Source organism: Litorisediminivivens sp. KMU-197 (assembly GCF_056858395.1).
The window spans coordinates 111,556-278,932 of sequence record NZ_JBXEQG010000005.1 but is presented as its reverse complement, the minus strand read 5'-3'; the positions used below and the strand labels follow the sequence as shown (position 1 = coordinate 278,932).

Here is a 167,377-nt window from a genome sequence, read left to right as displayed (position 1 = left end):
GCCGGTCATGAGGTCCCGGATCGGGTCCGGGACTGCGTCAGACACCATTGCCCGCCAGTGCGCATCGCGCTAGAGGGCGGACATGCCCAGATACGCGCTTAAGGTGGAATACGACGGGGCCGGGTTCGCCGGCTGGCAGCGGCAGGCCGATCAGCCCTCGGTGCAGGGGGCCATCGAGGCCGCGCTGGCCAAGCTGGAGCCGCGCGAGCACACCATCGCCGCCGCCGGGCGCACCGATGCCGGGGTCCACGCGCGCGGGCAGGTGGCCCATTGCGACATGGCGAAGGCGTGGGATCCGTTCCGCCTGTCCGAAGCGCTGAACCATCATCTGAAACCGGCACGTGTGGCGATCCGCGACTGCGCGGCGGTGCCGGACGATTGGCACGCGCGGTTTTCGGCCAACGAACGCCGCTACCTGTTCCGTCTGCTCAGCCGCCGCGCGCCCTGCACGCTGGAGGCAGGACAGGTCTGGCGGGTGAACCACGCGCTCGATCTTGAAGCCATGCGGGACGGGGCGCAGCACCTCATCGGCCATCATGACTTTACCACCTTCCGCTCGTCGATCTGTCAGGCGGCCTCGCCGGTCAAAACGCTGGACAGGCTCGACATTGTCGAAGTCGAGACCCCCGGCGGCACCGAGTTCCAATTCCGCCTTGCCGCGCGGTCCTTCCTGCACAACCAAGTGCGCAGTTTCGTCGGCACGCTGGAACGCGTGGGATCGGGCGCCTGGGCCCCGGACCGCGTGAGGCAGGCGTTGGAGGCGCGCGACCGGGCGGCCTGCGGTCCGGTCTGTCCGCCGCAGGGGCTCTACCTGATGGGCGTGGGCTATCCGGACGACCCTTTCGCCTGACGCAGCGGAATGCGCTTGCAAGGCAGGGTGATCCGACCTATCAGCGCGCCATGACAGCCGCGACCCATATCCGACGAGACTTCTGATCTCCCTTCGCGCCGTGCCGCCGGCGCCGCTTTCGCCTGTCCGATCCCATCGCAACTTGACTTGAGACCGTGCCCTTGGCACCAATCGGCCTTCTTTCCAGAGGATGCATCCATGATCCCTTCCGTCCTGCCGACCTACAACCGGGCAAAACTGCATTTCGTCAAGGGCGAGGGCAGTTGGCTGACCGAAGAGGACGGGCGCCGATTTCTCGATCTTGGCAGCGGCATCGCGGTCAATGCCCTGGGCCATGCGCATCCGGCGCTGGTCAAGGCGTTGAACGAGCAGGCGCATGCGCTGTGGCATGTGTCCAACCTCTACGAGATTCCCCAGCAGGAGGCGCTGGCCAGGAAACTGGTGGCGCACAGCTTTGCCGATACGGTGTTCTTCACCAACTCGGGCACTGAATCCTGCGAGTTGGCGGTCAAGATGGCGCGGAAGTACCATCATGACAGCGGCACCCCCGAAAAGACCGACATCCTGACCTTCGACGGCTGCTTCCACGGGCGCTCCTCGGCGGCGATCGCCGCCTCGGGGTCCGAAAAGATGGTCAAGGGTTTCGGCCCGGTCCTGCCCGGCTTCGTACACTTGCCGTGGGACGATCTTGCGGCGGTGGAGGCGGCGATCACCGAAACCACCGGCGCGATCCTGATTGAGCCGATCCAGGGCGAGGGCGGTATCCGCGCGGCCTCGGACACCCACCTGAAGGCGCTGCGCCGGCTTTGCGACGACAACGGCCTGCTGCTGATCTTTGACGAGGTGCAATGCGGCATGGGGCGCACCGGACGGCTGTTCGCACACGAATGGTCCGGCGTCACGCCCGACATCATGATGGTCGCCAAGGGCATCGGCGGCGGCTTTCCCTTGGGCGCTGTTTTAGCCACGGAAGAGGCCGCAAAGGGCATGGTCGTCGGCACCCACGGATCGACCTACGGCGGCAACCCGCTGGCCTGCGCGGTGGGCTGCGCGGTGATCGATCATGTCTCGGCCCCGGCATTTCTTGACGGGGTGAACCGCAAGGCAGGGATGCTGCGCCAGAAGCTGGAAGGGCTGGTGGCTGACCACCCTGACACCTTCGAAAGCGTGCGAGGGCAGGGCCTGATGATCGGCCTCAAATGCGTGAAACCCGCCGCGGACGTGGTCAAGGCGGGCTATGACGCGCAGGTCATCACCGTGCCCGCCGCGGACAACGTGGTGCGCCTGCTGCCACCGCTCACCCTCACCGAGGACGATATTGCCGAGGCCCTCAGGCGTCTCGACACGGCCGCAAGGGCGCTCGACGCCTCCTGATCTTCATCTTGCCCCTAAACTCCGGGGGTGCGGGGGCTGGCCCCCGCGAAAGCCCGCAAGAAAGTGCTTCGCCATGAACCATTTCCTCGACATCCACAAAACCGACGCAACCGAGTTGCGGACCATCATCGACAGCGCCCGCACCATGAAGAACGCGCGCAATGGCCGCCCGCGTGGCGCGGCGGACGACGACCAGCCGCTTGCCGGTCACATGGTGGCGCTGATCTTCGAGAAGCCCTCGACCCGGACCCGGGTGTCCTTCGACGTCGGCGTGCGGCAGATGGGCGGGCAGACGATGGTGCTGTCGGGGCAGGACATGCAGCTCGGTCATGGCGAGACGATTGCCGATACCGCCCGCGTGCTCAGCCGCTACGTCGACCTGATCATGATCCGCACCTTCGACGAGAGTGTGCTGATCGAGATGGCCGAATATGCGGACGTTCCGGTGATCAACGGCCTGACCGACCGCACCCATCCCTGCCAGATCATGGCCGACGTGCTGACCTACGAAGAACACCGCGGCCCGATCAAGGGCAAGAAGGTGGTCTGGGCGGGCGACGGCAACAACGTCTGCGCCAGCTTCCTGCATGCGGCCGGGCAGTTCGGCTTCGACATGGTGTTCACCGGTCCGCCGCAGCTTGACCCCGAGGCCGAGTTCATCGGGCTGGCCCGCAAGCAGGGGGTCAGCGTCCAGATAGAGCGCGATGCCGCGCTGGCGGTGAAGGATGCCGACCTCGTGGTCACCGACACATGGGTCTCGATGCACGACAGCCAGTCCTCGAAGGAGCGGCGCCACAACATGCTGCGGCCCTACCAGGTCAACGACGCGCTGATGGCCCACGCCAAGCCGGATGCGCTGTTCATGCACTGCCTGCCGGCCCACCGCGAGGAAGAGGCGACCTCGTCGGTGATGGACGGCAAGCACTCTGTTGTGTTTGACGAGGCGGAAAACCGTCTGCATGCGCAGAAGGCCGTCATGCGGTGGTGTCTCGGGGTCTGATTGGCGGCGGCGCGGCTCAGAGGTTGCGCAGAAGCTTGCGGAGTCCGGGCTCATCCACCATCTCGGCGGCCTCGCGCGGGGTGACCCATTTGCGCACGCGCTGATCAGCCTCGGGGAAGGTGTCGGCAAGATCGGCGACGCGGATCTTGTAGACCTGCGCCTCAACCCGCACGGCGAGGCCGTCGTCCAGCCCCTTGAGGTACTCGAACCTGCCGATGGCGCGTGACTTCACCTTGTCCGGCCGCACGCCGGCCTCTTCCCAGGCTTCCTGCGCGGCAGAGCCCGCGCCGTCCAGACCCGGCATCGGCCAGCCCTTTGGCAGGACCCAGCGTCCGGTGTCACGGCTGGTGATCAGAAGGATGCGGCGTTTGCGACCCGAGCCCTGATAGCAGAGCGCGGCGACCTGCTGTTTCGGATCGGGTTGGATCAGCTTCGGGCGCGCCGGACGCGCTGCGGTTTCGGTGGCACTCGTCATGTAAACCTGCTCTTTTCTTGACGTCTTTTTGGCGTTGTCGCTTTTTCGTATCTCGCAAGTATATACAATTCATTGCCGGGATGCCAGTGCCCCTGCGTCAGATGGTGGTCATTGCGCGCGAAATGGCCGACCGTGGCGGGAATCGGCAGCTTGCAGCGGAGGCGGACATGGCGGCGCAGATCGGGATTTACGGATTGGGCACGATGGGCAGCGCGCTGGCGCTGAACATGGCCGACAATGGCGTGCAAGTCGCGGTGTCGAACCGGTCGCCCGAGGCGGTGCCGGCGTTCTTGGCAGAGGCCGGAGCGCTGGCCGACCGGATCGACGGATACGACACGCTCGAGACGCTGATCGCGGCGCTGCCCACCCCGCGCACCATCCTGTTCATGATCCCCTCGACCGGGCCGATGGATCAGATGATGGACCACGTGATCCCCTTGCTTGCCCCCGGTGATACGGTGATCGACGCCGGTAATGCCGATTTCCATGCCACGCGGGCGCGCGCGGCCCGTCTGGCGATGCATGACTTGCATTTCGTCGGCATGGGCGTGTCGGGCGGCGAAGAGGGCGCGCGGCATGGGCCGTCGATGATGGTTGGCGGCAGCGATCACAGTTGGACACAACTGAAGCCGGTGGCCGAGGCGATCGCCGCACGGCATGACGGCGCGCCCTGCGTGGCGCACCTGGGCCCGGACGGGGCGGGCCATTTCGTCAAGATGGTGCACAACGGCATCGAATATGCCGACATGCAGGCGATTGCCGAGGTCTACGGACTGCTGCGGTCCGGGGCAGGCGAGGCACCGGAGGCGATCGGCGCCCGGTTCGCGGCATGGAACGCCGGGCCGCTGCGCAGTTTCCTGATCGAGATCTCGGCCAAGGTGCTGGCCACGCAGGACACCGATGGCACGCCGATGATCGACAAGATCGTCGACAGCGCGGGTCAGAAAGGCACCGGGCGCTGGACGGTGATCGAGGCGCTGAAGCTGGGCCAGTCCGCCAACACCATAGAGGCCGCGGTCGGCGCGCGCATCTGGTCGTCGCAGCGGGCTCGGCGGGCCGCGGGCGCGGCGCTGCTGGACCGGCCGACGCGACTCGGGACGCCGTCGGACAGCGATCTCGAACAGGCGCTGCTGGCCGCACGCATCCTTGGGCATTCGCAGGGCTTTGACATCATGCAGGCGGCCTCGGCAGAGTATGGCTGGGACCTGAAGATGGGGGTTATCGCGCGCATCTGGCGCGCCGGCTGCATCATCCGCTCGGCGCTGCTCGACGTGATCTCCGAAGCCTATGCAGGCGAGGTGCCTGAAGGCGCGCTGATGCTGTCCGCGCCGATGCGGGACAGGCTTGAGACGGCGGTGCCGGCCTTGCGCCGCGTGGTCGGGGCCGCGGTGGCGGCGGGCCATCCGGTGCCGGTGATGTCAGCAGCGCTGGCGTGGTACGATTCCATGCGCCAGGAACGTGGCTCGGCGGCAATGATCCAGGCGCAGCGGGATTTCTTCGGGCGGCACGGTTTCGAAAGGGTTGATGCGACGGGCAAGCACAACGCGGATTGGGCGCGGTAGAAGGACGTTCGTGACACGGCGGGCGTCACACCTGGGGATGCGCCCGTAGCCTCGCTGCCGGCGCTCAGCGCAGGCCGCGCGCCTTGCGTTCGCGGCGTACCCGGAACACCTCTTCCCGTGGTGTCCACTGGTAGCGCAGGTCGTTGCGCGTCAGTGACCAGAACAGCACGCCGCCCTGCCGCCACGGATCGAGCACGATGCCATCGTATAGCGAATCTCCGCGTCGGCTGATGATCACCGTCGAATGTTCGAGCAGCAGGTTGTCCCAGTTGGACACCGCGCGGTGCAGTTGCAGGGTCTGGAACCGCTCCTGCTTGAGGCGGCGTTCCAGATCGTCGGCCCAGTGATAGCACAGCCCGCGCGGCTTCAGGCCGAGGTTGACCTTGGAATTGTGGGTCAGCGGGTGATCTTCGATCCGGTATTCCTGCGCCAGCTTGAAGGTCTGGGAATAGGCGACACTGGAGGCGGTGTAGGCCTCGGCCTCCGACACGCCGGGACCGAGCGCGCGGATCACCTGAGCCAGACGCATGACCTCGTCCTCGGTGCCCGGACGCGGGCGCATCTCTGGCGTTGCGGCACAGCCGGTCAGGACCAGCGCGGGCGCGGCCAACAGAAAGGTGCGGCGGGAGAGTGAGGACATGGGCGGCCTGCTGAAAGGGTGTTGTCCCGAAGTTCTACGCGACTGGCCTGCGGTGTCGAGACCCCGACAGCGCCAGATGCGCAAGATGTTGCGGAACCGCCCGCGCAAGACGTTATCTTCGTGGCTGGTGCGCGCAGCACGCACCATTGAACTCCGTCAGGGCTGACACGCGACGTTGGCCAGCGGCTCGGGGAGCGTGTCGGCCTAGTCCCGTTTCAGGAGAATCTCGATCAGAAGCGCCTTGCGACACGCAGGGTCACGCGCACTGAAGGTGGGACCAGTTCACGAAGATCACTTGGGTCAGATCAGCGTCTTCCACATAGCTCACGCTCTCGACCCGCAGGATATCTTCGGGGTTGGTGCCGGTGTGGCGCTCGGTATCAACGCCGGCCTGCTTCAGCATTGGAATCTCCGGCAGAACGTTCCAGTCCGACACGAAAGCGACAAAGCTGTCGAGGTCAGCGAAGGTGGCCGTTTCGAAGTCATGGTCCAGTGTTTCGAAAGGGACCGTTGTCCGGACGTGTTCGATCAAATCAGTCGGCAGGTTCCAATACCCGTACCGGATCGGGGCGCCTGCATCACCCTCAGCCAGCGCCGCACAGCCGACTGCGGCCAGAAGACAGGGTAAACTGTCGTTCGAAGCACGGCCGCCACCACAGCTCGATAATCTCGCCGACGCCCTCAGGCGCGCCGCGACGCCCGGCTCACAGCATCGCCGGCACCACCTGGTCCGGCGGCCGGTGACCGTCCTCAAAGGTCTTGATGTTAAGCAGGACCTTCTCGCCCATCTCGACGCGGCCCTCCAGCGTAGCCGAGCCCATATGCGGCAAGAGCGCGACGTTAGGCAGGTCGCGTAGTTCCGGGCTGACCGTCGCGCCGTGTTCGTAGACGTCGAGGCCCGCGCCAGCAATTTCGCCCGCCTGCAACATCCGGGTCATGGCGTTTTCGTCGATCACCTCGCCGCGCGAGGTGTTGACGATCACCGCGTCGGGTTTCAGCAGCTTCAGCCGCCGCGCGTTCATCAGGTGGAAGGTAGAGGGCGTGTGCGGGCAGTTGACCGAGATCACGTCCATCCGCGCCACCATCTGATCGAGGCTTTCCCAGTAGGTGGCCTCAAACTGCTCTTCCACCTCGGTCCGGAGCCTGCGGCGGTTGTGGTAGTGAACCTGCATCCCGAAGGCCATGGCGCGCCGCGCCACCGCCTGGCCAATGCGGCCCATGCCGAGGATGCCCAGCCTGCGTCCGCCGACCCTGCCGCCCAGCATCGCGGTGGGCGACCAGCCGGTCCATTCACCGGCCTGCATCTTCGACAGCCCTTCCGGAATGCGCCGCGTCACGGCGAGGATCAGCGCCATGGTCATGTCGGCGGTGTCCTCAGCTGTGACGCCCGGGGTGTTGGAGACCAGCACGCCGCGGCTGCGGGCAGTTTCGACGTCGATGTGATCGACGCCCGCGCCGTAGTTGGCGATCAGCTTGAGCCGCTCGCCCGCGCCAGAAATCAGGCCCGCGTCCACCGTATCGGCCAGTGTCGGCACCAGCACGTCGGCCTCGGACATGGCGGCGGCCAGTTCCTGTCGGCTCATCGGCGTGTCGTCGTCGCGCAGGCGTACGTCGAACAGCTCTTTCATCCGGGTCTCGACCACCTCGGGCAAGCGTCGCGTCACGACAACACTCAGGCGTTTTGATGGCATAAGCTCCCGGCTCCTTCTTCCCTTGGGGGCGTGGTTGCTGGCACAGTGCCGCAGAGCACGCGGAGGCACAAGAACCCCGCGGCAGATAAACGATTGGCAGGCGATTTGACAGGCATGAGCGAGCGACGACGTCGGGGCATATTGGGTGCAATTGTCCTGACTTTCTGGGCATCTACCGCGGCTTTCGCACAGGACAGGGGACCAGTGACCAACCTGCCGCTGCCGCGATTCGTGTCGCTCAAGGCGGCCGAGGGCAACGTGCGGCGGGGCCCGTCGCTGAGCCACCGCATCGACTGGGTGTTCAAGCGCCGCGACATGCCGCTGGAGATCACCGCCGAATACGGCCACTGGCGCCGCGTGCGCGACCGCGAGGGCGCAGGTGGCTGGGTGCATTACGCACTGCTCTCGGGCGCGCGGACGGTGATCGTCGAGCAGGACATGCTGACCTTGCACGTGCGCCCGGATGAGCGGACGACGGTTGCGGCCAAGCTGGAGCGCGGGGTGATCGCGCGGCTGGGTGACTGCGGGCCGGAGTGGTGCCGGCTGACGTCCGGAGGCTACAAGGGCTGGGCGCAGAAAACCGCGCTTTGGGGCGTGCGCCCGGACGAGATCAGGGAATGAGCCGAGGTTGAGAGAATGGGCTCTGCCCCTCGGTTTGCGGCCTCACCCCGGGATATTTCCAGCCAGAAGAAGGACAGGACCGGGGCCCTGAGCGTCTCTGACGTGACTTCCCCCGGGGGGCGCGATTGTCAGTGCGCCGGGCGGATGAACGTGTCGCTGCGCAGCTCCGCAAAGGCCTGCATCAGTTCCTCGCGGGTGTTCATTACGATCGGCCCGTGCCACGCCACCGGCTCCTGGATCGGGGCGCCGGAAATCAGCAGGAAGCGGATCCCTTCAGGACCGGCCTGCACCGTCACCTCGTCGCCGGTGCCGAAACGGATCAGCGTGCGGTTGCCCGACATGTCGCGGATGTTGACCTCCTGACCGCCGACCTCCTTCTCGAGCAGAACGCCCTGCGGCCCGGAGGCATCGGCGAAGGCGCCGGAACCTTCGAAGACATAGGCGAAGGCGCGACGGTAGGTGTCGACCTTGAAGGTCTTCTTCACCCCCGCGGGTACGAAGACATCAAGGTACTGCGGGTCGGAAGCGATCCCGTCCACCGGGCCTCGTTTGCCCCAGAACTCGCCGGTGATGACCTTCACCCGGGTGCCGTCATCGTCAATCACTTCGGGAATGTCGGTGCCCTGAATGTCCTGATAGCGCGGGGCGGTCATCTTCAGCGACGAGGGCAGGTTGGCCCAGAGTTGAAAGCCATGCATCTGCCCGGTGGCGTTGCCCTTGGGCATCTCTTGGTGAAGGATGCCCGACCCGGCGGTCATCCATTGCACCGATCCCGCGCCCAGCGTGCCGGAATTGCCGAGGCTGTCGCCATGCTCGACCTCGCCGGTCAGGACATAGGTGATGGTCTCGATGCCGCGGTGCGGGTGCCAGGGGAAGCCGGCCTGATAATCGTCGGGGCGCTCGCCCCGAAAGTCGTCGAACAACAGGAACGGGTCCAGTTCGGACGGATCCTGAAAGCCGAAGGCGCGGTGCAGATGCACGCCGGCGCCCTCGATGGCAGGCTGCGCGCGGCGGGTCTCAAGCGTGGGTCTGAGGGACATGGGTGTCTCCTTTCCTCATATGTTGCAGCCGAGATAAGCGCTGGCGTCAAACCCGGCAATGTCGCGCCGCGAACCGTGACTGTGCGTTTTTTCACAGGACGCGGGCGAACCATCGACGGACAGGCTGTGCCGTCACGGCGGGCCTCGCGCTCGGCGGCGAAGCGCGCTAAGCAGCGGGCGGGATGAGCACAGGGAGCATCAGATGAGCGAGACCGTGGCGGAACTCAGGGCGACGGGTATGCGGCGCTGGATCGGTGTGGGCACGATGGTCGGGCTGGGCGCGCTTCTGCTCTGGCTGGCCCTGTCGCAGCGGTTCGACCATGTCGGATGGCAGGTGCTGCTGATCGTGCTGGCAGGCGGTGCACTTTACGCGGCGATGCGCATGCAGCAGGCCACTGCCGAACATCTGGTGCTGACCGAGGAGGGACTTTACGACAACCACGGTTACCTGCTGGCGTCCTACGACAACATCCGCACGGTCGAGCGGGGGATGCTGGCGTTGAAGCCCTCGAACGGGTTCATGATCGTCACCCAGACGCCGTTGAAGGCACGGTGGCGGCCCGGGCTCTACTGGGTCTTCGGACGGCGGATCGGCGTGGGCGGGATGACCTCTGGCGCGGATGCGAAGTTTGTCGCCGACATGATGAACATGCAGATGGCGCAGGGGCGCGGCGATCTCTGACGCCACACAGGCGGAACATTCGAACTTCAGAATGCGTTGTAGGGACAGAGGGGTTGTCTAAGGCCCCCGGCACACTTTCGAGGAGACCCGACATGAAGACCGAAGACACCGACACCGGCACGCTCGAAACCTGGACCCCCGAGGAGGTTGCCGAGGCGCACAAGGACGGCCGCATCGTGCTTGTCGACGTGCGCACGCCGGCGGAATTTTCCTTCGAGCGGATCGATGGTGCGCTGCTGTCGCCAATGCAGGCTTTCGATCCGGCGCACATGCCGGGGCAGGGCGAGAAACAGCTGGTGTTTCATTGTGGCTCGGGGGCGCGTTCGCGCAAGGTGGCCGAGAAGTGTCTCGCCGCCGGGGTCGGCAAGATCGCCCACATGGAGGGTGGCTTCGGCGCATGGAAACAGGCCGGGCTGGCCTATACCGGCACTGACATGGCCAGCGGCGCGCCCAAGGAAATGCGCAAGTCCGACTGACCGATCACACACAGAACAGGCCGGACATATCTGTCCGGCCTGCCGCTGGCCAACATCCGGCCTGACGCTTGAGCTTGTTGGGGGTTAGCTCGCCTGCCAGACAAGTTGCGGCGCAAACCGAGGACGCGTGAATACGCGGGCCTCCATCGTGAAGTCGCTGAGACCGAGGTTCAGCGGCCAGACGTAATCCAGATAGGTATCGACGAGGATGATCTGCTCGCCGTGCATCATGGTCGGCAGTGTCGCATGGCCCAAGGCCACGTCGGCCGAGGTCAGCGCCGCGGCATGCGGTCCGCGCACCTCGCTCCATTCCACCGCGTACTGATCGCCCACGGCGTCATAGGACACCACGGTCACGCGCAGGGTATTCTCGGCCGGCTCGGATTCGGTGAGGAAGTTCATTAGCGACTTGATGCTGTCGACATAGGCCGGCGTGACATAGTCCGTCTCGCGCGAGAACATGTCGCCGATGGTGTAGCTGGCCTTTTCGCCCAGGCTGTCGGTCCGGTAGGCATCGTAGAACATGATTGAGGTCACGATGCAGATCAGCAGGAACGGCAGGAAGATGATCGCCTCGATGTTGGTATTGCCGCGCGAGCTTTGCGCGAATTGACGCGAATACCGGGCAAGATTGCGAAGATTTTTAACGGTCATGACTGTTACCTCGGTTCCTGGACGAATGCGGTCGACGTCACCATGGCGATGTCACCGTTGCCGTCCTTTTGCATGGCTTCGATCCACCAGGTCATCGGAAAGATCGGCGAGACCTTGGCGCAGGCGCGCATCACCATCAGTTCGTTGTTGCCGCCGTTCGAGAAGCTGCGCACCGGCGTCACCGGCAACGAGGCGTCGAGACAATCGACGGTGGAGGGCAGGGCCTGCCAGCTGCGCGGATCGCGCTGCACCATCTCGAGGCGCAGGTTGGCCTTGCAGTTGGGCAGGATCGCCGCGCGGTCGCAGATCATGTCCTTGATCTGATCGTGCTGCGGCGCGTTGCCGGTGCCGAGCCGGATGTCACGCACCACCTGGTCGAGACTACGCTCCAGCATGGTGGCGCGGGCCGAATAGGCGGCGATTTCGGTGGCCAGCATCAGCACCATGAGGATGACCGGCATCCAGATGACGAAGGAAATGGTTTCGACCGAGCCCGCCTCGTTGCGGCAGAAACGGCGCAGCATGTGTGTCACGCGAATGCTCATTGGGTCAGCCTCAGTTGGGTGATGGTGCGGGCGATGGAATTGAAGGCCTGGGTGATCTCGATACCCTGCACGTCGAAGTAATGTGCAGGTGACGAGGCGCAGTTCTGCATCGCGTCCAGTCCGCGCTGCGGGGCCTCGAACCCGATGGTGAAGACCAGCACTCCGGCGTCCTTGGCCCCCTGACAGATAGATGCCAGCCGACCGTCGGCGTGATCAGGCCCGACGATGCCCTCATAGGCATAGTAGGCATTGGAATAGACCGCGTAGGGAACCTGGCCGTCCTCATAGGGTGTCCGGAAAAACCGGTAGGCCAGCGCACGGGTGCCGAAGCGGGCGTAGGCCTCGACATTGGTCATCTGCCGCGCGTTCAGATCGCCGTCCGGGGTGTTGCGGTACTTCTGCGAGTGACTGTCATTCTTGAAGCGATCCCAGTACCAGACATCGCTTGCGGTGCCGGCCTGATCGACGATGCGCGACGAGAAGCGGTCGTTGGACGGGTCGGTATCGCCACGGTCGTCGATCCAGATCGCGGAAAGTCCTGTCTGGCGGTCGGCCTTCAGGTCGTATTCGGTGGTGTTGGCGCCATCGGTCATCAGCACGACGATCTTCAGCGTCGTCGGATCGGTGTAGGCGACCGGGCGGCCATTGGCGGCCGGGGCAATGTGGCCGTCGAAGATCATGTCACCGACCAGCGACTGCGCCGAAGGGTCAAGCAGTGCGGTGCCCCACTTCATGCCCAGATCGATGGCGGTGTTGCCCTCGGCGCCCAGCGCACTGATGCTGTCCTTCAGTTCGGTCGCATCGCTGGAATGCACGATCATCGCCCCGTAGGTGTCATCCGGGCACCAGGGACGGACGATCTCGGTGGTGTTCTCGCTGGTGGTCCAGAGGTCGAAATGGCTCAGACGGTCCAGTTCGGCCGTGCGCGAGATGCCCAGCGTGTTGAAGGCGCTGTCGGGGAAGACCGCGCAGCTGGAATAATTGTGCTCGGCCGAAAGGTTGAAATACTGCGACACCACCGGCCCGAGGCTGACGGTCGCATTGTAGCTAACCAGCGATACGGTGGTCAGGCTGGGCGCGCCGGCCGGCTGGATCACGGCATCGACGAATTCCCGCGCGGCGGAGCGGAGGTTCTCGATCTTGTTGTTCGATCCCATCGACCCCGAGCGGTCGAGGATCAGCGAAATCTCCACGTTGCCCATCTGTTCGGCGGCCTGTCCGGCTGCCGGGGCGACCATGGTGTCGATGCCCACAAGCCCCAGAAACAACGGGTCGGAATCCTCTTGCGCGGTGGCGGTCACCACGCGGTAGCCGAGACCCTGATCGACCGAGGTGCTTGTCAGCGTGCCGGCCACGCCGGACTTGGCGAAATAGTCCTGAACCACCGCATTGGGGTCGAGGTCTTGTTCGAGGTCGGCCGCGGCAAGGATCGCCCGATCGAGCGTTGCCTGCAGCTTGGCGCGCTTCATTTCGTTGCGCATCAGGTCCACGCCCAGTCCGGTGAACGCGATGATGGCGACCAGCACAATCAGAACCATGATGGTGATCGAACCGGTCTCTTCCGTCCTGAATGTCTTGATCTTCGCTGCCGGTCCGTCCCCCGAGGACGGCAGCGTCTGGCGATGGTGCCAATTCATAATCGTATCCTCACCTTGATCTCCGGAATTAATCTTTCCGGCGCCCGTCAGGCAGTAACCCCTTACCCACGCGAGGCAGTCTTCGCGCCGCAATGTTATGTGCCACAATGACGGCCAAAATGAGGCAACCCATTGGCAAATATACGTTTTTTGTCTCTGTTTCAGGTTTATTGAAAACTTTAGCAGCCCATTGTCATGGACATTGCAACAATCCGAAGCAAATTGGGCAAAGTTAATGCGATTGCATGGCGCCTTGACGGCGTCGGCACCCACAATTGCGGCACAAGCATCGGAGCCTGTGTGAAAAAGCGGTCCCGTCGCGGGGAGAAAACTCTCGCTTGCATTAACTTTGCCGTCATAGGGTTGGGTGCAAAAAAGCCCAAACGGGTGGCGAGTCGCGCGCCCGGCAATCAACGGAGGAGACACTTATGCAGCCTGCCAATGAGCCGACATTCCGCGAAAGCGTAGACCTGATGTTCAACCGCGCGGTGTCGTTGATGGACCTGCCGCCGGGCCTTGAGGAAAAGATCAGGGTCTGCAACGCCACCTATACGGTGCGTTTCGGCGTGCGCCTGCGCGGGCGCATCCAGACCTTCGTCGGGTATCGCTCGGTTCATTCTGAACATATGGAGCCAGTCAAGGGCGGCATCCGCTATTCCAACGCCGTCAATCAGGACGAGGTCGAGGCGCTTGCGGCGCTGATGACCTATAAGTGTGCGCTGGTCGAAGCGCCGTTTGGCGGGTCCAAGGGCGGGCTCTGCATAGATCCGCGCCAGTACGACGAACATGAACTTGAGCTGATCACCCGCCGCTTCGCCTATGAACTGGCCAAGCGCGACCTGATCCATCCAAGCCAGAACGTGCCTGCCCCCGACATGGGCACCAGCGAACGCGAGATGGCCTGGATCGCCGATCAATACGCGCGCATGAACACCACCGACATCAATTCCCGCGCCTGCGTGACCGGAAAGCCGCTGAACGCCGGCGGCATCGCAGGCCGGGTCGAGGCGACGGGCAGGGGGGTGCAATATGCCCTGCGCGAATTCTTCCGCGAACCGGGCGACGTGGCGAAGGCGAACCTGACTGGCTCTCTCGATGGCAAGCGGGTGATCGTGCAGGGCCTGGGTAACGTGGGGTATCACGCGGCCAAGTTCCTTCAGGAGGAAGACGGCTGCCAGATCATCGGCATCATCGAACGCGACGGCGCGCTATTCAACGAAGACGGTCTGAACGTGCAGAGTGTTTACGAGTGGATCGTCAAGCATGGCGGCATCACCGGCTACCCGGACGCGGCATTCTACGCCGAGGGCGCCGCGGTGATGGAAGAGGATTGCGACATCCTCATCCCCGCCGCGCTTGAGGGCGTGATCAACATGTCCAATGCCGAGCGCATCAAGGCGCCGCTGATCATCGAGGCCGCGAACGGCCCGATCACCGCTGGCGGCGACGACGTGCTGCGCAAGAAGGGCACGGTCATCATTCCGGACATGTACGCCAACGCCGGTGGTGTGACGGTGTCCTACTTCGAGTGGGTCAAGAACCTCAGCCACATCCGCTTTGGCCGGATGCAGCGCCGCCAGGAAGAAGCGCGCCATGAGCTGATCGTGAAAGAGCTGGAGCGCCTGAGCGATCACCTCGGCGAGAAATGGTCGATGACGCCGCACTTCAAGGAGCGTTACCTGCGCGGCGCCGATGAACTAGAACTGGTGCGTTCGGGGCTTGATGATACCATGCGCATCGCCTTCCAATCGATGCGTGCCGTCTGGCACGATCGCGAGGACGTCGATGACCTGCGCACGGCGGCCTACCTTGTCGCGATCGGCAAGGTCGCGGCCAGCTACCGCGCCAAGGGTCTATAGCGCCCGTCGCCTTGACTGTTAGGGTCTAAGGCAACGGTGCCGCATCCTTCGAGGTGCGGCACTGTCACGAGACTGCCCTGAAATTCCCCGGAATATCCTTTCGCACCAATGCGATAGCCAAAATCGCACTCGATCGCCCTGCCATTAACTTTCCTTATTTCGGTGTGAAAAACCTATTTTCCGCCTCTTTTCCGCCCTGTCACGGCAAGATTTCCCCCGCATTCATGAACATTGCGCAGATGGATGTTCTGTGTCCGAAGAGGAAATAAGAAATGACTGGGAATATTGGTAGATCCAAGGCCGGTCTTCAGCGCTTCTGGCGGTCCGAAGACGGCAACAGCACCATCGTCTGCATTTACTTGAGCCTGGCGATCCTGCTGGTAACAGGTGGCGCGATCGACGTGATGCGCTATGAATCCATCCGCACCAAGATGCAGCACGTGCTCGACCGGGCCGTGCTGGCCGCTGCTGACCTCGATCAGGAGGCGGCGCCTGACAGCGTTGCCCGCGATTACGCCACCAAGGCCGGGCTCGGCAATTCGCTGACCGGGGTGACGGTAGACGAGGGTCTCAACTACCGGACGGTTTCGGCCACCGGCAGGACCGACGTCGATACGCTGTTCATGCGCCTGACCGGCATCGACACGCTGTCGGCCCCCGCGCTCAGCACGGCGGAAGAAAAGATCGCCAACGTCGAGATTTCGATGGTGCTCGATATTTCCGGTTCCATGCGCGAAAACAACCGCATGACGAACCTCAAGCCTGCTGCCAAGGCCTTCGTCGACAAGGTGATGACCGAAGACAGCAACGGTGTCACCACGCTGAACCTCGTGCCTTACGCCGGCCAGGTCAATCCGGGCGAATACATGTTTGCCTACCTGCGCGGCGAACGTCCGAAGATCAACGAGAACAACGGCTGGGGCAACGGCGATCAGGACGCGCCCGGCGGTTCGCTGTGCAACAACAACGCCGAAAATGCCTACGAAGGGTCGACTGATCCTTCCTGCACCGACGGCACCGCGACCCCGTCAAGCGGTTTCTTCACCCCCTGGACGCAGGCGATCTCGAACATGGTGTTCTATTTCGACGTCGATGATGACGGCAACTACGATGGCCGCACCGACATTGCCCACAAGATCGAGGCTTTCCCGGAAAACGCACCGCGCGATGCCGACGACTTCTACAAGGGCGCCGTCGCCTACATCATGAACGACGATCCGAACCTGACCGACCCGAACCAGTTCCTCGGGGCGTCCATCAAGGGCGGCAGCCAGAAAAACCAGTACTTCCAGGTCAAAGGTGACGTGAACGGTGCCGACAGCGACCTTGGACCGACCAAGAACACCGGCAAGATCCCCGGCAACACCTACAGCTACGGGCAGATCGACTATGCAGCCTGGGAAGCCTCTTACGTTGCGCCGCAGGGCTCGACCGAAACCGACCCTGCCACCAACGAAAAGCGCGGCAACCAGAAGGTCAACATGACCTCGTCCTGCATCGAGGTCTACGATGCGGAGTTCGGCAATACCGCGCTTCCGACCTCGGAAGACTACGTGCCGCACTTCATGTACTGGCCGATCGCCGAGGAAGTTATGGATTGGGGCTGGTGCCCCGAGGACGACACCTCGATCCAGTACTACTCGGATGACGCGCTGGCCCTGAAGACCTTCATCGACAACATCCGCATGCATGACGGAACCGGCGCGCAATACGGCATGAAGTACGCCCTGTCGCTGCTTGATCCGGTCACACGGCCTGCGGTCAGCCAGATGATCAAGGACGGTGTCGTGGCGCAGCGTTTCGAAGGCCGGCCCATCTCTTGGGAAGACCCCGAGACCGAGAAGTTCATCCTGCTGATGTCCGACGGAATTGTCACCGATCAGTACCGCCCGACAAACCCGACGGCTGCTGAGAATGGCGAGACCGAGCTGATAGTTCAGGGTCCGACGAGCTACACGACCTTCTCGTCGCAAAGCAACAACGTGGCAAACCTGCAGATGCAGTGCGATCTCGCCAAGTCGAAGGGTGTGAAGATCTTCACCGTCGCCTACGAGACAAACGACGACGCCGCGAACGTGCTGCACCAGTGTGCCTCTTCGGACAACCACTTCTTCCGCACCAGTGGCACCGAAATCGCTGACGTCTTCGATGTCATCGCCCGTCAAATCAACAACCTGAGGCTGATCCAATGATGCGCTTTCCGACCCTCAAAGCGGCCCGCTTCTGCAAGGACGAAAGCGGTGTCGCCACGATAGACTTCGTGATCGTGATGACCTTCTTCATCGGCATCCTCGCCGCCAGCGTCGAACTGGGGACCCTCAATCTCCGCCATGCGATGCTTGAGCGCGGGCTCGACACCACGGTGCGCGAAGTGCGCCTGTCGACTGGCGAAGTGCCCGACTATCCCGAAATCCGCAGGCTGGTCTGCGCCCGGGCCTCGATCATCGTGAATTGCGAACAGAACCTGCAGCTCGAGATGAAAGTGGTCAGCCCGCGCGACTTCCAGCCGATCCCGGCCAACGCGGATTGCCGCAGCGCCGAGGAGGACCCGGCACCGGTGCGCCAGTTCGACAACGGCGTCGACAACGACGTGATGCTGATGCGCGCCTGTCTCAAGTTCAAGCCGTTCTTCCCGACCACCGGGATCGGTTCGGCACTGACCAAGGACAGCAATGGCTACATCGCGATCGCCGCGACGTCCGCCTTCGTCCAGGAACCGAGGTAATCGACATGATCCGTAGAACCCTGACCCAACTGCGCGGCTTCCTGCGCGACACACGCGGCAACGCATCGATCGAGATCGCCATCTTCGGCCCGATGCTGCTGTTCATGCTGGCTTCTGCCTATGTCTACTTCGACGCCTACCGGCAGAAGACGGTCAACACCAACGCGGCCTATACCATCTCGGACGCCTTCTCGCGGCAGACCGATGCCATCGACCCGCTCTATATGGACGGCATGCACGCGATGCTCGAGTTCCTGACCGACACCGATGTGCAGACCGGCTTGCGCGTCACCGTTGCCCGCTGGGACGAGACCGACATGCAGTACTACACCGACTGGTCGGAAACCCGGGGTCCGCTGTATCCGCTGACCAACCGCGATCTGAACACCACGCTGGTCGACAACCTGCCGACGCTGCTGCACAACGAGCGGGTGATCGTGGTCGAGACATCGTCGACCTACAAACCGCCGATGAACATTCCCGGCCTCGGTGAGCAGGAGCTTTACAACTTCGCCTTCACCCGGCCGCGGTTTGCCCCGCAACTGGTCTGGTCGTCGGGCGGTGGCGCCGGCGCCTGAGCCAGCGCTGACCCGACACTCATCGACAGACAAGGGCGCCCGAGTGGCGCCCTTTCCGCGTGTAAGCCCGATTCCGCCGATCACGTCGACGTGGCCCGACAGGGGCTGGAGCCTGCCGCTGTGATGGCCTACCCAATCCCCAAAAGACAGGAGTTTCAAACATGCGTCTCATTCTGGCAACCAGCCTCTGCCTTCTGCCGGCCGCCTCTTTCGCGGCCAATCCCGACTGCGCGGTCTTCGGCGAAATCGTCGACAAGATCGTCGCCGAACGTCGCGAGGGAGCCAAGGTCAATGCCTCGATGGAAACGGTCGCCAAGGATTACACCGGCGACGACGCCCGCTTCGTGCCGACGATCCCGTATCTCGCCGAATGGGTCTACACCTTGCCCAAGGACGACCTGAAGGCCGAGCCCGCCGCCGCCTTCGTGGCGCAGTGCAACGCGCAGTAAAGCGCCGATCTGTCACCGGTCCGGACTCGACTCTGACTGCGTCCGGGCCGATATACTGGGGCCATGAGTCTGCCCCCCGGTTTTCTTGACGAGCTTCGCACCCGCACCTCGCTGAGCGATGTGGTGGGCCGCAAGGTCATGTGGGATGCCCGCAAGTCGAATCAGGGCAAGGGCGACATGTGGGCGCCATGCCCCTTCCACCACGAGAAATCCGCCTCGTTCCACGTCGACGACCGCAAGGGTTTCTACCATTGCTTCGGCTGCAATGTGTCCGGCGACGCAATCACCTTCGTACGCGAGACCGAGAACCTGGGCTTCATGGAAGCCGTGCAGGTCCTCGCTGAAGAGGCCGGCATGACCATGCCCGCCCGTGATCCCCGCGCGCAGGAAAAGGCCGACCGGCGCACCCTGCTGGTTCAGGTGATGGAGCAAGCCGTGCAGCACTACCGCCTGCAATTGCGCACAGGCGCGGCCCAGGCGGCGCGCGACTATCTCGACCGGCGGGGGCTGAAGCCCGAGACGCTGGAGCGGTTCGAAATCGGCTTCGCGCCCGAGGGCTGGCAGGGGCTGTGGGATCACCTGCGCGGCAAGGACGTCCCCGAGGACCTGATCTTCGCCGCCGGCCTTGCCAAGCCCAGCCAAAAGGGCGGGCGCGCCTATGACGTCTTTCGCAACCGCATCATGTTTCCGATCCGCGATGCCCGTGGCAAGGCGATCGCCTTCGGCGGCCGTGCGATGGACCCCAATGACAACGCGAAGTACCTGAACTCGCCCGAGACCGAGCTGTTCGACAAGGGCCGAAACCTCTACAACCACGGCCCCGCGCGGGACGCCGCAGGCCGGGGCCAGCCGCTTCTGGTGGCCGAGGGCTACATGGACGTCATTGCGCTGAGTGAAGCCGGGTTCGGTGCCTCCGTCGCGCCCTTGGGCACCGCCGTCACCGAGGACCAGTTGCGGCTGATGTGGCGGATCTCGGACGAGCCGATTATTGCGCTGGACGGCGATACCGCGGGCCTGCGCGCCGCGCACCGGGTCATCGACCTCGCGCTGCCTCTGCTGGAGGCGGGCAAGTCGCTGCGCTTCGCGCTGATGCCGGAAGGGCAGGACCCCGACGACCTGCTGCGCGCCAAGGGAGCCAAGGCGGTGCAGGCGGTGCTCGATCAGGCCTTGCCGATGGTGCAGCTGCTGTGGCGGCGCGAAACCGAAGGCAAGGTGCTCGACAGCCCCGAGCGCAAGGCCGCGCTCGACAAGGCGCTTCGTGCCAAGATCGCGATGATCCAGGATCCGTCCATCCGCAGCCACTACGGGCAGGAAATCAAGGACCTCCGATGGCAGCTGTTCAACGCCGGCCGCCGCCAGCCGCAGGGCAACCGTCCGCCTTGGAAGCCCGGCCAGAAGCGCTGGAACGCGCCCGAGCCTGCGCGGCCCGGCACCAAGTCTTCGCTCCTGGCTTCGGCCGACGACGCGGGCTTCATCGGCATTCGCGAAGCGGTGATTCTTGCCGCGGCCCTTCAAACCCCTGAGGTGGTCGAGGAATTCGCCCATGTGCTGGAGAATCTCGACTGCGCCGATCCCGACCACGCCCTGCTGCGCAACCTGATACTCCGCCACGCGGGGCGCGGTGCTGAGCGGCTACGCGCCGAGATCGACCATTCTCTCGGACCTGAGGCCCTTGAAAACCTGCTTGGCCTGCGCCATGTGGCAATCATTCCCTGTGTCCGCAAACCGGGCGATATCGACCTGGCACGTATGACGCTTGCCGAGGAATTCGCAAAACTTAACGCGCACAAGGGATTGCAGGCCGAGATTGAAGAGGCCGCCGAGGACCTGACGGACGTCGCCGACGAAGCGGTGACCTGGCGTCTGGGGCAGGCCGCCGAGGCGCGCAATCGCGCTGCATCCGGCACGCAGGAGGACACGACCGAGTATGAGACCGGAGCCAATGGCGCGCGAATCAATCGTGACGAACGTAACGCCCTCGACGCGTTGCTCGGCCGGATCAGCTATGGAAAAGGACGAAAATGACGCGGTTTGTTGAGGAATTTTAAGAGACAAGCCGTTAGACCACTGCACGAATCGCTGAGATTCGGTAATGATTCGAAATCGCGAATCACCGCCGCGCCTCGAACAAGCGCCTGAACAGGAGCCCCGCATGGCCGCCAAAGACAATGACGATCAGAAAACGGACGAGAGCAGCGACGACGCATCGCTCGACCTGAGCCAGACGGCGGTCAAGAAGATGATCGCCGAGGCGCGCGAGCGCGGCTACATCACCTACGACCAGCTCAACAACGTATTGCCCCCCGATCAGGTCAGTTCCGACCAGATCGAGGACGTGATGTCGATGCTGTCGGAAATGGGCATTCAGGTCACCGAGGACGACGAGGAAGCCGAAGAGGACGACAACAAGGGCGGCACCGACCTTGTCGAGACCAAGAAGCCGGGCGAGGTGGCGCTGTCCTCGGGCTCTGCCGAAAAGCTCGACCGCACCGATGACCCGGTGCGCATGTACCTGCGCGAGATGGGCAGCGTCGAGCTGCTTAGCCGCGAGGGCGAGATCGCGATTGCCAAGCGCATCGAGGCCGGCCGAAACACAATGATCGCCGGGCTTTGCGAAAGCCCGCTGACGTTCCAGGCGATCACCATCTGGCGCGACGAACTTCTGACCGAAGACATTCTGCTGCGCGACGTCATCGATCTGGAAACCACCTTCGGCAACCAGATGGACGAAGAGGTCGGCGTCGGCACCCCGGTGGTCGAGGCCGCCAATGTGTCCTCTGCGCCGAAAGAAGACAGCCCCGAGCTTGACGCCGACGGCAACCCCATCGTCAAGGAAGACGACGAGGACGAGGACGAGCAGGCCAATATGTCGCTTGCGGCGATGGAAGCCGCGCTCAAGCCGCAGGTTCTGGAAACGCTCGACCGCATTGCGGACGATTACATCCACCTCAGCGAAATGCAGGACAGCCGGATTTCGGCCACGCTGAACGAGGACAATTCGTTCTCCACGCAGGACGAGGAAACCTACCAGCAGCTGCGCTCGGAAATCGTTGAGCTGGTCAACGGTCTGCACCTGCACACCAACCGGATCGAAGCGCTGATCGACCAGCTCTACGGCATCAACCGCCGCATCATGGCGATCGACAGCTCGATCGTGAAGCTGGCCGATCAGGCGCGCATCAACCGCCGCGAGTTCGTCGATGCCTATCGTGGGGCTGAGCTTGACCCGACCTGGCTGGACCGCATGGGCGAAAAGCAGGGCCGGGGCTGGCAGATGTTCATCGAACGCTCCGCCGACAAGGTCGAGGAACTGCGCACCGAGATGGCGCAGGTCGGTCAGTATGTCGGTCTGGATATCCCCGAATTCCGCCGCATCGTCGGACAGGTGCAGAAGGGCGAGAAGGAAGCGCGGCAGGCCAAGAAGGAAATGGTCGAGGCCAACCTGCGGCTGGTGATCTCCATCGCCAAGAAATACACCAACCGCGGCCTGCAATTCCTTGATCTCATTCAGGAAGGCAACATCGGCCTGATGAAGGCCGTCGACAAGTTCGAATACCGCCGCGGCTACAAGTTCTCGACCTATGCGACCTGGTGGATCCGTCAGGCGATCACCCGTTCCATCGCCGATCAGGCGCGCACCATCCGCATCCCGGTGCACATGATCGAAACGATCAACAAGCTGGTGCGCACCGGCCGCCAGATGCTGCACGAGATCGGCCGCGAGCCGACGCCAGAGGAACTGGCCGAGAAGCTGCAGATGCCGTTGGAAAAGGTCCGCAAGGTGATGAAGATCGCCAAGGAGCCGATCAGCCTCGAAACCCCCATCGGCGACGAGGAAGACAGCCAACTCGGCGATTTCATCGAGGACAAGAACGCCGTCCTGCCGCTCGACAGCGCCATTCAGGAGAACCTGAAGGAAACGACCACGCGCGTGCTGTCGTCGCTGACCCCGCGCGAGGAACGGGTGCTGCGGATGCGGTTTGGCATCGGCATGAACACCGATCACACGCTAGAGGAAGTGGGCCAGCAGTTCAGCGTGACCCGGGAACGCATCCGGCAGATCGAGGCGAAGGCGCTGCGCAAGCTCAAGCATCCCAGCCGCTCGCGCAAGCTGCGCTCGTTCCTGGATCAGTGACACGAAGGGGCGGCCTATGGGCCGCTCTCTGCTTGTGACAGGCCAAGCCAAAGCAGGAGACGCATGTCATGTCGTTTTTCAAGAAACTCTTCGGCGGCGGCCGCAACGAGGGGGCCGATACCGGGGCCTCGGCCAGTGAGCCCGAGGATTACAAGGGCTTCCTGATCCATGCCGCGCCGGTCAAGCAGTCCGGTGGCTATCGAATCGGAGCCCGTATCGAAAAGGAAATCGGCGGCGAACTGCGCAGCCATGACCTGATCCGAGCCGATGTCATCAACGACATGGCCGAGGCCGAGAAGATGTCGCTACTGAAGGCGCGGCAGGTGATCGACGAGCAGGGCGAAGCGCTGTTCCGCTGAGTTGGCCTTAAACTGGTCGCAACCCATACTCGCATCGACCCGCACCCCCCGTCGCTACGGGGGGCAGATATGGTGCACGGACGCAAATAGCCGGGCAGATATCTGCAATTGACGACGAAATATTGCCGTCGTTAGGAACCGATTAACTCATCTGGCGTTACCCTTTTGAATACAAAAAGGAGACTGCCATGATCCGCCTGATCCCCGTTGCCATCGCCGCAAGCGTCACCGCTGCAGGTGTGTTCGCCGCAACGGATGCGAGCTGGGACACCTCTGCCCCTGCCGTGATCGAGATCGAGGTTGACGCCGACGAACTGGCCAGCTGCGAACAGACCCTTCGTAACCTTGCCGGCCAACCGGTTGTCACCGATGCGGGCACCCCGGTGATCTTCCACGACACGTCCGACCTGCCGACTGTGGTTTGCGTCACGCATTGATCGGACCGGTTTTTTAGAGAGTTCACGATCGTTTGTGAGTAGAGAGGCCGTCCTTCGGGGCGGCCTTTCGCTTGCTGGCAGGGCTGTCGAAATCGCTATTTCGTCGCCCGGCAGTAGCGCGGGCCGCGCCCAAGCGAAATCGGACTGACCGCCTTTGCATTCGGTGCTAGCATCCCCGCGAAGTGGAGACTCCGATGCGTATTCTCAAGCGCCTGGTCATCGGCCTGTTGCTGGCTGTCGTCGTGTTTGTCGCCGCGGCCTATCTTCTTCCGCAGGAGGTCTCGGTAAGGCGGGCGGTGGTCATCGACGCACCGGTGGAAGAGGTCTTTCCGCATCTGAATTCCATGCAGGCCACCGAGGCATGGTCCCCATGGCTTGAGCGCGACCCCGATGTCCGGCTCAGCTATTCCGGTCCCGAAGCCGGCGTCGGCAACCGGCTGGAATGGCAATCGGATGACCCGCAGGTGGGCAACGGCACGCAGGAGATCATCATTTCCGAACAGAACCGCCGCGTGGTTACCGTGCTGAACTTTGATGGCATGGGCACGGCGCAGGCTGAGTTCCTGCTGACCGGCGACGTTGACGGAACCGAGGTCGTCTGGGGCCTTGTCACCGATGCCGGAATGAACCCGATCGCGCGCTGGATGGGGCTGATGATGGACAAGTGGGTCGGCGCGGATTACGAAAAGGGGCTCAACAACCTGAAGACCCTCGTCGAAAGCTGAGGCCGCCCTGTGCAAACCACATTCACCATCGAAACCAACGGCCCCGGGCTATACGAATTCACCCGCGAATTGGAAGGCTGGGTCGACAGCAAGGGCGGTCTCTGGACCGGGCTGCTGACGCTGCTGATCCGCCACACCTCGGCCAGCCTGCTGATCCAGGAAAACGCTGCGCCCGAGGTGCAAACCGACCTGATGGCCTTTTTCAACCGGTTGGTGCCGCCGGCCGACGACCCCTCGATGGCGTTCCTCGAACACACCGCCGAGGGCGCCGATGACATGCCGGCGCATATCAAGGCGGCCTTGATGCCGGTGTCGCTGTCGATCCCGGTCGTCAACGGCAGGCTTCGGCTGGGCACCTGGCAGGGGGTCTATGTGGTCGAACACCGTGCCGACGCGCACAGCCGTCAGGTGGCGGCGCACCTGTCCTGACCCCGGCCGGGCAGGGCGGGTTTCCCCCACTTGGCAGCGGCACGGGTTTTGCTACCCTCTGAGCGATGACATGCCAACAACAGGGCGCCTCGATGCCGGACAAGCCTTATAACGCCAACCAGTCGATGTTGCTGATCGTGCTTGCGGCGGGGTTGGTGGCGGTGGGCGGTGCCGTTTGGCTCTATGCCACCGATCCGGCCCGCGATGGCACAAGCTGCCTCGGCGCGACGGGGAACAAGGCCGCCTGTCGCTTCATCGGCGCCCCGCTTGAGGTGTCCGGCGCCCCGGTCTTCGTTCCCGACCGCTCGCAGGCGCTGTTTCCCACGCGGCATGAGATCACCTTCATCGATGCGCATGGCGACACATGGGTGGCGCCGCCGCAGACCCTGACGGACGGCGCCTCGATCCCGGCGATCTTCTCGGCGATGATGGGCGACCGGCAGAGCCGGGAATACCTGCTGGCCGCCGCGCTGCACGATGCTTATTGCGGCATCGGCAACGAGGACCTGTCGACCTATCACACCCGCCCGTGGCACGCCGTGCACCGCATGTTCTACGAGGCCCTTCTGGTCAACGGCACACCTCCCCGCAAGGCCAAGGTGATGTATGCCGCCGTTTTCCTTGGCGGACCGCGCTGGAACGATCCCGATCGCTCGCTCGCCCACGTGCCTGAAGAGGTGTTGGTGCAAGAGCTCGAATGGTGCCTGCGCTGGATGGAGCAGGTGGACCCCACGCCGGGCGAGATCGAGGCCTGGATGACCCGGCGGGAAGAGGCGGTGCAGAAGGGCGTGCAGACCGAGCCGGATTGGGACGCGCTGTTTGCGGACCGGGCCTGAGGGCGCACCCCGATTGCGGCTGTCCGACCCATCGGCCACACAATATCGGTGCGCGATTTATCCTCTACCCAAATGAAGGCGGTGCTTCTATACTTTGTGTACACTGGGCAAAAAGACCCATGATTGAGGCGGAACAGAGAACAAGGGGAACGGCCGATGCGCTGCCCGTTTTGCGGAAATATCGACACACAGGTCAAGGATTCACGCCCTGCAGAGGATCATGTTTCGATCCGGCGGCGCCGCTTTTGCCCGGCCTGCGGCGGCCGGTTCACCACCTATGAACGGGTGCAATTGCGTGATCTGGTGGTCATCAAGTCGAACGGCCGGCGCGAGGATTTCGACCGCGACAAGCTGGAACGTTCGATCCGCATCGCGCTTCAGAAACGCCCGGTCGAGCCGGAGCGGATGGACCAGATGATCTCGGGCATCGTGCGGCGGCTGGAAAGCATGGGCGAGACCGACATCAACTCCAAACAGATTGGCGAGATCGTGATGGAAAGCCTGGCCCGGATCGACACCGTGGCCTACGTGCGCTTTGCCAGCGTCTACAAGAACTTCCAGGCGGCCGACGATTTCGACAAGTTCGTCAGCGAGTTGCGCCCGCACACGCCGACCGAAAGCTAGGCCGCGGCCTCGGGAATGTCCGATCCAGACACCCGCCACATGGCGCATGCCCTGCGGCTCGGCCGCCGCGGGCAGGGTCATTGCTGGCCCAATCCGGCCGTCGGCTGCGTCATCGTGGCTGAGGGCGGCATCGTCGGACGCGGCTGGACGCAACCCGGCGGCCGCCCCCACGCCGAGACCGAAGCGCTGGCACAGGCCGGCGCCGCCGCCCGCGGCGCGACCGCCTACGTCACGCTCGAACCCTGTGCCCACCACGGCCAGACCCCGCCCTGCGCCGAGGCGCTGATCGCCGCAGGGATTGCTCGGGTGGTGTCTCCCTTGCAGGATACGGACCCCCGTGTCTCGGGCCGCGGTTTCGACATGCTGAGAAGGGCCGGGATCGACGTGACGACCGGAGTGCTGGCGGACGAGGCCGCTCGCGATCACGCCGGTTTTTTCCTGCGGCAGGGTGCGCATCGCCCCTTCGTGACCCTGAAACTGGCCAATTCGCTTGATGGGCGCATCGCCACCGCGACCGGCGAAAGCCAATGGATCACCGCCGCCCCCGCACGGCGCGAGGTTCACGCGCAACGCGCCCGCCATGACGCGGTGATGGTCGGCGGCGGAACCGCGCGGGCAGACGACCCGTCGCTCACGGTGCGGGGCATGGGCATGACCCGTCAGCCGGTGCGGGTGGTGATCTCGCGTCGCCTTGACCTGCCGCTCACCGGGGCGCTGGCGCGGACGGCGGGGGAGGTGCCGGTCTGGCTCTGCCATGGCCCGGATGCCGACCTCGACCTGTGCGCCGCCTGGGAAGGGCTGGGTGCCCGACTGATCCCATGCACGCTGGCAGGTCGGCAGCTCGACATGCGATCTGTGTTGCGTGGCTTGGCCGAAGCCGGCCTGACCCGGGTGTTCTGCGAAGGTGGCGGCCAGCTGGCGGCCTCTCTGCTCACCGCCGGGCTGGTCGACGAACTGATCTGTTTCACCGCCGGCCTCGTGCTTGGCGCCGAGGGCCAGCCGGCCACCGGGGCGCTGGGCCTTGAGCGTCTGGCAGAGGCCCCCCGTCTGAAACTGGCCGAAGTCCGCGCCGTCGGCCCCGACATCCTTCACATCTGGCGCCGCACGTCCTGAGGCGGGCTGATCCGACGACGGATCGGCCACCGTTCAGTGACTGCCCGGTTCCCTACCGCCAGAGATGGGCCTGGCTGGCGAACAGCCCCTGCAGTTTCGCCAGAAGACGGTTGCCCGCGCCCGGGCCGGGCAGCGTGCCGTCCGCCAGTCTCCGCACCACCACCTCGGGCGGACACGGCAGACCGGTCAGTGGATCGAAATATCGCGGATAGGCAATCAGCGCCGCATGCACCATTGCGTCCAGCGTGACCTGCGCCTTGCGCCGCGGCGGCACCTCGCCCCGGTCCCGCGTCCGCCCCCAGCCGGCATAGAAGGGGACGCCCAGGGTTGTCACCTGAACCCCGCGCAGCAGCGCCTCGAACCCCAGCAGAGAGGTCATGGTCCAGACCTCCTGCACATGGTCCAGCAGCGCCACCGGATCGGCGCGTTCAAGCACCCTGTCGGCAATCTCACCTGCGTCCGGCACTGTCCCCTGCCGCAACCCGGCCTCGACATCCGGATGCGGCTTGTAGAGGATCACCGCCTCCGGATTGGCCTGCCGCGCTGCCAGCAGAAGCGCGCGATTTGTCCGCACCTCGGTGCAGCCCGTCAGGATCGAGGCATCGTCCTCAACCTGTCCCGGAACGAGTATCCTGTGTCCTTCCGGCAGGTCCGGCAGGTCCGGCATGTCGCCTGCAAGGTTATACTTGCTCAGCCGCGCCTTCAGGATTGCCCGACGCAGCCGGTAGGCGCGCTGCAGCTGATCCGGCCTGAGGTCCGGGCTGGCATTCAGCAGCCGCTCCAGCCGGCTTTCATGGCGCGGGTCGTAGTAAATGCCCAGATCGTCCGCCACCAGCGACAGCGGCGATACGAGATCCGCCCCCAGCCCGCGCGAGCGCAGGAAACCATCTTCCACGCGCACGGTCGACCGGTCCAGATCGCCCGCCTTGCCGGCCCAGACCATGCGCCTGCGCCCCTCGGCCCCGGCCCGCGACCGGGCCCTGCCGATATCATCCTCGAAGATCAAGGCCCGCTCGCGTCCGAAGACCTTCTGCAGTGGTCTGCGTTTCCACAGCCGCATGCCTGACGCCACCCAGCCGCGATGATCGTCGCGCCATGCGCGCGTCTGCGCCTCGAAGGCGTCCAGCGCCGCTTCGATCCCGCACAGCCGGTCCGTGAAGGGATCGTACCACTTCGGATAAAGCACCATGGCGGCTGCGAAAAGCTGGTTGCGCGTCAGCTTGCGTTCGCGCCGGGGCACCGGGGTCTCATCCGCCGTCAGCCCCCAGCCGGCATAGAATGGCTGGCCGAAAAGGCGTGGCTTGTGGCCTGCGAAAATGGCTTCAAAGCCCATCTGAGACGACACCGTGTAGACGCCCACCGCGCCCTCGAACAACCGCCATGGCGACACCGGACCGGTCAGCAGCTCGACCCGGTCAGAGGCGTCCTCGGGACCGTAGTATCCGGGACGCAGGCCTTGCGCCGTCTCGGGGTGCGTCTTGATCACCACGCGGCAGCCCGGATGTTCTTCCTGCGCGAAGACCAGCATCTCCTGAAACAGCGCCCGGGTTCCGCGCGAGGCCGTGACCGAGGCATCGCCCCGTGTCTGGTCGATCACCAGCACATAGCCGGGGGCGGGGGCAGGGGCCTTGGCGTCAAACCCGGAATACTTGGTCAGATGCGCCGCCCGGATGCGCGCGATCGCGTCCGAGGCGCGGGTCAGCAGGCCGGCGTCGTCCAGCGGTGCCGAGCCCAGCATCCGCTCGAGGTCCGAGACCCGGTCGGCATCGAAATGCACCCCGCCGTGGTCGATCATCAAGCCGAGCGGTGGCTCGCCTTTCGCCCGCCCCGGATGCAGCGAACGCAGAAACGCGTCCTCGATCCGCACCAGCCCGGCGCCCTGCCGCTCGGCCATCTTCTCGCCCCGGTGCGCGGTGGGGCTTTGACCCCAGACACCGACCAGATCGTCCGTGCCGGGCAGGCCGAGCCGCACCCGATAGCCCGACAGTTCGAGGATACGTCGCACCCGCCGCTGGGTCAGGAAACCGCCATTGTAGACGTAAAGACGCCGGGGCGCATGGTCCCCGGCGTCCTGACTGTCATCCACGCGGCTCAGCCGCCCAGGCCGGTCCCGCCACCCAGCGTGGCAAGGGTGTCGGCGGTCCCGGTCACCGTGGTCAGTGCGCCCAGCGATCCGGTGACGGCGGCGATGGTCTTGTTCCACTGGGTCAGCGGCGCCTCGGTCACATAGAGCAGGTCGCCGTCGCGGATCACGAAGTCGCGGGCCATGAACAGCCCGTTGGGCTCGGTCAGGTCGAGCACATAGACCATGCGCTGCGCGCCGGTCAGGTCGTCGCGGCCCAGCACGATCTCGGCGATCTCTTCAGGTTCGTTGCGAAACACGAAGACGCCGGTCGGATCGGCCGAGGTCGACAGAAGCCCGCCGACCTGCGCAATGGCCTCGACGGCCGAGATGGTCTGGGATTCGAACGGCACGCGGGCCTGCGCGCCGGTGGCGCCAAGAGCCACGAAGGCGCGGCTGTCTTCTTCGACGAGGATCTTGTCGCCGCCACGCAGCGCGATGTCCATCGACGGGTTTTCATAGAGGTCCTGGAACCAGATCTCGCCAGTGTGGCTGCCGCGGGTCACGGTGATCTGTGCGATTTCGGGCTCGACCGTCACGCCGCCGGCCCGCGCCAGCATCGACGACAGGGTGCGGGTGGGGCGTTCGATGGCATACACACCCTGGCCGCCGACCGACCCGATGATCGACACGGTGGAACCGTCGCCCGCCTCGCGCCGGATCTCGACCTGCGGGTCGGGGGTCTGCTCTTCCAGCTTGCGGGTGATGATGCGGCGCACCGCCTCGGTGGTGTTTCCGGCGGCGCGAATGCGGCCCGCATAAGGTACGAAGATGAAGCCGGACCCGTCCACCTGCACCTCTTCGAGGATCGTCGAGGACGAGGTTTCAGAGGCCAGCAGCCCGTCGTCGACGTTTTCCCAGACGGTGATGCCAAGCGTGTCGCCGGGGCGGATTACGTCCGAACCGACGACGCCGGCATTGATGAAGTTCTGGGAAAAGCCCAGCGCCGGCACGACGCCGGTGGCGCGGGTCACCCGGTCATTGACCGAGACAACGAAGGCATCGCCTTGCCGTTGCACCGACCCGGCGAAAATCTCGGCCTTGTTCGGGCCCGACCGCGGCAGGCCACACGCGGCCACCATGGATACGGCAAGAAGCAGGGCCACGGAACGGGCCCATCTGCGGGGAGGGTTCGTCACTGCTCGGTCTCCTCGACCTTGTTGTTTTTGCTGCCTCAGCTTTTTCCGGTAATTTACGGGAATCCGTATGAAAAATCCATAGCGTCCAAGGCCGTCTGGCAGAGCGCCGCCGGGCGTGGCGCTTTGGGCACAGATGGCGGGGATTGTGGTGCTGGGGCGAGGAAGGGCTTGCGGGTGCGGGCAAGCTGAAACGGCGGCGGTTCAGTGCAATGCCGTCCAGGTCCTGCACCGGGACGCAGATACACAGGATCTCAGGTTACCACCCGCAGCTGCTGCCGGGGCGCCGCCGTGCCCGACGCGAACCCGTCATAGGGATCGTCCGGCGACAGCATCATGTCGACCACCAGCCGCATCAACTGCCGCCGGCCCTTTGCGGAATAGAAGCCGCCGGCGACCTGCGAGGTTTCCAGCAGGTAGCGGCGATAATCCTTGTAGGCGCGGTTGTCGGGGCGCTGCGGGGCCTCGAAGAACTCTTTCAGCGGCTGCATCGAGACGAATTCGGGCTTGGCATAGACCGCCCGGCCGAAGACCCTCAGCGGAATGCCCCGCCACAGCACCTGCTGACCGGCGGTGGAATTCACCGTCACCGCCGTGCGCGCGTCGTTCAGAAGCGGTGCCAGCTTGCCGCCGCGCACGTAATGCACCCGGTCCGTGACGCCGTATTTCCGTGCCAGCCGCTTCAGCTCGCGGCGGATGTTCGTGCGGCCGTTCTCCAGCGGGTGCGCCTTGAACACAAGGTGATGGTGCCCCGGTGCGCCCTGCGCGAAACCCTCAACCACCAGCTCAAGAAACTCGGCCATCCGTTTGAAGGGCGAATGTTCGAGGAACGAGGCATCGTGCTCAAGCTGCAGCAGGCAGAGGTGATAGGGATAGCCACCATGCCGGATGCCGAAGGTCGCCGCGGCCCGGTCCAGCGCGTGCAACGGCATCATCGTCAACCGTTTGAGATATAGCAGGAATTCCATCGTCACCGGCAATTCGCGATGGGCCCGGAAATGCCGGTAGTCGCCGTTTCGGAACATGATGAACCAATGATAGAGCGCGCCATAGAACACGTGCTGCCGCGTGTCGCCCCAATGCCCGGGGGGCAGCGGGGCCTCCATGTCCGACAGTTGCAGCGCCTGCTGCATCTGGTCCACGCTCATCTCCATCAGCCGCGAGTGCCCGTTCGATCCGTCGCGTTCGTAGGTGACCCAATAGGGGCGCATGTAGCCTTCCTCGAAGACATGCACCGTCAGGCCCCTTTCGCGGGCGATCCCGACCGCCTGGGCATGGACCGCGCGGGTGTCACCATAAAGCACGATGTCGGTGACCTGTTTGTCCTCTGTCAGGCGGGTGAAGGCCTCGGGCCACGCCTCGGGGGTGCCGGTATAGGGGATATAGCTCTGCGGGTCGAACCAGAAGGCCCGGTCGCCGGCGTTGAAGCCGACGCGCCAGACTTCTGCCCCGGTCATCCGCAGCATTTTGCCCAGCCGGTTGAAGAAGGGGCCATGCGGTCCCTGCAGGAACAGAAAGCTCCTTTTCTCTCCGGCGGCGTTGCCCATCAGGCGGATTTCCCTCATATGGTCTGAATACCCTGATTACCCCATGTTTCCGACGAAAATATGGCTGAAAAGGGCGGCAGCGGCGAGGGAAAAGCATGTTCACCGGAATTGTCACCGATATTGGCCGGATCGCTAAGCTCGAGCATCGTGGCGACCTGCGCGCGCGGCTCGAGACAAGCTATGACACCGGCAGCATCGAGATTGGCGCCTCCATCGCCTGTGACGGCGTCTGCCTGACGGTGGTGGCCAAGGGCCCGGAATGGTTCGACGTCGATATTTCGGCCGAGTCCCTGTCGAAAACCAACCTCGGCACATGGGCCGAGGGCCGTGGCGTGAACCTCGAGCGCGCACTCAAGGTCGGTGATGAACTCGGCGGCCACATCGTCTCTGGTCACGTCGACGGGGTGGCCGAGATCGTGTCAATGCAGGATGAGGGCGACAGCACGCGCTTCACCTTTCGCGCACCCGAGGCGCTGGCGAAATACATTGCGCCCAAGGGGTCGGTCACGCTGAACGGCACGTCGCTGACTGTGAACGAGGTCGAGGGCTGCGACTTCGGCGTCAACATCATCCCGCACACCAAGGAGGTCACCACCTGGGGGCGGGCGCAGGCCGGCGAGCGGGTCAACCTCGAGATCGACACCCTGGCGCGCTACGTCGCACGATTGCGCGAATGGGGATGACCCGACGAAATGTTTCGCGCGCGAAACAAACGCCAATATTATCAATTTGTTAACCTTGTGAGCGGGCCGTTCCGGGCACTGCGGGTCGTCGGCAGCGGGGCGGGCCGGGGCGCGTCGTGACCGCCGCCCCTTGCAGGCCCCCAAACCCATGACTAAGACTCTGGTAATTCCGGCGGGGTAAAAAGGCCCCGATGTGCAAAGAGGCAGGGCGAGAATGAAAGATCCGATCGAAACCTATATGAATCTTGTTCCGATGGTGGTCGAACAGACCAGCCGTGGCGAACGGGCCTACGACATCTTCTCGCGCCTGCTGAAAGAGCGGATCATCTTCGTCTCGGGTCCGGTGCACGATGGCATGTCGCAGCTGGTGGTGGCGCAGCTTCTGCACCTCGAGGCCGAGAACCCGTCGAAGGACATCTCGATGTACATCAATTCGCCGGGTGGGGTGGTGACATCCGGCCTGTCGATCTATGATACCATGCAATACATCCGGCCCAAGGTCTCGACCCTGGTGATCGGGCAGGCGGCCTCGATGGGCTCGCTGCTGTTGACCGCGGGTGAAAAGGGCATGCGCTTCTCGCTGCCCAACTCGCGCATCATGGTGCACCAACCCTCGGGCGGCTACCAGGGCCAGGCGACGGATATCATGATCCACGCCGAAGAGACCCTGAAACTGAAGCGGCGGCTGAACGAGATCTACGTCAAGCACACCGGCCAGACCCTGAAAAAGGTGGAACAGGCGCTTGAGCGGGATAACTTCATGTCACCGGGGGACGCCAAAGAATGGGGTCTGATCGACGAGATCGTGGAAAACCGCGGCAAGCAGGGCGCTGACGAGGCATAGACGGCGGGCCGATGCCGGGGGGCGATTTTGCAATTGTCGCTCCCTGACGGCTGCCCTAAGCTGGGCAGCAGGCCCGGGTGTCGCCCAAGCGGCACGGCGAAGAGCAGAGCGAAGGCTGTAAGAGGTGAGAAATGGCGACGACAACCGGCGGTGACAGCAAGAACACCCTTTACTGCAGCTTCTGCGGCAAAAGCCAGCACGAGGTCCGCAAGCTCATTGCCGGCCCGACCGTGTTCATCTGCGATGAATGTGTCGAGCTCTGCATGGATATCATCCGCGAGGAAACCAAATCGGCGGGCCTGAAGTCATCTGACGGGGTGCCCACGCCGAAAGAGATCTGCCAGGTGCTGGACGATTACGTGATTGGCCAGGCGGTGGCGAAGCGCGTCCTTTCGGTCGCGGTGCACAACCACTACAAGCGGCTCAATCATGCCGCGAAGTCCGGCGACATCGAGCTGCAGAAATCGAACATCCTGCTGATCGGCCCCACCGGCTGTGGCAAGACGCTGCTGGCGCAGACGCTGGCGCGCATCCTCGATGTGCCCTTCACCATGGCGGACGCCACCACCCTGACCGAAGCCGGCTATGTCGGCGAGGACGTCGAGAACATCATCCTCAAGCTGCTGCAAAGCTCGGAATACAACGTCGAGCGCGCGCAGCGCGGCATCGTCTACATCGACGAGGTCGACAAGATCACCCGCAAGTCGGAAAACCCGTCGATCACCCGCGACGTTTCGGGCGAGGGCGTGCAGCAGGCGCTGCTGAAGCTGATGGAGGGCACCGTGGCCTCCGTGCCGCCGCAGGGCGGGCGCAAGCATCCGCAGCAGGAGTTCCTGCAGGTGGACACCACCAACATCCTGTTCATCTGCGGCGGAGCCTTCGCCGGTCTGGACAAGATCATCGCGCAGCGCGGCAAGGGCAGCGCCATGGGCTTCGGTGCTGATGTGCGCGACAACGATGACCGTGGCGTCGGCGAGGTGTTCAAGGACCTCGAGCCGGAAGACCTGCTGAAGTTCGGGCTGATCCCGGAATTCGTCGGTCGTCTGCCGGTGCTGGCAACGCTGGAAGACCTCGACGAGGACGCGCTGGTCACCATTCTGACCCTGCCAAAGAATGCTCTGGTCAAGCAGTACCAGCGCCTGTTCGAGCTGGAAGATACCAAGCTGACCTTCACTGAAGAAGCCCTGACCGCCATCGCCAAACGCGCCATCGAGCGCAAGACCGGCGCGCGGGGCCTGCGCTCGATCCTCGAGGACATCCTGCTCGACACGATGTTCGAACTGCCGGGGATGGAGAACGTCGACGAGGTGGTCGTCAACGAAGAGGCTGCGACCTCGGCTGCCGCACCGCTGATGATCTATTCGGACAGCCCCGAAAAGGCCTCGGCCACCGCGGGGTGAGCCAAGGGCCGGGCTGAAGCCCGGCCTACGGCGGCGCGCTGGCCATGAGGTCCCGGATCAGGTCCGGGACAGCGTGGGAGACAGCCGCAGACCACTGGACCTTTCACCCGGCTTGAGCCATACGTGAGCAGAACAATTCGGAGGCTTCCATGGGTATCCTGAACTCGCTCTTGCGCGCCGTGACGTGGTGGAACGGATCGACGTTGAACACCCAGCTTTACACCAGCCGCAAGGGCGTCAAGGTGGGCGAGGATGACCAGGGCAACGTCTATTACCAGACCGCCGACGGCAAGCGCCGCTGGGTCATGTTCAACGGCGATGTCGAGGCCAGCCGGGTGAACGCCGACTGGCACGGCTGGCTGCATCACACCTTCAAGGAACCGCCGACCGAACGCGCCCTGGTGCACAAGGCCTGGGAAAAGCCGCATCAGGAGAATCTGACCGGCACGCCCCTGGCCTATGCGCCTGCGGGCTCTTTGCGCCGCGCCGAACCGGCCGAGCGCAAGGACTACGAGGCCTGGTCGCCGGAATAACCCTTTGGACGTCACCAACGGATTTGCCATGAAACTCGCGGCTTTCGCCTGCCTGCTTTGTACCACCGTACCTGCCATGGCGCAGGAGGCTGCCTCGGTCGGGCAGGGCGCGGTATTGCGCGGGCTCGACAAGGTCTCGGGCGCGGTGGTCGACTTTGACATGGCCAACGGCGGCGAGGTCCAGCTTGGCACCCTGCGCATCGACATGACCGAATGCCGCTATCCCGAAGGCAACCCGGCAAGCGACGCCTTTGCGTTTCTCAACATCTGGGAAAAGGGGGATGACCGCCCGCTGTTTTCCGGCTGGATGATCGCCTCGTCGCCCGCGCTGAACGCGTTGGACCATTCGCGCTATGACGTCTGGGTCATCCGCTGCAGGACCGAGTGAGCATCCGCCAGTTCCGGCGCGGTGAAAGAGGCCGGCAGGGCCAGCGCCGCCCGCAATTGCCTGCGATAGGCCGCTCGCGGGATCTCGATCGCGCCGAGTGAGGCCAGGTGATCGGTGATGAACTGCGTGTCGAACAGTGTGAAGCCGCCGAGGTTCAGCCTGTCCACCATGTAGGCCAACGCCATTTTCGACGCATCGGTCCGGCGCGAGAACATGGATTCGCCGCAGAACGCGCCGCCGAGTGCAAGCCCGTAGACCCCGCCAATCAGCGTCTCGCCATCCCAGATTTCCAGAGAATGCGCATGCCCCAGCTCATGCAGCCGGTGAAACACGTCGGTAATCAAAGGGTTGATCCAGGTATCCGGCCGGTCGGCGCAGGCGCCCATCACTTGGGTAAAGGCGGTGTTGATCCGCATCTGGTGCGGCACCCGCCGCAGGCTGCGCGCCAGCGAACGCGAGATGTGAAACCGGTCCAGCGGGATGATGCCCCGGCGCCGTGGCTCGACCCAGAACACCTCCGGGTCGTCCCGATGTTCTGCCATCGGAAAGATGCCCGAGCCATAGGCCCGCATGACCAGTTCCGGGTCGAGTGGCGCACCCGGGTCCTTCACGGGCTTACCCGAAGGTGCGCGCCAGCCACTTTTCCAGCCAGTGAATGTTGTAGGTGCCGGTCTGGATGTCGTCTTCCTGCAGGAGGTCGCGGAACAGCGGGATCGTGGTGTCCACGCCGTCGACGATCAACTCACCCAGCGCCCGGTTGAGCCGCGCCAGCGCCTCGTTCCGGTCGCGTCCGTGCACGATCAGCTTGCCGATCAGGCTGTCGTAATAGGGTGGGATCGAATAGCCGTCATAAAGCGCCGAATCCATCCGCACGCCCAGCCCGCCGGGGGCATGATACTGGGTGATCTTGCCGGGGCAGGGCGAGAAATTGGGCAGCTTCTCGGCGTTGATCCGGACCTCGATGGCGTGGCCGTTGATCTCCAGGTCGTCTTGGGTGAAGGACATCGGCAGGCCTTCAGCAACGCGAATCTGTTCCCGCACGAGGTCGACGCCGAAGATGCCTTCGGTCACCGGGTGTTCGACCTGAAGTCGGGTGTTCATTTCAATGAAATAAAACTCGCCGTCCTCATAAAGGAATTCGATGGTGCCGGCGCCGATGTAGTTGATGTTGGCCATGGCGTCGGCGCAGGTCTTGCCGATGCGGGCACGTTCCTCGGGGCTGATCGAAGGGCCGGGGGCCTCTTCGAAGACCTTCTGGTGACGCCGCTGGAGCGAGCAGTCGCGCTCGGCCAGATGCACCGCCTGTCCCTTGCCGTCGCCGAAGACCTGGATTTCGATATGCCGCGGTTTTTGCAGGTATTTCTCGATATAGACTTCGTCATTGCCGAAGTTCGACTTGCCCTCGGCACGGGCTGTCATGAAGGCGCGCTCCATCTCGGCTGAGGAATTGGCCACCTTCATGCCCTTGCCACCACCGCCGGCGGTGGCCTTGATGATCACTGGATAGCCCATCTCCTCGCCCAGCTTCTTTGCGGTGGCAAGGTCGGGCACGCCACCCTCAGATCCGGGGACGCAAGGCACGCCAAGCTTGATCATCGTCTCCTTGGCAGTGATCTTGTCGCCCATGATGCGGATGTGTTCTGCAGTCGGGCCGATGAAGGTCAGCCCGTGGTCCTCGATCACCTGCACGAAGTTGGCATTTTCCGACAGGAAGCCATAGCCGGGGTGAATCGCCTGCGCCCCGGTGACTTCGCAAGCGGCGATGATCGACGGGATCGACAGATAGCTTTTCGGCGACGGCGGCGGGCCGATGCAGATGGATTCGTCGGCCATGCGCACATGCATGGCATCGCTGTCGGCGGTCGAGTGCACCGCGACGCTGGCAATGCCCATTTCGCGGCAGGCGCGGATCACGCGCAGCGCAATCTCGCCGCGGTTGGCAATCAGGATTTTATCGAACATGGCGCGCCCCTTATTCGAGGATCACGAGCGGGGTGCCGAATTCCACCGGGTCGCCGTCGCCCACGAGGATGCGGGTGATCTTGCCGGCGCGGGGGGCGGGGATGTGGTTCATGGTCTTCATCGCCTCAACGATGAGCAGGGTATCGCCCTCGGCCACGCTGTCGCCGACGCTGATGAAGCTCGGTGCGCCCGGTTCGCCCTGCATGTAGACGGTGCCCACCATGGGCGAGGCCACGGCGCCGGGATGATCGGCGGGGTCGTCGCTCGGTGCGGCCGCGGCCGGTGCCGGGGCGGCGGGGGCGGCTGCCGGCGCGGGGGCTGGCGCGGCGTGGGTCATCTGGATCGGCGCCGCCGGCGCCGTGGCGCGGCTGACACGAACGTTCAGGCTGTCATCAGGGGCATAGTCGCGCTTGACCTGCAGTTCGGTCAGGTCGTTGTCGTGCAAAAGCTTGGCGAGGGCCTCGATGAAGGCGACGTCGGCTTCGTGCTTGGTTTTGCTCATGTTCTTTTCACCCGTTCTATAGCGGTGCGCGAAGCGGCCTCACGCCATCGCGTATAGCACACGCTTATAGGGCAGGGGGAACGCGGTGAAAAGCGGTCATGCCCGCAATTGCGGAGGCTACCGGACGCCCGGAAACCGCAAAGGGCCGCGAAACGGGCGTCAGAGCGCCCGGCGGGTCTGTGAATGGCCCGGTCACGCCGTGAGGCTGACCTCCTGGCCCTGGAACGCGGTGTCGTCTGACGGCGGGCCGTAGGCAATGGCAGGCGTCATCGGCTTGCCAACCGCGGGCTCCCGGTCCTCTTGCGCGGGGACCGTGGGGTCGTCCGCAACAGCCACGGTCGCGGCGACTTCGTCTTCGGGCGCTCTGGCGCCGGACACCTCTGCCGCGCTCTGCTGGTCCAGTTCGGCCTGCTCTTCGGCCCGCTCCTTCTGCTGCTCCTCCAACATCGAGTTGATGCGGATCTGCAGGATCGTCGGCGGCGCCGTGGCCTTGCCGTCTGCGCCCTTCGGAAAAGGTGATTGCTGGCCGGAGGGCGTATCGCTCTGCGACTGCGCGGTGGCAGCGCCCTCTTTCGGGGCGTTGATGCGATTCTCGGGGTTTTGCCGTGCCACGTCCTGCGGCAGACCGGCCGGGTGGCCGGTGGTTTGTGGTGCCATGAGCGGCGGTACGGCTGTGAACATGATCCTCAGCTCCGGATTGGTCGTTCGTCTACATCTCGGTCATCAATGCGGTCTAAAGAATGGTGAAGACGGATTAATGCGGCGTTAATGCCCAAGTCCTCAGCGTGCGCAAAGTGCGTACAATTGCCGGCAATCGGCACAAGAAACCCGCGGCCGGGGCTGTCCGGCACGCGGGTGTGCACGCGATCGGGTCAGATCGCGAGGTACTCGGCGCGCAGTTCTTCGTTCTCCAGCACTTCCGACGCGGTGCCGTCAAACACGATGCCGCCGGTGTCCAGGATCACCGCCCGGTCCGCCAGTTCCAGCGCGCGCACCGCGTTCTGCTCAACCAGGATCGTGGTCATGCCCTGCGTCTTGATGTGCATCAGGGTCTTCTCGATCTCGTCCACGATCACGGGAGCGAGGCCCTCGTAGGGCTCGTCCAGCAGCAGCACCTTGATGTCACGCGCCAGCGCGCGGGCAATCGCCAGCATCTGCTGTTCGCCACCCGAGAGCGTCACGCCCTCCTGCTTGCGGCGCTCGCCCAGGCGCGGGAACAGGTCATAGAGCCGGTCAAGCGACCAGCCGATCGGCGGCGCGATCTGCGCCAGCTGCAGGTTTTCCTCGACGGTGAGGCCGGGGATGATGCGGCGGTCTTCGGGCACAAGTCCAAGGCCAGCCGCAGAGGCCTCGTGGCTGGCCATCATGTGCAGCGGCTGGTGATCGAGCCAGATTTCGCCCTGCGTCACCAGCGGTGACCCGATTCGCGCGATCGAGCGCAGGGTCGAGGTCTTGCCCGCGCCGTTGCGGCCCAGAAGCGCGAGGATCTCGCCCTCGTGGACGTTGAAGGAGATCCCCTGCACGATATAGCTTTCGCCGTAATAGGCGTGCATGTCCCAGACCGAGAGGAAGGCGGGCGCGGTTTCGGCCCGGTTGGCGTTCTTCGAGAAGTCGGGTTTGACGTTCATTTCGCTCTCCCGTCCCGGGTCTGGCCCGGGACCTCATGGCGGTGGAAGCCCCGGTATCGACGTCCGGGACACAAGTGGTGTCAGGCGGCACTTTCGCCCAGATAGGCTTCGCGAACCTTGGGATGCCCCTTGATCCGTTCCGGCGTGTCCTCGACCAGCGGCGTGCCCTGCGCCAGCACGGTGATCCTGTCGGCGAGCGAAAACACCACGTGCATGTCGTGCTCGATGATGGCGATGGTGATATCGCGCTGCTCCTTGATCTCGCGCAGAAGGTCGATGGTGTTGTTGGTATCGGCACGCGCCATGCCTGCCGTCGGCTCGTCGAGGAGCAGAAGGCGGGGTTGCTGCGACAGGCACATGCCGATTTCGAGACGACGCTTGTCACCGCGTGACATCGACGCCGCGTGCATGTGGCGTTTGTCCGCCATGTTCATCTCTTCCAGCATCGCCTCGGCCTGTTGCAGAACGTCCCTCTGCGCGAAGACGTTGGAGATGGCGTTAAGCTGGAAGGCCCCGTCACGCTTGGCGAAAATCGGGATCATCATGTTCTCGAGGACTGAAAGATCGCCGAAGATCTCGGGCGTCTGGAACACGCGGGAAATGCCCATCTGGCAGATTTCGTAGGGCGTGCGCCCCAGCACCGACTGGCCGTCGAACAGCACCGACCCGGTGTCGGGGATCAGCTTGCCGATCAGGCAGTTCAGCAGGGTGGACTTGCCCGCGCCATTGGGGCCGATGATGGCGTGGCAGGAATTCTCCTGCACGCTCAGGTTAACGTCGCCGAGGGCCTGCAGACCGCCGAAGCGTTTGCCGACGTCTTTGACTTCAAGGATACCCATGTCATTCGCTCCTATTCGGCGGCTTTGCGTTGCTCGGCGGCGTGGCGCTCGGCGTCGGCGGATTTGATGTCACGGCGGCGGAACAGGCGTCCGACGCGCTGGCCGCCCTCGACCAGACCCCCGGGCAGGAAGATCACCACCAGCATGAACATGATGCCCAGCGTCAGGTGCCAGCCCTTGCCGATGAAGGGGTGCAGCAGCGCGACGATGGCGTTTTCCAGCCCGTCGGGCATGAAGGCGAACCAGTTGTGCAGAATGTTGTCGTTGATCTTTGAGAAGATGTTCTCGAAGTACTTGATGAAGCCTGCGCCCAGCACCGGCCCGATCAGTGTGCCGGCCCCGCCGAGGATGGTCATCAGCACCACCTCGCCCGAGGCGGTCCATTGCATCCGCTCGGCCCCCGCCAGCGGGTCCATCGAGGCCATCAGCCCCCCCGCGAGACCGGCGTACATACCCGAGATCACGAAGGCCGCCAGGGTGTAGGGACGGGTGTTCAGCCCGGTGTAGTTCATCCGCTGCTGGTTCGACTTGACCGCGCGCAGCATCATCCCGAAGGGCGAACGGAAAATGCGGATCGCCAGATAGAAGGCCAGCAGCATCACCACCGCGCAGAAGTAGTAGCCGACGTTGAAAGTGAAGCTCCACGGTCCGACCACGAGGTCGGTTGCGGCACGCATGTCCACCCCCGGCAGCAGGTTGGTCAGCGGGATCGACCCGTCCGGCGTGGCGGTGACGCCCAGCAGGCGCGGATCGTCCAGCGTCAGTTGCAGACCGGTTTCGCCATTGGTGATCGGGGTGCCGAAGAACCGGCCGATCAGGTCGGAATAGGCGATGGCGAACATCATCTGCGCGAAGGCCAGCGTCAGGATCGAAAAGTAGATGCCCGACCTGCGAAGCGAGATATAGCCGATCAGCATGGCGAAGAGGCCGGCCACAGCCACCGACAGCGCGATCGCCGGCAGCACGTTCATGCCGACCAGCTTGAACACCCAGACGGCGGCATAGCTGCCCACGCCCAGAAAGGCCGCGTGGCCGAAGCTGAGGTAGCCGGTCAGGCCGAACAGGATGTTGAAGCCGATGGCGAAGATGCCGAAGATCACGAAACGCTGCATCAGATCGGGATAGCCCGCGTTGAACTGCGCCAGCGCCGAATTGGCCGGGAAGGGGTTCAGGATGAAGGGCGCGAACATGGTCAGCACGACCACGATCAGCAACAGGCGAGTGTCTTTCTTGTCCAGTCCGAACATGGGTCAGTCCTCCATCACGCCCTTGCGGCCCATCAGGCCACGGGGTCGTGTGAGCAGAATAAGGATGGCCACCAGATAGATGATGATCTGGTCGATGCCGGGCAGGATGTTCTTGACCTCGTTCATCGAGGCGAAGCTTTCGAGGATGCCGAGCAGGAAGCCCGCCAGCACCGCGCCCGGCAGCGATCCCATTCCGCCGACGACGACCACCACGAAGCTGAGGACGAGGAAATCCATCCCCATGTGATAGTTTGGCGAATTGATCGGCGCGTACATCACCCCGGCAAGGCCGGCGACGGCGGCGGCGACGCCGAACATGATGGTGAAGCGGCGGTCGATGTTGATGCCCAGAAGGCCCACCGTCTCGCGGTCGGCCATGCCGGCGCGGACCACCATTCCGAAGGTGGTGAACTGCAGGAAGGCAAACACCCCGCCGATGATCAGCGCCGAGAAGGCGAAATAGACCAGCCGCCAGTAGGGGTAGATGATGGCGTTGGGGTCGAAGCCCAGCAGTACGCCGAAATCGAACGACCCGCGAAAGGCGTCGGGCGCGCCGGTGGGGATCGGGTTGGCGCCGTAGAAATACTTGATGATCTCCTGCAGCACGATGGCCAGGCCGAAGGTCACGAGGATCTGGTCGGCGTGGGGACGCTTGTAGAAGTGCTTGATCAGCCCGCGCTCCATGATGAAGCCGATGGCGATCATGATCGGGATGGCAAAGACGATGGCCAGCGGCACCGACCAGTCGATGATGGCGGCGCCGGTCTCGGGCCCGAACCACTTCTCGACATAGGGCACCTTGACCGTCAGCGGATTGCCGAGAAAGTCGGTCTGGGTCTCGTCGATGGTCTCGTAGCTCAGCGACAGGATGCGTTGCAGCGTGACGGCGCAGAAGGCGCCGATCATGAACAGCGCGCCGTGGGCGAAGTTGACCACGCCAAGCGTGCCGAAGATCAGCGTCAGCCCCAGCGCGATCAGCGCATAGGCCGAGCCCTTGTCCAGCCCGTTGAGAACTTGAAGAATGATTGCGTCCATTGGTCCACCCCTTGGGGATCAGTGGTGACACGCCCGGACAGCGCTGTCCGGGCGGTAGGGGGAGGATGGGCAAGAATTGCCCATCCTACGGGATGTCTGACCGCTTACGCGCCCGGGTTGCACGATCCCAGCTGGCCGCCGGCGAACATCGGATGATCCGGCTCGTAGGTGACCTGCTCGACCGGGGTCTTCTCGACGATTTCCAGCGTGTCGTAGGCGTTCGACGGGTTCATCGCGCCGCGCACGACAAGCACGTCCTTGAAGCACTGGTGGTCCTCCGCGCGGTAGAGCGTCGGGCCGTTGCCCAGACCGTCGAATTCGAAGCCTTCCAGCGCCTCGACGACACCGCAGGGGTTGAAGGTGCCGGCGCGTTCGCAGGCATCGGCATAGAGCAGCACCTGCGCATAGCAGGTCTGGGCCGAGTTCGACGGCGGCTTGCCGTATTTCTCGCCGAAGGACTTCACGAAGGCCTTGGTGCCCTCATCCGTCAGCTGCCAGTTCCAGTTCATCGAGCCCAGAACGCCCTTGATGTTCTCGCCCGCACCTGCGGCCATCAGCTCGGAGTAAAGCGGCACGACGATCTTGAAGTCGTTGTTGTTGACGACCTTGTCGAGCAGGCCGAACTGGATGGCGTTGGTGAGCGAGTTCACCATGTTGCCGCCGTAGTGGTTCAGCACCAGCACGTCGGCGCCCGAGTTCAGGACCGGCGCGATGTAGGAGGAGAAGTCGGTCGAGGCCAGCGGCGTCAGCACCGTGTTGACGGTTTCCCAGCCCATTGCCTCGGTCGAGGCGACGATGGATTCCTGCTGCGTCCAGCCCCAGTTGTAGTCGGCGGTCAGGTGATAGGCGCGGCGTTCCTTGCCGTATTCCTTGGCCAGCACCGGCGCCAGCGCGGCACCCGACATGTAGGCGTTGAAGAAGTGGCGGAAGCCGTTGGCCTTCTTGTCCTTGCCAGTGGTGTCGTTGGCATGGGTGAGCCCGGCCATGAAGATCACGCCCGCCTCCTGGCAGAGGCCCTGAACGGCCACGGCCACGCCCGAGGACGAGCCGCCGTTAATCATGATCGCACCATCCTTCTCGATCATCGACTTGGCAGAGGCGCGGGCGGCGTCGGACTTGGTTTGAGTGTCGCCGGTGACGTATGCGACCTTCTTGCCGAGGATGCCGTTGCCCTTCAGCGCCTTGGACGAGAAGGTGTTCATGCAGCCGCCGTCGCCTTCGCCGTTCAGGTGCTCGACCGCCAGCTGCTGCGCCAGAAGCTCGTCGGCGCCTTCGTCGGCATAAGGCCCGGTCTGCGGCACGTTGAAGCCCAGCGTCACGGTGTCGCCGGTCGGCGCGTTGGTATAGCCGGAATGGCTGGCCGCGGTCAGGATGGTCGGCAGCGCCAGACCGCCGGCGGTCGCCGCGCCGGTCCTGAGCACCCCACGGCGCGTGAAGTTCGATTTGGACATGAGAATCCTCCCGTTTGTTGTTTACGCGCCTGTCGGGCTCCTCCTTCCCGACGGCACTTGGCACAATTCGTGCAAAGGCAGTATCGCGGCGGAAGCGAAAATTTCGCAACAAGGGCTTTCGGAACAAGGTTTTTTTTGTAAAGAAATGGACTATGCAGAAGCGGAAACTGTAAATAAATTATTCTGCAATGCAGAAGGACATTGAAATTGCCGGATAAAGCCCATGGCGCGTGACACGCTGACAGGATCGCGCATCCGCGAACGCCGCACTGCCCTGGGGATGAAGCAGGCGGAACTCGCCAAAGCGGCGGGAATCTCGGCATCCTACCTCAACCTGATCGAGCACAACCGCCGCAGAATCGGCGGAAAGCTGCTCTTGGCGATCGCGCGCATCCTCAGGGTCGAACCCTCGGCGCTGGTCGCCGGGGCGGAAGAGGCGCTGATCTCGTCCCTGCGCGAAGCGGCGGCCGCCGCCCGCCCCGAACGCAAGCCCGAGCTGGACCGGATCGACGAGTTCGCAGGCCGTTTCCCCGGCTGGGCGGCGCTCTTGGCCGAGAACCGGCGGCGCATCGATGCGTTGGAGCGTACCGTCGAAACCCTGACGGACCGGCTGACCCACGACCCGCACCTGGCGGCATCCTTGCACGACATGCTGTCGACCGTGACCTCGATCCGCTCGACCGCCGGCATCCTGGCCGAGACCGGCGAGATCGAGCCCGAGTGGCAGGACCGCTTCCACCGCAACATCAACGAAGACGCCCGTCGGCTGGCGGAAAGCTCCACCGCGCTGGTGCGCTATCTCGACAGCGCAGACGCGCAGGCCAACCTGACCTCGCCGCAGGAAGAGGTGGAAGCCTTTCTCGAGGAAAACGCCTATCACTTCGCGGCACTGGAAGAGGGCACCGCCAGCGCCGAGGAAATCGTCGAGCGCGCCGCCGCGCTGACCATGGCCGCCTCGCGCAACACGGTGCTGCGTTACCTGAACCGTTATGCCCGCGATGCCGGGCGCATCCCCGCGCGGCCGCTGATGGAATACGTCCAGGCCTATGGTTTCGATCCCGCCGGGCTGGCGCGGGCCTTCGACGCGCCGCTGGGCAGCGCGCTGCACCGGCTGGCCACGCTGCCCGCCGGGGCCGGGCTGGGGCCGCTGGGGCTGGTGATCTGCGACGCCTCGGGCACGCTGCTCTATCGCAAGCCGCTGGATGAATTTCCGCTGCCGCGCTTTGGTGCGGCCTGCGCGCTCTGGCCACTGTTCACCGCGCTGACCCGCCCGGCGCAGCCGGTCTATCGTCTGGTCGAACAATCCACCCGCGAGCCTCGCCGCTTCGAGACCTTCTCGATCGCCGAACTCACCGGCGGCATGCGCTTCGGCGACGTGGCGCGGATCGAGGCGGCGATGCTGTTCCGTCCGGCACCTGGGGCGGCCGACGACACCGCGCACGGCCCGATCCCGGTCGGCGTCACCTGCCGCATCTGCGCCCGCGAAGGGTGCAGCGCGCGGCGCGAACCCTCGGTGCTGAGCGAAGGGTTGTGAGGGTAGCCCCGCATCGCCGTGCCGTGGGGCGGCCCGTCATGCTGAAGGCATGCCTCCGGCATGATGCGGGTCGGCTTCGCCGCCGTTAACCCGTTTGATCGAAGAATCGGATCAAAGCCATTACGGTAAACCCCACTCCAGCCTACACGCTCTTTTCAATTGCGGCCCCATCCCTTATCCCGCTCGCAAGAGTCTCAGGAGGCGTGCAATGCGTTACGACACCCCCGGCCCGGTCGAAGGCGACTGGAGCGACGCGATATCCTCGGTCGAGGAGATCATCGACGAAGCGCGCAATGGCCGCATGTTCATCCTCGTCGATCACGAGGACCGCGAGAACGAAGGCGACCTGGTGATCCCCGCGCAGATGGCCACGCCCGACGCGATCAACTTCATGGTCACGCACGGCCGCGGGCTGGTCTGCCTGACGCTGACCGGCGAACAGGTCGATGCGCTGGGCCTGCCGCCGATGGCGTCGAACAACTCGTCGCGCACCGAGACGCCCTTCACCGTCTCGATCGAGGCCCGCGAAGGTGTCAGCACCGGCATCTCGGCGCATGACCGCGCGCGCACAGTTGCCGTCGCCATCGACCCGCGTTCGACCGAGGCCGACATCGCCTCGCCCGGGCACGTCTTTCCGCTGCGCGCCCGCGACGGCGGCGTGCTGGTCCGCGCCGGCCATACCGAGGCCGCGGTGGACGTCTCGCGGCTGGCGGGCCTCAACCCCTCGGGCGTGATCTGCGAGATCATGAACGAGGACGGCACCATGTCGCGGCTGCCGGAACTGGTGGCCTTTGCCCAGAAGCACGGGCTGAAGATCGGCACCATCTCGGACCTGATCGCCTATCGCCGCCGCCACGACAACCTCGTGCGCGAGACCGCCAACCGGCAGGTCACCTCGGCCTACGGCGGCGACTGGACAATGCGCGTCTTCACCGACCTGACAGAAGGCACCGACCACATCGTGCTGTCGAAGGGCGACATCACCACGCCCGAGCCGGTGCTGGTGCGGACCCATGCGCTGAACGCGCTTGAGGATATCCTCGGCATCGGCGGCGATGGCGAATTGCACAAGGCGATGGAGATCGTCGCGCGCGAGGGCAGGGGCCTTGTCTGCCTGTTCCGCAACCCGCAGGCCCGCGTGCTGCGCGAGGATGAAGAAGAGGGCCCCAAGACGGTGCGCGAAGTCGGCCTCGGCAGCCAGATCCTGTCGACCATGGGGGTCAGCAAGTTGATCCTGCTGACCGATCACGAGGCCACGAAATACGTGGGCCTTGATGCCTATGGGCTGGAAATCGTGGGCACCCGCCCGATCACGGAGCATGACTGATGGCCGAAGCCGAGACCCATTACACCCTGCCGCGCGCAACCTTCGACACGCCGGTCAAGATCCTGATCGTCGTGGCGCCCTATTACAAGGACATCGCCGAACACCTCATTGCCGGCGCCAAGGCCGAGATCGAAGCCTCGGGCGGCACGTGGGACCTGATCGAGGTGCCCGGCGCGCTGGAAGTGCCGACCGCCATCGGCATCGCCGAGCGGATGAGCAACTTTGACGGCTACGTGGCGCTGGGCTGCGTCATTCGCGGTGAGACCACGCATTACGAGACCGTCTGCAATGACAGCTCGCGCGGCATCACCCTGCTGGGGCTTCAGGGGCTGTGCATCGGCAACGCCATCCTGACCGTGGAAAACATGGATCAGGCGGTGGTGCGCGCCGATCCCGATCAGGGAAACAAGGGCGGCGGCGCGGCGGCTGCGGCCTTGCATCTGGTTGCGCTCAGCCGTAAGTGGGGCGCTTCGCGGGACGGCGTCGGCTTTCGTCCCGCCACGGACGAATACCGGATCGCCGGTAACAGCAAGGGCAACCCGACCGCATGAGCGACCAGACCGAAGACAGCGGCCCGGAGGCATCTCCGAAACCCCTGTCGGGCAACCAGAAACGCAAGATGAAATCCGCCGCAAGGCTTTATGCCGTGCAGGCGCTGTTCCAGATGGAACACAGCGGTCAGACCGTGCAGGCAGTGGCGCGTGAGTTCGTCGATCATCGCTTCGGCGCCATCTACGAAGGCGACGAGATGACCGAAGGCGACGTGGACCTGTTCCGCGCGCTGGTGGCGGACGCGGTGAACCATCAGGCCAGGATCGACCAGATGACCGACCGGGCGCTGGTTGCGAAATGGCCGATCGCGCGGATCGACCCGACGCTGCGCGCCTTGTTCCGCGCCGCCGGGGCCGAACTGATCGAAGGCGAGGCGCCGCCGCGCGTCGTGATCAAGGAATTCGTCGACATCGCCGGCGCCTTCTTTCCGGAGGGTCGTGAGCCCAAGTTCGTCAATGCCGTGCTCGATCACATGGCGCGCGAGGCGAAGCCCGAGGCGTTCTGAGCGGTTTGTCGCGAAGTGACGCAGGGTCAAAGTCGTTTCCGTATCGCTTTGGGGTGAACTTCTGTAGACTCGGGATCGGGCAGATTTGCATCGCGGGAGGGGACCTATGCCACAGAACACACAGCCTCGGACCCTCGGGTTCCACATGAAGCATGTGGTGGTCGGTTTTCTGGCAGCGGCGGTGTTTTTGGCGATGGCGCTGGGCTTCAATGTCGCCGGTCTGGCACATAGCGGCGTGATTGCGTTGCTCGGTTTGTGGGTCGTGCTTGGTGTGATCTGTTCCGGCGTGCAATTGGCCGTGGCGCATCTGTTCGTGAACGACGATGATGACGACCGCCCCGGCGGCGGCACACGTGCGCCGGTGACCGAGCTGATGCCGGTCAGGGTGCCAGTGTCGAAACCGCGCCGCCGGCTGTGACGCCGCAGCGTCGGTGCCCGCGGTCCCGGATCAGGTCCGGGACATCATTTCGCGTCTTAAGGTTGGTGGAGAAATCGGCGGGCCCGCAATCGCGACCGTGGGGTTATCTCATTCCCGAGGACCTGTATGAACAGGTGGGCGCCGGGTAACCAGGCCAGGGCCAGGACAGAGCCAGCTCCCTCGGAATTATTTAAGGCCACCGGAATGCAACCGTGCACGTGAAGGGCAGCACCCGCCTTACCGCCAAATAGGGTGTCGGGGACGATGCGGCAAGGGGGGCGTCGGGATTATTCGGCTCCGGCTGGGAAAAGCGCTCGGCAAGGCCGGCGCTCCAATGCGGTTTTCGGAACGGCTTTGCGCGGTGCAGCCTCCGGCAGGTGCCATCCGAGGCACAATGGTTCGGCCCGGACGGCGGCGCAATCTGCGCTAACCTCCGTCCTCCGCCGTGACGAACCCATACCGTTCCAATTCTTCGGGGAGCAGCACGTAGATTTCGTCCGGCGGCGTCGCCAGCGCGTGGCGCATCACCAGCGGGTCGATGCCCATCTCTGAAAGGTACCCCATCACCTCGCCCTGTCCGCGCTGGATATCCTCGACGGCGACGAAGGCGGGCAACAGCGAATTCTCACCGAAGTAGTGCTGGTGCAGGCCAACCGAGGCGTCCGCGTCGATCTCGCGCGAGGTCCCGCCGGCCAGCAGGTAGGGGCAGGCCGAATGACAGTATTCGCCCGCCAGCATCCGGGTGCCGATCCCCGCCTGACGCAGGAACCGACCCAGCGAAAGGGCATCGTGGACCGAGCCGCCCCCGGATTGCAGGATCAGCCGTTGCGGCGCAGGATTGGCGGCCTCGATCTGGCGGATGATGCGCAGGGCATCGCCCTTGGCGATCATGCCCTCCAGCCGCCATTCGGCGCCGGGATCGCGGCTCAGCACCAGCCGGCGCGGCATGTCGCCGGGGTCGCGGGCGGGCTGCACCGCCGGACGATCGCGCATCGGATCGTAGACCCGTCGCTGGTCGCCGGGGCGTACCGGCTGGCTCAGGCGGGGCGTGTCGGTGAACAGCTTCGGCAGGGTCAGCCCGCCGCTCTGGATATCGCCGACCACCAGCAGCACGCCGATGCCCAGCTGGAACATCAGCACCCCGGTAAGGATGCGGGCGACGGAGGCGCCGCCGCTCATGACGATTTGCCCGGCAGCGGGTGGATCTTGCCGGGTTCCTCGATCGTGTCGTCGGCGTCCTTGGCATCAACATCGCGCGGCATCCGCTGCATCGCGACCTCGACATCGCGCACCGCGGCCAGCGCCGCGCGCAACTCCGCCAGGGTCAACGTGTCCTCGACACCCGCGCCTTCGCGCCCGCTGCGGATCGCCGCGTGGGTGATGGCCAGGATGAACACCAGCACCCCCGGCAACAGGTCGATGGCGATCGCCCCCGCCCAGGACGGCACGAAATTGCCGGCATAAAGGATCACCGCATCGGCCGAGGAGATCGGCGCATAGCTGACCTCGGGCGGTGGTGCCAACGCCATGACATCGCGCGCCGCGCTTTCCAGTGTCGCCGCGCGCTGCGCCAGCACGTCGAGAACCGAGGTGATGGTGGCCGCCTGTTCGCCCCGGCTGGCGGCGGTCGATCCATCCAGTTCCGGCAGCACCACCGAGGCCGCGAGGTCCTGCGCGGCGCGTTCGACCAACGGCGCAACCGAGAGCTGGCGCAACTGCGTGATCAGCCCCTGCAACTGCACCGCAAGTTCGGAAAACTCGACCGAGCGCGGCTCGACCGCGCCCTGTTCCACGGTCAGTGCCCGCATCCGGCTGAGCAGGGCATTGCCCTCGGCGAAAGCCTGATCCACCCGTGGTGTCTGCAAGGCGATCTGTTCTTGCAGCGAGGCCAACTCCTCGGCCTTCTGCCTGAGCACCCGAAACACCGCTCCGCGTCCCGCAAGCCCCGACAGCGAGCCCTCGGCCTCTTGCTGCGACAGGTCGTCGAAGCCTTGCCGGGCACGGGCTACGTCACGCTCGAGCGCCTGTCCGGTCAAGGCCACCTCATGCGCGCGCTCCAGCGAGGTCTGGTAGCGGGTGACGGTTTCGGCCAGGTGCTGCTCGACCGCCGCCGATCCCGCCAGCGCAGCAGCGTTCAGCCAGGACGACATTGCCACGATGGCCAGCGATCCCAGCCCCATGGCGGCCAACAGTCCGATGCGCGCCTGTGCCGAGCGCACCGCCGGAAAGAGGCGCATCATGTAGGACCAGAACACGAAGATCCCCACCGAGACTGCCACCGAATAGGCGATCGCGGCGAACACCGACATGGCGCCGTTCTCATCCAGCAGCGACGACACCCCGAGGTAGGTATATATCCCCGAGGCCACGGCCAGCACCCCCAGCGCGGTGCCGGAGAACGTATCGAGCCAGCCGAGATGGCCTTGCAGTTCGCGCGCGTAGCGCACGCCACGGGCCTGTGTTTCGCTCAGCCGTGTGTCGGAATCCATGAAAACCTCTTGCGTTAATGATCTGAAGGTATGCACGCGGGCGCATTTGGCAACGGTCCCGCGCGGGGGGATTGCAAGCGTTCGCGAAATGTTCCAAGTTTGACCCATGATCGAGCCTTCCGTTCTTACCCTTCAGCCCGGGCAGTTGCTGGCCCGGGGCGTTAGCCGTCACATGGCCAGCCTCGGCTTTGTCACGGTCGAGGAATTCACCGTGACCCGCGGACTGCGCGTCGACGTGATGGCACTGGGGCCCAAGGGCGAGCTTTGGGTGGTCGAGTGCAAATCCTCGCGCGTCGATTTCACCTCGGACCGCAAATGGCAGGGCTATCTGGAGTGGTGCGACCGGTATTTCTGGGCGGTAGACGAGGCTTTTCCGACCGACCTGCTGCCGGACGGCACGGGGCTAATGGTGGCCGACCCCTACGATGCAGAGATCCTGCGAATGGGCGCAGAGACGAAATTGGCCCCGGCGCGGCGCAAGAAGATGATCCAGATGTTCGCCACACATGCGGCGCGGCGGTTGCAGGCGCTGCGCGATCCGGGATGGGTTCCCACCGAAGGGCCGTGAGGAATGTTCCCGCACCTGCGCGCGCCGTCAGGCTGCGGGCTTGGCCGCCAGACGCCTGCAAGACCGGGATCGGCGGCACTGTCAGCCGGTGGCAAGGCGGCGCATGAGCGCGCGGCCCAGCGGCGGCAGCGCGGCGCCGAGTTTGAGCATGCGAAGCGCGGTGCCGCGCCGAAGCGGGTTGGTGGTGTTGAGCATCCACCGGCCGCGCTCCGAAAAGCGCAGGATGCGCTTGCCTTCCGGGTGCCGGGCCTCGGTGTAGCCGTTCGTGTCGTCTCCGACGATGCGGCGGGCAAGGTCGGCGGCATCCGCGATCCCGAGGTTCATGCCGCGTCCGCCCACCGGTGAATGGCAATGCGCGGCGTCGCCCGCCAGGAACACCCGGCCTTTCTGGTAGCGCTTCACCTGCCGCACCGAGATCGTGAAACTGCCCTGCCGGCGCAGGCGGCGCACATCCATCGGCACCGGCAGGGCGTCCAGCGCATCCGCGCGCGAGGCGATGATGCGGAAGCGGCTCTCCTCGAGCGGCACCACCACGCAGACATCGCCCTGATCCAGCAGGAAGGCCTGAAACCGCGTCGGGTCGCGCCAGTCCGAGACATCGACATCGGCAATGCCCCACGGCTGTTTCAGGTCGAAACCGGGAAACTTCAGGCCCAGCTCGGCGCGCACCGTGCTGTGCACGCCATCGGCGCCGATCAGGTAATCGGCGCGCAGGGGGCCGTCCGTCGTCTCGACCGTCACGCCGTCGCTGTCTTGGGTGAAGCTCTCGACCGCGACGCCGTAGCGCACGATTTCGCCCATGTGGGTCAGCGCGGTTTCCAGATGTGCCTCGGTCCGGTCCTGCGCCAGCCCCCAAATGCGCGAGCGGTCGTCAAAGCCCAGTGGCAAGCGGGCAATTTCCTGCGTGCGCAAGTGGAAGGTGGCGCCGGTGAAGCCGATCGCCTCGGACAGGATGGCGTCGGCCACGCCGGAGGGCCGAAGGATATCGATCGAGGCCGGCAACAGCCCGACCGCGCGCGACAGGTGCGACGGGCCGGGGCGTTTCTCCAGTGTCGTCACACGCGCGCCGTGCCGCGCCAATTCGACGGCGGCGGTCAGCCCGGTCGGCCCTGCGCCTGAGATCACTACGTGCATCGCTCCCCCCGGAGATGCCTCTGCCGGGTCAGCCTACACCGATTCTGCCTCAGGACCCCGTGCTAGTCTCGGCGGGCACCGGCAATGCCTTGATATATGCGGCAATTGCGGCACGGTCCCCGGCGCTGAGCTGGGCGGTATTCTCGATCACCTTGGCCATGTGGCCGCCTGCGCTGTCAAAGTCGGGGGTGAAACCGGTTTCGAGGTAATAGGCGATGTCGCTCGCGGCCCAAGTGAATGCGTCGGGCGTCAGCGCCGGGATACGGCCGCGCCCCGAAGGATCGGGCGCACCCGCCATCCAGCGTGACCGGTCCAGCCCACCCAGCGCATTGCGGGGCGTGTGGCATTCGGCGCAATGGCCCAGCGCTTCGACAAGATAGCGGCCCCGGGTCAGCTCGGCGCCCAGGTCGTTGCCCTCCATCACCCAGCCGCCGTCAAGGAACAGCGACTTCCAGCCGCCAAGGCTGCGGCGGATGTTGAAGGGAAACCCCACGTCATGCGGCTGCGACGGTTCGGACGAGGCCGGCAGTGTCTGCATGTAGGCCCAGAGGTCGACGACATCGCGCGCGCCCATCCGGGTGTAGGAGGTATAGGGAAAGGCCGGAAAATAATGGCTGCCGTCGGGCGCGGTGCCGTGCAAAAGCGCGTTCGCAAGGTCCGCAAGGTCCCAGTCGCCGATGCCGTGTTCGGGATCGGACGAAATGTTGGGGGCCTTGAAGGTTCCGAAAGGCGACGGAAAGCTCTGGCCGCCGGCCAGAACCAGCTTGTCCTCGCCCTCGGCCTCGGGTGCGGCATGACAGGAGGCGCAGCCAGCGGCATCGAATACCACCTTGCCGCGGTCCGGGTCTCCGCCCGTGACGTTCTTGAAATCGTCCTCCGCCACGGTCTGCGGCGCAGTGACAACCCACGCGATACCGGCGGCCACGAGGACCGCCGGGATCAACAGTTTGACAGCTTTGGCCACGAAACGATCAGCTCGGCGCTGCGCGGTAATCGTCGTGGCAGGCCTTGCAGGACCCGCCGAGCGCACCCATCACCGGCCCCAGCGCGTCCTTGCCATTGCCGGCCTCTGCCGCAGCCTTGTCGGCGGCGGTGCCCATCGCATCCCATTTTTCCTGAAATCCGGCCATGTCCGACCAGATATCCGGCAAGGCGCGTGTTTCGCCCGCGTCCGATCCTTCGGGGAACAGGGTGCCCACATGCACGTTCGACGCCGCCTGAATGGATTCCGCGGCCGAGGTGGCGGCCTCGGCGTCATAGTCGCGCTCACCCTTGGCCATGGCGCCCAGCGTGCCGAGGTTCAGCGCGATGACCCACATGGTGCCCTGCCGGGCCTTGAGGTGGTTCTTGTAATCCTGCGCAACTGCGGCGCTGCCGCCAAGAATGGCCGTGGCGGCCAGGACCGTAACAATCTTTTTCATTTATGACTTCCTGATGTTGGTGGCTTACACGGAGCCTAGTATGCATGGGAGAGATGACAAACATATTCTGCAACCCTGCGGGGTGGGTGCCAATTCATGCACAACGACAACTGGGATGACCTGAAATTCGTGCTCGCGGTGGCCGAGACCGGCTCGGTCAGCGCCGCGGCGCGCGACATGGGTGTCAACCACGCAACGGTCCTGCGCCGCGTGACCGCTTTCGAAGAGGCCCATGGCGCCGAGGTTTTCGAACGGTCGCAAAGCGGCTACCGCCTGCGACCTGATCGCGCAAACGTGATCGAAGCCGCGCGCGAGGCGGCACAAGCCTTGGGCCGGGTCAGCCACCTGCTGCGCGCGAACGGGGCGGGAGAGGGCGACCTGCTGCGGCTGACCTCGACCGACACCTTCTGTTCGACCGTGCTGGCCGAGGGGGCAGGGCGCATCGGTCAGGCCATGGCCCCGCACCGGATCAGCCTGATCTCGTCGAACGCGCGTCTCGACATGGCGCGGATGCAGGCCGACCTCGCGGTGCGGCCCTCGGCCACGCGCCCGAAGGACATGGCCGGCGACGCCGCGGCCGAACTTGGCTTCGGGGCCTATGCCAGCACCCCGGACCAGACCCGTTGGCTTGGCCTCTCCGGTCCCCTGTCGCAATCCCGGCCCGCGCAGTGGATGGTCGACAACGTCAGCCCGGATCAGATCGTCAGCTGTGCCGACAGTTTCGTCGCCCTGCGCGAAATGGCACGGCACGGGCAGGGCATCGCCGTAATCCCGCACCTTCTGGGCGCCCGGGACCCGGGCCTCGTGCCGGTTGTCACCGACCTGCCGGACATGCGCGTCCCGGTCTGGGTGCTCTGTCACCGCGATCTTGCTGGTTCTCTCCGGATGCGTCGATTCATGGCGGTGGTCACGGATGTCCTTCACACGGCACGCGACAGGCTCGCCGGTCCGACGCCTTAACGCAGGATGCCGCCGCGCGGGATACGTTCGGCGGTCAGCGCATCGGGCCAGCCGACCCAGCGCTCGATGGCGAAAAGTGCGAGGCAGACGCCGATCACCGCCAGCACCAGCATCACCTTCTTGGCCGATGGCGGGTTGCGTGCCCATCGCGACATGCGCAGGAACCAGTGCATCGGTCAGTCGTCCTCGGGAAAGCGCACCTTGCCGATGTAGGGCAGGTTGCGGTTGCGCTGGGCGTAGTCGATGCCATAGCCGACGACGAATTCGTCGGGGATCGAGAAGCCGACCCAGTCGGCCTTGAAGTCCACTTCGCGCCGGGTGGGCTTGTCGAGCAGCGCGATGCTTTTCAAACGCGCCGGATTTCGGGACCGCAGCAGCGCGGTGACGTGGTGCAGCGTATGCCCGGTGTCGACGATATCCTCGACTACCAGCACGTCACGGCCCTCGATGGCGCCGCGCAGGTCCTTGAGGATGCGCACCTCGCGGCTGCTTTCCATGGTGTCGCCGTAGGAGGACGCCTCGATGAAATCCACCTCCACCGACATGTCCAGCTCGCGCACCAGATCGGCGATGAACACAAAAGACCCGCGCAGCAGCCCCACGACCACCAGTTTCTCGGTGTCCTTGAACTCGCCTCTTATGTCGGTGCAAAGCTCCTCGATCCGGGCGGCGATGGACTTGGCCGAGATCATCTTGTCGATCACGTAAGGACGCTGAGACATGGGGCCCCCCTTGAATTCCTTGCGGTAACGGGCGACATGGGCCCGGCGACGTCATGCCAAATCGGGGGCCTCATGCCAACCCATTCCGAAACACGCCACCTGCCTTACAGTGCCCAGCAGATGTATGATCTGGTGGCCGATGTGGAACGCTACCCCGAGTTTCTGCCATGGAATGCAGCCGCCCGCATCCGGCGGGAAGAGCCGCAGCCTGATGGCTCGGTGCTGATGGAGGCCGACCTCGTGATCTCGTTCAAGGTGTTCCGCGAACGCTTCACCAGCAAAGTGGTGCTCTGGCCCGAGGCCAAGAAGATCGACACCGAATACCTCGACGGTCCGTTCAAGCACATGCGATCGAACTGGGCTTTCACCGACATCCCCGACGGCGGCTGCGAAGTCTATTTCTTCGTCGATTTCGAATTCAAGAACGCCATCCTGCGCCGCATCGCCGGCGTGGTGTTCAACGAGGCCATGCAGCGCATCGTCCGGGCCTTCGAGACGCGCGCCGCAGAGCTTTACGGCTGATCTATCCGCTCGTGGTGACGGCAGAGTATTCGCGGGCTTCCACCGCGTCGACCAGGGTGTTGATCTCCTCGGCGATGATCTCTGGGTGATCCTCCGGCGTGAAGTGCTTGCCCCCTTCGATCCGCCGTAGCGGCGCGCCCAAGTCCTTCGCCAGACGTTCGCCGTACTCGACGGTCTGGAACTCGTCGTCGGCGCCCCAAACCAGCCTCGCCGGAATGTCCAGCGACGGCAGCAGGTCGGCCACCGCAAGCGTGTCCTCCTTGTTGAGTGACTGCGTCTGGCGCACGAAGCCCGCCGCCCCGTCGGTGGTCTCGTAATGCGGCGCGTGGGTCCGCAACGCGGCCTCTTTCGCGTCGTCATCGTCGTGGCCCTTCGAGAACATCAGCTTCATGAACTGCCGAACCGAGCCGTCGGGCGCGTGTTTCAGCACCGGCCCCGCGACGGCGACCGCCTTGACCGCCATCACCGGCCAGCTGTCATAGCAGATCGAGTTTGTCAGCAAGATCCCGCTGACCAGGTCCGGGTGCCGCGCTGCTAGGATTTGCGCAACGCCGCCGCCCAGGTCGTGCCCGGCGACAACCGCGCGACCGATCCGCTGGTCGCGCATCCAGGCCGCCACATACTCAGCTTGCTGAGCCACGGAGATATCGCGCTCGCGGCCTTCGGGGATCGAAGCGCCATAGCCCACCATCTCCCACGCCAGCACGCGCCGATCCTTGATCTTCGGGGCTACCTCTCGCCAAAGGGCGGGGCAGGTTGGAATGCCGTGTATCAGGATCACCGGAGCGCCCTTTCCGGTCTCTTCCCAGCGCATGTCGATGTCGTTGACGCGGACTGTATGGCTTCGCATGGCGTGACCTTTCGTGCTGCGGTTGGCTCTTGGATCAACAGCCGCCTGCGCCCTCTGTTCCGAGAACAGGAGATCACAATAAAAAAGGCCCCCCGAAAAAGGGGACCTTCTTCCTTGAACCGCGGGTCCTGCGGTCTCAGCTCGCGTGGTCGTAGGCCCGCTCACCGTGCACCGCAAGGTCGAGCCCGTTGGTCTCGGTCTCAAGGTCGACCCGGAGCGGCGTGATCGCCTTGACCACGTAGATCAGCACCACGGTCACCACCGCCGTGAACACACCCACGAGCACCAGCGATCCCAGCTGCGCGACAAAGCTGCCGGCACCGAACACCGCGATCATGATGGTGCCGAAGATGCCGCCAACACCGTGTACCGCGAAGACATCCAGCGTGTCGTCGATCTTCAGCGCGTTGCGGATCAGGTTCACTGCCTCCTGGCAGAGTACGCCTGCCACGGCACCGATGATCAGCGCTTCCACCGGACCGACAAAGCCCGAGGCCGGCGTGATCGAGGCGAGGCCCGCGATGGTGCCCGTCACCATGCCCACGAGGCTGGCCTTGCCGAACTTGATCTTCTCCCACAGGGCCCACGTCAGCGACGCCGTCGCAGCCGAAAGATGCGTCACCGTCAGCGCCATCGCCGCGCCGCCGTCGGCCGCAAGTTGCGACCCGCCGTTGAAGCCGAACCAGCCGACCCAGAGCATCGCCGCCCCGATCATCACGAAACCGGGGTTGTGCGGCGGCGTGGTCCGGTTCTTCCGCGGCCCGAGGAACACCGCCAGCAGCAGCGCCGCCAGACCGGCGGTTTCGTGCACCACGATGCCACCGGCGAAATCACGCACGCCCACCTCGCCGAAGATGCCGCCATCGGCCAGCATGCCGCCGCCCCAGACCCAATGGACCACCGGCGCGTAGCACAGCAGCATCCACAGCCCCGAAAACAGCAGCACGAAGCCGAAGCCCACCCGTTCGACATAGGCGCCGACGATCAGTGCCGGGGTGATGATGGCAAATGTCATCTGGAAGGCGAAGAACAGGACTTCCGGCAGGGTGCCTGACAGGTCGTCGGCACTCATCCCCAGCAGCATCAACTTGTCCAGACCGCCCCAGAGCCCGCTGTCGCCACTGCCGAAGGCGATGGAATAGCCCAGGGCGAACCACAGCACGCTCATCAGGCAGGCAATGGCATAGCAATGCATGAAGACGCTCAGCACGTTGCGGGCGCGCACGAGGCCGCCGTAAAACAGTGCAAGTCCGGGCAGCGTCATGAATAGGACCAGCGCCGTGGCGACGATGATCCAGGCGGTATCGGCTCCGTTCATCCCTCGGATTCCTTCTGAAGTGGCATTCCCGAGGGTGAAAGCCCAAGCCGTCTGCAAAAAAAAGCGGCAATTGCCCGGACAGGCGCTTAAAAGCCCGGCATTCCGGGACTGCCTGAAAATTAGGCGTTTCCTGCGGGGTGATGGTCAAATACTACGCAAAGCCTGCAAGAGCAGCTGCAGCGCATGATCCCGCGACGCCACCCGCACCTCCGCCCGGCCAAGGTCGCCGAAGTCCACCGTCTCGCATTCGGTGCCGGTGTCGGTGGCGATGCCGAAGCAGACCCGGCCCACCGGCTTCTCGGCGCTGCCGCCGCCCGGTCCGGCAATCCCGGTGATCGACACCGCCGCATCGGCCTTGGCCGTGCGCAACGCGCCCTCCGCCATCTCCCGCGCCACAGGTTCCGACACCGCACCGTGTTCCTGCAAGGTCTGCGCGCTCACGCCCAGCACCTCCTGCTTGGCGAGGTTCGAATAGGTCACGAAGCCGAAATCGAACACCTCGGACGCGCCCGGCGGATCGGTGATGGCCGCGGCCACCATCCCGCCGGTGCAGCTTTCGGCACAGGTCACCGTCCTGCCCGCGTCACGCGCGGCGGTGATCACATCAAGGCCGAGGCTCATATCAGCACCAGGTGCGCGACAGCAGCCAGCACCGAGACGCCCAGCGCGGCAAAGACCCCCGCAATCACGTCATCCAGCATCACCCCCAGCGGCCCGCCCATACGGTCCGCCCAGCCCACCGGGCCGGGTTTCCAGATGTCGAACAGCCGAAACAGCACGAACGCGGCCAGGATCCCCGGCCACAGCCGCAGGACGTCTGCCCCGGCAAAGGCCGCGCCATAGGACACCGGCCATACCGCGATCCACTGGCCCACTACCTCGTCGATGACGATTTCCGACGGATCGTGATCGGCCTTACCGGCGGTTTCCTGCGCCGTGGCCCAATAGCCCAGGCCAAAGACCATCAGCGCCGCGATCAGCAGCAGCCAAGGCCCGCCCATCAGGTGCAGCACCCAGGCGAAGGGCAGGGCGGCCAGCGACCCCCATGTGCCGGGTGCGGGCCGGATGTAGCCCGAATAGAACCACGTCGCGATAAACCGGGTCATGCCGCCACCAGCAGAACACTGGCTTGCGCCGCGATCCCCTCTTCGCGCCCGGTGAAACCCAGACGCTCCGACGTTGTCGCCTTTACCGACACCCGGTCTTGGCCCACTCCCATGATCCCCGCCAGCGCCGCGCGCATTGCCTCTGCATGCGGTCCCACCTTGGGCTGCTCGCAGATCAGCGTCACATCGGCATTGCCCAGCGTGAACCCCATCTTTCCCGCCAGATCAATCGCGTGGCGCAGGAACACGTGGCTCTCCGCCCCCTTCCACTGCGGGTCGGACGGCGGAAAATGCTGCCCGATATCGCCCTGCGCCAAGGCGCCATAGATCGCATCGGTCAGGGCATGCATACCAACGTCCGCATCTGAGTGCCCCTGCAACCCGCGCCCGTGCGGCACCTTCACGCCGCAGAGCATCACGTGGTCGCCCTCGCAAAACGCATGCACGTCATAGCCATTGCCGATCCGCATGAAGGCTCCTTTCAGGTGTCTTGAGGCGCGGTCGAAATCCGCTGCCGTTGTGATCTTAAGGTTCTGTTCTTCGCCGGGCACGATGGCGACGTCCAGCCCGTATGCGCGCGCCACCTGCACATCGTCCAGCGCCTCGCCTTGATGCGCCCTGTGCGCGGCAAGGATGGCTTCAAACCGAAACCCCTGCGGCGTCTGCGCCCGAAACAGCCCGGCCCGTTCGCGGGTTCCCGCCACCTTGCCCGCCGCGCCGGTCCAGAGCGCATCCGTCAGCGCCAGACCCGGCGCCGCGCCCGCGTGGGCCTGCAAGGCGGCTATCACGTCTTCGATCACCCTCGCCGAGGCACAGGGCCGCGCCACGTCATGGATCAGCACCGCATCAAACCCGGCACCCTCCAGCGCCTCCAGCCCGCGCCGCACGCTCTCGGCCCGCGTCGCGCCGCCGTCGACCAGCCGGACGCCCAAGCCTTCGGCCTCTTGCCTGTCATCGGGGTGGATCACCAGCACCCGCTCGTCGATTCCGGGTAGGTCGAACGCGTCCAGCGTCCAGTCCACCACGCGCCGCCCGGCAAGCGCGCGCCATTGCTTTGGCGCGCCGGGGCCTGCGCGGGTGCCGCGCCCGGCGGCGACGATCAAGGCAACGGTTTTCATGGCGCTGACATAGGCCGTGGCGATGCAACTGGCAATTGCCCCCGGCAGGTTGCCTGTTTTTTAGGCACTCCCCTCTTTTCGCAGCCGCAGAAACCCGGTCAGACATTGCGATACTGGGCCAGAAAAGATACCCCGATTAGGATTGCACAAGGATTAGGCACGTGACCGTTCAGGTGGCAGACATAACCCTGGATCCCCCCGTATTTCTCGCCCCGCTGGCCGGAATCACCGATCTGCCGTTCCGCAACCTCGTCCAAAGCTTCGGCGCGGGGCTGGTGGTCTCGGAAATGGTGGCCAGCCAGGAAATGGTGCAGGCCAAGCCCGGTGTCCGCGAGAAGGCCGAACTCGGTTACGGGGTCGAGGCCACGGCCGTGCAGATCGCCGGCCGCGATGCCTTCTGGATGGCCGAGGCCGCGCGGATGGTCGAGGCCAACGGCGCCCGCCTGATCGACATCAACATGGGTTGCCCGGCGAAGAAGGTGACCTCGGCCAGCGGCACGGGTGCCTCGGGTTCCGCGCTGATGAAGGATCTCGACCATGCGCTGACGCTGATCGAGGCGGTGGTTGCGGCGGTCGACCTGCCGGTGACGCTGAAGACCCGGCTGGGCTGGGACGACAACCTGCTCAACGCCCCCGAGCTGGCCCGCCGAGCGCAGGACGCCGGCGTGCAGATGATCACGATCCATGGCCGCACCCGCTGCCAGTTTTACAAGGGCCGCGCCGACTGGGGCGCCATCGCCAATGTCAGCGCCGCCGTCGACATTCCGGTGATTGCCAACGGCGATATCACCACGACGGCCAAGGCCCGCGAGGCGCTCGACCGCTCCGGCGCGCAGGGCGTGATGATCGGGCGCGGCGCGCAGGGCCGGCCATGGCTGCTGGCGCAAGTGGCGCACGAACTGTTCGGCGGGCGGGCCCCGGAAGTACCGGTGGGTAACGCATTTACAGACATGGTATCAGGACATTACGAGGAAATGCTGATGTTTTACGGCAACGACCTGGGGCTGCGCGTTGCGCGCAAGCACCTCGGGTGGTACATGGACGAAGCCGGCACCGATCCGGCGCTCCGCCGGGTGATCCTGACCGCCAAGACCCCCGCCGACGCGCTGCATCATCTGCCCGATGCGTTGGCCACGCGCACCGAGGCCGCCGCATGACCAGCTCCCCCCTCAGCGAACAGAACCCGGTCTGGTCCTCGCTGCCAGTGCCGGCGGTGCTGCTCGACGACGACGACCGTATCACCGATGTGAACCCCGCCGCCGAGGGCTTTCTGAACTCTTCCGCCAAATCCCTGATAGGCGAGCCGATCTGGGACCGCCTCGCAGTCGACGCTCCATTGGAAGACAGCTTCGCGCGCGCCCGCCGCGACGGCACCCCGCTTTTCGTCAACGACGTCGATGTCGGCACAGGCGACCGCGCGCCCCTGCAATGCAATCTTCAGGTCGCGCCGATGCAGGGCGGCGCGGGTGGCATGATGATGCTGATCGCGCCGCGCGAGCTGGCCGGCCGGATGACCCGCAGCCACTCGGTCAAATCCGCCGCCAAATCGGCCATCGGCATGGCCGAGATGCTGGCCCATGAAATCAAGAACCCGCTGGCGGGGATTGCCGGTGCGGCGCAGCTTCTCAGCATGAACCTCGCCGCCGAAGACCTTGAGCTCACGGATCTTATCGTGGGCGAGACCCGGCGCATCGTGAAGCTGCTTGAGCAGGTCGAACAGTTCGGCAACCTTTCCGCGCCCGAGCGCAAGCCGGTCAACATCCACGACGTGCTCGACCGCGCGCGGCGCTCGGCTCTGGTCGGCGCCGCTGCGCATATGAAGATCGTCGAGGATTACGACCCCTCGCTGCCCGCCGCATGGGGCGACCCCGACCAGCTGTTGCAGGTGGTGTCCAACCTGATCCGCAACGCCGCCGAGGCCGCCGGCACCGAGGGCGGCACCATCCGGCTGCACAGCTACTACGAACGCGCCTTCCGCCTGCGCCGCTCGGATGGCACCGGCCAGACCCTGCCGCTTCAGATCGAGGTGATCGACGATGGCCCGGGCCTGCCCGAGGACCTCAAGGGCGACATCTTCGAACCTTTCGTCTCGGGCCGGGAAAACGGCACCGGTCTGGGACTGGCGCTGGTCGGCAAGATCGTCTCGGACCACGACGGCTGGATCGCGGTCACATCCGCGCCGGGGCGCACGGTATTTCGCATTTCGCTTCCGATGGTCCCCAAGGACGCGGAAGCCAGGCCGGTCACGGAGGCTTAGGACATGGACGGTACGATACTGGTCGCGGACGACGACCGCACGATCCGCACGGTGCTGACGCAGGCGCTGACCCGCGCGGGCTGCAAGGTGCACGCGACCTCCTCGCTGACCACGCTGATGCGCTGGGTGGGCGAGGGCAAGGGCGACGTCGTGATCTCGGACGTGGTGATGCCCGACGGAAACGGGCTGGAGATGCTGCCCAAGATCAAACAGGACCGGCCCGACCTGCCGGTCATCGTGATTTCGGCGCAGAACACCATCATGACGGCGATCCAGGCCGCCGAGGCCGAGGCCTACGATTATCTGCCCAAGCCCTTCGACCTGCCCGACCTGATGAAGCGCACCGCCCGCGCGCTGGATGCCCGCACCACGCCCGCGCGGCCTGCGTCGGACGTGCCGGACCAGCCGGACGAACTGCCGCTGGTGGGCAGGACGCCGGTCATGCAATCGCTCTACCGTCTCGTGGCGCGGGTCATGAACACCGACCTGCCGGTATTGATCTCGGGCGAAAGCGGCACCGGCAAGTCGCTGATCGCACGGGCGATTCACGACTTCTCGGACCGTCGCACGCTGCCCTTCGTTACCGTCACCGGCAACGACCTGATGGACATCGAAGGCCCCGCCCGGGTGTTGGCGCGGGTGCGTGGCGGCACGCTGCTGTTTGACGAAATCACCGACATCCCCGACGACATCCAGGCCCGTATCGTGCGCATGGTCGACACCCCCGGCGACCACGTGCCGCGCTTCATGGCCGCCAGCCAGGGCGACCTCGCCGAGGCGTTGGACAAGGGCAAGGTGCGCCAGGATCTCTACTACCGGCTTTCCGGCGCCACCGTGCAGGTGCCCAGCCTGCGCGAGCGGGTCGAGGATATCGCGCTGCTGACCGATCACTTCCTCGCCCGCGCCGAACGCGACGGCGCGCCGAAACGTTGGCTGTCCAAGGATGCCTCCGAGCTGTTTCGCGCCTATTCCTGGCCCGGCAACGTGCGCCAGCTGGAAAACGCGGTGCGCCGGCTCAGCCTGACCAGCCGCGCCGAGGAAATCACCCGGACCGAGGTTGAACTGGTGCTCGGCAACCAGCCCGAGATGGAACCGGTGCTGTCGGGCGGGTCGAGCGAAAAGCTGGGCGCGGCGGTGTCGCGCCACCTGCGGCGCTATTTCGACCTGCACGGCGCGCTGTTGCCGCCGCCGGGCCTTTACCAGCGCATCCTGAAAGAGGTGGAGTACCCGCTGATCGAAATCGCGCTGGACGCGACCGGCGGAAACCAGGCGAAATGCGCCGAGCTCCTAGGCATAAACCGCAATACATTGCGAAAGAAAATCACCGACCTTGATATTCCCGTGACAAGACGCCGCAAGTTGATGTAAAACAGCCACATGAGTGGCCCCGAAGACGCATCCGGTGTGGCGCGTTGGGAGAGAGCCACAAGATATGGCGGTTGGCTGCGCAAGCAGCACATGTAGGCGAGGACGGTCTGTGGCCACTGGGGCACATGTACCTGCGGGTAATCTGAGACAAGGCGGCAGGATTCCGCCGAGGCGGAGGCTGAGCCTGGAGCAGCTGCGCCGTCTGTCACGTCATCGCCGCTTGCAGAACTTCCTGACCCTCGGACTGGTGATGCTGGGGCCGTTCCTGGCCTTCAGCACCTTCATGGTGCTCGGCCCGCTCAACATGGGTGCGGCGTCGCCGGGGTTGCGGCTGATCCTGCTGGCCGATTTCGTCTACGTCCTGCTGATCGCCGCGCTGGTGCTGCAACGGGTGGCCCGCATGGTGGCCGCGCGGCGCGCCCGCTCGGCCGGTTCGCGGCTGCACCTGCGTCTCACCGGGGTCTTCGCGCTGATGGCGCTGATCCCCACGGTCACCGTCGCGGTGTTTGCGGTGCTGACCATCAACATCGGGCTGGAAACCTGGTTCTCCGACCGCGTGCGCCAGGTCGTCGGGGCGTCGCTCGCCGCGGCGCGCGCCTATCAGACCGAACAACGCGAGGATCTGTCCGAGGACGCCCGCGCGCTGGCCGGCTATATCGACGCCCAGCGCCGCGTCGTCGAACGCGACCCCACCACCAATCTGCGCAAGGTCCTGACCGATGGCCAGTCGCTGATCCAGCGCGGCCTGCGCGAGGCCTATCTGATCGACGGCACGGGCGAACTTCGGGCGCGCGGCGAACGGTCCTACCTGTTCGATTTCGAACAGCCCACACCGGAACAGATCGCCGCCAGCCGCACCGGGGCGGGGGTGGCGCTGCTTGAGGATTGGTCCAACAGCGAATTTCGCGCCATCGTCCCGCTGCGGCAGTACCCCGACCGCTACCTCTATATCTCGCGGGCCGTGAACGGCGAGCTTCTCAACCTGCTCGACAATACCCAGGAAACCGCCCGGTTCTACCAGCAGCAGGAAAGCGAACGCGGCCGCAGGCTGTTCGACTTCGCGATGATCTACCTCGGCTTCGCGCTTTTGCTGGTGTTGGCCGCCACCTGGCTGGGCCTGTGGTTCGCCGAACGCCTGTCGCGCCCGGTGGGCCGGCTGACCGGCGCGGCGCAGCGCGTGGGCGCGGGCGATCTGGATGTGCAGGTGCGCGAGGAAGAGGGCGACGACGAAATCGCCATGCTGGGCCGTTACTTCAACCAGATGACGCGTCAGCTCAAGGGCCAGCGCGAGACGCTGCTCGACAACACCCGCCAGATCGAACGCCGCCGCCGGCTGTTCGATTCGGTGCTGACCTCGGTCACGTCCGGCGTTGTCGGGCTGGACGAAGAGGGCCGCATCTCCTTCGTCAACCGCTCGGCCGAGCGTCTGCTGGGCTGGGACGAGGATCGCCAGACCGTGCCGCTGAATGTCGCGGTGCCGGAATTCGGCGCGCTGTTCGATCAGCTGGTCACCGGCGACCGCAACGTCGTGCAGCAGGAAATCAAGGTGGTCCGCGACGGTCGGCAGGAAAACCTTTTGGTGCGCATGGCCACCCGGTCGCGCGAGGATGGCAGCCTCGAAGGCTACGTGGTGGCCTTCGATGACGTCTCGGACCTCGTGGCAGCGCAGCGCTCGGCGGCCTGGGGCGACGTGGCGCGGCGCATCGCGCACGAGATCAAGAACCCGCTGACCCCGATCCAGCTGTCTGCCGAACGCATCAATCGCAAGTTCAGCCGCGAGCTGGAAGGCGACAGCGTCGACAAGCTGAAAGAGCTGACCGGCGTCATCGTGCGCCAGACCAACGACCTGCGCCGCATCGTCGACGAGTTCTCGAAATTCGCCCGGATGCCCGAACCGGAGCGCGCGCCGGAGGACGTGGTGTCGCTCCTGCGCGACGCGCTGCTCCTGCAGGAAAACGGCCAGCCGGACGTGACCTTCGACATCGATCTGCCCGACACCGCGCTGATGGCCGACCTTGATGCCACTATGATCAGCCAGGCCCTGACCAACCTGATCAAGAATGCCGGCGAAGCCATCGAATCGCTCCAGGAAAAGGGCGCGCCCGAGGGTCATGCGCCGCAAATTCGCGTCACCTGCGAGACCGAAGGCCGCCAGGCGCTGATCCGCATCATCGACAATGGCATCGGCCTGCCGGAAGACCGCGCGCGGCTGTTCGAACCTTACGTGACGACCCGCGAAAAGGGCACCGGACTGGGCCTGCCCATCGTCAAGAAGATCATCGAGGAACACGGCGGCACCCTCGTGCTCGAGGACGCGCCGCACGTCGAAGGCCAGCCCCAGCGGGGTGCCATGGCCGTCATCCGTCTGCCGCTCGCGGCGGACCAGAGCAGTGACAGTGAACAGGAACGAGGGAGCATATAAAATGAGCGATATTCTTATTGTGGACGACGAACGCGATATCCGGGAATTGATCGGCGATATCCTTGAAGACGAAGGCTATTCGACGCGGCTGGCGGGCGGCTCGGATGAATGCATGGCGGCGCTGAATGACGAGCCGCCGGCGCTTATGATCCTCGACATCTGGCTGAAGGACAGCCGCATGGACGGCATCGACATCCTCAAGACCGTCAAGCGTGACAACCCGGGCATCCCGGTGGTCATCATCTCGGGGCACGGCAATATCGAGATCGCGGTCGCGGCGATCAAGCAGGGTGCCTACGATTTCATCGAGAAGCCCTTCAACATCGACCAGTTGCTGGTGGTGATCCGCCGCGCGATGGAAACCTCGCGCCTGCGCCGCGAGAACCAGCAGCTCAAGCGCAAGGAAACCACCGCCGCCGAGATGGTCGGCGAAAGCGCCTCCTTCCGCACGCTGGTGGGCCAGCTCGACAAGGTCACCAAGTCCAATGGCCGCGTCATGCTGACCGGCCCGGCAGGCTCCGGCAAGGAGGTCGCCGCGCGCTATATCCACGCCCATTCCAATCGCGTCGAAGCCCCCTTCGTCACCGTCAACTGCGCCTCGATCGAGCCCGAAACCATGGAAGAGGTGCTGTTCGGCCGCGAATCCGCAGAACGGGGTGTCGAAGCCGGTCTGCTGGAGCAGGCACATGGCGGCGTGGTCTATTTCGACGAGGTCGCCGACATGCCGCCGGGCACCCAGTCCAAGATCCTCCGGGTGCTCGTCGACCAGCAATTCACCCGTGTCGGCGGCTCCGACAAGGTGCGCGTCGATCTGCGGGTGATCTCGTCCACCAACAAGAACCTCGAAGAGGAAATCGCCGCCGAACGTTTCCGGCAGGAGCTTTATCACCGCCTGAACGTGGTGCCGATCGCCGTGCCCTCGCTCGAGGACCGGCGCGAGGATATCCCGGTGCTGGCCGAATATTTCATCAAGTCCTGCCACGAAACCCAGGGACTGCCACAGCGCGCCTTGTCGGAAGAGGCCGTGGCGCTGATGCAGACGATGATCTGGCCCGGCAACGTGCGCCAGCTCAAGAACCTGATCGAACGGGTGCTGATCCTTGGCGACGGCACCGGCGATATCGAGGCCCACGAACTGCCGCAGGAAACGCCGAGCACCAATGACGAGGGCCGTGTCGTGCTCGCCGGCACCCTTGCCACTCTGCCCCTGCGCGAGGCGCGCGAAGCCTTCGAGCGTGAGTACCTGCTGACCCAGATCAACCGCTTCGGCGGCAATATCTCGCGCACGGCGGCCTTCGTCGGGATGGAGCGGTCGGCGCTTCACCGCAAGCTCAAATCGCTGGGCGTGGTGACCTCTGCCAAGGCCGGCGCCCGGGTGGCGCGGGTCGATGACGAGGTGACGGCACAGGCGGGCTGACGACATGCGCATGCGATACGGCCTGCCGGTGGCGGGCCTCTGCCTTGCCCTGCTGACCGGTTGCGAGGCGCCGGAGGCGTCGCAGGCCAGTTCGCGTGGGGCTGTGCCGCCGGCAGCATCGGAAACCGACATCGAGGCCCGCATCGCCGAGGTCACGCGACAGATCCGAGGTCTCGGCCCCGGAATCGACGCCCATGAGGCGGCCCGCGCCGCCGGGATCGCCGTGCGCTACCCGCTCAGGCTCGCGCAGGACTGGCAGGTCATCGACCCGCCGCTACTGCACAACGTCAAGGTCACCAACGGCTTTCGCGAAAAGGGGGTCTGCCGCGACTGGGCCAATGCGCTTCACGCCGCGCTCCGCGCCGAGCACCTCCGCACCATCGACCTGCACATCGGCATGGCCAATGCCCGCAACGCGGCGCTGGAACATGTCTCGCTGGTGGTCACGGCCAGAGGCCGGCCGATGTACGAGGGGCTCCTGCTCGATCCGTGGCGTGTCGGGCAGGGCCGGCTCTGGACCGGCCGCGTCACCGAAGACCCGCGCTATGAGTGGGAAACCCTTGAGGCGGTGCGCGCCTGGACCCGCGACTGGCAGGCACGGGCAGGGGGGTAGCCCGGCCTTTTCCCGACCCACACCGCAGTCCCGGACCTGATCCGGGACCTCATGACCTACCTGGATCACCCCGCGCCCGAACCCGCGCTATGAATGGGAAACACTTGAGGCGGTGCGCGCCTGGACCCGCGACTGGCAGGCACGGGCAGGGGGGTAGCCCGGCCTTTTCCCGACCCGCAACGTAGTCCCGGACCTGATCCGGGACCTCAAGGCCAGCGTGGATCACCCCGCGCCCGGTCACGATCCGGGGCCTCACAACGGTGTTTCACGATCCCGACCCGTAAACCGCGCGTCTTACCCGCCGGTCAACCCCTCGACCTGCGTTGGCGGCACCCGCCGCGTCACCAGCGCCGGGGGCCGCTTCTCATAGAAGGCATTGCCGCCCGCCGTCACCACGTAGTGGATGTTGTTGAAATTCGCCTTGTACCAGGCCGCGTGGAAGAACCGCGCCTTCGTCACCAGCGGATGCCGTTCGCCCTGCAGCACCGCCGTCGCCGACGCCAGGGCCAGCGGCAATCCGCTGTCGTTCATCTGCTTGCTCATCACCCCGGGCGCGAATTGCCGCTTCTGGGATACCACTCCGCAGATGGTGTCGGGAAAGTCCGGCGAGGCGACGCGGTTCATCACCACGCTGCCCACCGCGATCATGCCGTCCCGGCTTGAACGGTTCGATTCGAAGTACATGGCCCGCGCCATGCACTCCAGCGACTTCGAACTGACCGAGGCCGGCGTCTTCGCCTCTCTCTGCCCGCAGCCGGCCACCAGGATCACCGCCACCAGCGCGGCGCAAAGAGTTGTCTTCGGCAGGTTTCTCACGTCACGTCCCCGGAACTGTTCTTGGTTAGCTCTGAAACAGCAATCCGGCGGCCAAAAGGCAAGCGCTTTTGCCACCCCGCCCCCCGACGGGCAGGCTCTTGCCTGAGCGCAACAGGCAAGGCCCCGCCACCCTCTCGGCGCGTTGACGCTCATCACAGGTTCTGCCAAGGATGTGTCTCGCGTTCCGGGGCAGGGGAGCCTGTGACATGAAAGTCATCATCTGCGGCGCCGGGCAGGTCGGCTGGCAGATCGCCCGGCACCTGTCGGGCGAGCGCAACGATGTCACCGTCGTGGACAACAATCCCGACCTCGTGCGCCGCGCCACCGACACGCTCGACGTGCAGGGCATCGCCGGGTTCGCCAGCTATCCCGACATCCTGCAACGCGCCGGCGCCCGCGACGCCGACATGATCATCGCCGCGACCCACTCCGACGAGGTCAACATGGTGATCTGCCAAGTCGCCCACTCGGTGTTCTCGATCCCGCGCAAGGTCGCGCGGCTGCGCTCGCAAAGCTATCTCGACGCGATCTATTCCGATCTCTACCGCCGCGACCACATGCCGATCGATGTGGTGATCTCGCCCGAGAAGGAGGTGGCGGACGCCGCCCTGCAACGACTCTCGGCGCCGGCGGCCTTCGATACCGAAAGCTTTCTTGACGGGCAGGCGCAGTTCCTCGGCCTGCGGCTCGACCCCGACTGCCCGGTGCTGAACACGCCGCTGCGCCAGTTGACCGATCTGTTCTCGACCCTGCGCTCGACCGTGGTGGCGATCCGCCGTGATGGCACGCTTTTCGCACCCGACGCCAACGATCAGCTTCTGGTCAAGGACGATTGCTACGTCATGGCCCATGTCGACGACGTCGCCCGCACCATGGAGATCTTCGGCAAGCATCAGGCCAAGCAGGAACGCGTGGTACTGGTCGGCGGCGGTAACGTCGGCCTCGCCGTGGCGCACGCGCTGGAAACCCGGGTCGAGAGGGTCCGCGCCAAGGTGATCGAACGCGACCGAAAGATCGCGGAACGCGCCGCCGACATCCTCGAACGCACCATCGTGCTGCACGGAGACGGGCTGGATGCGGCGCTGCTGAAAGAGGCCAATATCGCGCGGGCCGACGCCGTGCTGACCGTCACCGACGACGACAAGGTCAACATGCTGGCCGCAGTGCGCGCCAAGGCCGAAGGCTGCCCCTTCGCCATCGCCCTGATCAACGATCCCACGCTGGTGCCGCTGATGGGCCCTCTCGGCATCGACGCCTACATCAACCCACGCGCCACCACCGTCAGCTCGATCCTGCGCCACATCCGCCATGGGCGGGTACGCGGCGTTTATTCCGTAGGCGACGCCGAGGCCGAGGTGATCGAGGCCGAAGTGCTCTCGACCTCGCCCATCGCCGGGCAGCGCATCCGCGACATCGACTTTCCCGAGGGCGTGCTGGTCGGCGCGGTCCTGCAACAGGACAAGGTGATGCGCCCAACTGGCGGCCTGCGCATCGAGGAGGGCAACGTGATCGCGCTGTTCTCCATGGCCAAGGACGTGCCCGAGGTCGAGCGCCTGCTCCAGGTCTCGATCGACTTCTTCTGAGCCATGGGCAACACCCTCCGCCAGCTGCCATTCTTTCTGCAGATCGTCGGTCTGACGGGGCTGTGGATGATGGTGCCGGCGGCGCATGCGCTGGCGCAGCAGTCGTTTCACGAGGCCCGCACCTTCTTCTACGCCGGGCTGCTGACGCTGGTGCTGACCAGCCTCGTCGCCATCGCCATCTCGAACCGGTCGCACTACCAGTCCGGGCTGCGCCAGCTGCTGGGCCTTCTGGGTGCGTTCACCGTGATCCCGGTGGTGATGGCGGTGCCCTTCTACGAAGCGCTGCGCACCACCACCTTCCTCAACGCCTATCTCGAGATGGTGTCGAGCTTCACCACCACCGGCGCCACGCTGTTCCCCGCCGAGCGCCTGTCCGAGACTCTGCACCTATGGCGCGCGCTGGTGGGCTGGATGGGCGGGCTGCTGATGTGGATCGCGGCGGCGGCCATCCTTGCGCCGCTCAACCTCGGCGGTTTCGAAGTGACCGCCAGCGCCGAGCCGGGCGGCGGCGAGGCCCGCGTCGCGCATATGGCCGGCGCCGACCCGGTGACCCGCGTGATGCGCACCTCGTGGCGGCTGATCCCGGTCTACGGCGGGCTCACGCTGGCGCTCTGGGTCTCGCTGCTGGTGGCCGGCGAAGCGCCACTGGCGGCGTTCTGCCACGCCGCGTCGACACTGGCGACCTCGGGCATCTCGCCGGTGGGCGGGGTGCAGAACGGCATCTCCGGTCCGGTGGGCGAGGCGCTGATCTTCCTCTTCATGCTCTTCGCGCTGTCGCGGCTGACCTTCTCCAACGACACCGCCACCGGCGCTGCGGCCAGCCTGCGCCACGACCCCGAGTTCCGCCTCGGCCTGCTGCTGGTGGGCGCGGTGCCGGGCTTCCTGTTCCTGCGCCACTGGGTCGGGGCCTTCGATATCGACGAGGTCAACGACCTGATGTCGGCTGTACAGGCCGCCTGGGGCAGCATGTTCACCGTGCTTTCCTTCCTGTCGACCACCGGCTTTCTCAGCGCCGACTGGGTCGATGCGCGCAGCTGGTCCGGCCTCGACAACCCGGGCATCATCCTCATGGGGCTGGCCATGATCGGCGGCGGCGTCGCCACGACCGCCGGCGGCGTCAAGCTGCTGCGGGTCTTCGCGCTCTACCTCAACGGCCGGCGCGAGATCGAGCGTCTGGTCCACCCGTCCTCGGTCGGCAACGCCCGCGCCGTCAGCCGCCGCATCCGCCGCCATGGCGCCTTCGTCGCGTGGATCTTCTTCATGCTCTTCGCCATCTCGCTGGCCGCCATAACGGTGCTGCTCGCCGGTTTCGGGGTGCGCTTCGAGGCCGCGGTGGTCCTCGCCACCTCGGCGCTGGCGACCACCGGCCCGCTGATTACCGTGGCGCTCGAAGCGCCGATCCAGCTGGTCGAGCTGAACAGCGGCGCCAAGCTGGTCTATGGCGCGGCCATGGTTGTCGGCCGTCTGGAAACGCTTGCCATCATCGCGCTTTTGTCCCCCAACCTGTGGCGAAATTGACTTTTGCTGCACTGCAGCATAGATTGCCCGCATTCGGGGCTGGAAAACCCCTTGCGGGCAAGACATACTCGCGCCTCAGTGAGGGGGCCGATCCGCGGCAACTACGGCAAGAACAAAGGCAATTTCAGTATGGCTTCGGACAGACAGAACCTGCAGGACGCGTTCCTGAATCATGTGCGCAAGACCAAGGTTCCGGTAACGGTCTTCCTGATCAACGGCGTCAAGCTTCAGGGCGTGATCACCTGGTTCGACAATTTCTGCGTCCTGTTGCGTCGCGACGGTCAATCGCAGCTTGTCTACAAGCACGCGATCTCGACCATCATGCCGGCGCAGCCGATCAACCTTTATGACGGTGACGAGGGCGCTTGAAAGAGCACGCCACCCCAGTGACCCGTGCCTGGGTCCTGCATCCCGACATCAAGTCCGACCAGACCCGCCGGGCGCCCGAGCCGGCGTTGGCCGAGGCCGTGGCGCTGGCCGCCGCGCTGCCCGACCTTGAGGTCATGGGCTCCGAGACCGTGCGTCTGCCCAAGGCGCATCCCGGCATGCTCTTCGGCTCTGGCAAGATCGAGGAACTGAAAGAGCGCATGCAGGCCGCCGAGGTCGAACTGGTGCTGATCGATGGCCCCGTGACCCCGGTTCAGCAACGCAACCTCGAAAAGGCCTGGGGCGTCAAACTGCTTGACCGCACTGGCCTCATTCTCGAGATTTTCTCGGACCGCGCCGCCACCCGCGAGGGCGTGCTGCAGGTCGAGATGGCGGCGCTGAGCTACCAGCGCACCCGCCTGGTCCGCGCCTGGACCCACCTTGAACGCCAGCGCGGCGGGCTGGGCTTCGTCGGCGGCCCCGGCGAAACCCAGATCGAGGCCGACCGCCGTGCCATCGATGACCAGTTGGTGCGCCTGCGCCGACAGCTCGACAAGGTGGTCAAGACCCGCGACCTGCACCGCAAGGCCCGCGCCAAGGTGCCGTTCCCGATCGTGGCGCTGGTGGGCTATACCAACGCCGGCAAGTCGACGCTCTTCAACCGCCTGACCGGCGCCGAGGTCATGGCCAAGGACATGCTCTTCGCCACGCTCGACCCCACCATGCGGGCCGTGGAACTCGACAACGGGCTGGAGATCATCCTGTCGGACACCGTGGGCTTCATCTCCGACCTGCCCACCGAACTGGTCGCCGCCTTCCGCGCCACGCTGGAAGAGGTGCTGGCAGCGGATGTGATCTGCCACGTCCGTGACATCAGCCACGCCGGCACCGAAGAGCAGGCCCAAGACGTTCGCGCCATCCTCGACAGCCTCGGCGTGCCGGAAGAGACCCCGCAGCTCGAGATCTGGAACAAGATCGACCAGCTCGCCCCCGACGACCGCGATGCCATCATGACCCGCGCCAACCGCAACGACGCCATCGTGCCGCTCTCTGCGGTGACGGGCGAGGGAATGGAGAACTTTCTCGCCGCCGTCACCCGCGCGCTGGAGTCGGAAAAGCACGACGAACACCTGACGCTGGCTTTCAGCGAGGGCAAGAAACGCGCCTGGCTGTTCGACCGCAACCTTGTGACGGATGAACGGCAGACCGAGGAGGGCTACACGCTCAAGGTCAGCTGGACGCGCAAACAGGCGGCCCAATTCGCCCGGCTCTGATTTTGGGGAGCCTCCGGCGGGAGTTTATCTGGCAAGATGAAGCACGGACCTTCCGTCTTCATCTTGCCCGCATACTCCGGGGTTTGGGGCAGAGCCCCAATCCGACGTTTCAGTTGGACGCCGGCAGCAGCCGCGTGATCCCCGTTGCCGCCGCCCGCGCGAGGTCTTCGTCCAGCGACATCGGGATATATTCGCCACGCCGCCACAGGCTGCCCAGATCGTCGTAGTGCCGCGACAGGAAATGTCCCGACTGCCCGGTCGAGATCACGAAGACCGAAGAATCCGGATCGGCGAAGTCATAGACCCCGCGATAGCCCGCCCCGTGCACGTTCTGGAACGGGGCTTCGCCGCGACCGGAGGTCCGGCCGCGCATCAGCGTGTGATCGCCGCCCGAGGTCGACTGGCGGATGTTCACGAAATACCGCAGCACCGGCACCTCGCCCAGCACCGGGTGGTCATGCGTGGCCTCATGCGCATCGCCCCAGCGCAGCGCGCTGAGGTCGCGGCCAAAGTTCTCTTCCAGCCAGACCACGGCGTCCTCCAGCGCCAGCCGGGCGATGTCGACGCAGGTCTCCTCGGGCGAGCTTTGCAGGATATCGCACCAGGCGCTCGCCCCGTCGATGTCACGGTAGACGCGCTCGATGAAGAGCGGCTCGACATGGGTGAAGGCGTCCGCCAGCGGCCCCAGGTCGTCGCGGATCAGCCGGTCCTGCAGCGCCCGCAGCCAGGCCGAATAGATCAGCGGCTCCGGCAGGTGCTCGTTCATCTCGCCGGTCCATTCCGCCAGCAGCGACAGCGCGGTCTCGCGTTGACGGGCCAGCGTGCCCTCGGGCGCGGCCTCGCCGGTGAACCACAGATCGGCGCCGATCAGCGGCAGCAACGAACGGGCGGCATTGCTGACCGTGTCCAGCTGCGCCTCGGTAAAGCTGTCGCGGGTATGCACCTCGCGGCCCTGCATCAGCCGTTTCCAGCGCTCGATACGCTGGCTGTCGCCCCATTCATACGAGACATGCGCGGGAAAGGGCCGGTCGATCATCTTGTTGTTGGTGTTGCCGACGATCCCGCCCACCGGACGCACGAACTGCGGGTTGTCCTCATAGGGCAGGCGGCCCTGCCAGCGGTTCTCGACCTTCCAGCCCTGGGTCGGCATCCGCCCCTTGCTCTCGTGACGCTCGGACCGGCGCGGCATCTGCCCGATCAGCTGCATCGCGATGCTGTCGCTGTCGGCCAGTGTCAGCATCTGGCTCGGCCCGACATAGGCTTCGCCCGCCGCCAGCCCCTCATCGACATTGCCCGCGTACATCAGCGCCATGGCTGCGCTCATCGAGGTGTCCGCACCGTCCAGCGCGGTCCAGCTCAGCGCCGCGACATGGCCCGCCGGCGTGACTTCGCCCAGGTCGAAATGCGATCCCGGCAGCACCGGGCCGTTGTCGGTCCAGCGCAGGGTCAGCGTCACCGGCGCTTCGTCGCGGATGCGCACGATCGAGCGGCGGGTCTCGAAATCCTTGTAGCCGCCCGGCGTGCGGTATTGCAGCGTGTTGTCGGGATTGAGCTGCTCGATGAACAGGTCCTGGTCATCGAGGTAGGATGACGTCACCCCCCAGCCCAACGATGGGCTCTTGCCCGCCATCACCACCGGCACGCCCGGCACGGTGGCGCCGATCACGCCGCCGGTTTCCAGGTCCAGCCGCGCCAGATACCAGATCGCCGGGGCCGAGAAACCCAGGTGCGGGTCGTTGGCCAGCAGGGTCCCGCCCGAGGCCGAGCGCGACGGCGCGGCGGCCCAGGCGTTCGACGCGCCGCCCAAACCCCGTGTGGCGAACGGCATCAAGGGATCCTCGGGCAACCTTGCATTGCGCTGCGCGCCTTTCAGGATGCCGGGCACCAGCGCCGAATATTCCGGCAGCGCCGCGATCCCCGACCCCGGTGCATCGGGCAGCAGATCGGCCAGCCGGTCCTCGTCGCGCACCAGAAGCGAGGTCCGCGCCCGCAGCACCTCTTCGCGCAGATGCCCCGACAACTGCACCGCCAGAAGCTTGATCAACGCGATGGAATCGGCCGGTTGCCAGGGCGCGATCGGCGCCTCGAACAGAAAGAACTCCGGCGCACCGCGGCCCAGCGCATCACTGTTGATCTCGGCCAGCCGCGCATTCACGCCCGCCGCATAGGCCTTGAGCGCCGCCTGGGTCCGCGCGTCTTGTGCCTCGACCGACTGCACCGCCAGCGGATAGAGATTCAGCCGCCGCATCAGCGTGTCGGTCGACAGGGTCCGCCGCCCGAACACCTCCGACAGCCGCCCCTGCACCGTGCGCCGCAGGGTCACCATCTGCCACAGCCGGTCCTGCGCATGGGCGTAGCCAAGGCCAAAGAACACGTCCGCATCGGCTTCGCCGAAGATATGCGGCACATTGGCATTGTTGCGCACGATCTCGACTTCCCCGTCGAGGCCCGCGACGCTCAGCGTCTTGTCATATTCGGGAAGCGAGCGCGACGCGAGGTAGTAGACCACCCCTACCGCCAGCGCCACCAGCACCACCAGCGCGGTGGCGAGGCGGATCAGCCATCTGAAAATCGCAATCATCGGTCGTCCGCCTTGCCTCTTGTCTTCCGCCCGGCCTCGGGTGAGAACCCCATAAAGGAAACACACGGCGGACAAAAGCGGGAGGGTGCATCATGGCGAAAGCGGCGTTTCTGGGGCTCGGGGTGATGGGCTACCCGATGGCGGGTTACCTGGCCAAGGCGGGCCACGAGGTCACCGTTTACAATCGCACCGCGTCCAAGGCCGAGCGCTGGGCCGGGGAATACGGCGGCAAGGCTGCCGCGACACCGGCAGAGGCCGCCGAGGGCGCCGATTTCGTGATGTCCTGCGTCGGCAACGACGACGACCTGCGCGCGGTCTGCCTGGGCGAGGACGGTGCATTCGCCGGCATGTCTCAGGGCAGCATCTTCGTCGATCACACCACGGTTTCGGCGGCGGTCACGCGTGAACTTTACGGCCTCGCCAAGGAATGCGGGCTGGGCTTCGTCGATGCGCCGATTTCGGGCGGTCAGGCAGGGGCCGAGAACGGCCAGCTGGTGGTGATGTGCGGCGGTGACGAAGAAACCTACGACCGCGCCGCGCCGATGATCGACGCCTACGCCAAGGCCTGCCGCCGGCTGGGCCAAAGCGGGGCAGGGCAACTGACCAAGATGGTCAACCAGATCTGCATCGCGGGACTGGTGCAGGGGCTGTCCGAGGGGCTGCATTTCGCGCAGAAGGCGGGGCTTGACGGGCGCGCGGTGGTCGACGTGATCGGCGGCGGCGCGGCAGGGTCATGGCAGATGGTCAACCGCTTCGAAACCATGCTGGACGATCATTTCGAACACGGTTTCGCGGTCGACTGGATGCGCAAGGATCTCGGCATCTGCCTGCAAACGGCGGACGAGGTCGGCGCCAGCCTGCCGGTGACGGCGCTGATCGATCAGTTCTACAAGGATGTCCAGAAGCTGGGTGGCGGCCGCTGGGACACCTCGAGCCTGATCAAGCGGCTGAACGCGGCGGGCTAGGGCGCGCCACCGCGCCCGAACCGCTCCGCCGAAACGCCCCGCCGCCCCGCGGCGTAACCCGGCGCGCAGGCGCGCCTCGCGAACCAAAGCCTCGGCAGCGTAAGAGATGCCGGGTCAAGCCCGGGATGACGCGGCGCTACCCCGACAGCACGTCCGCCAATTGCAGGCAGGCCTTGGTGGCGGCGTCGGTCTTGCCGTCTTTCAGCATGCCGGCCGTCCGCCGCAGCGCCTCTCCGGCGCAGAGGAAATCGAACGCCAGCTTCGGATCGTATGCCCGGCGCGCCTCGAAATAGAGCACCTGCTGATCCACCGCCCCATAGCTGTACTTGTACTTCTCGTTGCCGTGGCCGAAATCATAGCAGACGAACCCCTGCGTGATCGCCCATTCTATCGCATGGAAATGCAGCAGATCGCCGATGCCGCTGACCCCGGCTGCGGGATCGCGGCCACCGACGATGAAATGGACGATGCCGTTGTCACGATCCACGATATGCGCCAGCGCGCCCAGCGGGGTGTCGCCCTGCTTGAGCATCGGCAGGAACAGCGTTCCCGTCGCCTGGGCCGCGCGCACCACCTTGCGGTAATTGCCCGCCACCGCCCCGGCGTTTGATCCCTTCTGCTTGCCCCAGCGCCGCATCCACAGATCCAGCAATACCTCGAGGTCGGCGTCAAAGGTTTCGGGCCGCGACCGGGTCAGGGTCATGTCTCCGCTCGCCAGGTGCTGCCGCCGCCGCTTGTTCAGCTTCTGCCGCCGGTTGGCGCTGACCTGGTTGGCCAGGTAGCTGTCGAATTCCTCGGGCAGGTCGACCTGCGGGCAGAGCAGGTTGTCGGTGGTCTTCTTGTTGATCAGGTAATCGCGATAGCGCACCTCGAGGCCGCGCGCCCGAAGCAGATCGGTGAACAGGTTGCAGCGCCGCACCTGGCTGACATAGCGCATCGACAGCCGAGTCCAGGGCATATCCGCCAGCGCATCGACCACCGCGGCCAGCGCCTGGGTCTCGAATTCGGGGTGACACAGGAAGCCCGTGTATTCGCTGAACACCAGCCGCCCCCCGGCCTCGAGCCGGGTCTGGAACTCCTCGCGCGAGCGGCTCCAGTGCGTGCGGTACTTCAGCGGCAGGATGCAAAGCGCCTCTCCGGGCTGGCGCGCGTCGCGGGCCACCAGCACGGTCCACTTGAACGGGTTCTCGCGCAGGGCCCGCGCCAGCCAGTGCCACGTCAGGAAGACGTTCGCCTCCGGGTCGCGCATCTGCAATGCCTCCCAGGCCGGGCGCAGCGTCTCCAGCCCGTCCAGCGTGTCGACGATCTCGACATGCAGCGCGTCCGCGTCGGTGTCATGCGGGTTGTGATAGGTCATCCTGCCCTCGCCATGGCCTCTTTCAGGCCGTCTCTCCATATGTCGCGGAACACCGCTTCCGCCTCTTCGAAATCGCGGGCCAGTGGCGCGGTGTCCGATCGCCGCGCGGCAAAGTAGGCCCCCACGCGGCAGATCTGGATCGCGAATTCCGGGTGGATCCCGGCGTCGTCGTATTTGCGGATCCGCTCTTTCGAACGCCATCCCCGCTTGCGGGTCTCCTTGACGATCAGCTTGAAGCGCTGGACGCAATGGAATGTCAGGTAGAGCGCCAGGTAATCCAGGTAGTCGTCCAGCCCGTGCCCGCAATGCGGATCGAAGCAATCGCGGACAACCTGTTCCATCAGCGCCGGCGCCAGCGGCCAGGCCTCGTCGCCGATCAGCCAAGCGATGTCCTCGGCGCCATGCCGCGCGCCGCAGTACTCGAAGTCGAACCAGCGCAACCGGCCGTCCCGCCCGATCGCCGCGTTGCCCGATCGGCAATCCCATTTCACGAATTGCCGCGCCGGTGATGCCAGCGCCTCGCAGAGTGCCGCCTGATCCATAGCCGATGCCCGCCCGGCCGAGAATTCGCCCAGCGCCGCGCTTGCCTGCACCAGGTTCTGGACCCAGGGCCGACCCTGTCCCAGATGCGGCAGCGCATCGTGCAGGGCCAGCTTGCGCGCGGCCTCCTGGATGCGGAAGATCGCCGCCACGGCCTCGTGGGCCAAGGCTTCGCGCTCCGCCGCCTCGCCCATGGCAATCGCCACATTCAGCCGCTTGCCGCCGACGTCGGACTGGAACATCAGGTCATCGTCGACGCCCAGGCATTCCGGCGTATCGTCGTTCAGCGCCGACAGCCGGTCCAGTACGAAAGCCTCCACGTGCGTGCGCCGGAAATTCGGCCGCAATGTCGCGATCAGCGACCGCCCGTCGGCCAGCTTCAGCCGATAGCTGGCGCGCCCCGAGCCGCCCGGCGCCGAGGTGCGTACCACCTTCTGTCCGAAATAGGCTTCGGTCCGGTTCACGATTCCGGCGATCCGGTCCTTGTTGCTCTTGCCCATGGGTGCGCCGCGGCCTCCGATGCTGTCGGTCCGGCCGGGATATCCGGAGAATTCGGCGAGAATTTGGTCGGAAAGTGGCGGGCCCCCCGGGTGCGGTGTCGATTCGGAGGCCAACGGCCCCACGAGCCCCCGCCAACTGGCCGCGTTTCGGAACCAATCTCTACGGCTGCGGGTCTTCGTTTCCAGATCGCATCTCAATCGTTTGAATTTTAACCTAAATTCGCCGCAATCTTTGCGCGTTTGCCGGGGCGGTCGTAGCTTCGCCAAGTTGGGATTTAACGCGCGGGCGTAACCGGACAACCGGTAACGTCGGGGGCTGGGCGCAGGATATGGATAGAGGACCCGAAGAGCCATGACAGACACAGCGAGTTCCACGACATCATACCATAATGGCGGCGTCGAGGGCGACCTGCTGACCAATTGGTATGACGAGAACATGGCAGCCGAATTCGACGGAACCAAGGGCGGCACCGGCACCGGCGGCACCAAGGGTTCCGGCACGGGTGGGAGTGGCACCGGTACCGGTGGCACCAAGGGGTCCGGCACCGGCGGTAGCGGCTCCGGCACTGGCGGTAGTGGCTCTGGCACTGGCGGCAGCGGCTCCGGCACCGGCGGCAGTGGGTCCGGCACCGGCGGCAGTGGCTCAGGCACCGGCGGCAGTGGCTCGGGCACCGGTGGCAGCGGCTCCGGCACCGGTGGCAGCGGCTCCGGCACCGGTGGCACCAAGGGTTCCGGCACCGGTGGCAGTGGCTCGGGCACGGGTGGCAGTGGCTCGGGCACGGGTGGCAGTGGCTCGGGCACGGGTGGCAGCGGCTCCGGGACGGGCGGTAGCGGGTCCGGCACGGGCGGCAGTGGCTCCGGCACGGGCGGCAGTGGCTCCGGCACCGGCGGCAGTGGCTCCGGCACCGGTGGTAGCGGCTCCGGCACCGGCGGCACCAAAGGCACCGGCAGCGGTGGCACCAAAGGCTCTGAATCCGATGACACCGGCGGCGCTCCCGGCACGCTGGTGCTCGACCTCAGCGATGCCGGTGCGGCCTTCGTGATCAATCTCGAGACCCTCGACGACGGCACCATGATTGGCAGCGTCGAGTTCCAAAACGCGGACGGCGAAAACGTCGGCGTCGGCCATTTCGAGAACGTCTCCGAACTGATCCTGCCCGAGGACCCGACGAGCGTCTTCTACAATGAGGCCGATCTCGAGATCATCGGCGAAAACGGCGAGGGCATGCCCCCGAAAGTCTCGCTCGACGCCTTCCTGTCGGTCGTCGAGGCAGACCCCGCCGGCACCGGCACCGGCGGCACCAAGGGTTCCGGCACCGGTGGCAGCGGCTCCGGCACCGGCGGCACCAAGGGTTCCGGCACCGGTGGTAGCGGCTCCGGCACCGGCGGCACCAAGGGTTCCGGCACCGGTGGTAGCGGCTCCGGCACCGGCGGAAGCGGGTCCGGCACGGGCGGGAGTGGCTCCGGCACCGGTGGGAGTGGTTCCGGCACTGGCGGCAGCGGCTCTGGTACGGGCGGAAGCGGCTCCGGTACTGGGGGCAGCGGCTCCGGTACGGGCGGAAGCGGCTCCGGTACTGGGGGCAGCGGCTCCGGTACGGGCGGAAGCGGCTCCGGCACCGGTGGTAGCGGCTCCGGCACCGGTGGTAGCGGCTCCGGCACCGGTGGTAGCGGCTCCGGCACCGGTGGTAGCGGCTCCGGCACAGGCGGAAGCGGCTCCGGCACCAGTGGCAGCGGCTCTGGCACCGGTGGCACCAAGGGCTCCGGCACGGGCGGCAGTGGCTCCGGCACTGGCGGCACCAAGGGCTCCGGCACCGGCGGAAGCGGCTCCGGCACCGGCACAGGCGGCAGCGGCTCCGGCACAGGTGGCACCAAGGGTTCCGCCACGGGCGGCAGTGGCTCCGGCACCGGCGGAAGCGGCTCCGGCACCGGCGGCAGTGGCTCCGGCACAGGTGGCACCAAGGGTTCCGGCACTGGGGGCACCAAGGGCTCGGGTTCCGGCACGGCCGGCACCACGTCCACGGCAGCGGCGGCAAGCCTGCCGGCCTTCAGCCCCGATCCCGCGGATTATCCTGGAATGACCGAGGCCGAGTTCCTCGCCATCATGGCCGAACCGGAAAGCGAGCACGGCCACTGCGAGGATGACGCGACCGGTGGCGAGATCGAGGAAGATTACGAGACCTGACACCGACGCACGGTCTTCCAACCCGACACGACGGCCCGCCCCACGGCGGGCCGTTTTCGTACGACCCGCGTCGAGACGGCCAAGGAACCTCCCGAGTCGCGGCCGTGAAACCAATTCGGTCTCATCCACCAAGGGTTCCAGATAACCCGCGTCTGACCAATGCGTGCCGAAAGCCAACGGCTCAGGTCAGTCGTCCCCGCAAAGCGCCGCTATTCGCGCACCTCGTTCAGCTCCGCTGGCGCAAGTCCCGCATAATAGGCCGCCAAGGCCTCGATCTCGGCGTCCGTCAGATCCCGCGCCGCCTTGTACATCAGTTCCGCGGCCGGACCGCCGCCCCGATTGCCCTCGCGCCACAGCCGCAGTTGTTGCGCCAGATAGGCCCCGTGCTGACCCGCCAATGACGGGAACGCTTCGTTCAGCGGCTCCGGCCAAGGCCCGTGGCAGGCCACGCAGGCCGGCACGCTCTGCGACCCATTCCGCGCGAACGCCAGATCGCGCCCCGCCTCGGACCCCGCGCCTGCCGCGCCCTTGGCCTCCACCGCTCCGAAGACCTGCGCCAGCCGGGGCAGGGCGCTTTCGTCGACCTTGCTCAAGGCTTCGTGCATGATGCCGCTGTCGCGCGTGCCGTCGCGGTACGCCGCAAGGCTGCGCGCGATATACGCCTCCGACAGGATGTCGAGCCGCGGCACCTGCGGATTCTCGCTCCGCCCGCCGGCCCCGTGACAGACCGCACAGCCCCCGTCGTCCGAGGTCGTGAGCGCCGCATATTCAGCCGCGTCCATTTCCGGCAAGGCCCGCAGGAACGCCACTACTGGCCAGACATCGTCCGACCGCTCCGCCGGCCACCCCGGCATGCCGGTCATCTTCACCCCGTTGTGCACGATCCAGTGCAGTTCGGCGGCGGTGAAATGCCCGGCAACGTTGTCCAGCCGCGGCGGGATCGGCTCCATCCGCCGCACCGTCGCACTGCGCGCCACCCCCGGCGCGCCGTGGCACATTGCGCAGGCGCTCTTGAAATGCCCGGCCCCCAGCGCCACCATCCCCGGCGTGTCCAGATCGTCCGGAACCTGCGTCGGGGCAGGGGCGCGCAACTCCGTCGAATTCTCGAAGGTGGTGTGCAACACCCACTCCACCCCGGGCCAGTGCCCGTCGCGCGCCGAAACGTTGTAAAGCCCCAGCGACACGACCGCCACCGCGCCCACCAGCCCCGCCACCGCCAGACCCCCGACGACGATGGCGGCCGTCCGCAGATCGAACCCGCGCAAGTTCATGTTGTGCCTCCCTGCAAGGTCCGCCGCATCAGGAACAACCCGCCGAAGAGATAGACCGGCGTCCCCACCGCCAGCATCAGCATCCCGCCGGTCTGCTGTCCCGATACATCCGTACCGCCATAAAGATCACCCGGCGCCAGCACCATAAGCGCCCCCAGCATCGTCATGTGGACCGATGTCAGGAACAGCCCGCCAGCCCCGGCCGCAGGCTCCCGCGCGGTCATGGCGCCGGCCCAGACCGCCCAGCCCGCCGCGAGGAACATCGCCTGTTCCACGACCGTCGCCGCCGCGCTGCCGCGCGCCCAGCCATGCAGCACAGGCAGATGCCAGCCCCAGACCACCGCGAACTCGATGAAGGCGCTTGGCACCACCGGTGGCGCCCACCTGCCCGAGGTGCCGGGCGATGCCAGCACAAGCAAGGGCGCAACCACGGCCACCAGCCCCATGTGCCGCAGCATATGCGCCGGAAACATTCCCAGCAGGGCCGGCCATGGCACGAAGTACAGTACCGCCAGCAGCCCGGCGGCGGCATATGCCGGTCCGCGCCTCACAGGCAACTCCGGATGAACAGGGCAGGCAGGGCGACGAACACCGTCCCCACCAGCGACACCACCCCCAGTAGAAACCCGGCATGACCCAGGAACTCGCGCCGATGCTCGACCGTGGGCTTGTCGTGTTCGTAGTCGTAATCCGTCAGGTAATCCCACTGCCGCCAGCTCCGCCAGGTGAGCGTCCCGATCACCGCCAGGGCCACCAAAGTCATCCCCGCAATCGCCAGCCTTGCGGTGTCCAGCGTGCCGGTCTTGGCGCAGTCGATGGCGGTGATCGCATAGACCCCCGCGAAGAAAAGCGACCACACGGTCGGCGCCAGCACCATGTGCCAGATGGTCTTGTGGCGAAACGGGGTCTCCTCGGTCATGATAGCAGCCTCGGCACGGCGCCCATCAGCAGGGCGGTGATCACGCCGGTCAGCACCATGAAGTGCCAGAACAGCGTGGTGTTGCGCAGGTCCGCGTCATAGCGCGGCGTCAGCTTGCCGAAGAGGCTGCCGGCAAGGCAATAGAGCAGCATCACCACCGCCAGCACACCATGCGCCCCGGTCCAGACCCCAAGCGCATACATCATCGCCGGGAAAGCGTGCTCTTGCGGCGCCAGCCCCGGCAGCCACAGGGCCAGCGCCATGGCGCCAATGGCCGCGCAGGTGGACAGGGCCGCTCCACCGATCAGCCAGCGCGCCAATCCGCAGCGAGCGCGCCGATTGACGAACCGTGCCGTCAGCACCGCCCCCCAGGCCAGCACGAAGAACAGCCCCGCCAGCGCCGCCATCAGCCCATCGGGCAGCGGCGATCCCTCGGGCGGAAAGTCAGGCCGCGCCGTCCAGAAGAAGAAGACTCCGAACACCAGACTGGCAAAGGCGGTGGCGTCGCCCATCATGGTGATGAACACCCCCCACCAGCCCGGCGCCTTGGGGCCGGTCACATAGACCGGCAGCTTCAGGTCGAGGCCTGCATCGCGCATCGGCGTCTTCGGCACCTGCGCCGTCGAGGTCCACAGCCAGTAGATCACGCAGGCCACGGCGCCCACGCCCGAGATCGCCGACAGTGAGTAATACTTGAACACCGGCAAAATGAAGGCCCCGCCGGTGAACGCCGCCGCCCACATCGTCACCCAGGCTGGCCCGGTCACGCGCACCACCGCCTGAGGCACCGCGTCCACCGCCGAGGTCACGATGGTCTCGCGCTGGCCCTCCGGCGCGTCGGGGATATAGAACCGCCCGTCGTCCAGCCGCTCGAGGAACTTCGGCTGCTCCCACAGCGGATAGCGCGAGGTGACATAGGGCACCGCGCGCACGCCCCAGGCCTCTTCCGGAACATCATGCGACCACTCCAGCGTGCCGCCATTCCACGGATTGCGCTCGGTCAGGGGCTGCTTGCCCTTGGGCCGGATCAGGTCCCAGGCGAACACCAGTATCCCCGCCGCGACGATGAAACTGCCCACGGTCGAGATCATGTTCAGCCAGTCCCAGCCCGCCGCCTCGGGATAGGAGGCCACCCGGCGCGGCATCCCCCTGAGCCCGGTCAGGTGCATCGGCAGGAAGGTGATGTTGAACCCACTGAAGGTCAGCCAGAACGCCCATTTGCTCAGCCGGTCCGACATCTTCTTCTTGGTGATGAAGGGATAGAAGTAATAGATGCCGCCGATGATCGGAAACACCATGCCGCCGAACAGCGTGTAATGCAGGTGCGCCACGATGAAATAGGTGTCATGCACCTGCCAGTCGAAGGGCGCGATGGCCACCATCACTCCGGTCAGACCGCCCGCCGTGAAGATCGCCAGCGCCCCCGCGATCCACAGCATCGGTTGGCTCATCGTCACCCGGCCCACCATCAGCGTGGCGACGAAGGCGAAGATCTGCACGCCCGTCGGGATGACGACCGCCTCGGACGCCGCCGAGAAGAACGCCAGCGAGATCGATGGCAGCCCGGTGGTGAACATGTGGTGCACCCAAAGCCCGAAGCTCAGGAACCCCACGCCCACCGCCGACAGCACGATCCACTCGTAGCCCACGATCGGGCGCTGGGCGGCGGTCGGCACCACCATGGCGGCGATGGCGATCGAGGGCAGGAAGACGATGTAGACCTCCGGATGCCCGAAAATCCAGAACAGGTGCTGCCACAGCACCGGGTCGCCGCCCCGGTCGGGGTCGAAGAACGGCCAGTCCATCGAACGCTGCAACTCGAACAGGAAATCGCCCGCGATCAGCGGCGGAAAGGCGAAGAGGATCATCACCCCCACCACCAGCACGTACCAGGCATAAAGCGGCATCAGGTTGATCCGCATCCCCGGCGGGCGGCATTTCACCGTGCCGACGATCAGCTCGACCGCCGCCGCGATCGACGCGACCTCGATAAAGCTCAATCCCAACAGCCAAATGTCCGGACCGATACCCTCCTGTTCGGTCGCCAGCGGCGGATACATGAACCAGCCCGAGCTTGGCGCGGAATTGAACAGCACCGATCCCAGCACGAACACCCCGCCGATCAGGAACGACCAGTAGCCATAGGCCGAGAGCCGCGGAAACGGCATGTCCCGCGCACCCAGGAACGCAGGCAGGATCAGGATCGAGATCGCCTCGAACATCGGCACCGCGAACAAAAACATCATCGCCGAGCCGTGCATGGTGAAGAACTGGTTGAACCGGTCCGCACTCAGGAAATCGTTGTCCGGCACCGCCAGCTGCACGCGCATCAACAGCGCCAGCACCCCCGCGCAAAGCATGAAGAAGAACGCGGTCAGCGAATACCAAACGCCCACTTCGGTGTTGTTGACCGCCGACCAATAGCGCCAGCCCTTGGGCGTCTCCCATGCCTTGCGCAGCTGATCGGCACGCTCTTCCTGCAGGGCCGGATCGACCGGCCGGTCCAGCATCTCCTCGGTCGGCGGATAGGTGCCTTGCGGGCCGTCATCGAACACCCGCCCGCTGTCGTCGTCGCGCGGCCCGGTTTTCGGAGGGAAAGTCGCGTCGCTCATGTCAGCCCCATCAGATAGGCGGCAAGGTCATCCAGATCCTCCGGCGACAGGTGGTCATACCCCGGCATCTCCACCCCCGGCTTGAAGCTCTCCGGGTCGCGCACCCAGTCGCGCAGGGCGTCCTCCGCCATCGGCAAGATCCCCGCCGCCAGCGTCACCCGCGACGCCAGATGCGTCAGGTCCGGCCCGACCGAGCCCGCCGCCGCCGTGCCCCGCACCGCATGGCACCCGCCGCAGCCTTCCGCAAAGAACACCCGCTGGCCGCGCCGCGCAGCCTCGGTCGTTGGCGCCGCCGCCGGCGCCGCCTGCTGCTCCAGCCAGACCGCAAAGTCGTCTGGGGCCATCGTCACCGCGCCAAACGCCATGTAGGCATGGCTCTCGCCGCAGAACTCGGTGCATTGTCCGCGAAACTCGCCGGCCCGCTCCGGCTCCAGCGACATCCGCGTGGTGCGGCCGGGTATCATGTCGGTCTTGCCACCCAAGCTGGGTATCCAGAACGAATGGATCACCCGCTCGGCGTTCAGAGTGATCTCGCTCCGCGACCCCACCGGCAGACGGATCTCGTTGGCGCTGAACACAGGCGCTCCCGCCCCGTCCGGCCAATATTCGACGCCCCACCAGTATTGATGCCCCATCACCCGCACCTCCAGCCCCTCGCCGCGGTCACGCTGCCGCGGCATCTCGGTCAGGGCATAGGTCAGCAGCGCGCCCAGCAGGATGGTGGGAAAAACCACGCCGCCGCCGATGATAAGGGCCTCGGCGGCACGTTCGCTCAGCTCGCGCGGGGCAATCCGCGTAACATAGACGATCAGCCCGTTCACCAGAAGCCACAGCACTACCGCGCCCGCCAGCATCACCCAGAACAGATCGGCCAGCACCGCCGCATCGCGGCCTGCAGGATCGAGCACCGACTGCGGCCCGGCACAGCCCGCCACGAGCAGGGCAGCGACCGGCGCCGCCCGCCTCAACCCAGTACCTGCCAGAACAGGTAGACCAGCCCGAGGTAAGGGATCGCCGCCAGCAGACCGAAGACGCCGTCGCGGGTCAGCATCGACATCACCAGAAGGCTCACACCGATGGCGACGACCGAGGACGAAAACGGAATGAATTCCAGAAACGGCATCGCCATTCCGCTGAGCAGGATCAGCAACTGCGGCGCCCAGATCATCGGCCGGTGAAACAGAAAGGTCAGCCGGTCGCCGGTATGGCGGTCGATCCACTTGATCGCGGGCATGATCTTCTCCAGCACCTTCTTCAGCTTATCACTATCGATCGACAACTTCTTCAGCTTGCGGGGAAGGTAAAGGTGCTTGAACCCGAAGATCAACTCGAACGCCAGAAGCGCGATGGTCAGGCCGCAGACCACCGAAACCCCCGGAATCCCCGACAGGGGCGTCGCGGCAATCAGTGCCGGCAGCAGGATGGCAGGCAGGAAGCCGCGTTCACCCAGTTCCTCCACGATCTCGCCGATGGTGACCTCGTCGCCCGAGGCTGCCTGACGCACCTGCCCGACGGTTTCGGCAAGCGACTCGCCCTGCGATCTGGCCGAATCGCCGCTCATGGACACGGCACCGTGTAAAAGGGGGCAGGGTGCGGAATACGCGACAATATCATCTCGGGTCCAGCTCGCTCAGGGTAAATCGTCGCTGCGCGCGGCGACGGTCTGTTATCCAACGCGAAACCCGGTGGCCGGTTCCCGGCCAAACCTCCGGACAGACCGCCACGGGATCAGCGCAAGCCCGCACCGACAAACGGTTGCAACAGCGCTGCGCCGGGTCCATCACTCCCCGATAGGCAGAACGAAGGACAGACCATGACCGACAGACCCCTCGCACTGATCACCGGCGGCGCCCAGGGTATCGGCTACGCCTGCGCCGAGGCGCTCAAGGAAGACGGCTTCGACATCATCCTCGCCGACATCAACGGCGACGGCGTGGCCGAGGCCGGCAAGGCGCTGGGCGCGGTGGCCGCGCTGGAATGCGACATGGGCGATCCGGCGCAGATCGAAAATCTGTTCGCGCAGGTCGCCAAGCACGGCCCGCTGCAAGCGCTGGTCAACAACGCCGGCGTCGCCATGCCGGGCGACTTCCTCGACTACGATCTCGAGACCTTCCAGCGTGTCATCGCCATCAACCTGCAAGGCGTCTTTCTTGCCAGCCAGCACGCTGGCCGCATGATGGTGAAGAACGGCACCGAAGGCGCCATCGTCAACATGTCCTCGATCAACGCGCAGGTCGCGATCCCGGCGATCCCGGCCTACTGCGCCTCGAAGGGCGGTGTCATGCAGCTCACCAAGGTCGCGGCGCTGGCGCTGGCCAAACACAACATCCGCGTCAACGCGGTCGGCCCCGGTTCGATCGACACCGAGATGATGGCCGGCGTCAATGCCAACCCCGAGGCCTTCAAGGTGGCGATGTCCCGCACCCCGCTGGGCCGCCCCGGCACCGCGCGCGAGATCGGCGACGTGGTGGCCTTCCTGTGCTCGAAGAAAGCCAGCTACATCACCGGCGAGACGATCTACGTCGACGGTGGCCGGCTGCCGCTCAACTACACCTGCTGAAGGAGACCCCCATGATCGAACGGCAACACACCTCCGACCGGATGAGCAAGATCGTCAAGCACAACGGCACCGTCTATCTCTGCGGTCAGGTCGGCGCCGGTGACACGGTCACCGAGCAGACTGAAGACTGCCTGAGCCGCGTCGACGCGCTGCTGCAAGAGGCGGGCTCGGACCGCGAACACATCCTGCAAGCGGTGATCTGGCTGTCCGACATGGCGCATTTCGCCGAGATGAACGCAGTTTGGGATGCTTGGGTGCCCAAGGGTCACGCCCCGGCCCGCGCCTGCGGCGAGGCGCGTCTCGCGCGGGACGTGCTGAAGGTCGAAATCATCGTCACCGCCGCCGAGAAGGCCAAGTCCTGACGGCCGGGGGGGCTTTTGTACAAAACCATGTGTCAATTTGTACAAATTGTACAAAACCCGGCGCCGCCATTCATCTTGCCGGGGGAACGCCTCAGGTGAGGGACGACAGCGGGTCAGACGCCCCCGAGAGACGGTAGCTTACGAGTTTCTCCCGATCCGACCCTTGGGCTTATGCCGCTCTTTTCGCTGGCGTCGGGATCGGCGCTCGCTTCGGGCGAAAGGGCTGTTGGCGATCGACGATCTGTCGATGATACCTCCGCCTATGGAGCGTAGCCTGTTGAAAAGATGTCTTATTTCAAGAGTTTGGGGCGGCCCAAACCGGCACGTCGAGAAATTGCATCGGAGGCAGATCAGGTTGGCGGGCCGCATGAATGGCCGCCTGCGCGAGGAACTCGCCTGCTTTCGCGACGTCTTCGTCGACGACCATGATGGCTCTGCGAAACATCCTGAGGAACGGGATCGCTTCCTTGGCAAAGACGTCGATATCGGTACCGATCTCACGCCCGAGCGCCTCGAAGCCCGCCACCGCCGCCATCGTCGCGTTGGGCGAGCCTGTCAATATGCCGTCGATCTCAGGGTCGTCGTCTAGAAGCTCGCGCACATGCGTGCGCACGGCTTCGCTGCTGCTGTCGCTGGTGACGTCCTGCGCCAGGATTAGCTCGACGCCACAGGCCCGCGCGGCAAGGCGTGCGCCCTCGACCATGTCGGTCGCATAGCTCTGCTCCATCGGCGGCGCGATGAGCAGAATCCGCCGACGCCCCTTCGCCGCCAGCGTCTCTACGCCCAGCTTTGCGAAGGTCCGGTTGTCAAAGTCGAAATAGCCGTGGTCCGCCGCGCGGTTCGACCGCCCGTGGGTCGCGAAGGGGAAATTCTTTTCCATCAGATAAGCGACTCGGGGATCGTCCGGCTCGACCTGATTGAAGATTACCGCGTCGGCCGACCCGGTCTCGACGATGTAGCGAATTGGCTTCATCGGATCGTCACCGGGGAAATACGGGGTCATGTTGAGATGATAGGGCGAGCCGCGCAGCCCCGAGGCAATCGCCGATATCAATCGTGCCGTCATGTTCATCATCTCGTGCTCGGTCGACATGACAAGGCTGATCACATTGGTGCGGCCGGTCCTGAGCCGTACCCCTGCACGGTTCGGAACGTATCCGATTTCGTCGGCGATGCGCCTGACGCGCTCCTTGGTGTCGGCTCCGATGTCCGGGGCGTCGCTGAGGGCGCGCGAAACGGTGGGCACGGCAAAACCGCTAAGCTCCGAGATCGTCTTCAGTGTCGGCTTTTTCGCCGTGCGCATGCTGCTCGCCGGATCATTGCTGTTTGATGCCATCGGACCGGGTCTTCCCTTCAGGTTTCCTGTCGTACTTGGGCCAGGCGCTGGCGCGTGTCTACCCTGGCGGAGTTGCACTTCGCTGGCGACGTAACGCTCTTTCGGGATCACCCTACGCAACAAATCACTTGAAGTGCCATACTAAAACGTTATAGGTCCATCCTACAACGATTTAGATGATCTTGGGAGGATGCGATCGTGAAACTGACTTCGTCCATGCTGGCCATTGGTGCGGCCTTTGCTGCGGGCACTGCTGCTGCAGGTGAATTGGAGGTAACCCATTGGTGGACCTCGGGTGGTGAAGCCGTCGCCGTTGCCGAACTGGCAAAGGCATATGAGGCCAAGACCGGCAACACCTGGGTGGACGGCGCGATTGCCGGGTCGGGCGGCACCGCGCGTCCGATCATCATCAGCCGCATCCTTGGCGGAGATCCGATGGGCGCCACGCAGATGAACCATGGCCGACAGGCGGAAGAGCTGATCGAGGCAGGCATGCTGCTGGACATCACCGACGTCGCCGAGGCCAATGGCTGGACTGATGTGGTCAACCCGTCGACGCTGCTCGAAGGTTGCACGCTTGACGGGCGCATCTATTGCGCGCCGCTCAACATCCACTCGGCGCAGTGGCTCTGGCTGAGCCACAAGGCATTCGAGGATGCGGGCGTCGCGGTGCCCGCAAACTGGAGCGAATTCGTGGCCGCAGCGCCGGCGCTCGAAGAGGCCGGCAAGGTGCCGCTGGCGCTAGGCCAGCAGGCCTGGCAGTCGAGCCTGGCGTTCGGGACGATTTCGCTGGCGATCGCCGGGCTCGACGCCTGGAAGGCCGTCAACATCGACAAGGACGCCGGCGTCGCTGCGGGTCCGGAGTACAAGGCCGCGTTCGAGGCCGCCGTGAAGGCGCGCGAAATGGCCGCGCAGTCCACCGTGCAAGACTGGAACCAGGCCACCAACATGGTCATCACCGACGAGGCCGGCGGCCAGATCATGGGCGACTGGGCGCAGGGCGAATTTGCCATGGCCGATGAAGTTGCGGGTAAGGATTACAGCTGTCTGCCGGGTCTTGGCGTCAACGAGGTGCTCGATACCGGCGGCGACGCGATCTACTTCCCGGTAAACGATGATCCCGAAGTGACGGCAATGCAAAAGGAACTGGCGGCGCTGCTGCTGTCGCCCGACGTTCAGGTGGCCTTCAACCTTGCCAAGGGTTCGCTTCCGGTGCGCGGCGACATCGATATGTCGTCTGCCAACGAATGCATGCAGAAGGGTCTCGCGATCCTTGCCGACGGCAATGTCCTGCCCTCGGGCGAGATGTCGCTGACCGCGGATACCACCGGGCAGATCGAAGACCTGATGGCCGAATTCTGGAGCGGCGCGTCGATGACGGCAGACGAGGCGCAAGAGCGCTTCGCCGACATCATCGCAAGCGCCGACTGATCCGGCACTGGCCGCGGGCGCGCGCTTCGCGGAAGCGCCCGCGCAATCCCGATCCTTCCTCCTGCCAAAGGGCCGCTGATCCCTCGGCGGTCAGCGGGAGGGGCTTGTCCGTCACCATCATCCGGAGGGACTTTGAATGACGATTGTCGAAAGCGATGGCATCGACCTCGCGCCACCCGCACGCAGGCCAAGACGTCTGCTGCGGAATGTTTCGGCCAAGATAGCCTCTTTGCCGATGGTGCTGACGGCGTTGGTGATCTTCGTCGGATGCACGGCCTGGACGGTCGTCCATTCCTTCACCGACTCCCGCCTGCTGCCGCGTCTGAACTGGGACGGGCTCAGCCAGTACGAGCGGCTCTGGGGCACGCGGCGCTGGCTGATCTCGCTGGAGAACCTGGCGATCTACGGTATCTGCTCGCTGGTGCTGATCCTCGTCATCGGATTCACCCTTGCCGCTTTGCTGGATCGCAAGATCCGCTTCGAAGGCGCCTTCCGCACGATCTTCCTTTATCCCTTCGCCCTGTCGTTCATCGTCACCGGCCTCGCGTGGCAATGGATCCTGAACCCGGACTTCGGCATTCAGGCAAGCGTCCGCGCGATCGGTTTCGAAAGCTTCGTCTTCGACCCGCTCAACAGCCCTGATCTGGTGATCTTCGGCATCCTTATTGCCGGCGTCTGGCAGGGGTCGGGCCTGATCATGGTGATCATGCTGGCCGGTCTGCGCGGCATCGACGAGGACATCTGGAAGGCCGCACGGGTCGACGGCATAGGCACGGTCAAGACCTACCTGCGCGTGATCATTCCGATGATGCGCCCGGTCTTTGTCACCTCTCTGGTTCTCATCGCGGCCGGCATCATCAAGGTCTACGACCTCGTGGTTGCCCAGACCTCCGGCGGCCCGGGTCTCTCAAGTCAGGTCCCGGCGATGTACGTCATGGACAAGATGTTCAAGGACCAGAACCTGGCACAGGGCTTCGCCGCCTCGACCATGATGCTGGTGTCGGTTCTCGTCGTGCTGGTCCCTTGGGCCTATCTCGAATTTGCAGGAAAAAAACGTGGTCGATAACGCTTCTCTCATCAGCGGACCGCGCGGTCCGAAGCCCAAGCGCGCGCTGTCGCGCTCCAACATCATCATCTACGGCACGCTGATCGTGGTGTCGCTCTATTACCTGCTGCCTTTGTGGGTGATGGTGATGACCTCGCTCAAGGGGATGCCGGAAATCCGGCTCGGCAACATCTTCGCGCCGCCCCTCGAGATCACCTTCGAGCCCTGGGTCAAGGCCTGGTCCGGTGCCTGCACGGGTATCAACTGCGACGGGCTCAGCCGCGGCTTCGGCAATTCGATCCAGATCCTGGTGCCTTCGCTGGTGCTGTCGGTCGCGGTGGCGTCGGTCAACGGCTACGCGCTTGCCAACTGGAAGTTCAAGGGATCGGAGGTGTTCTTCACAATCCTGATCCTCGGGGCCTTCATCCCGTATCAGGTCATGCTTTACCCGATGGTCATCATCCTGCGTGAAGTCGGCCTCTATGGCGACCTCTGGGGGCTGGTGCTGGTGCACACGATCTTCGGCATGCCGATTCTGACGCTGCTGTTCCGCAACTACTTCGCCGGTATGCCGGAAGAGCTGTTCAAGGCCGCCCGCGTCGACGGCGCCGGGTTCTGGGGCATCTACTTCCGGATCATGCTGCCGATGTCGTTGCCGATCTTCGTGGTGGCGATGATCCTGCAGGTCACCGGCATCTGGAACGATTTCCTGTTCGGCGTGATCTTCACCAAGCCCGAGATCTACCCGATGACGGTCCAGCTCAACAACATCGTCAACTCGGTGCAGGGCGTGAAGGAATACAACGTCAACATGGCCGCGACCCTGCTGACCGGCCTCGTTCCCCTGATCATCTACTTCGCTTCCGGAAAACTCTTTGTGCGCGGCATCGCCGCCGGCGCAGTGAAAGGTTGACTGCCATGAACATTCACAGCCCCTCTGTCCAAATCCGCAACCTCGATCTGCAGTTCGGCGAGGTGAAGGTCCTGCAAGACCTGAACCTCGACATCCAGAAAGGCGAGTTCCTCGTGCTGCTCGGCTCGTCCGGTTGCGGCAAATCCACGCTGCTGAACTGCATCGCAGGTCTACTAGAGGCCACGGACGGACAAATCTTCATCCACGACAAGAACGTCACCTGGTCCGAGCCTTCGGAACGCGGCATCGGCATGGTGTTCCAGAGCTATGCGCTCTATCCGCAGATGACGGTCGAGGGAAACCTGTCTTTCGGGCTCAAGAACGCGAGGGTTCCGAAAGACGAAATCAGGCGCCGCATCGACCGCGCCGCCGAGGTGCTGCAGATCCAGCAACTTCTGCACCGCAAGCCCGGCGCGCTGTCGGGTGGCCAGCGCCAGCGTGTCGCCATCGGCCGTGCGCTGGTGCGGGATGTCGATGTGTTCTTGTTCGACGAGCCCTTGTCGAACCTCGACGCAAAGCTTCGTGCCGATCTGCGGGTCGAGCTGAAACGGCTGCACCAGCAGTTGAAGAACACCATGATCTACGTCACCCACGATCAGGTCGAGGCGATGACCCTCGCCGACCGCATCGCGATCATGCGCGGCGGACAGATCATGCAGCTGGGCACCCCCGACGAGATCTACAACCGGCCTCAGAACCGCTATGTCGCGGACTTCATCGGCAGCCCGTCCATGACCTTCATCGACGGCACGCTTGAGAACGAGACCTTCGTGACGGGCGATCTGCGCATGCCGATGACTGGCTACAGCTTTGCCGGCACCCGGCACCACGCGGGCCCGGTGACCATCGGCATCCGGCCTGAGCATGTCGTGACCGGCGAATTGGTGGATCGCGCCCCGGTGCAGGCCAGCGTCGCGGTCAACCTGGTCGAGCCGATGGGCGCCGACACATTGGTTTATGCCGAACTGGCCGGAGAGCCGCTGCGCATCCGCATGGACGGTCACGCCAAGGTGCACGCCGGCGATACCTTGACCATCGGCTTCGAACCCTCGCGCGCCTCGCTGTTCGACGCCGAGACCGAAGAGCGGATCTGATCTTTAGCCTCTCGCTCGCGAGGGGCGCCACCCGATACCCAAGATGCCCGTTTCGGGCGGACACACGATACAGGGACATCCCATGACTTTCAGTTTCACCCGTGCCGATTTTCCCGCCGGTTTCCTGTTCGGCGCTGCCACCGCCGCCTATCAGATCGAAGGCCACAGCCTCGGCGGTGCCGGGTCGTCGCACTGGGACACCTATGCCGCCACCCCCGGCAATGTGGCCAACGCCGATGACGGTGCTGTCGCCTGCGATCACTACACCCGCTTCGAAGAGGATCTCGACCTCGTGCAGGCCGCGGGATTCGACATCTATCGGTTCTCGGTTTCCTGGGCGCGGGTCATGCCCGACGGCCGCACGATGAACCCCGAGGGGCTTGCCTTCTACGACCGGTTGGTCGACGCGATTGTCGCCCGTGGTCTCAAGCCCTACCTTACCCTATACCACTGGGATCTGCCTTCGGCGCTGGCCGATATCGGTGGATGGGCCAACCCCGAGACACCCGAGCTTTTCGCAGCCTATACCCGCGCGGTGATCGCGCGCATCGGGGATCGGCTTGCCTCGGTGGCCACGATCAACGAACCATGGTGCGTGGCCTGGCTGTCGCATTTTCTCGGCGCGCAGGCCCCGGGGCTCAGAGACATCCGCGCAGCGGCCCGCGCGATGCACCACATCATGCTCGCGCACGGCAAGGCGCTGGCGGTGATGCGTGACATGGGCCAGTCTAACCTCGGGGTCGTGCTCAACCTCGCCGATCCGCATCCGGCCTCTGATCGGGCCGAGGATGTCGCGGCCACACATACACTGGACGGCATCCACAACCGCTGGTTCCTCGACGCGCTGTTCAGGGGGCAGTACCCCGAGGATATCCTGACAGCGCTGCGCCCACATTTGCCACAGGGGTTCGAGGCCGACATGGCGGCAATTTCCGCGCCGATCGACTGGCTTGGGGTCAACTATTACACGCGCGCCATCGTGGCGGCAGCCCCCGGCACCCCTTGGCCGCATTTCCATGGCGTTGACGGTCCCTTGCCCAAGACCGCCATGGGCTGGGAGATCTATCCGCAAGGACTGGGCACGCTGCTTGCGCGCGTCTGTCGCGATTACACCGGACGGTTGCCGCTATACGTGACCGAAAACGGCATGGCCGGAGACGATGACATCGTGGACGGAGCCTGCGACGACCCCGTGCGGCTCAGGTATTTCGATGACCATCTCCGGGTGGTGCGCGGTCTTATCGCCGAAAATGTACCGGTCATGGGCTATTTGGCGTGGTCGCTTCTGGACAATTACGAATGGGCCTATGGCTACGAGAAGCGCTTCGGCCTCGTCCACGTCGATTACCAGACGCAGAAGCGCACACCCAAGTCGTCCTACAGGGCGTTCCAGGCCGCCATCGCCGCGCCGGTCCAAGCGGACGCCCGCGCCGTATAGGCCGCCTGCAACCGCAGCAAGCCGCTCCGTAGCTGAGTGACCATGCATGGCCGAGCCTGCCCGCGCGAACCAGCTCCGATGGCTAAAGAGCCCGCATCTGTCACGCAGCCGCACACTCTTCTGATACAGACGCGGTGAACCCCGGCGCACGGCGCCCTGACCACCTTGCAACCCCACTGAAAATACGCGCAGAGTTGGGACATGACCCAGTTCACCGCTTATCACACCCACGGCTTCGTCCGTGTCGCCACCTGCACCCCCCGGGTGCGTCCCGCTGACATCGGCTACAACACCGACGCGGTGCTTGCCGAAGCACGGCGTGCCCACGACGCCCGCGCCGATCTGCTGGTCTGCCCCGAACTCTGCCTGTCGTCCTATGCCATCGACGACCTGCACATGCAGGACGCCGTTCTGTCGGCCATCGAGGCGGCCGTCGCCCGGGTGATCGAGGCCAGCACGGACCTGTGTCCGGTGCTTCTGGTCGGGGCGCCGCTGCGGCGCGAGGGCCGGCTCTACAACTGCGCCATCGCCATCTCGCGCGGCAGGGTGCTGGGCGTGGTGCCCAAGTCCTACGTGCCGAATTACCGGGAATTCTATGAAAAACGCTGGTTCGCCCACGGCCGCGGCCTGTCGGGCGACATCACCGTCGCCGGCCAGCAGGCGCCCTTCGGGGACGACCTAATCTTCGCGGCCACGGACCTGCCCGGGCTGATCTTCCACACCGAGATCTGCGAGGATTTCTGGACCGCCGCGCCGCCATCGTCGGACGCCGCGATGGCCGGGGCGCTGATCCTGACCAACCTGTCGGCCTCCAACATCGTGATCGGCAAATCGACCGAACGCCACGTGCTCTGCCAGTCGCAATCCATGCGCGGTCTTGCCGCCTATGCCTATTCCGCAGCCGGTCCGGGCGAGAGCACAACCGATCTGGCCTGGGACGGGCAGGGCATGATCTACGAACTGGGCGACCTGTTGGCGGAATCCGAGCGCTTTGCCACCGAACCGTCGCTGACCCTCGCCGATGTCGATACTGGCCGCATCCTGTCCGAACGGATGCGGACCGGCAGCTTCAACGATGCCGCCTGCCACCATGACCCGGCCTTCCGCCGCATCCACTTCGACCACAAGCCGCATCGGGAAAATGCCGGCCTTGCCAGGCCCATAAGGCGCTTTCCTTACGTGCCTAACCGGGAAAGCCATCTCGATCACGACTGCTACGAGGCCTTCAACATCCAGGTCGAAGGCCTGCAACGCCGGTTTGAGGCGACGCCGGGTGAGACCATGGTGATCGGCATCTCGGGCGGGCTGGATTCCACCCACGCGCTGATCGTCGCCGCCAAGGCCTGCGACCGCATGGGTATCCCGCGAGAGAGCATCCTTGCCTTCACCATGCCCGGGTTCGCCACCTCCGACGGAACCAAATCCAACGCCTGGGCGCTGATGCGCGCCATGGGCGTGACCGCGGACGAGATCGACATCCGGCCCGCCGCACGGCAAATGCTGACCGACATGGGGCACCCGTTTTCAGAGGGCGAACCGGTCTATGACATCACTTTCGAGAACGTGCAGGCCGGGCTGCGCACCGATTACCTGTTCCGGCTGGCCAACCAGCGCAAAGGGTTCGTCATCGGCACCGGCGATCTGAGCGAGCTGGCACTGGGCTGGTGTACCTACGGCGTCGGCGACCAGATGAGCCATTACGCAGTCAACGCGGGCGTGCCCAAGACGCTGATCCAGTACCTGATCCGCTGGACCATCCGGACCGGCCAGTTCGACGGCGCGACCGACAAGGTGCTGCAAGCCATCCTCGACACCGAGATCTCGCCCGAACTGGTCCCGGCGGGCGCGGACGAGGCAATCCAGAGCACCGAGTCGATCATCGGCCCCTACGAACTGAACGACTTTTTCCTCCATCATACGATGCGTTACGGTCAGCCGCCGTCGAAGGTGGCGTTCCTTGCGTGGCATGCCTGGCACGACGTCGATACAGGCCGCTGGCCCGAGGCGTTTCCGCAGGCCAAACGCAACCAGTACGACCTGAAAACCATCCGTCACTGGCTGGAACAGTTCCTGTTCCGCTTCTTCGCCACCAGCCAGTTCAAGCGCTCGGCGCTGCCCAACGGCCCGAAGGTCAGCCCCGGCGGCGCGCTCAGCCCGCGCGGCGACTGGCGCGCGCCGTCCGACAGCGTGGCAACGCCCTGGCTGGAGGAACTGCGCGACAACGTGCCCGAGGACTGGCCGGACTGAGCCGCGCCGGCCGGCTCAGGCGGCCTTGCGCAGCTTGGCAATCATCGCTTGGCTGTCTGGGTCGTCGGCAAGGTCGGCCAGCAGCCTGGCCAGCTCTTTCTCGACCACCAGTTTGGCGGCCTTCTTCGGCGAGAACCAGTGCCGCTTGCGCTGGTGTTCTTCCTTCCAGCGGCGTTTCAGCTTGCTGACGATCATCGGATACAGCGTCACCCGGCAGGCCAGTGCGCTGCCGTCGTCCAACTGCTTGTCATAATGGTAATGGCCAATGGCGCGCTTCGACATGTAGCCAAGCGCCCCCGCTTCCTCGAGCGCCTCGATCTCGGCGGCGCGCCAGGGCTTCTTGCCGTCCATCGTCCAGCCTTTCGGCATCACCCAGCGCCCGGTATCGCGCGAGGTGACCATCAGCACCCGCAGCTTGCCGCCCTTCTCCCAGTGGATCGGCAGGGCGGCTATTTGGGCGGCAGGGGCGCGGCGGCTCATCCAGCCCCCCCGATGACGCGCGGCTTGGCAAGGCGGCTGCCCAGAAGGTCACCGGTTTCCTCGGCGATGGGGTAGGCCACGAAGGCTAGCGCGGCGTTGACCTGCTTGAGCAGGCGCAGCACCTCCTGGTGGATATTGGTGGTCTCGATGCTGGCGGTAGCCCCGTTCTGCAGGCGCTTGAGGTGGCGCTCCTGAAGGTTCTGTTCCTCGATGCGGATGCGGTCCTTTTCGGCAACCAGCTGGCGCGCAGCCTCGGCGTCGCCGGTGGTCAGGACGCTCAGCGCCAATTGCGCGTTGGTGGCGACCTGATCGTGGAACTGTTCGATATCGTCCATGCCTTCGGTCGAAAACGTGACCGCCTCGTCCGACATCTTGCGGGCCAGCGCCACGAGGTTGACGGCAATACGGTCGGCGGCCTCTTCGAGGCTGTTGGCCATGGCGACCAGTTCCAGCGTCTTCTTTTCCTGCGCCGGCTGCAGGTCGTCTTCGCGCAGGCGCGAGACGTAGATCTTGATCTCGAAGTGCATCCTGTCGACCTCATCCTCGCGCAATTCGATCACGCGGGCCAGCTCGGGGTCCCAGTTGCGGAACAGATGGATGGTGGGCACCAGCATGGACTGCACCGTTTCCGCGATGCGCAGCAATTCGCGCTGGGCGCAGGCCAGCGCCAGCGGCGCATGGTCCAGCGCCGCCGGATCAAGCGCCGTGACCTTGCCGGGGGCCGGGGAATGGCGCGGCAGGACCGCATCGGCCAGCCGGGTCAGCGCCGTGATCAGCGGGAGGGCCACGGCTAGCAGCACCGCGTTCAGCGTGATGTGCAGGGTCACCGCCTGCTGCCCGGCATCAGCGCCCAGCAGTCCGAGCGGCAGAAGCCCCGACAGCAGCAGAACCAGCGCCATCACGGTGATCCCTCCCCGCGCCACGAGATTGCCCAGTACCACCAGCCGCGCCGGGCGTTCTTGCCGCCACAGCAGCACGAAGGGCACAAGCGCACCGCCGAGGTTGGCGCCCAGCACCAGCGCCGCCGCCACCGGGGCACCGATCAGCTCGGTGGTGGCGAAGGTGGTAAAGGTCAGCACTGCGGCGAGGCTGGAATGCATCGCCCAGGCCAGCACAGCGCCGACCACATAGGCGCTGGCAAGGTCGCTCTGGAAATAGGCGGCGATGCTTCGCACGATGGGATCGGCACCGATCGGCACCGTGGCGGCGCGGATCATGCCCAGCGCGGTCAGCACCAGCGCAAAGCCGATCAGGATGCGGCCCACCTGCTTGGTGCGGCGTCGGCCAGCCTTGGAGAAGATCACCACGCCCGCCAGCAGGGCGAAGGGCACCAGCGCTTGCACCGGCAGCAACAGCACCTGCGCCATCAGTGCCGACCCGAGGTCGGCCCCCAGCAGCAGCGCCAGGGCCGAAGCCGGGGCCAGCATTCCCGACACCGCGAAGCCCGCGCCGATCAGCGCCACCGCGGCGGAGCTTTGCAGAACGATGGCGGCCAGCGCGCCCCCCGCCGCCGCCGAGACCCGGCGTTCGGACAGCCGCTTCAGACCGCGTTTCAGCTCGGGCAGGAAGGCACGTTCGACCCCGGTGCGGATCAGTCGCACCGACCACAGCAGCAGCGCCACCGCCGCCGCCAGATGGGTGGCGAGAACGATCATGATGCTGGTCCGTCGCTATTCTTTCGCCGTGCCATATTGCCTGCTCTAGCCCTTTAGGCCGTTGGTATACCGGCAATTTTCAACACTCGACCGAGGTTAATGCAACATAATAATTGCAAAACTGCCGGAATCACCACAATTCTGGGCACGCAGCGAGTCGGATGGAAGATGGCGCAGACCGGGACGGACACCATGCAGGCCGAGAAGGGCAGTGGACGGCTGAGAAAGTCTGACCGACGCCGGCGCATCCTGCTTGAATTGAAGCTGCGGCCGCATGTCCGGATCAGCGAATTGGCACGCGATTTCAACGTCTCCAACGAAACGGTGCGCCGCGATCTGGATGCGCTGGCCGAAGACGGGTTGATCTCGCGCGCGCATGGCGGTGCCTCGGCCCCGGCGCAAGGCCATTATCCCACCCTCAATGAGCGCACCACCGCGCGCATCGCCGAACGTGAGCGGATCGGCGGCAAGGCCGCCGCATTGGTGTTAGAGGGCGAGACGGTGATGATCGACTCGGGGGCCACCACCATTCAGCTGGCCCGTGCGCTGGCGTATCGAGGTACGCGCTGCACCGTCATCACCAATTCCATCCCGGTCGCCATGACCATCGGTCACGGCACGCCCGACGTGGTGCTTTGCCCCGGCGAATACCTGGCGGCGGAATCGGCGGTGATCGGGACCGAGACGCTGGATTTCCTGTCGCGTTTCAATGTCGACCGGTGCATGATCGGGGCTTCGGGTCTGTCCGGCGAGGGGCCATCTGAATCGGTGCGCGGCTTTGCCGCCGTCAAGCGGATGATGCTGAGCCGGGCTGCGAAACGGCACTTGCTGATCGATTCACAGAAATTCGGTCGCAAGGGTCTGGCGCGCGTGGGCGCCTTGGCCGACCTTGAATCGGTGGTCGTCGACGCCCCGCCGGAGGGAGACCTGCGGGCAGCGATAGACGGGGCAGGGGTTCACATTCATGTCGCGGAACCGGCCTAGACGACAATAACGACTGCGGCTGAAGCCGCGACCAACCTGGAGGAAAACATGACATCGAAACTTGGACTTCTGCTCGGCGCCTCGGCGATTGCACTTCTGTCGCTCGGCGGCACGGCATCGGCACAGGATTGCGAGCGCGGCGATCTTGACGAACGCTTCTGTGACACCGACGGCGACCTGATCGCCGACATCCCCGAAGATGAAAGCCAGTGGATCGACCCCGACCCGCTGGTCTTTGCCTTTACCCCGGTCGAGGATCCGGCGGTTTACAAGACGGCCTGGACGGATTTCCTTGAACACATGGCCGAAAAAACCGGCAAGGAGATCCTTTTTTTCCCGGTGCAGAACAATGCCGCCCAGATCGAGGCGATGCGTTCGGGCCGTCTTCATATCGCAGGTTTCAACACCGGTTCGAACCCGCTGGCAGTGAACTGCGCGGGCTTCCGCCCCTTCACCATCATGGCGGGCGAAGACGGCAGCTTTGGCTACGAGATGGAGATCATCACCTATCCCGGTTCGGGCATCGAGAACGTCGAGGACATCAAGGGCAAGCAGATGGCCTTTACCTCGCCCACGTCGAACTCGGGTTTCAAGGCGCCCTCGGCGATCCTGAAGGCGGACTATGACATGCAGCCCGAACGTGATTTCGAGCCGGTCTATTCCGGCAAGCACGACAATTCGATCCTTGGCGTCGCCAACCAGGACTATCCGGCAGCCTCCATCGCCAACTCGGTGATGCAGCGGATGCTGGAACGCGATGTCGTCTCCGAAGACCAGATCGTCAGCATCTACAAATCCCAGACCTTCCCGACCACCGGCTACGGCGTGGTCTACAACCTCAAGCCCGAACTGCAGGAGGCCATTCAGGACGCCTTCATGAGCTTCGAATGGGAAGGCACCAGCCTCGAGGAAGAATTCTCGAAGAACGGCGAGGCGCAGTTCATTCCGATCACCTACAAGGAATACTGGGAGGTGATCCGCAAGATCGACGCGGCGAACGACGTCTCCTACGCCTGCGAATAATCCTTCAATCACACCGACAGGCCCCTTCGCGGGGCCTGTCCTTCTGCCGCGTCAGGGGCTTTCATGCTGCGCCTTCAAAAACTAACCAAGACCTACAAGACCGGTGACAAGGCCTTGCAGGGGATCGACCTCGACGTGCCCTCCGGGCAGGTCCTTGCGCTGATCGGCCCGTCCGGAGCGGGCAAATCCACGCTCATCCGGTGCATCAACCGGCTGGTGGAACCCACCGAAGGCGCGGTCTTGCTGGACGACACCGATCTGACCAAGCTCGGTACCGGCGCACTGCGCAAGGCCCGTCGCGAGATGGGGATGATCTTTCAGGAGTACGCGCTGGTCGAACGGCTGACAGTGATGGAGAACGTGCTGTCGGGCCGGCTGGGATACGTCGGCTTTTGGCGGTCGTTCCTGCGGCGCTATCCGCAGTCCGACGTGGACGAGGCGTTCCGCCTGCTCGACCGGGTGGGCCTGCTCCACATGGCCGACAAGCGCGCCGACGAACTGTCGGGCGGACAGCGCCAGCGGGTCGGCATCTGCCGCGCGCTCATTCAGGATCCGAAGCTTCTGCTGGTGGATGAACCCACCGCGTCGCTCGACCCCAAGACCAGCCGCCAGATCATGCGGCTGATCACCGAACTGTGCCGCGAACGCGGGCTGGCGGCGATCATCAACATCCACGACGTGGCGCTGGCGCAGATGTTCGTGCCGCGCATCGTCGGCCTGCGGTTCGGCGAGATCGTCTTTGACGGGCCTCCGGACGGGCTGACCCCTGACAAGCTGACCGAGATCTACGGCGAAGAGGACTGGGAAGCGACCATCGAGAAGGTCGAGGACGTAGAAGACATCGAGGCCGCGGAATGAGCCATCGCGAATTGGACGACATGCTGGGGAAGGGCTGGCGTAAGCCGCATTTCATCCAGCGCCCGGCGTTGCGCTGGGGCATAATCATCGGGTTCATCGCCTATCTCATCGCGGCCTTTCTGACCATCGAGGTGGACTGGAGCCGGGTCTATGCCGGGCTCGACCGGGGCTGGCAGTTCATCCTGTCCTTCACCCGGCCCGATTTCGTCACCCGCGCGGGCGACATCTGGGGTGGTCTGCTGGAAAGCATCGTGATGACGGTGGCCGCCTCGGTCGTCGGTATCCTGATTTCCATACCCATCGGTCTGGGCGCGGCACGCAACGTCGCGCCGCTGCCGGTCTACGTGATCTGCCGCGGCATCGTCGCCATCAGCCGGGCGCTGCAGGAAATCATCGTCGCCATCCTCTTGGTGGCGATCTTCGGCTTCGGGCCGCTGGCCGGGTTCCTGACGCTCTCGTTCGCGACGATCGGGTTTCTTTCCAAGCTTCTGGCGGAAGACATTGAAGCAATGGACCGGGTGCAGGCCGAGGCGATCCGGGCCTCCGGCGCCAAGTGGATGCAATGGATCAACTACGGCGTCCAACCCCAAGTCATGCCACGACTTGTCGGGCTGTCCATGTACCGGATCGATATCAACTTCCGTGAAAGCGCGATTCTCGGGCTTGTCGGCGCGGGCGGCATCGGCGCGACGCTGAACACCGCGTTCGACCGCTACGAATATGACACCGCCGCCGCGATCCTGATCCTGATCATCGGCATCGTCATGGCGCTGGAATACCTGTCGGGCATCATCCGGGCGAGGGTGCAGTAATGCCGGTTCTCGAGAAGGACGGCGCGCAGGTTTGGCGTCTGCGGACCCCGCGCGAAAAGATGCTCCGTTGGGGCGGCTGGCTGACCGGGCTGGTGGTCTTCGCGATCTGCTGGCAGATCATATCCGAAAGCACCACGTGGTTCTTCGTCTGGGACGCGCCGCGCATCGCCAATGACATCTGGACACGGGCAACGCCGCCGCGCTGGGAGTACATCACCCAGCTGGGCAGGCCGATCTGGGACACGCTCAACATCGCTACGCTGGGCACGATCATCGCACTGTTCCTCGCGGTGCCGGTGGCGTTCCTCGCCGCGCGTAACACCACGCCGTCGAAGCTGTTCATTCGGCCGGTCGCGCTTTTGATCATCGTTTCGACCCGGTCGATCAACTCGCTGATCTGGGCGCTCCTGTTGATTGCCATCATCGGGCCGGGGGTGTTCGCCGGCGTCATCGCCATTGCCATCCGCTCGATCGGGTTCTGTGCCAAGCTGCTTTACGAGGCGATCGAGGAGATCGATCATGGGCAGGTGGAGGCCATCACCGCTACGGGCGCGAGCCGCTGGCAGGTCATGGCCTATGGCATCGTGCCGCAGATCATGCCCGCCTTCGCCGGCATTGCGGTCTTCCGCTGGGACATCAACATCCGTGAATCCACCGTGCTGGGGCTGGTGGGCGCGGGCGGCATCGGCCTGCAGCTTTCGGCCTCGCTCAACGTGCTGGCCTGGCCACAGGTGAGCCTGATCCTGCTGGTGATCCTCGCCGCCGTGGTAATCAGCGAATGGGTCTCGGCCAAGGTGCGGGGGGCGATCATTTGAGCGACCTCACGGCCGAGGCGGCGCTTCGGACCTACGAGGCCGTCCGTCACCGCCTGCCGGTCTGCGCCGCAGTGTCAGACCTGCCGCGTCACGCCGAGACGCTGGATGATGTTGCGGCCGACTATGACGTCTTCCTGCTGGACGCCTTCGGTGTGCTCAACATCGGCGAGACGGCGATCCCCGACGTGCCCGGGCGCATCGCGGGCCTTCAGGCGGCAGGAAAGCGGGTGCTGGTGGTGTCCAACGCCGCCGGTTTCCCGCATCGCGCGCTGGTCGAAAAATACGCGCGCCTCGGCTATGACTTCGCGCCCGACGACATCATCACAAGCCGCAAGGCGCTGCTGGCGGGACTGAACGGGCGGCGCGATCTGAACTGGGGGCTGATGGCGACGCGCAAGGCCGGGCTTGACGATCTGGACGGGCTGAACCTCACCTATCTGGAAGAGGACCCGGCCGCCTATGACGCCGCCGAGGGCATCTTGATGGTCGGCAGCGCCGCCTGGACCGAAGAGCGGCAGGCGCTGCTCGAAGCCGCGCTGGAACGCCGCGCCCGTCCGGTTCTGGTGGGCAATCCCGACATCGTCGCCCCGCGCGAGGTCGGCTTTTCCGCCGAGCCGGGACATTTTGCGCATCGGCTGGCCGATCGCACCGGGGTCGTGCCCGAGTTCTTCGGCAAGCCCTTCGACAACATCTTCGACCTTGCCTTCGAGAGGTTGGGAGAGGTTGACCGCAGCCGGGTTCTGATGGTGGGCGACAGCCTGCACACCGACGTGCTGGGCGCGCGGACCGCAGGCGTCGCCTCGGCCCTGATCACCGGCTACGGGTTCTTCGCCGGACAGGACGCGGTGCAAGCGGTGGCGGAGACCGGTATCGTGCCGGACATCATGGTAGCGCGGCCCTGAACCGCGGGATCGGCGCTGCCCATGGTGCCTGTCAGGGCTGCAGGCAGAATTTTGCTGACCGGCGGCACGAAGGTGATTTGAGGGTGCACTAGGTTGCCCGACGTGCAAATCAAGGGAAAAACCACGCGAGCCGACTCGCGGCCCAATTGAGAGCAGTATCGGAGTTTCCACGTGTCCGCATCCGACGCGCAGGACCAGTGCGCCCGCGCGCCGGTCACCCTGAAGCCATTTCAGATCCGCGGCCGGTTTCTGACCGCGCTGTCCCTGCGGATCGAGACCCCGGAACTGGACGACAGCTTCTTGCAGGCACTGGACGATCACATCCGCGCCACGCCGCAGTTCTTTTCCGATGCGCCGCTGGTGCTCGATCTGGGAAGGGCGCCCGAAATCGCCGCGCCGCAGCCACTGCGCGATCTGGTCGATGCCTTGCGTGCGCGCAACCTGCGGGTCTTCGGCGTCGAAGGGGCGGACGCTGATGCCGACGATCTGGCTGCGATTGGCCTGATCCCCGTGGGCGCGGGGCGCGAAGCGCCGCTTCCGGGCCAGCGCAAGGGCCGTGGCAGCCGGGTCGAGAAGCTGCTGCCGCCCGACAACAAACTGATCACCGCGCCGGTGAGGTCGGGCCAGATGGTGGTGGCCGAGCGCGGCGACCTGACCATCGTCGGCCCGGTGTCTTCCGGTGCCGAGGTGGTGGCGAGCGGCAACATCCACATTTATGGCGCGCTACGGGGCCGGGCGATGGCCGGCGTCCACGGCGACGGCAGAGCGCGCATCTTCTGCGCCAAGCTCGACGCCGAACTGGTGGCCATTGCCGGGCTCTACCGCACCTCCGACACGCTGGAAGGGGCCCCTGCCGGGCCGGTGCAGATTTTCCTTGAAGACGACAGGTTGCGCATGGAGGCGCTGGCATGACGACGGAACTCAAAGATGACAGGCCCAAGGGCCGGGTGATCGTGATCACCTCGGGCAAGGGCGGCGTGGGCAAAACCACCTCCGCAGCCGCGATCTCGGCCGGGCTGGCGCAGCGCGGCCACAAGACGGTGGTGATCGACTTCGACGTCGGCCTGCGCAATCTCGACATGACGATGGGCTGTGAACGCCGGGTGGTGTTCGACTTCATCAACGTGATCCAGGGCGACGCGCGTCTGAAACAGGCCCTGATCCGTGACAAGCGGCTGCCCGAGCTGTCGATCCTGCCGACCTCGCAGACCCGCGACAAGGACGCGTTGACCCGGGGCGGTGTAGAGGCGGTGCTGAAGGAGCTGAAGGAAGAGTTCGACTACATCGTCTGCGACAGCCCGGCGGGGATCGAGCGCGGGGCGCAACTGGCCATGTATTTCGCCGATGAGGCGGTGGTGGTGACCAACCCCGAAGTCTCCTCGGTGCGCGACAGCGACCGGGTGCTGGGGCTGCTCAGCAGCCAGACAAAGCGGGCCGAAACCGAGGGCGCCGAGCCGATCAAGGCGCAGGTTCTTCTGACGCGGCACGACCGCGAGCGCATCGAACGCGGCGAGATGATGGGCGTCGATGACGTGCTGGAAATCCTCGCGGTGCCGCTTCTGGGCATCGTGCCCGAGAGCAAGGCGGTGCTCAAGGCGTCGAACCTCGGCACGCCGGTGATCCTGGACGGGCCTTCGGCGGCGGCGCAGGCCTACGAGGATGCGGTGGCGCGGCTGCTGGGCGAAGAGGTGGAAATGCGGGTGCCGGGCGACCGGCGCGCCGGATTTTTTCAGCGACTCCTGAGGCGCACGGCATGAGTTTCTTTGGTTTCTCGTTCAAACCGCGCCGCGAAAGCTCGGCCCGGACCGCCAAGGACCGCCTGCAAATCCTGCTGGCGCATGAGCGCAGCGGAGGCTCGGCCGCGCCCGACTACCTGCCGCAATTGCAGAGCGATCTGGTGGCGGTGATCCGCAAATACGTGACCGTCGAGGATGACGCCGTCGACCTGCGGATGGAGCAGGGGCAGGAGGTGTCCTGCCTCGAAATCAACATCGAACTGCCGTCCGGTGGCGATGCCCGGCGCGCCTGACGCGCCGGGACCGGTTCAGGCCGTGGCCTTCTGCGCGGCGGTCTTGCTGGCGCGCCCGGCGACGTAGGTTTCCGCGATGGCCCGGTCGTCGCCCATGATCTGCAGGATGAAAAGCTCCTCCGACAGGGTCTGCGCCCGCTCGGCCCGCAGCGCCATGGCGGGGGTGGCCTGCGGGTCAAGCACAACGATATCGGCCTCGGTCCCGGCCTCCAACGTGCCGATCCGGTCGGCCAGTCCCAGCGCCTGCGCATTGCCGCGCGTGATCCAGTGGAAGGCGGACAGCGGGTGCAGCTTCTGGCCCTGAAGTTGCAGGACCTTGTAGCCCTCGTTCAGGGTTTGCAGCATCGAATAGCTGGTGCCGGCGCCGACGTCGGTGGCGATGGCGGGGCCAATGCCGCGTGACCGCAACCCGGCGTCCTTGAACAGACCAGAGCCGAGGAACAGGTTCGAGGTCGGGCAGAACACCGGCTTGGCGCCGGTCTCGGCCAGCACGTCGATCTCGCGCGGCTCAAGGTGGATCGAATGACCCAGCAGCGCCTTGTCGTGCAGCAAGCCGTAGTGTTCGTAAACACCGAGGTAATCGGGCGCGTCAGGGTAAAGCTCGCGCGTGAAGGCGATCTCGTCGCGGTTCTCGCTCAGGTGGGTCTGGACGTAGCATTCCGGGTGCTCGGCCACCAGCGCGCCGGCCATGGCAAGCTGTTCGGGGGTGGAGGTGATGGCGAACCGTGGCGTGATGGCATAGAGCCCGCGGCCCCGCCCGTGCCACTTGTCGATCAGCGTCTTGGTCTCGTCATATCCTTGCTGCGGCGTGTCGGTCAGGCCGTCGGGCGCGTTGCGGTCCATCATGACCTTGCCGCCGATCATCCGCATGTCACGGCGCTCCGCCTCGGCGAAGTAGGCCTCGGCCGAGGTCGGGTGAACCGAGCAGAGGGCGACCGCCGAGGTGGTGCCATGGGCGATCAGTTGGTCATAGAAGCGCGCGGCCATGGTGGCGGAATGGGCCGGGTCGGCGAATTCGACCTCGGCCGGGAAAGTATAATTGTTCAGCCAGTCCAGAAGCTGCGCGCCCCACGAGGCGATGACCTGAACCTGCGGAAAGTGGATATGGGTGTCGATGAACCCGGGCAGAAGCAGGTGGGGACGGTGGTCGGTGACCGGAATGCCGGCGGCCTGCGGGGCGAGGCTGTCGTAGGTGCCCACCGCCTCGATCATGCCGCCCGCGATCAGGATCGCGCCGTCCTCGATATAGTCGTAGGCGGCGGTGTCAGTCTCGTCCGCCGGGGCGGCGGTAAAGGTCAGGACGCGTCCGCGCAGGAGGGTCCGGTCGAGTGTCTGCAACATGGTTCAGGTCCGTTCGTTCGTGTGTCGCGGGCCACGCAGGGAAGGATCACATGGCCCGCGCTGTCGGCGGCTAGCAGGGAGAGTCCGCCTATTCTGCCGGTGTCACCCCGACATCGTCGAGCGGCTCCGAAGCCTCATCCCCCGCCTTGTGAAACAGCGGATAGATGAGCAGGAAGCCAGCGGCGATCAGGTAACCCATCGACACCGGGTTGAGGTCCGGCCAGTGCAGGCTTGGCCCATGGATGATGCCCACCAGCGACATCCCAGCGGCGGCCAGTGCGAAGCCTCCGGCGTTCCGGAAGCGCCCGTCGATGGTGCTGGCGACGATGGCGCCCCAGATCAGGCCGGTCAGGATCGCGCCCTGGCTAAGTGCAAGGTGGCCCTGGTAATGTGCGCCCTGTTGCAGCAGCGCTGCCGTCAGTTCCGGGTCGCCCAGTTGCGGCAGGCCCTCGACCGAGCCCGACAATGCGCCCATCAGCGAATTCCACTTCACGATCAGGAAGGCCGAGACGTGGGGCATCATGGCGATGGTCACGGCGGCCATGTGCGCGGGTTTCACCGACATCGCGGTATTGGTGATCAGGCTGAGTGCCACGAAAACCAGCACCGGCGCGGCGGCTGCCACCGGGATCAAGTTGTTGAGGAAGGCGAGCAGGCCGAAGATCGCCGCCACCGGGATCACCACCGCGACACCGATGATATAGCCCGCATGTGCGCCCATCCGCTTGTAGGCCGGATGGCCGATATAGGCAGTGGTCGGGAAGGGCGAGCCGAAGACCGCGCCGATCATGGTGCCCACGCCATCGGTGACCTGGCAGGTGGCGACGGGATAGTGATCGCCCGCGGCCTCGGCGCTTTCGACGTTGTTCATGGTTTCGATGAAGTTGTAGATCTGCACAGGCACCAGCACCAGAAACAGTTCCGGGTTGGCAAACAGGTGCTGGATCCCGGCGATCAGGTCTCCGACATAGGGCAGAGGCAGGTAGATGCCGGTGCCGTCAAGGCTGATCCGCGCCTCGCCGATGGCCAGCGCCACCACGGTGCCGACGATCAGCGCCAAGAGACCCGCCGGGATATTGAACGGCAGGCGGAACCTCCCGACCAGCCCCCAGAGAATGATGATCATCGAGGCGAAGCCCACGAAGGGGTTCTCGAACACCGTTGCCAGCGGCACGGTGCCGATGAACACCAGCGCGATGCCGCAGAGCGTGCCAAGCATCCCCGCGCGCGGTGTCACCCGTTTCAGCCAAGGCCCGATGATGGCGCCCATGGCCGCGACGATGCCGCCCATGAAGCCCGCTCCGATGCCCACCTGCCAGGCCAGCACCGGATCGCTGGTGGCCCAGTAGATCGGGCCGATCACGCCGAACAGGTAGACGAACATCACCGGGGTCGAGATGCCGTAGGGCAGGGCGGTGACGTCACGGCCGGTCTTCTCGGCCTCGCGCTTGGCCAGCCAGGTGTAGACCGCGATGCCGGCGACGATGGCCACCGCCGCGCCCGGCACGATGCGCCCGAAGACGATCTCTGCCGGCATCTGGAACACGAACTGACAGATTCCCGCCAGCACCATCAGGTTGATCAGGTTGTCGGTGAATAGCGCCCAGAAGGCGCTGAAATCGCTGCGTGCAAACAGCTTGTATGTGTAACTCCCATCCCTCATGGGGACCTCCTCCTTGAAATGCGTTGACCCGGGCCGCTCCTCATCGGCCATGGGAACGCTGGCTATTGCGCGGCCATAGGCAGCGCAGGGGTTGCGGCAGTTTCAGAGGTCAGCGCCGCGATCACGTCTGCCACCACGAAGGCGGCGATCACGGCCGGCCGCTTGTCGCGGCTGCCGCCTGCCCCGATGGGGCAGATCAGGGTGTCGATGGTCAGCCCATCGCATTGTTTCAGGCACCATTGCCGGAATTTCGCCCGCTTGGTGGCGCTGCCGATCAGGCCGACATAGGCCGCATCGCCGCGCTCCAGCGCCTCGGACGCCAGCAGGAAATCCAGCCCGTGGTCGTGGGTCAGCACGATGAAGGCGCTGCCCGCGGGCGCGGTCATGATGTCGAACTCGGGGATGGCGCTCTGGCGTTTCTCGACCTGTGCATCGCACAGCGCCAGTTCCTCGGCGCGCTGGTCGATCAGCACGCATTTCACCGGCAGATGCTGGAACAGGTTGGCCAGCGCGCGGCCGACGTGGCCCGAGCCCATGACATAGACCGCGGGTTCGGCGGCATCGTCATCCTCGGCCCGGGTCAGCGCCGCCTGCTTGTCCGCCGCGCTCATCCGTTGCAGGGCAACCTCCACCCGCCCGCCGCAGCACTGGCCGATTTCCGGCCCCAGCGGAATGTCGAGGCTTTGCGCGAGGTCGCCCGCCGACAGCATGCTGCGCGCGGCGTCGATGGCGATGTGTTCCAATTGTCCGCCGCCGACGGTGCCCAAAAGGGCATCTTCGGTGACGAACATCTCGGTCCCGGCCTCGCGCGGCGACGAGCCCAGCACCTTGGTCAGCCGGATCCGGGCCACCGACTCGGTGTCCAGAAACTCGCGGAGTTGCGCGGCCCAGGGCATCATGCACCGCCTTTCAGACGTTCCACCGCCATCAGCACGCGTTCGGGCGTCGCAGGCGCGTCGAGACGCGGACATGTCCGGTAGTCGGCCACCGAGGCCACCGCCATCGACAGCGCCTCCAGCACCGAGATCCCCAGCATGAAGGGCGGCTCGCCCACGGCCTTGGAGCGCTTGATGGTGCGTTCGCGGTTCACCGACCAGTCTGCCAGATCCACGTTGAAGATGCGCGGACGGTCCGACGCCAGCGGGATCTTGTAGGTCGAGGGCGCATGGGTGCGCAGCCGGCCCGCATCGTCCCACCACAGCTCTTCGGTGGTCAGCCACCCCATGCCCTGAATGAAAGCGCCCTCAACCTGGCCCTTGTCGAGGATCGGGTTCAGCGACTGGCCGACGTCATGCAGGATGTCGGTGCGCTCCACCCGGTATTCGCCGGTCAGCGTGTCCACCGACACCTCGGAACAGGCCGCGCCGTAGGCGTAGTAATAGAACGGCCGGCCTTTCCCGGCGGCGCGGTCCCAATGGATGTCGGGCGTCTTGTAGAAACCCGCCGCCGAAAGGTGCACCCGTGCCATGTAGGCCTGTTTCACCAGCGCGTCGAACGCGATGATGTCCTCGCCCACCTTCACCTGGTTTGGCAGGAAGGTGACCTCGCTCTCGGCCACGCCGTATGTCTCGGCCGCGAAGGCCACCAGCCGCGCCTTGATCTGGTCGGCCGCGTCCAGCGCCGCCATCCCGTTCAGGTCCGACCCGGAGGAAGCCGCCGTGGCTGAGGTGTTGGGCACCTTCTCGGTAGTGGTCTTGGTGATCTTGATCCGGTCGAAGTCCACCTGGAAGGCGTCGGCCACGACCTGAGCGACCTTGGTGTTCAGCCCTTGCCCCATCTCGGTGCCGCCGTGGTTCAGGTGGATTGAACCGTCCGAGTAGACGTGGATCAGGCTGCCCGCTTGGTTGTAATGCGTTGCGGTGAAGGAGATGCCGAACTTCACCGGGGTCAGCGCAATGCCGCGCTTGATGAAGCGTGATTTGGCGTTGTCCTCGATGATCTGCTTTCGACGCTGCTGATAGTCCGCGTTATCCTCCAATTCGCCGATCAGCCGGTCGAGGATATTGTCCGTCACCTGCTGGTGATAGGGCGTCAGGTCGCGCCCTTCACTGCCGTAGAAGTTGGCCTTGCGGACCTCCAACGGGTCCTTCCCCAGTTCATAGGCGATCTCCTCGATCATCCGTTCCGCCGCGACCACGCCCTGCGGCCCGCCGAATCCGCGGAAGGCGGTGTTCGAGACCGTGTTGGTCTTCATCGGCCGCGAGGTCAGTCTCACATGCGGGTAGAAATAGGCGTTGTCGGCATGGAACAGCGCGCGGTCGGTGACCGGGCCGGAGAGGTCCGAAGTCCAGCCGCAGCGGGCCGCGAATTCGCCTTCCACCGCCTGAATGCGCCCGTCGTCGTCGAAGGCCACGTCATAGTCGATGACGAAATCGTGGCGCTTTCCGGTGGCGGTCATGTCCTGATCGCGGTCGGGGCGGATCTTGACCGGCCGGTTCCATTTCTTCGCCGCCAGCGCCGCGACGCAGGCAAACAGGTTCATCTGGCTTTCCTTGCCGCCAAAGCCGCCACCCATGCGGCGCACGTTCACCGTGACCGCGTTCGACTGCAGACCCAGCACATGCGCCACCATGTGCTGCGCCTCGCTGGGGTGCTGGGTCGAACAATGCACCGCCACGTCGTCGTCCTCGCCCGGAATGGCGAATGAGATATGGCCTTCGAGGTACATGTGATCCTGACCGCCGACATTCAGCCGCCCCTTGATGCGGTGCGGCGCACCGGCGAAGCCCTCGGCCACGTCGCCCCGCTCCAGCTTCAGCGGATCGGTGACATGGGGATACCCGGCGTCGATCGCGGCAACCGGGTCAAGCGCGTGGGAGAGAACATCGCACTCGACCCGGGCCAGCTCTGCCGCCCGGCGGGCGGCGTCGCGGGTTTCGGCCACCACCGCAAACAGCGGCTGGCCGTGGAATTCGATCCTGTCGGTGGGAAACAGCGGCTCGTCGTGCTTGCCGGTGGGCGAGACGTCGTTGACGCCGGGAATGTCCTCGGCGGTGAGCACGCCCACTACGCCGGGCGCGGCACGAACGGCACTGAGGTCGATGGACTTGAGCGTCGCATGGGTCACTGTCGAGCAGCCTAGGTAGGCGTGCAGCGTGCCCACCGGCTCGGCAATGTCGTCGCAGTATTCGGCGCGGCCGGTGACGTGCTTGATGGCGCTGTCGTGCCGAAGGTCCAGATGGACGGCGCCCTGAACCTCGGTCGAAACGGTGATCTGGTCTTTCATGGTCCTGTCTCCCTTACGCCACGGCCAGCCGGACCGGCGACGTGCCGGATTGCTCATGCCAGAACCGGCGCAGCAGATTGGCGGCTGAGAGCGCCCGGTATTCCGCGCTGGCGCGCCAATCGGTGAGCGGTGTGAAATCCTCCGAGAGCGCCCTTGCCGCGGCCTCGAAAGCGGCTTCGGACCAGGGCTGGCCCACCAGCGCCGCCTCGGCCTGCGCCGCGCGTTTGGGGGTGGCGGCCATGCCGCCAAAGGCAAGACGGGCCTCTGTGATGGTGCCCCTGGTCACGGTGACGCGGAAGCCTGCGGCGACCGAGGAAATGTCCTCATCCCGGCGCTTCGAGATCTTGTAGGCGGCATGGTGCGCGCCTGCCTGCGCAAGCGGCACGCGGATTTCCTCGACAAACTCGCCGGGGGTGCGGTCCTGCTTGCCGTAGTCGATGAAGAAATCCTCCAGCGGCAGGGTGCGGCGGGCCTGCCCATGGCGCAGCACCACCTCGGCGCCCATGGCGATCAGCACCGGGGGCGTGTCCCCGATGGGCGAGCCGTTGGCGATATTCCCGCCGATGGTCCCCATGTTGCGCACCTGCCAGCCGGCAATGCGATCCCAGTACTCGGCCAGATGCGGGAAATGCTCGGCCACCACGGGGCCGAAGTCGGAATAGCTGACACCGGCACCCACGCGGATGACGCCATCGTCGACCGTGATTGCCTTCAGCCCGTCCAGATGCCCGATGAAGATGGCCGGGCCGATGGGCTTGAGGAACTTGGTCACCCAGAGCCCCACGTCGGTGGCCCCGGCGACGATGGTGGCGCCGGGGTTCTCGGCATAGACGGCGGCGAAATCGTCCACGTCGGCGGGCAGGATGGCGCGGTTGTCCGCGGGCCCGGTGACGGTGCGGGCGCCATCCTGAAACGCTGTCAGCGCCTCGGTCACCTGGTCGCGCTCGGCGGTCAGGAGATCTGCGCTGGGTGTGCCATAGCGGCTGACGGCCACGGCGGCACGGATGATCGGCTCATACCCGGTGCAGCGGCAGAGGTTGCCCTGAATGGCGGTCTCGACCTCGGCGGGCGAAGGCTCGGGCGTTTCCATCCAGAGCGCATAGAGCGACATGATGAAGCCCGGCGTGCAGAACCCGCATTGCGAACCGTGGAAGTCGACCATGGCCTGCTGCACCGGGTGCAACCCGCCATCGGGGCCGCGCAGGTGTTCGACGGTGACAACGTGACAGCCGTCCAGCGTGGCCAGAAACCGAATGCAGGCGTTGACCGCCTCGTACCGCAGCGTACCGCCCGCAAGACGGCCCACCAACACGGTACAGGCACCGCAATCACCCTCGGCGCAACCTTCCTTGGTGCCGGTCAGCCGGCGGTTCAGCCGCAGGAAGTCCAGCAGCGTCTGCGAGGCCGCAACCTCGGCCACCTCGACCGGCGCGCCGTTCAGCAGAAATCGGATATGGTCACGCTGTTGCATCATGCTCCTCCCGCAGGGTGTTTCGCGTCTCGGGCAGAGGATGACAGAATCGGCGTTCAACAAATACGGCTGCATTCGGCAAATACTTTATACAGATCGTTGAAAATGATGATGTCAGCGCGCATAGTGCCGTCGTCAGCAAGAGTGTCCTGCCCATGCCCTATATCGACAGTCTCCGCGTCTTCGTCCGGGTGGTGGACCTTGGCTCCATCACTAGCGGCGGCCGCGATCTGCGGCTGACGCCGGCGGTGGCCTCGAAGCGGATCAAGGAACTGGAGAAGCACCTCGGCGTGCGGCTCTTCAACCGCACCACGCGGTCGCTGACACCGACCGAGGTGGGCCGCGTGTTCTATGACCACGCCCGCCGCGTGCTGGCCTCGGTCGACGAAGCCGAGGCGGTGGTGGCAAATTTCTCGGACACGCCCCGCGGCGTGATCCGGGTGACGGCCCCGCTTGGCATCGGCCGCAGGATCGTGGCCCCGCTGGTGCCGGAATTCACCCAGGCCTACCCAGAGACCTCGGTGCAGATGCGGCTGTCGGACCGCACCGTGGACATTCTGGGCGAACGGCTGGACGTGGCTTTCTTCCTCGGGATCCCGAAGGAATCCGACCTCACGCTGCGCAAGATCGCCGAGTGCGACCGGGTGCTCTGCGCCGCGCCATCCTACCTTGAGGCGGCGGGAGTTCCTACGCAGCCCGACGACCTGATGCGGCACAACTGCCTGCTGCTGCGCTATCCACGCTCGCCCGAGTATTTCTGGATGCTCCAGACGCCGGACGGTCCGCGCAAGCTGGAGGTTTCCGGCAAGTTCGATGCCGACTCGGGCGATGTGCTGATCGACTGGGCGGTGGCGGGGCGGGGGATCGCCAATATCGCGCGCTTCGTGGTGGACCGGCAATTGCGCGACGGGTCGCTGGTCGAGGTGCTGCCGGAGACCCCGCCGCAGCCGGCAATCTTCGGCTGTCTCTATCCACACCGGCGGTTGCAGGATCCCAAGATCCGGCGGTTCGTGGAGTTCATGGCCGAGCGGTGCAGGCACAGGATCGGCGGCATGGTTCCGGACCTGGCGGGCTGAGGCGATCACGATGCCCCGGTCGTCCAAGCCCGACGGTGCGGAAGGGGGCGCTGCCCCCTCGGCCTGCGGCCTCACCCCCGGAGTTTATGCGGCAAGATGAAGGGCAGCGCGGCTCTTGGTCTTCATCTTGCCCGAAAACTCTGGGGGGTCCGGGGGGCAAAGCCCCCCGGCCGGTCGACGTGCGACAGCACGGCGAAACCCGTCGCCGGTCAGCAGTTCGGCACGTTCACCGCCAGCCCGCCGAGCGAGGTTTCCTTGTACTTCTCGTGCATGTCGGCCCCGGTCTGGCGCATGGTCTCGATCACCGCGTCCAAGGGCACCAGGTGCACACCGTCCCCGCGCAACGCCAGCGAGGCCGCCGAGATCGCCTTGATCGCGCCCAGACCGTTGCGCTCGATGCAGGGCACCTGGACCAGCCCCTTGACCGGGTCGCAGGTCATGCCGAGGTGATGCTCCAGGGCGATTTCGGCCGCATTCTCAATCTGTTCCGGCGTACCCTTCATCACGGCACAAAGCCCGGCAGCGGCCATGGCCGAGGCGGAACCGACCTCGGCCTGACAGCCTGCCTCGGCCCCCGAGATCGACGCGTTGAACTTGACCAGCCCGCCGATGGCGGCGGCGGTCAACAGGAACTCCGACACCCCGGCGCGGCTGGCGCCCGGCACATGATCGAGCCAATAGCGGATCACCGCGGGCACAACCCCGGCGGCACCGTTGGTGGGCGCGGTCACCACCTGGTTGCCGGCGGCGTTCTCCTCGTTGACCGCCATGGCGTAGGTCGACATCCAGTCGTTGATGGTGTGCGGCGGCGAAAGGTTCATGCCGCGCTCGGCCAGCAGCGCCGCGTGGATGTTGCGCGCGCGGCGGCGCACGTTCAACCCGCCGGGCAGGATGCCATCGTTCTCGAGGCCGCGGTCGATGCAGTCGTTCATCACCTGCCAGATGCGGTCGAGACCCTTTTCCAGCTTGTCATGCCCCCCGCGCGACACCTCGTTGGCGCGCTTCATCTCGGCGATGGACTTGCCGGAATCGTGTGCCATTTCAATCATTTCCGCGGCGCTCTTGAAGGGGTATGGCACCGGCGGCCCATCGTCTCGGTCCTTGCCCTCGGCCAGCTCGGCCTCGGTGCGGACGAAGCCGCCGCCGATCGAGTAATAGGTCTCCTGCAAGATAACATCGCCCTGCGCGTCGGTGGCTTTCAGGATCATGCCATTGGAATGACCAGGCAGGTTCGGGCCGAAATCGAATACCAGATCGGTCTCGGGATTGAAGGTCAGCGTGCCCAGACCCTCGGGGCTGATCGTGCGCTCGGCCTTGATGCGGGCCATCTCGGCCTCGGCCTTGTCGGCGTCATAGCTTTCGGGGGTGAAGCCCGCCAGCCCGAGGATCGTTGCCCGGTCGGTCGCGTGGCCGACGCCGGTGAAGGCCAGCGATCCGTGCAGCGAGGCCTGCAAGCCGTTGAATTCAAACGGCGAGGCACGCATGGAGTCGAGGAAACGCGCGGCGGCCACCATCGGTCCCATGGTGTGGGATGATGACGGGCCGATGCCGATCTTGAACATCTCGAAAACGGACAGGAACATGGACAGAGCCTCTACTTGCGTTTGCGCGGAGTGATAGCAACGGACAGGTGGTGTGACAGACCTCAAAGCGACGCCTTGGCCCGCGTTTCGGACCCTGGCGCGGCGATCTGCCGGAAATCAGGGTAAAAACCGCGGCACCTGTTGGCAAATCGGTCTCGCAACCTTCCGGACGTTTACCTATAACTTCGCGCAGGTTTAAGGAGTCGCACACATGTCAGGAGAATTGTCGCCGATCGACAAGGCCAAGTTCGTCGCCGCCAAACGCGCCGCCGATTTCGTCGAGGATGGAATGCGCGTGGGTCTCGGCACAGGATCGACCGCTGCCTGGCTGGTGCGCTGCCTGGGCGAACGGGTGCGTGATGAGGGGCTGCGGTTTCGCGGCGTGCCGACGTCCACCCGCACGGCGGAACTGGCCCGCGAGGTTGGCATCACTGTCATCAGCCTCGACGAGGCCCGCTGGCTGGACGTGACCATCGACGGCGCCGACGAGTTCGATGGCGACTTCAACCTGATCAAGGGCGGCGGCGGGGCACTTTTGCAGGAAAAGATCGTGGCCACCGCCAGCGACCAGATGGTGGTGATCGCCGATGCGGCCAAACGGGTCGAGCATCTGGGCGCCTTCCCCCTGCCGGTGGAAGTGATCCCCTTCGGCTGGCCGACCACGCAGGCGCTGATCGAGGAAATGCTTGTGTCGATGGATGTCATGGGCCGCGACTCCACGCTGCGGATGACCGGCGATGCGCCCTATGTCACGGATGAGGGCAACCACATCCTCGACCTGCATCTTGGCCGGATCGGTGATCCGCGGCAGCTGTCGCTGGTGCTCAACCAGATCCCCGGCGTGGTTGAAAACGGGCTGTTCGTGGATATCTGCGACACGGTGATCGTGGGCTTCGGCGACGGCCGCATCGAACTCAGCGACATCAACACCGGCGAGACCGAGCGCGACCAGCTGGATTTCGTCGAGAACGACAACATGTTCGCCGACCTGGGCGACTGGAAACGCGAATAGGGTTTTTGCTTCAGTATGGAATTTGACTACGATCTGTTTGTCATCGGCGGCGGCTCGGGTGGCGTAAGGGCCGCGCGTATCGCGGCTGGCGAGGCTGGCGCCAAGGTGGCACTGGCCGAGGAAGACCGCTATGGCGGAACCTGCGTGCAGCGTGGTTGCGTGCCCAAGAAGCTGATGGTGTTTGCCTCGACCTATGGCGTTCTGGCCGAGGAGGCCAAGGATTACGGCTGGAAGATGATGGCCGGCGGATTTGACTGGCCGTCCTTCCGCACCCGGCTTGAGGGCGAACTGGACCGTCTGGAAGGGGTCTACCGCAACATCCTCAAGAACAATGGTGTCGAAACCTTCGACGCCCGCGCCCGTGTGGCAGACGCCCATACCGTCGAACTTGCGACCGGCGAGAAGAAGACCGCGAAGCATATCCTCGTTGCCACCGGCGGATGGCCGGTGCTGCCCGAGATCCCCGGTTCCGAGCTGGGCATCACCTCGAACGAGATCTTCCATCTGGATGCCTTGCCGAAAAGCATCCTGATCGTTGGCGGCGGCTATATTGCCTGCGAATTCGCCTGCATCCTCAACGGTCTTGGGGTCAACGTGACCCAGTTCTACCGCGGAGAGCAGATCCTGCGCGGCTTTGACGGCGAGGCGCGCGGACTGGTGTCGGAAGAGATGATCCAGAACGGGGTCGATGTGCATCTGGGCACCAATGTGCTGGAGATGAATAAACAGGATGGCGGTATCTGGGTGAAGGCCTCGAACGGCACCGAGCATGTCTTCGACCAGGTCATGTTCGCCACCGGTCGCGCGCCCAACAGCCGGGATTTGGGGCTGGAGGATCTGGGGGTCAAGCTCAACCGTCACGGCGCCATCGAGGTGGATGAATACAGCCAGACGGCGGTGCCCTCAATCTATGCCATCGGCGACGTGACCAGCCGGGTCAACCTGACCCCGGTCGCGATCCGCGAGGGGATGGCCTTCGTCGAGACGGTGTTCAAGGGCAACCCGACGCCGGTGGATCACGTCAATATCCCTTCTGCGATCTTCACGCAGCCCGAAATGGGCACCGTGGGTCTCAGCGAAGAGGCCGCGCGCGAAAGCGAGCCGATCGAGGTTTACTGCACGTCGTTCAAGGCGATGCAGACGGCCTTTATCGGGCGCTCCAGCCGGGTGATGATGAAGCTTGTGGTCAGTCAGGAAACCCGCAAGGTGCTGGGTTGTCACATCGTGGCACCGCAGGCCGGCGAGATGATCCAGTTGGCGGGGATTGCCGTGAAGATGGGCGCCACAAAGGAAGATTTCGACAACGTCGTGGCGGTGCACCCCACGATGTCCGAGGAACTGGTGACCATGCGTACCCCGGTGCGCAAAGGTTGAAAACACGCGCCCGCCCCCCGACCTTGAGGGTAGGCGCAGGATGGATGTGAAGGGAAGAGCAACAATGGCAGGCAATTCTGGCGGACCCTGGGGCGGCGGCTCTGGCGGCGGGGGCGGCGGTGGCCGGGGCTCCGGTGGCAACAACGGCGGCGGGCGCAGGCCCGATGACGGCAACCAAATCCCCGAGATCGACGAGTTGATGAAAAAGGGTCAGGAGCAACTGCGCGTGCTTATGGGCGGGCGCGGCGGCACGGGCCGGGGCGGCTCTGGCGGCGGCGGGCGTGGAAACGGCCCGATGCTGACCCGTGGCACCGTGGGGATCGGTATCCTCGTGGTTCTGGTGCTCTGGGCGATGGCCAGCTTCTATACGGTGAAACCGGAAGAGAAGTCGGTCGAGCTGTTCCTCGGCGATTACTACAGCACCGGCGAGCCGGGCCTCAACTTCGCGCCCTGGCCCTTCGTCACGGCCGAGGTGATCCAGGTGACCCGCGAACAGACCGAGGATATTGGCGTTGGCGGGCGCGGCAGCGACGCCGGTCTTATGCTGACCGGCGACGAGAACATCGTCGACATCGACTTTCAGGTGGTGTGGAACATCAACGATCCGCAGGCCTATCTGTTCAACCTGCGCGAACCGCAGCCGACGATCCGCGCCGTGTCTGAATCGGCCATGCGCGAGATCATCGCGCAATCCGACCTCGCGCCGATCCTCAACCGCGACCGGGGCATCATCGCCTCTCGCCTGCAGGACCTGATCCAGTCGACGCTCGACAGCTACGATTCGGGTGTGAACATCGTCCGCGTGAACTTTGACAAGGCCGACCCGCCGGCGCCCGTGATCGCCGCCTTCCGCGACGTGCAGGCCGCCGAGCAGGAGCGTGACCGTCTGCAGAACGTCGCCGACGCCTATGCCAACCGCGTTCTCGCCGAAGCCCGTGGTGAAGCCGCACAGCTTCTGGAGCAGGCCGAAGGCTACCGCGCGCAGGTCGTCAACGAAGCCGAAGGTGAGGCCAGCCGCTTCAGCGCGGTTCTGGGCGAATACCAGAAGGCGCCCGAGGTGACGCGCCGGAGGCTTTATCTCGAAACCATGGAGGAAGTCCTGGGCCGCGTCGACAAGATCATCCTTGATGAAAGTGGCGCGGGTGGACAGGGTGTCGTGCCTTACCTTCCGCTCAACGAGTTGCGCCGCAACAGCAATACAAACACCGGTGAGGGGTCCAACTGATGCGGAAAACCACCTATTTATTGCCCGTCGTGGTGATCGCCATCGCGGTCGCGCTTTCGGCGGTGTTCATCGTGGACGAGCGTGAGAAGGCGCTGGTGCTGCAATTCGGACGTGTCGTCGCGGTCAAGGACGAGCCCGGTCTGAATTTCAAGATCCCGCTGATCCAGGATGTGGTGCGCTATGACGACCGCATCCTGTCGCGCGACGTCGACCCGCTGGAGGTCACCCCGCTGGACGACCGTCGTCTCGTGGTCGACGCCTTCGCGCGCTACCGGATCTCGGACGTGAACCGCTTCCGGGAAGCCACCGGTGCGGCGGGCGATCAGGCGATCGAGGTGGCCGGACGGCGGCTTGATTCGATCCTGCGGTCGCAAACGCGTGAGATCCTCGGCTCGGTGTCGTCAAATGACATCCTGTCGTCGGACCGGGCGGCGCTGATGCTGCGCATCCGCAACGGGGCGCTCGGCGATGCGTCGGAACTGGGTCTCGATCTGCTTGACGTGCGCCTGAAGCGCACCGACCTGCCGGCGGAAAACCTGGATGCGACGTTCGAACGGATGCGGGCCGAACGGGAACGCGAAGCCACCGACGAACGTGCGCGCGGTAACGAGGCGGCACAAAGGGTGCGCGCCCAGGCCGACCGGACCGTGGTCGAACTGACATCGGACGCGCGGCGCCAGGCCGAGATCATCCGTGGTGAGGCCGACGCGCGGCGCAACGGCATCTTTGCCCAGGCGTTCGGCGCGGACCCCGAATTCTTCGAGTTCTATCGTTCGCTGACCGCCTATCAACGTGCGCTGCAAGAGGGCAACTCGACCATGGTCCTGTCGCCCGAGGGTGATTTCTTCACCTACCTGAAGTCCGACACCGGCGGCAGCGTGGGGCAGGGACGTGCGGCCCAGGGTATCGCCGACCGCGCGGCGGCAGCCGAAGCTGCGGCGACCGACGCGCAATCCGGGGAAGAGGCGGCGGACACCCCCGAGGATGAGCCGACCATCACCGTGCCGGTGGAAACCGTCCCGGCGGACGAGGCTCCGGAAGAGGCGGCGCCGTCGCAATGATCGCGACAGCCTTTCTGGCCCTCGGGCTGGTATTGATCGTGGAGGGGCTGGCCTATGCGCTGGCCCCTTCGCTTGTCGAGCAACTGCTCGCCGCCCTGCGCACCCTGTCCGAGGCGCAGCGCCGCAACCTCGGGCTGGCCGGGCTGGCGGCGGGTGTCCTGCTGGTCTGGATCGCCAAGGCATTGGGCGCGTGATCCGGCCGGACCCGGCCGGTGATACGCGCTGGAGTTGATTGGGGAGCCTGCGGTTAACAACGAGACGCGGTGTCGCGCGCCGCACGACGAACCTTCGCAAAGGTGTTACACTTCTCACAATCCAATCACATCGGCTTGAAGGCGCGAGAGTTCCTTTGCCTGTGGCTTTTGAGTACCTAGATTGGTGACAGTTAGGCAGCCCGCCGAAACAGCGGGACAAACAGGAGGAGTTCGATTTGAGACCCCAATCGACAGCAGTAACCAGTTCTGACCGGATGATCGATCCGGCCCGGCTTCGGCTGATGTGGATGACCGCGATTTCGGTCATGTTCATCTTCGCGCAGGCGGTGGCCGCCGCCGCGCGCGGCGCACCCGAAAGCTTCGCCGATCTGGCGGAAAGCGTCAGCCCGGCCGTGGTCAACATCACCACCACCACCACCGTCGCAGGCCGCACCGGCCCCGAGGGCATGGTTCCCGAAGGTTCGCCCTTTGAAGATTTCTTCCGTGAGTTTCAGGACCGCAACGGTCAGGGCGACCGCCCGCGCCGGTCGTCGGCGCTGGGATCCGGCTTCGTGATCTCGGAAGACGGCTTCGTGGTCACCAACAATCACGTCATCGAGGGCGCCGATGAGATTCTCATCGAGTTTTTCGGCGGCGGCGAACTGCCCGCCGAAGTGATCGGCACCGACCCCAAGACCGACATCGCGTTGCTCAAGGTGACGGCGGACGAACCGCTGCCCTTCGTCAGCTTTGGCGACAGCGACACCGCACGCGTCGGCGATTGGGTCATGGCCATGGGCAACCCGCTGGGACAGGGCTTCTCGGTCTCCGCCGGGATCGTCTCGGCCCGCAACCGCGCGCTGTCGGGCACCTATGACGACTACATCCAGACCGACGCCGCCATCAACCGCGGCAATTCGGGCGGTCCGCTGTTCGACATGGACGGTGCCGTGATCGGCGTGAACACCGCGATCCTGTCGCCCACCGGCGGCTCGATTGGTATCGGTTTCTCGATGGCGTCGAATGTGGTCACCAACGTGATCGAACAGCTCAAGGAATTCGGTGAAACCCGCCGCGGCTGGCTGGGCGTGCGTATTCAGGACGTTACCGATGACGTGGCCGAGGCCATGGGCCTTGACAGCACCGCCGGTGCGCTGGTCACCGATGTGCCGGAAGGTCCTGCGATGGACGCCGGCATGAAGCCGCGCGACGTCATCATTGAGTTCGACGGCAACAAGGTTGCGGACACCCGTGGTCTGGTGCGCCAGGTCGGCAACACCTCGGTCGGCAAGACCGTGCGGGTTCTGGTCAACCGCGAAGGCAAGACCCAGACCCTGAAGGTCACGCTGGGCCGCCGCGAAGAGGCCGAAGGCTCTGCCGTGCCGGCGTCGCAACCGGTTGAAGAGGCGCCCGAGCCGGAAGCTGCCGAGATCCTCGGCCTGACCGTCGAGCCGATGACCGACGCGCTGCGCGAGCAGATGGAACTGTCGGCCAACGCCGAAGGCCTGGTGGTCACCGATGTCGATCCGACGTCCGAGGCCTATGAAAAGGGCCTGCGCGCACAGGACGTCATCACCGAAGCCGGCCAGCAGAAGGTGTCGACCATTGCCGATCTCGAGGAACAGATCGAGATGGCGCGCGAGGCCGGTCGCAAATCGCTGCTGCTGCTGGTCCGCCGTTCCGGCGATCCGAGCTTCGTGGCAATCGGTCTCGACGAGTGACCGGGTGACATAGACCTGACTAGGGGCGTCCGTGTGGCGCCCCTTTTTCGTTGAATGGGATCAGGTCCGGGACGGCGGCGGCAAGTCGGGTGCAGGACGGCCCATGATCTTGGGCACTAACGGGCAAACGCCGGGCAGCGGCATCAATACGGGGCCACCGCCGCCAATCCCAGCATCCGCGCGGTGCGCATGGTCAGGACGCTGGTGTCCAGCCCGTCTTCGCCCTGAAGCGCGCGCAGGGCGGCCTCGGTCGGCGCGTCGATGACGCCGGTGATCGGCCCGTCGTAACGCCCCCGTGCCTGAAGTGCGCGTTGCAGCGAGGCGACGAAATCCGGAGTGATCTCATGCGCGCAAACGGTCTGGAAGGTGTATTCGCGACGTGGCTCGATGATTTCCTGATGGGTCTCGGTGGCGTAGATTGCCGGCGCCAGCAGCGAGCCGTCGGGGTTGAGGATGGCGTTCTGCACCACCAGCTGGTCGGTGCGTGTCTCGATCACCGCCGGTGTCACGTCACGTGCCCAGCAGCTGCCGGGCGGGGCGCCTTCGGGGGTTGGGATGCGCGCGGCCTCGAGCGCGGTAAAGGCGAAGCGGGTCGGCGGATCGGCGGGCGAATGGGTGCATCCCGCAAGCACGGCCAGCGCCAGCGCGCCAAGCGTCGCGGCGCCGCGCATGCGGATCGCGGGAAGGTGGTTCATCTGCTCTGCCTCGGGCCCTCTGATCGGGGCGTTCGGGCGTGAGATTAGCGGGTTTCGCCTGTTCGGGAAAGCCCGGCCGGATTTTCCTGCGCCGCTGTGACATCGAGAAGACTGTCCAACATGGCCGAGATGTCCTCGACCGTTTCGGCGATTACATGCGTTACCCCGGCCTCGCGCTGGACCGGCCCCGTGACGCGCAGCATCCGCCCGGCGATGACCGCGCGGCGGAAGCGTTCGTAGAGCGCGCGCCAGACGATGACGTTGACCACCCCGGTCTCGTCCTCGAGCGTGATGAAGATCACACCCTTGGCGGTGCCCGGCCGCTGGCGCAGGATCACCAGCCCGGCCACGGTGACGCGCGCACCCTCGGGCGGTTCGTCCAGCCGGGCGGCCTGCAGCGCCGAGGGCGGGCGGGGCCAGGAGGACGGTCCGGATACGGGGCCGGAGCGCGGGGAAGAGGTGAGCACTATCATGAGAACGAATATAGAACATATACTGCTCACCGCAAGTTGCACCGGGGAGGAGTGGCATATCGCGGTGAATCGATTTAAGGGCGACGGAAGCAAGTATTCACGGAAGGATGGGGTCTGATGGCGAAGATCACCTATATCGAGCACAACGGCACCAAGCATGAGGTCGAGGTGGCCAATGGCCTGACGGTCATGGAAGGCGCGCGCGACAACAACATCCCCGGCATCGAGGCCGATTGCGGCGGCGCCTGCGCCTGTTCCACCTGCCACGTCTATGTCGATCCGGCCTGGCTCGAGAAGCTGCCGCCGAAGGACGACATGGAAGAAGATATGCTCGATTTCGCCTATGAGCCCGATCCCGACCGCTCGCGCCTGACCTGCCAGCTCAAGGTCTCGGACGAGTTGGACGGGCTGGTGGTGCAAATGCCCGAGAAGCAGATTTGATCGCCGGCCGGGCCGGGGCGCCGCGTCTGACCGCGTGCCTGTGGCACGGCCTGACACGCGGCGCGGTGCTGGCGTCGGGCCTGTGGCTGGCGGGGGCTGCCGCGGCGCAGGAGCAGGTCGCAGTGCCGTGCGCCGGCGTGGTCGACCAGGCCTCCTATACCCTGCCCACGGGGCGCTATCCGCACGGCGTACTGGGCGACCGGATGGAATGGGGCGGACTGCGGATCACCCATCTGGGCCGCGGCGACGACTGTCCCGCCGGACGGCTCGACATTGAACTGCCCGAAGAACTGGTGTTCGAGGACGTGGCCCCGCGCCTTGCGGACCTCGACGGGCAGGCACCGGACGAGGTCATCGTGGTCGAGAGCCATGCCGACAGGGGCGCACGTCTCGCGGTCTGGGGCCTTGCCGACGGCACCTTCCGACGGCTGGCCGCCACACCCTTCATCGGAACGCGGTTCCGCTGGCTGGCACCGTTGGGGGCGGCGGATCTCGATGCGGACGGAGCCATGGAACTGGCCTATGTCGATCGGCCGCACCTGGCCAAGACCTTGCGGGTGTGGCGCTACCGCGTCGGTATGGATGGCCCCCGGCTGACGGAAGTGACGTCCCATGGCGGGGTGACCAACCACCGGATTGGCGAGACAGACATCGCCGGTGGCATCCGCGACTGCGGCGAAGGACCGGAGATGATCGTCGCCGATGCCGGCTGGCGCGAGGTGCTGGCCCTGCGTCTTGTCGGTGCGGACATCACGCAAAGGACACTGGGGCCGCATCGCAGCCGCGACAGCTTCGCAGCCGCCATGACCTGCCAGCAGGTACGCTGACCGCAGCCACAATATTCGCGTGTTCTGTTATGGACGAGGTATCAGGCCGGCATAATGGCTAGCCCGGAGGGAGCGGGGCGACGCGCAGGCGCCGCCCCTGATCCAGTCATTCCCAGCAGCTGACCAGAACGGCCATGCCGCGGCCCTTGCGGGTCAGATCTTCGGCAGCCAGCGTCGCGGTGCCACCGCGCGCCACGCGGGCCGACACACTGGCCTGCCGCAGGGCGGTCTGCAGGGCTGCCGCATCCGCCGAGAAGCTGACCTCGCCGGGCAGTTGCCGGCCGTCGCCGCCCTTGGGAAGGAGCATGCCGATCACCGCGCCCGAGCTGTCCATGATCGGACCGCCGGCATCGCCCGGCAGGGTCGTCAGGTCGAAACGGTCGAGCGCCTGCTCTCCGTTCAGGCCCTCCAGATCGACCAGCTTGCCAAAGGTCATCGACGGTGCGCCCAAAACGCCCTCGTAGGAGAAGCCGGCGACCGCCACTTCCGACTGCAGGCGCGGAGAGTAACTGGCGAGCTCGGCAACTTCCATCGGCGCGAGGCTGGTTTCCGGGGTCAGCACTGCGATGCCAAGCTGGTCGTCGGTGGCCGAAACGCGGGCCTCGGTGTGCCCGTCCAGGGTGACGCGGGAACATCCCGAGACTGCTTCGGACGTGGTCAGCACCGTGCCTTCGGGGGTGACGAAGAAGCCTGTGCGCGACAGCTTGGGCTTGCGGATTTGCAGGCCGGCCAGCAGGTCCACAGACTGCCCCTGATCAAGCCCGGTCGACGCCGGCATCACGCCGTCGATGCGGGTGAAGCTTTCCGACATCTCCTGAAGCACGCGGGCGCGGCGGTCTTCGTCGCCCAGGGGCCAGATCAGCATGAAGCCCTTGATCTCGCCGCCGCGCAGGCTGACCTCGGTGTGCGATACGATCTTGTCGCTGCGCCCGGTGATGGTGAAGCCGTCATTGCGGCGGTCGCGCGGGCCGTCCAGCGGCACCACCTCGAGCGTCTGCAGGATGTCGTAGAGCCCGAACAGACGCCGCTGGTCGCCACGTTGCGAGATCAGCAGCACCCGCGCCCCCAGATCGGTCTTCGCATCATAGCGGGCGAAGGGCGCTTCGTGCGCGTCGAACTCGACCACGCCGAGCGGCAGCTTCATTTCGATGCCCGTAACCTCGTCGCGGACCACTTCCAGACCCATGCCCTCGAGCACGGCATTAAACTGCGCCAGCAGCTGCGCCCGCTGGCGGGTGGTCAGAACGCCGGTGGCCTCATGCCCGTTGGCGGCCTGCCATTCGGACATCGACCGGCGGGTGCCGGGGCCGAAGGCCGCGTCGATGGCGGCATCATAGTAGCCAGCCCATTGCAGGGCGATCTGCAGGTCCTTCTTTGCGCGGCTGTCAAGCTGGGCCTCGCTGCGGCGGGCCTCCTGCACGGTCTCCTGCGGCTCTGGCTCCGGCTCGGGGGCAGGCTCCGGTTCGGGGGCAGGCTCCGGCTCGGATGCAGGCCGCGTCTCGGCCTGCGCCAGCTGCTCCTCGCCGGCGTCGGTCTGGGACGCGCCGCCGGTCCGGGCGGAGGTGCCCACCGGCCAGAACTGCTGGCCGAAAGCATTGCTACGCGTCAAGAAGCTGTCGCGGGGTATCTGTCCGTTGCGGCGCATCAGGCCCAACTGCACACGCGCCTCATCCTCGGAGAAAGGCCCGATCACGATCGCGTACCAGCCGGAATCGATGGTGAATCCGTTCACGTTGGCAAACACTTCGGCGTAATCCCGCACCCGCTCTTCGGCTTCCAGAAGGGTCGGCAAGGCTTCGACCTGCACCCAGGCGTCCTCGTTCTGGGCCACGGCCGCACGCAGGCTCATCACCAGCGCAAAGAGCGTAAAAGTCATCAAACGTATCATGTGTAAAGCGATCCTGAGCCTGCTGCTACCTCTTGCACCGGCGCAGTGTTACCCATTGCGAACCGGCTTGCACGTCGAAAGTAGGCGGCTCCGGGCATTTGTCACGGGTTCGTCAGCGCTTTTCCCGGGGCGCAATTGACCCTTGCCACGCATCCGCCTAAGCAGGCGCAAAGTTCGAGATGGGCCAGCACATGACACGCGACACGAAATCCAGACCGCGCTCGTTTCAGGAGATCATCCTGCGGCTGCAATCCTATTGGGCCACCAAGGGCTGCGCCGTGATGCAGCCCTACGACATGGAGGTCGGCGCCGGCACCTTTCACCCCGCCACCACCCTGCGTGCGCTGGGGACGAAGCCCTGGGCCGCGGCCTATGTGCAGCCCTCGCGCCGGCCGACCGACGGGCGCTACGGCGAGAACCCGAACCGGCTGCAGCACTACTACCAGTACCAGGTGCTGATCAAACCCTCGCCACCCGATCTGCAGGCGCTCTACCTCGGCTCTCTCGAAGCCATCGGCATCGACATGGAGATGCACGACATCCGTTTCGTCGAGGACGACTGGGAAAGCCCGACGCTGGGCGCATGGGGGCTGGGCTGGGAGGTCTGGTGCGACGGCATGGAAGTGAGCCAGTTCACCTATTTCCAACAGGTCGGCGGGCATGACTGCCACCCGGTCTCGGGCGAACTGACCTACGGGCTGGAACGGCTGGCGATGTATGTGCTGGGCGTCGATCACGTGATGGACATGCCCTACAACGATCCCGACGCGCCGATCCCGCTCAGCTATGGCGACGTGTTCCGCCAGACCGAGCAGGAATATTCGCGCTGGAACTTCGACGTGGCCGATACCGACGTGCTGCTGCGCCACTTCGAGGAGGCCGAGGCCGAATGCGCCCGCATCCTTGCGCTGCCCGCACAGGACCCCAAGACCGGCAAACGCATCGTCATGGCTCATCCTGCCTATGACCAATGCATCAAGGCCAGCCACATCTTCAACCTGCTCGACGCGCGCGGGGTGATCTCTGTCACCGAACGGCAGGCCTATATCGGCCGGGTGCGGGCGCTGGCCAAGGCCTGTGCCGATGCCTTCGTGCAGACCGACGCGGGCGGTTACGTGGAGGCAGCGGAGTGAGCGGCAAACTGGTCGCGGGGGCGATTGTCATGGTGGCTTTGGTCGCGGGGGCGCTGCTTTATTACCTGCAGGTCTACGGCTTTTACGTGGAGGTCCCGGCGCAGGGCCGGGACGACGTCCGGCTGGTCAACCTCGTCACCGAAGAGCCCGAAGAGATCCTCTATGACAACTTCCGCGCCATCGACGCCGACAGCTCGCCGATCCGCTATCGGGCCTGCTTTGACACCACGCACAGCCTTGCCATGTTGACCGAGACCTACGTGATGATCGATCCGACGCCGCCGCGCAACGCGCCCGACTGGTTCGACTGCTTCGATGCCGAGGCCATCGCGGAACAGATCGCCACCGGAACCGCGCTGACCTTTCTGAGCCAGAAGAACGTGGCCTACGGCGTCGACCGCATCGTCGCGATCAGCGATGACGGACGGGGCTATGTCTGGCATGAGCTGAACGACTGCGGCGACAAGGCCTATGACGGCACGGTGGTGGGCGAGGAATGCCCGCCGCGGCCTGGCGCGGTCGCGGATTAGGGAACAAGTCGGGACTTCGCGCGCTGTTCCTCCATAGCCCTGAGCGATGGAGGAACCCCGATGTCCAATCATGAAGCCCCTGACTGGGTCGTGCCGATGATGCGTGCCGGCTATTCGGCGCGCGGTCTTGTCTATCTCATTCTCGGAGGTCTGACCATGTCCGCCGCCTTTACCGGCGGTGACGCCGAAGGCACCAAGGGCGCGATCGAGGCGCTGCGTGGCGCACCGTTCGGACAGGTCCTGCTTTGGATCGTGGCACTCGGGTTCATCTGCTACGGCGTCTGGCGGTTCATCGCCGCCTACTACGACCTCGAAAATCGCGGCGAGGACGAAGAGGGCATGGCCAAGCGTTTCGCCCTCGTGGCAACCGGCCTTATCCATTTCGCCCTCGGCCTCGGGATCGCGGCGCTGGCACTCGGCGTCGGCGGAGGCTCGGGCAGCGGCGGCGGCGCGTCGAACTGGACGGCGAAGGTGCTGCAGATGCCCGGCGGAAAGTGGATCGTCGGGATCGCGGCCATCGCCATTGCCGGTGCCGGGGTGCACTATGTGCTCAAGGGCTATCAGAAAAAGTACCAGCGCTATATCGAGAGCAATGAAAAGACCCGCAAACTGCAGCCGCTGCTGCGCTGGGGGTTCGTGAGCTACGGCATCGTCTTGGGCATCGTGGGTGTGTTTCTGCTGTTTGCCGCAATCAATACGGACCCGTCCTCGGCCAAGGGGATCGGCGGCGCGCTTGAATATATCCGCGAACTGCCCGGTGGGCGCTTCCTGCTCGGGATCATTGCGCTGGGCATCATCGGTTTCGGGGTCGAGAACTTCGTCGAAGCGCGCTACCGTGTGGTGCAGGGCGTCGGCTATGACCGTGACGTCTCGACCCTTGCCCAGCGGGCCAAGGCCAAGGTTTCAGGCTGAAATCGGCTTGCCGCCACAGGGCAGGCCCGATAAGCACCGGAGCGTTGACCTGAACGCTCCGGAGTTGTCATGCCCGACCTGCTGATCGAACTGTTTTCCGAGGAAATCCCGGCGCGCATGCAGGCACGTGCCTGCGAGGACCTGAAGAAGCGGATGACCGACGGGCTGGTCGAGGCGGGGCTGACATACGGCTCGGCGGCGGCGTTTTCCACGCCCCGGCGTCTGGTGCTGACGGTCGAGGGCATGACGGGTGAATCGCCCACCCTGCGCGAAGAGCGTAAGGGCCCCAAGGTAGGCGCGCCCGACAAGGCCGTTGAGGGCTTTCTGCGTGGGGCCGGGGTAACGCGTGACCAACTGCAAGAGCGGGACACTCCGAAAGGACCGGTATTCTTCGCGACCGTTGTGAAGCCCGGTCGGCAAGCCACTGAGATTGTTGCCGAAGTTCTGGAGGATGTGATCCGGAATTTCCCCTGGCCCAAGTCGATGCGCTGGGGGCGCGGCACGTTGCGCTGGGTGCGCCCGCTGCATTCGATGATCTGCATTCTCAGCGACGAGGCCGGGGCCGAGGTGGTGTCTGTCGAGGTCGGCGGGATCGCCGCCGGCGATACCACGCGGGGCCATCGCTTCATGGCGCCAGACGAGTTTTCCGTAACATCTTTCGATGATTACGCGATGAAGTTGAAGCGGGCGTATGTGATGTTGGACGCCGCAGAGCGCGCCGACCACATCTGGCATGACGCAACGAACATGGCGTTCTCGCAGGGACACGAGGTTGTTGAGGACCCGGGATTGCTGACCGAAGTGGCCGGGCTGGTCGAATGGCCGGTCGTGCTGATGGGCGAAATTGGTGAGGATTTTCTGGAGCTTCCGCCGGAGGTGCTGCAAACCTCGATGAAGGAGCACCAGAAGTTCTTTTCGGTCAGGAATCCGAAGACGGGCCGGATCGAGAAGTTCGTGACGGTGGCCAATCGTGAGACCGCCGACCATGGCGCGACGATCCTGGCGGGCAACCAGAAGGTACTTTCGGCTCGGCTGTCGGATGCAAAGTTCTTTTGGGAGAATGACTTGCGCGCCGTTTCTGATGCAGGTCTCGAAGCCATGGCGGAGCCTTTGGGGGCTGTGACCTTCCACAACAAGCTGGGATCGCAGGGCGCGCGGATCGCGCGGATCGCCGAACTGGCGCGGGAGATAGCGCCGGTGGTTGGCGCGGATGTGGAAGAAGCGGCGCTGGCAGCGCAGGTGGCGAAGGCGGACCTGTCGTCGGAGATGGTCTATGAGTTCCCGGAACTGCAGGGGATCATGGGGCGGTACTATGCCCAAAAGGCTGGCCTTTCCAACGCGGTATCGGATGCGGTGCGGGACCACTACTCGCCTCTGGGTCCGTCGGACGACGTGCCGTCCGAGCCGGTGTCGGTTGCCGTGGCGCTGGCGGACAAGCTGGACACGCTGACCGGGTTCTGGGCAATTGACGAAAAGCCGACCGGGTCGAAAGACCCGTTTGCCCTGCGACGGGCGGCGCTTGGGGTTATCCGGTTGATCCTGAACAATAATCTGTCGCTCAACCTCGACCGGTTCATTGACGCGCAACTGGTTCTGCACAAGCTCCACCTGAGTACCGGCAGCGCGAATGACCACGATATCAAGGCTTTGCGCGAAGTACTTGAAGAGATCGGCAATCATGGCGTGTTCGGCGCGGCATATCGCGCGGTGATGGGCCGGATGGACCAAGACGGGGAGACTGCGCCCGGATCTGTGGTGCGGACGGTGGGCGAAGCGGTGCCCGACATAAGCACCGATCTGCTGTCGTTTTTCCACGACCGGCTGAAGGTTTTCCTGCGCGATCAGGGTGTTAGGCATGACGTGATCGACGCCTGTATCGAAATGCCGGGGAACGACGACCTTGCATTGCTGGTGAAGCGTGCGACGGCGTTGCAGATGTTTCTCGACACCGACGACGGCGAGAACCTGCTGCAAGGGTTCAAGCGGGCAAACAACATCCTGACCCAGGCCGAAGAAAAGGATGGGGTCGAGTATTCCTTTGGTGCGGACATGAAGTTTGCCGAGGAAGCCGAGGAAAAGGCGTTGTTTTCCGCGCTGGAAAAGGCAGAACCGGAGATCACGGACGCCTTGGAGCGGCAGGATTTCGAGGCGGCGATGTCGGCCTTGGCCGGTCTGCGGGGCGCGGTTGACGGGTTTTTCGAGGCGGTTCAGGTGAACGCCGACAACGACCTGCTTCGGCGCAATCGTCTGAACCTGCTGAGCCAGATCCGGACACTGTGCCTGTCGGTGGCGGACCTGCGGCGTATCGAAGGTTAGTTTTGTACAATTTGTACAAAACAGACCCCAGTTTTGTACAAATGCCCCCCTGGGATGCGGTAGGATGGGCGGTAGCACTCTTCCTACGAAGGTCGGACGCAACGGGTTTTCCATTATTTACGCTTGTGTGATGTCGTGCGCCGCTTATGCTGCACTGCGTCATTGAAGGGCGGACAAGCCGTTGCTGCTGGAAAATCCGAACATCACGCCGATCACCCCGACCGCGCCGATGAAGGCGCACACCCATGGCGGGCGGGCGAAATGCCTCCAGCGGCTGGTGCGTATGGATCTGCCCGTGCCGCGCACGGTGGCGCTGTCGTTCGATGCCGTGCACGGCATCGCCAGCGGGCACACCCCGGACATTTCCGAGATACTGTCTGCCTTTCCCGAGGGCGCGCTGCTGTGCGTCCGGCCGTCGAGCGAGGATCCCGACTGGGGCGGGCCGGGGGCCATTCTCAATATCGGGATGAACGACGCGCGCTTTTCCGAGATGTGCGAGACGCTGGGCGAAGAGGCCGCGGCGGCGCTTTATGCGCGGTTCATCGAGGCCTATGCGCTGCACGTGGCGCGGCTTGATCCGGATATGTTCGACGATATCACCGCCGAAGGGTCACAGGCGCTGAAGGAAGCCTTGCGCGCCTATGAGGAAGAGGCCGAAGAGCCGTTTCCGCAGGAGCCCGAGGTACAGTTGCGGCAGGTCCTGCGTTCGATGGCGCGGGCCTGGGAAGGGACGACGGCAAGATTGCTGCGACAGGCCAAGGGCGCGCCGGCGGACGCCGGGCTGGGCCTTGTTGTGCAGGAGATGGCGCTGGGCATTGGCAACCCCGACGCGCGCGACGGCGAGACCGGGTCGGGGGTGCTGCAATTGGTCAACAGCCACACCGGGCTTCGGCAGGTCACCGGGCGATACCTGAGCCAGAGCCAGGGCCGCGACGCGCTGAGTGGCGGTGCCGAGGCGTTGTTTCTGGCGCGCGACCCGCGCGGGCCGTCGCTGGAGGAAACCGCGCCGGAGGCCTTTGCCGAGATCGTCGACATCGCGGAACGGATGCGGCGCAAGCTGCGCGCCGAGATGCAGATCGAGTTCACCATCCAGGGCGGGCGCGTGCATGTGCTGGACGGGGTGGTGGTGCCGCGCTCCAGCCGCGCGGCGGTGCGGATCGCGGTGGCGCTGGCCGAGGACAAGATCATCCCGCGCGAAGAGGCGTTGATGCGGGTCGAGCCGCGGGCGCTGAGCGAGTTGCTGCACCGCCAGATCGACCCCGATGCCGAGCGCGAGGTGCTGGGGCGCGGGGTGGCGGCCTCGCCCGGGGCGGCGACGGGGCGGATCGTGTTTACCGCGGCGGCGGCGCAGGCCAGCGCGGCCCGCGACGAGCCCTGCATCCTGGTGCGGCGCGAGACCTCGCCCGAGGACATCCGCGGGATGCAGGCCGCGGTGGGCGTGCTGACCGAACGGGGCGGGATGACGTCGCACGCTGCGGTGATCGGGCGCGGCATGGGCATTCCCTGCGTCGTGGGCGCGGCGCGGATGGGATTTCATCTGCGCAAGAAGCGGCTGGTGGCGCTGGATGGGACGGTGTTCACCGAGGGCGATATCATCACCATCGATGGCGCGGCGGGCGAGGTTCTGGCCGGGTCGCCGCCGATGCTCGAGGCGGCGCTGGACGACGCCTTTCAGACGCTGATGGAATGGGCCGACGCGGTGCGCGACATCGACGTGCGGGCCAATGCGGATACGCCGATGGATGCCACCACGGCGCGGAACTTCAAGGCCGACGGGATCGGGCTGTGCCGGACCGAGCACATGTTCTTTGAAACCGACCGCATGATCGTGATGCGCGAGATGATCTTCGCCAACTCGTCAGAGGACCGGCGGGCGGCGCTGGAGCTGCTGCTGCCGATGCAACGGGCCGATTTCATCGAGCTGTTCCGTATCATGCAGGGGATGCCGGTCTGCATCCGGCTGTTCGATCCGCCGCTGCACGAATTCCTGCCGACCGACAAGCCGGGGCTGCGCGCGCTGGCCGAGGCGCTGGACCTGCCGGTCAGCGATGTCGAGCGGCGGGTGGAAAACCTGAGCGAGTATAACCCCATGCTGGGGATGCGCGGGGTCCGGCTGGGGATCACGCTGCCCGAGATCTATGACATGCAGGCGCGTGCCATCTTTGAAGCGACGATCGCCGCCAGCCGGGAAGGCGCGCAGGTGGTGCCGGAGATCATGATCCCGCTGGTTTCGGCCCGGCGCGAGGTGGAACTGGTGCGGGCGCGGATGGATGCCGTCGCGGCCTCGGTGCGCTATGAAACCGGCGCGGACTTCGATTACCGGCTGGGAGTGATGGTCGAGACGCCGCGCGCGGCGCTCAGGGCCGAAGAGATCGCGGAGCACAGCGATTTCCTGAGCTTCGGGACCAACGACCTGACGCAGATGACCTATGGCCTGTCGCGCGACGATGCCGGGCGGTTCATGTCGGAATACGTGCAGCAGGGGGTGTTTCCCGAAGATCCGTTCCATGTGCTCGATCCCGATGGCGTGGGCGAGCTTTTGAAGATCGGGGCCGAGCGGGGCCGCAAGTCGCGGCCGCAGGTGGTGCTGTCGATCTGTGGCGAACACGGCGGCAACCCCGATTCGATTGCGATCTGCCGCGATCTGGGGTTCACCTATGTCTCGTGTTCGCCGTTTCGTGTTCCGGTTGCGCGACTGGCCGCGGCACAGCTGACGATACGGGACAACATCTAGAGGGCCGGTTGCGGGAATCGCTGTGATATAGGGGTTTTGCGCCGGCATCGGCAAAAAACCGGCACTGTTGCACGCCTGCGTCAGCCTGCCGCTATCCGATATTTCACATCTTGGGTATAAGGCCCGAGTTTGCTGAAAGCCCGGGACCTCTCGGGCTTATGCTTGTGAGGGACATCAATGCGACTCATTTTTGCTGCCTGCGCAGCCGCGCTCCTCGGGATATGGGGACACGGTGCTGAAGCCGAACTGCGCCAGGACGAGGTCGGAAGCCTTATCAAACTCGAACGTCAGGGATTGAAATCGGTTCCCAAGGGCACGCTGAAGTGGGCGCTTGGCGCGGCCACTCCGACGCAGCCGGGCAACGTGGAATTCACGCAGGCGTGGCTGGACAGCCTGCCGCGCGGCAAGGGCGGCGAGCAGTTTGCCTGCCTTGCCGAGGCGCTTTATTTCGAGGCCCGGGGCGAGAGCATCAAGGGGCAGGTGGCGGTGGCCGAAGTGATCCTGAACCGGGTGCAGAGCCCGAAGTTCCCGGATTCGGTCTGCGGCGTGATCAACCAGGGCACCGGGCGGAAGTATGCCTGCCAGTTCACCTATACCTGCGACGGCCATGCCGAGAAGGTCAACGAACCGGCGGCCTATGCGCGGGTGGCCAAGATCGCCAAGGCGATGCTGAGCGGATTGCCGCGCCGGCTGACCGACGGGGCGACGTATTATCACACCACCGCCGTGGCGCCCAACTGGTCGCGCAAGTTTGCGCACACCACCACCATCGGCGTTCACAAGTTCTATCGCCCGCATCAGCGCGTGTCGATGAACTGATACCGGACTGATCCGCGCCGGTGTCGGTTTACGGCAGCGGCGCGACGCGCGGAGGGGTTCTGGACCCGCGCGGAATATGCCACAGAGGGCGCATCGTCACCATCGGGGGCCGCCCATGACCCAGGACAGCACGCAGGATATCCGTCTCGCCTTTGCGCATCCCGCGGAGCGCGCCGCCGCCACCGCGGTCGAGCCGCCGCGCGACCGGATTTCGCTGCGCGATCACATCGTCGAGGTCGAGATCGGCGCGTTCCAGTCCGAACGCGGTCTGACCCAGCGGCTGAGCTTCAACGTGGTGGTCGAGGTGGGCGGCGCCGACGAGCAGGTCGACGACGACGTGGACCGTATCCTCAGCTATGACCGGGTGACCGAGGCAATTGCCCATGAACTGGGGGCCGAACGGCTGAACCTGCTGGAGACCCTGGCCGAACGCGTGGCGTTGCGCATCCTGCGCGAGCCGCAGGCGATGCGGGTCTTCGTGCGGATCGAGAAACTGGACCGGGGGCCGGGGGCGCTTGGCGTCGAGATCGTGCGGGGGCGCGAGGATGTGACCTCGGCCGCGACGGAGGCCGGGGAAAAGCCGCATCCGCGGGTGGTGTACCTGTCGAATGCCGCGGCCCGGTCGGATCACCTGAAGGGTTGGCTTGATACGCTTGAGGCGGCGGGGGCGCCGGTGGTGCTGTGCGTCGGCTTGCCCGAAGCGGCGCGGCCCGAAGCCGGGCAGCCCGAGGCGCAGCGCCGGGTGGACCTGCTGGCCATCGAGCAGAACGGCTGGCTGCTGGCGGCGCGCGATCCGCGCTGCGTGGTGGTCGGCACCCGGACCGAGCTGGACTGGGGCATGAAGAACGGGCAGATCGGCCTGTGGGCGCCGTCGAAGATCGTACTGGATGCCGCTTCGGGTCCACAGGGCCTGCCGCTCGATCCGGTGGCGCTGGCGGCCTGGCTGGCCGGGCTGCTCGAGGCCTGCGAACTGGTGGTGATCGGCGAAGCCTTGCCGGTGGCGCCGGGTGTGCCGGCGCGCGCGGTCCCAGTGGACGAGCCGACGCTTGCATGAGGCCCCGGTTTCGCGCATTCAAGCGCAATGACCGCCGATCAAGACGCATATTACCGCCCGCTGGTGCAACACGGCCCGGTGCGGCCCGACGACGCGGTGACGCTTGCGGGGGGCTGGTGCTGGTTCACCCATGCCGAACGGCGGACCCGCGACGGCGGCGACAGGATCGTGCCGGTTTCGGAGATTCCCGGCGACGTGATGACCAACCTGACGGTGCCGCGGCCCCCGGTTGCGGGCCTGCTTATGGACGCGCCGCGTCTGATGGGGATCGTCAACGTCACCCCTGACAGTTTCTCGGACGGCGGCCAGTTCGCCGGCCCGGCGCGCGCGGTGAAGCACGGGGTGGATCTGGCCGAAGCCGGGGCCGACATCGTCGACATCGGCGGCGAGAGCACGCGGCCCGGGGCGGTGGACGTGCCCGAGGAGGCCGAGATCGCACGGGTGGAACCGGTGATCGCGGCGCTGTCGAAGCGGGTCGATGTGCCGATCTCGATCGACACGCGCAAGCAGTCGGTGGCGGTGGCGGCGGTGACGGCGGGGGCGGCGCTGGTCAATGACGTGTCGGGGTTTACTTACGACAAGGCGCTGGCGCCGTTCTGCGCGCGCCACCAGTTGCCGGTCTGCGTGATGCATACGCAGGGCACGCCGCAGACCATGCAGGAGAACCCGCAGTACGACGACGTGCTGCTGGACGTCTACGATTTCCTGCTGGCGCAGATCTGCGTGCTGGGCGAACTGGGCATCCCGCGCCACCGGATCGTGGCCGATCCCGGCATCGGTTTCGGCAAGAGCATCGCGCATAACCTGGCCTTGCTGAACGGGATCAGCCTGTTTCACGCACTGGGCGTGCCACTGCTGCTGGGCGCGTCGCGCAAGGGCATGATCCGGGTGATCGGCGCGGCAGAGGCGCCCGAGGACCGGATGCCCGGATCGGTGGCGCTGGCGCTTGCGGGCGTGGCGCAGGGGGTGCAGATAGTGCGGGTGCATGATGTGGCCGAGACGCGGCAGGCGCTGCGGCTCTGGCAGGCGGTTGAAAGAGGAAGATTTGATGTCACGTAAGCTTTTCGGCACCGACGGGGTGCGCGGCCGGGCCAATACCGCGCCGATGACCGCCGACATGGCGCTGCGGATCGGCGCCGCCACCGGCCGCTATTTCCGCCGCGACAACGGCGGGGTGCACCGGGTGGTGATCGGCAAGGATACCCGCCGGTCGGGCTACATGTTCGAGACCGCGCTGACCGCGGGGCTGACCTCGACCGGCATGTCGGTGCTGCTGCTGGGGCCGGTGCCGACGCCGGCGGTGGGGCTGCTGACGCCATCGATGCGGGCGGACTTGGGGATCATGATCTCGGCCAGCCACAACCCGGCCGAGGACAATGGCATCAAGTTCTTCGGGCCGGACGGCTTCAAGCTGTCGGACGAGGCCGAGGGCGAGATCGAGAAGCTGATCGAGGCGGGGGTGGACCCCTCGGAGGCCGACAGGATCGGCAAGGCCAAGCGCATCGACGACGGCCGCTTCCGCTATCAGGAACGGGTCAAGAGCACCTTCCCGGCCGGGATGCGGCTGGACGGCATGAAGGTGGTGATCGACTGCGCCAACGGCGCGGCCTATCGCGCCGCGCCGGAGGTGCTGTGGGAACTGGGCGCCGACGTGATCCCGGTGGGGGTCAATCCGGACGGGTTCAACATCAATGACGGCTGCGGTTCGACCCATCCGATGACCGCCGCCGAGGCGGTGGTGGCGCATGGCGCCGACGTGGGCATCTGCCTGGATGGCGATGCCGACCGGGTGATGATCATCGACGAGACCGGACAGGTGGCCGACGGCGACCAGATCATGGCGCTGATGGCCGCGCGCTGGGCCGAGGAGGACCGGCTGCGTGGCGGCACTCTGGTGGCGACGGTGATGTCGAACCTCGGGCTGGAGCGGTTTCTCGATGCCAAGGGGCTGCGGCTGGAGCGGACCGGCGTGGGCGACCGCTATGTCGTCGAGGCGATGCGGCGCGGCGGCTGGAACCTCGGTGGCGAACAGTCGGGGCATATCGTGATGACCGATTATGCCACCACCGGCGACGGGCTGATGGCGGGGTTGCAGTTTCTGGCCGAGATGACGCGGACCGGGCGCAAGGCCTCGGACCTTGCGCGGAACTTCGAGCCGGTGCCGCAGATGCTGAAGAACGTGCGCTTCGATGCCGGTCAGGCCCCGCTGGAGGCCGACGCGGTGAAGGCGGCGATCGCCTCGGCCGAGGGCGAGTTGAACGGCAAGGGCCGGCTGCTGATCCGCAAGTCAGGAACCGAGCCGCTGATCCGGGTGATGGCGGAATGCGAGGATCCGGTGATGCTGGAGGCCGTCGTGGACCGCGTCGTGGGGGCCGTCGAAGAAGTCGTCTGAGGCAGGATGGGTGCCGAGCCCCCATCTTGCCGGATCGGGGCCTCCGCGGCACTGACCCGCGGGCCGGGGCGGCTCAGGACGGGTCGTGCATGCTTCCGGCGGGAGTTTAAGGGCAAGATGAAGACAGGGAGCGTCCCTGGGCCTTCATCTTGCCGGATAAACTCCGGGGGTGAGCCCGCAGGGCGAGGGGGCAGCGCCCCCTTTGGCCGGTGACGGTTCAGAGCACCTTGTCGAGGGTTGCCTCCAGCCGGCCGACGGTGGCGTCGACGTCATAGAGCTTGTCGAGACCGAAGAGACCGAGGCGAAAGGTCGAGAAGCCGTCGCCTTCGTCGCATTGCAACGGTACGCCGGCGGCGATCTGGGTGCCTTGTACCGCGAAGGCGCGGCCGGACTTGATGTCGGGGTTGTTGGTATAGCTGACGACGACGCCAGGGGCCTCGTAACCGGGGGCGGCGACGGTCTTCACGCCCTTCGAGGCCAGCAGCGCGCGGACCTTGGTGCCGAGGTCCCATTGCGCGGCCTTCAGCTTGTCGAAACCGAAGTCGCGGCTTTCCAGCATGGTGTCGCGGAACATGCGCAGCCCGTCGGTGGGCATGGTGGCGTGGTAGGCATGGCCGCCGCCCTCGTAGGCCTGCATGATCTGGTGCCATTTCTTCAGGTCGGCGGCGAAGCTATCGGAGGTGGTGTTGTCCAGCCGTTCGAGCGCGCGGGACGACAGCATCACCAGCCCCGCGCAGGGCGTGGAGGACCAACCCTTCTGCGGCGCGGAGATCAGCACGTCGACACCGGTGGCCTCCATGTCGATCCATATGCAGCCAGAAGCGATGCAGTCCAGCACCATCAGCGCACCGACCTCGTGTGCGGCTTCGGCCATGGCCTTGAGGTGGTCATCGGGCAGGATGATGCCCGAGGAGGTTTCCACATGCGGGGCGATCACCAGATCGGGCTTTTCGGCACGGATGCGGGCGGTGATTTCGTCGATCGGGGCGGGGGCGAATGGCGACTGCGGGTCGTTGCCGGTGCGGCTGGCCTTCAGCACGGTCTCAGCGCCGGTGAAGCCGCCCATGGCGAAGATCTGCGACCAGCGGAAGGAGAACCAGCCGTTGCGGACGACGAGGCAGTTTGCATCCTGGGCGAATTGGCGGGCCACCGCCTCCATTCCGAAGGTGCCGCCGCCGGGGACGATCACGACCGCCTGCGCCGCGTAGACCGCCTTCAAGGTGTCCGAGATGTCGTGCATGACCTCCTGAAAGGTGGCGGACATGTGGTTGAGCGAGCGGTCGGTGAAGACCACCGAGAATTCGTCGAGGCCGTTGGGGTCGATATCGTCGCGCAGCGCCATGTCCGTCTCCTTGTTGTCGGGTAAAGGGCTAGCGTGGCGGCGGGCGAAAGGCAATTGGCGTCAGGCGCGCCGGTTTTTTCACGCCGTCCGGTAGGCCTTGGCCAGCCTCTTCGGCTTGCGGCGCAGCAGCTTGGGGGCCCTGGCGAAGGCGCGGTTCTGCAGGCGGTCCATCTCGATCATCAAGGGGGTGCGAAGGGCCTGTGCGGCCTTGGGCGGCAGGTCGCCGGCTTCGATCAGGCGGGTGAGGTCGGCATAATCCTGATGGTCCCCGAGCAGGTCGGACAGGCGGCCGAGAGCGTCGATGCGGGTTTTCAGCTTTTCCGGGGCGCAGGTCCTGAGCAGGCGGGCGTGATACCAGTGGTATTTCACCCGCTTGCGCCATTGGTGAAGGTCGGCGGGGGCGCGGGTGTCGCGCGCCGTGGCGCCGGCCTTGCGGGCGCGGCCGTAGGTCTTGCGGAGCCCGGCTTTGAGGGCGGAGAAGCCCTTGCCCTTCACCTTCCAGTGCCGGGCGCGGTCGCGGCAGGCGATCAGATCGGCGCGGAATTCGGCTGCGCGGCCGTCGAGGTCGTCCAGATGCGCCGCGCGGGCGCGGTGTTCGAGGGCGTCGTGCGCCGCGGCCGCGTTGGGGCCTGTGAGGCGGTCGGGATAGGCCCGGGCCAGCCGGTCGAAGGCTTCCAGCGCGGCGGCGCCTTCGCGGGGGCCAGCGACGCGGCGGGCGGCGTCGCGCAGGGCGGCGTTCTCGGTCTTGTAATCGGGGAAGGCGGGGCGGACGAGGCGGAGCAGCCCGCGGAGCTTCTTGCAGGCCTTGCGGGCATCGTGAATGGCCTCGTCGGTGTCGTCTGCCCCATCGAGAGCGGCGATGGCACCGTCAAGTTGATCGCAGGCGATGCGGCGGAGCGCCTTGGTGACGGTCTTGTCGGACCTTTTGATGCGGTAGCCCATGGGAATGAGATTAGGACCTGCCAGGCGGGGGGCAAGCCTCAGCCGAGGGGGCCGGGCAGGCGTTCCTCGGACAGGAGCACGTTGGCCTCGACTTGCCCCGCACCGGGCAGCGTCATGATGCGGCGTCTGAGGACGCGCTCGAAATCGCTGAGGTCGCGGGCGACGACGCGCAGGCGATAGTCGTAGAGGCCGAGGATATGCTCGACGGTCTGCACCTCGGGGATGGCGGTGACGGCGCGTTCGAAATCCTCGAGGCTGACACGTCCCTTGGTGGCAAGCTTGACGCCAAGGAAGACGGTGACGCCGAAGCCCAGTTTCTCGCGGTCGAGGATCAGGCGGGTGCCCTTGATGACGCCGCTGTCGCGCAGGCGCTTGATGCGGCGCCAGGTGGCGGGTTGCGAGAGGCCCAGCCGACGGCCGAGGGTGCCGGCCGACAGCGTGGCATCGGCGGTGAGGGCGCGGAGGATGGCGCGGTCGGTGGCGTCGAGGTCGGTCATGGGGCTTCGGTGAATTGAAGATGCGAAACCGAAACGGTGGGCGTGGGTGCGTAACATCCGAGGTTCCGTGCAACCGGCGCGCATGCGCCATGCCCGACCTCCCCCCAAGGAGGGCATACATGCTGCATCGGCTGCGCGTGAGGCGTCTGCTGATTTGCCTGACGGAAGGTGTGCTTGGCTGAGAGGGCCCCCCGAGCTCGGGCAGGGCGCATGCGCGCCTTTGTAACGTGGGTCATACCGGCAACGCCTCGTCGTCCTTGATGCGGGCGACGTGCATCAGGGCTTCGAGGTCCATGATGTGGGGCAGGGTGAGCAGGCGGTCGCGGTAGATCTGCTGGTAATGCGGGATGTCGCGGGCGATGACGGCAAGGCGGACATCGACCTGTCCGAGGAAGGTCTGGATCTCGATCACCTCGGGCACCTCGCGGGCAGCGGCGAGGAATTCGTCGAAGGCGCGGGACTGGGTCTTGTCGAGGGTCAGGCGTAGCGAGACCTCGACGGCGTAGCCGAGGGCGGGCCAGTGGATCTCGGCCCGCTTGCCCTTGAACACGCCGGCCTCGCGCATCCGTTCGAGCCGGCGGGACAGAGTGGCCGCCGTGACGTTGGCGCGGGCCGCGAGGTCCGACAGCGGCAGGTCGGGATCGGCCTGCATCTGGCGGAGAATGCGTCTGTCGGTGTCGTCAAGCATGATTTCCGTCAGATACGGCAAATCGACGAATAGATAAATCGGAAAATGGCGGAATAATCGCGGGTTTGACGTGCAGTTCCGCGAGACTGGGCGTAGGTTGCCCCCCAATCGAACACGTCAAGCTGAAGGAAGTGACATGCGCGTTTACTATGATCGCGATTGCGATGTGAACCTCATCAAGGACAAGAAAGTCGCCATTCTGGGCTACGGCAGCCAGGGCCACGCCCATGCGCTGAACCTGCGCGACTCGGGTGCCAAGAACATCGTCGTGGCGCTGCGCGAAGGCTCGCCCTCGGCGAAGAAGGCTGAAGGCGAAGGGCTGAAGGTCATGGGCATCGCGGAAGCGGCGGCCTGGTGCGATGTCATCATGTTCACCATGCCCGATGAGCTTCAGGCCGAGACCTACAAGAAATACGTCCACGACAACCTGAAGGAAGGCTCCGCCATTGCCTTCGCCCACGGTCTGAACGTGCACTTTGGGTTGATCGAGCCGAAGCCGGGCGTCGACGTCATCATGATGGCGCCGAAGGGTCCGGGCCACACCGTGCGCGGCGAATACACCAAGGGCGGCGGCGTGCCCTGCCTTGTGGCGGTGCATCAGGATGCGTCCGGCAAGGCGCTGGAGATCGGCCTGTCCTATTGCTCGGCCATCGGTGGCGGCCGTTCGGGCATCATCGAGACCAACTTCCGCGAGGAATGCGAAACCGACCTGTTCGGTGAACAAGCGGTGCTTTGCGGCGGTCTGGTCGAGCTGATCCGAATGGGCTTCGAGACGCTGGTGGAAGCTGGCTATGAGCCGGAGATGGCCTATTTCGAGTGCCTGCACGAAGTGAAGCTGATCGTGGACCTGATCTACGAAGGCGGCATCGCCAACATGAACTACTCGATCTCGAACACTGCCGAGTACGGCGAGTACGTGTCGGGGCCGCGCATCCTGCCCTACGATGAGACCAAGAAGCGGATGAAAGAGGTTCTGACCGACATCCAGACCGGCAAGTTCGTGCGTGACTTCATGCAGGAAAATGCCGTCGGCCAGCCGTCGTTCAAGGCGACCCGCCGGATCAACGACGAGCACCAGATCGAAGCGACCGGCGAGAAGCTGCGCGGCATGATGCCGTGGATCTCGGCCGGCAAGATGGTCGACAAAGAGAAGAACTGATCTTTTCAGATTTTCGGTGAGAAAGGACCCGGCAGCGACGGAAGCTGCCGGGTTCTGCGTTTAGGGGTCAGTGCGTTTCGCCGAAGGACCCTTGGACATGAAATTTCCTACCCTGATATTTCCGATACTGCTGCTTGCGGCGTGCATGTCGTTGGGGACGGTGATCCTGGGGTGACATCGCGGACTGGCGGCGGCCTTCGGCCTTGATTCCGCGCGGGGTGTGTGGGGCGGGCGCTAGCGCTTCGCTCCGAGGCCCATTTGCATAAGCGCACGTCTGACCGGAGCTATCTCGTGCAGGGCGGCGATGCCGGCAGCGCGAAGGTCGCGCAGGGGCGCGGGAGTCATCATCGAGGTGCGGTTGAGCGCGGTGATGCCGGCGATGCGGGCGCGGATGTCGGGCAGGCGAGCACGCTCATAGGCGGCGAGCATGGCCGCGTCGCCCAGCGTGTCGGGGTTGGCCTTCGCCAGGTCCAACAGCGTCGAGAGATCGGCCAGCGACATGTTGAGGCCCTGCGCGCCGATCGGCGGCAGGACGTGGGCGGCTTCGGCGACCAGCGCGAGGCGTTCGGAGGTGAGCCGGGTGGCGTGCTGGGCGATGATCGGCCAGATGGCGCGGCGCGAGGCGAGGGTGAGCGGGCCGAACAGGTGCGCGGAGCGTTCGGTCATGGCGGTCTCAAACCCGGGCACGTCCATGGCGTGAAGCGCGGCGGCCTTCGGGCCGGTCTCCATCCAGACCACGGCCGAGGAGGGGCGGCCCTGATGATCGGGCAGGGGGACGAGGGTGAAAGGTCCGCCGGTGCGGTGAATTTCGGTCGAGGTGTTGTTGTGCGGGATCGGGTGGGTGACCGAGAAGGCCAGCGCCTTCTGGCCGAAGCGGGTGGTTTTTACCGTGATCCCGGCGGCCTGGCGCAGGGTGGAGTCGCGGCCGTCGGCGGCAATGACGAGGCGGGCGCGGTGGCGGGTGCCGTCGGACAGGGTGACGCGGGCCTCGGCAGTGCGGGTGAAAAGCGCGGTGGCGGAGACACCGGTGCGGAAGGTGACGTTCGCCATGTCGTCCAGCCGGGCGGCGATGTCGCGGCGCAGACGCCAGTTGGGAAGGTTCCAGCCGAAGGGCTCGTCCGAGATGTCGCTGGCGTCGAAATCGCGGGACAGGCGGGGCTCGGGCGTGGTGCCGCCCGCGTCGACGATGCGCATGGTCTGGAGCGGCGTGGCGTGCGGGGCGAGGCGTTGCCAGAGGCCCGCTTCGGCAAGGAAATCACGGGCCGGTTGCAGGAAGGCGGTGGAGCGCTGATCGGCAGTCTCGGCGTCGCGGTCGGCGACCGGCGGCGCGGGATCGACGCAGAGCACGCTGAAGCCGGCCTGCCCGAAGGCGGCGGCGGCGGTGAGGCCGGCGATGCCGCCTCCGGCGATGATGATGTCGTGATGCATGTCAGGGATCCTTTGCCCGGATCATAGCGCGGGCGGGCGCGGGGGCCAGAGCGGTCCGACAGGATGCGTGCAGCGCGCCCGTCCTAGGTGAGTTGCGCGAGAAATTGGCCGAGGTCGTCGGTGTGATGGTGAATATGGTCGGCGTCATGGCGCTCGGGGTGGACGTGGACGGTGCGCATTCCCATCGCATGGGGCGCGGCGAGGTTGCGGGGGTCGTCCTCGAACATGGCGGCGCGGGTGGCGTCGGTGCCGTCGGCGGTGAAGATGGCCTCGAACGCCTCGCGCTCGGGCTTGGGCCGGAAGCCCGCGTGCTCGACACCGTAGACCGCGTCGAACAGGCCCGAGAGGCCGCGCGCGGCGAGGACTTCCTCGGCATAGGGAGAGGTGCCGTTGGTGTAGACGATGCGGCGGCCGGGCAGCGCCCGGATGCGGGCGGCAAGCACGGGGTCGGGGGTCAGCACCGAGAAGTCGATCTGGTGGACGTCGTGCAGGTATGGGCCGGGATCGACATCGTGTTCGCGCATCAGCCCGGCCAGCGTGGTGCCGTAGGTTTGCCAGTAGTGCAGCCGCAGGCGATTGGCCTCGGCCTCGGTCACGCCGAGGGTGTTCATGACCCAGGCGGTCATGCGCGGCTCGATCTGGGAAAACAGCCGTGTTTCAGGGGGATAGAGCGTATTGTCGAGGTCGAAGACCCAATGGGCCACGTGAGAGAAGAGATCCTTGGACATGGCGCGGACGGTATCGCGGCGGCTGGCGGGGCGCAATGGTTGCCGGGCGCGGGAACCGCCGGTAAGGTGGCGCGGATGAGCCGGGGAGGGTCACGGGTGAACCAGAAGACGACGCCGCAGAAAGATGCCTACACGATGATCCTCGAGGCGATCGACGTGGGCACGTTTCGGCCCGGCGACCGGCTGGTCGAGAGCGATCTGGCGGACCGGCTGGGGATGAGCCGCACCCCGATCCGAGAGGCCCTGCAGCGGCTGGAGACACAGTCCCTGCTGTCGCGCGACGGGCGGTCGCTGATCGTGGCCTCGCTGGACCACAACCAGATGTCGGAGCTTTACGTGGTGCGCGCCGAACTGGAGGGGCTGGCGGCGCGGCTGGCGGCGCGGCATGCCACGGCCGAGGAGGTGCGGGTGCTGCGCGATATGGTGGAGGAAGACCGGGCGCTGGTGAATGATCCCAACGCGCTGAGCCGGGCCAACCGGCGGTTCCACAAGCAGATCCACCTGGCGTCGCACAATCGGTTCCTTGTGCAGCAACTGGACCTTGTGCATCGGTCGATGGCCTTGATGGCGACGACCTCGCTGGCTGCCGAGGGCCGCGGCGAGAAGGCGCTGGCCGAGCATGACGCGATTGTTCGGGCGATCGAGACGCGCGACGATGCGGCGGCATACGACGCGCTGAAGTCGCATATCTCGGTGGCGTTCGTGACCCGGTTGAAGCTGGACAGCGAGGGCTGAGCGACGCCGCGCGGATCGGCCGGGGCCGCCCGCGTTCGGGAACTGACGAGGGTTGCGCGTATTTGCAATAGCCTGTCGCCGGAGGTCCCGGATCGGGTCCGGGACGGTGGCGGGCCAGCCTGCAACGGAGGCGTCTTGTCCGGGTCCCATTCTTTCCGCCCCATTTCCCCTATTGCGCCGCAATCCGGCCCGATTTCGAGGCGATCAATTGAGGAAAGGTTAATGGAGAACGCACCAATGTCCGCAGCAAATCCTTTCTTCGATGCACCGACCCAGACCCGCAACGGCATGCGCCCTGAGGTCAGCCTCAATCTGGTGGTGCGGGCGATCACACGCCTGTTTGCGGCGGCATTGATGATTGCGGCGATCGGTCTCTGGGTTGCACCCGGCGCGGGCAACCTGCCGGAGCTGATGATGATCAAGCTCTGCGCATCGTTCTTCTTCGCGCTCACCGGCGTGCATCTGTTCTTCGCTGCGCGCAAGGTGTGACGCGCAGTCCCCCCACGACCCTCGTGTAAGACTGGACCGGTTGGCTGCCCGAGAGGCGCCGCCGGTTTTTTCTTGGTTGCCGTTCGGGCAAGCGCCAAGCGCGCGCCCGGGCAAATGCCGTTGCAGTGGCGTGCCGCGGCGCGTATCCATGGCCAACGCAACGACAAATCATGGGGGACGGCATGAGCCGCGCATTCGTATTTCCGGGACAGGGGGCGCAGGCCATTGGCATGGGCAAGGCGCTGGCCGAGGCATATCCCGCCGCGCAGGCCGTGTTCGACGAGGTCGACGAGGCGCTGGGCGAGAAGCTGAGCGCGTTGATCTGGGAAGGCGATGCCGCGGACCTGACGCTGACGCAGAACGCGCAGCCGGCGCTGATGGCGACCTCGCTGGCGGCGATGCGGGCGTTGGAGGCCGAGGGCATCGACATCACCAAGGCGGATTTCGTGGCGGGGCATTCGCTGGGCGAATATTCGGCGCTGGCGGCGGCGGGCGCGTTGAGCGTGGCGGATTGCGCGCGGCTCTTGCGTACCCGCGGGCAGGCGATGCAGGCCGCCGTGCCGGTCGGACAGGGGGCAATGGCGGCCTTGCTGGGGCTGGACCTTGCGCAGGCACGGGCGGTCGCGGCCGAGGCGGCGCAGGGCGAGGTCTGCGCGGCGGCCAATGACAACGATCCGGGTCAGGTGGTGGTGTCGGGCCATAAGGCAGCGGTCGAGCGCGCGGTAGAGATTGCCAAGGGCGCGGGCGCGCGGCGGGCGGTGCTGCTGCCGGTGTCCGCGCCGTTCCATTGCGCCTTGATGGAGCCGGCGGCGCAGGTCATGGCCGGGGCGCTCGACGAGGTCGAGATCAAGGCGCCCGCGGTGCCACTGGTCGCGAATGTGCGCGCCGAGGCGGTGGTCGATCCGGCGGAGATCCGCGCCCTGCTGGTCGAGCAGGTGACCGGCGCGGTGCGCTGGCGCGAATCCGTGGAGTTCATGGCCGGCAAGGGCGTCACCGATATGTGGGAAATCGGCGCGGGCAAGGCGCTGTGCGGCATGGTGCGGCGGATCGAACGATCGATCGCCTGCCGCAGCGTGGGCACGCCCGAAGATGTGGCGGCGGCGAAAGAGTCGCTGGCTTGAGCGCCCGCAGAGACACGCGAACGTATCTGACGGAAGGAAGAGTGGATGTTTGACCTGAGCGGAAAATGCGCGCTGGTGACGGGCGCATCGGGCGGGATCGGCGGCGAGATCGCCCGCGTGCTGCATGGCGCCGGTGCGACGGTGGGCCTGAGCGGCACACGCGAGGCCCCCTTGCAGGATCTGGCCGGAGAGCTGGGCGAGCGGGCGCATGTGCTGACCTGCAACCTGAGCGACATGGAGGCCGTGGAGGCGCTGCCGAAACAGGCCATCGAGGCGATGGGAGCGGTCGATATCCTTGTAAACAACGCCGGGATCACGCGCGACAACCTGTTCATGCGGATGTCGGATGACGAGTGGAACAGCGTGTTGTCGGTGAACCTCACGGCGTCGATGAAGCTGTGCAAGGGCGTGATGCGCGGCATGATGAAGGCGCGCTGGGGGCGGATCGTCAATATCAGCTCGATCGTCGGCGCGACCGGCAATCCGGGGCAGGCCAATTATGCCGCTTCGAAGGCCGGGATGATCGGCATGGGCAAGTCGCTGGCCTATGAGGTTGCAAGCCGTGGGATCACGGTGAACGCGATTGCGCCGGGGTTCATTGCCACGGCAATGACCGACAAGCTGACCGATGATCAGAAAGAGAAGATCAACGTGCAGATCCCCGCGGCGCGGATGGGCACCCCGGAAGAAATCGCGGCCGCGGTGCTGTATCTGGCGAGCCCGGAAGCGGGCTATGTGACCGGTGCGACCTTGCACGTGAACGGTGGAATGGCCATGCTGTAGGCAGAAGGTCGCGCGCCCCGGAAAGCGTTTGCCAAGCACATATCTTGTGTTATAGGCGCGTGGAATCCGGAAGCGCAGGCGCTGGCCGGGGACTGCCTGCGATTTGCGGGTGACAAGGGCCGCTGGCCACGCGCTGCCCCTTCAGGGGCAAAACAAGGTTCGACCCCGCGGGGGCACGGGCAAAACAGGGCCAAAGGCCAAAACGATGAGGAATTGAACATGAGCGACGTCGCAGATCGCGTTAAGAAAATTGTCGTGGAACACCTGGGTGTCGAAGAGGACAAGGTCGTGGAAAACGCCTCGTTCATCGACGATCTGGGCGCGGACAGCCTTGATACCGTCGAGCTGGTGATGGCTTTCGAAGAGGAATTCGGTATCGAGATCCCCGACGACGCGGCCGAATCCATCCAGACCTTTGGCGATGCCGTGAAGTTCATCAAAGAAGCGTCCTGACCTGCGGTCACTCGAGTTTCGACAGCGGCGTATCCCAGCGGGATGCGCCGTTTTTCGTGGCCGGGGGGGACCGCGAGGGTCACCATGGGGCCACGGTCCGGGCAGGTCGGGCGATGGGCGGTCTGCCGCCGCTAAGCCTTGCCCAGAACCCCGCGCTCGGGGTATGAGCGTGCCAAGAATTTGCAAAGGGGCTGAACCATGCGCAGAGTAGTTGTGACAGGGCTGGGTCTGGTGACACCGCTGGCCTGCGGCGTCGAGGAAAGCTGGAAAGCCATTCTGGACGGCAAGTCCGGTGCCGGACCGATCACCCGGTTCGACGCCAGCCATCTGGCCACCACCTATGCCTGCGAAGTGCCGCATGGCGACGGCAGCGACGGGACCTTCAACTCCGATGACTGGATGGCGCCGAAAGAGCGCCGCAAGGTCGACGATTTCATCCTCTACGGCATTGCCGCTGCCGATCAGGCCGTGCGCGACGCCGGCTGGACGCCGGAGGACGACGCCGATCTGGAAACCACCGGCGTGCTGATCGGGTCGGGCATCGGCGGGCTGAACTCGATTGCCGAAACCGCCATCCTCATCAAGGAGCGGGGGCCGCGACGGGTGTCGCCGTTCTTCATCCCCGGCGCGCTGATCAACCTGATCTCGGGTCAGGTGTCGATCAAGTACGGCTTCAAGGGTCCGAACCATTCGGTCGTGACCGCCTGTTCGACCGGTGCCCACGCCATTGGCGACGCGGCGCGGATCATCAAGGACGGCGATGCCGAAGTGATGATCGCGGGCGGCGCGGAAGCGGCGATCTCCGAGATCGGGATTGCCGGGTTCAATGCCTGCAAGGCGCTCAGCACCAAGCGCGGCGACGAGCCGGAGAAGGCCAGCCGTCCGTATGATTCCGACCGTGACGGTTTCGTCATGGGCGAGGGCGCGGGCGTCGTGGTGCTGGAGGAATATGAGCACGCCAAGGCGCGCGGTGCGAAGATCTATGCCGAGGTCGTGGGTTACGGGATGTCGGGCGATGCCTATCACATCACCGCGCCGTCCGAGACCGGCGAAGGTGCCGAGCGCTGCATGAAGATGGCGCTGCGCAAGGCGGGCATCGGGCCGTCGATGATTGATTACATCAACGCGCATGGCACATCGACCATGGCCGACACCATCGAGCTGGGCGCGGTCGAGCGGATGATGGGCGATGCGGCTTCGACCGTCACCATGTCGTCGACCAAGTCGGCCACCGGGCACCTGCTGGGCGCGGCGGGGGCGATCGAGGCGATCTTCTCGATCCTCGCGATCCGTGATCAGGTGGCGCCGCCGACGATCAACCTGGACAATCCGGCGGTGGAGACCAAGGTCGATCTGGCCCCGAACGCGAAGCGCGAGCGCGAGATCAACTATGCACTGTCGAATTCCTTCGGGTTCGGCGGCACCAATGCCTCGGTCCTGTTCAAGAAGGTGTAAGCCATGTGGCGGTCTGTGGCGTCCAACGCCCTGAGTTTCTTTGTCGTCGCGATCTTCCTGTTCGGTGGCGTGCTGCTTTGGGCGCGCGAGCAGTATTCGGCGGAGGGCCCGCTGCAGGCCCCGATCTGCCTGAAGGTCGAGCGCGGCTCCAACTTCGAGCGGGTGTCGCGTGACCTGGAAGCGCAGGGGGCGGTTGCAAGTGGCTTCCTGTTCCGGGTGGGCGCGGATTACACCGGCAAGGACACGGCGCTGAAGGCCGGGTCGTTTCTGGTGCCCGAGGGCGCGAGCATGGCGGAAATCACCGACGTTGTGACCCGTGGCGGCGCCAGCACCTGCGGCACGGAAGTGGTGTACCGGATCGGTGTCAACCGGGCGACGGCGGAGGTGCGCGAGCTGGACCCCACGACCGGGCGGTTCACCGAGGTTGCCAAGTTCACGCCGGGCGAAGACGCGGTGCCGGAGGATTACGAGCGGGTACGCAAGGCATCGGATACGCGCTACCGTGTGGCGCTGGCCGAGGGGGTGACAAGCTGGCAGGTCGTGGAGGAGCTGAAGGCGCTCGACGTGCTGGCCGGTGATGTCGAGGTGCCTGCGGAGGGCTCATTGGCGCCGGACAGCTATGAAGTGCGACCGGGCGCAGACCGGGCGGGTCTGATCGCTGAGATGCAGCGCCGGCAGGAGGCCATCGTGGCCGAGGCCTGGGCCAGCCGCAGCGAGGATCTTCCGATCGGGACGCCCGAAGAGATGCTGGTGCTGGCCTCGATCATCGAGAAGGAGACCGGCGTCGCCGCCGAGCGGCGGCAGGTGGCGAGCGTGTTCGTGAACCGTTTGCGTGACGGGATGCGGTTGCAGACCGACCCGACGGTTATCTACGGCATCACCAATGGCGAAGGCGTGTTGGGCCGGGGTCTGCGGCAGAGCGAACTGCGGCGCGAGACGCCGTATAACACCTATGTCATCAACGGGTTGCCTCCCGGTCCGATTGCCAACCCGGGCGCGGCTGCAATCCAGGCGGCGGTGGACCCGGCAGAGACGGATTATCTGTTCTTCGTGGCGGACGGTTCTGGTGGACACGCATTCGCCGAGACGCTGGATGAGCATAATCGCAATGTGGCCGCCTGGCGGAAGATCGAGGCGGAGCAGGCGGGGCAGTAGTTTCGTCTGATTGGAATGAGGGGGCGGGCCGTTGGGGTCCGCCCTTTTGCGTTTCAGGGGAGGCCGGGCGTGCGTGTCGGGCGGCCCTGTGGCGGGCGTGTTGCCGTGTCAGTCGTCGAGCACGCACAGCCCGTTGGCCAGACAGGCCAGAACGAAGCTGCACGGGGCCTGGAAGCCCTCGAAGGTGCAGTGACAGGGGACGAACGGATTGGGACAGGTGCCGTCGATGAACTGGAAGAGCTGCCGGTTCAGCAGTTGGACATCCTCGCTCGACTCTTTCAGGCTTTTCCTCATCTCGTCGGACAGGCGGAATTTCTGCGGCTCTGCCGGTTGGATATAATCCTGCGCCTGCGCGGGGGTGTCCAGGGTGAGGGCGAAAAGGCCGATGGTGAGGGCGGGTACTACAAGCTTCAATGTGATGGTCTTCATGACATGCTCCTGATGAGAAAGGGTTGTGAAATATTCGCTTCTGCACAGGCGAAGCGGGGTACACCTTGCCTGCAACCTTTAGGTGATAATTTATTCGGTATACTACAAATACGTGAGTCGGCCAACCCCACCGCACTGTGAGGCAGTCAGGAGGTCCCGGATCAGGTCCGGGACGGGGAGCTCATTTGGCCGCGACCATGCCGGCGATCATCGAGCCGAAGGCGACGAGGTGGATCAGGATGATGGCGCGGTCTTTCCACAGCAGGCCGACGACGAACCAGCCGATCACGCCGATCAGGAACAGGTAGAGGTTCCACGGGGTCAGGCCGAAGCCGGTGAGCGCGTAGCCGAGGATCTGGATGATCGAGGCGGCCCATTTAATCACCATGACTGGCGTCCATTGGGTCGCGGGCGGGTTGGCGGCGGTCTGGGTCATGGCAGGTTTCCTGTCCGGAGGTGTTCAGCGTTGCGATAGATATGGCTTTGTGAGAGCGTTGCGTGAAGCCAGAACTCCGCGCACGTGCCTGTAGGAAAACTATTGCCATGAGACATCTGCCGCCGCTCAATGCCCTGCGCGCCTTCGAGGCCGCCGGGCGGCACATGACGTTTCGCGCGGCGGCGGATGAGTTGGGCGTGACACAAGGCGCGGTGGCGCAGCACGTGCGGGCCTTGGAGGCGCGGTTGCAGGTGGCGCTGTTCGAGCGGCGGCACAGGGATCTGGCGTTTACCGATGCGGGGCGGGCCTATCACGAGGCGGTGGAGCGGGCGTTTTCCGCACTTGAGGCCGCGACTGGGCGGTTGCAGCCTGTCAGTCGGGAGGTGACGATCAGCGTGACGCCGAGCTTCGCGGCCTCCTGGCTGATCCCGAAGATGGCGTCCTTGACCGAGTTGCACCCGGAGGTGGAGTTGCAGATCCGCGCGACGGAGCGGGTGACGAGCTTTTATTCCGAGCCGATCGATCTGGCGGTGCGGCAAGGCCGCGGGCCGTTCGGGGCTGGGCTCCGGGCGGAGTTGCTGTTTCACAACCGGCTGATCGCGTTGGCGGCGCCGGAGGTGGCGGAGCGTGCGCGGGAGGCTCCGGAGCGGGCCGTGCTGTTGCAGGAGCCGCACGGGCGCTGGCCGGAGTTCTTCGAAACGGTGCTTGGCCTGCCGCGTGAGGCCGCGCGGCGCGGGCCGACGTTCAGCCAGACAGCGCTGGCCATTGATGCGGCGGTGGCAGGACAGGGGGTGACGCTGGCCCCGCGCGCCTATGTAGACCGTTACCTTGCGGACGGACGGCTGGTACAGGCCTGGGACGGGGAATGGATGGGCGAGCGGCATCTCTACCTGTTGGCGCGCAGCGATGTGACACTGCGGCCCGAGGTGAGGGCGGTCTGGGGCTGGTGCCTTTCCTTGCGCGAAGGTTGATCAGAAAAACGCTTAGGTAACAATACGTTAACCCGATTTCGTTTGACAAGCGGGACGGTCCGGTGTATCACTTGTGACATGCTGGAAGACATGGGCGAGCGGCCCCCGGGGGAACCCGGGCGGCCGTTTTTTCGTGTGGATCGTGCGGGGGACCAACCTCAAAGGTGGGAGGTATACCTTCAGCATGACACTCATCACACCGGACCAGACGACGGCGCGGCTTGACGAAAAGCTGCGGGCCGTGCGGGAGAACCTCGAGGACTTCGAGATGGCGCTGCGCGACCTGAAGAAGCGGGTCCAGGACGGGGAAGTCGGAACTTTGAAGGACGTCAGCAAGACGCTCGCGGAAATTCGCGGGTGGATGAAGCTGGCGATGGAAACGGAGGCACAACTTGCAGAACACGCACGAAGAGAAGCAGCCATCGAGGGATCATATGGACTCGATCTCGATCAGGCCCGATCTGAAATCGGGTGCCGTCTTGCTCAGTTGCGCCGATGCTGCGGTGCAGGACGCGTTTCTTGACGACCTTGGTGAGGGAGAGCTTCTGGCTCTCCCCTTTTTGTTCGACTTCTGGGCGCATCCGCATCAATTGCCGCCGGAGGGGAACTGGCGGTCCTGGGTGGTGCTTGGCGGGCGCGGCGCGGGCAAGACGCGTGCCGGGGCCGAATGGGTGCGGTCGATGGTCGAGGGATCGCGGCCGCGCGATCCGGGCCGGGCGCGGCGGGTGGCACTTTTGGGCGAGACTTATGACCAGGTGCGCGACGTGATGATCTTCGGCGACAGCGGGATCCTGCGCTGTTCGCCGCCGGACCGGATGCCGGTGTGGGAGGCCAGCAAGCGGCGGCTGGTGTGGCCCAACGGGGCGGTGGCACAGGCCTATTCGGCGAACGATCCGGAGGCCTTGCGCGGTCCACAGTTTGATGCGGCCTGGGCGGACGAGCTGGCGAAGTGGCCGAACGGATCGGAGACCTGGGACATGCTGCAATTCGCGTTGCGGCTGGGCGATGACCCGCGGGCCTGCGTGACGACGACGCCACGAAATGCCGAGGCGCTGAAACGCTTGCTGGAGTCGCCGTCGTCGGTGGTGACGCGGGCGCCGACCGAGGCGAACCGGGCGCATCTGGCGGAGTCCTTTCTGGTGGAGGTACGTGCGCGGTACGAAGGGTCCCGGCTGGCGCGGCAGGAGTTGGACGGCGAGTTGCTGACCGATATCGACGGCGCCCTCTGGACGCATGAGATCCTCGATCGGTGTCGGACGGGCGGGCTGCCGCCGCTGGACCGGATCGTGGTGGCGGTCGACCCGCCGGTGACGGGGCATGCGGGATCGGATGCCTGCGGGATCGTGGTGGCGGGCGTCAGGATGCAGGGTCCGGTGCAGGACTGGCAGGTTTACGTGCTGGAGGATGCGAGCATCGCGGCGGCCTCGCCCCGGACGTGGGCGGAGCGGGCGGTGGAGGCGTTTCACGAGCATGCGGCGGATCGGATCGTGGCCGAGGTGAACCAGGGAGGTGATCTGGTCGAGGCGGTGGTGCGGCAGGTGGATGGATCGGTGCCCTACAAGAAGGTGACGGCCAGCCGGGGCAAGGTGGCGCGGGCCGAACCCGTGGCGGCGCTTTATGAGCAAGGCCGGGTGCATCATGGCACCGGGCTGGGGCTGCTGGAGGACCAGATGTGCCGGATGTCGCTGAAGGGCTTTGAGGGCAAGGGCAGCCCGGACCGGGTGGATGCGCTGGTTTGGGCGGTGACGGAACTTGTGCTGGAACAGCGCGCGGCGCGGTCGGGCGTGCGGAGGCTCTGAGCGCGGCCGGGGCTGCGTACGGTGTGATCGGGTGGGTTTAACCATTTGATAGCATAGTGGGTCTTGTCAGGCCGGGGATGCCTCCGGCGGGAGTTTACAGGGCAAGATGAAGCACGGCGCGGGGCCGTGAGTTCAACACGACGAGATGGCGATACGGGCCGGGGCCTTCGGGGTCCGGCGACGGGAAAGCTGTGCCCTGAGGGGCCGATGAAGGGAGCGTGGGACGCGATGTTTGATTTTCTGCGACAGGACAAGGCGGAACGGCAACCGGAGGCCAAGGCAAGCGCGACCGGGCGGGTCGTGGCGTGGCAGGGCGCGGGCCGGGTGGCCTGGAGCCCGCGCGATACGGTGTCGCTGACGCGAGCGGGCTTTGCCGGGAACCCGGTGGGGTTTCGCGCTGTGAAGCTGATTGCCGAGGCGGCGGCGGCGCTGCCGCTGGTGTTGCAGGATGCGGAGCGGCGCTACGAGGTGCATCCGCTGATGGCGCTGGTGACGCGGCCCAATCCGGCGCAGGGGCGGGCGGAATTGCTGGAGGCCTTGTACGGTCACCTGCTGCTGAGCGGGAATGGCTATGTCGAGGCGGTCTCGGGCGAGGAGGGCGTGCCGCTGGAGCTGCACGTGCTGCGCTCGGACCGGATGTCGCTGGTGCCTGGGCGGGATGGCTGGCCGGTGGCCTATGAGTATGCCGTAGGCGGGCGCAAGCACCGGTTCGATGTGACGGGGCCCTTGTCGCCGATCTGTCACGTCAAGAGCTTCCATCCGCAGGACGATCACTACGGGTTGTCGCCGTTCCAGGCGGCGGCGCAGGCGCTGGATGTGCATAACTCGGCCTCGCGGTGGTCGAAGGCGCTTCTGGACAATGCCGCACGACCGTCGGGGGCGATCGTCTATCGCGGCGCGGACGGGCAGGGCGCGCTGAGCGCCGACCAGTTCGAGCGGCTGGCGAGCGAGATAGAGAGCAATCACCAGGGCGCGCGCAATGCCGGACGGCCGATGCTGCTGGAAGGCGGGCTGGACTGGAAGCCGATGGGCTTTTCGCCCTCGGATATGGAATTTCACAAAACCAAAGATGCGGCGGCGCGCGAGATCGCGCTGGCCTTCGGGGTGCCGCCGATGCTGCTGGGGATACCCGGCGACGCGACCTATGCCAATTACCAGGAGGCCAACCGGGCGTTCTATCGCCTGACGGTGGTGCCGCTGGCGGCGCGGGTGACGGCGTCCTTGAGTGCCTGGCTGAGTGGCTATGCTGGCGAGGCGCTGGAGCTGAAACCCGATCTGGACCAAGTGCCGGCGCTGTCCGCCGAGCGCGAGGCGCAGTGGGCGCGGGTGACGGCGGCTGATTTCCTGTCGGTGGCGGAAAAGCGCAGACTGCTAGGCCTGCCGGCGGAGCCTGACAATGGGTGAGCGCGTGGGGTTCGAGGCATTCGATTGCGCCCCGGCGCTGCGGCTGGAGGCGCATGAGCGGGTGGCGGAGTTGCAATTCGCCGCGATGAACAAGCGATTGGACCGGCTGGAGGAGTTGCTGGAGCGGCTGGAGAAGCGGCTTTGGCTGGCGGTCTACGGCGTGGTGGCCGCGATCCTCGGGCAGGCGTTCCAGAGCCTGCTGGTGGTGCAGTGACGATGGGTGCGAAGTGCCCATCCTGCGAAGGATTTGGGTCGGGGGGTGCCGGGCTGAAGCCCGGCCTACAGCCCCGGCCTGCGGAGCGGCAGATGTGGAGCGTGTGATGGAACTTGAAACGAAGTTCGCGTCTTTCGAGGGCGCGTTGAGCGTGACCGACGGACATGTGATCGAAGGCTATGCGAGCCTTTTCGGAGCCCGTGACCAGGGCGGTGACGTGGTGGCAAAGGGCGCTTATGCGGCCTCGCTCAAGCGGCTGGGCGAGGAGGGGCGCAAGGTGCGGATGCTGTGGCAGCATGACCCGACCCAGCCGATCGGCGTCTGGGACGAGGTGCGCGAGGATGCCCGCGGCCTGCACGTGAAGGGCCGTATCCTCGACAGCGTCGAGAAGGGACGCGAGGCGGCGGCGCTGCTGGCGGCGGGGGCGATCGACGGGCTGTCGATCGGATACCGCACGCATAAGGCGGTGAAATCGGACAAGGGCCGGCGGCTCTTGCAGGAACTGGAGCTTTGGGAGGTGTCGCTGGTGACCTTCCCGATGCTGCCCAGTGCGCGGGTGGCGGCGAAGGGCGACAGCCCCGAGAGCGACTTGCGGGAGTTGGCGGCGGTCTTTGAGGCGGCGCGTCAGGAGATCGCGCGCGGCACCTGACGCCGCGGGACATCAGGAGAGAGCAGATGGGTAACACCGATGCGACGGCAGCGGGCGGGGATCCCTTGTCCCCGGCTGAGGAAGTGAAGACCGCGGTGGGCGGCTTCGTTTCGGAACTGAAGGCCTTCAAGGCCGAGATGGAACAACGTGTTGAAAAGCAGGAAGAAAAGATGACCAAGTTCGAACGCAAGACCCTTGCCGCGGCCCGCCCGGTGCTGGCGGGAACCGATTATGACGCGCCGCACCAGAAGGCCTTCGATGCCTACCTGCGCTCGGGCGACGACGACGGCCTGCGCGGGCTGGAGCTGGACCAGAAGAGCATGTCGACGGCGGTGAACTCGGACGGTGGTTTCCTTGTCGATCCGCAGATGTCCGAGACGATCCGGTCGGTGCTGCATTCGGGCGCGTCGATCCGTGCGGTGGCCACGGTGGTGAACGTCGAGGCGACGTCCTACGACGTGCTGATCGACACCAGTGACGTCGGCGCGGGCTGGGCCAGCGAAACCGGCGCGTCGACCGAGACCGGGACGCCGACCGTCGACCGGATCACTATTCCGCTCTACGAGCTGTCGGCGCTGCCCAAGGCCTCGCAGCGGCTGCTGGACGATGCGGCGTTTGACATCGAGAGCTGGCTGGCGGGGCGCATTGCCGAGAAGTTTTCGCGCGCCGAGGCGGCGGCCTTCGTGGGCGGTGACGGTGTCGACAAGCCCACCGGCTTCCTGACGCATCCGGCGGTGGACAACGACGTCTGGACCTGGGGCAACCTCGGCTATGTGCCCACGGGCAGCGACGGCGCGCTGGGCAATGGCGATGCGATCATCGATCTGGTCTATGCGCTGGGCGCCGCCTATCGCGCCAACGGCACCTTCGTGATGAATTCGAAGACTGCCGGCGAGGTGCGCAAGCTGAAGGACGGCGACGGTCGTTTCCTGTGGTCGGACGGTCTGGCCGCCGGTGAGCCTGCGCGTCTGCTGGGCTATCCGGTGCTGATCGCCGAGGACATGCCGGACATTGCTTCTGGATCGGATTCGATTGCCTTTGGCGATTTTTCTGCCGGCTATACCGTGGCCGAACGTCCGGACCTGCGCGTGCTGCGCGATCCGTTCAGCGCCAAGCCCAACGTGCTATTCTATGCCACCAAACGTGTCGGCGGTGACGTGAGCGACTTCGCCGCGATCAAGCTGCTGCGCTTCGCCGTCTCGTAATCCGGGATGGTGAGGCCGGGGGGTCGTAATGGCCCTTCGGCAGGCGCGCGTCGGGAACCCGGCGTTGTCTGGCAGCTCCCCTCCGTTCGAGCAACGCAGGGTGACGCGCGCCTGAATTTGGGGGCCCGAGGGGGCCGGCATGACGGAGTTTGCGAAGATGATGTTGGTGGAAGAGACCAATGTGCCCGCGGCGGCGCTTCCGGTCGAGGAATTCAAGGCGCACCTGCGCCTGGGGACCGGGTTTGCCGGTGCCACGGTGCAGGACGCGGTGCTGGAAAGCTTTCTGCGCGCAGCCATGGCGGCGATCGAGGCCCGGACCGGCAAGATCCTGATTGCACGGGACTTTGCCTATACGGTCGAGGGCTGGCACCAGACCGCGGCGCAGCGCCTGCCGGTGGCACCTGTCAGCGGAGTGGGATCCGTCGAGATCCGCGACGTGGCCGGCGCGGTCAGCGTGGTGGACCCCGGCGACTATCGGCTGGTGCAGGACATGCAGGACCCAGAGTTGCGCGCCACGGGGAGCCGCCTGCCGGCTATCCCTACGGGCGGCACGGCGGTGACGCGCTTCTCCGCAGGCTACGGAGCCGACTGGGGGGCGCTTCCGGCGGACCTCGGGCAGGCGGTGATGCTGCTGGCGGCACATTACTACGAGTACCGCGACGAGACCTCGCTGGGGCAGGGGTGCATGCCGTTCGGCGTGACCAGCCTGATCGAGCGCTACCGCCGGGTGCGGATCGGGGTGCGGACATGAGCGTGCCGCGGCTGACACGGGCGCTGATGCTGGAGGCGCCGCAGGACGTCGCCGATGGCGCCGGCGGCTTTGACCGGCTGTGGCTGCCGCTGGGCACGCTGTGGGCCGAGGTGACGGCGCGCACCGGGCGGGTGACGGGCGGTGCGGCGACCGCGCAATCGGTGACGGCGTACCGGATCGTGGTCCGGGGGGCGCCTGAAGACGCGCCCGAGCGCCCGAAGCCGGGGCAGAGGTTTCGCGCGGGCGCGCGGGTCTGGCGGATCGAGGCGGTGGCAGAGCGTGACCCGGAGGGGCGTTATCTGACCTGTTTCACGGAAGAGGAGCTGGCGACATGAGTTACGCGGTGACGGCGGCCTTGCAGGAGGCAGTCTACCAGAGGCTGGCGGGCGATGCGGCGCTGACGGCGGTGGTGGGTAACGCGGTCTATGACGCGATCCCGGCGGGTACCTTGCCGGCGATCTACGTGACGCTGGGCGCGGAACATGTGCGCGACCGGTCCGACAAGACCGGCGGCGGCGCGATGCATGACTTTGGCGTCTCGGTGTTTTCGGAACACCAGGGGTTCCAGGATGCCAAGCAGGCCGCTGCGGCGGTAAGCGATGCCCTGGTCGATGCGCCACTGTCCCTCAGCCGGGGACGGCTGGTGGGGCTGAGGTTCCTGCGCGCCAAGGCGAAGCGGAACACCGGCGACGGCACGCGGCAGATCGACATGATCTTTCGCGCGCGGGTCGAAGACAACTGAACTTTCAATCGGAGTAAGCGACATGGCAGCGCAAAACGGCAAGGACCTTCTGATCAAGGTCGATCTTTCGGGGGCAGGACAGTTCGAGACGATGGTGGGGCTGCGCGCCTCGCGGATCAGCTTCAACGCCGAGACGGTGGACGTGACATCGCTGGAAAGCGCCGGGGGCTGGCGCGAGTTGCTGGCCGGCGCGGGCGTCAAGAGCGCGGCGATTTCCGGCGCCGGCATCTTCAAGGACGCGGCGACGGACGAGCGCGCACGGCAGATCTTCTTCGACGGGGAGGTGCCCAGCTTTCAGGTGATCATCCCCGATTTCGGCACCATCGAAGGACCGTTCCAAGTGACGTCGCTGGAGTACGCCGGGAACCACGACGGAGAGGCGACCTACGAGGTTTCCCTGTCTTCGGCCGGGCAGCTGAACTTCGTGGCGCTCTGAGGATGGCCAATCCGTGGAGGGGAGAGGTCACCCTGGTGATCGACGGAGAGGCAAGGGTGCTGAAGCTGACGCTGGGCGCGCTGGCCGAACTGGAAGAGGCGCTGGACGAGGGATCGCTGGTCGATCTGGTCGAGCGTTTCGAGGGCGGGCGGTTTGCCAGCCGCGACGTGCTGGCGTTGATCGTGGCCGGCTTGCGCGGCGGTGGCTGGCAGGGCGGTCCGCGCGATCTGGTGCGGGCCGAGATCGCGGGCGGGCCCCTGGGCGCCGCAAAGGCGGCGGCGGCGCTGCTGGCGCGGGCCTTCATGGTGCCGGAGGAGACGGCGGAGTGACCCGTATCAACTGGGCGCGGCTGATGGCGGCGGGGCTGCGCGGGCTGGGCCTGAAACCCGACGAATTCTGGGCGCTGACCCCGGCGGAGCTGATGCTGATGCTTGGGGTCGGCGGGCAGGGGACGGTGCTGACCCGCGACCGGCTGGACCAGCTGATCGCGGCATTCCCGGACGAGAAAGGAACGGAAGATGGCGGAACTTGAAGGCTTGGACGATCTCGACCTGCAGGTCGATGCGCTGGCGCAGTCGCTGGGCTCGGCCTCGTCGCTGGCGGCGAATTTCGACGTGGAACTGAAGCGGATACATCAGACATTTTCGGCGACGGGCAACCAGGCGAAGGCGCTGAGCTCGACGCTCTCCGGCGGGCTGCGCAAGGCGATCGACGGTGTGGTGCTGGACGGGATGAAGTTCTCGGAGGCGCTGAACGTGATCGGCCAGTCGATGATAAACGCGGCCTACAGCGCGGCGGTGAAGCCGGTGACGGATCACTTCGGCTCGTTACTGGGCGGCATGGTGAGTGGGCTGTTTCCCTTCGAGAAGGGCGGCGCGTTCAGCCAGGGCCGGGTGACGCCCTTCGCCAATGGCGGTGTGGTCGGCGGGCCGGTGCACTTTCCGATGCGCGGTGGGCTTGGGCTGATGGGCGAGGCGGGACCGGAGGCGATCATGCCACTGAGCCGTGGACCTGACGGCAAATTGGGGGTGCGGGCCGGTGGCGGCGGCAGGCCGGTGAACGTGGTTATGAACATCCAGACGCCGGACGTGCAGGGCTTTAGCCGGTCGTCCAGCCAGATCGCGGCGCAGATGGGCCGGGCGCTGGCGCGCGGCAATCGCAATCGTTGAGAGGGGAAAAGCCATGTCATTTCACGAAGTACGGTTTCCCGCGAACCTGAGTTTCGGGTCGTCCGGCGGACCGGAGCGGCGGACCGACGTTGTCACGCTGGCCAACGGGTTCGAGGAGCGCAACACGCCCTGGGCGCAGTCGCGGCATCGCTATGATGCCGGTCTGGGGCTGAGGTCGCTGGACGATATCGAGGTGCTGATCGGCTTTTTCGAGGCGCGGCGCGGGCAGCTTTACGGATTTCGGTGGAAGGACTGGTCAGACTTCAAGTCGTCGCTGCCGTCGAAGGCGCCGGACTACCGCGATCAGGTGATCGCCATCGGGGATGGCGCCTCGGTGCAGTACCAATTGGTCAAGACCTATCAGTCGGGCGGGGCGGAGTACGCGCGGCCGATCACCAAGCCGGTCAACGGCACGGTGAAGATCGGCGTGCAGGGTGACGAGTTGCAGGAGAGCATTCACTGGGACGTGGACGAGGCGACGGGGGTCGTGACCTTCGAGCGGCCGCCGTTGCAAGACGTCGAGATCACGGCCGGGTTCGAGTTCGACGTGCCGGTGCGGTTCGACACCGACAGAATCGCGACCTCGGTGGCGTCCTTTCAGGCCGGAGAGGTGCCTTCGGTCCCGGTGGTGGAGGTGCGTATCTGATGCTGACGGAGGGTTTGCAGACGCATCTGGAGAGCGGTCTGACGACGCTGTGCCGGGCCTGGGCGATCGACCGCACCGATGGCACGGTGTTCGGCTTTACCGATCACGACCGGGCACTGGCGTTCGACAGGTTGGTGTTTCGTGCGGACACGGGCCTCAGTGCGATGGCCTTGCAGCAGGGCACGGGCCTGTCGGTGGACAACACCGAGGCGGTCGGCGCGCTGTCGGATGCGGCGATCACCGAGGCGGACATCCTTGCGGGGCGCTTCGACGGGGCCATGGTGCGGGCCTGGCTGGTGAACTGGCAGGACGTGAGCCAGCGGCACCTGCTGTTTCGCGGCACGATCGGCGAGCTGAAGCGCATCGATGGCGCCTTCGAGGCCGAGTTGCGGGGGCTGTCGGAGGCGCTGAACCGGCCGTTCGGGCGGGTCTACCAGTCGCCCTGCACGGCGGTTTTGGGGGATGCGG

The 167,377-nt window shown here is 65.6% G+C and carries 168 protein-coding genes (1 of these 168 cut by a window edge); 106 read left to right on the top strand and 62 right to left on the bottom strand.

All coding sequences use genetic code 11. From position 1 onward, the window contains the following. Positions 1-82 precede the first annotated feature (82 nt). The 3 genes from truA to argF all read left to right on the top strand — a co-directional run bounded on the left by truA (position 83) and on the right by argF (position 3,224). A complete protein-coding gene (gene truA, locus AC04PT_RS13635; protein ID WP_482874249.1) occupies positions 83-850 on the top strand; it encodes a tRNA pseudouridine(38-40) synthase TruA in 768 nt (255 codons plus the stop codon). Positions 851-1,048: 198 nt separating this feature from the next. Next, positions 1,049-2,224 carry an acetylornithine transaminase gene (locus AC04PT_RS13630; RefSeq protein ID WP_482874248.1) on the top strand — a complete coding sequence of 392 codons (1,176 nt, stop codon included), beginning with the start codon at positions 1,049-1,051 and terminating at the stop codon, positions 2,222-2,224. A gap of 73 nt (positions 2,225-2,297) precedes the next feature. After that, a complete protein-coding gene (argF, locus tag AC04PT_RS13625; protein ID WP_482874247.1) occupies positions 2,298-3,224 on the top strand; it encodes an ornithine carbamoyltransferase in 927 nt (308 codons plus the stop codon). Positions 3,225-3,240: 16 nt separating this feature from the next. Here argF and AC04PT_RS13620 read toward each other — a convergent pair whose 3' ends face one another. Beyond that, positions 3,241-3,699, bottom strand: a complete 459-nt coding sequence (locus AC04PT_RS13620) for an NUDIX hydrolase (RefSeq protein WP_482874246.1) — start codon at positions 3,697-3,699, stop codon at positions 3,241-3,243. Between the two features lie 167 nt (positions 3,700-3,866). On the opposite strand from AC04PT_RS13620, the gene gndA reads away from it, so the two are divergent. Further along, entirely contained in the window at positions 3,867-5,261 is a 1,395-nt protein-coding gene (gndA, locus tag AC04PT_RS13615) for an NADP-dependent phosphogluconate dehydrogenase (RefSeq protein ID WP_482874259.1), read from the top strand. A gap of 64 nt (positions 5,262-5,325) precedes the next feature. Here gndA and AC04PT_RS13610 read toward each other — a convergent pair whose 3' ends face one another. The 3 genes from AC04PT_RS13610 to AC04PT_RS13600 all read right to left on the bottom strand — a co-directional run bounded on the left by AC04PT_RS13610 (position 5,326) and on the right by AC04PT_RS13600 (position 7,592). Next, on the bottom strand, positions 5,326-5,901 hold the full coding sequence (locus AC04PT_RS13610) for a hypothetical protein (RefSeq protein WP_482874245.1): 576 nt from the start codon (positions 5,899-5,901) through the stop codon (positions 5,326-5,328). 256 nt (positions 5,902-6,157) lie between these two features. Continuing rightward, entirely contained in the window at positions 6,158-6,433 is a 276-nt protein-coding gene (locus AC04PT_RS13605) for a hypothetical protein (protein WP_482874244.1), read from the bottom strand. Positions 6,434-6,605: 172 nt separating this feature from the next. Then, complete coding sequence (locus AC04PT_RS13600; protein WP_482874243.1) at positions 6,606-7,592, bottom strand: 2-hydroxyacid dehydrogenase; 987 nt, start codon at positions 7,590-7,592, stop codon at positions 6,606-6,608. 114 nt (positions 7,593-7,706) lie between these two features. On the opposite strand from AC04PT_RS13600, the gene AC04PT_RS13595 reads away from it, so the two are divergent. Further along, positions 7,707-8,213, top strand: coding sequence for an SH3 domain-containing protein (locus AC04PT_RS13595; protein WP_482874242.1), 507 nt, complete (start codon positions 7,707-7,709; stop codon positions 8,211-8,213). A gap of 128 nt (positions 8,214-8,341) precedes the next feature. Here AC04PT_RS13595 and AC04PT_RS13590 read toward each other — a convergent pair whose 3' ends face one another. Beyond that, on the bottom strand, positions 8,342-9,253 hold the full coding sequence (locus AC04PT_RS13590) for a pirin family protein (protein WP_482874241.1): 912 nt from the start codon (positions 9,251-9,253) through the stop codon (positions 8,342-8,344). 202 nt (positions 9,254-9,455) lie between these two features. Here AC04PT_RS13590 and AC04PT_RS13585 point away from each other — a divergent pair, with 202 nt between their 5' ends. Both AC04PT_RS13585 and AC04PT_RS13580 read left to right on the top strand, forming a co-directional pair. Further along, complete coding sequence (locus tag AC04PT_RS13585; protein WP_482874240.1) at positions 9,456-9,935, top strand: hypothetical protein; 480 nt, start codon at positions 9,456-9,458, stop codon at positions 9,933-9,935. A 92-nt stretch (positions 9,936-10,027) separates the two neighbouring features. Continuing rightward, positions 10,028-10,411 (top strand): rhodanese-like domain-containing protein, encoded by a 384-nt coding sequence (locus AC04PT_RS13580; RefSeq protein ID WP_482874239.1) that lies wholly within the window; start codon positions 10,028-10,030, stop codon positions 10,409-10,411. An 84-nt stretch (positions 10,412-10,495) separates the two neighbouring features. Here AC04PT_RS13580 and AC04PT_RS13575 read toward each other — a convergent pair whose 3' ends face one another. The 3 genes from AC04PT_RS13575 to AC04PT_RS13565 are packed head-to-tail and all read right to left on the bottom strand — an operon-like array spanning position 10,496 to position 13,247. Continuing rightward, positions 10,496-11,065, bottom strand: a complete 570-nt coding sequence (locus AC04PT_RS13575; RefSeq protein WP_482874238.1) for a TadE/TadG family type IV pilus assembly protein — start codon at positions 11,063-11,065, stop codon at positions 10,496-10,498. A 5-nt stretch (positions 11,066-11,070) separates the two neighbouring features. Continuing rightward, a complete protein-coding gene (locus AC04PT_RS13570; protein ID WP_482874237.1) occupies positions 11,071-11,610 on the bottom strand; it encodes a TadE/TadG family type IV pilus assembly protein in 540 nt (179 codons plus the stop codon). After that, positions 11,607-13,247, bottom strand: coding sequence for a TadE/TadG family type IV pilus assembly protein (locus AC04PT_RS13565; protein WP_482874236.1), 1,641 nt, complete (start codon positions 13,245-13,247; stop codon positions 11,607-11,609). Before AC04PT_RS13565 ends, AC04PT_RS13570 begins: the two co-directional genes overlap by 4 nt. 428 nt (positions 13,248-13,675) lie before the next feature. On the opposite strand from AC04PT_RS13565, the gene AC04PT_RS13560 reads away from it, so the two are divergent. The 14 genes from AC04PT_RS13560 (at position 13,676) to ribD (ending at position 27,516) form a co-directional block, all read left to right on the top strand. Continuing rightward, a complete protein-coding gene (locus AC04PT_RS13560) occupies positions 13,676-15,106 on the top strand; it encodes a Glu/Leu/Phe/Val family dehydrogenase (RefSeq protein WP_482874235.1) in 1,431 nt (476 codons plus the stop codon). Positions 15,107-15,378: 272 nt separating this feature from the next. Next, positions 15,379-17,298 (top strand): TadE/TadG family type IV pilus assembly protein, encoded by a 1,920-nt coding sequence (locus AC04PT_RS13555; protein WP_482874234.1) that lies wholly within the window; start codon positions 15,379-15,381, stop codon positions 17,296-17,298. Beyond that, positions 17,298-17,831, top strand: a complete 534-nt coding sequence (locus tag AC04PT_RS13550; RefSeq protein WP_482874233.1) for a TadE/TadG family type IV pilus assembly protein — start codon at positions 17,298-17,300, stop codon at positions 17,829-17,831. The genes AC04PT_RS13555 and AC04PT_RS13550 overlap by 1 nt, the downstream gene beginning before the upstream one ends. 5 nt (positions 17,832-17,836) lie before the next feature. After that, positions 17,837-18,409, top strand: coding sequence for a TadE/TadG family type IV pilus assembly protein (locus tag AC04PT_RS13545; RefSeq protein ID WP_482874232.1), 573 nt, complete (start codon positions 17,837-17,839; stop codon positions 18,407-18,409). A gap of 161 nt (positions 18,410-18,570) precedes the next feature. After that, on the top strand, positions 18,571-18,858 hold the full coding sequence (locus AC04PT_RS13540) for a DNA primase (protein ID WP_482874231.1): 288 nt from the start codon (positions 18,571-18,573) through the stop codon (positions 18,856-18,858). 63 nt (positions 18,859-18,921) lie between these two features. Then, positions 18,922-20,883, top strand: a complete 1,962-nt coding sequence (gene dnaG, locus AC04PT_RS13535; protein WP_482874230.1) for a DNA primase — start codon at positions 18,922-18,924, stop codon at positions 20,881-20,883. Positions 20,884-21,010: 127 nt separating this feature from the next. Further along, positions 21,011-22,993, top strand: a complete 1,983-nt coding sequence (gene rpoD, locus AC04PT_RS13530) for an RNA polymerase sigma factor RpoD (RefSeq protein ID WP_482874229.1) — start codon at positions 21,011-21,013, stop codon at positions 22,991-22,993. Positions 22,994-23,061: 68 nt separating this feature from the next. Continuing rightward, positions 23,062-23,352: an HlyU family transcriptional regulator gene (locus AC04PT_RS13525; RefSeq protein WP_482874228.1), complete on the top strand. Its 291-nt coding sequence runs from the start codon at positions 23,062-23,064 to the stop codon at positions 23,350-23,352. A 188-nt stretch (positions 23,353-23,540) separates the two neighbouring features. Beyond that, a complete protein-coding gene (locus tag AC04PT_RS13520; protein WP_482874227.1) occupies positions 23,541-23,789 on the top strand; it encodes a hypothetical protein in 249 nt (82 codons plus the stop codon). Positions 23,790-23,983: 194 nt separating this feature from the next. After that, positions 23,984-24,514, top strand: a complete 531-nt coding sequence (locus AC04PT_RS13515) for an SRPBCC family protein (protein WP_482874226.1) — start codon at positions 23,984-23,986, stop codon at positions 24,512-24,514. A gap of 9 nt (positions 24,515-24,523) precedes the next feature. Then, on the top strand, positions 24,524-24,943 hold the full coding sequence (locus AC04PT_RS13510; protein ID WP_482874225.1) for a secondary thiamine-phosphate synthase enzyme YjbQ: 420 nt from the start codon (positions 24,524-24,526) through the stop codon (positions 24,941-24,943). A gap of 65 nt (positions 24,944-25,008) precedes the next feature. Next, positions 25,009-25,779: a DUF1353 domain-containing protein gene (locus tag AC04PT_RS13505; protein WP_482874224.1), complete on the top strand. Its 771-nt coding sequence runs from the start codon at positions 25,009-25,011 to the stop codon at positions 25,777-25,779. Between the two features lie 156 nt (positions 25,780-25,935). After that, complete coding sequence (nrdR, locus tag AC04PT_RS13500) at positions 25,936-26,403, top strand: transcriptional regulator NrdR (RefSeq protein ID WP_482874223.1); 468 nt, start codon at positions 25,936-25,938, stop codon at positions 26,401-26,403. A gap of 15 nt (positions 26,404-26,418) precedes the next feature. Next, positions 26,419-27,516, top strand: coding sequence for a bifunctional diaminohydroxyphosphoribosylaminopyrimidine deaminase/5-amino-6-(5-phosphoribosylamino)uracil reductase RibD (gene ribD, locus AC04PT_RS13495; protein ID WP_482874222.1), 1,098 nt, complete (start codon positions 26,419-26,421; stop codon positions 27,514-27,516). Between the two features lie 52 nt (positions 27,517-27,568). On the opposite strand, the gene AC04PT_RS13490 is transcribed toward ribD, so the two are convergent. The 3 genes from AC04PT_RS13490 to AC04PT_RS13480 all read right to left on the bottom strand — a co-directional run bounded on the left by AC04PT_RS13490 (position 27,569) and on the right by AC04PT_RS13480 (position 32,339). Continuing rightward, positions 27,569-29,602, bottom strand: coding sequence for a capsular polysaccharide biosynthesis protein (locus AC04PT_RS13490; RefSeq protein WP_482874221.1), 2,034 nt, complete (start codon positions 29,600-29,602; stop codon positions 27,569-27,571). A gap of 5 nt (positions 29,603-29,607) precedes the next feature. Beyond that, entirely contained in the window at positions 29,608-30,720 is a 1,113-nt protein-coding gene (locus tag AC04PT_RS13485) for a polysaccharide biosynthesis/export family protein (protein ID WP_482874258.1), read from the bottom strand. A gap of 308 nt (positions 30,721-31,028) precedes the next feature. Further along, positions 31,029-32,339, bottom strand: a complete 1,311-nt coding sequence (locus tag AC04PT_RS13480) for a capsule biosynthesis protein (RefSeq protein ID WP_482874220.1) — start codon at positions 32,337-32,339, stop codon at positions 31,029-31,031. Positions 32,340-32,416: 77 nt separating this feature from the next. Between AC04PT_RS13480 and AC04PT_RS13475 the strand changes: the two genes are divergently transcribed. From AC04PT_RS13475 to AC04PT_RS13455, 5 genes are all read left to right on the top strand, one after another. Further along, positions 32,417-33,004: a riboflavin synthase gene (locus tag AC04PT_RS13475; protein WP_482874219.1), complete on the top strand. Its 588-nt coding sequence runs from the start codon at positions 32,417-32,419 to the stop codon at positions 33,002-33,004. A 214-nt stretch (positions 33,005-33,218) separates the two neighbouring features. Beyond that, complete coding sequence (locus AC04PT_RS13470; RefSeq protein ID WP_482874218.1) at positions 33,219-33,848, top strand: ATP-dependent Clp protease proteolytic subunit; 630 nt, start codon at positions 33,219-33,221, stop codon at positions 33,846-33,848. 131 nt (positions 33,849-33,979) lie between these two features. Beyond that, positions 33,980-35,248, top strand: coding sequence for an ATP-dependent Clp protease ATP-binding subunit ClpX (gene clpX / locus AC04PT_RS13465; RefSeq protein ID WP_482874217.1), 1,269 nt, complete (start codon positions 33,980-33,982; stop codon positions 35,246-35,248). Between the two features lie 149 nt (positions 35,249-35,397). Next, positions 35,398-35,781, top strand: coding sequence for an NADH:ubiquinone oxidoreductase subunit NDUFA12 (locus AC04PT_RS13460; protein ID WP_482874216.1), 384 nt, complete (start codon positions 35,398-35,400; stop codon positions 35,779-35,781). Between the two features lie 28 nt (positions 35,782-35,809). Further along, positions 35,810-36,169, top strand: coding sequence for a DUF2155 domain-containing protein (locus AC04PT_RS13455; protein WP_482874215.1), 360 nt, complete (start codon positions 35,810-35,812; stop codon positions 36,167-36,169). Here the strand turns inward: AC04PT_RS13455 and aat are convergent. The 9 genes from aat to AC04PT_RS13410 form a co-directional block, all read right to left on the bottom strand. Beyond that, positions 36,133-36,780 carry a leucyl/phenylalanyl-tRNA--protein transferase gene (aat, locus tag AC04PT_RS13450; protein ID WP_482874214.1) on the bottom strand — a complete coding sequence of 216 codons (648 nt, stop codon included), beginning with the start codon at positions 36,778-36,780 and terminating at the stop codon, positions 36,133-36,135. The genes AC04PT_RS13455 and aat overlap by 37 nt on opposite strands. 4 nt (positions 36,781-36,784) lie before the next feature. Next, positions 36,785-38,131: an acetyl-CoA carboxylase biotin carboxylase subunit gene (gene accC / locus AC04PT_RS13445; RefSeq protein WP_482874213.1), complete on the bottom strand. Its 1,347-nt coding sequence runs from the start codon at positions 38,129-38,131 to the stop codon at positions 36,785-36,787. A gap of 10 nt (positions 38,132-38,141) precedes the next feature. After that, entirely contained in the window at positions 38,142-38,633 is a 492-nt protein-coding gene (gene accB / locus AC04PT_RS13440) for an acetyl-CoA carboxylase biotin carboxyl carrier protein (RefSeq protein ID WP_482874212.1), read from the bottom strand. A gap of 192 nt (positions 38,634-38,825) precedes the next feature. After that, positions 38,826-39,314 carry a hypothetical protein gene (locus AC04PT_RS13435; RefSeq protein ID WP_482874211.1) on the bottom strand — a complete coding sequence of 163 codons (489 nt, stop codon included), beginning with the start codon at positions 39,312-39,314 and terminating at the stop codon, positions 38,826-38,828. A 191-nt stretch (positions 39,315-39,505) separates the two neighbouring features. Next, positions 39,506-40,261, bottom strand: a complete 756-nt coding sequence (locus AC04PT_RS13430) for an ABC transporter ATP-binding protein (protein WP_482874210.1) — start codon at positions 40,259-40,261, stop codon at positions 39,506-39,508. Positions 40,262-40,341: 80 nt separating this feature from the next. Continuing rightward, the gene (locus AC04PT_RS13425; RefSeq protein WP_482874209.1) at positions 40,342-41,100 is read right to left on the bottom strand and encodes an ABC transporter ATP-binding protein; all 759 of its coding nucleotides are present in this window, start codon (positions 41,098-41,100) and stop codon (positions 40,342-40,344) included. 11 nt (positions 41,101-41,111) lie between these two features. After that, entirely contained in the window at positions 41,112-42,347 is a 1,236-nt protein-coding gene (locus AC04PT_RS13420) for a branched-chain amino acid ABC transporter permease (RefSeq protein ID WP_482874208.1), read from the bottom strand. A 3-nt stretch (positions 42,348-42,350) separates the two neighbouring features. Then, positions 42,351-43,382, bottom strand: a complete 1,032-nt coding sequence (locus tag AC04PT_RS13415) for a branched-chain amino acid ABC transporter permease (RefSeq protein ID WP_482874207.1) — start codon at positions 43,380-43,382, stop codon at positions 42,351-42,353. 104 nt (positions 43,383-43,486) lie between these two features. Further along, the gene (locus AC04PT_RS13410) at positions 43,487-44,833 is read right to left on the bottom strand and encodes a substrate-binding protein (RefSeq protein WP_482874206.1); all 1,347 of its coding nucleotides are present in this window, start codon (positions 44,831-44,833) and stop codon (positions 43,487-43,489) included. Between AC04PT_RS13410 and AC04PT_RS13405 the strand changes: the two genes are divergently transcribed. The 6 genes from AC04PT_RS13405 (at position 44,832) to AC04PT_RS13380 (ending at position 49,169) form a co-directional block, all read left to right on the top strand. Then, complete coding sequence (locus AC04PT_RS13405; protein WP_482874205.1) at positions 44,832-45,038, top strand: hypothetical protein; 207 nt, start codon at positions 44,832-44,834, stop codon at positions 45,036-45,038. The two genes, AC04PT_RS13410 and AC04PT_RS13405, sit on opposite strands and share 2 nt — an antisense overlap. Before the next feature lie 18 nt (positions 45,039-45,056). Further along, positions 45,057-46,367, top strand: a complete 1,311-nt coding sequence (locus tag AC04PT_RS13400) for a helix-turn-helix domain-containing protein (protein ID WP_482874204.1) — start codon at positions 45,057-45,059, stop codon at positions 46,365-46,367. Positions 46,368-46,575: 208 nt separating this feature from the next. Then, positions 46,576-47,694 carry a 3,4-dihydroxy-2-butanone-4-phosphate synthase gene (gene ribB, locus AC04PT_RS13395; protein WP_482874203.1) on the top strand — a complete coding sequence of 373 codons (1,119 nt, stop codon included), beginning with the start codon at positions 46,576-46,578 and terminating at the stop codon, positions 47,692-47,694. After that, on the top strand, positions 47,694-48,245 hold the full coding sequence (locus tag AC04PT_RS13390) for a 6,7-dimethyl-8-ribityllumazine synthase (protein ID WP_482874202.1): 552 nt from the start codon (positions 47,694-47,696) through the stop codon (positions 48,243-48,245). The genes ribB and AC04PT_RS13390 overlap by 1 nt, the downstream gene beginning before the upstream one ends. Next, a complete protein-coding gene (gene nusB / locus AC04PT_RS13385) occupies positions 48,242-48,751 on the top strand; it encodes a transcription antitermination factor NusB (RefSeq protein WP_482874201.1) in 510 nt (169 codons plus the stop codon). The genes AC04PT_RS13390 and nusB overlap by 4 nt, the downstream gene beginning before the upstream one ends. A gap of 106 nt (positions 48,752-48,857) precedes the next feature. After that, entirely contained in the window at positions 48,858-49,169 is a 312-nt protein-coding gene (locus tag AC04PT_RS13380; RefSeq protein ID WP_482874200.1) for a hypothetical protein, read from the top strand. Positions 49,170-49,595: 426 nt separating this feature from the next. Here the strand turns inward: AC04PT_RS13380 and AC04PT_RS13375 are convergent, their stop codons facing one another. Together AC04PT_RS13375 and AC04PT_RS13370 are read right to left on the bottom strand one after the other, a co-directional pair. Next, on the bottom strand, positions 49,596-50,348 hold the full coding sequence (locus tag AC04PT_RS13375; protein ID WP_482874199.1) for a COG3904 family protein: 753 nt from the start codon (positions 50,346-50,348) through the stop codon (positions 49,596-49,598). After that, complete coding sequence (locus AC04PT_RS13370; RefSeq protein WP_482874198.1) at positions 50,345-51,658, bottom strand: AAA family ATPase; 1,314 nt, start codon at positions 51,656-51,658, stop codon at positions 50,345-50,347. The genes AC04PT_RS13375 and AC04PT_RS13370 overlap by 4 nt, the downstream gene beginning before the upstream one ends. A 106-nt stretch (positions 51,659-51,764) precedes the next feature. Between AC04PT_RS13370 and AC04PT_RS13365 the strand changes: the two genes are divergently transcribed. Further along, on the top strand, positions 51,765-52,226 hold the full coding sequence (locus AC04PT_RS13365; protein ID WP_482874197.1) for an MmcB family DNA repair protein: 462 nt from the start codon (positions 51,765-51,767) through the stop codon (positions 52,224-52,226). A gap of 81 nt (positions 52,227-52,307) precedes the next feature. Here the strand turns inward: AC04PT_RS13365 and AC04PT_RS13360 are convergent, their stop codons facing one another. From AC04PT_RS13360 to AC04PT_RS13350, 3 genes are read right to left on the bottom strand one after another with little or no spacing between them, the layout of a single operon-like run. Then, entirely contained in the window at positions 52,308-53,360 is a 1,053-nt protein-coding gene (locus tag AC04PT_RS13360; protein ID WP_482874196.1) for an FAD-dependent oxidoreductase, read from the bottom strand. A 49-nt stretch (positions 53,361-53,409) separates the two neighbouring features. Further along, positions 53,410-54,324, bottom strand: a complete 915-nt coding sequence (locus tag AC04PT_RS13355; RefSeq protein ID WP_482874195.1) for a c-type cytochrome — start codon at positions 54,322-54,324, stop codon at positions 53,410-53,412. 7 nt (positions 54,325-54,331) lie between these two features. Next, on the bottom strand, positions 54,332-54,781 hold the full coding sequence (locus AC04PT_RS13350; RefSeq protein ID WP_482874194.1) for a c-type cytochrome: 450 nt from the start codon (positions 54,779-54,781) through the stop codon (positions 54,332-54,334). Between the two features lie 96 nt (positions 54,782-54,877). Between AC04PT_RS13350 and AC04PT_RS13345 the strand changes: the two genes are divergently transcribed. Then, complete coding sequence (locus AC04PT_RS13345) at positions 54,878-55,741, top strand: LysR family transcriptional regulator (RefSeq protein WP_482874193.1); 864 nt, start codon at positions 54,878-54,880, stop codon at positions 55,739-55,741. On the opposite strand, the gene AC04PT_RS13340 is transcribed toward AC04PT_RS13345, so the two are convergent. Then, positions 55,738-55,914 (bottom strand): hypothetical protein, encoded by a 177-nt coding sequence (locus AC04PT_RS13340; protein WP_482874192.1) that lies wholly within the window; start codon positions 55,912-55,914, stop codon positions 55,738-55,740. The two genes, AC04PT_RS13345 and AC04PT_RS13340, sit on opposite strands and share 4 nt — an antisense overlap. Positions 55,915-55,917: 3 nt before the next feature. Further along, positions 55,918-56,463, bottom strand: coding sequence for a hypoxanthine phosphoribosyltransferase (hpt, locus tag AC04PT_RS13335; RefSeq protein ID WP_482874191.1), 546 nt, complete (start codon positions 56,461-56,463; stop codon positions 55,918-55,920). 72 nt (positions 56,464-56,535) lie between these two features. On the opposite strand from hpt, the gene AC04PT_RS13330 reads away from it, so the two are divergent. Beyond that, positions 56,536-56,985 (top strand): type II toxin-antitoxin system RatA family toxin, encoded by a 450-nt coding sequence (locus AC04PT_RS13330; RefSeq protein WP_482874190.1) that lies wholly within the window; start codon positions 56,536-56,538, stop codon positions 56,983-56,985. Position 56,986: 1 nt separating this feature from the next. On the opposite strand, the gene AC04PT_RS13325 is transcribed toward AC04PT_RS13330, so the two are convergent. The 5 genes from AC04PT_RS13325 to AC04PT_RS13305 form a co-directional block, all read right to left on the bottom strand. Continuing rightward, positions 56,987-57,835, bottom strand: coding sequence for an alpha/beta fold hydrolase (locus tag AC04PT_RS13325; RefSeq protein WP_482874189.1), 849 nt, complete (start codon positions 57,833-57,835; stop codon positions 56,987-56,989). Between the two features lie 136 nt (positions 57,836-57,971). After that, complete coding sequence (locus AC04PT_RS13320; RefSeq protein WP_482874188.1) at positions 57,972-59,153, bottom strand: ammonium transporter; 1,182 nt, start codon at positions 59,151-59,153, stop codon at positions 57,972-57,974. Positions 59,154-59,297: 144 nt separating this feature from the next. Continuing rightward, the gene (locus AC04PT_RS13315) at positions 59,298-59,774 is read right to left on the bottom strand and encodes a CinA family protein (protein ID WP_482874187.1); all 477 of its coding nucleotides are present in this window, start codon (positions 59,772-59,774) and stop codon (positions 59,298-59,300) included. Further along, positions 59,771-60,259 (bottom strand): phosphatidylglycerophosphatase A family protein, encoded by a 489-nt coding sequence (locus tag AC04PT_RS13310; RefSeq protein ID WP_482874186.1) that lies wholly within the window; start codon positions 60,257-60,259, stop codon positions 59,771-59,773. Before AC04PT_RS13310 ends, AC04PT_RS13315 begins: the two co-directional genes overlap by 4 nt. After that, positions 60,256-61,377: a bifunctional 2-C-methyl-D-erythritol 4-phosphate cytidylyltransferase/2-C-methyl-D-erythritol 2,4-cyclodiphosphate synthase gene (locus AC04PT_RS13305; RefSeq protein WP_482874185.1), complete on the bottom strand. Its 1,122-nt coding sequence runs from the start codon at positions 61,375-61,377 to the stop codon at positions 60,256-60,258. The genes AC04PT_RS13310 and AC04PT_RS13305 overlap by 4 nt, the downstream gene beginning before the upstream one ends. Before the next feature lie 161 nt (positions 61,378-61,538). Here AC04PT_RS13305 and dusB point away from each other — a divergent pair, with 161 nt between their 5' ends. From dusB to AC04PT_RS13275, 6 genes are all read left to right on the top strand, one after another. Continuing rightward, a complete protein-coding gene (dusB, locus tag AC04PT_RS13300) occupies positions 61,539-62,534 on the top strand; it encodes a tRNA dihydrouridine synthase DusB (protein ID WP_482874184.1) in 996 nt (331 codons plus the stop codon). Further along, a complete protein-coding gene (locus tag AC04PT_RS13295) occupies positions 62,531-63,634 on the top strand; it encodes a two-component system sensor histidine kinase NtrB (protein WP_482874183.1) in 1,104 nt (367 codons plus the stop codon). Before dusB ends, AC04PT_RS13295 begins: the two co-directional genes overlap by 4 nt. A 3-nt stretch (positions 63,635-63,637) precedes the next feature. Further along, entirely contained in the window at positions 63,638-65,002 is a 1,365-nt protein-coding gene (locus AC04PT_RS13290) for a response regulator (RefSeq protein ID WP_482874182.1), read from the top strand. Between the two features lie 250 nt (positions 65,003-65,252). Beyond that, the gene (locus AC04PT_RS13285; protein ID WP_482874257.1) at positions 65,253-67,424 is read left to right on the top strand and encodes a sensor histidine kinase NtrY-like; all 2,172 of its coding nucleotides are present in this window, start codon (positions 65,253-65,255) and stop codon (positions 67,422-67,424) included. Position 67,425: 1 nt separating this feature from the next. Next, a complete protein-coding gene (ntrX, locus tag AC04PT_RS13280) occupies positions 67,426-68,841 on the top strand; it encodes a nitrogen assimilation response regulator NtrX (RefSeq protein WP_482874181.1) in 1,416 nt (471 codons plus the stop codon). Between the two features lie 4 nt (positions 68,842-68,845). Next, positions 68,846-69,454, top strand: coding sequence for a hypothetical protein (locus AC04PT_RS13275; protein WP_482874180.1), 609 nt, complete (start codon positions 68,846-68,848; stop codon positions 69,452-69,454). A gap of 294 nt (positions 69,455-69,748) precedes the next feature. On the opposite strand, the gene AC04PT_RS13270 is transcribed toward AC04PT_RS13275, so the two are convergent. Continuing rightward, entirely contained in the window at positions 69,749-70,270 is a 522-nt protein-coding gene (locus AC04PT_RS13270; RefSeq protein ID WP_482874179.1) for a cell wall hydrolase, read from the bottom strand. Between the two features lie 206 nt (positions 70,271-70,476). On the opposite strand from AC04PT_RS13270, the gene trkA reads away from it, so the two are divergent. The 4 genes from trkA to hflX all read left to right on the top strand — a co-directional run bounded on the left by trkA (position 70,477) and on the right by hflX (position 75,011). Then, on the top strand, positions 70,477-71,853 hold the full coding sequence (trkA, locus tag AC04PT_RS13265; RefSeq protein WP_482874178.1) for a Trk system potassium transporter TrkA: 1,377 nt from the start codon (positions 70,477-70,479) through the stop codon (positions 71,851-71,853). A 3-nt stretch (positions 71,854-71,856) separates the two neighbouring features. Next, positions 71,857-73,371 carry a TrkH family potassium uptake protein gene (locus AC04PT_RS13260; RefSeq protein WP_482874177.1) on the top strand — a complete coding sequence of 505 codons (1,515 nt, stop codon included), beginning with the start codon at positions 71,857-71,859 and terminating at the stop codon, positions 73,369-73,371. A gap of 129 nt (positions 73,372-73,500) precedes the next feature. After that, complete coding sequence (gene hfq, locus AC04PT_RS13255; protein WP_048531263.1) at positions 73,501-73,740, top strand: RNA chaperone Hfq; 240 nt, start codon at positions 73,501-73,503, stop codon at positions 73,738-73,740. A 17-nt stretch (positions 73,741-73,757) separates the two neighbouring features. Further along, on the top strand, positions 73,758-75,011 hold the full coding sequence (hflX, locus tag AC04PT_RS13250) for a GTPase HflX (RefSeq protein WP_482874176.1): 1,254 nt from the start codon (positions 73,758-73,760) through the stop codon (positions 75,009-75,011). A 109-nt stretch (positions 75,012-75,120) separates the two neighbouring features. Here hflX and AC04PT_RS13245 read toward each other — a convergent pair whose 3' ends face one another. Then, positions 75,121-77,592 carry a penicillin acylase family protein gene (locus tag AC04PT_RS13245; protein ID WP_482874175.1) on the bottom strand — a complete coding sequence of 824 codons (2,472 nt, stop codon included), beginning with the start codon at positions 77,590-77,592 and terminating at the stop codon, positions 75,121-75,123. Positions 77,593-77,684: 92 nt separating this feature from the next. Between AC04PT_RS13245 and AC04PT_RS13240 the strand changes: the two genes are divergently transcribed. Continuing rightward, on the top strand, positions 77,685-78,557 hold the full coding sequence (locus tag AC04PT_RS13240; protein ID WP_482874174.1) for an NAD(P)-dependent oxidoreductase: 873 nt from the start codon (positions 77,685-77,687) through the stop codon (positions 78,555-78,557). A gap of 136 nt (positions 78,558-78,693) precedes the next feature. Here AC04PT_RS13240 and AC04PT_RS13235 read toward each other — a convergent pair whose 3' ends face one another. Next, positions 78,694-79,914 (bottom strand): GNAT family N-acetyltransferase, encoded by a 1,221-nt coding sequence (locus tag AC04PT_RS13235; RefSeq protein ID WP_482874173.1) that lies wholly within the window; start codon positions 79,912-79,914, stop codon positions 78,694-78,696. After that, the gene (locus AC04PT_RS13230; RefSeq protein WP_482874172.1) at positions 79,911-80,954 is read right to left on the bottom strand and encodes a phosphotransferase family protein; all 1,044 of its coding nucleotides are present in this window, start codon (positions 80,952-80,954) and stop codon (positions 79,911-79,913) included. Before AC04PT_RS13230 ends, AC04PT_RS13235 begins: the two co-directional genes overlap by 4 nt. A 352-nt stretch (positions 80,955-81,306) precedes the next feature. Here AC04PT_RS13230 and AC04PT_RS13225 point away from each other — a divergent pair, with 352 nt between their 5' ends. Then, positions 81,307-83,136: a hypothetical protein gene (locus AC04PT_RS13225; protein WP_482874171.1), complete on the top strand. Its 1,830-nt coding sequence runs from the start codon at positions 81,307-81,309 to the stop codon at positions 83,134-83,136. Between the two features lie 209 nt (positions 83,137-83,345). Here the strand turns inward: AC04PT_RS13225 and AC04PT_RS13220 are convergent, their stop codons facing one another. From AC04PT_RS13220 to AC04PT_RS13195, 6 genes are all read right to left on the bottom strand, one after another. Next, the gene (locus tag AC04PT_RS13220; RefSeq protein ID WP_482874170.1) at positions 83,346-84,407 is read right to left on the bottom strand and encodes a c-type cytochrome; all 1,062 of its coding nucleotides are present in this window, start codon (positions 84,405-84,407) and stop codon (positions 83,346-83,348) included. After that, entirely contained in the window at positions 84,404-84,958 is a 555-nt protein-coding gene (locus AC04PT_RS13215; protein ID WP_482874169.1) for a cytochrome c oxidase assembly protein, read from the bottom strand. Before AC04PT_RS13215 ends, AC04PT_RS13220 begins: the two co-directional genes overlap by 4 nt. After that, on the bottom strand, positions 84,955-85,326 hold the full coding sequence (locus AC04PT_RS13210) for a hypothetical protein (RefSeq protein WP_482874168.1): 372 nt from the start codon (positions 85,324-85,326) through the stop codon (positions 84,955-84,957). Before AC04PT_RS13210 ends, AC04PT_RS13215 begins: the two co-directional genes overlap by 4 nt. Beyond that, positions 85,323-87,836: a cytochrome c oxidase subunit I gene (gene ctaD, locus AC04PT_RS13205; RefSeq protein WP_482874256.1), complete on the bottom strand. Its 2,514-nt coding sequence runs from the start codon at positions 87,834-87,836 to the stop codon at positions 85,323-85,325. The genes AC04PT_RS13210 and ctaD overlap by 4 nt, the downstream gene beginning before the upstream one ends. Before the next feature lie 98 nt (positions 87,837-87,934). Further along, the gene (locus AC04PT_RS13200; protein WP_482874167.1) at positions 87,935-88,846 is read right to left on the bottom strand and encodes a cytochrome c oxidase subunit II; all 912 of its coding nucleotides are present in this window, start codon (positions 88,844-88,846) and stop codon (positions 87,935-87,937) included. 56 nt (positions 88,847-88,902) lie between these two features. Further along, positions 88,903-89,499, bottom strand: coding sequence for an exopolysaccharide biosynthesis protein (locus tag AC04PT_RS13195; RefSeq protein ID WP_482874166.1), 597 nt, complete (start codon positions 89,497-89,499; stop codon positions 88,903-88,905). A gap of 252 nt (positions 89,500-89,751) precedes the next feature. Here AC04PT_RS13195 and AC04PT_RS13190 point away from each other — a divergent pair, with 252 nt between their 5' ends. After that, positions 89,752-90,498: an SDR family NAD(P)-dependent oxidoreductase gene (locus AC04PT_RS13190; protein WP_482874165.1), complete on the top strand. Its 747-nt coding sequence runs from the start codon at positions 89,752-89,754 to the stop codon at positions 90,496-90,498. Between the two features lie 11 nt (positions 90,499-90,509). Then, a complete protein-coding gene (locus AC04PT_RS13185; protein WP_482874164.1) occupies positions 90,510-90,860 on the top strand; it encodes a RidA family protein in 351 nt (116 codons plus the stop codon). Positions 90,861-91,155: 295 nt separating this feature from the next. Here AC04PT_RS13185 and AC04PT_RS13180 read toward each other — a convergent pair whose 3' ends face one another. Continuing rightward, positions 91,156-92,307 (bottom strand): LacI family transcriptional regulator, encoded by a 1,152-nt coding sequence (locus AC04PT_RS13180; RefSeq protein ID WP_482874163.1) that lies wholly within the window; start codon positions 92,305-92,307, stop codon positions 91,156-91,158. 87 nt (positions 92,308-92,394) lie between these two features. Here AC04PT_RS13180 and AC04PT_RS13175 point away from each other — a divergent pair, with 87 nt between their 5' ends. From AC04PT_RS13175 to AC04PT_RS13150, 6 genes are all read left to right on the top strand, one after another. Beyond that, the gene (locus AC04PT_RS13175; RefSeq protein ID WP_482874162.1) at positions 92,395-93,627 is read left to right on the top strand and encodes an ABC transporter substrate-binding protein; all 1,233 of its coding nucleotides are present in this window, start codon (positions 92,395-92,397) and stop codon (positions 93,625-93,627) included. Positions 93,628-93,763: 136 nt separating this feature from the next. Beyond that, the gene (locus AC04PT_RS13170; RefSeq protein WP_482874161.1) at positions 93,764-94,693 is read left to right on the top strand and encodes a carbohydrate ABC transporter permease; all 930 of its coding nucleotides are present in this window, start codon (positions 93,764-93,766) and stop codon (positions 94,691-94,693) included. After that, positions 94,683-95,585, top strand: a complete 903-nt coding sequence (locus tag AC04PT_RS13165) for a carbohydrate ABC transporter permease (RefSeq protein ID WP_482874160.1) — start codon at positions 94,683-94,685, stop codon at positions 95,583-95,585. Before AC04PT_RS13170 ends, AC04PT_RS13165 begins: the two co-directional genes overlap by 11 nt. Before the next feature lie 5 nt (positions 95,586-95,590). After that, positions 95,591-96,679 (top strand): ABC transporter ATP-binding protein, encoded by a 1,089-nt coding sequence (locus AC04PT_RS13160; protein WP_482874159.1) that lies wholly within the window; start codon positions 95,591-95,593, stop codon positions 96,677-96,679. Positions 96,680-96,761: 82 nt separating this feature from the next. Continuing rightward, positions 96,762-98,117, top strand: a complete 1,356-nt coding sequence (locus AC04PT_RS13155; protein ID WP_482874158.1) for a GH1 family beta-glucosidase — start codon at positions 96,762-96,764, stop codon at positions 98,115-98,117. A gap of 201 nt (positions 98,118-98,318) precedes the next feature. Continuing rightward, positions 98,319-100,364, top strand: coding sequence for an NAD(+) synthase (locus tag AC04PT_RS13150; protein WP_482874157.1), 2,046 nt, complete (start codon positions 98,319-98,321; stop codon positions 100,362-100,364). Between the two features lie 15 nt (positions 100,365-100,379). Here AC04PT_RS13150 and AC04PT_RS13145 read toward each other — a convergent pair whose 3' ends face one another. Continuing rightward, entirely contained in the window at positions 100,380-100,844 is a 465-nt protein-coding gene (locus AC04PT_RS13145) for an NUDIX hydrolase (protein WP_482874156.1), read from the bottom strand. After that, positions 100,841-102,499: a Na/Pi cotransporter family protein gene (locus tag AC04PT_RS13140; protein WP_482874155.1), complete on the bottom strand. Its 1,659-nt coding sequence runs from the start codon at positions 102,497-102,499 to the stop codon at positions 100,841-100,843. The genes AC04PT_RS13145 and AC04PT_RS13140 overlap by 4 nt, the downstream gene beginning before the upstream one ends. Positions 102,500-102,667: 168 nt before the next feature. Here AC04PT_RS13140 and AC04PT_RS13135 point away from each other — a divergent pair, with 168 nt between their 5' ends. From AC04PT_RS13135 to minE, 9 genes are all read left to right on the top strand, one after another. Beyond that, positions 102,668-103,483, top strand: a complete 816-nt coding sequence (locus AC04PT_RS13135; protein ID WP_482874154.1) for a DeoR/GlpR family DNA-binding transcription regulator — start codon at positions 102,668-102,670, stop codon at positions 103,481-103,483. A 48-nt stretch (positions 103,484-103,531) separates the two neighbouring features. Continuing rightward, a complete protein-coding gene (gene phnD / locus AC04PT_RS13130) occupies positions 103,532-104,506 on the top strand; it encodes a phosphate/phosphite/phosphonate ABC transporter substrate-binding protein (protein WP_482874153.1) in 975 nt (324 codons plus the stop codon). 63 nt (positions 104,507-104,569) lie between these two features. Continuing rightward, on the top strand, positions 104,570-105,364 hold the full coding sequence (gene phnC, locus AC04PT_RS13125; RefSeq protein WP_482874152.1) for a phosphonate ABC transporter ATP-binding protein: 795 nt from the start codon (positions 104,570-104,572) through the stop codon (positions 105,362-105,364). Then, entirely contained in the window at positions 105,361-106,176 is an 816-nt protein-coding gene (gene phnE / locus AC04PT_RS13120) for a phosphonate ABC transporter, permease protein PhnE (protein WP_482874151.1), read from the top strand. The genes phnC and phnE (AC04PT_RS13120) overlap by 4 nt, the downstream gene beginning before the upstream one ends. Continuing rightward, on the top strand, positions 106,176-106,991 hold the full coding sequence (phnE, locus tag AC04PT_RS13115) for a phosphonate ABC transporter, permease protein PhnE (RefSeq protein ID WP_482874150.1): 816 nt from the start codon (positions 106,176-106,178) through the stop codon (positions 106,989-106,991). Before phnE (AC04PT_RS13120) ends, phnE (AC04PT_RS13115) begins: the two co-directional genes overlap by 1 nt. Then, complete coding sequence (locus AC04PT_RS13110; protein WP_482874149.1) at positions 106,955-107,893, top strand: TIGR01459 family HAD-type hydrolase; 939 nt, start codon at positions 106,955-106,957, stop codon at positions 107,891-107,893. Before phnE (AC04PT_RS13115) ends, AC04PT_RS13110 begins: the two co-directional genes overlap by 37 nt. A 171-nt stretch (positions 107,894-108,064) precedes the next feature. Next, entirely contained in the window at positions 108,065-108,805 is a 741-nt protein-coding gene (gene minC, locus AC04PT_RS13105) for a septum site-determining protein MinC (RefSeq protein ID WP_482874148.1), read from the top strand. Continuing rightward, the gene (gene minD / locus AC04PT_RS13100; protein WP_482874147.1) at positions 108,802-109,650 is read left to right on the top strand and encodes a septum site-determining protein MinD; all 849 of its coding nucleotides are present in this window, start codon (positions 108,802-108,804) and stop codon (positions 109,648-109,650) included. The genes minC and minD overlap by 4 nt, the downstream gene beginning before the upstream one ends. Next, on the top strand, positions 109,647-109,922 hold the full coding sequence (gene minE / locus AC04PT_RS13095; protein ID WP_482874146.1) for a cell division topological specificity factor MinE: 276 nt from the start codon (positions 109,647-109,649) through the stop codon (positions 109,920-109,922). Before minD ends, minE begins: the two co-directional genes overlap by 4 nt. Before the next feature lie 15 nt (positions 109,923-109,937). Here the strand turns inward: minE and guaD are convergent, their stop codons facing one another. The 5 genes from guaD to xdhA all read right to left on the bottom strand — a co-directional run bounded on the left by guaD (position 109,938) and on the right by xdhA (position 117,623). Further along, on the bottom strand, positions 109,938-111,263 hold the full coding sequence (gene guaD / locus AC04PT_RS13090) for a guanine deaminase (protein WP_482874145.1): 1,326 nt from the start codon (positions 111,261-111,263) through the stop codon (positions 109,938-109,940). A gap of 88 nt (positions 111,264-111,351) precedes the next feature. Beyond that, positions 111,352-112,926 carry a permease family protein gene (locus AC04PT_RS13085; RefSeq protein WP_482874144.1) on the bottom strand — a complete coding sequence of 525 codons (1,575 nt, stop codon included), beginning with the start codon at positions 112,924-112,926 and terminating at the stop codon, positions 111,352-111,354. A gap of 62 nt (positions 112,927-112,988) precedes the next feature. Then, positions 112,989-113,825 (bottom strand): xanthine dehydrogenase accessory protein XdhC, encoded by an 837-nt coding sequence (gene xdhC / locus AC04PT_RS13080; RefSeq protein ID WP_482874143.1) that lies wholly within the window; start codon positions 113,823-113,825, stop codon positions 112,989-112,991. Then, entirely contained in the window at positions 113,822-116,152 is a 2,331-nt protein-coding gene (gene xdhB / locus AC04PT_RS13075; RefSeq protein ID WP_482874142.1) for a xanthine dehydrogenase molybdopterin binding subunit, read from the bottom strand. The genes xdhC and xdhB overlap by 4 nt, the downstream gene beginning before the upstream one ends. Positions 116,153-116,165: 13 nt before the next feature. Further along, positions 116,166-117,623: a xanthine dehydrogenase small subunit gene (gene xdhA / locus AC04PT_RS13070; protein ID WP_482874141.1), complete on the bottom strand. Its 1,458-nt coding sequence runs from the start codon at positions 117,621-117,623 to the stop codon at positions 116,166-116,168. Between the two features lie 155 nt (positions 117,624-117,778). Here xdhA and AC04PT_RS13065 point away from each other — a divergent pair, with 155 nt between their 5' ends. After that, positions 117,779-118,699: a LysR family transcriptional regulator gene (locus AC04PT_RS13065; RefSeq protein WP_482874140.1), complete on the top strand. Its 921-nt coding sequence runs from the start codon at positions 117,779-117,781 to the stop codon at positions 118,697-118,699. 209 nt (positions 118,700-118,908) lie between these two features. Here the strand turns inward: AC04PT_RS13065 and AC04PT_RS13060 are convergent, their stop codons facing one another. Continuing rightward, entirely contained in the window at positions 118,909-120,282 is a 1,374-nt protein-coding gene (locus tag AC04PT_RS13060; RefSeq protein WP_482874139.1) for an L-serine ammonia-lyase, read from the bottom strand. Positions 120,283-120,493: 211 nt separating this feature from the next. Between AC04PT_RS13060 and rpiA the strand changes: the two genes are divergently transcribed. From rpiA to AC04PT_RS13030, 6 genes are all read left to right on the top strand, one after another. Further along, entirely contained in the window at positions 120,494-121,294 is an 801-nt protein-coding gene (gene rpiA, locus AC04PT_RS13055) for a ribose-5-phosphate isomerase RpiA (protein WP_482874138.1), read from the top strand. Between the two features lie 15 nt (positions 121,295-121,309). Further along, positions 121,310-122,668, top strand: coding sequence for a glutathione-disulfide reductase (gor, locus tag AC04PT_RS13050; protein ID WP_482874137.1), 1,359 nt, complete (start codon positions 121,310-121,312; stop codon positions 122,666-122,668). A gap of 64 nt (positions 122,669-122,732) precedes the next feature. Continuing rightward, on the top strand, positions 122,733-123,893 hold the full coding sequence (gene hflK / locus AC04PT_RS13045; RefSeq protein WP_482874136.1) for an FtsH protease activity modulator HflK: 1,161 nt from the start codon (positions 122,733-122,735) through the stop codon (positions 123,891-123,893). Then, entirely contained in the window at positions 123,893-124,954 is a 1,062-nt protein-coding gene (gene hflC, locus AC04PT_RS13040; protein WP_482874135.1) for a protease modulator HflC, read from the top strand. Before hflK ends, hflC begins: the two co-directional genes overlap by 1 nt. Continuing rightward, positions 124,951-125,148, top strand: a complete 198-nt coding sequence (locus tag AC04PT_RS13035) for a DUF2065 domain-containing protein (RefSeq protein WP_482874134.1) — start codon at positions 124,951-124,953, stop codon at positions 125,146-125,148. The genes hflC and AC04PT_RS13035 overlap by 4 nt, the downstream gene beginning before the upstream one ends. 275 nt (positions 125,149-125,423) lie before the next feature. Further along, a complete protein-coding gene (locus tag AC04PT_RS13030) occupies positions 125,424-126,869 on the top strand; it encodes a Do family serine endopeptidase (protein ID WP_482874133.1) in 1,446 nt (481 codons plus the stop codon). A gap of 143 nt (positions 126,870-127,012) precedes the next feature. Here AC04PT_RS13030 and AC04PT_RS13025 read toward each other — a convergent pair whose 3' ends face one another. Further along, positions 127,013-127,564 carry a peptidoglycan-binding domain-containing protein gene (locus AC04PT_RS13025; RefSeq protein WP_482874132.1) on the bottom strand — a complete coding sequence of 184 codons (552 nt, stop codon included), beginning with the start codon at positions 127,562-127,564 and terminating at the stop codon, positions 127,013-127,015. Between the two features lie 44 nt (positions 127,565-127,608). After that, positions 127,609-128,037 (bottom strand): OB-fold nucleic acid binding domain-containing protein, encoded by a 429-nt coding sequence (locus tag AC04PT_RS13020; protein ID WP_482874131.1) that lies wholly within the window; start codon positions 128,035-128,037, stop codon positions 127,609-127,611. Between the two features lie 117 nt (positions 128,038-128,154). On the opposite strand from AC04PT_RS13020, the gene AC04PT_RS13015 reads away from it, so the two are divergent. Beyond that, a complete protein-coding gene (locus AC04PT_RS13015; protein ID WP_482874130.1) occupies positions 128,155-128,478 on the top strand; it encodes a 2Fe-2S iron-sulfur cluster-binding protein in 324 nt (107 codons plus the stop codon). Further along, complete coding sequence (locus AC04PT_RS13010; RefSeq protein ID WP_482874129.1) at positions 128,475-129,305, top strand: VCBS repeat-containing protein; 831 nt, start codon at positions 128,475-128,477, stop codon at positions 129,303-129,305. The genes AC04PT_RS13015 and AC04PT_RS13010 overlap by 4 nt, the downstream gene beginning before the upstream one ends. Positions 129,306-129,411: 106 nt before the next feature. Here the strand turns inward: AC04PT_RS13010 and AC04PT_RS13005 are convergent, their stop codons facing one another. Beyond that, the gene (locus AC04PT_RS13005) at positions 129,412-131,181 is read right to left on the bottom strand and encodes a serine protease (protein WP_482874128.1); all 1,770 of its coding nucleotides are present in this window, start codon (positions 131,179-131,181) and stop codon (positions 129,412-129,414) included. A 203-nt stretch (positions 131,182-131,384) separates the two neighbouring features. On the opposite strand from AC04PT_RS13005, the gene AC04PT_RS13000 reads away from it, so the two are divergent. From AC04PT_RS13000 to glmM, 9 genes are all read left to right on the top strand, one after another. Next, positions 131,385-132,326, top strand: coding sequence for a glycine--tRNA ligase subunit alpha (locus AC04PT_RS13000; protein ID WP_482874127.1), 942 nt, complete (start codon positions 131,385-131,387; stop codon positions 132,324-132,326). Continuing rightward, the gene (locus AC04PT_RS12995; protein ID WP_482874126.1) at positions 132,323-132,856 is read left to right on the top strand and encodes a DUF6446 family protein; all 534 of its coding nucleotides are present in this window, start codon (positions 132,323-132,325) and stop codon (positions 132,854-132,856) included. The genes AC04PT_RS13000 and AC04PT_RS12995 overlap by 4 nt, the downstream gene beginning before the upstream one ends. A gap of 60 nt (positions 132,857-132,916) precedes the next feature. Next, positions 132,917-133,768: a DUF1206 domain-containing protein gene (locus AC04PT_RS12990; protein ID WP_482874125.1), complete on the top strand. Its 852-nt coding sequence runs from the start codon at positions 132,917-132,919 to the stop codon at positions 133,766-133,768. Positions 133,769-133,837: 69 nt separating this feature from the next. Then, positions 133,838-136,084, top strand: a complete 2,247-nt coding sequence (glyS, locus tag AC04PT_RS12985; RefSeq protein WP_482874124.1) for a glycine--tRNA ligase subunit beta — start codon at positions 133,838-133,840, stop codon at positions 136,082-136,084. 229 nt (positions 136,085-136,313) lie between these two features. Next, positions 136,314-138,818 carry a putative PEP-binding protein gene (locus AC04PT_RS12980; RefSeq protein ID WP_482874255.1) on the top strand — a complete coding sequence of 835 codons (2,505 nt, stop codon included), beginning with the start codon at positions 136,314-136,316 and terminating at the stop codon, positions 138,816-138,818. 177 nt (positions 138,819-138,995) lie between these two features. Then, positions 138,996-139,637 carry a cell wall hydrolase gene (locus AC04PT_RS12975; RefSeq protein ID WP_482874123.1) on the top strand — a complete coding sequence of 214 codons (642 nt, stop codon included), beginning with the start codon at positions 138,996-138,998 and terminating at the stop codon, positions 139,635-139,637. 115 nt (positions 139,638-139,752) lie between these two features. Continuing rightward, positions 139,753-140,691 (top strand): dihydroneopterin aldolase, encoded by a 939-nt coding sequence (locus AC04PT_RS12970; protein ID WP_482874122.1) that lies wholly within the window; start codon positions 139,753-139,755, stop codon positions 140,689-140,691. Positions 140,692-140,718: 27 nt separating this feature from the next. After that, entirely contained in the window at positions 140,719-141,750 is a 1,032-nt protein-coding gene (gene folP / locus AC04PT_RS12965; RefSeq protein WP_482874121.1) for a dihydropteroate synthase, read from the top strand. Beyond that, positions 141,740-143,083, top strand: a complete 1,344-nt coding sequence (gene glmM / locus AC04PT_RS12960; protein WP_482874120.1) for a phosphoglucosamine mutase — start codon at positions 141,740-141,742, stop codon at positions 143,081-143,083. Before folP ends, glmM begins: the two co-directional genes overlap by 11 nt. 217 nt (positions 143,084-143,300) lie before the next feature. On the opposite strand, the gene AC04PT_RS12955 is transcribed toward glmM, so the two are convergent. The 4 genes from AC04PT_RS12955 to AC04PT_RS12940 all read right to left on the bottom strand — a co-directional run bounded on the left by AC04PT_RS12955 (position 143,301) and on the right by AC04PT_RS12940 (position 146,552). Beyond that, a complete protein-coding gene (locus tag AC04PT_RS12955) occupies positions 143,301-144,425 on the bottom strand; it encodes an aminotransferase class V-fold PLP-dependent enzyme (protein WP_482874119.1) in 1,125 nt (374 codons plus the stop codon). Between the two features lie 78 nt (positions 144,426-144,503). Beyond that, positions 144,504-145,367: a CHAD domain-containing protein gene (locus AC04PT_RS12950; protein ID WP_482874118.1), complete on the bottom strand. Its 864-nt coding sequence runs from the start codon at positions 145,365-145,367 to the stop codon at positions 144,504-144,506. A 38-nt stretch (positions 145,368-145,405) separates the two neighbouring features. Next, positions 145,406-145,864 (bottom strand): Lrp/AsnC family transcriptional regulator, encoded by a 459-nt coding sequence (locus AC04PT_RS12945; RefSeq protein WP_482874117.1) that lies wholly within the window; start codon positions 145,862-145,864, stop codon positions 145,406-145,408. A 232-nt stretch (positions 145,865-146,096) separates the two neighbouring features. Continuing rightward, the gene (locus tag AC04PT_RS12940) at positions 146,097-146,552 is read right to left on the bottom strand and encodes an Lrp/AsnC family transcriptional regulator (protein ID WP_482874116.1); all 456 of its coding nucleotides are present in this window, start codon (positions 146,550-146,552) and stop codon (positions 146,097-146,099) included. Positions 146,553-146,688: 136 nt separating this feature from the next. Here AC04PT_RS12940 and ilvC point away from each other — a divergent pair, with 136 nt between their 5' ends. Further along, positions 146,689-147,711: a ketol-acid reductoisomerase gene (gene ilvC, locus AC04PT_RS12935; protein WP_482874115.1), complete on the top strand. Its 1,023-nt coding sequence runs from the start codon at positions 146,689-146,691 to the stop codon at positions 147,709-147,711. A 234-nt stretch (positions 147,712-147,945) separates the two neighbouring features. Here the strand turns inward: ilvC and AC04PT_RS12930 are convergent, their stop codons facing one another. Both AC04PT_RS12930 and AC04PT_RS12925 read right to left on the bottom strand, forming a co-directional pair. Further along, positions 147,946-149,139: a UbiH/UbiF family hydroxylase gene (locus tag AC04PT_RS12930; protein WP_482874114.1), complete on the bottom strand. Its 1,194-nt coding sequence runs from the start codon at positions 149,137-149,139 to the stop codon at positions 147,946-147,948. 83 nt (positions 149,140-149,222) lie between these two features. Then, positions 149,223-149,867, bottom strand: a complete 645-nt coding sequence (locus AC04PT_RS12925; protein ID WP_482874113.1) for a pyrimidine 5'-nucleotidase — start codon at positions 149,865-149,867, stop codon at positions 149,223-149,225. Between the two features lie 75 nt (positions 149,868-149,942). Between AC04PT_RS12925 and AC04PT_RS12920 the strand changes: the two genes are divergently transcribed. From AC04PT_RS12920 to mltG, 7 genes are all read left to right on the top strand, one after another. Then, the gene (locus AC04PT_RS12920; RefSeq protein WP_482874254.1) at positions 149,943-150,602 is read left to right on the top strand and encodes a GntR family transcriptional regulator; all 660 of its coding nucleotides are present in this window, start codon (positions 149,943-149,945) and stop codon (positions 150,600-150,602) included. A gap of 222 nt (positions 150,603-150,824) precedes the next feature. Next, positions 150,825-151,091, top strand: coding sequence for a hypothetical protein (locus AC04PT_RS12915; RefSeq protein WP_482874112.1), 267 nt, complete (start codon positions 150,825-150,827; stop codon positions 151,089-151,091). 182 nt (positions 151,092-151,273) lie between these two features. Further along, the gene (fabD, locus tag AC04PT_RS12910) at positions 151,274-152,212 is read left to right on the top strand and encodes an ACP S-malonyltransferase (protein ID WP_482874111.1); all 939 of its coding nucleotides are present in this window, start codon (positions 151,274-151,276) and stop codon (positions 152,210-152,212) included. A 45-nt stretch (positions 152,213-152,257) separates the two neighbouring features. Next, a complete protein-coding gene (gene fabG, locus AC04PT_RS12905; protein WP_482874110.1) occupies positions 152,258-152,995 on the top strand; it encodes a 3-oxoacyl-[acyl-carrier-protein] reductase in 738 nt (245 codons plus the stop codon). Positions 152,996-153,214: 219 nt separating this feature from the next. After that, positions 153,215-153,448 (top strand): acyl carrier protein, encoded by a 234-nt coding sequence (locus AC04PT_RS12900; RefSeq protein ID WP_482874109.1) that lies wholly within the window; start codon positions 153,215-153,217, stop codon positions 153,446-153,448. Between the two features lie 198 nt (positions 153,449-153,646). Then, complete coding sequence (fabF, locus tag AC04PT_RS12895; protein WP_482874108.1) at positions 153,647-154,903, top strand: beta-ketoacyl-ACP synthase II; 1,257 nt, start codon at positions 153,647-153,649, stop codon at positions 154,901-154,903. A 3-nt stretch (positions 154,904-154,906) separates the two neighbouring features. Continuing rightward, the gene (gene mltG, locus AC04PT_RS12890; protein ID WP_482874107.1) at positions 154,907-156,058 is read left to right on the top strand and encodes an endolytic transglycosylase MltG; all 1,152 of its coding nucleotides are present in this window, start codon (positions 154,907-154,909) and stop codon (positions 156,056-156,058) included. Positions 156,059-156,166: 108 nt separating this feature from the next. On the opposite strand, the gene AC04PT_RS12885 is transcribed toward mltG, so the two are convergent. Both AC04PT_RS12885 and AC04PT_RS12880 read right to left on the bottom strand, forming a co-directional pair. Continuing rightward, on the bottom strand, positions 156,167-156,487 hold the full coding sequence (locus AC04PT_RS12885; protein ID WP_482874106.1) for a hypothetical protein: 321 nt from the start codon (positions 156,485-156,487) through the stop codon (positions 156,167-156,169). A 181-nt stretch (positions 156,488-156,668) separates the two neighbouring features. Next, positions 156,669-156,923 (bottom strand): DUF6552 family protein, encoded by a 255-nt coding sequence (locus AC04PT_RS12880; protein WP_482874105.1) that lies wholly within the window; start codon positions 156,921-156,923, stop codon positions 156,669-156,671. 107 nt (positions 156,924-157,030) lie between these two features. On the opposite strand from AC04PT_RS12880, the gene AC04PT_RS12875 reads away from it, so the two are divergent. The 16 genes from AC04PT_RS12875 to AC04PT_RS12800 form a co-directional block, all read left to right on the top strand. Continuing rightward, positions 157,031-157,894 carry a LysR substrate-binding domain-containing protein gene (locus AC04PT_RS12875; RefSeq protein ID WP_482874104.1) on the top strand — a complete coding sequence of 288 codons (864 nt, stop codon included), beginning with the start codon at positions 157,031-157,033 and terminating at the stop codon, positions 157,892-157,894. 184 nt (positions 157,895-158,078) lie between these two features. Further along, positions 158,079-158,417 carry a hypothetical protein gene (locus tag AC04PT_RS12870; protein ID WP_482874103.1) on the top strand — a complete coding sequence of 113 codons (339 nt, stop codon included), beginning with the start codon at positions 158,079-158,081 and terminating at the stop codon, positions 158,415-158,417. Further along, a complete protein-coding gene (locus AC04PT_RS12865) occupies positions 158,329-159,693 on the top strand; it encodes a DNA-packaging protein (protein ID WP_482874102.1) in 1,365 nt (454 codons plus the stop codon). Before AC04PT_RS12870 ends, AC04PT_RS12865 begins: the two co-directional genes overlap by 89 nt. A 228-nt stretch (positions 159,694-159,921) precedes the next feature. Continuing rightward, positions 159,922-161,097 carry a phage portal protein gene (locus tag AC04PT_RS12860; RefSeq protein WP_482874101.1) on the top strand — a complete coding sequence of 392 codons (1,176 nt, stop codon included), beginning with the start codon at positions 159,922-159,924 and terminating at the stop codon, positions 161,095-161,097. Further along, entirely contained in the window at positions 161,090-161,311 is a 222-nt protein-coding gene (locus AC04PT_RS12855) for a GTA head formation protein, RCAP_rcc01685 family (RefSeq protein ID WP_482874100.1), read from the top strand. Before AC04PT_RS12860 ends, AC04PT_RS12855 begins: the two co-directional genes overlap by 8 nt. A 106-nt stretch (positions 161,312-161,417) precedes the next feature. After that, positions 161,418-161,960: an HK97 family phage prohead protease gene (locus AC04PT_RS12850; RefSeq protein ID WP_482874099.1), complete on the top strand. Its 543-nt coding sequence runs from the start codon at positions 161,418-161,420 to the stop codon at positions 161,958-161,960. Between the two features lie 26 nt (positions 161,961-161,986). Continuing rightward, the gene (locus tag AC04PT_RS12845; RefSeq protein ID WP_482874098.1) at positions 161,987-163,165 is read left to right on the top strand and encodes a phage major capsid protein; all 1,179 of its coding nucleotides are present in this window, start codon (positions 161,987-161,989) and stop codon (positions 163,163-163,165) included. A 157-nt stretch (positions 163,166-163,322) separates the two neighbouring features. Continuing rightward, positions 163,323-163,916, top strand: a complete 594-nt coding sequence (locus tag AC04PT_RS12840; protein WP_482874253.1) for a head-tail connector protein — start codon at positions 163,323-163,325, stop codon at positions 163,914-163,916. Further along, positions 163,913-164,251 carry a head-tail adaptor protein gene (locus AC04PT_RS12835; RefSeq protein WP_482874097.1) on the top strand — a complete coding sequence of 113 codons (339 nt, stop codon included), beginning with the start codon at positions 163,913-163,915 and terminating at the stop codon, positions 164,249-164,251. The genes AC04PT_RS12840 and AC04PT_RS12835 overlap by 4 nt, the downstream gene beginning before the upstream one ends. Next, positions 164,248-164,658 carry a DUF3168 domain-containing protein gene (locus tag AC04PT_RS12830; RefSeq protein ID WP_482874096.1) on the top strand — a complete coding sequence of 137 codons (411 nt, stop codon included), beginning with the start codon at positions 164,248-164,250 and terminating at the stop codon, positions 164,656-164,658. Before AC04PT_RS12835 ends, AC04PT_RS12830 begins: the two co-directional genes overlap by 4 nt. A gap of 22 nt (positions 164,659-164,680) precedes the next feature. After that, complete coding sequence (locus tag AC04PT_RS12825) at positions 164,681-165,094, top strand: phage major tail protein, TP901-1 family (RefSeq protein ID WP_482874095.1); 414 nt, start codon at positions 164,681-164,683, stop codon at positions 165,092-165,094. A gap of 2 nt (positions 165,095-165,096) precedes the next feature. Further along, complete coding sequence (locus AC04PT_RS12820; protein WP_482874094.1) at positions 165,097-165,423, top strand: gene transfer agent family protein; 327 nt, start codon at positions 165,097-165,099, stop codon at positions 165,421-165,423. Then, positions 165,420-165,626 (top strand): rcc01693 family protein, encoded by a 207-nt coding sequence (locus AC04PT_RS12815; protein WP_482874093.1) that lies wholly within the window; start codon positions 165,420-165,422, stop codon positions 165,624-165,626. Before AC04PT_RS12820 ends, AC04PT_RS12815 begins: the two co-directional genes overlap by 4 nt. After that, positions 165,613-166,263 (top strand): phage tail tape measure protein, encoded by a 651-nt coding sequence (locus tag AC04PT_RS12810; RefSeq protein ID WP_482874092.1) that lies wholly within the window; start codon positions 165,613-165,615, stop codon positions 166,261-166,263. The genes AC04PT_RS12815 and AC04PT_RS12810 overlap by 14 nt, the downstream gene beginning before the upstream one ends. A 13-nt stretch (positions 166,264-166,276) precedes the next feature. Then, entirely contained in the window at positions 166,277-166,909 is a 633-nt protein-coding gene (locus AC04PT_RS12805; protein ID WP_482874091.1) for a phage distal tail protein, Rcc01695 family, read from the top strand. Then, a protein-coding gene (locus AC04PT_RS12800; RefSeq protein WP_482874090.1) for a DUF2163 domain-containing protein crosses the window boundary here: on the top strand, positions 166,909-167,377 show its 5' portion. 413 nt of this gene lie beyond the right edge of the window; 469 of the gene's 882 nt are visible here — the first part of the coding sequence; its start codon is at positions 166,909-166,911; its stop codon lies beyond the right edge, outside the window. The genes AC04PT_RS12805 and AC04PT_RS12800 overlap by 1 nt, the downstream gene beginning before the upstream one ends.

Coding starts and splice junctions, on each gene's coding strand:
- truA (WP_482874249.1), top strand. CDS start 83: ATGCCCAGATACGCGCTTAAGGTGGAATACGACGGGGCCGGGTTCGCC.
- AC04PT_RS13630 (WP_482874248.1), top strand. CDS start 1,049: ATGATCCCTTCCGTCCTGCCGACCTACAACCGGGCAAAACTGCATTTC.
- argF (WP_482874247.1), top strand. CDS start 2,298: ATGAACCATTTCCTCGACATCCACAAAACCGACGCAACCGAGTTGCGG.
- AC04PT_RS13620 (WP_482874246.1), bottom strand. CDS start 3,699: ATGACGAGTGCCACCGAAACCGCAGCGCGTCCGGCGCGCCCGAAGCTG.
- gndA (WP_482874259.1), top strand. CDS start 3,867: ATGGCGGCGCAGATCGGGATTTACGGATTGGGCACGATGGGCAGCGCG.
- AC04PT_RS13610 (WP_482874245.1), bottom strand. CDS start 5,901: ATGTCCTCACTCTCCCGCCGCACCTTTCTGTTGGCCGCGCCCGCGCTG.
- AC04PT_RS13600 (WP_482874243.1), bottom strand. CDS start 7,592: ATGCCATCAAAACGCCTGAGTGTTGTCGTGACGCGACGCTTGCCCGAG.
- AC04PT_RS13595 (WP_482874242.1), top strand. CDS start 7,707: ATGAGCGAGCGACGACGTCGGGGCATATTGGGTGCAATTGTCCTGACT.
- AC04PT_RS13590 (WP_482874241.1), bottom strand. CDS start 9,253: ATGTCCCTCAGACCCACGCTTGAGACCCGCCGCGCGCAGCCTGCCATC.
- AC04PT_RS13585 (WP_482874240.1), top strand. CDS start 9,456: ATGAGCGAGACCGTGGCGGAACTCAGGGCGACGGGTATGCGGCGCTGG.
- AC04PT_RS13580 (WP_482874239.1), top strand. CDS start 10,028: ATGAAGACCGAAGACACCGACACCGGCACGCTCGAAACCTGGACCCCC.
- AC04PT_RS13575 (WP_482874238.1), bottom strand. CDS start 11,065: ATGACCGTTAAAAATCTTCGCAATCTTGCCCGGTATTCGCGTCAATTC.
- AC04PT_RS13570 (WP_482874237.1), bottom strand. CDS start 11,610: ATGAGCATTCGCGTGACACACATGCTGCGCCGTTTCTGCCGCAACGAG.
- AC04PT_RS13565 (WP_482874236.1), bottom strand. CDS start 13,247: ATGAATTGGCACCATCGCCAGACGCTGCCGTCCTCGGGGGACGGACCG.
- AC04PT_RS13560 (WP_482874235.1), top strand. CDS start 13,676: ATGCAGCCTGCCAATGAGCCGACATTCCGCGAAAGCGTAGACCTGATG.
- AC04PT_RS13555 (WP_482874234.1), top strand. CDS start 15,379: ATGACTGGGAATATTGGTAGATCCAAGGCCGGTCTTCAGCGCTTCTGG.
- AC04PT_RS13550 (WP_482874233.1), top strand. CDS start 17,298: ATGCGCTTTCCGACCCTCAAAGCGGCCCGCTTCTGCAAGGACGAAAGC.
- AC04PT_RS13545 (WP_482874232.1), top strand. CDS start 17,837: ATGATCCGTAGAACCCTGACCCAACTGCGCGGCTTCCTGCGCGACACA.
- AC04PT_RS13540 (WP_482874231.1), top strand. CDS start 18,571: ATGCGTCTCATTCTGGCAACCAGCCTCTGCCTTCTGCCGGCCGCCTCT.
- dnaG (WP_482874230.1), top strand. CDS start 18,922: ATGAGTCTGCCCCCCGGTTTTCTTGACGAGCTTCGCACCCGCACCTCG.
- rpoD (WP_482874229.1), top strand. CDS start 21,011: ATGGCCGCCAAAGACAATGACGATCAGAAAACGGACGAGAGCAGCGAC.
- AC04PT_RS13525 (WP_482874228.1), top strand. CDS start 23,062: ATGTCGTTTTTCAAGAAACTCTTCGGCGGCGGCCGCAACGAGGGGGCC.
- AC04PT_RS13520 (WP_482874227.1), top strand. CDS start 23,541: ATGATCCGCCTGATCCCCGTTGCCATCGCCGCAAGCGTCACCGCTGCA.
- AC04PT_RS13515 (WP_482874226.1), top strand. CDS start 23,984: ATGCGTATTCTCAAGCGCCTGGTCATCGGCCTGTTGCTGGCTGTCGTC.
- AC04PT_RS13505 (WP_482874224.1), top strand. CDS start 25,009: ATGACATGCCAACAACAGGGCGCCTCGATGCCGGACAAGCCTTATAAC.
- nrdR (WP_482874223.1), top strand. CDS start 25,936: ATGCGCTGCCCGTTTTGCGGAAATATCGACACACAGGTCAAGGATTCA.
- ribD (WP_482874222.1), top strand. CDS start 26,419: ATGTCCGATCCAGACACCCGCCACATGGCGCATGCCCTGCGGCTCGGC.
- AC04PT_RS13485 (WP_482874258.1), bottom strand. CDS start 30,720: ATGGTGGCCGCGTGTGGCCTGCCGCGGTCGGGCCCGAACAAGGCCGAG.
- AC04PT_RS13480 (WP_482874220.1), bottom strand. CDS start 32,339: ATGAGGGAAATCCGCCTGATGGGCAACGCCGCCGGAGAGAAAAGGAGC.
- AC04PT_RS13475 (WP_482874219.1), top strand. CDS start 32,417: ATGTTCACCGGAATTGTCACCGATATTGGCCGGATCGCTAAGCTCGAG.
- AC04PT_RS13470 (WP_482874218.1), top strand. CDS start 33,219: ATGAAAGATCCGATCGAAACCTATATGAATCTTGTTCCGATGGTGGTC.
- clpX (WP_482874217.1), top strand. CDS start 33,980: ATGGCGACGACAACCGGCGGTGACAGCAAGAACACCCTTTACTGCAGC.
- AC04PT_RS13460 (WP_482874216.1), top strand. CDS start 35,398: ATGGGTATCCTGAACTCGCTCTTGCGCGCCGTGACGTGGTGGAACGGA.
- AC04PT_RS13455 (WP_482874215.1), top strand. CDS start 35,810: ATGAAACTCGCGGCTTTCGCCTGCCTGCTTTGTACCACCGTACCTGCC.
- accC (WP_482874213.1), bottom strand. CDS start 38,131: ATGTTCGATAAAATCCTGATTGCCAACCGCGGCGAGATTGCGCTGCGC.
- accB (WP_482874212.1), bottom strand. CDS start 38,633: ATGAGCAAAACCAAGCACGAAGCCGACGTCGCCTTCATCGAGGCCCTC.
- AC04PT_RS13435 (WP_482874211.1), bottom strand. CDS start 39,314: ATGTTCACAGCCGTACCGCCGCTCATGGCACCACAAACCACCGGCCAC.
- AC04PT_RS13430 (WP_482874210.1), bottom strand. CDS start 40,261: ATGAACGTCAAACCCGACTTCTCGAAGAACGCCAACCGGGCCGAAACC.
- AC04PT_RS13425 (WP_482874209.1), bottom strand. CDS start 41,100: ATGGGTATCCTTGAAGTCAAAGACGTCGGCAAACGCTTCGGCGGTCTG.
- AC04PT_RS13420 (WP_482874208.1), bottom strand. CDS start 42,347: ATGTTCGGACTGGACAAGAAAGACACTCGCCTGTTGCTGATCGTGGTC.
- AC04PT_RS13415 (WP_482874207.1), bottom strand. CDS start 43,382: ATGGACGCAATCATTCTTCAAGTTCTCAACGGGCTGGACAAGGGCTCG.
- AC04PT_RS13405 (WP_482874205.1), top strand. CDS start 44,832: ATGAGAATCCTCCCGTTTGTTGTTTACGCGCCTGTCGGGCTCCTCCTT.
- AC04PT_RS13410 (WP_482874206.1), bottom strand. CDS start 44,833: ATGTCCAAATCGAACTTCACGCGCCGTGGGGTGCTCAGGACCGGCGCG.
- AC04PT_RS13400 (WP_482874204.1), top strand. CDS start 45,057: ATGGCGCGTGACACGCTGACAGGATCGCGCATCCGCGAACGCCGCACT.
- ribB (WP_482874203.1), top strand. CDS start 46,576: ATGCGTTACGACACCCCCGGCCCGGTCGAAGGCGACTGGAGCGACGCG.
- AC04PT_RS13390 (WP_482874202.1), top strand. CDS start 47,694: ATGGCCGAAGCCGAGACCCATTACACCCTGCCGCGCGCAACCTTCGAC.
- nusB (WP_482874201.1), top strand. CDS start 48,242: ATGAGCGACCAGACCGAAGACAGCGGCCCGGAGGCATCTCCGAAACCC.
- AC04PT_RS13380 (WP_482874200.1), top strand. CDS start 48,858: ATGCCACAGAACACACAGCCTCGGACCCTCGGGTTCCACATGAAGCAT.
- AC04PT_RS13375 (WP_482874199.1), bottom strand. CDS start 50,348: ATGAGCGGCGGCGCCTCCGTCGCCCGCATCCTTACCGGGGTGCTGATG.
- AC04PT_RS13370 (WP_482874198.1), bottom strand. CDS start 51,658: ATGGATTCCGACACACGGCTGAGCGAAACACAGGCCCGTGGCGTGCGC.
- AC04PT_RS13365 (WP_482874197.1), top strand. CDS start 51,765: ATGATCGAGCCTTCCGTTCTTACCCTTCAGCCCGGGCAGTTGCTGGCC.
- AC04PT_RS13360 (WP_482874196.1), bottom strand. CDS start 53,360: ATGCACGTAGTGATCTCAGGCGCAGGGCCGACCGGGCTGACCGCCGCC.
- AC04PT_RS13350 (WP_482874194.1), bottom strand. CDS start 54,781: ATGAAAAAGATTGTTACGGTCCTGGCCGCCACGGCCATTCTTGGCGGC.
- AC04PT_RS13345 (WP_482874193.1), top strand. CDS start 54,878: ATGCACAACGACAACTGGGATGACCTGAAATTCGTGCTCGCGGTGGCC.
- AC04PT_RS13340 (WP_482874192.1), bottom strand. CDS start 55,914: ATGCACTGGTTCCTGCGCATGTCGCGATGGGCACGCAACCCGCCATCG.
- hpt (WP_482874191.1), bottom strand. CDS start 56,463: ATGTCTCAGCGTCCTTACGTGATCGACAAGATGATCTCGGCCAAGTCC.
- AC04PT_RS13330 (WP_482874190.1), top strand. CDS start 56,536: ATGCCAACCCATTCCGAAACACGCCACCTGCCTTACAGTGCCCAGCAG.
- AC04PT_RS13325 (WP_482874189.1), bottom strand. CDS start 57,835: ATGCGAAGCCATACAGTCCGCGTCAACGACATCGACATGCGCTGGGAA.
- AC04PT_RS13320 (WP_482874188.1), bottom strand. CDS start 59,153: ATGAACGGAGCCGATACCGCCTGGATCATCGTCGCCACGGCGCTGGTC.
- AC04PT_RS13315 (WP_482874187.1), bottom strand. CDS start 59,774: ATGAGCCTCGGCCTTGATGTGATCACCGCCGCGCGTGACGCGGGCAGG.
- AC04PT_RS13310 (WP_482874186.1), bottom strand. CDS start 60,259: ATGACCCGGTTTATCGCGACGTGGTTCTATTCGGGCTACATCCGGCCC.
- AC04PT_RS13305 (WP_482874185.1), bottom strand. CDS start 61,377: ATGAAAACCGTTGCCTTGATCGTCGCCGCCGGGCGCGGCACCCGCGCA.
- AC04PT_RS13295 (WP_482874183.1), top strand. CDS start 62,531: ATGACCAGCTCCCCCCTCAGCGAACAGAACCCGGTCTGGTCCTCGCTG.
- AC04PT_RS13290 (WP_482874182.1), top strand. CDS start 63,638: ATGGACGGTACGATACTGGTCGCGGACGACGACCGCACGATCCGCACG.
- AC04PT_RS13285 (WP_482874257.1), top strand. CDS start 65,253: ATGCTGGGGCCGTTCCTGGCCTTCAGCACCTTCATGGTGCTCGGCCCG.
- ntrX (WP_482874181.1), top strand. CDS start 67,426: ATGAGCGATATTCTTATTGTGGACGACGAACGCGATATCCGGGAATTG.
- AC04PT_RS13275 (WP_482874180.1), top strand. CDS start 68,846: ATGCGCATGCGATACGGCCTGCCGGTGGCGGGCCTCTGCCTTGCCCTG.
- trkA (WP_482874178.1), top strand. CDS start 70,477: ATGAAAGTCATCATCTGCGGCGCCGGGCAGGTCGGCTGGCAGATCGCC.
- AC04PT_RS13260 (WP_482874177.1), top strand. CDS start 71,857: ATGGGCAACACCCTCCGCCAGCTGCCATTCTTTCTGCAGATCGTCGGT.
- hfq (WP_048531263.1), top strand. CDS start 73,501: ATGGCTTCGGACAGACAGAACCTGCAGGACGCGTTCCTGAATCATGTG.
- AC04PT_RS13245 (WP_482874175.1), bottom strand. CDS start 77,592: ATGATTGCGATTTTCAGATGGCTGATCCGCCTCGCCACCGCGCTGGTG.
- AC04PT_RS13240 (WP_482874174.1), top strand. CDS start 77,685: ATGGCGAAAGCGGCGTTTCTGGGGCTCGGGGTGATGGGCTACCCGATG.
- AC04PT_RS13235 (WP_482874173.1), bottom strand. CDS start 79,914: ATGACCTATCACAACCCGCATGACACCGACGCGGACGCGCTGCATGTC.
- AC04PT_RS13230 (WP_482874172.1), bottom strand. CDS start 80,954: ATGGGCAAGAGCAACAAGGACCGGATCGCCGGAATCGTGAACCGGACC.
- AC04PT_RS13225 (WP_482874171.1), top strand. CDS start 81,307: ATGACAGACACAGCGAGTTCCACGACATCATACCATAATGGCGGCGTC.
- AC04PT_RS13220 (WP_482874170.1), bottom strand. CDS start 84,407: ATGAACTTGCGCGGGTTCGATCTGCGGACGGCCGCCATCGTCGTCGGG.
- AC04PT_RS13210 (WP_482874168.1), bottom strand. CDS start 85,326: ATGACCGAGGAGACCCCGTTTCGCCACAAGACCATCTGGCACATGGTG.
- ctaD (WP_482874256.1), bottom strand. CDS start 87,836: ATGCTGGACCGGCCGGTCGATCCGGCCCTGCAGGAAGAGCGTGCCGAT.
- AC04PT_RS13195 (WP_482874166.1), bottom strand. CDS start 89,499: ATGAGCGGCGATTCGGCCAGATCGCAGGGCGAGTCGCTTGCCGAAACC.
- AC04PT_RS13190 (WP_482874165.1), top strand. CDS start 89,752: ATGACCGACAGACCCCTCGCACTGATCACCGGCGGCGCCCAGGGTATC.
- AC04PT_RS13185 (WP_482874164.1), top strand. CDS start 90,510: ATGATCGAACGGCAACACACCTCCGACCGGATGAGCAAGATCGTCAAG.
- AC04PT_RS13170 (WP_482874161.1), top strand. CDS start 93,764: ATGACGATTGTCGAAAGCGATGGCATCGACCTCGCGCCACCCGCACGC.
- AC04PT_RS13160 (WP_482874159.1), top strand. CDS start 95,591: ATGAACATTCACAGCCCCTCTGTCCAAATCCGCAACCTCGATCTGCAG.
- AC04PT_RS13155 (WP_482874158.1), top strand. CDS start 96,762: ATGACTTTCAGTTTCACCCGTGCCGATTTTCCCGCCGGTTTCCTGTTC.
- AC04PT_RS13150 (WP_482874157.1), top strand. CDS start 98,319: ATGACCCAGTTCACCGCTTATCACACCCACGGCTTCGTCCGTGTCGCC.
- AC04PT_RS13145 (WP_482874156.1), bottom strand. CDS start 100,844: ATGAGCCGCCGCGCCCCTGCCGCCCAAATAGCCGCCCTGCCGATCCAC.
- AC04PT_RS13140 (WP_482874155.1), bottom strand. CDS start 102,499: ATGATCGTTCTCGCCACCCATCTGGCGGCGGCGGTGGCGCTGCTGCTG.
- AC04PT_RS13135 (WP_482874154.1), top strand. CDS start 102,668: ATGGCGCAGACCGGGACGGACACCATGCAGGCCGAGAAGGGCAGTGGA.
- phnD (WP_482874153.1), top strand. CDS start 103,532: ATGACATCGAAACTTGGACTTCTGCTCGGCGCCTCGGCGATTGCACTT.
- phnC (WP_482874152.1), top strand. CDS start 104,570: ATGCTGCGCCTTCAAAAACTAACCAAGACCTACAAGACCGGTGACAAG.
- phnE (WP_482874151.1), top strand. CDS start 105,361: ATGAGCCATCGCGAATTGGACGACATGCTGGGGAAGGGCTGGCGTAAG.
- phnE (WP_482874150.1), top strand. CDS start 106,176: ATGCCGGTTCTCGAGAAGGACGGCGCGCAGGTTTGGCGTCTGCGGACC.
- AC04PT_RS13110 (WP_482874149.1), top strand. CDS start 106,955: ATGGGTCTCGGCCAAGGTGCGGGGGGCGATCATTTGAGCGACCTCACG.
- minD (WP_482874147.1), top strand. CDS start 108,802: ATGACGACGGAACTCAAAGATGACAGGCCCAAGGGCCGGGTGATCGTG.
- minE (WP_482874146.1), top strand. CDS start 109,647: ATGAGTTTCTTTGGTTTCTCGTTCAAACCGCGCCGCGAAAGCTCGGCC.
- guaD (WP_482874145.1), bottom strand. CDS start 111,263: ATGTTGCAGACACTCGACCGGACCCTCCTGCGCGGACGCGTCCTGACC.
- AC04PT_RS13085 (WP_482874144.1), bottom strand. CDS start 112,926: ATGAGGGATGGGAGTTACACATACAAGCTGTTTGCACGCAGCGATTTC.
- xdhC (WP_482874143.1), bottom strand. CDS start 113,825: ATGATGCCCTGGGCCGCGCAACTCCGCGAGTTTCTGGACACCGAGTCG.
- xdhB (WP_482874142.1), bottom strand. CDS start 116,152: ATGAAAGACCAGATCACCGTTTCGACCGAGGTTCAGGGCGCCGTCCAT.
- xdhA (WP_482874141.1), bottom strand. CDS start 117,623: ATGCAACAGCGTGACCATATCCGATTTCTGCTGAACGGCGCGCCGGTC.
- AC04PT_RS13065 (WP_482874140.1), top strand. CDS start 117,779: ATGCCCTATATCGACAGTCTCCGCGTCTTCGTCCGGGTGGTGGACCTT.
- AC04PT_RS13060 (WP_482874139.1), bottom strand. CDS start 120,282: ATGTTCCTGTCCGTTTTCGAGATGTTCAAGATCGGCATCGGCCCGTCA.
- rpiA (WP_482874138.1), top strand. CDS start 120,494: ATGTCAGGAGAATTGTCGCCGATCGACAAGGCCAAGTTCGTCGCCGCC.
- gor (WP_482874137.1), top strand. CDS start 121,310: ATGGAATTTGACTACGATCTGTTTGTCATCGGCGGCGGCTCGGGTGGC.
- hflK (WP_482874136.1), top strand. CDS start 122,733: ATGGCAGGCAATTCTGGCGGACCCTGGGGCGGCGGCTCTGGCGGCGGG.
- hflC (WP_482874135.1), top strand. CDS start 123,893: ATGCGGAAAACCACCTATTTATTGCCCGTCGTGGTGATCGCCATCGCG.
- AC04PT_RS13035 (WP_482874134.1), top strand. CDS start 124,951: ATGATCGCGACAGCCTTTCTGGCCCTCGGGCTGGTATTGATCGTGGAG.
- AC04PT_RS13030 (WP_482874133.1), top strand. CDS start 125,424: ATGATCGATCCGGCCCGGCTTCGGCTGATGTGGATGACCGCGATTTCG.
- AC04PT_RS13025 (WP_482874132.1), bottom strand. CDS start 127,564: ATGAACCACCTTCCCGCGATCCGCATGCGCGGCGCCGCGACGCTTGGC.
- AC04PT_RS13020 (WP_482874131.1), bottom strand. CDS start 128,037: ATGATAGTGCTCACCTCTTCCCCGCGCTCCGGCCCCGTATCCGGACCG.
- AC04PT_RS13015 (WP_482874130.1), top strand. CDS start 128,155: ATGGCGAAGATCACCTATATCGAGCACAACGGCACCAAGCATGAGGTC.
- AC04PT_RS13005 (WP_482874128.1), bottom strand. CDS start 131,181: ATGACTTTTACGCTCTTTGCGCTGGTGATGAGCCTGCGTGCGGCCGTG.
- AC04PT_RS13000 (WP_482874127.1), top strand. CDS start 131,385: ATGACACGCGACACGAAATCCAGACCGCGCTCGTTTCAGGAGATCATC.
- AC04PT_RS12990 (WP_482874125.1), top strand. CDS start 132,917: ATGTCCAATCATGAAGCCCCTGACTGGGTCGTGCCGATGATGCGTGCC.
- glyS (WP_482874124.1), top strand. CDS start 133,838: ATGCCCGACCTGCTGATCGAACTGTTTTCCGAGGAAATCCCGGCGCGC.
- AC04PT_RS12980 (WP_482874255.1), top strand. CDS start 136,314: ATGAAGGCGCACACCCATGGCGGGCGGGCGAAATGCCTCCAGCGGCTG.
- AC04PT_RS12975 (WP_482874123.1), top strand. CDS start 138,996: ATGCGACTCATTTTTGCTGCCTGCGCAGCCGCGCTCCTCGGGATATGG.
- AC04PT_RS12970 (WP_482874122.1), top strand. CDS start 139,753: ATGACCCAGGACAGCACGCAGGATATCCGTCTCGCCTTTGCGCATCCC.
- folP (WP_482874121.1), top strand. CDS start 140,719: ATGACCGCCGATCAAGACGCATATTACCGCCCGCTGGTGCAACACGGC.
- glmM (WP_482874120.1), top strand. CDS start 141,740: ATGTCACGTAAGCTTTTCGGCACCGACGGGGTGCGCGGCCGGGCCAAT.
- AC04PT_RS12955 (WP_482874119.1), bottom strand. CDS start 144,425: ATGGCGCTGCGCGACGATATCGACCCCAACGGCCTCGACGAATTCTCG.
- AC04PT_RS12950 (WP_482874118.1), bottom strand. CDS start 145,367: ATGGGCTACCGCATCAAAAGGTCCGACAAGACCGTCACCAAGGCGCTC.
- AC04PT_RS12945 (WP_482874117.1), bottom strand. CDS start 145,864: ATGACCGACCTCGACGCCACCGACCGCGCCATCCTCCGCGCCCTCACC.
- AC04PT_RS12940 (WP_482874116.1), bottom strand. CDS start 146,552: ATGCTTGACGACACCGACAGACGCATTCTCCGCCAGATGCAGGCCGAT.
- ilvC (WP_482874115.1), top strand. CDS start 146,689: ATGCGCGTTTACTATGATCGCGATTGCGATGTGAACCTCATCAAGGAC.
- AC04PT_RS12930 (WP_482874114.1), bottom strand. CDS start 149,139: ATGCATCACGACATCATCATCGCCGGAGGCGGCATCGCCGGCCTCACC.
- AC04PT_RS12925 (WP_482874113.1), bottom strand. CDS start 149,867: ATGTCCAAGGATCTCTTCTCTCACGTGGCCCATTGGGTCTTCGACCTC.
- AC04PT_RS12920 (WP_482874254.1), top strand. CDS start 149,943: ATGAGCCGGGGAGGGTCACGGGTGAACCAGAAGACGACGCCGCAGAAA.
- AC04PT_RS12915 (WP_482874112.1), top strand. CDS start 150,825: ATGGAGAACGCACCAATGTCCGCAGCAAATCCTTTCTTCGATGCACCG.
- fabD (WP_482874111.1), top strand. CDS start 151,274: ATGAGCCGCGCATTCGTATTTCCGGGACAGGGGGCGCAGGCCATTGGC.
- fabG (WP_482874110.1), top strand. CDS start 152,258: ATGTTTGACCTGAGCGGAAAATGCGCGCTGGTGACGGGCGCATCGGGC.
- AC04PT_RS12900 (WP_482874109.1), top strand. CDS start 153,215: ATGAGCGACGTCGCAGATCGCGTTAAGAAAATTGTCGTGGAACACCTG.
- fabF (WP_482874108.1), top strand. CDS start 153,647: ATGCGCAGAGTAGTTGTGACAGGGCTGGGTCTGGTGACACCGCTGGCC.
- mltG (WP_482874107.1), top strand. CDS start 154,907: ATGTGGCGGTCTGTGGCGTCCAACGCCCTGAGTTTCTTTGTCGTCGCG.
- AC04PT_RS12885 (WP_482874106.1), bottom strand. CDS start 156,487: ATGAAGACCATCACATTGAAGCTTGTAGTACCCGCCCTCACCATCGGC.
- AC04PT_RS12880 (WP_482874105.1), bottom strand. CDS start 156,923: ATGACCCAGACCGCCGCCAACCCGCCCGCGACCCAATGGACGCCAGTC.
- AC04PT_RS12875 (WP_482874104.1), top strand. CDS start 157,031: ATGAGACATCTGCCGCCGCTCAATGCCCTGCGCGCCTTCGAGGCCGCC.
- AC04PT_RS12870 (WP_482874103.1), top strand. CDS start 158,079: ATGACACTCATCACACCGGACCAGACGACGGCGCGGCTTGACGAAAAG.
- AC04PT_RS12865 (WP_482874102.1), top strand. CDS start 158,329: ATGGACTCGATCTCGATCAGGCCCGATCTGAAATCGGGTGCCGTCTTG.
- AC04PT_RS12860 (WP_482874101.1), top strand. CDS start 159,922: ATGTTTGATTTTCTGCGACAGGACAAGGCGGAACGGCAACCGGAGGCC.
- AC04PT_RS12855 (WP_482874100.1), top strand. CDS start 161,090: ATGGGTGAGCGCGTGGGGTTCGAGGCATTCGATTGCGCCCCGGCGCTG.
- AC04PT_RS12850 (WP_482874099.1), top strand. CDS start 161,418: ATGGAACTTGAAACGAAGTTCGCGTCTTTCGAGGGCGCGTTGAGCGTG.
- AC04PT_RS12845 (WP_482874098.1), top strand. CDS start 161,987: ATGGGTAACACCGATGCGACGGCAGCGGGCGGGGATCCCTTGTCCCCG.
- AC04PT_RS12840 (WP_482874253.1), top strand. CDS start 163,323: ATGATGTTGGTGGAAGAGACCAATGTGCCCGCGGCGGCGCTTCCGGTC.
- AC04PT_RS12835 (WP_482874097.1), top strand. CDS start 163,913: ATGAGCGTGCCGCGGCTGACACGGGCGCTGATGCTGGAGGCGCCGCAG.
- AC04PT_RS12830 (WP_482874096.1), top strand. CDS start 164,248: ATGAGTTACGCGGTGACGGCGGCCTTGCAGGAGGCAGTCTACCAGAGG.
- AC04PT_RS12825 (WP_482874095.1), top strand. CDS start 164,681: ATGGCAGCGCAAAACGGCAAGGACCTTCTGATCAAGGTCGATCTTTCG.
- AC04PT_RS12820 (WP_482874094.1), top strand. CDS start 165,097: ATGGCCAATCCGTGGAGGGGAGAGGTCACCCTGGTGATCGACGGAGAG.
- AC04PT_RS12810 (WP_482874092.1), top strand. CDS start 165,613: ATGGCGGAACTTGAAGGCTTGGACGATCTCGACCTGCAGGTCGATGCG.
- AC04PT_RS12805 (WP_482874091.1), top strand. CDS start 166,277: ATGTCATTTCACGAAGTACGGTTTCCCGCGAACCTGAGTTTCGGGTCG.